The organism is Paraburkholderia sp. MM6662-R1, assembly GCF_050436245.1.
Taxonomy (GTDB): Bacteria; Pseudomonadota; Gammaproteobacteria; order Burkholderiales; family Burkholderiaceae; genus Paraburkholderia; species Paraburkholderia tuberum.
On sequence record NZ_JBNDLV010000004.1, the window covers coordinates 2,577,394 to 2,808,079 of the forward strand.

Genomic DNA, 230,686 nt, shown 5'->3' on the forward strand with positions numbered 1-230,686 from the left:
CCGGTGAATGAGCCGTCACGACCCAAGTCGGTCGGCCCCCATGCCCGGTACCAAATGAGCGTTTTCGAAGTACAGCGGCCATTGACTATGCAGAGGGTTGACACACGCTGTGCGAATATGCCCGGTCTGCGATCCGTCGTGATCGTCCCTCACCCGGGGCGTTAGCGACATGTGTTCACCGCGTCGGCATGCGAGGCGGGAATCGTGTATCGATTAGCCGCTCTCGCACTCCGGTTTTTATTTGAGGTCGACCGTGACGAAGCTTCGTGCGTGATTCCGCTGGATCAGCAACGCTGCCTTCTTGCCAGCCTTTGCCGCGAGCGACGCCAGCTCATCCTGCGACGCGACCAGCGTGCCGTTCAACGACAGCACGACATCGCCCGGCTTGATGCCGGCAGCGGCCGCTGTCCCCGACACGTCATCGACCATCAGGCCTTGAGGAAGGTCCATGCTGTGCCGTTCCTGGTCGGTCAAAGAATGCATCGTGAGGCCAAGATGATCGAGCGCGTGAAACTGCCGCGAGCCGGCGTCAGAGCTTGGGCCTGCAACCCCGCCCGCACCTGCGTTCGCCTGTTGCGACGCTGGCCCGATATTCACCATCACCGTCATCGGCTTGTGATCGCGGATCAGCTTCAGCGGGACTTTCGTTCCGGTCTGCAACGCCGGGTTCTGTCCGGTTAGATCGGCCGCGTGGTCGATAGGCTTGTCGGCGAGTTGCACGATCACGTCGCCCGTTTTCAGATTGCCCGCCGCCGCCGGACTGCCCGGGTCGACCGACGTCACCAGCGCGCCCGCCGCGCGCGGCAGGCCGAACGCGCTCGCCAGATTCGTATCGACGTCTTCTACCTGAATGCCCAGATTGCTGCCTACACTGTTTCGCGCGCTTTGCTGGCTCTGCTGGGCTTCCTCACCTTGCAACTGCGAGCGCACCCTGTTCGCCATATTGATCGGGATTGCGAACGTCAGGCTCTGCAAGCGATCGCTATCGGCATACACCTGAACGTCGATGCCGACCACTTCACCCGCGCGGTTGAATACGGGGCCGCCCGAGTTGTCGGGGTTCAGCGACACGTCCGTCTGGAAGAACGGAAAGGTGCTGCCATCGGCGAGCGTGCGCGACGTCGCGCTGACGATGCCCGCCGTGACCGTGTTCTGATAGCTGTCTGGCGAACCGATCGTCAGCACCTGCTCGCCGACGCGCACGCGCGCCGAATCGCCGAGCTTGACGGTAGGCAGCTTCGTCGCGTCGATCTGGATCACGGCGATGTCACTTTGCGTATCGACAGCCACGATTTTTGCCTTGAACTCGCGCCGGTCGGTCAGACGCACGGTCACGTCACCCGACTGATCGACGACATGCGCCGTCGTCAGAATGAGACCGTTCGGGCTCACGATGAAGCCCGATCCGACGCCCGACATCGCGCGCGGCGTAGCGCCCTGGCCGTCTGGCGATTGTGGCAAGGCCTGCTTGAAGAACGCGAAGATGGGGTCGTCACCGTCGACCGCTTCGGCACTGGGACCGAAAGCAGGCGTCGCGCTCGCGGGCGCATTCACCGGCACTGTCACGCGGATATTCACAACCGCTGGCCCATAGCGCTCGACGACCGCCGGAAAGTCGATTGGTGCGGCCGTGCTGGCGGTTGCAGCGCTCTTTTCCCTCGCTGGCGCGGTGGCGGGCGCCGAAGGTGGCGCTGATGCAGGAGCAACCGCGGAAGCAGCTGCCGGAGAAGTGGCGACTGCGGCTGCGTCCGCGCAGGAACAACCGGTCAGACATGCCGTTGTTACGGCGGTGTAAAACCAGATGCGAGACAGGGTTGAGTGGGTCGATTTGGTCAGGTCAAACACAGCGCACCTCCCATGGTGCCTTGCACTGTGAAGAAATTATTTCGCGCGTGTGATAGCGCCGAGCGTTCCAGTGCGCTCGCGCGCAGGGATGCGATCGACCCGATACATGATCTTCGATGGATCAAAGTCGACTTGAGATTCGGCTGCAGCATGTTTGCCAGCAATGCGCCATCAGGACGCGAACGGTTTGCTCGCTCGTCCTCTTTTATTTATAGGGAAGCAGCGGGATAATTACAGCGAGTACAAATCCTGGCGTGCGTCAAAGGGTTGTCGTCGGGGGCGTTTCATGCGGCGGTGCAAAAAGCGCCGACGATCCGTTCCTGCGCATAGGTAAGCGCGTCGTCGCCGGCCGCTTCTGACTGGTCGGCCCCGCGCTCGCCGCTGATGCTCAGTAGCCTTTTGTCGATGACAAGGCGCTGAGAGCGCGCGTTTCAAATGTCCCTGATCGACCCTCTACGGCTCTTCGACCCAGCGAGAAAGCAAGGGCCGCTTCAGGAGAGTGCAACGGCCATTCGCTTAGAGCGGCTAACGCAATAGGACCGTTGGCTCTTGATGCGGTACGTTTGCGGGCATGGCGAGAAGAACAGTAAGCAAAGAATTATGGTTGGCGCTGAGCCGCTGGTTCCGGAATTCAAGCCGTCCATCGAGGTGGACGGCGCCGTTCGGTCGATGACCGGGCGGCGCTCAACGGCATCCTGTATGTGCTGAACGATTGCGCCTGGCGATGCTCAGCCGGCTGCGAGAGGACGGTCAAATCGACTGGAGTCGCGCAAGCGTTGATGGCTCTAGTGTGGTCAGCCGTCCGGACAAGCTTCATGCTGATAAGGCTTGCGATTATAGGCGCTGCAGGAGCGATTTTTGCTGATTTGCCGAGTATCGCCGCGCGCATTGCACGCCGCAATCGTCTGTTCGCGCTTTGTCGATGACTTGCGTTAGCGAGTCTTAGGCGGAAGCTGAAACGGCCGGTAATTCGACGGGCGCAGCGACGTCACTAATTTTGTTCCGCTCCGACGAGGAGACGACAATGATGACGATGGCGTTAGGCCTACGGTTAGCGTCGGCAGCTGTGTTAGCGATCGGCCTCGCGGGGTGCGGCGGTGGTGGCGATTCCGCCAGTACGGATGCCGGTGCATCGGCAAAGGCGTTAGCCGCCACCGGCAGCCCCACCGCGGACGGTGGATCGGTCGCGTCCACGATCGTTAAACTTCAGCGCTATCGGATCGACCCGACGAAGGTCTTCGTCGCCGGTATTTCGTCTGGCGGTTTCGCGGCGGTGCAGATGCATGTTGCCCACTCTTCGACCTTCAAAGGGGCCGCTGTCTACGCGGGCGGGGTGTACTGGTGTGCCGGCGCCGGGGGAGCCGCGACAGCTTTGGCAAACTGTGGCGGCTTGACGCTTCCGTCGAATCAGGCGTCGTACAACAGCACGCTTACGGAATCCGAGGCGTATCTGGACGCGCAATCGTCCCTCGGTACCATCGACCCGGCGACGAATCTGCGTGAACAGCCCGTCTACCTCTGGTCCGGCACGCAAGACCAGGTCGTCAATCCGCTCGAGATGGCCGACCTCAACTCGGAATACCGACGTTATGGGGCCAATGTTCACTTTGACAATGCCTATCCCGCCGAGCACGGCTGGGAATCGCCTGACGGCGAACTTGCATGCGGCACGCTCGGGAGTCCCTACATGGTGCGCTGCTCGGCAAATGGCGCAATCTACGATTCAGTAGAAACGTGGCTGACGATGTTCCTCGGTCCATTGAAACCGCGCAACAACGGAAAGCTGTCGGGTACGCTGTCTTCATTCGATCAGACGGAGTTCGGAGCGTCGCCAAACCTTTCGATGAGCTCGACAGGCAGCGTTTTTGTTCCCAAAGCCTGCGCGCAAGGGAACAAGTGCGGATTCGTGCTCGCTCTCCACGGCTGTCTGCAGGAGGCATCACTTATCGGAAACCGCTGGGTCACCGAGGCCGGCATCAATGAATGGGCCGACACAAACAAACTCGTGGTCGTGTATCCCGACACGATCGCGTCGTCTGCGCCAGGGCCGACGAACCCGAATGCATGCTTCGACTGGTGGGGCTACTCCAATCAATACGACCCGAACTACGCACTCAAGAGCGGCTTGCAAATGTCGGTGCTCTACGCGATGGTGCAGCGCGTGACTGGCCGACCGTAGGGCCGTCGGGGCACGGTTCGAATCGGGCGGCCGGTCGCCGCTGGCAGCAGGGCTTATTGGGTGCCAAAGGATCAAGGTGGGGCCGTCGAGGGCCGGCTTTTGACGTTCAACCGACGGAGTTTTTTGGGCATTCCAGTATTGCCCCCCGGGAATCGTAGAGGCTGTCTGGTTCAAGGTGATGCCGATGCGATGCGCTGTTGCTGGGTTGCCGGTAATAGTTTGCCTCAGCTTCGACAGGCAAGATGAGCCCAAAAGGGTTCCATCGATCGATGGTGATTGAATCAGGCCACCCATTCGAGCGAGGCCAGCTCGACGGATTCGCGAGTTTTCCATGGGGTACGGCAATGAATCAATTCCGCTTTATGCAGACCATTGATCGTCTCTCCGAGCGCGTCGTCATGACTGTCGCCGGGACCGCCACGATCATCCGCAAAGACTGATGAAGCAACGTTCATCTGCGCCCAACGAACGACCGTTTGCTGGGCGGATTCGACATTTGAACGTCCGAAGGCCCTGACGGCCGGATGACGCTTAATGGCCGAGAGCACCAGTTGCGTGAACCTTCTACAGAGCTGACGTTGGAGTCGTCAACGGCGGCTTTCCAGCGAGGTGGATGAACGCGTACTGCCGGCCATGAACGGTCCGTCGCACTCTATCGCCGAACGCCTGCTGACGAGTGACCAACCGCCATTCGGTAATGGCGGCGACCGACGATTCGTCGGACGAGCCAGTTCCATTTTCAAGTGCTGTGTGCAGCGGCTCAGATTCGATGATTCGATGGCCATTCCGGCCGACCATGACTTCGGTTCGAGCGATCTCGTCCCGTGCTTCTCCCCAAGACAGAGCTTCAGCAATGTGTCATCACGGCCAGTACCTTGATTGCCGTTTTTAATGGCCAGCCTTTATGTGATAGAGGACGTTATCAGATATCCAAACGGAGCCGGGCTGTGCCGTTCTTCCTCTGTCACGAGCACGCTGCTTGCCTATACTGACTGAAGATATCCTGCCGGGGAGCGTCCCATGGGTCCGTCGCTGTCATCGCCGCCGAAGAAGCGCGGCCGGTTCTGGCTGGTGATCTTTGTGATTTCGGCCGCAATCTGTGCTTTCTCCTGGGTGGAATCGCATTCCAACCGGCCCACCACGGCTCCTAGAAACGCTCCACGTATCGAAGAGTTTCACCGCTTCCCGCATGGGGTCCCGCCTCCGGCGCCAGCGCCATCACCGCTGCCGCCGCAATCTGGCTTCGGCGGCATGTCGCCCACCACCGTGGTCTCTTTTCTGGCTGCTCTGGTGTCGCTGATCGGGAGCGTGCTGAGCTGGCGCAGGGAAAGTCTGGAGCGGGAAAAGCTCCGCCTCGAGAACGAGAAGCTGCGACGGGAGAGGGCAGCGACAGAGGCGTTTGGCAGAACTCGCAAACGGTAACCGCTCCGGCAGGAAAACCCGAAGCGCCGAAAGATTCGCGCGGCTACCAAGTTAGCGCTCGATGGCGAGCATGTGTTCGTAATGTTCGACATCCACCCTGTGAGGATGGGGGCAGCCCGAGGATCCCAATGCCCTGCTTTCGCCGTTCCATTGTTTGGAGGGAGCGCTATGTTTGCGCCGAAAGTCGTTAAGGCAACAACGAAGGCAACTGAAAATCCGGGTGGCAAGCGGGCGCCCCAGCGCTTGGCCCTTGCCGCTCGAACATTTGGCGGTGGCACCGTCGAACAGGCGCTGATGCTTCAGCGAGGCATCGGCAATCAGACGACGCTCCGGCTGCTGGCGCAGCAGGCTTCGAGGCTGGCCGGGAGCGTCCCGGACAACGACCATGAGCAAGAGGCTGCACCGGAGGACATGATCGCCCGAGCGGCACCGCGCGGCGCCTCTTGGGATTTGAGCAAGATCCCGCCTTTCCCACCTGAGCGTACAAACCAACTCAAAAGATTTCCCCGCCACTTGGGTAATATTCAGCTGAAGCTCGCCCTTGGGTCGGTCGACGACCCGCTTGAGCACGAAGCGGACCGCATTGCCGAGTCGGTGATGCGTACGCCTATGCCCGAATTCACTATCACCGGTTCTGCGGTCCAACTCAGCCGGAAATGTGAAGCCTGTGAGAAAGACGAGCGCGGGCAGGTCCAAGCGAAGCCTGTCGGGCCGACCATCGGCGGCGCTGACGCTTCCCCGATCGTCACTGAGGTCCTCAGCTCCTCCGGGCAGCGCCTGGACACGTCCACGCGCTCTTTCTTCGAGCCCCGTTTCAACCACGATTTCAGTCACGTTCGCGTCCATGCTGATGATCGAGCTGCTGTTGCTGCCAACGCAATCGGCGCGCGTGCGTTCGCCATTGGCCATGACTTGGTGTTCGGCAACGGTAATTTTTCTCCTAATACCGAAAGCGGAAGATGGCTGCTTTCTCACGAATTGGCCCACGTTGTACAAACAGATGGCAGATCGGAGGCAACTCGACCTATCAGAGAGACAGTCCTCCGCCAGTCCACCGCGGCCAGCGGTTCCCCTGGCAGTCCCGATCCGTGCGGCGACATCCTGCAGCAGATTCTTGATCTATTGAACCTGGTGGCTGATCTCATCAACAATGCTCTTAACGATCCACACAATCTTTATAAATATTTCCGTGACACCCCACATCCGGAATATGGGTCTTGGAAAGGCCATCGAGATAACTTCTACCGTGAACGTGAACGTCTTAGTCTCAAGATTGCTGAATGGGAGGCTGACGACAGATGTCGAGGATATCCGCTCAGTGAACAGCAACAAGAAGAACTCAAGGAAGCTTACGAATACAAGGAAAAGGAATTTCCGTCGAAGCCGGCGCCGTCGATGTACGAAGAACAGGAGTCGAATCCCGCAGGCCAACCGTCAACGAGTTCCACCTGGGATAACGTTTTGAAGGTCGTCATCGTACTCGGGCTGTCGATTGCTCTGGTACCGACCATCGTCGCCGCCTTGGCCGACCCCGAGCCTGCAAGCAAACTAGCGTTGGCAGGGCTTACTCTTGTCGAGATATCTGCCCTCTCGGTGGCGCTAGGATTCACTGCACCCTCGTCATCTGCTGGTGCAGAGGCGTAAAGCGACCGGATAGTGCCCACGCATACGATAGATGCGCTTTTCGAACGTCCGGTATCCGGAAACTTGGCCGTCTGCGTTGGGTCGCGTGCTGCCGATCGCTGCCGATCGCTGCCGATCGCTGCCGATCGCTGCCGATCGCTGCCGATCGCTGCCGATCGCTGCCGATCGCTGCCGATCGCTGCCGTCTGGAGTGGCCGGGCGTGTATGCGATTTGCATACGGCTGTGGTCGTTAAGGTTTATTCGATGCCTGCCATCGGCCGCAGGAATGTGCATGCCTCCGCGCGTGTTGGCAGGCGTCGAATAAACCCGATGGAGGAAACCGCGGAATGCTCCGATGCGCTCGGAGCTTCACGGCTATGGCGATTGATAGGCCAGGGTGTTCAGCGGTGCGGGATGCGACGCGGCCAGGCGGGGTGCCGGATGGGCGCTGAGGCGGTGATGAGGCGGTGCAGTCGTGCATCCGCGATGATGAAGCGCGCGGGCGAGGTGCTTTGCGAAGCGCCAGGCGCAAACGTCCGCTCGTGGGCCGCGTTGTCGCAAGGCCGACGGTCGGTTCAGATATCGAGGAACCGTTGCGCTCATGTCTGACCCCGCCACATCGGTGGTGCGCGGATCGGGGCGCTGCGCGCGAGGATGTCGATGACGATCATCGGTGCGCCGCAGTGCCGGCAGATGAAGACGGGCCGGGTTGCGATGACGGTGTCGTCCGGTGATGGGCTGATCTCGGGTGCGACGTGCAGCAGATCGCGCATCCTCGCGAGACTGGCGCGGCGCACCGGGTTGGCGAGCAGTCCGTAGTGACGGATGCGATGGAAGCGAGCGGGTAACACATGGAGCGGGAAGCGGCGCATGAATTCGCCGGTTTCGAGGGTCATGGTCTTGTAGCGGGTGCGTCCCTTCGCACGGTAGTCCTTCCAGCGGAATGTCACGCCACGCTCATCGAAGGCGACCAGGCGCTGGTTGGAGATGGCGACGCGGTGCGTGTAGCGTGAGAGGTACTCGAGCACCGCCTTCGGTCCGGCGAACGGGCGCTTGGCGTAGACCACCCATTCGCAGGTACGTAGCGGCGCAAGCCACCGGGCAAAGGTGGCGGGGTCAGCGAGCCCGGTGTACTCGCCGAAGAACTGCAGGTCGCCACGGTGGTGAACCGACCGGAGTGCCTCGAGGAAGCGGCGCCGGAACAGGCGTGACAGGACGCGCACGGGCAGGAAGAAGCCGGGCCGGCAGGCGATCCAGCGCTCACCGCCAGGCGACAGCCCGCCACCGGGGACGATGCCGTGCACATGTGGATGATGCGTGAGTGCCGAGCCCCAGGTGTGCAGTACGAGCGTGGCGCCGATCCGGGCGCCGAGGTGCCTGGGATCCGCGGCGATGGTACGCAGCGTGTCAGCGGCGATGTCGAGCAGCAGGCCGTAGACGATCCGTTTGTTGTACCAGGCGATCGCACTGATGGGCGCGGGCAGCGTGAAGACGACGTGGAAGTATTCGACGGGCAGCAGATCGGCCTGGCGTGCCTCCAGCCAGCGGTGTGCGGCGCTGGCCTGGCACTTCGGGCAATGCCGGTCACGGCACGAGTTGAAGGACACCTCTGTGCTTGCGCAGCCTGAACAGCGCAGCACATGTCCGCCCAGTGCCGCCGTACGGCACCGTTCGATGGCCGACATGACCTTCAGCTGCCCCAGGCTCAGATGTGTCGTGGCTCGCCACGCTGGCCCGTGGCTGCGGAAGATGTCCGCAACCTCCAGCATGAGGCGTTACAGCGCGCGGGCCTACCCGGCAGGCAGGCGGTCCAGTGGACTGGTGACCTCGTGCAGCAGGTCGGTGGCCACCTGGACGTAGAGCGCGGTGTTCTCGAGCTTCGCATGGCCGAGCAGCACCTGGATCACGCGGATGTCCACCTTCTGTTCAAGGAGGTGTGTCGCGAAACTATGCCGCAGCGTGTGCATGGACACGCGCTTGTCGATGTTCGCAGCCTCGGCGGCGGCATGAATGGCACGGTTCAACTGTCGCGTGCTGAGCGGGTCGATCGGATCGAGGCCCGGAAAGAGATCCTATGTAGCGGGAGGTCTGCCGACGAACTGATCGATAAAATCAGTCAGTCGAACCCGCTACAAGGAGAGCATCATGCGCACGGATCAGACGAGCACAACGGGTGGTGAGGAACCGCTGCTGGCGGTGTCACTCGAACTTGCCGCAGCACACTGGAAGATCGCACTGCACGACGGCCAGCGCGAGAAGCCAGCCGTGCACACGCTAGCACAGCCGCAAGCCGCCGCCCGCCTGCAGGCGGCACTCAGCCTGATCGAACGGCACAAGGAGAAGTGGTCGCTGCCCGCGGGCGTGCGCATCGTCGTCAGCTACGAGGCCGGCCAGGACGCGTTCTGGATCTGTCGCGCGCTGCAGGCGCACGGCATCGAGTGCTACGTCGTCGATCCGGTGCCGCGCGTCAAACAAGATGAGAGCAGCGCGTCAATCAGGATGAGAGTACTGGCGTTGCGGCAGCGGTGGAGGGCGTAGCCCGGAACCGCTGCCGCAACGCCGCGCCGAGGAGCTCCCCGTCGTCGGGGTGCCTTGTCGGTGGTCGCGGTAAATCGGGTATGAACAGCACTTCCATGTAGCGAAGGGAGGCTGAGTTGCCCGGCCGACACGTCAACGACCATCAGATGAGGCTCTACATGAAGTACAGACTCAAGGAGAGGCCGCCCCAGGCGGCGGCACGCGCTGGTTTCAGCGCCGCCACGAGCTATCGCATCGAAGAGGATCCGCGATTGCCATCGCAGAAGAAGGCCCCGCGCGGGCGTCGCCGTGCCGATCCCCTGGCCGCGATCTTTGACGCCGAGATTGTGCCACTGCTCCAGTCCGCTCGCGGTATCCGTCCAATAGCCGTACTGGACGAGATGCTTCGGCGCCATCCCGAGCTCCCGGGCAACGTGCGTCGCACACTCGAGCGACGTATTCGCGACTGGCGCGCACTCCATGGCGAGGAACGTGACGTCATGTTCCGTCAGGTACACGAACCCGGTCGTCTCGGGTTATCCGACTTCACCGAGATGGACAGTCTGGGCGTCACCGTGGCGGGCGTCGTGCTGGACCATCGCCTGTATCACTTTCGGCTGGCCTGCTCGGGCTTTGAACACGCTCACGTCATTCTCGGCGGCGAGAGCTATGTCGCGCTGGCTGAGGGGCTGCAGAACGCCATCTGGGCACTCGGAGGCGTGCCGCGCGAGCACCGCAGCGACAGCCTGTCGGCGGCGTTCCGCAATCTCGAAGCCGAGGCGCGCGAGGATCTGACCACGCGTTACGAGGCGCTGTGTGCTCACTACGGCATGCACCCTACGCGCAACAACCGTGGCGTTGCCCACGAGAACGGCTCCATCGAGAGCCCTCACGGCCACCTCAAGAACGCAGTGCGTGATGCGTTGCTTCTGCGCGGCAGTCACGACTTCGACGATCTCGATTCCTATCGCCGCTTTATCGACGAGATCGTCGGTCGTATCAACGCACGTAATGGCAAACGCATTGAGGCCGAGCGGGCACTGCTTCAGCCGCTTCCGGCCCAGCGTACGTGCGACTACGAGGAAACGCGCGTGTACGTCACGACCAGCTGCGGCTTCGTCCTGCGCAAGGTGTTCTATACCGTCCCGTCACGGCTAATCGGTCATCACCTCCGCGTGCGCCTGTACGACGACCGGCTGGAGCTGTTTCTGGGCAGTACGGCCCTGATGACACTGCAGCGCGGCCGTGCGGGTCCCAATGGCAAGCACGGCCACGTCATCAACTACCGGCACGTCATCCATGCGTTGCGCCGCAAGCCCATGGCGCTGCTCAACCTGGTCTACCGCGATCAGATCTTTCCGCGCGAGGCCTATCGCCTGACCTTCGATCGCCTGCTCGAGCAACTGCCGGAGCGCCAGGCATGCAGGACCATGGCTGAATTGCTCAGCCTGGCCCACGAGCACAACTGCGAAGCGCAACTGGCCCAGGCGCTGCAGCAGTGCCTGGACGATGGGCAGTTACCCGATCTGGACGCACTGTGTTCGCGTTTCGAAGCGAAGCCCGCGAGCGCCATGCCGGAGGTGAACGTCCAGCTCGCACCGCTGAGCGACTATGAAGCTCTGCTTGACATGGCAACGGAGGTGGCAGCATGAGTCACGACATCGATGCCACCCGCCTGTCGCTGCTGCTCAACGATCTGCGGCTGCCGGCCATCAAGCAGATCTGGTCCAGCTTTGCCGAGCGGTCCGACACGGAAGGCTGGCCGGCAGCGCGCCTGCTGATGGCGCTGACCGAACACGAGATCGCCGAGCGTGATCGACGCCGGATCGAGCGTCACCTCAAGGACGCCAGGCTATTGCCGGGCAAGACGCTGGAGAACTTCGATTTCGATGCAGTGCCGATGGTGTCCAGGGCACACATCTCGGCGCTTTGCGCTGGCGACGGCTGGTTGCGTAACGGCACCAACCTGATTCTTCTGGGGCCCAGTGGGGGTGGCAAATCACACTTGTCGTCGGCGATTGGACTGAGCCTGCTGGAGAAGGGCTGGAAGGTCCTCTTCGCTCGCACGACCGACCTCGTGCAGCGGTTGCAGGTCGCGCGCCGCGAGCTCGCTCTGGAGTCCGCCATCAACCGGCTGGATCGCTTCGATTTAGTCATCCTGGACGATTTCGCATACGTCAGCAAGGATCAGGCCGAGACGTCGGTGCTGTTCGAGCTCATCAGCGCCAGGTATGAGCGCCGTTCCCTTTGCATAACGGCCAACCAGCCGTTCGGCGAATGGGACAAGGTCTTCCCCGACCGCGCCATGACGGTGGCCGCCGTCGACCGGCTGGTCCATCACTCGACCATCTTTGAGCTGAACGTCGAAAGCTACCGTCGCCGTACCGCCCTGCAGCGCAAGCAGCAGGGACCGGGACGCCCGGCCAGTAGAGCGACACCAAAGAACGTCGGCGTGCCACCGAAACAGGAGGATCCGCAATGACGGGCAATTCGCAGCTCACGGGCGTAACGCGTGACGACGCATCGGGCAGTTCGATGGCGACGCCCCGCGCGCTCACTGGAGCGCAACGGCAACGCGCGTATCGTTTGCGGCGCAAACGGACCGTGATTGACGCCATTGGCGAGGAAGCCATCGCGTCACGCGTTACTTTGCTGGCCCTGCTCGGTGACGCACTGGCTGCACTGGAATCCAGTTGCACTTCGACGATGCTCATCGAGATCAAACGCGAGAGCGTAAAGCGCGTGCTCAAGGCGATCATCACGCGTTACGGCATCGACCTCACCGACTGACGCGCTGTTCTCATCCAGATTGACGCGCGGCTGGCAGGCAAAGCTCGCCGGCGTCAATCAACATCGGCGTCATCATGCACGCCACCACATTCTTATCCTGATTGTCGCGCGGCCAGAATACCTGCAGCGTCACGCGTCACACAGCAATCCTAAACGACCGAAGAGCAACCATCAGCTTGATTGTCGCGCGCGTCAATCAATAAACGCTTGCCAGCGTCAATCAACGTCGGCATCATCATCCCTACCGCGACATTCTCAACTTGATTGTCGCGCGTCTCTCATCCAGATTGTCGCGCCACAATCCGGCGAGCATTCCGGTCGAACGCCACAAGCGGCGCGCGAAAACTGACCGGCTCGATGCCATCAAGCTTGTGATGAATCTGCGCGCGTGGCTACGCGGCGAGCGCGATCGCATGCACGTGGTCCACGTGCCGTCGCCACAGGACGAGGCGTCGCGCCAGCTGATGCGCGATCGCGGCCAGTTGCAGAAGGAAGTGCTGCAGCACCGCGACCGCATGCGCAAACTGTTAGCCACGCTCGGCTGCTGGGATGAGGTCGACCACCGGGCCTTCGCTGGCCGGCTCGCCCGTAACGAGGTGAAGTGCCACGACGGCACGCCGCTGCCGCCCGAGCTGCGTGAGCGGCTGCTGCGCGAGTGCGAACGACTGGCGCTGGCGCAGCAGCAACTCGCAACGCTGGAGAAGACGCGTAAGGCGAGCGTGTCGCCTCCTGCGCGCGAACGAAGCGATGCCCTCGCGCGCCTGAAGGGGATTGGCGAAGTGGGTGCGTCGCGCCTCGCCCTCGAGCTGTTCTGGCGGGAGTTCAGCAACCGCCGCCAGGTGGGCGCCTGCGTCGGACTGGTGCCGCAGCCCTACGACAGCGGCCAGAGCCATACCGATCAGGGCATCAGCAGACAGGGTAACCGGAGGGTACGCGCGTTACTGGTTGAGATGGCGTGGACCTGGCTGCGCTATCAGCCCGGCAGTGCACTGACGCAGTGGTTCGACCAGCGCACCCAAGGCACCGGCGCCAACCGCCGCGCGCGCCGCATCGCGATCGTCGCGGTGGCGCGACGTCTGGCGATTGCGCTATGGCGCTACCTGAAGGACGGCATCATCCCTGAAGGCGCGCAGCTGAAGTCAGTGTGACCAGCGAGATATCGTAATAAGGCAATCATGCAACCCCGCGGAGCCAATGTATGACGGTTTGAAGTGGACATGCCCGCCCACCCGCCGGGTTACCGACGTAGCCGCTTTGACAGATGGGGCATGCTCCCCGGGACAAGGTTCCGGCGTAATGCGCATGCAGGATGAGGCTGGCAAAGTGCCAGCGGATAGAAGGTAGTCGGACGTCAGGTCCGACGCGCGCGACGAGCGGCTTCAGACCAAGGACGCAGACCGGCTTGCATGCTGACGAGCGCAATAACCCGCGCTCACCAGCCTTCGCCAGCATTCCGAACCCTTCGCCGCGTCAAGGGTCCGCTGGCGCCAGGCTGAAGCCCGCCCTTGCCCGATTACGCGCCTCCGCACGCACGTGGAGGCGCAGAAGGACCTGACCGATGATTCATGAGACTGTTCGCGAAAGACGTTGACAACTTCCTGCTCATAGAAGGACTTTCCCCTTTTTGCAAGCTTGAGGTTCATTCGGTCATTGATTGATTCCGATGTTGTGGCGGACGCGATGGCAGATCGGCGGCGGGGCAGACTGCATACCTATAAACGGCCTCGTTGGGGGCACTGTCTCTTCTGTGCCCGGGCCCGGATAGTAACCGCGCAGCAGGACTCCATCCGGAGCGCGGCGCCACGCATCAGATGCGTCGCCTGGAGCTTCCTCGAGTTCGCCTGCTGCCGGTCTGACCTGTCGCTATCCATGCCTGTTGCGTCCTTTGGGGTGCTGTACGGTGGTGTCCTGCGTTTCAGGGATCGTGGTGCGGCTCACGAGTCACGACGGACGGATTGGGGTATGGGAGGGATCGAAGCGCTCGCCTTTGGCGAGGATCGCCCAGAGGATTCGCGCGTGCTTGTTGACGATGGCGACCAGCGTTCGATACCAGCCTAGCCGCGACAGATGTTCAGCGGTGATCTTGTTCATCGTCTTCCTCCTGGTTGATAGCCACGGCGATGGCTCGCATCCACTGCACCATCTGCTGCTGCAGTTGGAGCTGAACGTCCTGCGGTAGTGTCGGCAAGGGGACTGCGCCGGCGTCTTCGAACAGCGCTATCTGAACCATTGGGAGGGGCGGCATCGAGTTCTCCTGTTGGGCTTGGGCTATCCCGTAAGGATAAGAACGTCGATACACAACGGCAAAGCTCCAGTAGCGCTGCAATGGACAAGCGCGATTGCTGGACGACTCGCACATTGGCGGCCGCAAGCTCGGTCATCCACGCGGGGACGGACACCGTCGTGCCATTAGAGCGCCGGATGACGTAGCAGGGCTCATCGTTGACGTAATGCAGCCGGACCACCGCGAGACGCTCACCCACAAGGGGGTGGAAGCGGTAGCGCACTACGATGTCATGCGAGAGATGTTGACGGGCAGAATGACGTACCCTTGTTCAATGTCCTGAAGAACGCCTGCCGGGTTGAGGCGCTGCAACTCTCGCAGATGGAGCGAGTGGAGAAGGCACTTGCGCTGTACATGGTCGTATCGTGGCGTATCGCACGGCTCATGCGTCTGGGCAGGACATGTCCGGAGTTGGACGCGTCCTTGTTCCTTGCGGCTGACGAAATACATGGCGCTCATGTGCTCTCAAAAAAGCCGCGTCCGAAAAAACCGCCGACACTGAACCAGATGATAAGGATGATTGCGTCACTGGGCGGGTTTCTGGGGCGCAAGAGCGACGGCGAACCGGGCGCGAAGACGCTGTGGATTGGCATGCAGCGAGTCATGGATGCTGTGATCACCATTCAGATCTTGCGCGACGGCTACGACACTTCTGTATAACGAAATGCCTCAAACCGGGTGCGGCATTTCCGACCCGATACGCGACGCGCTGGCCGTCGGCGGGCGCGCTGATGCTGAGCAAGACACTAGATTGCCCGGCAGGCTTCCGCGCATCTCCGGGACGCATCGCTGCATGTTCCGCAGTGCTCGGGTGCGTGCCGCGCACATTCATCGGCGCACTCGTCACAGATCCGTGCGCAGAGTTCGCAAAACTCGGGTGCGAAATGGCTTTGTCGAGCCAAGGCCGCAGATGTGAGGCGGCATAGCGAAGCGCAATCGGCGTTGAGGCGAATACATTTGGCCATGTTAACCCGGCCCGGTTCATCGAGGCAGGCGGATGCGCAGCGATCGCAGGCAGCGGCACAAGCATCGCAGGCTTCAATAGACGGCTGATAGATTTCGGGGTTCATCGACGAAGCTCCAGCTTGAATAGAGTTGTTCGGCGTCCGCCGCGTGCTCTCCTCGAAGGCAAGGCGCAACGTGTTGCGATAACTTCAGGGCGGACCAGCGCGGCTCTCATAGCAGCGTAGTCGCTCGTGTCGGTGCCGTAAAGCGAAGCTACGAGCCGGATTCCTCGCGAATAGCTTCGTTAAACGTTTCGAGTTTGATTCACTGTACCGGTTCGCCGCGGTTCCGGAAGAGATTCTTCGAGACAAGGTGAAAACTGAGGCACTAATCTCCCAGGTCGACGCTTTCCGCGATGGCCGCTCGGTGATCGACATTCGTCTCAACCGAAGCGTCCCAGTGCGGCCAACTTTCCTTGGACCAACGGCGATAGCAAATGAGTGCAACGACCGCAACGGTTGCCGCCTGCTCCAGTGGAGCGGTGGCCGTTCTATCCTTGAAAGCTGCCGCTCAGTCTGCGCCTGCTCGAGGGGCGGCTCAGGGTCGCGTGCTGCCGACCGCTCGCCTCGCCGAACGGGATCGGCCGGGCCGTTGGCGGAGGCACGCAAAGGACAAATGCGGCGGCGAAATGCTCGAGGCGGCAGCGGGAGCAGCCAGATTGCGACGCTCGTCGAACGCCAGACACGCTATGTCATGCTGGTGAAGATTGCGAGCAAGGACAGCGAGGCGGTTGCCAATGCGCTAATCAAACATGCCTGCAAATTGCCGCAGGAACTCTACAAATCGCTAACCTGGGATCGCGGCACGGAAATGGCCAGCCACAAACGCTTTACTGTTGCCACTGACATTGCCGTCTACTTCTGCGATCCACAACATCCCTGGCAGCGTGGTTCGAACGAGAACACGAATGGACTGTTGAGGCAGTACTTCCCGAAAGGTACCGACCTGTCGGTGTATTCACAGGTCAAACTCAATGCTGTGGCGAGACGCCTCAATGAACGTCCGAGGAAGACACTGAACTACGAAACGCCAGCCGAGCGGTTTAACCAAACTATTGCATCGACCGGTTGAATCCGCCGGCGGACAGCCGACGTTAGCGGCATCGCGCGGATGGGCGCAGCGTCCTACATCAGCGAACTCACAATATCGGCTATCCTCTAAAAGGCTCCTCATCCGGAGGAGGCTAATGCCGTCGCCTCAGGAGTGAAAAGTCATGATCGCCGAAATGATTACGGCGGGTGTCGCAATCACCGACCGTGTCATCCAGCTCATAGATCGTCGAGAGAAAGTCGATCGGGCATTTTTCGTCGACTTTATCCAGCCGACCATGTCGGACCTCGAAGCTGCACATAAAGACTACCTGGAAAGCTTCAGGCGATACGTCGTGGTGATGTCCGATGTCACTATACCGTTCACTGAGTCGCATCCCGTTCTTTCCGAGATCAAACGCGACATCATTTTGTCAGACAGTCTTCGTACGAAAGCGCATGCCCTCCAAGCTGGTATGCTCGCAAGTGGTCGGTGGAGGAACCAATTCGGCATCGCAGATGATGATGTGCTATCCGAGTTCCTCGGGACTATTACCGACTACTTCGGAACCGTTGTCAGTGAACCTATGTTTCGAGATGGTGAGCCACCTGACGCCGGTGTCAGCCAAGTACGAAGCTATCTCCTGAATGTGCGTCTTGTCGACACGTTCTCGGAAAACATACCTGAGCCCGAGCGACGATGGAGAGGCATAAAAGCCGTTGACGAGACGATAGAGGACCTGCAATGGCGCTACAGGCGAGTGCACACGACCTTCACTGAACTACGGATGAGACTGCTGACACCGCGCTAGGTCAGGTCGGAGGCATAGCCAATACACGCATCCGCGCTCTGGCTGTGCTCGCACCTGCTTCTGCTTGTTCCACAGGCATAGGGCATGTGCTCCGCCGGCGATGTCGCCGCCCCAATGCTCGCAACGACGGCAGTGGTGGTCGGTCGCGGCGTCAGGGTATCGAAACTGGGTCACGATGATATACTGTATAAAAATACAGTATATCGACGAACCCCGGCAGTATCATAGATGTCATCTCAAAAACCAGGGGTGGCGCTATGTGCTACTCGGCACAGATAGAAGCCGACTATCGTAAGTACGTGAGGCAATTTGGTGCGGACATCGGCCTCCGCGAGTCCGCGCAACTGTACTGGGAGCGCTCGCAGAAAAAGAAGATCAAGATTCCCAAGGCCGTGGACGCGGCGTTTGCCGACCCTAAGACCGACATCGAGCGCGAGATTAAGGCGCTGATCGACGAATTCGATTTGGAGCAGACCGCAGCGCTTGAGCAAGAGATGTTCAAGCAGCGCGCGCGTCTTGCGGACGCTGAACGCATCCTCCAGATCAAAACCACCAAGGTGGCAACGGAAAGCAGGCGCATCGCGACTGACAAGATCGACGCGGCCCGGCGTCGTCTGGATGACATCCGTCGTGTTGAACTGAAAGATCGGGATTCGCGGATTTTCCCCGGCGGCTATGCGCCTGTCATGGTCATCGAGGACGGGCACCGGGTCATCAAGCCGATGCGGTATCAGTGTCGACCAGCGGGCAAGCCGCCGTTCTACGACGCGAAGTACCCCGGCACGTACAACGCGCGTCGCGACAATCTCGAAGGCTTCTGGAAGCAGCTATTCGGATACTCTCACGGCGTGATGATCGTGTCCGCGTTCTATGAGAACGTGAGTCGCGCAAAGATGGAAGGGCGCGAGCTGAAGGAGGGCGAGGAAGACGAGAACGTCGTCCTTGAATTCCGCCCGCGCGCCGGCGGCGAAATGCTCGTTGCGTGTCTGTGGTCGCGCTGGACGGCGCCCGGCGAGCCGGACCTTCTGTCGTTTGCAGCGATCACAGACGAGCCGCCGCCCGAGGTAGCCGCGGCGGGGCATGACCGCTGCATCGTGCCTGTCAAACGCGAGAGTGTCGATGCGTGGCTGAACCCCGATCCGGAGAATCTCGCCGCGCTGCATGCGATTCTGGACGATCGGGAGCGGCCGTACTACGAGCATCGATTGGCGGCGTGACGGGGCACCGGTGCGGGTGTAACCGTCGATCGTGCGCCTAGGATGGAAGGCGGTCCAGCGGCAGGAGGCCGCCACAACCCGCCGCTCACGTGAACCGGCGGTCAGGCGTCGGCTCCGCCACCACTAACCGGCCATTCGACTGTTGAAGACGAACGAGTGCAAACATAATGAATAGTTATAATACTAGGCATTTGGAAATACCATATTCCGCATTGGCGGATTTTTCAGACCAAGAAATATACGCCCTAAATATGCTCGGGCATATATACAACGAAACGATGGCGTTGGCGAAACTCACGTTTGTCAGTAAGGGTACGGTGGATCAGCCTCAAGCGATGAAGGATGCGAACATGTTTCAGACCATACTTTTCGCGCGCCTTCATGCTGGGAAACTCCATGAGGCACAGAAGACGATAAATGGTAATCGCGATGTCAAGGAATTTTTATTCAAGCGCTGCTTTTCCTTGATTGGCGAGGACCGTGGCAGATCCTTACTAAAGAAATTCAACGCAGATGCGTCTGGTTGCAAGTGGTTGTCCGACGCTAGAAATATGGATGCCATGCATTTCGGCACCTTTGAGCAGCTTCAAAGAGGGGTGGAGGAAATAAGAACCAATGAGATTGGATTCGAAATGATTCGTGGTGATCTTGCCATGAGTACGTTATTCCTGACATCCAGTGTTATGACGGCGACATCCTTTTACTATAGAGCAGACCCTGCTAACTGGCAAACAGGATTGGAGAACCTTATATCGGATATTGAACAGGTTCAGAATTCTCTGGTCGAGCTAGTTACTGTATCGTTGCGCGCACTCATAGATAGTAAACGGGATGAAAATCTCCCCGAAGAAAGCCGGGTGCGCGAGCAGGACAACGAATCTTTCAACATGCCGAACATTCATAATTTCCACCTTCCTTACTTCTTTGCCCTCGAATAGGGTTTCCGCCGCCGTCGCTCCATCATCCGGTTACCTGTGTCTGCTGGCGAATGGAGCGCGCAGCCGCCGCGGAGTCGCGGATCACCGACCGTCAACTAAGGCCGAACTTTTGTCGTTTGCCACGAAGGTCGAATGACCAGTGTACCTTGGGAACGGCCGTAGCAGATCTCTGGCGCATAAGGCAGCTTCGGGTCGAGTCCGTGTCAAAACGCATGCGAAATGCGGTGCTCGAAAAAATTGACCCTCCGGATCGCTCTGTATTGGCCTGGTAACTACTCCGGAAGGGTAAAGAGACACCCAAAACCTGAGTACTTTGGCGTTTTCACTCGGCCTCGGTCGTGTGCTGCCGATCGCAGCCTCGCGAGGTTGACGTTGTGTATGCAAATTGCATGGGTCGGCACACGGCCAACTCCTGCCGTTCGTCCGAGGGCGCGACGGGACATTCAAATGTCTGCTCCGGCTCGCGAACAGACATGTGCGCGCCGGTCCTGTCCGTCGCATCGTTGGCCAACCACTCTGACGTTCACATCTTTTTGTCTCGCGAGACTTTTGCAATCTAGCTGTGGTCGCTGACAAGCCGAATTGCATCATTCCCTATGCGTATAGAGTGTGTTCTCGCGGCTCTTCAAGACTTCTGCCAGAAACCAGTACGCCTCGCCCCAAGCGTTCAGGACGCGCTCCTCCGCGGCGTCGCCGAGCACATCCTTGATGGCGGGAAGCAACGCGTTAGCGACCGCAGGATAGTGCTCAGGCTTAACACGCATCGCTACGTGGCGTGCGGCGATGTGCTCTATCGCCGCTGTCAAAATGTCGAGGTTGTCCGCGTTACTCGCAAAGGCGAGTAACGCGGCAGCCAGTCGCTTCGGTTGCTCCCCCGACTTTTGGGCCGCCTCATCAAAAAGATCTCTCATTTCCGGATCAACGAAAAGCCGCTCGTACATCCGGGTCGTGATCGCAACGCCATACTGTTGTATGACGGGAGCAGTAGATTTAACGATGGCAATCGTCTCTGGCGAAAGAGGTGCGCTCATGCTTTTCTCCGAAAGGAAGCTAATGAAAGAGCGAGAGCAGCCAAGTCTGGCTGGCTCGCCTGTGTCCGACGAATGTACTTACCCGGGCAAGGTGCCTCTGGCCGCCAAAAATAGCACGGTGGAAAATGGCTTCGAAGACGAAGCGCTAGACTAGTAGGGGGCCCACGTTGGGCTCGAGCTAAACCCGATGTCCGACAACTGTAGTTGCCACCACAATTCCCCGCTGAGGCCATTCAAGGTCACCAGTCTTCCGTCGGGCGTCCCCACCTGGACACCTCCAGAGAAGATTGAAATCGGATCTGTGCAGGCCTGCATTGCACCGGCGACGGGAGTATCAGACTTCCATAAAAGCGCGCCGGTGGCGCCGTCCAACCCAACGAGAAAAGAATCTTCAATGAAGTACCTTCCGACCTCAAAGATGACTAGCGTCTGGCCTTCGTATTCGTAAGCAACGGGATTGCCAGGATTTTGATAGGGATTCTCTACCTGCCACAACACTTGCCCCGTCCGCGCATCAAGCGCGTAGATTTGATTCGAACCCGCCGTAACATATACAGAGTTTCCGAGGACCGCCGGACGACTAAAGCCAATTCTGGTGATCCAGGACCAGAGCAAGTGGCCATTCATAACTGAGCGCGCAAACAGGCCATTTTCGCCATAGTAGTAAACGTACTCACCTGAAACGACCTGGCCGGCCCCTTGGCCGCTAGGTTCGCTCCATAATTTGGCGCCGGTTTTAGCATCAAAAGCAGCGATATTGGGAGCGGCGGTAACAATCACGCGCTCAGGTGCGTTCAGGTGTCTTGGTGAGGGGGCTCCGCCATACACCATTGAGGCCGGAAACAAGGGCACTCCCGGCAGCGGTTTGGACCATCGAGCGTTGCCGGTGGTGTCGTCAAGAGCGATAAGCAACTCCTCGGAAGGATCCGATCCATAAATTCCGGTTCCGACGTATAAGGTATTGCCCCCGTGCGCCAACGACCATTGTGTAGCGTGCCCGACGTCAAACGTCCTGGTCAAGCTACTTAAATCATTGCCATCCTGGTAAAAGAAGATTGTTCCATTCGCAAGGACATAGACGCGAAAGTCCGCATCGACTATGCCTCCAACGCATACTGGGGCGCTAGAAATCGCGCCCAGGAGAGGAGCCTGTATCGGCGCGGAGGTTAGGTTAGGAGAACGCCCACCCCAGTTTTCAACACCAAACACGCGATCGCTCGCGATAAATGTTATGCCAAAGATGTGAGCCATAGCAGGTCTCCGCGGGTTAGAGAGGTTATCGAACGTTCGATGCACCGCTCCCGCGAGAATCCGCCAATCTATCGGAGCACAGGCTGCACCTCGAGCTTCCTACGGGGGTCAAAAAAGTCTATGCCGACAATTGAACTCGTCAAGGCAATTTCGTCGCCCGACGAGTCCGACTTTCATCGCACCAAAGTCCTCACTGGCCCGCTGACCGAAGATAATGATGGAACGGCCGTTGTACCTCGACAAGAGACGTAGAGGAGGACGGGTGTCGACCGGCCGCAACGGGTCGGGAGTGTGAGTTCGCTGATGCAGGAGGCGGCCGCCCGGCCGCTCGATGCCGCCACCGTCGGCAATCCGTCCCATTGCCGACGTAGAACCCAGTCCTCTCCAACGTCGGCATTGGCCGAATGGACTAAACCGCTCGCGCGGTAGGGGGCTGCGGCCCGTCTCTGGCGGCGAATGGGAGGCCAGTGGCGCCGGCGCTTATGTTGGTGGTTGAGGCAATCCGCCTCGTCCTCCAGCAGGAGCCCCATCATGACCTCCTCCGATCCGGGCATCAGCCCGCTGCGCCGCCGTATGCTTGAGGACTTGCGCATGCGCAAGTTCGCACCCAAGACCCAGGCCGCCTACCTGCGTGCCGTACGTCAGTTCGCCCGATACCTCGGGCGTTTACCCGATACCGCCACTGTCGAGGACCTCCGGGACTATCAGCTGCATCTGGTCGATCACGGCGCGTCGCCGGTGTCGCTGAACGCCGCGATCAGCGGTCTGAAGTTCTTCTTCGAAGTCACGCTCGGCCGGCCTGAGCTGATGGCGCGGATGCAGCCGGTACGCGTGCCTCGCACGCTCCCGGTTGTGCTCAGCCCCGAGGAGGTGCGCCGGCTCATCGCGGCAGCCGGAAACCTCAAGCACCAGACCGCGCTGTCGGTCGCCTATGGCGCCGGGCTGCGTGCGAGCGAAGTGGTCGCCCTCAGGGTCAGCGACATCGACAGCCAGCGCATGACCCTGCGCATCGAGCAGGGCAAGGGCCGCCGTGACCGCTACGCGATGCTCTCGCCGGTCCTGCTCGAACGTCTGCGCGTCTGGTGGCGCGTTGCCCGTGCCCAGGGCTGCATGCTCGATGGCGGGTGGCTTCTATGAGCAGGAAGTTGTCAAGGCCTATCACAAATCATCGGTCAGATCCCTCTGGGCGTCGGTGCGGAAGCGCCTAGCCGAGTCAAGGGCAGGCAAAGCCTGGCGCAGCGGACCCTTGAGCCGCCGCCAGGGTCGACATGCTTGCGTATGGTGGCGAGTGCGGATTGTTGCACTCTCCACCATACAAGCGCATTTTCGCGACATATCCTGACGGATTTACACCGCCATCACCCGTTGCTGCAATCCAGTCTGCGTTCTTGATCTGAAGCCTGTTATCGCGCGCGTAAGACGGGAGCGTCTCACCAACTTCTATCCGCTGACGCATGGCCAGCCTCATCCTCTATGCGCGTTAAGCCGGAAACTTGTCCGGGAGCATGCCCCATCTGTTAAATCGGTCGCCTCAGCAACCCGCCACCCGCACGGGCATGCCCACTTCAAATTGTCCATCATCCGTTTCGTCGTCGCGGTGTTGCGGTACTTTGCAGAGTCAGACTGGCTTCAACTGCGCGCCTTCGGGTATCACGCCGTCTTTAAGATAGCGCCAGAGCGCAATCGCGAGGCGCCGCGCCACTGCGACGATTGCAATGCGCCGCGCGCGACGATTCGGTCCCGTGCCCTGCGTGCGCTGGTTGAACCAGCGCGTCATCGCACTGCCGGGTTGGTAGCGCAGCCAGCACCACGCCATCTCGATCAGCAGGGCACGCACCCGTCGGTTGCCCTGCTTGCTGATCCCCTGGTCCACGTGGCTCTCGCCGCTGTCGTAGGGCTGCGGCACCAGCCCGACGCACGCACCCACCTGGCGCCGGTTACTGAAGGATCGCCAGAACAGTTCGAGCGCGAGGCGCGACGCGCCGACTTCGCCGATCCCTTTCAGGCGCGCCAGATCATCGCTTCGCTGACGCGCGGGTGCCGGCACGCTCGCCTGCCGCGTCTTCTCCAGCGCTGCGAGTTGCTGCTGCGCCAGCGCCAGCCGTTCGCACTCGCGCAGCAGCCGCTCCCGCAGCTCAGGCGGCAGCGGCGCGGCGTCGTGGCACTTCACCTCGTCACGGGAGAGCCGGCCGGCGAAGACCTTGTCATCGACCTCATCCCAGCAGCCAAGCGTGCGTAGCAGCTTGCGCATGCGGTCACGATGCTGCAGCACTTCCTTCTGCAGTTGCCCGCGATCGCGCATCAAGTGACGTGACGCTTCGTCCTGCGGCGACGGCACGTGAACCACGTGCATGCGGTCGCGCTCGCCACGAAGCCACGCGCGCAGGTTGATGACCAGCTTGATGGCATCGAGCCGGTCGGTCTTGGCGCGCCGCTTGTGACGCTCGACCGGAATGCTGGCTGGATCGACGACGTAGCACTCGACGTGTTGCGCCTGCAACGCGCGCAAGATCCAGAATGCGTCGCGGCCGGCTTCGTAGCTTACGACGATGCGCACGCCGGCTGGCAGCGACCACTTCTGCCTGTGCTGTTCGATCAGGCTGAGTGCCGCCTGCAGGCGGGCGGCGGCTTGCGGCTGTGCTAGCGTGTGCACGGCTGGCTTCTCGCGCTGGCCGTCGTGCAGTGCGATCTTCCAGTGTGCTGCGGCAAGTTCGAGTGACACCGCCAGCAGCGGTTCCTCACCACCCGTTGTGCTCGTCTGATCCGTGCGCATGATGCTCTCCTTGTAGCGGGTTCGACTGACTGATTTTATCGATCAGTTCGTCGGCAGACCTCCCGCTACATAGGATCTCTTTCCGGGCCTCGATCCGATCGACCCGCTCAGCACGCGGCAACTGACCCGCGCCATCCATGCGGCCGCCGAGACCGCAAACATCGACAAGCGCGTATCCATGCACACGCTGAGGCATTCCTTTGCCACGCACCTGCTGGAACAGAAGGAGGATATCCGCGTGATCCAGGTGCTCCTTGGACACAGGCAGATCGAGACCACCACGCTCTATACCCAGGTTGCCACTGACCTCCTGCGCAAGGTGGTCAGTCCGCTGGACCGCCTGCCCGCCGGCTAGCCCGGCCGCACGCGGAGCACCTCGTGCTGGAGGTCGCGGATATCTTCCGCGCCTGCGGGCCGGCGTGGCGGCGCACGGTAGCGCTGAGCCTGGGGCAGCTGAAGGTCATGTCGGCCATCGAACAGTGCCGCAGTGCGGCACTCGGGGGGCATGTGCTGCGCTGCGCCGGCTGCGACCGGATCGAGGTTGCCTACAACTCCTGCCTTATGGGAAGTGTTTTCCTATGGGGAGAAGGCACCCCCTGAGCGAGCACGGAGCGAACTCCGCGCCCGTTCAGCTCTCCATTAAAGCTTGGCCCTGAGCATGGCGATTACCTTATCGGACGGCCGGAACGAACCCCTGCGCAAATGCGGTGGGACGATCGCGTTGAGGGCTTCGAGCTTCTCAGTTGGATCAGCGCGGGTGTAGATTTCAGTGGTCGCCAGATCGCTGTGCCCGAGCCACAGGGAAACCTTTCGGATGTCCTGAGTGCTTCGCAGTACTATCATTGCACAGGTGTGCCTCAAGACGTGCGGTGATACCTGCTTCTTCGACAGCGAGGGGCACTTATGACTAGCCGTCGCAGTGTGGCATTTAAGGACATACGCGAAACCCCAACGGCTCATCGCTTCGCCCCGTGCATTAACGAACAATTCCGGTACTGCGACAGTTCCCCGTACCACCATCCAGGCACGCAACGCGTTAGCGGTTGTTTTCCACAGGGGCAACGCGCGCTCCCGCCGGCCCTTGCCGTGAACACGGATGCTCAACGACGGGAGCACAACATCGGCGGTATGTAATCCCGTCAGCTCCGATACACGCAGGCCGCCGCAGATGGCCAGATGCAGCATCGCCCGGTCCCGAATACCCTCGCGCGTTGACGGATCTGGCGCATCGAGCAGAGCCCGAACCTCATCCTCGAGCAGATATGGCACCAAGCGGGAATCGGTTTTCTTATAGGGAATGCCCAGGATTCGTCGCGCTTGCTCAAGAATCGCGGGCTCGCGATACTCAAGGAAGTGGAAGAATGACCTGATTGCTGCCAGCCGGACATTACGCGTCTCAGGCGAATTGTGGCGCGCATCTTCGAGATATTCCAGGAAGTCACTGATCAGCCTCGCATCGAGCTGCTCCAGTGCTAGCGACGAGGGCGTCACCTTGAGTCGCCTGGCGGCGAACTCGAACAGAAGCTGGAAGGTGCAAGCATAGGAGTCGCAGGTGTGTTGGCTGGCGCCTCTCTCATGGGCAAGGTTTTGACGAAGGAATGCAACAATGTGCGGTGCGATCGGCATCATTTCTGTTCTCCGGTGAGAAACCCCTCTGCAGCGACAGCAATGTCGCGCAGGAGCTCGGGCGTGGCCTCGAGATACCAATAGGTGGCGTTGATGGTGACGTGTCCCATGTAGGTCGCAAGGGCCAACATGTGCCGCCCGACCCGGTCTCGGCCTTCCGGGCTTGCCTCCAGTGCCCTGACGGCGAACGTGTGTCTGAGCTCATGCAAGCGGGGACGGTGGCCGTTGTGGGCGGTGCCGATGCCGGCGAACTTCAGCAGCTTCTGGAACATCCAGTAAGTAACCGTGTATCTGAGCGCGTGACCGTCGTCATCAACGAACACATGGTCGTCACCCGGGCAGGCTCGTCGCCGCAGTGCTAAATACCTCTTCAGACCCGCCGCCGCTGTCTCGTGCAGTGGAACCAGACGGGTCTTCTGGAATTTGCTCTTTCGAATGAGCAGTCCTTCGGAAGTCATGTCGGCAAGCCGCAGGTTCAGGGCCTCCGAGATCCGCATGCCCGTGGCTAACAGCAGGGCAATTAATGTCGCATACGTTTGTGGTTGCAACGTGCCCCGAGGGCCCGATTGCAAGGCCGTGTTGATCAAGCGCTCAATGTCAGCGCAGGTGTAGATGAACGGAACGCGACGCGTCTTTCGGTAACCAAAGTGGCGGGCGGGTGGTAGTTCATGGTTTTGATCTTCCATACGCATGTACCGGACGAACCGACACACGGTCTTTAGCCTTGCGTCACGCTGGGCCACCGACGCAGCCTCGCCGGCCCAGTCGATTGCTGTCTGCGTGCAAACGTGCATTTCACCGCGGTTGACAGCAAAGCACGCGAAACTGCGCAACAGGTAGTCTGCGTTCAGCAGTTTGAATCCGGCGGCACGCCGCGCGGCAAGATAGGACTCCACGGCGGGCATCATTTCGCCACCTCCGGCCATGGCCGAGCGATTTGGCTGGGCAGCGCTACGTCGACCTTGGCGTAATACGCCGTGGTATCAATGCCGCGATGCCTCAGGATCAGGCCAACCTGGTCGAGGGGAAGCCCGTGGCGCAACATCTCAGTCGCCGCCGTGTGGCGCAGCAGATGTGCACCTTTGGCGGGCGAACTCACCCCGGCCCGTTTTAGTGCGCGCTTCACTATCGAAGATATGCCGTCGCCTGAGATATGCGGCTTGACGGGTGCGATGTTTCTAACAAAGACATGGTCGCTGCCGGCAACCCGAGGTCGCGATTCGAGATACCGCAGAAGTGCCTCGCCAGCATCCTGCGGCAGCGGAAGGCGAACTTCATAGCGCCCCTTTCCCAAGACACGTAGCGTCCCGGAGTCCCACTCGATATCGCTCAAGCGAAGGTTCGCCAGGTCACCTGCGCGAACCCCAAGTCGCACAAGCAGGAGGACGATCGCACGATCGCGAAGACGCCTGCGTGAATCGTCATCGCATGCGGCGATCAGGCGATCAACTTCGTCAGCGCTCAGACACCTTGGCAGTGACGCCAGGCGCCAATGCGCCAACGACGGAACCGCCTGATCGAGACCCGGCCGACACAGATCGTGAACACCGAGGTAGCGTAAGAAGGCTCGCGCGCTAGTGACCCGCTTTTCAGCGGTACCAGCACCACAACTGCAAGCACTGTTCAGCAGGAACGTACGTATCTGCTTCGGATCCCACTGGCTGGCGTCATCGCCAAGCACTTTCAGCATCACTGCGGCATCACGACAGTAGAGCCGAATGGTCGGCTCCTTTGCACCCCGGTGCTTTTGCAACCATCGCCGGAAACCACCCACGATTGCCGGCTCCCGAATCTCTGCAATCGAAGGCTTGTCGTCCGGGCAGACGCCGATCTCGATCAGGTATTCGCGAAAGCGTTTGGCGCCGAAATAGACGTGGTGGCCGGTCCTGCCACCTTTTACTTCCGGGCAAGTGCAAGTTGGCAGATGACGAAAGAAGGTTTTCGGGGTTTGTGGACCAGTATCGGCCAGGGTACCGCCGTGTGCCAGCATGAAGCGACCAAGATGGTCGGCAGCTCGCAGGTAACGTATGGCACTGGCCGCAGAATATCCGTCTCGTTCAAGCGCGTCAGCAAAGTCGTCAATGAAGACTCCGCTGGGTCCCGAGCGCAGGCGTTTCAAGGTTTTGGGTGCTACCAGGTAGGTGTCCAGCATCACATCCTCCTATGAGGGTTGCCTGGGAAGGCCAAACCACCATAGCAAAGGAGGACCGCGATTTTATGGGGTGTTAAATGGCGACCGGCCAGATACAAAACCAGATACGGCCGGTAGGTTTCGCGCCGATGTCACCAGCGGCGTGGAATTCGATGAAAACGGACGGTTTCAAATTCACACTGACGAAGCGATAGCACGATCGCGCGATCAAGGGTCAAGCTCGTTCTGCGCCGCGACTCACCTCAGTGGCTAGTCCGCTGAGAATGCGGCAACTACAAGGGAAGCAGGAGAACGGAGCGAAGAAAAATAAAGAAGAACCAGGCTTTAGACAAACCGGGCCCCAAAGAAAATGAACCAAGAAAAGTCGGTTCCACGCGGTGAGTTTCACACCGTAAGTTTTTGACGACTTTCAGATCGCCAATGACACGCCGAACCTGATCTGCAACTCCCCGTTAGACAGAACTTCCCATAAGGCAGAGGGATTTTTGGTTAGCGATTGCGGCTACGAACCTATGAGCGAGTCCAGATAAGTCGGACCGCAATCGGTAACTAAAAATCCGTTTGTGCTGAACCGCTCCGCAGGCGGTCGCCTCTATGGGCATTGAATGGTCGCAAAGGTTATCCAGCGCGCGCCACGCATGATAGCGGGCACCGGACAACGATGATGCGGAATGGACGAGTACGTGAGGTTGGTGCGGGCGTTGGGTTGGCGAGGTCGAGGGTGCCGATGGGGGGGCGTTTGCCTAAGGCAAAGACCCGACGACGCAGGGCCGGACGCGTTGCCATCCGGAATGCATGGAAACGTGAGAGGTCGCGGCGCGAACGCGCATCAGTGAACATGGTGAGCGGGTGGCGGTGCACGCGGCAGTGCACCGGGCAGGAAGGATTCGATGCAGACCATGTGGCCGTTGCCGCAGACCGGGCAATCGCGCAGGGACCTGCCAGTGAGTCGCTGGTAACGGTCGCGGTAGTCTTCCATCGGGTCGGGCATGTCGTCCGCGGGAGCCACGACGCCGAGCAGGCGGCGGCAGGTGGCGAGCCTGGCGGTCCGGTGGCGATTGGCGAGCCACCCGTAACTGCGGATGCGCTTGAAGCCATCGGGCGGCACGTGCAGCAGGAAGCGGCGGATGAATTCGTCGGCCTCAAGCGTCATGGTCTTCGTTGCGGCGGGGTGTTTATAGTCTTTCCACCGGAACGTGACGTGGCCGTCGTCGAAGTTGACCAGCCGGTTGTTCGAGATGGCCACGCGGTGGGTGTAGCGGCCCAGATAGTCGAGCACGTGCCGGGCATCGCCGAAGGGAGGCTTCGCATAGACTACCCACTCGGCCTGTGCGGCCGGTGCGAGAAAGGTGGCGAACGCCCGAATGTCGGCGAGCGGTGCAAGCTGACCGTAGAAATGCAGCGCGCCGGTGTCGAAGGCATGGCGCAGCTGTGCGAGAAACAGACGCCGGAACAGCCGTGAGAGCACCCGCACGGGCAGGAAGAAGCCGGGACGGCAGGCGATCCAGTGTTCCCCGTCCGGGGCGATGCCGCCGCCCGGGACCACGCAGTGGACGTGCGGATGGTGTTGCAGGTTCTGCCCCCAGGTATGCAGGACCGTGATGAAGCCGATTTCGGCGCCTAGGTGTTTCGGATCGGCGGCGATGGTGCGCAGGGTTTCGGCGCTGGTGCGGAACAGGATGTCGTAGAGCACGCGTTTGTTCTGCCAGGCGAGCGCCGCGATGGGTTCGGGCAGCGTGAAGACCACGTGGAAATACTCGACCCCGGGCAGCAGTTCAGCCTGCCGGTGTTCGAGCCATTGCGCGCGGGCGAGCGACTGGCACTTCGGGCAGGCCCGATGCCGGCACGAGTTGTAGGTGATGCGCTGGTGACCGCAGGCGTCGCACTGTTCGACATGGCCGCCGAGGGCCGCGGTGCGGCACAGTTCGATCGCACTCATGGCACGCCGCTGGGCACGGCTGAGCCCGCCGGCATGGCTCTGCCGGTACTTCGGCCCGCAGCGGCGGAAGATATCCGCCACCTCGAGCGCCGCACGCATGACGGTGTTCAGAAATACTCGGGCGGACTGGGTGGAGGCTGCAGCGACTCGGGGTGCGGCAGCAGGTCGAAGGGGCTGGAGGTTGCACACACGGTGCTGGTCGCCACTTTCAGGTACCGTAAATGTGCTGCAGCACATTTGCGATATTACCGACAGTAGATCGTTATGTAGAGTAGCAACGTCAAACGCATCGTGAGAAGGCATCAGGTTTGAACAACTGCACATAAAATTTCATGATGGGCTCCTGGCGGCCATCGGGATCGCCTTTGTGAGGAGCTCGATCATGGAGAAGTCAACCCATCAAGTTTCAAGCCACCTGCCGTTGCAGCAGTTCGTTGCTGGTGCCGTGGGCGAACTGGAGAGGCTTCATTACAGCAGACGAACGCTCGCGCGCTATCGCGCAGTCTGGCGACATCTCATCGCGTTTTGTCACGAGATGAGCCTGGAAGATCAGTATTCGTACGAGCTGGCTGAACAGTTTCGCACTGCGTATCAGATGTATGAGGGTGAGTGCCTGAACTCACGGCAGGGGTGGCGACGGCATATCGTGTTTGCCCTCAAGGTTCTGGAGGATTTTGCGCGTGACGGACACATTGAGCGTACCGTCACCGACATGCAGAAGATCCAGGTCCCGGCGCCCATGAGCACGACATTGCGCGACTATGAACTGTACTGTCGAGATCGTCGTCATCTTCGCACAACGACCCTTCGCGAGCGGATGCGGGAGATCGCGATATTCGCGGATTTCCTTGGTTCAAGGAATATCACGTTTTTTGACCAGATGCCGCCGGCCGATCTCTGCGCATTTGTGACCTCGCAACATCGCCTGGCGGCCAAGTCCGTCTCACGGATCGTTTCCGATGTGCGTGGTTTTCTGCGCTTTCTTCTGCTGCGAGGAATTCTGCAGCAGGATCTCAGCCATGTATTGCCGGTGGTCCACGTTCCCCGCGATGCGACTGTTCCATCGGTCTGGGATCCGGAACTTGTGATCAGGTTGCTCGAAGTCGTCGATAGAACCTCGCCCAAAGGCAAGCGCGATTACGCGATCCTTCTGCTTGCCTGTCGCCTCGGATTGAGAGCGAGCGACATTCGGACACTAACCATCGACGATCTGAAGTGGGGAAACGGCCACAATAGAGGTTAAGCAGTCGAAGACCCTCGCACCTCTTTGTTTGCCATTACCGGAAGAAGTCGGCGAAGCCCTGATTGACTATCTGAGATCGGGCCGTCCTCAATCGGGTCATCGAGAAGTGTTTCTCACGTTGAATGCGCCTTTCCAACCCTTCTGGGAGGCTACTAACCTGCATCACATCGTCAAGCATTGGAAGGCCCTCGCCGGGATTCGTTTCCGGACTCCACAACGCCATGGTTTGCACTCGCTACGCCACACACTCGCGACACGACTGCTTCATGAACAGACGCCGTTTCAAGTCATCAGCGACATCCTGGGGCATGCGACGACGGCCTCGACGTTGATCTACGCGAAGACCGACGTGGAAACCCTGCGCACTGCCGCGTTGAACACCGAGGAGATGCGCCATGTCTAGTAGCGCATTCAAGGGGCAGTTCCGGAGCGTTGTCGGCTCACTTATGGAACAGTTCGTCCAAGAGAAACGGGCGTGTGGTTATCGATATGATGAGCAAGCCCGCTTGCTGGCATGCTTTGACCGCTTCCTGAGCGATGAAGCGCTATCCGAATGCGTGCTGCCGCGCTCGATCAGCCGCAAGTGGCTCGCCAAACAGCCCCACGAGAGTAAGAGCACCCACGATCATCGTATCTGCGCAGTTCGCCAATTTTCCCTGTTCATGTGCCGGCTGGGATATTCTGCTGACGTGCCGGATCGATCGCTGACGGCAAAGCGCTCTGACAGTTTCTCGCCACGCATTCTGACCCACGCCGAGATTCAGCGGCTGTTCCAGGCGGCTGACCAGCTTACACCGACCGCACGATCCCCAATGCGGCATCTCATTATGCCGGAAGTGCTCCGGCTCCTGTATGGCTGCGGCCTGAGGGTGGGCGAGGTGCTGCACCTGCGCGTGGCCGACGTTGACCTTGTTCGGGGAATCCTGACGGTGCGTGAGGGCAAATTTCGAAAGGACAGGCTCGTTCCCCCAGCCTTGCCCCTGGTACAGCGCCTTCGAACCTACGCGCAAGTCATGGGCGAGCGCCCGTCCGATGCCTACTTCTTCCCTTCGCCATCCGACGGCCCGTTGAGCCACCCAGCCGTCTACTGGCTGTACCGGGAGCTGCTGTTGCGCTGCGGGGTCCCGCATGCCGGCAGGGGCAAGGGGCCGCGCTTACATGATCTGAGACATGTTTTTGCCGTCCATGCGTTGCTGCGGTGGTGCCAGGAGGGAGCCGACCTCAATGCGAAGCTCCCGGTGCTGGCGACCTACATGGGCCATCGCTCCCTCGCTGGAACGCAGCGCTATTTGCATCTGATCGCCGAGCTGTTTCCGGAGATCACGGCGCGCACCAGCGCTGCCTTCGGTGATGTCATCCCGCGGAGGAACGGATCATGAAACCGACGGATTTCTCCGTGCTCGTGACCAGCTTCCTGACGCACCATCTGGCCGCGCAGCGCAACCTAAGCCCCAACACGATCAAGGCCTATCGCGACGTGTTCACCCTGCTGCTGCGATTCTGTCGAGACGTGCAGGGAATCGCACTGGAGCGTCTGTCTCTGGCACAGATCGACGTACCGCTGGTCGAGGCATTCCTTGATCACCTGGCCAATGACCGGCACGTTTCGGTCAGCACACTGAATCATCGTCTCGCGGCGTTGCACGCGTTCTTCCGATACGTACAATCGGAAGAACCCGAGCGCCTGCTCCAGTGTCAGCAGATCCTCGCGATCCCGCTACGGCGACAGCCGCGCGCCAGTGTCGGTTACCTCTCCAAGGAATACCTTGCACAGCTTCTCGCACAACCGGACCTGCATACGTCTGAGGGCCGCCGGGATGCAGTGATGTTGAGCGTACTTTATGATACCGGTGCCCGGGTACAGGAGTTGATTGACCTGAACGCCGGGGACGTGCGCGTGGATCCTCCATCGCAGGTGCGGCTCATGGGAAAGGGCCGAAAGCTGCGCGCCGTGCCCCTGATGGACTCGACCGTCGAACTGCTACGCCAGTATCGACGCGATAACAACCTCGATCGCCCTGAACATGCCGACAAACCACTCTTCCAGAACCGGCAAGGCACACGGTTATCGCGCTCGGGTGTGCGTTATCTTCTGCAAAAGTATGTGATTCCTGTACGGCGAAGTCACCCCGAATTCACGCAGCGGGTGAGTCCTCACAGCCTGAGGCACACAAAGGGAATGCACCTGCTGCAAAGTGGCGTCCCGCTCGAGATCATCCGCGACTTCCTGGGGCACGTCGATGTGAAGACAACTGAGATCTATGCTCGCGCAAATCTTGAGATGAAGCGCAAGGCTCTCGAGAAAGCCACCGACGGTGCACCGCTTCCAAAGATCCCATCCTGGCAGCAGAACAAAACGCTGCTCGAATGGCTGCATTCGCTGTAGGACTGCGGAGGTTACGCACGCCGTTTTTTGGAATGCGGGCCTCCACATCCTGCCCAAACTTTTATGTAGAGTTCCGACGACGGGAAACCTTTGCTATCGCGAGCGGGATTCAACACTGCACATAACAACTTTCGGCCGGTAATACCGGGCAGTCGTCGAAAGGGAGCGATGCCCCATCAGCAGCTGGATCCGGCGTACATCGGTGCCGGTCTCCAGCAGGTGGGTGGCGAAGGCGTGCCGCAGCGAATGCGGCGTGATGGGTTTCTGGATCCCGCTGCGCTGGCGCGCGATGCGGCAAGCCAGCGCTACTGCGGACCGGGTGATGGGCTGGCCGGGGATGTCACCTGGAAAGAGCCACTCCCGGGGGTGAGCGTCGTGCCAGTACAGTCGCAGGATCTCGAGCAGCCGCGGCGAGAGCATCACGTAGCGGTCCTTACGATTTTTGCCCTGGTTCACGCGGATGACCATGCGCTGGCTGTCGATATCGGCGACCTTCAGGTGCACGACTTCCGACACGCGCAGCCCGGCCGCGTACGCGGTCATCAGGATGGTGCGCTGCTTGAGACTGGCGATCGACTCGAAGAAGGTGGTGATCTCCTCCAGGCTCAGGACCACCGGCAGTCTGAACGGCTTCTTCGGCAACGGAAAGTCCTCGTCGCTCCAGGGTCGCTTGAGCGTCACGCGGTAGAGGAAGCGCAGTGCGCCGATTGTTGGGCCGAGGCTGCCGGGGGCCAGCTTGCGCTCCTCGCGAAGATGGACGAGCCAGGCCCGGATCTCTTCGGGGCCGAGCAGTTCGGGCGAGCGCCGGAAATGCCGGGCGAAACTGGAAACCTGCAGCAGATAGGACTTCTGGGTGTTCTCTGCCAGATTTCTGATCAGCATGTCGTGCTGCATGCGTTCACGGAGCAGTGTCATGGTGGACCTCCTGGGAACAGTGGATGGAGTGCCCGGTCGGGCATCTCCATGCTGCTCCTGGTGGCCTGCTCACCACCTCGCTACGGTCCGGCTCCAGATAACCGTCCTCACGGAACGCCAGCCGCTCGCCTTCGCATCCCTCCCACTACCGCTTCAGCGGTTTAGTACTTGGCAGGTAATGGAGTTCACTCCATTACCTGCCGCAACCGTCATTGCCCGAAGTGCCAGGGCAGTGCTGCGCATCGCTGGCTCCAGGCACGCCAGGCCGATCTGCTTCCGGTCGGGTACTACCATGTCGTCTTCACGCTGCCCGCGCCCATCAGTGCCATCGCCTGGTACAACAAGGCCGTCATCTACGGGCTGCTGTTCGATATCGCCGCCGAAACGCTACGCACCATTGCCGCTGATCCGAAGCACCTCGGCGCCCAGATCGGCGCGACGCTCGTGCTGCACACCTGGGGCTCGGCACTCACGCATCATCCGCACGTACACGGTATCGTCCCCGGTGGTGGGCTGTCGCCCGATGGTCAGCGGTGGATCGGATGCCGGCCCGGCTTCTTCCTGCCGGTACGTGTGCTATCGCGCCTGTTCCGCAGGCGCTTGCTCGAAGCGCTCACGGACGCGCACCGGCACGGCCACCTGCAGTTCTTCGGCCAGTACGCTGAACTTGCCGACCCAGCTGTCTTTGACGTGTGGCTTGCGCCGCTGCGTGCCTGCGAATGGATCGTCTACGCAAAGCGTCCCTTTGCAGGACCCGAAGCAGTGCTCGCGTACCTGTCGCGCTATACGCACCGCGTCGCGATCTCCAGCCAGCGCCTGCTTGCATTCGATGAACGCGGCGTGACCTTCCGCTGGAAGGACTACCGTGCGAAGGGGCACACCCGCTACAAGACCATGACCCTCGAAGCCGGCGAGTTCATGCGCCGCTTTATATGAACGCGTCCCGTTTGCAACAGTTTTCGTGTGTTCAGACAGACAGGATGGGCTGCAGCTTTATATCCGGCCTTGTTGCAGCCGGTATTGCTGCTGCGGGCCTCTATGAAATACGCTGACTCGCACCTCATTTCCTGCGCGAGCTCGAAGCTCGACGGCGCATTCAGGTTTAGCGAGTCCCGGTCCTACCTGGTTTGAAAATCATCTAGCGGGCCTCCCACCGTCGTCATGGAGGCGGCGCGGTTAAAGTGAGTTTGCCAACTGCTTTAACCGAAGGGAGGCTGTGATGAAATATAGCGGAATTGACCTGCATTCGAATAACAGCGTCGTGACTGTGACCGACGAGGCGGACCGGGTGGTCGCGGAAAAGCGCATGCCTAACGACTTGCCAAAAATCCTTGCGTTTCTCTCGCCATGGCGAACGGAACTGGCTGGCGTCGTGGTCGAATCCACGTTTTATGGACGCTCCGGAATTATGCACGGTTTGTCGGTCATTCTGAGGTGCGACGCCCAATTCCTCTGGACGCCGGGTAGCGCCTCCCCAACGGTCGACCTTGCATAACAGATACTGCTCTTCCCAGATGGCTTCATCGCCATCTCTCAGGAGAGCGATCATGATCACGCAAGTCATTTCTGAAGTCGTCGCGTGCAATCGTGCACGGTACGGCGCACTCGAGCCCCTCGTTGGGGCTTTCGCGGAATACTTGGTCCGACGCGGATATGCGGGCGTTACTGTAGGGAACTACCTGCAATGCGCGTCGCACTTCGGGCGGTGGCTGACTTCGCAGCGCATCGCTCTCGATCACATCGACGAGGCGACACTACATCGCTTTCTTACGGTGCACCTCCCGGTCTGCCATTGCTACAAGCCAAGTCCGCGCACCCTCGCTAATCTTCGCCGCGCGCTCCGCAATCTGCTTCGCATGCTGCGCGCGGAGGGCGTCGTTCCGCCGAGATCAACGCCAGTGTCCGTGTTCGTAAATGAGGAGCTTCAGCTCTTTGATGCCTATCTTCAGGATGTGCAGGGGCTAGCACCAGCAACGCGTCTCTACCGTCTGCGCTACGTCCGTGAATTCCTCATTGCCCGATTTGGCTGGGGGCCGATTGCGCTTGAATGCCTCAAGCCAGAAGAGATCTGTCGATTCGTGACTGATCGCGCCGCGGGCTGCCAACCCCGGACAGCAGGAATCATTGGCGACTGTCTGCGGAGTTATTTGCGTTTCCGTCGCATACACGGACAACCTACCGAACCCCTGATTGCCGCAGTCCCAAGAGTCGCTTACTGGCGTCTAGCGGCGTTACCGGATTCTCTTACCGATTCAGAACTGGCGGGGCTTGTGAGTTCCTTCGATCATACGTGTCCAACCGGCCGACGTGACTACGCGATCGTTCGCTGTCTGGTGGACCTGGGCCTACGGGCGAGCGAAGTGGCTTTTATCCAGCTCGATGACTTGAATTGGCGAGAAGGAACGCTTCGGATTGCCAAAGCGAAGGCAAAGCGCACAACACTTCTGCCGTTGCCTTTGGAGACGGGGCGCGCGATCGCTGACTATTTGCGCTTCGGGCGCCCGCGAACGGAAAGCCGCGCACTGTTTGTGCGGCACCGCGCTCCGCACGATGAACCGGTGGGGCCCAGCCTGGTGCGTAATGCCGTACGCTGTGCCTACGCCCGGTGCGGCCTCGCCCAGCGGTGGACCGGAACCCATGTGCTACGCCATTCGGTCGCATCAAGGCTACTCAGGGAAGGGGCAAGTCTCAAAGACATCGCCGATCTACTGCGCCACCGCAACGTCAACACGACGACCATCTATGTCAAAGTCGATCTACCCAGGCTCATCACCGTTGCCTTGCCATGGCCGGGGAGACGCACATGAAGGCCGCCACTACCATGGTCTCCCTGGTCGAGGACTATCTCGAATGCCGGCGGCGACTCGGCTTCGCTTTGGAGAGTGAGGAAAGGCGGCTGCTGTGCTTTGCACGCTTCGCCGATCAAATCGGCCACCGCGGTCCGATCACGGAAGAACTGGCCTTGCGTTGGGCCTGTTCGTCCAGCCGCGCGACAGCCACCACGAGAGCAGGTCGGCTAAGAATCTTGAGCCCGTTCGCCAAGTATCGCCTGCAGTTTGATCCCGCCACCGAAATTGCACCGCCGGGACTCTGTGGACCAGGACACCGAAGGTTGACTCCGCATATCTACTCGGAGGAAGAGATCGACGCGTTGCTGGATACTGCGCGACGACTTCCGCCCGCCGGTAGCCTGCGTCCAGTTACCTGTGAAACCGTCTTCGGTCTGCTCGCGGCCACGGGTTTGCGTATCTCGGAGGCGTTGGCCTTTCGGCGCTCGGACGTGGACTTGGAACGCGGCCTGCTCACGATCCGTCAGAGCAAGTTTCGGAAAGCCCGCCAGGTTCCTCTACATCCGACCACCACCGAAGCCCTCCGTGCCTACGCCTTTATTCGGGATAAAAGGCTGCCCGCGTCGACGACCGACGCGTTCTTCGTGTCAGACCGCGGGAGGCCAGTGAACTATCGTCAGATCGCATATGCCTTTGCCCGTCTTCGAGCGCAGCTCGGATGGCAGGCGCGAGGAGGTCACCCGCACCCGCGCATCCACGATCTGAGGCACAGCTTTATCTGCCGCCGTCTTGTCGGCTGGTATCAGGAGGGGATCGATGTCGGTAATGCGATGCTTGTGCTTTCCACCTATGTCGGACATACCCAGGTCACCGACACGTTCTGGTATGTAACGGCAATACCTGAGCTGATGACCATCGCAGGCGATCGCTTCGAGCACTTCGTTCAAGGAGGCAATCATGCTTGATCTGAACCTATTACCGACGTTTGCGCAATTGCTGCAGCAGTTCTTTATGGAGCGCCTGATACAGCAGCGTAACGCCAGCCCGCGAACGGTGGCGGCTTACCGCGACACCATGAGGCTGCTTCTCCAATTCACCGAACATCGATTGCATCGGAAACCTGAACGCCTGGAACTCAGCGATATTGATGCACCACTGGTTCTCGACTTCCTCAATCATCTCGAAGTGGTTCGCCAAAACAGCATCCGCAGCCGCAACCTCCGGCTTGCCGCCATTCGTTCGTTTCTGCACTATGCTGCGTCCCGAGCACCAGAATCGCTCGGCACGATTCAACAGGTGCTCGCGATTCCGATGAAGCGTTACGAGCGCCCGCTGGTCCGCTTCCTCTCCCGAGAAGAAATATGCGCCTTGCTCGATGCACCCAACCCCAACACATGGTGCGGCCAGCGCGATCGCGTGATGTTGGCGACCCTCTATAACACCGGCGCTCGGGTATCCGAACTCATCGGCATACGCGTCGGCGACGTCGATCTGGATCGAAGCCCTTCTGTTCGACTTCACGGTAAGGGTCGCAAAGAACGTGTGGTCCCGCTCTGGCGTAGCACCGCAAGCCAGATCCGGCTCTGGCTTCGTCAAATTGGCGCTTCACCCGGACAGTGGCTCTTTCCAAATCGCTCAGGCGGACCGATGACGCGAACCGGAATAACCGATCGCCTTAACCTCGCCTACCAGGCTGCGGCGACTCATTGCGCGGGACTCAAGGGCCGACGCATCTCACCGCACCTGGTTCGGCACGCGACTGCCATGCACCTGCTTCAGGCTGGCGTTGACCTCACGGTCATCGCGCTGTGGCTGGGTCACGAGAACCCAGCAACCACGCACATGTACATAGAGGCAGACCTGGCAATGAAGGAAAGGGCCCTCAGTACGCTTCAATTGCCCCACGGCAGGCAACACCGCTACCGGCCCACTGACCGCGTACTGCAGTTCCTCGAGGGCTTGTGATTATGCTCGGCCACGTGAACTGAACCGATCAGTGAGCCCTGCAATGCTCAGGAACTCGAAAGCGCGCGCGGCACGCCCCATACTTCGATTCACATCGGCACCCACGCCGCGCACTCCGTTCTCCTCAACGACAAAGCGTGCATAATTCCGGGGCGTCCATAAAACGTGCTATAGAAATGTTTCTATAGGACCTTCAATTGGTACTGGCTTGTCGACGGGCTGCAGGAAGCGGGCTTCAAAGTGCATCTCGCCAATACGACGGCGATCAAAAAATACGACGGACTCAAGCACAGCGGAGATGAGACCGATGCACGTTACCTAGCTCACCTGCTGCGCCTGGGGATACTCCCGACAGGGACCATCCTGCCGCCACAACAGCGTGCTGTCCGTGATCTTGCGAGGAAACGAATGCAACTCGTACGAAGCCGCACCAGCCACATCCTCGCGGTGGAGAACATCACGGCACGCCAGTTCGGCAGGCGAATCACGAGCAATCAGGTAAAACGACTGGACGAAGAATCGATCAAACAAATGCACTTGCCAAACGAAGTCGCACTCGCGGTTCGGGCAAATGTCGCGGTCATAACAACGCTCTGCGCACAGATCGACCTTTTGGAAAAGAGTCTCCGTGAAAAAGTCGCACCGGAGCCTGACCACAAATTGCTGATGACGGCGCCGGGTATCGGCCAGACTCTTGCAACTGTCATTCTGCTGGAGGTGGGCACCATCGAGCGTTTCGCCAGCGCCGGCACTTTCGCTTCCTATGCGCGCTGCGTCGACAGCCAGCACATGAGCAACGGCAAAAAGAAAGGCGAAGGCAACACAAAGAATGGCAACCCGTATCTGTCCTGGGCATTCATCGAAGCGGCCAACTTTGCGCTGCGCTATTGCGCTGAGGCCAAACGATTCTATGAGCGAAAGAAGGTCAAGACCAATACTATCCTGGCGCGCAAAGCTTTGGCGCACAAGCTCGCCCGGGCGTGCTTCCACATGCTGAAGGAGCACAAACCATTCGATATGACGCGCTGCTTTGCGTAGAGCTAACGACGGCGGCCGCAAGCCTCATGTGATGACTGGTATTCAACCACTTTGGTTTGAATAGGATGCTGTGCCGCCGTCCCTGATATGCAGTAAAGCGGATCGCCCGCAATGCGAGCCAACTGTGGATTGGCGCCGACAACCCGGCAGCCCTTGCACTTGTGCGAACCCCATGGACGCATTGCGGTACCAAAGTTCTTCTGGGGTGGCGAAGCCACCAGGGCGACAGGCAACCGCAGTACGCCGATCGCTTGATCCTGATGGGTGTCTGGCGCGATCCGTCGCAGCCGGGAATTGAAGAAACGGGCGCGCTCAGCTACTGCAATCAGCCGTGGAATGTGAACCCGGCTGCTGACAGCCGTGGGTTTTGCGTACTCGCTTGACACGAGCCCGCTAATGGGTGTCATCACACTCGATTGCTGCGCAACCTTTCGACGTTCACCCTGTGTTAACCGTTGATCTTCTGCTTCGCGTGAACCATTCAGACGGGCTTCACGCTCACGTAGGCCTTCTGGTACGGCTGGTCATGGGCCAGCACAGCCCAGATCGTCCGCGCCATCTTGTTCGCCAATGCAACGACCACCACATTCTTTGGTCGCCGCTTCATCATCTGCTCGACCCACTCGCCGGGCTCCTTTGCGTGCTCTATTACGCTACGCGCGCCGTGAATCAGCAGTGTCCGTAAATAGGTGTCGCCTCTCTTGCTGATCCCGTGCAGGTTCACTTTTCCGCCCGAGCCGGTCTGCTTCGGCACGATGCCAACCCATGCGGCAAACTCCCGCCCCGAACTGAATGCTTTCGGATCACCCATCATTGAGACGGCTGCCGTTGCCGTCAGCAGCCCGACGCCGCAAATTTCGCTAACCGCTTTCACCGCCTTGTCGTCCTTCTTCCACTCGCGCATCCGGCGCTCGATCTCGGCAACCTGTTCGTCCAGCTTCGCCAGTCCATTCCACCGCTCGCGAAACGTATCGATCAGCACGGCAGGCAGGCGCTCCGCGATCCGTTCGAGCACGACCGGTATCTCTTTGTTCAGCTTGTTCCGGCCCTTGCTCATGATCTCTCCATATTCCATCAGCAGTCCACGCAGGTTGTTGATCTGCATCGTGCGAAATTTGATCAGCTGCTGCCGCATACGGTGTAGCGCCAGCATCGCCTGCTGTATCTCGGTCTTCACCGCGACGGCCTTGCCGGGTTGCTGCACAGCCATCCAGATTGCACGGGCGTCTGCCGCATCGTTCTTGTTGCGGATGTTGAACGCCTTCACAAACTTCGCCGGCATCAGCTTTACCACGTGACCCATGTTCGTAAGTTGCCGGGCCCAGTGGTGCGATCCGCCGCACGCCTCCATGCCGATCAGGCACGGAGCCCGGTTCGCGAAGTACTCGAGAAACTTTGCCCGCTTGATCGGCTTGTTCACGATTTCTCCGGTTTCCTGATCGACGTAGTGGACCTGAAACACCGACTTTGCAATGTCAATCCCAACTGGCGTAAGCTTCACGACGGATCCTCCGGTTTGCCTGGAAACTTCGTATTTTCCACGTAGGCACATCGGCCTGTGAGGATCCAGCTTCCTTTGCGCTCATATACTCGGGTGGGACGCGTTCATTTCATTTCCTGCTCCATGTGCTGCCCGGTGGCTTCCATCGTATCCGTCACTACGGACTGCTCGCCAACCCGGTGCGCCGCGCCAGTCTCGCGAAGGTCCGCGAACTGCTGCACGTCGCGACCGACGTCAACACATCAGCTCACGAAACCGTCATCGAAACGCGCCCCGCCTTCATCTGCCGGCACTGCGGCGCGCCGATGATCGTCATCGATATCCTTGCGCGCACTGCACCGATCCGCGCACCACCCACGCGCCGGGGCGAGATATGAGCGCCACTGTTCCAGGACGAACAACCCGACCCTCGGCTTTGCGGCAACGCGGCCCACGAGCAGACCTTTGCGTCTGTCGCTTCGCACAGGCCCTTGCACGTCCGTTCCGCCATCACGATGGCGCCACTGCACCGCTTCGGCACAACCTCAGCCCTCAGCCGGCCTCCCGCCTGACCACGCATCCCGCAACACCGCTCGCCATCCCGGGCAATCAATCGCCATAGCCCCGAAGACTCCATTGCATCAGAGCACTCCGCGGTTTCCTCCCTTCAGGTTTATTCAACGCCTGCCCGCACGCGCCGGCGCGCACCCCGAGTCCACGGACATGGGCAGGCATCGAACAAACCTCAAGAACTCCCGTCCCCAATGTGAGTCGACGAACGGCCGTTGTAATCTTGAAGGCCGCCATAGATGTCGCGTTGGGTCGACAGGCCGCAATGGGCAGATGTCGGTCATTGGCGGTCGGTTGGAGTGCTGGGTTAGGCCTTCTGAAGAAATGGACGCAGCCCTCGCAGATCGTTGAGTTTTTCAAGCCTCGTTAGCTTTTCGATCAACCCAGCGCTATTCGCCTTGCCCAGAACGGGTTCAATGAGGTCCGTCGCCTTCCGCACCACCTCGCCGCGGTCCATGGGGTTGTCGGCCGTGCCGCGGACATTCGCAACATGGTCCGTTAGCACCGTTCCATCGTTCAGGGTAATTTCGACGATCGCGTGCCTGGCCGGCTCCAGAGCCTCCAACTCATCGCTGGGAATAAGCTCGACCTTAGCGCGGACCCGCAAGACGTCCGGATGGCTCATGCGGGCCTTATCGTGCGCGGCCTGAAACGAGATGGTCTTATCGAGCAGCATGACCGATACCATGTGCTGCAAGCAGATATCAGGTATTTCGCGGTTGTCTACGATCCGCGCCTCTGTGTGCGCAACGCGCACAACGATAGATTTGACGTTCTCCGGGTCTACTTCATGCTTCTTGAAGATATTGTCCATTGCATCCAGTGGCGCCTGGATGGGCGAGCCGACTGGCCACTTCTTTATGTTGGTTCTGGCAATTTCGTAGCGATAGCCAAGGTCTTTGATCAGTTCGTCCTGGTTGGCGTTGGGCGCATAGGCAAGAAAGTAATTGTCGGCGCCCGAAAAGATGTCATCGATTCCAGTAAAGCCGGAATGGACCAGAAGCGCCGACATCACTCCGTTCTTCGCCGGCATTCCGGCGAAGACGAACGCTTTTTCCATGTGTTGGGTGTCGCGCGTCCAAGCCCCGATGCCGGCGGATTGCTGTGCAGTGTAATCGAGCAGCCATCGCATCTGCTGCGCTCCAAGTCCGGTAATGCAGCCCGCGGCGACAGCCGAGCCGAAAACTTCGGCAATGGCATGTGTGCTCTTGTGGCTATTGTTGCGGAAGTCGAGCGCACCGAAACTGATCGTCACGCGCGGACCGATGTCGTAGCCAAGGGTGACGGCACGCAGGAAGCGGTTGCCATCGACACCGAATTTCTCGGCCATAGCAAATGCCGCCGGTACGATGGCGCAGCCTGGATGGGATTGCGAGAACTCATTGGAATCGTCGGTCTCATCCGACTGAGCGAGCATAGCGTTCACGAATGCCGCCTCGACCGGGCTGGCGGTAAGTGTCGAAGCAACGATGGTCGCCTCTCCTCCTGCTCCACCGGCGCGCGCGTATTGCAATGCGGCGTTTCCCGGAGGCAAGAGCGAACCGGAAACCATCGCCGCGAAAGTGTCGAGAATGTGGTACTTGGCTTTTTCGACCACTTCGTCGGGAAGGGGGCGGTTCGCGGCTTCAGCCAGATAAGCGCTAAGTTGGGGCATAACGGAAGGTGCATTGGCGGCTCGGGCACCCGTCGGGATGGCAGCGGCAGCTAGGGCAATACCTGCCTGTGCCAAAAACTTCCGTCTCTCGATCAAGAAATTGCCATGCGCCGCCATTTGGTCACTCCGCAATGATTGTGACGGCAGCAACGGCGCCCACCGTAGGGCTCTCCGCGTCGTGCGCATCTCCGTTTACGATCACTTGCAACTAGAGATTAACGTATTGGTGTGGGCGCGACCAGAGCAGCCGAGGTCCGCTTCGGGTCGACTTCCGCCGGCCGCGTCAGAGGCAGGAGTCGGCCAGGTGCTGCCGTTCAGTTGCGCGCAACTTAGCCGTCTGACTGGCCGCTATGCGCCCACAATGCGCCGGTGGACGTGCCATGGCGCGTTGAGAGGAATCGGCAGAGCGCCTAATTGATGTTTGGCTCCATCACTCGGTCCCTTTTCTAAGACGGCTCTCAGTGTTCACAATCGGTTCCGGCCTGTTTGCGCTATCGTCGCCTCATCGAAATGGCAGAAGACATTCATGATGTCCGGAACGCCACTGTCACACGGATCCAACAATTCGCCCCCAATCAGATTTCGATAGAAATATTTTCCACGGCTTAGCGTTACGCGGCTGTCTGTGGCCGACCGTTCCATGATGAGATCGACATCGGGGGAGTTCACGCGAATCGCGGCAGCCGGGATCATTACTGATCGGCGACGGCACAATGGGTCTCTATAGCAGTCGGAAGCTCCGCGCAAGATGAACCGGCAGGCTATTGTTTTCGCTGACTTGCAGAGAGTTCCTGCCGGCGCGCCGTCTGAACCGTCGAATGCAGCCGGAGCGGCCCTCAGGGGCAAAAACAAACGCTCCCAACCATGCGGCAGGGCCAGTCACAAGTAACAGGAGCCTTAGGATCATAAAAAAGATGTAAAGAAGGGACCACACCGGTAACCCCTTGCGTAACCATTCTGGGCGTCCCGGACACATATCTATACGTCGCTTTTTCTAACGACACCATTGCCGTAAAGCCAGGCATACTCATTTTTGCCTCCTATCGTGATTCTCCAGTTCACCGATCGAAATAAGGCGATAACTGTTTGACCGGTAACGAAACTCGTCGGGCACATCCACTCGTAGGAACTGCTTTTTTCCTCCTATCGTGATCTTCCGTTCACCGGTCGTAATAGTGCGACAACTTTGTGACCAGGAACGGAAACTCGTCGGTCACATCCACCCGCAGGAACTGCTTTTCGACTACGTCGGTTGCGCGATCGGTGAACGAGAAGATTACCTCGACGATAGTGCGCACCCCGCCCAATGGTGACGGGCGTACATCGACTGCGGTAAGCGAGCAATTGCGGCCGTGCGCTTGAGCTACAGCAGCATAAATCGCGGGATAACGGACCGTCAGATAGTTGAGCGCACGATCGCCGTCGGTAGCACCGGCGTTGTCGGTCATTTGCATGATCCTGTCGAACACTTCTGCTGCGGCCTCCCTGAACTTCTCGGCCGCAACGTTTTCCGGTTGTGGTATTGAGTCGATCAGCGAGTCTCGATCGAACGAGTAAAGCTGGTCGAACGCGACAATCGGCACGAGCAAACCATTGCACATTTCCGGCGGAGCCAACGGGCCGCGGACGCCGAGAATGAGATCGACGTCGCCCGGTTTAGGGTTCGGCCGCAGCGTTTCTGCGAACCGGTTCCAGTCGGTCGGATCGCGAGGGACAACGAGATAGGTTTCGAGCCCTCCAATCGTCATTACCCAGCAAAGTTGCTTCACCAAGTAGCGATTCTGCTCGAGCACTTGCTGCAAGGCCTGACGGTCGGTCAAATTGACGGTGTCCGCCCGGCCGGTCGCCTGCACGAATTCTTTTTCTACTGAAATTCGCGGGAAACGGGGCTCGATACGGCCAAGCGCGTAAACATAGGAAGTGGCCATTGCGGGTCCGTTTAATCCGCAGGCGGGACATGGCTCTTGCGCCAGCGATGAGGGCGGCGGAGTTATGGTTTGTGTTGACGAAGCGGGCCTTACTGAACCCAGCGAACCGGCCCCCATCGCTTCCCGCGTCGATGGTCCCTGATCCGATGTGTCTTGCACTTCGATTTCTGGTTCCGCCATTTGCGTCTCCTCGTCTGACCGATCCCGATTGCCGTCACCGCGTGAAGACCATCCAGCGGTTCATCGCAGCAGCGCGTCGCTCACATCCGCCACAGGGCTTGATCCCGATCGCGCCCGCCCCGCGTTGCACAACATCACCCAGCCCGACCGCTTCCTCGGCAAAGAAGCCCGGCAGTCTCACCTGATAAGGCCGCGACTGTGCCTCGCTCTTGCCAGCGGGATTATCTTCTCGCATACAGCACCTCCGATCATGCTCAGCTTCGAGCTCTCGACATTGCCTGGTAGCTGGCCCAGGCGTTCAGCAATGGCGGCACTATGCTGGTCCGCCTCGGCGCTGCCGCCAGTGTGAGAGCAGACCTCACCTCGGCAGCGGTCGCAGCCGGAAACTCCGACCAGATCAGAGCGACGGCGCCGGTGACGAATGGCGTCGCCGCGCTGGTGCCGCCACTCGTAAGCGGTTCGGTGACACCGAGACTCGTGACCGCTTCTCCGGGGGCACCGAGCCCGCATCGCCCGATCGAGGCTCCGAGATTGGACAAATTCATCGGGCGCCCGCGCAGATCGTAGGCAATCACCGGTATTACCCACGGATGACGGGTGAGGACGGATCCGCCAACCGCGCCCTGATTGCCGGCCGCCGCTACGACCACGATCCCGCGACGCAACGCAAAATCGAGCGCCTCCTGAAGACTGCGTCCACCGCTCCGCGATGGACTTTGCAGCGCGACGCTCAAATTGATGACCCGCGCCCCGGCATCGATAACGCCGACGATGGCGTCCGCGAGATCCGCGGCGGCTGCACTCGGCATTCGATCCTCGTTGGCGGGCGCCTCCGCGAAAACCGGTCGAATCAAAAGGTTGCACCCCGGGGCGATGGCGGGCGCTATGGACGCGCGTGTTGCGAGCAGGATTCCGGCGATGAAGGTGCCATGCGTACAGGCCGCGTCGTCAGCATTGGAGCATTTAGCCGGCAGTTTGCCCGAGACTTCGCGAATCTTATCGGCAGCGAGATCGGGATGATCGAGTGCGACAGGGCCGTCGATCAGGCCAATTGCAATCTCGGGCCGGCCGCTGGTGCGCGCCATCAGTCGCGGCAGTCCGACCATATTCAGACATGCGACGCCATCCGATGGATCGTGGGAGCGATTTGATGGGCCCACCATCTCCTCCCTTCAGGCGCTAATTTACCTTCAATGGTCTAACTGCGTTCAATCAACTCTAGTCGATAAATATGGCGGGGACGGAATTAATTTTGACCTTCGTTCAAGGCACTTATCGCGAGCCATGCCACTCGTTTTCCAACCCCCCGGCGTCAGAATAGTTGTCGTGTTATCTGATTCTTATAGACATGGTCCGGGGGCGGTAAAATCGGAATGAATGAAGCCCTACTCAGCAGAAAGAAAAGAAGCGCTGGTGCGCCGCATGATGCCGCCCGAAAATGCGCTGGTTTCGGCGCTGGCCAGAGAAACGGGTATTACAGAACAGACGTTGTACACGTGGCGCCGGCAGGCCAAGGGACAAGGAGTTGCAGTGCCGGGCGATGGGAAGAATCCCGAAGGTTGGTCTTCGGAAGACAAGTTTGCGGTAGTGCTGGAAGCCGCGCCGCTCAATGCAGCGGAGCTGGCCGGGTATTGTCGCCGCAAAGGTCTTTATCCGGAACAGATCGCGGCGTGGCGGGCTGCTTGCCAGGCGGCCAACGCGAATGCTGCCGAGCAGGCGCGCGAGCAGCGCCATCAGTCGAAAGACGACAAGAAGCGCATCCAACAGCTCGAGAAGGAATTGCAGCGCAAGGAGAAGGCGCTGGCGGAAGCGGCTGCGTTGCTGATTCTGAGAAAAAAAGCCCAGGCGATCTGGGGAGACAAAGAGGACGATTGATCAACGTCCCGGATCGCCTGCTATGTATATCGTTGATTCGCGAGGCAGCACAGGCGGGCTGCCGCCTGGAGAAGGCCTGTAACGAGCTGGGCGTGAGCGTGCGCACATTCCAGCGCTGGGTGCGTGACGGCGACACGGTGCGCGCCGATGGTCGCACCACGACCGTGCGGCCGCAGCCTCCCCACAAACTGAGTGAGGCCGAACGACAAAAGATTCTTGAGGTCGCCAATAGTGCGGAATTTGCCAGCCTGCCGCCCAGCCAGATCGTGCCACGCCTCGCGGATCGTGGGGTGTACCTCGCGTCGGAGTCGAGCTTTTATCGCGTGCTGCGCAGCGCCTTGCAGCAGCACTACCGGGGTCGTGCGCGCAAGCCCTCGGCCCGGGCGGTAACCAGTCATTGTGCTACCGGTCCGAATCAGGTCTGGTCGTGGGACATTACCTGGATGCCGGCTGCGGTTAAGGGACAGTATTACTACTGGTACATGATGCTGGACGTGTTCAGCCGCAAGATAGTCGGTCACGAAGTGCATGAAGCGGAGTCGGCGGAACTGGCTGCGTTGCTGATGCGACGTACCAGTCTGGCGGAGGGCCTGGCAGGACGTCCGCTGGTGCTGCACTCCGATAACGGCAGCCCGATGAAGGGCGCGACGATGCTCGCCACGCTGGAAAACCTGGGGGTCGTGGCCTCGTTCAGCAGGCCGCGTGTGAGTAACGACAACCCGTTCGCGGAGTCGTTGTTCCGCACCTGCAAGTACCGGCCCGACTACCCGCGCAGGCCGTTCGGCAAAATTGATGAAGCGCGGGCCTGGACGCAGCAGTTCGTGCGTTGGTACAACCATGAGCACAAACACAGCGGCCTGAAATTCGTCACGCCGGCGCAGCGCCACAACGGCGTAGCCGCCGCAGTGCTCGCGCAACGTGACGTCGTTTATGCAAAGGCCAAGCAGCGCAATCCACGGCGTTGGTCCCGATCGACGCGCGATTGGGAATTGAAGGATGAAGTCTGGCTCAATCCGGAGCGCATGCAGCCGGAAGAACTAAAGCAGGTTGCTTGAAGTGACGCGACAACTGCGTTGACAACCGCCGCAACTCGATAGAAATACCCGAACACTTGTTCGTCAATAACCGAACATTTAATACCGAACATCAAATTCAGGCCAAAATGCAATGGACCACGTATATATTATCCACAGGCAACTCAATCCCATTCCACGAAGCGCCGGAAGTCCTCCAGGAAGGCGCACCGAAAAATCAGGAATCTGGCGCACAGATAGTCTATGCATTAACGAATTTGATTGGAGAGGATTGGTCATGAAACGGCATGGCCGGATCTGCCTCACAACTCGACTGAAGACCACGGCGTTTGAGGACAGTTCAACGGGCCTCGTTTTGAAGAAACTGGCTGGGCAAAGCGGTATCTTCGCGCATCGAGGCATATATGGAGGCGAAACAAATGGCATGGTTTAACAGTGGCAGCTTTACGACTGCGGCTGCGAAACAGACGCTCTACTGGACTACGACGTTTGGCGGCGCTCTGTTTAACGGCCCGATTGCTGTTGCAGCAAACTTCGAGGGAGGTGACGAAAACTTTGGCGACCTGACAGCCGGAAACATAACTGTTTCGGCAGTAGAAGGAAACAGCAGTGAGCCGGACGCCTACTACCCGGTGTCGTTCTCGTATTCGTTTCCCATCGTGAATGACAGTCCGTGGCCGCTTGCCTACAACCTCGCAATAGGAACGTTCTCATGATCAGGAAACTTACCGTAATCACCGACCAGACCGGGCAGGTGATTGGCACCCAACTGGGACACGGCGCGGCTGACGCCCGGGGCGTCACCACGTCACTCGTGGCAGGCCCCGGCCAGAAGGCTCGCAAGATCGAGTTCGACGTGCCAAAGCTCGCCAGCCGTCAAGACATCGAGCGCTTTCATAGAACGCTAACCGAGCGCATTGCGAAGTCTGAGCGATGAATACACAACTGCTGAAGGTCGGCCAGCCCAGCGCGCGCAACGCTACGTCCCTGGTTTCATCACGACGTTGCGTATCGGAAGGCCCGGAGATCTGAGTTGTCCCGCGCAGTAAGTCGGTCAGCGTTCGCGCGATCTTATCTGGTCCGGTCTGAGTAATTCGCTTTCGGCGTCGGGGCCGTTCACGCTGACGCCGCGAAACGGCTTAGCAGCGACATGAGTACAAGGAGGTAAAGACGCCGCAGTTTCCTGAGGATCATGCGCAGTTATGGCCGGCGCCGCAAAGCACGGCATCGATGGCACCGCCCAGCGCTCCCTTCAGCCAGTTCCTGTCGAGCTTGCCATCGGCCTTCATATGACCGATCGCCGGTTCGAACGCGCTGCGGCGCCGAATCATTGCGCGCAACGTCCGTTACAGGCGCCTTTGGACCCATCCGAACCTCATCAGAATCGACAGGATACACAAGGCTATATGCCAGGCATCTGCCAATTCCAGCAACACGATTTCTGCCGAAAAGCCCCCACGGTTCAAGGCTCTATGGTTGTTCAGAGCCGACTGACGAATTAGGGATGCGTATACCGGTCGGCAGGACACCGTACGGTTTCTTCCGCCTCTGGGGCATTGCTATTTGCATCTGTTTGATTCCAGCGGCAAGTAGACAGAATAACTAAGCACTACAAACGGCGCTTACACTGGAGTGTCCGTTGGCGGCGGGTTGCCGGAGGCGTGTGTCATCACGGAAGCGCGACTGCCCAAACGCGGGTCGCGAAAAAATTGACTCGCTCAATTCGAGCATCTACTGTTTTTAGCGCGAACATTTTGAAGCCGGCCGGTGAGTTGTTGAGTTTCGCGCGCGTGAAAACAGCGCTGATTTGATCGCAGCGCCGCGTCCTGGTCTGCCTATGACCAGGCACGAATTGCCATTCTGCTTGCAGTCCGGCAAGCTTGATGCAACCGTGGCGTGGGAGAAAAGATCTGCGGCTGCAGAGGGCTCGACCAGTGACAGCCCCAGCCTGGTTGTGCACGTGCAACCGGTGGGTAATTAACCCGTGCTGGAGAGACGCTCATGGTATCGCCGAAGATTTTAGGGCCGCTGTGTTCCGTTGCCCTGCTGTTTTCCTTGCTGTTTGGTTCGGCACATGCGGCTACCGCTACTCCGGTCACGCCAGTCGTGATCTCGGCGGACGCGGTGATGTCCGCGACACCATCTGCAATGGCCGTGTATCCCGGTGCGCACCGCGTCTATGTTGGGGGCGCGTCTTCGGCGGCGGACGGAAAGAATCTCGCCGTTCTATCCCTCGACGCCAGTCACAACATTGTCGGAGCAGCGCAGTTTTATCCGGAGACCACGTTTCTTCCGCTTGCGGCTAACGAGAAAAATCAGGTGGAGGATATGGTCGTCGACCCCGCCGCAGGTCGGCTCTATATCGCATGGAGTGACGTCTCGGGATTGCCGGGAGACCAGGCTGGTCTTTCCGTGTATGACCTCGATAATTCCGGAAACATCGTGAGCGGGCCGGTCTCAATTCCGAACGATTGCTCGGCTACCGGAAGCAAAATCCCCGTTCCATGTACGCAGATCCTGTCCCTCGCCATCGCGCACCTAAAGAACGGCGTGGAGATGCTCTACGTCGGAGTAAATGAGACCTCGGTCGGCGGGAGCCCGGGCGGCGGGGGAATCCTCATTTATTCGCTTGGTACAGGCGCGGGTCTACCCTCTGGGCGGCAAAATTTCACCCTCGACTCCGGTAGCGACGGCAGCATTGAGCAGATTGCCGTGAACGCCAATGGAGATAAGCTCTATGCCGGTGGAAGCGGTTCCGGTCTCACGACCTTCAACCTTGATCCGTCAACGGGATTGCTGCCGAACCCCGCCAACTCGATTCAGCGGCAAGCCTCAGACATCGCGGGACCCGCGCTGTTCCAACGATTTACGTATAGCCCAGAGGCAATTTACCCGCGACCTCCTTTACAGTCTCCAGGAACCACGACGCCGCTTAAGGTGTGGCCGCTGCAGAGTGACATCCCTGCATCCACGGGCCCCAAGTATCCTTGTGTAGCGCCGTTCCCGGACCCTCCTTGTCTGATTCCGGTGAATAGAGATGTTCCTATTGTTGATGCCACGGCGACGGCATTGACGCTGACGACAACGGAGTACGATGAACGCGCCGAGCCGCCGGCGTTTCAGTACAACCAAGGCATCGTTGGGACCGGAACGTGGGTCTACACGGTCGACTCGGGAGGCCAGACGACCATGCCTCCCGCGAGCACTGTTCTCACGCCCGGCCAAATGCCGCTCATGACGGCGAGTTCGGCCGACGGGCTACCCGTTGTGTTGACGACGGCCTACCCAGGCTATGCCCAATTCACAGCGATAGACCTTACCAGTCAGTACCAGATTTTCGTGTCGTTGCTGAATGTGGCCAGCGGACAGTGCCCTGCCAATTTTACGGTCCGGCAGCCGGGCACGTCTCTTAATATCACCATGCCGGTTGGGAAACAAATTGGCAGCACATGTCCTTCGGCGGGATGGCAAACCCTGGACATCACCGATCCTCCGCTGGTAGGTCAAACTGGTCAGGTTCTGTTCGCAGTCGGTGTCAAACTCGGCAGCGACCTGACTGAGACCCTGACTGAGACTCCAGATCCCGCCACGTACCAGATCCAAATCGGTCAAGTACCGTCATCGGGAGGCCCTGTCCAAACCCTCGCAACACTCACGGACACTGTTTCATTGACTGCAGCCACAGGTAACCCGGTGCTTATCCTTGTCCCCGGATATGCCTACACCGGGGATGCCCAGGCGGCGATGGAGACGGCCGCTGGACACGCGCAAAAGTACCAGTCCTGGGCAGCTGCAGCAAAGGTCCTTCAGCCGCCAACAAAGTTCACCGTGTCTGCCTACTCGTACTTTCTCGGCGAGTACAGCCCAGCGCTGATCGCCGCAACAGCGAGTGCGCTCCAAAGCCTAGGCTTCAATACGGTTGGGTTCGTGCCGGACGCATATCCCTATCCAGCTAGCACCCTGCCTGGCAACGCGGAGACGATGGTGGATAGCGCACTTACGGCGGCCGGAATTCCGAATCGGACGGTGGTGAACGCCGGTATTGCTTACACGTTCGACTATCAATGCGAGGGCACCGGTGTTAATTGTCCGACGACACTGACGAGCGCAATGAAGAACTATTCTCCCGTCCCAAAGCAAGTCAAGGAGGCACTTTTCTGGGACGAGCCCGGGTGGTATTACCCGGACGTGTGGATAAATTTTCCCGCCTTCGTTAGCAAAGCAGACCTGCTAAAGGCGTACAACACGTACATGACCGACCTACAGAGTAAGCATAAAGGCCTCACGTTTTCATTTAAGTCTGGGCCGATTGGGAGAGGCAGCGCGGTGGATGGGTCCTCGTTGGACGCCCGGCAACAGTTCTACTGGACGACAAAGTTCTACGACCGGCAGGCAGCAGAATTCGTGCAAATGGAGGGTAAGGCCATTCACGCGATATTCCCCAACGCGTTCGCGTACGTGGATTGGAGCCCCGATTCTCCGTACACTACCCGGACCTACCGACAGTGGAACTACTACGGATCGGTCAAGCCGTCGGGGCTCGATGACGCCAGTCAGACAATGGACTGGTTCCTTTCCGCTCGCCTGAATGCCAACCTTTGGGCAGAGCAGCACGACTGGGACTACAGCGCCGAGTACTTATCATTCGTCGGTGCCGTGCTGCGTTCTGCCTCGATGGAACCCCCGTCCAATACTCCTTGCATGCGGACTCCATCGAAGGGCTTTGGTAACTTTACAGTCGGCTCCGACACGGGTTCCCATCCTGAAGGCGCAAGCTACAAGATCCTGTCGCTCGTCGGACAGGGAGCCAAGATCGTCGACGTGTATGGCTTTGGCCCGAAAGTTATCCCATACACCGGAAACCCACCATCGGCGTCGGTGATCGGGAGTGATGATAACGCCTGGTCGGAAAACCAGGCAGCCTATCGACCAGTCGCAAACGCAATTCGGCGCCTTGGCGAGACGGAAAGCATCCTCTATCCCGGCGAACCCGCCCGGAGCAAGGTGGCGGTGCAACTGCCGGGTCAAAGCTCACTCTGGTTTCCAGTGACCAGTAGTGACTGCACCCCCAAGTGTCCCAGTCCGGGCGGCGGCTCCGGTACATACGAGCTCTATTCGATGGAATCTGCCGGGCTTTACTATGCGCTGGAGCATGCTGGGTATTCGGTGGACTTCGTGGACGATGTGGATCTTGCGGGGGGGTGTTCGAACAAGGAGAGCGTCCTTTCCGAGCGTGGCTACCAGGTGCTTTATCTAACGCAGCTCAACATCAGCGCTGGCGCGCAGGCGGAGATCGCCAAGTGGGTCCAGGCCGGTGGGACGGTCGTCGCCACGGCCGGTGCGGGTCTCTGGGACGAATACAACTCGTTGTCGAAGGGCGGACCAGGAACGCTGGCGAACGTACTGGGGCTTAACGTGCCCGCGCCACTTACAAAGTCGACGCCCACCGGGCCGTGGGGGCAACTGCGCGAAAATCCCGATAAGATGCTATCGACCTTGAACTCGACTTCAGCTTTCCAGTCGTGGCTCGACGCTGGCATGGCAAGCAACATGGCAAATCCTTTTGCCAGTACCGTCAGCCCGGTGAGCGGCAGCCCCTACAAGATTCCGTTCGGGCCTGTTCGGCTTTTTGCCGCACCGCTCTCCCCAGCCAGTTCGACGGAGGTCGTCGCGCAGTTCACCGGCTCGGGGGCTTCCGTGCCCGCGGTCACCGTTCACAGATACGGCAAGGGAACGGCAATCGCGTACGGATTCTTCCCAGGGACCGAATACCTTCTGTCACAAGAACGGCTCGCACCGGATCGTCTGCCGAGTCACTGGGACGCCGATGCGAGAACCCGCGCCGTGACGCCCGTCACACAGGCGCCAACGTCCGTCACGCGGCTAGTGTATGCAGACGTTCCGCTTGTCGAAGCACTGCGCCTCGACAGTACGGCGGGAACGGGAGTCGTGCTTCTGAACTGGAATGACTGGCAGGTTGGCGACAGTCCGCTGACTGTCAACGTCTTCATCGCAGGTGCAGCCGGAAAAACCGTGACGTCAGTCGAGGGCAATCCTCTCACCACGATGGCAGTCGGCTCCGACCTCAAAGTGAATATGAAGATGAAAAACGTGGATATTTTGACGGTCAAGTAGGCTTGTGCTTGCAAGGCCGCTCGTTATGCGCGCAGCATGGACCGACCTGCCACGTCCGCTCAACGACGCTCATGAACAGGATAGAACTCAATCGAGCAGTCCGCGCCGATGCTACCGAATTGATTGCGGCGAACCGTGCGAGTCAGGACTATCACCTGCCGTGGTGTACGCCATTCACGGATCAGGCGGGATTCGACGCCTGGTTCGGGCGGTGCCTGACTGGGCCCCATGTCGGGCTCATCGCACGGGAGCGGCTGTCCGGGCGCATCGTCGGCGTCGTGAATATCACTGAGATCGTGCTCGGTACGTTTCAGGGTGCTTACCTCGCCTACTATGGGATGTCTGACTTCGCCCGGAAGGGGTTGATGACCGAAGCGGTGCGCGCCGCCATCGGCGTTGCTTTCCACGATTTCGGGCTGCATCGGCTGGAGGCGAACATTCAGCCCGGCAATCAGGCATCCATCGCCCTCGTGCGCCGGCTCGGATTTCAGAGGGAAGGGTTTTCGCAAAACTACCTTCGAATCAGCGGGGAATGGCGAGACCACGAACGATGGGCACTGGTCTTTGATCCCTCTGACGCCGTCGTCGAAACCACGCAACGCACAGGGCAACCGATTTGCTGATTAATCGCACCGCGGTCCGAGCTTTGCTTTTGACGCCGGACCACGAAGTCCTGCTCATGCGAATCCGTCCTCCGGACGGCTCAGCGTGCTTCTGGATCGCGCCCGGCGGTGGACTGGAGGAAGGCGAGTCGGTTGAAGAAGCCTTGCGGCGCGAGCTGCGTGAAGAACTCGGGCTCACCGATTTCACGTGCGGCCCGCTCGTGTGGCGGCGGCATCACACGTTCGACTGGGGGCCCCGAAGGATCTCCCAACGCGAGGAGTACCGAATCGTTGATGTGAGCCGCTTCGAGCCCGTCATGTTCGATGCCGCCGAAGCGCAGGTACTGGATTGCTTTCGCTGGTGGCCTGTCGATGATCTCGCGAAAGCACCGGAAGAGCTGACACCCCTTAGTCTTGCGACCATCATGCGGTCTTATCTGACCGACGGGCCGCCGAAAGGCCCGCTCGACGAAGAGGTGCTCGTCGATTAGCGTTCGCGCTGCCGCCCCGGGTATATGCTGTAAGTTTTCTAGATTTCTTGTGTTCCGGAGAGCTGGATATCGATAAGTTCCCGCCAAAAGCTCCGTGATGTAACTCCAGCAACTCCAGCACCGGGTCGATATCAGACTCGATGCCCAGATCGGTCAACGCGCATGTGGGTGCCGCGCGAGGCAACAACAATTACTTCGGATAGCATTCCGATTCGGGACCAGCATTCAATCGTTTCGAAAGCTGCCATTCGAAATGAGTGGCTTTAGGCCGCTCGGATGGCGGCAACATGCCGACCAATTGTCCGTGAGGGGCTGTGCCGAGCGACTGGTCGACTCTGATACCCGCCGTTGCGCCTCTGACGGCCCGACCGTCGGCAACGGGTCGGAAGTGTGAGTTCGCTGATGCAGGAAGCCGCCGCCCGGCTGCCCGATGTCGCCACCGTCGGCAATCCGTCCCACTGCCGACGTAGGACCCAGTCCTCTCCAACGTCGGCAAATGGCCGATATTGAGACAACCGACGAATTTTACAGGACGGTCTAGGCGAGTCGAGAGCTTCCGGATTGGTCTGCGAGGGCGGGAGATACGAACTGCCAGTCGCAGCAATCCGGCGGCGTAGACTAGCCGATCGGTTCGATCCTGACAAAGACGAAATCCGCGCGGAGGGCGGTCGCGGGCATGGTAGGTCGCAAACTTCTAATCGAACTTGCTGAACAACGGACTGTCGCCGGGCGAGTGCCCAGACTCTATAGCACGACGCCGAGGTCGCCCGCTTCTAGCGGGAGGAACGGCCCGGGTTGATGATTACGGCATCGACGGGCTTTCCTAGATCGCATTGGAAAGAGCCTGACGGTATCGATGACGGAATCACTTTCACAAATCGTCTCGAGAGGGCCGTTCCTCTCGGGTTTTCAATTCAAGCGACCGTGGATATTCCGATTCGTCCACCGAAAGCCGTGAAGTGCCAGCAGAAATTTCGGTATCGCTGACGGTATTGTCGCCACCACTCCGCGCGAAAACACCGTCGCTACAAGGGTTCAGCTCCTCGATTGGCAATCGAGTGGGAATACCCGACTTCTCAACAATTCTTGCGCCAGAAAAGGGAGCGGAGCCGGTCGCAGCTGATTTAGAGCGAAGTATGGGTAGGATCATGGGTAGGAGGCGATCCGTAACTGTGGGAGTCAAACCTGGCGCGACTTTCCGCACAGTTGTAGGAGGCTGCCTTCCGCTAACACACCGATACCTTTCCTCGCGAACTGACGCCGAGGATTGCCCAAAGGTCTATCCGGCCGAAATGAGAATCCGACCGGGCAACCTGAGGACCAGCAGATATCAGTCGGCGCACGCGACGTACGGCGTGCTAAGTGAGGAACGGGACGTAACGCCCCTGACACGCTGCGCTGGCTCGGTATTCATAGAACCTGAAATGAAAAGAATCAACCTCGCAGGAGCGGGATGGCGATGATTTTCGGCTTAGCCGGATTTGGTAAAGGACTACCGAGGAACTCCGAGGAAAACCAACGTCCGATCGATGGACCGCTAAACGCAATTTTATTCCCATATGCGCATTTGCAGCGTTCGACGTTACCAATTAGATTCGGACGTACGCTCTTCCACTAGGGCACGAATGAGGTGTTAGCGATGCCTCATCAATTCCCCGGTTGTTCATCATCTGAACAGCGCAACGCATATAGGGAATCACCGGCAACGCACGAAAGGTGAGGTCGCAATGAAAATCTGTTTCTCTCTGAAAGAAGTGGCAGAGGCGCTCTCGCTGTCGCCGACGACCGTACAGAAACTGGTACGCGAGAAAACGTTTCCTGAACCGCGGCTACTGTCAGGCCGGAGGGTAGGGTGGCTCGCACACGAGATCCAGGAGTGGGCTGACGCTCGTCCGATTGCCGACCTCCTGCCGCCGGAGAACACCGGCGTTAGGAAGCGGCCAGTTCCTCAAGGCGAGCGGCAAGCTTCGTGAGCCACTCCCGCTTTTCGGCATCGTAGCTATAAAGGTTGTAGACCCCCACGATACCCGGCTTGATGTGACCGATTATCTCTTCGGCGACCTCGTTCGCGCATCCCATCGCGCCGAGCATCGTGCGCGCAGTGCGGCGAAGATCGTGCGGCGTCCATCCCGTCACGGGGATTGGACGATCAGTCACCAGCTTGTTGTTTCCCTTCCAATAGGGTTGGCAGCGAGCAATGATCTGCCCGACACTCGCTTGGGTAATGCATTTGCGTGATTTGGCGGCGCGGCGTCCAGCTTTCGGCGCAGTGTATGGAAATAAATAACTGGCGCCGTAAATCGCCCATCGCCTCCGGACGATCACCTCAGCTCGACCGACGAGCGGTACGCGATGCGCAGTCGCACGTTCAATGTGCTTGTTTTTCGTCTTTGCCTTCGGAATAGTCCACCAGAGACCATCAACCTCCTCACTCAACTCGACGCCCTGCATCGCGACAATCTCGTTGCCGCGTTGTCCTGTCCATAGATAGAGTTGTGCCACATCCGCTACATCCTCCTCCAGCACCTGCATCCACGGAATGAGAACAGTGACCTCGGGGCCTGTCAGTACACGCTTGTCCGTGACGCGCTCACCGTTGCGACTGCGGCCCTTACTGCGCAGCCGCCCACGCATGATCTGGCGCCACCAGTTCGGCGTATTTTCGGGAAGCCGGCCGGCATCGAGCGCGTAGTCCCACGCCGCGCTAAGTTCCATCTTGATGCGGTTCGCATAGGTTGGGCGATCACGTAGCCTTTCCAGCAGATCGAAGGCCATCTTGCGAGTGACGGTTTCAGGAAGCTTGTCGAGGATTGATTTGATGGGGGTGCCGAGTGCATATCGGGTATTTGCCTGTACTGCGGGGCTGGCGTTGTGCTCGACGTGCCCGGCTAGATAGTCAGCGACGAGGCGCCGGATGGTATATGAACCGCGACCATGTCCGGCGTCCGGTGCGGCCACGTGCGCTCTGGCCCGACGTCGCGCGAGGGCGGGATCCTCGCCAGTGTCACGGATGTTGCGTTTTGCCTCCCACTCGACGACGGCCGCGGCGAGAGGCATCGCTGGCCAGTTCCCGAGCTTGATCTGTCGCATGTTACCGTCGAGAGGCGATCGATACCGGTACGTCCACGTGCGTCGTGTCGGCGTGGCTTCGAGCCGCAAGCCCGGAAAGTCGTCGAACGCGATATGTTCTTGCGGTTGGAGGAGCTTGGCCCGTCTGGCGTCGAATTTCATCTTCGGTTGGATGTCGGTTTCTCGGACTACATTCAATTGCAAAAAAGCCTACGCTAAATGTTACGCCGACCGCGAAGTTCTGCTACGCGACAACGCATGTCGTTACCGCGTTGATTGATGCGATGGTTGCCTCAAGTCATTGTTTTTTAATTTGTTTTTGTGGTATGTGCGTGTTTTGGTGAGTATCTGCGGTCGCAGCATTAAGTCTATTTGACAATATTTAAACGATTTCTTTTGAGATTATTCTTATACTGAACGCGCAATTGTTAAATAAGAGTACCTGAAAGGAATCTTAAAGCCGATAAGCGAGCATGGTCTAAAAGCCGCTCCAGCAAGGATCTTCCGTCCGCAGTGTGACTTCCTTCCGGCGCCGGCTAGTGGCAGCAGACCAGAAAAATCTGAAAAGCGCGTCAGCCGTTTCTGATTAGGGTTTTTCGCGAGGGATTGCCGGTACACGGCAAACGGGAAGAAAGAAGGTTTTCGATTATCATGATCTGCCCTGCATAATCGCTATGGAAATTACATTTATGCGCTGATTTCCGCTTCATGAAAGCAGCGTCATGGCGGGGTACGGCGAGGGACCATTAATCAGAAAGTAACAGCCGGAATTTTTTGGGAAACCGGATCGGCGGTGCTGCGCCGTCATCCCGGTCGTCAGCCGGTATACCGGCCGTCAGCCATGAAGGCGCTGTTGCGTTGTGGGGTGTTATGAGAATTGCAGTCCTCGATGATGATTCGGCTCAGGCCGACCTTGTGTGTCAAACGCTGTCCGCCGCTGGACACGTCTGTCACGCGTATGGCGCAGGGCGCGAACTCGTGCGCCAGTTGCGTCGTCAGACGTTCGATCTGCTCGTGCTCGACTGGAACGTTCCCGACATGTCCGGCGAAGAAGTGCTTCGCTGGGTGCGCGAAAGCCTGTCCGAGCGCCTGCCGGTGCTGTTCATGACGAGCCGCGGCCGCGAAACCGACATCACTTCGATTCTGAATACCGGTGCGGACGACTATCTCGTCAAACCCGTGTCGGGCGCCGTGCTGCTCGCGCGGGTCAGTTCCCTGCTGCGGCGCGCGTATTACCTGAAGCCGCCGGCAACGAGGGAAGTATTCGGCGACTTCGAGTTCGACCTGAGCGTCAAGCACGTCGTGGTCCGCGGCACCCCGGTCTCCGTCACGCAGAAAGAGTTCGAACTCGCGCTGCTGCTGTTCCAGCATATGAGCCGGCCGTTGTCGCGCGCACACATTCTCGACGTGATCTGGAAGCAGGCCACGGACATCCCGTCGCGCACGATGGACACTCATGTGTCGATGTTGCGCAGCAAGCTCGGTCTGCGCCCCGAGCACGGTTATCGGCTCACGCCGATCTACGGCTATGGCTACCGCCTCGAGCGGATCGAAACCGGCACACCACCGGTTGCCGACGACGAACCCACTGAAGAAGCGGGGGAAGCGTGACGGTCTGCGTGGATGGGGCGGCATCGGGCAGCGCCGCCATGCCCGGCCGCCGCGCCGCCGCGTGGCTTGCCGCGGCCTGTCTGATGGCAACGGGCGCGACCGGCTGGAGCGCGCTCGCGCACGCGCAGCCCGCGCGCGGCAAGACCGGAGCGAAGGCGTCGCCGGTCTACGCTTCGTACACGACGCACGAGGGCGACACGCTGTATGACATCGCCGCCCGCTACATGGCCGATCCGACCGACTGGGCGCTGTTGAGCAGCCTCAATCACGTGCCCGCGCCGCGCCGCATGGCGGCCGGCATCGTGCTGCGTTTGCCGTCCCGAAGGCTGCGCCAGGATCGGGACACGGCTCGCGTGATCGCGACCAGCGGTCCGGTCGAGCACGCGTTCGACTCGAGCCCCTATCTGCCGCTGAAAACCGGTGAAACGCTTGCCGAAGGCGATCGCTTGCGCACCGGCGCGAACGGGTTCGCGACGCTCGAGCTGCCCAGCGGCTCATACGTGACGGTCGCGCAGAACGGCGAACTCAATATAGAGAGACTGCGGCACGTCACGCTGACCGGCGTCGCCGATCGCGTCTTTGAGCTGCGCGCCGGCGAGGTCGAGAGCCAGGTCACGCATGCGAAGCGACGCGATGATCGCTTCCAGATCCGTTCGCCTTCGGTGGTCGCCGGAGTGCGCGGCACGCGTTTCCGCGTCGATTACGACGGCGACACGCAAACCACCGCGGTGGCGGTGCTCGACGGCGCGGTCGGCGTCGATCCGGCCACGCAGCATGGCCAGAGCGCCGCGCCGGCGCCAGGCAGGCCGTTGCAGGCCTCCGAGCAACTGGTCGAGGCAAGCTTCGGCAACGTTACGCACTCGGGCGGCGCGGTCGGCAGTCCGGTCCAGCTGTTGCCCGCACCCGCGCTCGCGCGGCCGGCGCGCGTGCAGGACGGCAAGAGCGTCGCGTTCGACGTCAACCCGGCCGAGCACGCCGTCGGCTATCGGCTGCAGATTTCGCACGACGCCGATCAACTGGACCTGGTGCGAGACCTGCGCGTGAGCGCGCCGCATGCCGACTTCGGCGATCTGCCCGACGGCACGTACTTCGTGCGCGTCGCGTCGACCGATAGCAACGGTCTCGACGGCCTGCCGAACGTATACGCGTTCGAGCGCCGCCAGCTGGGGCTGGACGCTTCGGCCGCGCAGCGCGCGGGTAGCCGCGACTACGAGTTCCGCTGGTTCGTCAGCCGCAGCAACGTGCCGACCCGTTTCCGCTTCCTGCTCGCGAACACGGCCGAACTGAGCCATCCGGTAATCGATCGCCCCGATCTGCCGGGCGGCGAACTCGTGATCAGCGATCTGCCTCCGGGCGTCTACTACTGGACGATCGTCGCCGAGCAGTTCGACAACGGCCGCTTCTACGAAAAGAGCAGTCCGGTCCGCTCCTTTACGCTTGCGCCCTGACGCGGGTAGATTCTCGGGGCCGGCCTGCTGGCCGGTCCGTCCTCCCGTTCCCGACTATATCGTCCATGCCTGCCACTTCTACGCGACTGAGCCTCGACCCGCGCGCCCGTCTTGGACGGCGGGCGGGCCGGCGCTTTCTGATCGAGTGGGTCAGCGTTGGCTGTCTCGGTCTCGTGGTGATCCTGCTGACGTCGTTCGGGCGCGTCGGCGCCGGCATCGATCTGCTGGTGTACGACCAGTTTCTGAAGCTGCGCGAGCAGCCGCTGCTGTCCGACATCGTCGTCGTCGAGATCGACAACGCGAGCATCGACGCACTCGGCCGCTGGCCGTGGCCGCGCAGCGTGCACGCGCGACTGCTCGAGCAGATCGCCGCGGCCAAACCTGCCGCGGTGATCTACGACGTACTGTTCACCGAGCCCAATGTCGACGACGCTCAGCTCGCCCACGCCATTGCGCTGAGCCCGACCTATCTGCCCGTGCTGCTGACGCCGCCCGATGCGAGCGGCAAGCGCACCGTCGATGAACCCGTCGCGCCGCTCGCGCAGGCTGCTGCCGGGCTCGGTCACATCAATTTCGAAGTGGACAGCGACGGCATCGTGCGTAGCGTCGCGCGCTTCCAGGGCGATGAGCGCTCGCGCTGGCCGCAACTGACGGTGCTCGTCGCCGACGCGGTCGAACACGGCAAGCTGCATCTGCGCGGCGGCCTGCCGCCGCGCTCCTCGAACGAGCCCGCACGCGGCAGCGACGACGGCGGCGAAGAGCGCTTCCTGATTCCGTTCGGCCCGAACGCCGCGAACTACCCAAAGCTCAGTTTCGCCGACGTGCTCGCCGGCAAGGTGCCGGCCGATCAGTTGCGCGGGCGCATCGTCGTGATCGGCGTGACGGCGTCGGGTCTGTACGACCGCTTCGCGACACCGGTATCGGGCGAGCTCGGACCGCTGCCCGGCGTCTACATCCACGCGAACGTGCTCGACACGCTGCTGAGCGGCCGCGAGGTCCAGCCGGTCGCGCTGTGGGTCGTGTTCGCGGCGGCGCTCGGGCCGCTCGCCGCGCTGCTCGCCGGCTTCCTCGTGCTGTCGCCGCGCCGCTCGTTGTTGCTGACCGGCGCGCTGGTGCTGTTCGCCGCGACCGGCAGCGCGCTGCTGCTGTACGGCGGCAGGCTGTGGATCTCGCCGGTGCCGGCGATCCTCGGCGTCGTGATCGTCTATCCGATCTGGAACTGGCGACGCCTCGAAATGACGATGGCGTATCTGCGCGGCGAACTGCAGCGTCTCGCCGACGAGCCGCATCTGCTGCCCGAGACGCCGAAGCGCCGCCGCGAGTTCGGCGGCGACGTGCTCGCGCAGCACATGGCGCTGATGGCTCAGGCCGCGCAACGGGTGCAGGACATGAAGCGCTTCGTGTGGGACAGCCTCGATAGCGTGCCGGAGCCGATTCTCGTCAGCGACGTGGCCGGCGTCGTGCTGATCGCGAATCACGCGGCGAAAGCGCATTTCGCTCGGCTAGGCGCGCCGATGCCCGAAGGCCAGCCGATGCAGAGCGTGCTCGGTGGTCTCACGCTCGTGAAGACGATCGACACCGGCGCGGCCACGGACAACGAGCGCAATCTGTCCGCGCGCGCGCACTGGCCGGCGCTCCTCGATCCGACGCGCGGCGAGTTCGCGGCGCTGATGGCGCAGGGCGTCGAGGTGCGCGACGCGAACGAGCGCGACCATCTGCTGCGCTATGCGACCTGCACCAACGCGCGGGGCGAGACGACCGGCTGGATCGCCGGTCTCGTCGACGTGTCGGCGCTGCATGCGGCCGAGCGTCAGCGCGAAGACGCGCTGCGGCTGCTGTCGCACGACATGCGCTCGCCGCAGGCGTCGATCATTGCGCTGGTCGAGATCGAGCGCGCGCGGACCGAGCCTGCGCTCGCGCGCAGCGTGCTGGAGCGCATCGAACGCTACGCGCAACGCGCGCTCACGCTTGCCGACGACTTCGTGCAACTGGCGCGCGCCGAATCGCAGGCCTATGTGCTCGAGCCGCTGAGTCTGACCGAACTCGTCATCGATGCGAGCGACGAGGTCTGGCCGCAGGCGCATGCGAAGCGCATCGCGCTGCATACGGAATCCGGCGACGACGCCGACGACGATCCCTGGATCTGCGCCGACCGCTCGCTGATGACACGCGCGCTCGTCAATATCCTGAACAATGCGGTCAAGTACAGTCCGCCCGACACGCGCATCGTGTGCAGCTTCGCTGGCCAGCCGGCGGCAAAGCGCGCGGGCAGCGAGGCGCCGCGCGTGTCGTGCACGATTCGCGACCAGGGCTATGGCATTCCTGAGGAGCAGCAAGCGGGATTGTTCGAGCGCTTTCGCCGTTTTCACGAGGCGGAGCGGCCGGAAGTGGGCGGCGCGGGACTCGGCATGGCGTTCGTCAAAACCGTCGTCACGCGCCACGGTGGCAGCGTCGAAGTCGTCAGCGCGCCCGGCGAGGGGACGGCCTTTACGATCTGGCTGCCCGCGCTCGACGACGCGCCCCTCGACGAATCGATCGCACCGCGCGTCTGATGCGCCTTTGATGTATTCGATGTACTAGAGAGAAAACAAACAATGGCAAAGATCGCTCACCTCTGTGCCGCGCTGGCCGCGGCGAGCCTCACCGCTTGCGCGGGCCTGAGCGCCGACGTGCACGCCGTCTCCGCTAACGGCGCCGACCGTGCCGTTGCGCTGCAAGGCGAGCAGACCTATTCGCTCGCGCGCACGCAGCCGCAGGACGACAGCGCCGATCATCCGCAAGTCGAAAAGCTGTTGCGCGACGAGTTGGCGAAACACGGGTTCGTCGATACGGCGGGCAAGCCCGCGCATTATCTGCTGTCGATGGCGTATAGCACGCGGCCGGCGTCGATCGGCATCGGCGGTGAGGATTGCGCGCCCGCCGATTGCGGCGCGGGCAGCGACGGTCCAGGCGCGCTGTTGTTTGGGCGCAAGTATCAGCACGCGCTGACGCTGCGCTTTTTCGACTACGCGAGCGGCACCGAGCGCTACAAGGTCGGCGCGGTTTTCTTGGATCGCGATGCGGACCCGCTGCATGCACTGCCGTTGCTCGTGAAAACCGCGCTCGCGAAGCTGCCGTTCGACGCGCCGGCCGACTGGCGTGTGAAGCTCAGCATCGACAAGACGAGCGGTGTGCCGAACGTCGACTCGATGGAGCCGCTGCAGCGTTAAAACACCGCCTCGGGTCGCCGGGGCCGCGAGTATCAGTTATTCCTGCGCCGGCTCGTCTCGCGGCCAGCGGTTTTCGAACACGCAATCGGCGAGCGGCAGACGGCTCGCCCAGCGCTGCGTTTCGAGCATCGGCTCGGTATAGAACGCAGCGACGTGGCCGAGGCACAGAATCGCGACCGGCCGCGCGCCTTCCGGCATCACCAGTAGCTGGTGCACCGCGTCGACATCGAATAGCGACACCCAACCAAGCCCGAGTCCTTCCGCGCGCGCGGCGAGCCACATGTTCTGGATCGCGCACGCGACCGACGCGAGATCCATCTCCGGCAGCGTGCGGCGGCCGAAGACGTGTCGCTCGCGCCCGTCCATCAACGCGATCACCAGCAACTCCGCGCATTCGCGCATGCCTTCCACCTTCAGCTTCATGAACTCGTCGCGGCGCTTGCCGAGCGCGTCGGCGGTGGCGAGCCGTTCGCGCTCGACGATGTCGCGCAAGCCCGTGCGCAGCGCCGCGTCGGTGATGCGCACGATGCGCCACGGCTGCATGTAGCCGACGCTCGGCGCGTGATGCGCCGCGTCGAGCAGACGCCGCAGCACCGCCGGATCGACCGGATCGGGCACGAAGTGGCGCATGTCGCGGCGTTCGTAAATCGCGCGATAGACCGCATCGCGCTCGGAGTCGTCAAAAGGCTTCGCCATGAAAGAGGGCGGCCGTGAAAGCCGGGTTGGAGGGCCAGTAAGCGTGCATATAGGTTGCCACAATCGGGCCCACGCGGAACACCGCTTCGCCGGGCGTGTCGCTGTGCGCGCGCGTGGCGAAGCGCTGCGGCGCGAGCGGCGTCGCGAGCTTCGAGTAGTGGAACGTGTGGCCGGTCAGCGTGCCGTGGACGCCATCGATCTGCTGCATGCCGAGCGACGTGAAGCGCGTTTGCATCGTCGCGTGACCGGGTAGCAGGCCCAGCATCGGCTTGCTAGTGCCTTGCGCGTCGGTCAGCGTGTCGAGCAGATAGAGCATTGCCGCCGCACTCGGCGACCACCGGGTTGTCCGCCTCGACGTGCGCGCGGATCGATGCGGCGCTGTTCACGTTGCCCGCGAGCGTCGCCATATGCAACTCGGGATAGCCGCCGGGCAGATAAAGCGCGTGCGTGCCGGCGGGCAACGCTTCGTCGGCAAGCGGCGAGAAATAGCTGAGCCGCGCGCCGAGCGCTTCGAGCAGCGCGACGTTGGCCGGATAGATGAATGAGAACGCGGCGTCGCGCGCGATCGCGATGTGCTTGCCTTCGAGCAGACGCGGCAGCACTTCGGGCGAGGGCACGCCGAAATCGACCGGGCGCGGCAGTTCGGCGAGCGCGGTCGACGCGAGCGTATCCGCCGCGCGCTCGAGGCGCGCTTCGAGATCGTCGATTTCATCGGCCTGGTGTAGGCCGAGGTGGCGGTCGGGCAGCGTGATCTCGTCGCTCGCGGCGAGGTGGCCGCACCAGCGCAACCCGGGCGGCAGCGCTTCCTGCAGCATCTGCGCGTGCCGAGCCGAGCCGACGCGATTCGCGAGCACGCCGTGGAACGGCAGTTGCGGCCTGAAGCGCGCAAGGCCGAATGCGAGCGCGCCGAAGGTCTGCGCCATCGCCTGCGCGGAAATCACCGCGAGCACCGGCACGCCGAACGTGGTCGCCAGATCGGCGCTGCTTGGCGTGCCGTCGAACAGGCCCATCACGCCTTCGATCAGGATCAGATCGGCTTCTTGCGCCGCCCGCGCGAGCAGGTTGCGGCATGCGCTTTCGCCGACCATCCACAGATCGAGCGACAGCACCGGCGCGCCGCTCGCGCGCGCGAGGATCATCGGATCGAGAAAATCCGGCCCGGTCTTGAACACGCGCACGCGACGTCCGAGCCGCCGGTGATAGCGCGCGAGACCGGCGGTGATCGTGGTTTTGCCTTGTCCCGACGCGGGAGCGCTAATGAACAGCGCGGGGCACGCCCCGAAGGAAGTCCCCTGGGGGGACGCCCCGAAGGAAGTCCCCTTGGGGAGCGCCCCGGACGAAGCCCCGTTGGGGGATGCCGACATCGCTCAGAACTCCACGCCGCGCTGCGCCTTCACACCTTGCTCGCGATACGGATGCTTGATCGCGCGCATTTCGGTGACGAGGTCGGCAGCTTCGATCAGCGCGTCCGGCGCATGGCGTCCGGTCACGACGACATGCAACATCGGCGCACGCGCGTTGATCACCGCGAGCACTTCGTCGAGCGGCAGGTATTCGTACTTCAGCACGGTGTTCAACTCGTCGAGGATCACCATCTGGTAGTCGCCGCTTTCGATCATCCGCCGCGCTTCGTTCCAGCCTTTGCGCGCTGTCGCCATGTCGGCCTCGCGGTTCTGCGTGTTCCACGTGTAGCCGTCGCCCATCGTGACGAAATCGCATTGCGCGATCGCGCCGAGGAAATCGCGCTCCGACGTATGCAGCGCGCCCTTGATGAACTGCACGACGCCGAGCCGCATGCCGTGGCCGAGCACCCGCACGGCCATGCCGAACGCGGCCGTGCTCTTGCCCTTGCCGGTGCCGGTGTTGACGATCAGCAGGCCTTTTTCGACGGTCGCGCTGGCCTGCTTCTTTTCGTGGCCTTCGCGGCGGCGTTCGGTCATGCGTTGATGCGATTCCGGATCGGTTTTCATCGAGGGTCCTGGTTTTGAGCGGCGGGATGGGATGGGGGCGCGTCGCTAAGGGCAGCGTCGTTCGCCGCTGCGATCGCCACCGTGATGCCGGCGTGCGCGGTCTTGCGTACGATTAGACGCGCGTTTTGCGCGGTTGTGGTGGAGTCCGGCGCCGTTGCCGCTAGCAGCGCGCACGGCTCGCACACACCATCGACACCGAGATGCGCGTGTGCCGCCGCCGACGGCGGCGCTACCGGTACCGCGGCGATCTGCTCGCGGCTGAACAGTCGCAGCGGCAACTGATGACGTGAACAGAATTCGAGCAGACCGGCTTCGTTGGCTTTGGTGTCGATCGTCGCGATCGCGCGGATCTGCTCGAAGGTATTCGATCCGAGCGCGGCGCGGACGGCGGCTTCGATCTCAGCGGCTTTGCTGTGCAAGCGGCAACCGATGCCGACGCTCAGTGTTTTGATCGCGCGTCCGAGTCCGTGTCGTGTCGCGCTCGCTGCCAGTTCGTGAGCAACGCCGGCGTCGCGTTTGGCCGCATCACGCGCCAGTGCGAGCGACGCCACACCGCCGATCACGACGATCGCCGGCGAGCCGAGCCCTGCGCGCGCCACCGCCTCGGCGAACTCGCGAAGCGGCGCGAGCACATGACGCTGCTCAGGCCGCGTCGCCGACTCGATCGCCGCGCACGGCGTGTCGGCGGACATGCCGGCAGCGAGCAATGCGCGGGCGATCTCGCCGAGCCGGCGCATGCCCATGTAGATCACCAGCGTCATGCGCGTCGCGGCGAGCGCGGCCCAGTCCGGTTCGCCACTGCCGGCGCCGTGGCCGGTGACGAACACGACGCCCTGCGCGAGATCACGATGCGTGACCGCGATACCGAGCGCCGCGGGCGCCGCGATGCCGGCCGTGATGCCGTTGATCACGTCGACTTCGATACCCGCGGCCTGTAGCGCCTGCAACTCTTCGCCGCCGCGGCCGAACACGAACGGATCGCCGCCCTTGAGCCGCGCGACGCTGCGCCCCGCGCGCAGATGCCCGAGCATTTGCGCGACGATGTCGGCTTGCGGCGTCGACGGATGGCCGCCGCGTTTGCCGACGTGCACGACTTGCGCGTCGGTGCGCGCGAACTGCAGCACGTCGGGATTCACCAGATCGTCGACGAGCACGACATCGGCCTGCGCGAGCGCACGGGTGGCCTTCAGCGTGATCAGTTCGACGTCGCCGGGGCCGGCGCCGATCAGCCAGGCGCGCGTCATCGCGGTTTGCACGGCGTATGCCATGCGGTGATGGAAGAAGAGGAGCGGCGTGCAACAGCGCGCGCGGCGGTGAGCATAGAGGTTATGCGGTACGGCGAACCGGTCGTGCTTAGGCGCGCGGCTCGCGGCGAACCGCGGAAAAATGCTACGAAACGCGCGATGTCGCGCTTAAACGCCTTCACATCCGTTCCGTTCTGTCAGACTTGCTCATTCCTGCTCAACAAGAAAAAGCTGACTTCCTGCTTCACTGAGGCCGGTTTCGTCTTCGTCTTTCGACTAAGACCAGAGCCTTCCTCTCCGCAGGCTGACACCGTGGAACTCACGGCGTTGTTACACAGATTCATGGCCGCGTTGACATCGCGGTCGTGATTCGTCCCGCATGTTGGACAGGTCCATTCGCGCACGAACAGCGGCAGCTCGTGCAACTTGTGGCCGCAAGCCGAGCACAACTTGCTGCTCGGAAAGAACCGATCGGCTACAACGATCAGGCCACCGCGCATGTCGGCTTTGTACGCCAGTTGCCGCCTGAACTCGAAGAAACTCATGTCGGCGATGTTACGCGCCAGATGCCGGTTCTGCATCATGCCCCGCACATTCAGGTCTTCCACGCCGATCGTGTGAAACCGGCGCGTGAGATTCGTCGTGAGCTTGTGCATGGCATCGGAACGGATACAGGCGATACGCGCATGCAGCTTCGCGAGTCTCGCCTTCGCTTTGCGGCGGTTTGCGGATCCCTTTTGCTTGCGCGACAGGCTGCGCGAAAGTCTGCGGAGACGGCCCAGCAGTGCCGTGTGGGCCTTCGGGCCCAACACTTTTTCCCCCGTCGAAATCGCCGCGAGAGCCGCCACGCCCAGATCGACACCGCCCACGCCTTGGTTCTCGGCTTGGGGCAAGTGCGAACTGTCGGGAGTGTCGACGGTGATGCTGGCAAACCAGCGATCGGCCACGCGGGAGATCGTGGCCGACATGATCTTGCCGGGAAAGCGCAACGACTCGCGCATGCGCACCCAGCCAAGCCCGGGAATGCGAATGCGTGAACCGTCGACACGGAACTGGTCGTTGGTGAGGGAGAATCGGTCGTGCACGCCTTTCCTGCGGAACTTCGGGTAGCGTGCGCGGCCCGCGAAAAAGTTATGGAAGGCCTGCCCTAGCTGGATGATTGCCATCTGCGGCGCGTTCTTGGTGACCTCCAGCATCCACGGAAACCGTTGGCGTTTGAGTGCGTTCAGTTGTCGCCGAAGCGCCATCTGCGACGGCCTCGACAATGCGTTGTCGGACTTCCATGCTTCGTACTGTCGCTGCCACTCCGCCAGCGCCCAGTTGTAGGCGAAGCGCGCCGTGCCTGCCGCGCGGGCAAAGTATGTGGCTTGTACGTTGTTCGGGTCGAGCGCGATGCGGTGGGCGATCAGCATGACTGGGCATTCTCCAAGGCATGCCGTACTCCGCAGAGCAGGTTCCAGTTCTTGCGCGCGCGACTGCTCTGCAGGGGACCGTTGTACAACCTGGTGATTTCGGGCACGTCCCTCCTGAGGTCTTCTTCGAAGGTCGTCTCCTCGCCTTGGTTGAGAGTCACAACTTCGACGTTCTTCGCCGCGCAGGTAACGGACGTCAGTTCCGCGCCGAAGCGCAGCAACCGGTCCTTGTCCAAGATAACTGGCCGCCTAACCCGCCAGTCGATGACCGTGTCGGGCAAACGCCTGATTTTCTTTTCGAGAGAGTTCATGCCTGAGCCGAGATCTGCGACGAACTGGAACGTCCCGTCCCGCCTTGCCCGCGCACAGTAGAGTTCGAGCACCGGCTGGCTTGCATATGCGGGCCTAGGCGAGGTGCGGCCGCAGACGCGCCAGATTGTATCGCCGTCGCCCCATGGCGTGCGTTTCTCCGGAATGAGATGGCTTCGCGTTCCCAAAGCCGCAGCGTCTGAGTCGCAACGCCCAAAGACTCCGCGGCTTGGATGATGTTTACCATCGTTCGTGACATGCGGAAATAGTGCATGAACGAACAAAGATGCGCAACTGGTGCATCAACAGTCATACCTAGCGGATTCCAGTGGCCGGCGGACCCCACACGCCGCATGCCGCACCGCCTCCGTGTCTGGCCGCTATCCGGGCTGGCGGCCTAACGCGCTTCGCCTTCCCGTCGCTGCTTTGCGGATTCGCGGAAAAGTGGCATCAAAAAACGCATGCGCGGCACGGCGGAATCGAAGACAGAATCGCGCGCCACAGGTCGCTTACCGTTGCGGGGACAGCACAGGTTGAACGCGCCACGCGGGCATCAAACGCGCGCATACGATAGCACATGGCGCCTTGCCGGATAAGCCTTGGCGGCGCTTTCCGGCAAGGCGCGTTCCTTGACTGCGCAAGGCCGCGGGCCTACACTCGCACGCACTTTGGGTGCTCGCGTGCGCGTTCGTGCGCATGCAGTTAAACGGGAAACAGGGAGCCATCTGCTCTGGAGCGGCTAACCTGTGCTGTCCCCGCAACGGTAAGCGAACAGCGGTTCCGGCTTGATAGCTGGACGCCGCGGTGCCGGCTTCGATGTCCGCGCGCAAGCTCGCGTGGACATTTCACCACTGGACGAGAAGCCACTCGGCCGGGAAGGGGAAGCGGCGCTTTCGCCAGCCCGGATACCGGCCCAAATAAGCAGAACGACCGCCGCGGGGATGCGGCGGCGCGTTCATGACCTCAGTTCCGCTTTCTGTATTTCCGTTGTCGCGGCAATGCCGTCGTTCGTCCCCGTGTCTGGTGATCGCTGGTACTGCTGCGCGTGCTTCATTCGCTCCATTCGCCAGCCGACGCGGACCCACGCGCGGACTTTCCGGCATACCGATCAACGCCAAGGGATGGACCTCACGATGCAAACTCAATTGCGCAAGATCCCCGTCACGATCGTCACGGGCTTTCTCGGCAGCGGCAAAACCACGCTGCTGCGGCACATTCTTCAGCATGCGGGCGGCAAGCGCATCGCGGTGATCGTCAACGAGTTCGGCGAGCTCGGCATCGACGGCGAAATCCTCAGGGGCTGCGGCATCGGTTGCGATGAAAACGGCGTCGAGACTGAAGGACAATTGTATGAACTCGCGAACGGTTGTTTGTGCTGCACCGTGCAGGAAGAATTTTTCCCGGTGATGGAAAAGCTCGCGGAGCGCCGCGATGAACTCGATCACGTGCTGATCGAAACGTCGGGGCTCGCCTTGCCGAAGCCGCTTGTGCAGGCGTTCAACTGGCCGCAGATCCGCAACGGCTTCACGGTCGACGCGGTGGTGACGGTGGTGGACGGCCCGGCCGCCGCGAGCGGCCAGTTCGCCGATAACCCGCTCGCCGTCGATGCGCAGCGCAAGGCCGATCCGAATCTCGATCACGAGTCGCCGCTGCATGAACTGTTCGAAGACCAGTTGTCGGCGGCCGACCTGGTGATTCTGAACAAGACCGATCTGATCGACGACGCGCGGCAGCACGAGGTCGAAGCCGCGATCCGCGCGGAGATTCCGCCGCAGGTGAAGATCGTGCGCGCTCAGCAGGGGCGGCTAGACCTGCATACGCTGCTGGGCCTCGAAGCGGCGTCGGAAGAGACGATCCACCTGCGTCATGACCACCACGGTTCCACCGACGACCCCGATCATCACCACGATGAATTCGATTCGGTCGTCGTGCAGGCATCGGTACCGTCGCGCGACGCGGCGCTCGCCGCCTTGCAGGCGCTCGTCGAAACCCACACGATTTACCGTGTCAAAGGCTTCGCGGCACTGCAGGGCGCGGCGATGCGTCTCGTGATCCAGGGCGTGGGCCGGCGCTTCGACAGCTACTTCGACCGGCGCTGGCAAGCGGGTGAAAATGGCGACGGCGCGTTGAGCCGCTTCGTGCTGATCGGCGCAGACCTCGACCAGCACGCGCTGCAACAGGCGTTCGACGCGGCGCTCGGCGCGACGTCGAACGCGACGGCATAAACGGGCGCACCAGCATGCATCTGCTGCGCACGACGCCGGGCGGCTTCGTCGACGATACGCAGGGCGTGATCCGCATCGATCAGCAGCCCGCCGAGATCGTCGTGCTCAGTTCCGCCGACACCACGCTGTCGCTGCTCGCGAGCGTGGTGCCGCGTCTCGGCGACGGCTTTCCGAGCGTGCGGCTCGCGAACGTCACGTATCTGCGTCAGCCTGCTTCGGTCGATTTCTATCTGGACGACGTGTTGCAGCATGCGCGCGTGGTCGTCGTCGATCATCTCGGCGGCGAAACGTATTGGCCGTACGGCATCGAGCAGGTGGTCGCGCTCGCGCAGCGCAAACAGCAAACACTCGCGATGTTTTCCGGCGATCTGCAGGAAGACCCGAACCTGCTCGCGCGCAGCACCGCGAGCGCCGAGCTGTGTCAGCAGCTGTGGCGCTATCTGCGCGAGGGCGGTCCGCAGAACGCCGAGGCGTTTTTGCGCTGCGTCGCGTATCGCGCGCTCGACTGGGGGCGCGAACCCGATCCGCCGCGCGCGTTGCCGGCCGCGTCGCTGTATCACCCTGAGCGCGATACCCCCATCGTCGCCGACTGGCAGGCGCGTTGGCGGCAAGACGCGCCGGTCGTCGCGATTCTGTTCTACAAGGCGCATCTGCAGGCCGCCAATACCGCGGTGTTCGATGCGCTGATCGACGCGCTCGAAGCGCAAGGGCTCAATCCGCTGCCGCTCGCGATCACGTCGCTGAAGGATGCGCTGAGCCGCGATGTCGTGCAGTCGCTGTGCGCGCAACATGGTGTCGCGCTCGTGCTGAACACGACCGCGTTCGCCGCTTCCGCGATCGACGACCCGGAGCCGCTCGCGCTCGCCGGCGACGCGCCGGTGTTTCAGGTGATCCTGAGCGGCGGCAATCGCGAAGACTGGCTGAAGGACAACCACGGCCTCAATTCGCGCGACATCGCGATGCATATCGCGCTGCCCGAAGTGGACGGGCGCATCATCACGCGCGCGATCAGCTTCAAGGGGCTCGCGTATCGCTGTTCGCATACGCAGGTCGACGTGGTCCGCTATCAGCCCGACCTCGAACGGGTGCGCTTTCTCGCCGAGCTGAGCCGGCGCTGGTGCCGTTTGCGTTCGCTCGATAACGCCGACAAGAAAGTCGCGTTGATTCTCGCCAACTATCCGATGAGCGAAGGGCGCATCGGCAATGGCGTCGGGCTCGATACGCCGGCGTCGGTGGTCGGCATTCTGTCGATGCTGCGCGATGAAGGTTATCGTGTCGGCGAACTACCCGGAAACGGCGACGCGTTGTTGAACAGGCTGACCGAAGGCGTGACCAACGATCCGGTCGTACGCGATCTGCGTCCGGCCCTGCAAAGCCTCGCACTCGACGACTATCTCGCGCATTTCAACGCGTTGCCGGCGAGCGCGCGCGACGCGTTGAACGCTCGCTGGGGCATGCCCGAGCAGGACCCCACGCTACGGCGCGGCCGCTTCATGATCGCCGGCTGGCGCTGCGGCCTGGTGTTCGTCGGCATTCAGCCTGCGCGTTCGCGCGAGCACGGCGACTACGCGAGCTATCACGATGCGGAGCTCGTACCGCCGCACGCATACCTCGCGTTCTATTTCTGGCTGCGCCATCAGTTCGGCATCGACGCGGTCGTGCACGTCGGCAAGCACGGCAACCTGGAATGGCTGCCGGGCAAAAGCGTCGCCTTGAGCGACGCGTGCTGGCCCGATCTGATTCTCGGACCGATGCCGCATCTGTATCCGTTCATCGTCAATGATCCCGGCGAGGGCAGCCAGGCGAAGCGGCGCGCGCAGGCGGTGATCATCGATCATCTGATGCCACCGCTTACACGCGCCGAAAACTATGGGCCGCTGCAGGACCTCGAACGCCAGGTCGACGAATACTACGAAGCATTGATGGTCGATTCGCGTCGCGCGAAGCTCTTGCGTCGCACGATTCTGACGACGATCGTCGAGCATCGGCTGCACGAAGAGCTGAGTCTCGCGGCGCCGAACCGACAGGACGATGAAGACGCGCTGCTCACACGCGTCGATGCGTGGCTGTGCGAGCTGAAGGAAGCGCAGATTCGCGATGGCCTGCATACGTTCGGGCAGTCGCCGCGCGGCGTGCAGCGGCGCGACACGCTGCTCGCGCTCGGGCGCTTTCCGGTCGGCGATGGGCGGGCCGGCAAGGCGGGGCTCGTCGACGCGCTGGCGCGCGATCTGCGCATCGATCATCGGTTCGACCCGTTGACGGTGGATTGGGCCGCCGCATGGGACGGTCCGCGACCCGAGGTATTGCAGCGGGTCAGCGATGCGCCGTGGCGACATTATGGCGATACGCGTGAGCGGTTGGAATTGCTCGCGGGCGAGCTGTTGCGCGGTGTCTGCGATGTCGATTGCGATGATGCGGATCGTTCGCAGGCCGTCCCCGTAGCCGACGAAAGTCTGCCGCAAGCGGCACAGGTGATCGCACGCCTGCGCGACGACGTGCTGCCGCGTCTCGACGCCTGCGGCCCGCAGGAAATGACGCAACTGAAGCGCGGCCTCGAAGGACGTTTCGTGCCGCCAGGTCCGAGCGGTTCGCCGTCGCGCGGTCGGCCCGACGTGCTGCCCACCGGCCGCAACTTCTATTCGGTCGACACGCGCGCGGTGCCGACGCAAGCCGCGTGGGCACTCGGCCTGAAATCGGCGCAGCAACTGATCGAGCGGCATCTGCAGGAGCACGGCGATTATCCCAGCGCGATCGGCCTGTCGGTCTGGGGCACCGCGACGATGCGCACCGGCGGCGACGATATCGCGCAGGCGCTCGCGCTGCTCGGCGTGCGGCCGAAATGGGCGCCGGGCAGCCACCGTGTGACGGACTTCGAGATCATGCCGATCGACGCGTTCGATCGGCCGCGTATCGACGTCACGTTGCGCGTATCCGGTTTCTTTCGCGATGCGTTCGCGAACGTGATGCATCTGTTCGATGCGGCCGTGCAAGCGGTTGCCGAACTCGACGAGCCCGCGGAGCTGAATCCGATTCGCGCGCGCGTGCAGCGCGAACGCGATGCGTTGATCGCGCGCGGCATGGACCCGGTCGAAGCGCGCAAGCGCGCCGGCTGGCGCGTGTTCAGCGCGCGGCCGGGCACGTACGGCGCGGGTCTGCAGCAGATGATCGACTCGCGCCAATGGCAGACCGACGCCGATCTCGCGAACGCGTATCAGGCATGGGGCGGATATGCGTACGCGCAGAAGAGCGCGGGCGAGGAGGCGCATCAAGCGTTTGGCACGCGCCTCGCAGTGATGGACCTCGTGCTGCAGAACCAGGACAACCGCGAGCACGACGTGCTCGATTCGAACGACTACTACCAGTTTCAGGGCGGCATGGTCGCGGCGGTGCGGCATCTGGCAGGTCGGCAGCCGCGCGTCTATCACGCGGATCACAGCAATCCGGCCGCGCCGCGCGTGCGGACGTTGCAGGAGGAGATCGCGCGCGTGATCCGCTCGCGCGTGGTCAATCCGAAATGGCTCGACGGCGTGAAGCGCCACGGCTACAAGGGCTCGGCCGAGATCGCCGCGACCGTCGATTATCTGTATGGCTACGACGCGACCGCGCGCGTGATCGCGGATCATCAATACGCGCTCGTCGCCGATGCTTATCTGAATGACGCCGATACGCGCGCGTTCATGCAACGGCACAATCCGCATGCGCTGCATTCGATCTGCGAGCGTTTGCTCGAGGCGATGCAGCGGGGGCTGTGGCAGCAGCCGGGTGACTATCGCGCGCAGGTGGAAACGCATCTGCTTGCGAGCGAACAGCAGATCGAAGGAAGACAAACATGAATGGAGCGATGCGAGGAGCGGACGACGCAGGTAGCTCCGCCTGTGTATCGGGTACGGCGGCGCGGCCCGTTTTTCCGTTTGCGGCGCTGATCGGCCAGGCCTCGTTGCAGCAGGCGCTGGTGCTCGCGGCGATCGACCCGGGCTTGGGCGGCGTATTGATCAGCGGGCCGCGTGGCACCGCGAAGTCGACTGCCGCGCGCGCGCTTGCGGAACTGCTGCCGGAGGGAGAACTCGTGAATCTGCCGCTTGGCGCGAGTGAGGATCGTCTGATCGGCACGCTCGATATCGAAAGCGTGCTGCGCGACGGCTCGGTGCGCTTCTCGCCGGGGCTGCTCGCGAAGGCGCATCGCGGCGTGCTGTACGTCGACGAAGTCAATCTGCTGCCCGATGCGCTCGTCGATGCGTTGCTCGATGCGGCGGCGAGCGGCGTCAATACCGTCGAACGCGATGGCGTGTCGCATAGTCATGACGCGAGCTTCGTGCTGATCGGCACGATGAATCCCGAAGAGGGCGAGTTGCGGCCGCAATTGATCGACCGCTTCGGTCTGATGGTGGAGTTGCAGAACGCGTTCGAGCCGCAGGTGCGGCAGGCGATCGTCAAAGCGCGGTTCGCGTTCGATCTCGATCCCGCTGGGTTTCGTACCGTTTACGCGGAGCAGCAAGCTTCATACGCGCAGCGAATTCGCTCGGCGCGCGCGGCGCTGCCGCTGCTGTCGTTCGATGACGCCGTCCATGCGCGCGTGAGCGCGCTATGCATCGACGCGGCCGTCGACGGCCTGCGCGCCGACCTCGTGATGCTGCGCGCGGCGCGCGCGCTGGCCGCATTCGAACGGGCAGGTGCGGTGACGGTGCGGCATGTGGAGCGCGTTGCCGATCCGGTGCTGCTTCATCGGCGGCGTCAGCATGATTCGCAACATGCGAATCAGCGCCGGCCAGAAAGCGCGGCGCCGGCACGGGACGTCGCTGCGGGTGCGTCTGGCGATACGGCTCCATCCACGACACCTTCCGCCGACTCCGACTGGGGCTACCTGCCGCCCGAGCCGGCGGCGGCTTTGCCTGTCAAAGGCGTCATTGCGCTCGACGAAAAAAAACGCTGAGCCATCGGAAAGGCGCCGCCGCTGACTCGCGCAGCGGTTTTCGATGGCGACGAGGCGTGGGGGCCGATTCGCGCGATACGTCGCGTGGCGAACCGGGCAGGCGCATTGCATGGCCACCGACGCTCGCCGCGATGCGCGAGCACACGCTGCGTCGTGAGCATCTGCGTTTCGTACGGGAAGTGCCGCGTGGCGGTGTGCTGCATTGCTTCGTGCTCGATTGCTCCGGGTCGATGCTGGCGGGCCAACGCCTCGCGTTCGCGAAGGGTCTACTGACTGCCTTGTTCGACCGTGCGAGTGCGATGCGCGCCGAGGCTGCGCTGATCTGCTTCGGCGGTGCGGGAGCGGATGTGCGCTTCGGCCCCGCCGTGCCGCGCTGGTGGAACGAGCGATGGCTCGCGCCCGTGGGCGGAGGCGGCGGTTCGCCGCTCGCGTCGGGCGTGCGCAGCGCCGCGCAACTGCTCGAACGCTGCGCGCGGCGACGGCCGGCCCAGCAGCGCTGGTTATGGATTCTGACCGACGGCCGCACGAGCGACGAACCCGCGCGGCCGGCCGACGTCGATGAAGTCGTGTTCGTCGATTTCGAGCGTGGTGCGATACGGCTCGGTCGTTGCGAGGTGCTCGCCAATGCCTGGGGAGCGCGGCGGTTGACGCCGGAAGAGTTGCTCGGCTGATCGATATGTGCGCAGCGAGGTCGACGCTGCGGTGTCAGCACGCGCGTTGCTTTTGTGGCCGTACCGCTTATTTCAGTCCGTTGGACCAGTGCTGCACATTCTCCTGACGATCGAACACGAACACCTTCATCGCCATCTGTTGAACGGAATCGAGTTGATCCAGTTCGAGCCCATGCATGGACGGCTCGCCAGGCGTTTTGCCCTTCTGAACGTTGCGGATCACCGCCGTCGTCTCGATCTGTGAATCGTATTCGGCCGACTTCAGCCGGAACGCGATGCGCAGCCGCTCGCCGACTTCGCCCAGTGTCCATGACGCACTCAACGACATGCCGAGCGCGCTGATGCCCTTGGCGAGTCCAAGGCCTTCGTAAGTGTCACCGCTCCCGCCGATGCCAAACCGCACGGGCAGGTGCGCGTGGACGCGGATCGATTTGCGCTCACGGAGCCGGCGGACCATACCGGGCCTCGACAACACGGCATAGTCGAACGGCACGCGGCAGACCGCTTCGACCGTGCAGACGAAACGGAACACGGCCTGACTCGCGATCGCGACGACCTCGACGTTCTCGCCGGGCGTGAGCGGCAGCGGTTGGCCCTGCTGCATCGGCGGCGTGACGAACAGCGCATGATTCGGCGCGAAACCGATGATGCCGCAAGGTTGCATCGGCGCGCCGCTGCCGAGTTGCGAACGCATGCCGATCAATGTGCCGATCTCGAGGTGCATGTCTTTCAGCGTCAACTCACCGGCGTGGTCAGGCTGAGCGGTTGGCGCCGTCGGTTGTTGTGCGCCGAGGTCGAACAGGTCGCCGCGTTGCGGGCGGAAGTGTTGAAACAGAAAGGCACGCTCGTCGGTGGTCGCGAGCGTCGTCGCGCTTGCGAAGAGCAGCGTGCCGTCGGCATCGACGATCGGCCATGGGAGCGGCGTGCCTACCGGCACCGTATCAGGCTCGAGCATCGGGGATGCCGCGGCGGGCTGGGTGTCCTCGACGTGTGCGTCGACGAGATTGTCCATAGTCGGCAGCTAATTTAAGTGGCGGGATGATCTGATTGACGGCGGGGAAGGGTAGAACTTTAATTTGGGGAGCGGTGGTGAGTTCGAGCCGTGCTCGGACTACTTTGTTTTGTCGGTATCAGGACTTCGGCGGGTTGAATCGGATGACTAACTATTTCCGCTGATTTTCGGTCTGGCCAGAGTTGACTCTTTTTTACGGCTGGCGGCAATGCGATGGAGATGGCAGTCTTTGCTCCCAAAAGAAATTCGCAGAAGGGTATTGACGTGTTGTCGACCGCTCTCCATAATCTCGTTTCTCTGCTGCAGACGCAGCGACGCAAACGAAGCGGTGCCGGGTAGTGGTGGTTCAGGCGCGGCGGGTTTGGCGGACCGATCTTTAAAAACTAACAGTCGATAAGTGTGGGCGCTTGATGCGGAATGCGGCGGCGGATTCTCCGGAGTCTGCTGTCAGGCAGAAGTATCAGAAGCCTCACACAGTATTAGAGGAAGGTTTGTCTGTCGAAAGACGGATCAATCATCGTCAGTACGTTGAGTGAGCGACCGGGTTCGAGAGAGCCCGAACACAGTAACAGGTTTGAACTGAAGAGTTTGATCCTGGCTCAGATTGAACGCTGGCGGCATGCCTTACACATGCAAGTCGAACGGCAGCACGGACTTCGGTCTGGTGGCGAGTGGCGAACGGGTGAGTAATACATCGGAACGTGTCCTGGAGTGGGGGATAGCCCGGCGAAAGCCGGATTAATACCGCATGCGCTCGGGAGAGGAAAGCGGGGGATCTTTCGGGACCTCGCGCTCAAGGGGCGGCCGATGGCAGATTAGGTAGTTGGTGGGGTAAAGGCCTACCAAGCCGACGATCTGTAGCTGGTCTGAGAGGACGACCAGCCACACTGGGACTGAGACACGGCCCAGACTCCTACGGGAGGCAGCAGTGGGGAATTTTGGACAATGGGCGCAAGCCTGATCCAGCAATGCCGCGTGTGTGAAGAAGGCCTTCGGGTTGTAAAGCACTTTTGTCCGGAAAGAAAACCTTGTGGCTAATATCCGTGAGGGATGACGGTACCGGAAGAATAAGCACCGGCTAACTACGTGCCAGCAGCCGCGGTAATACGTAGGGTGCGAGCGTTAATCGGAATTACTGGGCGTAAAGCGTGCGCAGGCGGTGCTGTAAGACCGATGTGAAATCCCCGGGCTTAACCTGGGAACTGCATTGGTGACTGCAGCGCTGGAGTATGGCAGAGGGGGGTGGAATTCCACGTGTAGCAGTGAAATGCGTAGAGATGTGGAGGAACACCGATGGCGAAGGCAGCCCCCTGGGCCAATACTGACGCTCATGCACGAAAGCGTGGGGAGCAAACAGGATTAGATACCCTGGTAGTCCACGCCCTAAACGATGTCAACTGGTTGTCGGGCCTTCATTGGCTTGGTAACGTAGCTAACGCGTGAAGTTGACCGCCTGGGGAGTACGGTCGCAAGATTAAAACTCAAAGGAATTGACGGGGACCCGCACAAGCGGTGGATGATGTGGATTAATTCGATGCAACGCGAAAAACCTTACCTACCCTTGACATGTATGGAATCCTGCCGAGAGGCGGGAGTGCCCGAAAGGGAGCCATAACACAGGTGCTGCATGGCTGTCGTCAGCTCGTGTCGTGAGATGTTGGGTTAAGTCCCGCAACGAGCGCAACCCTTGTCCCTAGTTGCTACGCAAGAGCACTCCAGGGAGACTGCCGGTGACAAACCGGAGGAAGGTGGGGATGACGTCAAGTCCTCATGGCCCTTATGGGTAGGGCTTCACACGTCATACAATGGTCGGAACAGAGGGTTGCCAAGCCGCGAGGTGGAGCCAATCCCAGAAAACCGATCGTAGTCCGGATCGCACTCTGCAACTCGGGTGCGTGAAGCTGGAATCGCTAGTAATCGCGGATCAGCATGCCGCGGTGAATACGTTCCCGGGTCTTGTACACACCGCCCGTCACACCATGGGAGTGGGTTTTACCAGAAGTGGCTAGTCTAACCGCAAGGAGGACGGTCACCACGGTAGGATTCATGACTGGGGTGAAGTCGTAACAAGGTAGCCGTATCGGAAGGTGCGGCTGGATCACCTCCTTTCCAGAGCTGTGCATTCATTGCACTCAAGTGCTCACGCTTATCGGCTGTGGTTAGAAGAAACGCAGGCAGGCTCAGGGGTCTGTAGCTCAGCCGGTTAGAGCACCGTCTTGATAAGGCGGGGGTCGATGGTTCGAATCCATCCAGACCCACCAGTGTCTTGTCTGGTGAGCTGAAGGGCTGGGGCCGCTGGAGTATCTGTGAGACTGGGGGATTAGCTCAGCTGGGAGAGCACCTGCTTTGCAAGCAGGGGGTCGTCGGTTCGATCCCGTCATCCTCCACCAATCCTCAATGCCAAGGGTTCAGCACGAAGTGATGCTGAGTACTTTGCATTGGCGATTGAGCCAGTCAGAGCGGTATGAGGCACAGGCTTCATACCGGCTGCCGTTCTTTAACAATCAGGAAGAAGTAGTAAAGAGATTCACGAAAGGCACCTGGAGATGGGTGCGGAGTAGGTGAATCAGGGTTGTGATTGTATCGATGTATTTTAAAGGTGATCGAAAGATTGCTTTGGAATACGGCGCAACACGAATACTCAACCTGTAGCGAGTGCGTCTATCCCCTGCGGGGATGGGACCCACGTAAGCGCTAAAGCGCTAGCGTGGGTCGACACAGAGACACACCCGTTATAGGGTCAAGCGAACAAGTGCATGTGGTGGATGCCTTGGCGATCACAGGCGATGAAGGACGCGGTAGCCTGCGAAAAGCTCCGGGGAGCTGGCAAACGAGCATTGATCCGGAGATGTCCGAATGGGGAAACCCACTCCTAATGGAGTATCCGTAGCTGAATCCATAGGCTGCGTGAGGCGAACGCGGTGAACTGAAACATCTAAGTAACCGCAGGAAAAGAAATCAACCGAGATTCCCAGAGTAGTGGCGAGCGAAATGGGATCAGCCGGTACACGTTATCTGTATTGTTAGTCGAACGCTCTGGAAAGTGCGGCCATAGCAGGTGATAGCCCTGTAGACGAAAACAGCATGGAAGAACTGGGTGTACGAGAAGTAGGGCGGGACACGTGAAATCCTGTCTGAAGATGGGGGGACCATCCTCCAAGGCTAAATACTCGTGATCGACCGATAGTGAACCAGTACCGTGAGGGAAAGGCGAAAAGAACCCCGGGAGGGGAGTGAAACAGATCCTGAAACCGCATGCATACAAACAGTCGGAGCCTCTGCGAAGGGGTGACGGCGTACCTTTTGTATAATGGGTCAGCGACTTACATTCAGTGGCGAGCTTAACCGATTAGGGCAGGCGTAGCGAAAGCGAGTCCGAACAGGGCGTCCAGTCGCTGGGTGTAGACCCGAAACCAGGTGATCTATCCATGGCCAGGTTGAAGGCACGGTAACACGTGCTGGAGGACCGAACCCACTAACGTTGAAAAGTTAGGGGATGAGCTGTGGATAGGGGTGAAAGGCTAAACAAACCTGGAAATAGCTGGTTCTCTCCGAAAACTATTTAGGTAGTGCCTCGTGTATCACCTTCGGGGGTAGAGCACTGTCATGGTTGTGGGGTCCATTGCGGATTACTACGCCATAGCAAACTCCGAATACCGAAGAGTGCAATCACGGGAGACAGACATCGGGTGCTAACGTCCGGTGTCAAGAGGGAAACAACCCAGACCGCCAGCTAAGGTCCCCAAATATGGCTAAGTGGGAAACGAAGTGGGAAGGCTAAAACAGTCAGGAGGTTGGCTTAGAAGCAGCCACCCTTTAAAGAAAGCGTAATAGCTCACTGATCGAGTCGTCCTGCGCGGAAGATGTAACGGGGCTAAGCCATATACCGAAGCTGCGGATGCACAGTAATGTGCATGGTAGGAGAGCGTTCCGTAAGCCTGCGAAGGTGCACTGGAAAGTGTGCTGGAGGTATCGGAAGTGCGAATGCTGACATGAGTAGCGATAAAGGGGGTGAAAGGCCCCCTCGCCGTAAGCCCAAGGTTTCCTACGCAACGTTCATCGGCGTAGGGTGAGTCGGCCCCTAAGGCGAGGCAGAAATGCGTAGCTGATGGGAAGCAGATTAATATTTCTGCACCATTGTGAAATGCGATGGGGGGACGGATCGCGGAAGGTTGTCCGGGTGTTGGAAGTCCCGGTCCTTGCATTGGAGAAGGCGCTTTGGCAAATCCGGGCGCAGAATTCAAGGGTGCGAGGCGAGCCACTTCGGTGGCGAAGCAACTGGAAGGGGTTCCAGGAAAAGCCTCTAAGCTTCAGTTTCACAGTGACCGTACCGCAAACCGACACAGGTGGGCGAGATGAGTATTCTAAGGCGCTTGAGAGAACTCGGGAGAAGGAACTCGGCAAATTGGTACCGTAACTTCGGGATAAGGTACGCCCTCATAGCCTGACTGGCCTGCGCCAGAAGGGTGAAAGGGTTGCAATAAACTGGTGGCTGCGACTGTTTAATAAAAACACAGCACTCTGCAAACACGAAAGTGGACGTATAGGGTGTGACGCCTGCCCGGTGCCGGAAGATTAAATGATGGGGTGCAAGCTCCTGATTGAAGTCCCGGTAAACGGCGGCCGTAACTATAACGGTCCTAAGGTAGCGAAATTCCTTGTCGGGTAAGTTCCGACCTGCACGAATGGCGTAACGATGGCCACACTGTCTCCTCCCGAGACTCAGCGAAGTTGAAGTGTTTGTGATGATGCAATCTCCCCGCGGCTAGACGGAAAGACCCCATGAACCTTTACTGCAGCTTTGCATTGGACTTTGAACCGGTCTGTGTAGGATAGGTGGGAGGCTATGAAGTTGGGACGCCAGTCTCAATGGAGCCGTCCTTGAAATACCACCCTGATCTGTTTGAGGTTCTAACCTTGGCCCGTGATCCGGGTCGGGGACAGTGCATGGTAGGCAGTTTGACTGGGGCGGTCTCCTCCCAAAGTGTAACGGAGGAGTACGAAGGTACGCTAGGTACGGTCGGAAATCGTGCTGATAGTGCAATGGCATAAGCGTGCTTGACTGTGAGACTGACAAGTCGAACAGGTGCGAAAGCAGGTCATAGTGATCCGGTGGTTCTGTATGGAAGGGCCATCGCTCAACGGATAAAAGGTACTCTGGGGATAACAGGCTGATACCGCCCAAGAGTTCATATCGACGGCGGTGTTTGGCACCTCGATGTCGGCTCATCTCATCCTGGGGCTGTAGCCGGTCCCAAGGGTATGGCTGTTCGCCATTTAAAGAGGTACGTGAGCTGGGTTTAAAACGTCGTGAGACAGTTTGGTCCCTATCTGCCGTGGGCGCTGGATATTTGAAGGGGGCTGCTCCTAGTACGAGAGGACCGGAGTGGACGAACCTCTGGTGTACCGGTTGTCACGCCAGTGGCATCGCCGGGTAGCTATGTTCGGAAGAGATAACCGCTGAAAGCATCTAAGCGGGAAACTCGCCTTAAGATGAGATATCCCCGGGGCTTCGAGCCCCTTGAAGGGTCGTTCAAGACCAGGACGTTGATAGGTCAGGTGTGCACGTACAGTAATGTACTGAGCTAACTGATACTAATTGCCCGTAAGGCTTGATCCTATAACAGGTGTGTCTCGACCCGCGTGAGTGCTTCAGTACTTACGCGGGTCCGATCCCCGAAGGGGATTTGTGTGAACTCCCGCGGGAGCTCACAGAAACGCACGGTTGGGATTCAGTGTTGTGCCAGAAACAACACAACCCCCACACACTCGAATCCTTTACGCTTCTTCCCGATTGGCTGTGGCGCAACCGGTTGACTTCAACCCTGCGACGCAGCAACCCGTCATGCCTGATGACCATAGCGAGTCGGCCCCACCCCTTCCCATCCCGAACAGGACCGTGAAACGACTCCACGCCGATGATAGTGCGGATTGCCCGTGTGAAAGTAGGTAATCGTCAGGCTCCCCCCCCAGTCAGAAACCCCACCCGCCGCGGTGGGGTTTTTGCGTTTACGCGGCCGACTTTGCGCGCTTCACTACTTTCCGATCCGCAACGCATCCGCGTAACCCGTCAGTTCCAGATAGGCTCGCCCTACATCCGCATTCTGTTGACTCACCCGTACCGCGCCTTCCCAATACACGGCACCGGTCGACTGTCGTGAGTCGAGTTCCTGATCGTCCATCAGCGGATCGAGTTGCCATGTCAGCGTTCCCGCTCTAACCGTCATCGAGACCGGATACGAAGTATTCGTGTGCGGCGAGCGCCACATGCGACGCGGCGTGAAGTCGACTTCACCGGGGTCGAAATTCGTTGCCTGACCATCGGGTCTGCGAAGCGTCGCGTGGGCCCATATTGCATGTCCGTCGCGGCTACGGATCTTGAATGCCATTAGCGCCGAGCCGTCCGTCAAATTGGCGCCGAGCCAATCCCATCCGACCGCATTGGCGTCGAGCAACGTGCTCGACCACTCGTGATCGAGCCATGCGGTCCCCGTCACTGCTGCATCGCGCGTCGTGTCGTTTCCACCTCCGGCTGGGCGCACCACAGTGCCCGTCACGCGGAGTTGCGGTTCGCTGTAGTAATAGCTCGCCTGTTCGGGCCGCGGTCCTTTGCGCGAGTAACCGCGCTCGCCCTGAATCAGCGGAGGCTGCGTTGGCGCGAGTTGGAGGTGTAGCGAGAATCCGCTTGCATCGGCGGTGACGTCGTAGTGGCCGTCCGCGGCGCGAATCATTTTCCAGGCGTCGAGTTTGACGTCGGTGTTGGCGGTCTTCGCGTAGGCGAGCCCGAGACCCTGCCGAGCGATGCGTTGATCGTGAACGAGGTGTCCGATGGCCGGATCGCTCAGCGCAGCGTGCGCGATGATCAGTTGCGACGGGGCGAAATCGCTTGGATCGGCGGCATCGTGACCAGTCGCCGTACGGAAGAACGTGATCTGGAATCCGAGCGGTCGGTTGTCGGGCGTCGTGAGCCAGCCTGTCGCGTACCACCATTCGGTGCGGAAAGCCGGATGAGCACCGCTGTCCCGCGGAAACGAGATCGGATGGTCTGGCGTGACTGCCGCGAAGGCGACCGGGGCGGAACCAGTGGAGTCGCTACTAGCGGCGAAAGAGGGCGACACAGCGGCAATGCCAATCCAAAGTAGCCCTCGGAAAAAAAGCTGAAGGCGCCGCGGAGGTGACCCGCCGTGTCGGCGCGCGATGCACGTCGCGCAGCCATCAAGCGCAGAGCAAACCTCGCGAATGGCCGCGCTATCCCAGATCAACCGAATTTTCCACGCACGCCGCGCAACTGACATCACCAGTCCTCCTTCACCGCGCGCACTGCATCCACCGACACCGCACCGCGTCCCGCGACCACCGCCGTCGTACACGACAGCACCAGCATTACCAAGGCGACTGTGCCCAGCACGAACCACGGTACATGCAGCGACATGCTCCAGTGAAACGACTGTGGATTGACGACGAACACGAGAATCAGGCTGATCGCGAAACCAAGCGCGAAACCGAGCGCAATGCCGCATGCGGTGAGCAGACCGCCCTCCGAAGCGAGGATCGCGAGAATCTGCGCGCGCGTCACGCCGACGTGGCGCAACATCCCGAACTCACGGGCGCGCGCGAGCGTCTGCGCGGAAAACGTCGCTGCGACGCCGAACAATCCGATCACGATCGCCACCGCCTCGAGCAGATACGTGACCGCGAAACTGCGATCGAAGATCACCAGCGTGCGCGCACGGATCTCGCCCGGTTGCGACACCTCGAGCGAAGCGCCGAACGGCAGCGCCTTCAAACTTGCGACGACGCGTTCGACACTCACGCCCGGCTCGACGGTCACGGCGACATCGGTTGCGGTGGAGTCGCCGGTCAGCCGCCGATAATCGGCAAGCCGTATCTGGATCGCGCCGCTCTGTCGCGCGTAGTCGCGCCAGACGCCGGCTACGACGAACGTCTGGATATGCTCGCCGAGCGACAACCGCACACGTTGACCTAACTCATACCCATACAGGTCGATCATTGCTTCGGAGACCCAAATAGGTATGTCGCCGGCGCGAAGCGCGGACGGCGGCAGCACCGCGCCGGTCATCTGCAGAGTCGCGCCCGGATCGGTCGCGTCGATTTCGCGGGCGAGCAGCGCGACGTCCGGGCGCGCGGGATCGAGCGTCAGATGTGTGATGCGCGCGAACGCGGCGTTGCCGATGCCGGGCACCGTCGCGATGCGTGTCTGTTCGTCGGGCCGCAAGCCGCCACTGTCGCCGCTATTGCCACCCGACGCTACGCGCACGTACAGATCGGCGGACAGCAGATGCGTGATCCAGTCGTCGACAGACACGCGGAAGCTGGCCACCATGATCGCCATCGCGACGATCAGCGCGAAGCTCGACAGCACGCCGCCCATCGCGATCGACGCCTGCCCCGGCGCATTCGCGAGACGCGCAATCGCGAGCGTGCCCGTCGCGCCCGCGCGGCGTCGCGTGCCGCGCGCGCGGCCTGCCGCGCCGAATATCAGCGCGGTCACGCGCGGCATCAGCGCAATGCCGCCGACGAGCAGCAACGCGACCGCCAGATAACCGGCGATCGGCGCATCGAACCACGGCGGCACGCGCGTCAGCGCGGCGGCCGCCAGCAAACAGCCGAACGCCGGCCACGGCGTGGCGAGCCGCGCCAATGCGCTTTCCTCGGCACCGGCCTTGAGTGCCGGGGCAGGCCGTGCGCGCGCCGCGTCGATAGCGGGCGCTACGCTGCCCAACACCGACACCGCGACCCCAAGCGCGAGAAACACCACGCTCGCGAGCGGCTCGAAACCGACTCGCGGTTGCACGCCCGGAAAATAGCCGCCGCCGAGATCGCTGCCGAAGAAGCGCAGCGCACCGCTGGCCATCGCGTAGCCGAGCGCAAGTCCACACAACGAGCCGAGCAAGCCGAGCAGCGCGCCTTCAAGCAGGATCTGCCGCAATAGCTGAGCTCGCGTGAGCCCGAGCACGCGCAGCATCGCGAATTGCGATCGGCGTCGCACGACACCGAGTGCCTGAGTCGAAAACACGAGGAACGCGCCCGTGAACAGCGCGACCAGCGCGAGCACGTTCATGTTGATCCGGTAAGCACGCGACAGGCGATCGGTGCGGCTCTCAGTGTCGCGCGTCTCGGCGACTACCCATGTGCTGCCGAGCTGCTGTTGCAGATCGCGTTTGAAGCGTTGCCGATCGACGCCGCGTGCGAGTTGCACGTCAACGCGCGTCAGCTTGCCCACCTTGCCGAATCGCCATTGCGCGGCGGCGATGTCCATCACCGCGAGCCGTTGACCCGGCCGCGTGCGCACGAGCCCGCCCGCGACGCGCAGATGCAGATCCGACGTACCGATGCGTAGCGTGACGTCGTCGCCGGTCTTGACGTTCAGCCATTGCTGCGCGGCCGTCGACAGAAATATCGCATCGGAGGCGAGCGTGTCGAACGGGCGATCAGGCGAGGGCACGCCGATCAGATCGGGCGTGATCGACCTCGCCTTGAAGACGTCGATGCCGAGAACGGGCAGTGCACCGGTGCGGCCCGGCACCCCGACGTCGAGCGCGAGCACGGGACTCGCCAGCACCACGCCCGGTTCGTTGGCGAGTCGCGGATAGAGGGACTCGTCGACGAAAGGCTGCGCGCCGCGCACCTGCAGATCCGCTTCGCCTGACAGACTGCGCGCGGCCGCCGAGAATTCGTTGAAGGCGGCGCTGTTGATCAATTGCACCGCGTAGCCGAGCGCGACGCCTAGCGCGATCGTCGCGATGGCGACGAGTGCGCGTCCGCGATGACTGCGCCATTCCGCGACCATCAGCCAGCGCGCGAGAACACGATATCCCGGCGCGCGCGGCAGTGGACGAAGGTCAACGGCCATGGTGGGTCGAGCGGGCCGCGGCGTGCGCGACGTTCGCGGCCTTATCGCGCGCGCCATGCAAGTCGCCGTCGCTCAGGATCAACACGCGGTCGGCCACGGCGGCCGCGGCCTCGGAATGCGTGACCATGATCGTCGCCGCGCCGGTCGCCTTGCATTGCGCGCGGAACAGGCCGAGCACGTCGCGCGCGGTGGCAGGGTCGAGGTTGCCGGTCGGTTCGTCGGCGAGAAGCAGCGTCGGACGATGCACGAGTGCGCGTGCAATGGCTACACGCTGCAATTCGCCGCCGGAGAGATCGCGCGGAAAGTCGTCGCCGCGTCCGCCGAGGCCGACCGCCGCGAGCATGTCGAGCGCGGCGGCCGTCGGTAGATCATTGAGCAGCAGTGGCAGCGCGACGTTCTGCGCGAGCGTCAGATGCGGCAGCACGTGAAACGCCTGGAACACGAAGCCGAGCTTCTGGCGCCGCAGTCGCGTCGCGGCGTTGTCGTCGAGTTGTTCGACCGGGCGTCCGTCGATTAGCACGCTGCCGCTATCGGCGCGGTCGAGCCCGGCGATCAGGTTGAGCAATGTCGACTTGCCGACGCCCGAATCGCCCATGATCGCGACGAACTCGCCCGCAGCGAGTGTGAAGTCGAGCTGCGCGAGCACGATGCGGCCGGTGCCGTACCGCTTGCTCAGGCCGCGGCATTCGAGTGCGGGTACGACGTCGTCACGAAGCGCCATGCGAGGAGGTCCGGAAAAGGAGTCGGGCGAGGGGAGCCCGTTGCGCGAATTGAGTGTGCCTCGCCGCGCGAGTTTCTGCAGCAGTTACCATGGCGCGGCGCTGGTCTGTGTAAGGAAAACGGAAGATTCGTGCGCCTGGAGTGGAACATTTTCAGCGCACCTTGATCGAGGCGCGCGGCACCGCTAGCGACCTCCTCGCCGGTCGGCTTAGACCGCTCGCACAAAAATTTTTTTATCGCCGACGAGGCAAATTTTTGTTTGGTTGCCGCTCGTCCGCGGCCGTCAAAAAGCACTCGACAGCACGATCCGTTCCAGTCGAACCAGCCCCATAAACAGCGAATGCCTAACAGCGGCCAACCTCCGGCTAATTGCCAGCTTTTGCTGCCAAACTGCCAAGGCCTAACGACGCCTTTGTAACAATGTGCAAGCGCACATTTCGATCCATTTTGCAAGCGCCCACGTTGCAACAATGTATTGTGGCGCGGATTTCGCGGCTGTTGCGATGCAAAATTATTCTTATCTTGGTAATCTCCCACCCTTGGTCAGTCGGCTGCGGGTAAACGTGTAGCGGGAATCCCCGCCACGCGTCAATTTCAGCGAACTACAACTTACATTTCCATTTCAATGTCTGCTTGTTTCAGGGGGCGTTGACGCGGCGTTTTGTACTTCAAGTTTTGACAGAGCACATGCCATTGCCTCTCCTAAGTCTTCTCATCTGGATCCCCATCGTCGCCGGGTTCGTGGTTCTGCGCGCCGGGTCGGACGCGGCGCGTAATCGCACACGCTGGCTCGCGCTGATCGGCGCGGTGGCGGGTTTCTTGCCGGTGATCCCGCTCGTGGCGAGTTTCCGTAACGACGTGACCTCGATGCAGTTCGTCGAGAACGTCCGCTGGTCGCCGACGTTCGATATCGCATGGCATGTGGGAATCGACGGGATTTCGCTGTGGCTCGTCGCGCTGACCGCGCTGACGACGATCATCATCGTGATCGCATCGTGGGAGTCGATCACGCAGCGCACCGCGCAGTACTTCGGCGCGTTCCTGATGCTGTCGGGCTTCATGCAGGGTGTGTTCACGTCCCTCGACGGCATGATGTTCTTCATTGCGTTCGAGGCGACGCTGATCCCGCTGTATCTGCTGATCGGCACCTACGGTCACAAGAACCGCACGTATGCGGCGGTGAAGTTCTTCTTCGTGTCGTTCCTCGGCTCGCTGATGATGCTGATGTCGCTGCTCTATCTGTATAGCCTGACGCATAGCTTCGACCTCGCCGTGTGGCGCGAAGCGCACCTCGACATGGTGCCGCAGGCGCTGATCTTCCTCGGCTTCCTTGCCGCGTTCGGCGTGAAGGTGCCGATGTGGCCGCTGCACACGTGGCTGCCCGACGTGCACCTCGACGGCCCGACGGGCGCCGCGGTGATGATCGGCATGCTGAAGATCGGCGGCTACGGTCTGCTGCGTTTCGCGCTGCCGATCGCGCCGCAAGCGAGCCATTTCTTCGCGCCGATGATGATCACGCTGTCGCTCGTCGCGGTGATCTATTCGAGCCTGCTCGCACTCGTGCAGACCGACATGCGCCGCCTGCTCGCGTATTCGACGGTCGCGCATATGGGCCTCGTCACGCTCGGTCTGTTCGTTTTCAACCGCTTCGGCCAGTCCGGCGCAATCGTGCAGATGATCTCGTACGGCGTGGTGTCCGGCGCGATGCTGTTGTGCACCGGCATGCTCTACGACCGCACGAAATCCGCGTCGATCGCCGAATACGGCGGCGTCGCCAACACGATGCCGCGCTTTGCGGCTTTCGTGATGCTGTTCTCGATGGCCAACATCGGTCTGCCGGGCACGTCGGGTTTCGTCGGCGAATTCATGGTGCTGATGGGCGCGATCCGCTTCAACTTCTGGATCGGTGCGATCGCCGCGACCACCCTGATTCTGAGCGCGGCCTACACGCTGTGGATGTACAAGCGCGTGATCTTCGGTGCGATCGCCAACGCGCGCGTGGCGAAGCTGAAGGACCTCGGCAAGCGCGAGTTCGCGCTGCTCGGTGCGTTGGCGCTGCTGGTGCTCGCGATCGGTCTCGACCCGAAGCCGTTCACCGATGCGATCGATCCGTCGGTCACCACGCTGCTCGCGCAATCGGAACGCTCGGCGCTGCCTTCGGACTCCGTGCCGACGGAGGGCGGCGAGCGTCTGCAGGCAGCGGCGCCCGGACCGGTTCCCGTCGCCACGCAGACTCCGGGTTAAAAGAACAGAGCGCAAGAGTCGTTGTCGCATCCGCGCGTCAGGATGCGGCGACGCTCTTGCGCTTTTGCGCGTCGTTATCAATCCCTTTGTGAATGCATGCGTGTTGCAGTACGTCGAAAACCGCTGCGCGTCCAGCGATTTTTTAGCGCTTGTTTCAGGGGACTTTTGCGATGCGTTAGCTTTTCGATGCTTCGTTTCGAAGCGTCGCAAACGACGCTGGTGAATAGGGTGCGCGGGGAAATGCGGCAACGTGTCGCACTGCGTCGCGACGCAATAGTTCGTTGCTAAATCGAGTGTTTATTAGCATCCGATGCCCCCCTATTATGCGAGCGCTTATTAATGGAGAGCCGTCGAATGACGTTCGTTGAAGTCAAAAAAACGAGGCAGTGGATATGAAAGGACGGACGCTGAGAAGGCCGGCAAGTTTCATTTCCGCCAGCCTCATGTTGCTGCTTTCGGGTTGCAGCAACCTCGATATTCTGAATCCGAAGGGGAGTGTGGGACTCGCGGAGCGTGATCTGATCGCGACTTCGGTGTGGGCCATGCTGATCGTCGTGGTGCCGGTCATTCTGATGACACTGTTTTTCGCGTGGCGTTACCGCGCATCGAACAGCAACGCCGAATACCGTCCGGGTTGGACGCATTCCACCGCGATCGAGGTCGCCGTCTGGACCATTCCGGCGCTGATCGTTTTGTTTCTCGCCGTGTTGACGTGGAAGAGCACGCATGAGCTCGATCCGTATCGTCCGCTCGAGTCGCAGGTCAAACCGATCAACGTCGAAGTCGTCGCGCTAGACTGGAAGTGGCTGTTCATTTATCCGGACCTCGGCATCGCGTCGGTGAACCAGCTCGCGATCCCGGTCGGCACGCCGGTGAACTTCCGGATCACGTCGGACACGGTGATGAACTCGTTCTTCATCCCGCAGCTGGGCGGCCAGATCTATGCGATGGCGGGCATGCAGACGCGCCTGCACCTGATCGCCGATCACGCCGGCGACTACGCGGGCACCTCGGCAAACTTCAGCGGCAAGGGCTTCTCGGACATGAAGTTCCGCACGCTCGCGACGTCGCCTGAAGACTTCAATGCCTGGGTTGCGAAGGTCCGCGCTTCGTCGGACCGCCTCGACATGGACCGCTATCACGCGGTGTCCGAGCCGAGCGAAAAGGACCCGGTGCGGTACTTCTCGACGGTCGATCCGAAGCTCTTCAACAACATCATTGCCCGCTACAACAACGGCAACGTCATCGACAACATGAAAGACGCCAACTGCGCGCCTAAGGGGTAACTCATGTTCGGAAAACTAACTCTCGATGCGATTCCGTATCACGAGCCCATCATCGTTACGGCGGGCGGCGGGATGGTGCTCGCCGCGCTGGCGGTGCTAGGCGGAATCACGTATTTCGGGAAATGGCGCTACTTGTGGAGCGAATGGCTGACGTCCGTCGACCATAAGAAGATCGGTGTCATGTACATCGTCGTTGCGTTCATCATGCTGCTGCGCGGCTTCGCCGACGCGATCATGATGCGTATGCAACTGGCGCTGTCGTACCTGAGCCCGGGCTTTTTGCCACCGCATCACTACGACCAGGTCTTCACCGCGCACGGCGTCATCATGATCTTCTTCATGGCGATGGCGTTCATGATCGGTTTGATGAACATCGTCGTGCCGCTGCAGATCGGCGCGCGCGACGTCGCGTTCCCGTTCATCAACTCGCTGAGCTTCTGGATGACGGCAGTCAGCGCGATCCTGATCAACATCTCACTGGTGATCGGTGAATTCGCACAGACGGGCTGGCTCGCTTATCCGCCGTTGTCGGAATTGCAGTTCAGCCCTGGCGTAGGCGTCGACTATTACCTGTGGAGCCTGCAGATCTCTGGTATCGGCACGTTGCTGACCGGTGTGAACTTCTTCGTGACGATCGTGAAGATGCGCGCTCCGGGCATGTCGTGGATGAAGGTGCCGGTGTTCACGTGGACCTCGTTGTGCGCGAACGTGCTGATCATGGCGTCGTTCCCGATCCTGACCGTCACGCTCGCGCTGCTCGGTCTCGACCGCTACCTCGGCATGCACTTCTTCACGAACGATGCCGGCGGCAACGCGATGCTGTACCTGAACCTGATCTGGGCATGGGGTCACCCCGAGGTGTACATCCTGATCCTGCCGGCGTTCGGTATCTTCTCGGAAGTCGTCGCGACCTTCGCTAAAAAGCCGCTGTTCGGCTACAAGACGATGGTATGGGCGACCTGCGCGATCATGGTGCTGTCGTTCCTCGTGTGGCTGCACCACTTCTTCACGATGGGTTCGGGCGCGGACGTGAACGCGTTCTTCGGCATCGCGACGATGGTGATTTCGATTCCGACCGGCGTCAAAGTGTTCAACTGGCTGTTTACGATCTACAAGGGCCGTCTGAAATTCACGACGCCGGTTCTGTGGACGATCGGCTTCATCATCACTTTCACGATCGGCGGTATGACCGGTGTGATGCTGGCGATTCCGGGCGCGGACTTCATGCTGCACAACAGCCTGTTCCTGATCGCTCACTTCCATAACGTAATTATCGGTGGCGTGCTGTTCGGCTATCTGGCCGGCTTCAACTACTGGTTCCCGAAGGCGTTCGGCTTCAAGCTGAACGAGAAGCTCGGCAAGGCCGCGTTCTGGTTCTGGCAGATCGGCTTCTGGGTTGCGTTCACGCCGCTGTACGTGCTCGGCTTCATGGGCATGACGCGTCGTCTGAACCACTACGACAACCCGACCTGGCATCCGTGGCTGATCGCCGCCGCGTTCGGCGCGGTGCTGATCGCAATCGGTATCGCTTGCCAACTGCTGCAACTGGTCGTCAGCATCCGCGATCGCAACCTGAAGGAAAACCGCGACCTCACGGGCGATCCGTGGGACGGTCATACGCTGGAATGGGCGACGAGGTCGCCGCCGCCGGCTTATAACTTCGCGCATATCCCGGACGTCCGCTCGCTCGACGCGTTCACCGAAATGAAGTCGCGCAAGGGCGGTGTGAAAGTGCCGGCGTATCGCGACATTCACATGCCGTCGAATACGTCCGCGGGTCTGTTGGTGGGTCTGTTCTCGCTGGTGCTCGGTTTTGCCGGTGTGTGGCACATCTGGTGGCTTGCGATCGTTGGCGCGGTCGGCGCGATCGCCACCGTGATCATCTACAGCTTCATGGACAACGACGGCTATTACATTCCTGCCGACACTGTTGCGCTGATTGAAGAGAATCGCAACGGCGGTGCTGGTGCCGTGGCCGGCGTCGGCGCAAGCGCTGGCAAGCAGGTCGCGCTGGAGGTGGACTGATGTTACAGAAGACAATTGCGGTTGAGCCGCAACTCGCGCCGGACCATGTGCCGTCGCACTCGGTGTTCGGTTTCTGGCTGTACCTGATGACCGACTGCATCATCTTCGCGGCGCTGTTCGCGGTGTTCGCGGTGATGAGCCACCAGTTCGCGGGCGGTCCGAGCGGCAAGGACCTGTTCGAGATTCCGGGCGTCGCACTTGAAACGACGATGCTGCTGCTCTCGAGTATCACGTACGGCTTCGCGATGCTCGGCGCGCACAAGAACCGCAAGGGCGTGCTGCTCGGCTGGCTCGGCGTGACGTTCCTGCTGGGCCTCGCGTTCCTCGTGCTGGAAATGCGCGAGTTCTCGCACCTGATCGCCGAAGGCGCGGGTCCGAGCCGCAGCGCGTTCCTGTCGTCGTTCTTCACGCTGGTCGGCACGCACGGCCTGCACGTGACGTTCGGCCTGATCTGGATGGTCGTGCTGGCGCTGCAGGTGATGCGTCATCGCGACCTGACCGAACGCGACATGATCCGTCTGACGTGCCTGAGCCTTTTCTGGCACTTCCTCGACGTCGTGTGGATCGGCGTTTTCACCTTTGTCTATCTTGCGAGCGTGATCTAAATGGACCATAGTCATAGCGCCCATGGCGCACACTCGGAAGGCGGTCACGGCAGCTTCGGCAGCTATACGGCGGGCTTCGTGCTTTCCGTCATTCTGACCGTCGCGGCCTTCGCGATCGTGATGACCGGCACGTTGACGGGCCAGAGTGCGTTACTCGCAATCGCGGGTCTCGCGTTCGTGCAGATCCTCGTGCATCTGGTGTTCTTCCTGCACATGAACACGTCGTCGTCGCAGCGCTGGAACGTGACGGCGTTTGCGTTCACCGTGCTGACCGCTGTTATCGTGGTTGGCGGGACGTTGTGGGTGTTGCATAACGTCAGCATGAATATGATGTCGCGCTAAGCGGATAACGCTTTAGCGTCAGCCTCGGAAAAAAGCCCCGCAAGATTTCGATCTTGCGGGGCTTTTGTTTTGTCTGGACGGTTTGTTTTTTTACTATGCTCGTGGCGCGCGCTTTTGCTGAAGGAGCCATATGGCGTGGCGAATTGCATTGTGGCTCCAGCGAAAAGCTTTGAGAAGCGGCCGCATCCGGTTGCCGCGTACTTTTTCGAGCGGCCGTGCGGCTTGTGGTGCGAGTTGTTCGACCACGGCTTCCGGGGTCGTGAAGAGACGGGTTTTCCAATCGAAGTACAGTGGATAGCGCAGCAGCACGCCCGCGCACAGCATGTCGAGGGTCAATGTGCGATGACGCCACGGCAGCGGCGCGAGCGCGTCGTGGGTGAGTCCCCAGCCCGCGTAGAACGGCAGACCGTAGGTGAACACCGCTTTGCCGCGCAACAGCGCGTCGAAGCCCGCGAGTGACGATAGCGTGTGAACTTCATCCGCCGCATCGACGAGCGACAGCAGGTCCGCTTCGGTATCGACGACGTCGGCGAGTTGCCGCGCGTCGATCAGACCATTGCGATTGCCTGATAGCACGTCGGGATGCGGTTTGTAGACGACGAATGCGTCGGGCCGCAGGCGGCGGACTTCGCGCAGCAGCGCATCGGTAGTGCCGATTGCGCGCGTGCCGAGGCGGATCGATGCGTCGTCGGCGACCTGGCCGGGGACCAGCACGATTTGCTTGCCTGACGGTGCGGTCCATGCAGGGCGCCGGCGGCCGAGGTTGTACTTGGTGACGCCGAGTTGCACGACCTTGTTGCGAAGCGCCGCGGCGCGCTCCAACTCTGCTTCGCTGAACTCCGTTTCGTTGAGCAGCACGCTGAGATCGCTCGGCTGGCTGGCGTCGAAATAGAGGCCGCGGCGGTCGATCACCTGACTGCGCGGCGCGATCATGTCGGAGCCGAGACCTGTCGAATGAAAGAAGCCGTCTTCGATTCTGACGCGGCGCACCTCGGGGACAAGACCTTCCGCGCTGCGCGCGCCCCACAGCACCGCGCATTCGTGCGCTTGCACGGATTGCGGCTCGTGTGTCCAGCGTAGCGCGGCGTTGCCGGCGCTGATGTACGGCGTCGCAAGCGGGCGCTTCCACCACTGGAAGCGGATCGCCGCCACCGGTTGCAGATCGGCGAAGCGTTGTTGGACTGCTTGCTGCAACTCGATGCTGTCGAGCAGATCGTCGAGCGTGCCGGCCGCGTGCGTGACCGGATTCAGATAGCGCGTGAAGCGCACGAACACCACCTCGAACAATGCGGCGAGCGTGGGGCGCGCGGTGCGATTCGGCAAGGGCAGGTCGTCATGGGTCAAGCCCCAGCCGGCGTAGTATGGCGCGCCGAACACGTGCACCGGCACGCCGGCCAGCAGCGCATGCATGCCCTCCGATGCGCCCAGCGTATAGACCTGGTCGACGTGAGGCAGCGCGGCGCACAACGATTCGTGTTCGGTGAGATGGCGGGTGCCGGGCGGCAAGGCATCGACTGATGCGGAAAGCCAGTGCCCACTGCCCGGATCATCCGATCGCGCGATCCAGAATTCGGCTTGCGGATGGGCCTTGCGCGCGGTTTGCAGCATTCGCGCGAAGGCGTGCCGTGAGTTGTGCGTTGCGATGGCGCCGAGCCCGTTCGATCGAACGCGCTCGTCGATCAGCAGGACGCGGGTTGTGCGTCTGGTTCCGAGCAATGCGGCGGGACAGACGGGTTGCGATTGACGCAGCGTCGATGCATGGCTGCGTGCGAACCGTTGCATCAGTCGCTTGATCTCGACCTCGGGCAATGCGCCGGCGTTGCGATCGTGTTCGATTGCGGCGACGAAGGCGGAATCGAGTGCTGCGGCAAATGCTCCCGCACTGGCATCGGCAACAGGCATTGAGAACCACGACAAGAACGGCGTGCCTGCAGGCCCGCGTGACCAAACCGGTCCAGGCCACGCGGCACGGATACGTTTTCCGCCTACGCGTGCGAATCGCAACGCGACGCGCCCATGCCAACGATCGATCCACAGATGTTCTGAACTTTCACGGAATGCGCTCAGCGTGCGCGAGCCGCGAGTGATACTGGGCACATCGATTGCCAGGCTCGTGGGTGCCGGTTCTTCAGCGACGTGTTGCTTCATTTAACGCAGCGTCTCGAGAAAGCCGTCGACGTGCTCGAAATGCTCGGCCCACGTCGGCTCGCGAAAACGTTCAATACGCGTTAGCTGCGCATCGCGCTCGGGGCTATTCGCGCGCGCGTAGGCCTGAATGCGGGCGAGCCAGCCGGGGCCGTCGAGCGGATCAAGATAGTCGGGAATGTCGTCGGCGATTTCGTGAAAAACGTCGAGATCGCTTGCGAGTACCGGCACTTTCAACGCGAGCGCTTCAGCGAGCGGCATGCCGTAGCCTTCGACGAAAGACGGAAATAGCAGCGCCTGCGCGTGTTGCAAATAAGCATGAAGCTGTTCGTCGGAGCAGTGCGCTTCTTCTAACACCACGCCTTTCAGATTTTCGCAGCGCTCTAGCATATCGACGACGTTTTCGCATTCCCAGCCGCGGCGGCCGATCACCACCAGCTTCGGCACGGCTGCGCCGAGCTGTTCGACGAGACGCCGCCAGACGTGCAGGATGAACCAGTGGTTCTTGCGCGGCTCGATGGTGCCGAGGATCACGAAGTAGGGTGTTGGCAGCGGGCGCGCGACGAGCGGCCGCTGGGTGACACCGGAGGCGAGGCGTGCGACTACGCTCGGCGGCATGGGAAGATCAGCGCGATGTGCTTCGGCCGCGAGCGAGTCGAGGGTGGCCTGGGAATTCATGATCAAGCCGCTCGCGTGCTTCAGCGCAGTATGCATGCGGTGGCGATGCGTTGCGTCGACGCCTGGGCGGCAATACTCGGCGTGAGTTAGTGGGATTAAATCGTGGACCATGAATACGGGGCGGATTTGACGTTTTGTCATTGCGCTGTAATAACGGCCGAATTCCATCCCGCTGTGACTTGTGTGCAACAGAATTCCGCTGAGTCTTGTTTCTCGCAGGCGATTAAGGCAGGCGCGAATGACTAATGCGCGGATCGCTTTTCGATTACATGCGGATGAAAGAAGCCATGCAAATGTTTGCTGGGAGTCTCGTTCGGCTAAAACCGTGGAAAAGCCGCGCTCGCTAAGGACTGCACGTGCGTTGGCGCCGTACTTTTGAATATATGCGAGACCAACGCGGTCCACGCCCGTGGGCAAGAGCCCGTCGTAATGGCGCGTGAGGAGGCGCGTGACGTCCAGGAAGATGGTTGACACGTGGGATGCAGTGACGTTTTGTTAGCAGGCACGCAGACGTTATTCGTCTTTCAAGTGTGGATTTTTTTTACAGCACGCCATTCTACCCGAGTGCGTGAGAGAATTTGCCGTTACCTTTTGTAATGCGATGGTAGGTGCTTAGTCAGGCACTTGCTCGCCGGCTAACCTCTGACTCGACAACCTATCCTCTGCATTGCGGATGCTTTCGTCGGGCCGTGACTAGCGCAAAAGGTTTCAGTCGGGCTTGTCGCGGTGACGCGGGAACGCGTGCTATCAAAAAAATATCCGCATCGGGTAGTTGCAACCACACATACAGGTATCAGAGAGAGATGGAAACAAGTTATGCCAACAACGTGGTTCCCACCGCAGCCTTGGTCACAGGGACCAGTCGGGCATCGATGAAGCAGCAGCGTCCAATGGTGATTTGGTTGACCGGTATTTCTGGCGCGGGAAAGTCGACCTTGGCGTGCTTGCTTGATAGAGAACTGCATATCCGCGGGTTTCACACATTTCTTCTCGACGGCGACAATCTGCGCCTCGGACTGAATCACGATCTGGACTTCTCCGATGCCGGTCGCCACGAGAGTATTCGGCGGGCCGCTGAAGTTTCGCGGTTGATGGTCGATGCCGGGTTGATCGTGATTGCTTCGTTCATTTCCCCGTTTCGGGCCGACAGGGACGCGGCAAGAGCGCTGTTCGGGATCGGCCAATTTTTTGAGGTGCATGTCGACGCACCTCTTGAGGTCGTTGAAGCAAGGGACCCCAAAGGTCTCTACAGAAAGGCAAGAGAGGGCGCGCTGGCGAAATTCACTGGAATCGATTCGCCCTACGAGCCGCCAATCGATCCTGAATTGCGCTTGAATACGTCTAAGATCACACCGGAAGGCGCGCTGGGCCGAATCTTGGTGGCGCTCGGATCGTTGAAGGGCGATGCGGTTGAAACTCGTGGCACCATGCTTTGCGCCTAGAGCACTGAATCGTTTGCGAATTCTGAGCTATCTCAAATGCCGCTGTGTCGTGTATCGACATAGCGGCTGAACGCGTATGCGGCGCCCCGGGTTACTTGCGTAAGACGACCCGTAGAGTGGCACTTCAGCGGTTTAAATGGACAGTTTGACCGCGGCTTGGTTGCAAACGTTTGCCTGCGGCAACATACCTTTTCTATTCTCCGTTCTCGCTAGAAGAATGCGTCCGCGCGCACCGCGCAGTCACGCATCCAATGATTTTTTTGTCATTGTTGTGTAGATTTTTTTTAATACTGCGCCATTTGAGCCGCTAGCATGAGACAATTCGCGCCGAGCTTTAATTACTTACTAACTATTGCGGCTCTTTTAAAAACTCAGTGGGTAATGCGGCTCACGAGGCATGCGGATTGAGTGCTGAGAAGTCGAGCTTGCCCGCGATGAGAAACAGCACGGTGCGCATGGTCTTGAAGCTGGCGTATCCCCGTGCCTTGCGTTTGGCGGCCTGAAACAGGCCGTTGATCGCTTCGATGAATCCGTTGGTCTGACGCGTCTGCGCCCACGCGATGATGCCGTCGAAATGACGACGGATCATGCGCGCGACGTCCTTCATGGGTTCGACTTTCGAGCGCATGACGTTGCCGCACCACCGGCGAAGCATTTTGGAGACGACGTGGATCTGTTTGCGATCGAGAATCTCGCGCAGCTGCTCGCGGTACATCCACGCACGCGCGGTGCGGTTGGTGGTGTACTGGCTGATCAGGGCCTCGAGATCGGTCAGTTGTGCGAGATCGAGCTTCCCGGCATCCTTGAGCAGCGACCAGCGCATACCCTTCAGCGACGGATCGGTTTTCTGCTGCGCGCGGCGCACGCCATCAAGCGCTTTGGACGCGTGCGCGACGACGTGAAACTTGTCGAAGGTCACCCGCGCATCGGGCAGATGCTCCTCGACGCCCTTGATGAAGGCGGGCGACATGTCGATGCTGACCGACTCGATCTGCGCAGGCGTTGCGTTGTGTTCCTCCAGGTGCCGGGCAAAGCGTTCGACAACGCCGGCATCTTTGCCTGGCGTGACGAAGACCACACGCCGCCCGTCCATGTCGGCGACCAGCGAAACATAGTCGTGGCCACGCCGGCACGAAGTCTCGTCAATAGCCACCGCAGTGACTTCGGACAGGTCAGTCGCGGCCACGGCCAGGTCCACGTAACGGTCACAGATGGCTTTCACCCGATGCCACGACAGGTTCACCACGCGTGCCACCGCGGCAAATGTCATCTCCCGGCACAGCGCCAGCACGAGTGCTTCAAACAGCAGCGTAAAGCCGTCCAGCTTGCCCATCCAGTCGGGTTCGATCAGGCGCACCGAGCCGTCCGGCAGACGTACCCGCGGCACCCGGACCTCCAGATAGCACTCATGTTGAAAGAAGTTGAGGTGCCGCAGCCGCTTGATCTGGGTGTCGTGAGCCGGGTGTTCGCCCGCCACACCGGGATATGGAAAGCGCGTACCCGCGACAAAGTCCACGGCAATGGTCAGCTCACGCCGCGCGGCATCGAAATCGACGCCTTGCACGTACCACGGCGCCTTGATCCCCAAGGCGGCTTCAAACAGTTGGGTCTGGTTCATCGGTTCACGTTGTCTTGCAGGGCTGGTTGCCGCATTCTGCCGCAACCAGCCCTGTCCCAGCTTACTTCTTCAACGCGCGTCAAGTATTCGCTTCGCCGGGCTGACGCCCGTACTTGACCCGCCAAACCAGCCACTCGGATTTTGAAAGAGGCACTATTGCCATAAATGTCGCGTCTGTCTTGTCGTGTAATTTTCGCCGCGATCGCTTTTGGCGCGGTTTCACTTGCCGGTTGCTCAAGTATTCCTACTTCCGGGCCTAGCAGTTCGCAGATAGGCAGGGCTGCAGCTCCCGCGAATCCCGCAGGCATCCAGATTGTCGACGTGACAGATGAGGTCGCGCGCAAGCTGTTCGCCGAACGTAGCGTCGGAAATTTCTCCGCCACACTGGGTAACGGTACTTCATTCCAGCAGCAGCTCGGTGTAGGCGACACCATCGAAGTGTCGATTTGGGAAGCGCCCCCCGCCACGCTATTTGGCGCCGCGCAATTGGACTCGAAGGGCGGCGCAAGCAACGCGCGCGTGACCGTGCTGCCCGATCAGACTATCGACGGCAGCGGCAAAATCAACGTGCCGTTTGCGGGCGAAATGACAGCGGTGGGACGCACCCCGACGGAATTGCAGCGTGATATCGCCGCGCGCCTGAAGAATATCGCCCACGATCCGCAAGTTCTGGTGAAGCTCTCTCGGAACGCGACCTCGTACGTCACCGTTGTTGGCGACGTGGCGAGCAGTAACCGGATGCCCCTGAGCGCGCGCGGGGAACGCCTGCTTGATGCGCTTGCTTTTGCCGGTGGCGTGAAGCAGCCGGTCGACAAGATCACGATTCAGGTCACGCGTGGCGACACGGTGGCGTCGCTTCCGCTCGAAACGGTGATTCGAGATCCGCGTCAGAACGTGCCGCTGCATGCTGGTGACGTGGTGACGGCGTTGTTCCAGCCGTTCAGTTTTACGTCGCTCGGCGCGACTGGCAAGAATCAGGAAATCAATTTCGAAGCGCAGGGAATTACGCTTGCGCAGGCCTTGGCCCGTGCCGGCGGTTTGGAAGATTCCCGTTCGGACGCGCAAGGTGTGTTTATTTTCCGTCTCGAGGATGCAAAGGCGTTGCCGTGGCCGAATACGCCTGTGCGTACGACTGCGGACGGCAAGGTGCCGGTCGTGTATCGCGTGAATCTGCGTGACCCGAACTCGTTCTTCGTAGCGCAGAGCTTCATGATGGACAACAAAGACCTGCTGTATGTGTCGAATGCGCCGATCGCCGAGGTGCAGAAGTTCTTGAATGTGGTGTTCTCGGTGGCGTATCCGGTGATTACGGGGGTTCAGACGTTTAGGTAGGCGAGATGGAAGCGTCGCTCGTCCGCAGAACTTGGGAAATCAGATTATTGATTGGGAAATGTTCTCCGTTTCAAGTGTTGATAGGCAAATCCCCCGCTTGCGGCGACGGCCTGTTTGACGCGCGAACGGGGGTGCGCGCGGGCCGGGCGTACGTGAATTTGGGCTTCGGCAATATGACGGTGTGGATGAAGGGCTCGTTCAGTGCCGCTTTGGCTGGCGGGGTTGAGCGATAGGTGGCATTTTTGTCCGCCCGCACCGGGTACATCAAATAGTTCTGGCTGCTGCAACTCGGGGGTAGTAGGTCATCCAGTGCCTTGCCGCGGGGTGTTGATCAGGATAAAAACATATTACTGGCGTGTGTCGTTGAGTGCCTTGCGCTCCGATGCTCACGACATCGATGGCCGTCGAAAAGCGAAATGAAGATAGTGCTTTATCTACATTCGGAAATGCAGGGATGGAGACAGGTTCGCAGGCAAAGGAGCGGCACTGTTTCGGAAGCGCTCGCGCTTCGCAAGCGCTCTGTGCGAGCACTGTCGCTTTCGTCGCACGGGGATCTGTCAATACTTCACACGTTCTCTCGTTTTCTCAGCAAGAGCCGCAAATACACCATTCGACTTCAACGCGCGGCTGATTCTGTTGCCCTCCAATCTGCTTTGTTGCGAGTGACATTTCTTTTATTCGACCCAACGTTGCGCTTCGGACTTGACCTCGCACCGTCTTTGACTCGGAAGTCATAACGTGAGTATTACCTCCTACGCTCAGAATTTCGAAGACGTCATGCTTTGGCGCGCGCTTGCGCATGTCGACCACGGTTCATATATAGATGTGGGAGCCCAAGATCCAATAGTCGACTCCGTCAGCCTCGCTTTTCACGAACGCGGTTGGCGCGGTATTCACGTTGAGCCGACACCTCACTATGCCGAATTGCTGAGACGGCAACGGCCTGGTGACACAGTCATTCAGGCGGCCGTCTGGAATAGGCCGGGTGTCTTGCGGTTCTTTGAAATTCCGGGCACTGGTATTTCGACTGGGGACGCCGACATAGCGGGGCAGCATCGCGAACGCGGTTTTGACCCGCGTGAATCGCTCGTGCCCTGCGTGACTTTGGCAGAGATTTTCGATGCCTCTGCATGGTCTGAAATACATTGGCTGAAGATTGACGTAGAAGGTCTTGAACTGGAAGTATTGTCTAGTTGGGGCGCGTCTACAGCACGCCCGTGGATTGTCGTCGTCGAAAGCACCCTCCCGATGACCCAGACTGAAACGCATGAAGGATGGGAGGCAACACTTGTTTCTTTGGGATATATTCCGGTATATTTCGACGGATTGAATCGCTACTACGTATCGGAAGCGCATCCGGAGATCAAGGGCGCGTTCCGATCACCTCCGAATGTGTTTGACGGATTTGCCCTGAACGGTACGGCCAGCGCACCCTTTCACAAATTGATCGAACAACGGTGCGAAGAGAAAGTTGGCGGGGCCCTTGCGGAAGTCGAGCGGCACAGGCGATTAGCAAACACTGAGATTGAAAGCCTTAACTTAAGCGTCGCCTCGCTCCAGAAAACACACGCAGAACTGGGGCAGAGTTGGATCGCGCGCGAGCGGGAACTTGTTGCGCAACTGCTGGCGATTCAACATCAAGCGTCTCAAGAGAAGACTGAGCAAGCGCAGATTCATCTCAACCTGGAGCGTGAATTACACCGTCAACACGTCGATCGCGAAAACGTTCTCAACGCGAGACTGCAGACTGAGCGCGATGAAGTTCGTTATGTTCAGCAAGACCGGGCGAAGAGGGAGCGGGCGCTGTCTGAACAAATCCAGCAAGTGCGGGAGCGGTTGGAAAACATTTTGCGTGTTCTGGCTCAGCGCGAGCAGGAGGTCGCCGAGCGACTGTTGGCGATTCAGATGCAGGCCGCGCAGGAAAAGGAAGAGTTGGTCGTCACCCAGATGGACCAGGCGCGGGAATTGCGCGATCAACATGCTGCGCGGGAGCAAATGTTGAAGTCGCGCTTGGAAGCTGGGCAACGAGAGCTTCGGCGTTTGGAGCAAGATTGTGCTCGGCGCGAAAAGGCAAATGCTGAACAAACCGACCAATCGAGGCAAGCGCTCGAAAACTTGCTGCGGGAGCAGATAAAGCGCGAGCAAGCGATAAGTGCGCAACTATTGAGGATCCAGCAACAGGCTTTGCGGGAAAGTGCCGAGTTGGCGCGCAGCCATGGTGAGCGAGAGCGTGCGCTTGAACGCAAGCACGCGGAGCGCGAGCGAGAATGGGCGCGGCATGAAAGGGCGCTCGACAAAGAAATCGCAGATCTGCAAGGTGAAACACAGGCGCTCCAATACACGCAGCAATTGGAGGCTCAACGACATCATGCCGAACTCAGTGCCAGGCTCGATGAGCACCATCGCCTAATCGAAGCCTGCGCAGCGGGAGAGGCGCGTCTAAAAGCTGAAATGCTGGCTGAACAGCAAAACAGCGTGCAACTTCGTCAAACGCTCGCACACGTGCAGAATAGTTTGGCAACAACTCAGGCTTCACTGACTTGGCGCATGACGGCGCCACTGCGCAGGCTGGCCGGGTTGAACGCCGTCAGAAAGAAACCAGCTTTCGGGTCTAACAGTTCTCCACCGTCGAGTTGTGACTCGGCGACGGTCGCCATTGAGTCGCAGTCGCTCTTCGTGCAGCAAGCAACTACGAAATGCTCCATTCCTGTTGCATTGGATCCGGCCGCTAAGGAGGTTCGCGCGAGTGACGCGGAGGCTCGTATCGAAATCCATGCAATCCCGACGTCTATTTCGGAATCACCTGCGATTAACGGTCGCAACGCATTCATTGAGTCGATCATGCTTTTCTCTACACAGACGAGCGTCCCGTCTTTTGCGGGCGCAGCATCCACGTTAAGTGAGTTGTTGGCACTTCACGACCGACAGTTTGTTCTCTGCGCATATCAAACGCTATTGGGGCGGTCCCCTGACCCGGAAGGTTTGAGTTATTACGTGGGTCGGCTACGCGCGGGTAATTCGAAAATTGGGCTCTTGAAGCAATTGCGGCTTTCGTCGGAAGGCCAGGCGCATGCGGCTAAATTGCCGGGCTTGGACGCGGCTATTCGGCGCCAGAAAAAAGGACAAATTCCTCTGGTCGGGAGGCTTTTCAGGCTGCTCGGTGGTGTGGAAAGTAATCATCCGACCCAGCGCAAGCTGAGGGTTATCGAAAATCAACTCTTTGCGCTCAGCCATCAGAGTGATTGCCGCTTTAATCAAATGGAGGCGGCACTGACTGGTTTGCACCAGCTAGTGATTGAGCAGTCGCAAGCTGTGATTGCAGACCCTTGCCGTCCTCCTCCGGCAATACCTGACACCGCAGTCAGCGTCGCTGTTGTTCATCCATCCGAGTCGGATAACCTCAAGCGCCTTTCGCCGCGAGCCAGATCTGTCTATTTTCAACTTAAAGCAACGACTGCGGGACATGCTGGGAGGGCTGCATAATGCGTATCGTCATCGACCTGCAAGGGGCACAAAACGGAAGTCGTCACCGGGGTATCGGCCGATACTGTGCGGCGCTCGCGAAAGCTATTGTGCGCAATCGTGGTACGCACGAAGTCTTTATTTTGTTGAACGGCCTGTTTCCCGAAACGATTGACGAGATCAGAAACTCGTTCTCGGGAATGCTTCCGGAGCATCATTTCGTCGTCTTCAGTGCGACCGGTCCGGTCGACGAGCTTAATGTCGAAAACTCATGGCGCGTGCGTTCTGCCGAACTGCTGCTTGAAAAGTTCATAGATGATTTGGCGCCAGATATCTTCCTCGTCAGCAGCTTGATTGAGGGGGCATGTGACAATACCGTCACGTCCATTGGGCAGCTTTCTTCCCGCGTACCGACGGCGGCCATCCTGTATGACCTGATACCTCATCTGGACCCGGAAAAATATATCGGTTGGGCGCCGTCACGAAAATGGTACTACGGAAAGATTGATGCACTAAAAAGGGCCGATCTTCTTTTGGCAATATCGCATTCTGCACGAAGCGAGGCTATTGAGCGCCTTGCCGTTGAAGAGCAACGAATCGTCAATATTTCTTCGGCAGCAGATCCGTCCTTCTCGAATTCGAACGTAACTCGCGTCGATGTCAATAAAGTTCGCACTAGGTACGGAATTAAACGAAAATTCCTGATGCATTCGAGCGCTTTTGACGAGCGCAAAAACTTTGAAGGTTTGATAAAAGCCTTTGCGTTGGTAAAAAAAGGGCACGCGAGAGAAATTTCAGCTCGTACTAGTTTGCAAAATTGACGAGGCTGGACGGCGGCGACTAGAAGGTCTAGCGAGCGACGTGGGCCTTGAAAAAAGCGATCTGATACTGACCGGATATTTGCCCGACGATGATCTGATAGTACTCTATTCCGAGTGTCATCTCTTTGTTTTCCCTTCCTTTCACGAGGGGTTCGGCCTTCCCGTATTGGAAGCTATGAGCTGCGGAGCCGCGGTAATCGGTTCAAATACGAGCAGTATCCCCGAGGTGGTTGGTCGGGATGATGCGCTCTTTGATCCAAAGTCAACTAACGATATTGCGCGTTTGATTAGCAGGGCCCTTACGGACGAAGATTTTTGGCGGTCGTTGAAAGAGCACGCACTCATTCAAGCTAAAAAATATAGCTGGGATCAGTGTGCGGCTACTACAATCAGAGAATTCGAAAAGCTGCACGCGCGGGAAGATGTCGTTGATGGCGCTGGGCACGGTCGTGTCGATTTTTTAGAGAATATAGCGAGCATCAAAAGTGAAGTTCGACCCTCCGACAATGATTTGGTCGGAGTGGCGGCTGCTATTGTCGAGAACGAAGATAGTGTTTGCCGACTTAGAGCGTTTGCAGATTTTGGCGGCAAGTTGAAGTGGAGAATCGAGGGCCCATTCGATAGCAGCTATAGTTTGGCGTTGCTCAATAGGGAGACTGCGCGTGCAGCCGATGCAATGGGCCATTTTGTGGTGCTGCACTCCACGGAAGGTCCGGGGGATTTCCCCGCCAATCTGCATTTTCTTGAGTCAAATCAGGACGTCGCGTCGATGCATGCGCGCGTTGGGGACTATCCTCATGAAAGCGTCGATGTTGTCAGCCGCAACCTCTACCCGCCTAGGGTCGAGGACATGCAAGGATCGCTTAACCTGCTCCATCACTATGCGTGGGAGGAGTCAGGCTTCCCCCACCAATGGGTCAATAATTTCAACGCCAATCTCAACGGCATCACCTGCCTATCAAACCACGTAGAAAAGATCCTCATTGATAATGGCGTTTCGGTACCAATGCTCACATCGGGTTGTGGCGTCGATCATTGGGATCGAATCACCCCGCTAGCGGGCTATAAGGTGAATGCAAGGCGGTTCCGCTTCTTGCATGTATCTTCGTGCTTTCCTCGCAAGGGGGTTGATCTGTTGCTTGATGCCTATGGGAAGGCATTTACCTCGGACGACGACGTATCGTTGGTTATTAAAACTTTCGATAATCCGCATAACGAAGTTTACCAATGGCTAGCGGAACGAAAAGCACAGAACGTCAAGTTTCCGGACGTTCAGATCATCGTTAATGATATAAACGACTCGGAATTGAAAGCGCTGTATCAGGAATGTCATGTTCTGGTCGCGCCAAGTAAAGCAGAAGGCTTTGGTCTCCCAATGGCGGAGGCTATGCTTAGCGGGTTGCCGGTGATAACAACGGCTTGGGGTGGCCAGCTCGATTTTTGTAACGAAAGTAATGCCTGGTTGGTGGACTATGAATTTGAGCGCGCGCAAACTCATTTTGGACTCTTCGCGTCTGTCTGGGCGAGGGTTAAGGTTGACGAGTTAGCTAATGTACTCACTCAAGCTTACAACTCACCGCAAGCGCACCTGACTGAAAAGGCTCTCGCTGGTCGCAGACAGCTTTTGAAAAATTTCAAATGGACGGATGTCGTTGGACGTGCAGTAAAAGCAGCTCAGGTATGGGGTTGCACCCAGGAACATTCGACGGACGTGAAAATCGGATGGATATCGACCTGGAATACCAAGTGCGGAGTAGCGACATATTCAGAGCATTTTCTCAAAAATATGGACAAGGCAAATCTTACCGTTCTTGCGCCGTTTGCGGATGTCGATGATTCGCTGAAATCCGACGATGTGGCGTGCATCCGTTGCTGGAATCAAGGAAAAGAAGCTAATAATTTCGATGAAATTGCAAGGTGTATTCGAGAAATAGCGGTCAATACGGTTGTTGTTCAGTTTAACTATGGCTTTTTCAATTTCTCTGAGTTCCGCGATTTTTTAGAGCGGCAATTGGATGACGGTCGCGTTGTCATCGTAATCATGCACTCGACTTCTGATCCCTTCGGTGTCTGTGAGAATTGGCAGTTGTCGGAATTGCAAACGGCATTTGCTCGTTGTCAGAGGATTTTGGTTCATTCCGTCCAAGACCTTAATCGTCTCAAGGCGATGGGTTTGGTGGAGAATGTTGCTCTGTTCCCACACGGCGTGCTCGATTGTCAGATGGCAGCGCCCGTTGCAGAGAAACAGTTGCCCACGATTGCCTCATATGGCTTCTGTCTGCCGCACAAAGGCTTGATCGAGTTGGTGCAAGCCATTGCTTTGCTCAAGGAGGGAGGGGAGTTTGTCCGGCTGAAGATGGTCAATGCCGAATACCCGGATCCGGTTTCGTCAAAGCTTGTTAATGAGATTGGCGCTCTTATCAAAAAATTGGGAGTGAGCGATATCATTGAAATGCATACCGATTTTCTGGCGGACGAGGAAAGTTTTTCCTTGCTCGCCGACGCAAACTTGTTAGTGTTTCCCTATCAGCAAACAGGAGAATCGGCAAGTGGGGCAGTCAGGTACGGGTTGGCTGCTAAACGTCCTATTGTGGTTTCGCCGTTGGCTATTTTTGACGACATAGGCGGGGCTGCCTTCCGGTTTTCTGGCACTACCGCAAAAGACATTGCTCACGGTATTTCTACAACCTTGCGTGAGTTGTCTGAGAACTCGGTCAAGGCACAAGGCGTAGAAGCGGACGCGAAGCAATGGCGCGAACAACATGACTACGCGGTAATCAGCAAACGGCTGTTCAATATCTGCCAAGCCTTGGTTCGGAAAGAATTTCCGCGGACAAGTCGCTTTCTGGGTTCTAGCCCACGGTTGAGCACCGTAGTTGGGGGCATTCAGGGTAGGAGCGTGGTGACTACGGGAGTAGCAGGGAATCTGGTCCACGGTCCATATCTTGCGATGGCTGCTGGCAAGCATCAAGTGACAATTCGCGGTGCAGTCGGCGCAGGCGGACTTGCTGAGGCCAGCGTGGATGTTGCGGTAGACCAAGGGCGTCTGGTTCTCGGCGAGTCTGTTTTGGGGCAGGTCAATGACGACTGCCTCGCGTCGCTGGTCATATCGCTGGAAAGGGCTTACGACGACCTAGAGGTGAGAGTCTGGGTTGGCGAAAGTTCCGAGTTAAGCATTTCGGCCGTTGAGATCGCACCGTGGCTCGGCGAACACGAAATGGGCACTGTGGAATCAAAGGGAATGGCAGATCGATACCGTGCGTTTCAGGACATCGCTATCGACTCAAAGGACGCTGACCGACGTATGAAAGTCGGATCGCCGAAATCCAGGCTTGCCGAACCTGAGCAACGTTTGATGGAAATCGAGTCAAGCTACTGATTCGACGCGGGCCGCAGCTTGCGTTGTTTCGGCTTGCCTGAAGTACGCCATTGCAGCATGGCGGCCTTGGCGACCAGCGCATGGGCTAGCCTCTCGGCTGGCTCAGCAAGCGAGTTCCCGCTGACTTGTATAGCTCGAATACACATTTGCTCGATAAGCATCACCGGTTCCGAAGTTGCGTCCAGTCGCCGGGAGGCGGTCAACAAGTGGAATCGAATAGGGTCGAGCGAGAAAAGAAACGATGGTTTGTATAACTCGCGAAGTTAATAACTATGGCTACAACAATGCATACTGCAATTATCACTGGCATCACCGGGCAAGATGGCGCCTACCTGGCCGAACTCCTGTTGGGTAAGGGTTATAAGGTTTACGGCAGCTACCGCCGCACAAGTTCGGTCAACTTCTGGCGGATCGAGGAGTTAGGTCTTGCCCAACATCCCAATCTGCACCTGGTGGAATATGATCTGACCGACTTGAGCACGAGCATCCGCTTATTGCAGACCACGGGCGCGACAGAAGTCTATAATCTTGCTGCCCAAAGCTTTGTTGGCGTGTCGTTTGACCAGCCGGTGACCACGGCGGAAATCACCGGCCTTGGGCCAGTGAATCTTCTTGAGGCGATTCGTATCGTCAACCCTGCTATTCGGTTCTACCAGGCCAGCACTTCCGAGATGTTCGGCAAAGTGCAGGCCATTCCTCAGATCGAAAGCACTCCGTTCTACCCACGCAGCCCCTATGGCATAGCCAAGCTCTACGCGCATTGGATGACGATCAACTATCGCGAGAGTTACGATATTTTCGCAACGAGCGGAATTCTGTTCAATCACGAATCCCCGTTGCGCGGTCGCGAGTTTGTCACCCGAAAGATCACCGATAGCATGGCCAAAATCAGCCTTGGCAAACTGGACGTATTGGAACTCGGCAATATGGACGCCAAGCGCGATTGGGGTTTTGCCAAAGAATACGTAGAAGGCATGTGGCGCATGCTCCAGGCCGACAAGCCGGACACCTACGTGTTGGCAACAAACCGCACAGAGACCGTACGAGACTTTGTGAGCATGGCAGCGAAAGCAGCCGGTTTTGATCTAGTTTGGGAGGGTACGGCTGAAAACGAAATTGCAATCGATCGAGAGAGCAAAAAGACGCTGGTTCGAGTGAACAAGAAATTTTACCGCCCTGCCGAAGTGGAGTTGTTGATCGGTAATTCCGAAAGAGCCAAGAAGGAACTCGGCTGGGAACCGAAAACCACGCTTGAAGAGTTGTGCCAGATGATGGTTGCAGCGGATATTCGCCGTAACCGGGTGAACTCCTCGTTTTGAGCGGTTGACAAGAATCACTGCGCGCGTATGAATTCAAAAAATGTCTTTCCTGGTCGAGTGGTCTTTGATCATCTGGCAAAAACGGCAGGCCAAGCGATCAATGATTGGTTGGTCAAGGCGCTCGGTGCTGGATGCGTAACGCCGAATTTGATCGGGGACCATCAGGATTTGATTCGAAAGTACGGCGGGCTGTACTCGGTCATAAGCGCTCATGTGCACTTTGCCGACGGAGAAAGTCCGGATCCGCGCTATCAATACATGACCGTGCTCCGTGAGCCCGTGGATCGGATTGTTTCGTGGCTCTTTTTTTTAGTTAATAACCATGACGAATCAGAGCTTCCCGATCTGATACCCGCTGCGAAGCGCTTCCTGGAGAGTGACGGGGTCGAACTGTCGGGCAAACTTTCCGGTTCGATCTCGAACGTCTACGTGGAGCATTTCTGCCGCATTGGTGGCGCGGCGCCCACGTGCGGCGACGAGAAGGTCTTGCGCTCTCTCGCAGCGATTCAGAACTATGACGTCGTGGGCATTTATGAAGATATGCCACTCTTTCTCCGGGACGTTGCAAGGTTGATCGGCCTGACCGCGCCAACGGGAATCGCTCGCGTCAACGTTACTCAAAAACGTCCGAGCGTCGACCAGATAACTCCCACTTTGCGTGAGCGTATCGTCGAATTGAACCAGTTGGATTTGCGTTTGTACGCGGAAGTATTGGCTTGGAAGGCGTCCGCGGTACAAGAGCATTCAATGGAAGCGCTGGGGGCGGCCATATCTGCCTGGCAGAGATACGACCCGGTCCGGGATCGCGTGCTGACAACACCGGATGTGACAATCCAGGCGTGTACGCTTCGAGAGGGGAGCGACATCCGTCATGGTCAACTGATGACTTTTGACGTCGATTTCTCCGTGTCTCGAGAGGTGCACGAGCTTGAAATGGGTATCCACATATTCGACAGCGATCGCCAATGGGCGTTTGGCATTAATAGCTCGTTATTAGGGCAGACGCATGAGTTACTGCAGTGTGGTTCGTATCGTGTAAGTCATCATGTGGTCGCGGATCTTCCTGCTGGTGCATACACCGCGGGTTTTGCCTTTGCTGAGCTTTTGCCAGAAGGCCTTCAGGAACTTGCATGGCACGACTCAATGTGTAAGTTTCAGGTCTATCACCAGGTAAGCCAAACTTTCGCCGGCTACTCCTATTTGCCGGCGGAGATCAGCCTCAGACCTATCGCCTCGTGGATGCATAAAGAAATCAACTCCTCGTCGGACGCACATTGCTTCCGCTGCAGTGACCCTCGCCTGCTCACGCAGGTCGGGATGCGTACAGAGCACGACATTGTTTGCACTGGCCAGGCAGGATGTTTGATTTATGGTCCTTACATTTCGTTAGCTGCAGGCCTGTATCAAATAGCGATTCGAGGCACTATCGGCGACGGCGGTATTGCGGGAGCGCGGATGGACGTCGCATTCGACAAGGGCGATCAACTAATTGCGGAGTGTCCGCTCCTTGAGCCCGATCAGGAGGGTCGCCTGATTACCCTGTCAATATCCCTTAACGCTCCATGCACTGACCTTGAAGTCAGGGTCTGGGTCACAGGTAATAGCGATTTGCGGATATCAATGATCGAGCTTGAAATTTTGAAAATCTAACTGGATGCATCAAATTTCCGATCGGCGACAGTCTCGAGCGCACGCAAACTTCTAAGCGGAGGTTGCCTGATATCGAGACTGTCCGTAATTCTAATAAATCGGCGTGCGTGGCGTCCCCCCGCGCTCATAGTAATACTCGCTCAGGTTGGTTGACTCAAGGGCGATATCCTGGGTGACAGGGGGGCGGATGCACGATATGCCGGAGAACCCCATATGAAACTGATCTTAGCCGTAGACGCACTTGTTCCTCCGCTAACCGGCATTGGTCGTTACGCATTGGAACTGGCAAACCACTACCAGGCTGCGCACCACGAACTTGACGCAATACGGTTTTTCTTCGCCGGCCGGTGGATCGGTGATCCAGCCGAACTCCTGCAACCTGCGATCGCGGGAATGCTTGCCCAGAAGCGCAAGCGGCGCTTCTTGCGCACTCCAAAAAGCTGGCGCCAATGGCTCATGCGACGTGAAATGCGCGGCCACCTGTTTCACTCTCCAAATTACTTCCTGCCGGAGTCGGTGGACAGTGGAATCGTGACGGTGCACGATCTTTCGGTCTTCAAGTATCCCGAGACGCATCCCGCCGCTCGAATCAGACACTTCGAGAGCAGCTTTTCGTCGACGCTAGCGCGTGCTGCCCATGTAATTACCGATTCCGAAGCGACACGTGCCGAAGTCATCGATTATTTTGGCTGGTCTCCTGAGCGCATTACAGCGATCGCCCTAGGTGCGCGGCCGGAATTTCACCATCGAGATGCGTTGTCGCTCGGGACTGCGCTCCACACGTATGGCCTCGTCCATGGCGGATATTCCTTGTGTGTGTCCACGCTGGAACCCCGCAAGCGAATTGATCGTCTACTAGCCGCCTACCTCGATTTGCCGCAGTCAGTGCGTACCCGCTACCCGTTGGTGTTGGCCGGCAGCGCAGGCTGGTTGAGCGACGCGCTGCGTGAACAAATCGAGCAAGGGGAGCGTGAGGGTTGGCTGAGATATTTGGGATTTGTCGACGCGACGTTCTTGCCGTTGCTCTACTCAGGGGCGCGCGCATTTTTATATCCGTCGGTTTACGAGGGATTTGGTCTTCCTGTGCTCGAGGCGATGGCGAGCGGTGTACCCACCTTGACCTCGAACTCTTCGTCGTTGCCTGAGGTTGCGGCCGGTGCGGCCTGGCTTGTCGAGCCCGACAACCATGAAGTGCTGCGTCACGGTATCGAGCAAGTGCTGGGCGATGAAGCGTGGCGTGAGGCCGCCATTACGCGCGGCTTGCAGGTTGCCAGGACGCTGACATGGGAGCGTTGTGCGAAGCGGACGCTAGAGGTGTACCGTCGTTTCGGCTGAATTACCGAGAGCGGTCAAGGTCCGCTATCAACGCCTTGAGTTGTTCGGCGCTCGCGGACCACGTCAATGACTTCATGGTGTGACTGGCGGGTGCGCTGCCGCTGCCTAGCTGGTCTAGCCACTCCGCCAATTGAGGCGCGAGTTCGGCGCCGGTGTTCGCGGCGAAATAGGTCGCGTGTTCGCCTGCGACCTCGCGGAACACGGCGAGGTCGCGGACAAACACGGGCATTCCGTATTTCGCTGCCTCCACCAACGGAAGGCCGAAACCTTCGGCCTCCGATGCCATCACGAGGCCATTGAGTTCAGAATACAATTGCGCGAGTTGGACATCTTTGATATTTGGAAACCAATGCAGGCGCTTGCCAGCCTCGGGATGATTTGTCAGGTGCTCGATGAACGATTCGACATGCCAGCCTTGTTTCCCCGCAATGATCAATGTACTTTCAACTCCGTTTTGCCACAGTAGGTCGAATGCGTCGAGTACCTGCGCGTGACCTTTTCTCGGTTCAATCGTGCCTACCATGAGAACCGACTGATGTCCAAGGTTCGAATTCACGTTAACCCGGTGCGATGAATCCGTAGCCGCGCTGGCGTGGCGGGTCGGGAGGTCGGCTCCAAGATGAAACCATCCGGTGTCAGGTCCGTTTGCAGTCAGGTCGAAGCGCTCCTTCATGCAGCTTCGCACCTCATCCGAAACAGCGCGGGATATGCAAAGCAGGGCGTCCGCGTGAACCGCCAGCGTAGATACCCAATAACGGAACGAGCGAGTTGCGCGTGACGTGAACCAATGAGGGTGCAGCAAAGGTAGTAGGTCGTACACGACGAATGCGCAGCGTACGCCCTTTACTCGCCACTTAAGCAGGTCGAGCTGGCGCCTGGGCGCGATCCGGCTGGACAGGTCGAGCCCGAGAAAAATGTCGCCGTTAAATATTTGAACGTTCTCATCTTCCTCGGGCGACTCGGACGAGGTCAACGACGCAAGATAGCGATTGGCGTAGCGATACGACTGTCTTCTTGTCGCCCTAATAGGCCGAATTTCGAATCCGGGCGGGGGAGCTTCCAGAAGCTGCAGCAATAAGGATCGAACTACGCGCTGAATTCCCGTGCCTGCATCGTGCGAGGCGATGATCGAAACATCGACGAGCAGCTGCCGAGCTGATGTGGGATCGCGTGAGGCGGCAGGCCGGATTGCCATGACCGCACATCGGGCGGTCTTTACCAGGCATGGCAACCACCAGATCGCAGTGAACTGGAGCGCTCGTGCCTTGATTGTCTTTATCAGTTGGGGCAATTGGTTTGCAGCGCTAGCACGCTCAATTTATGCTTTCCTGGTAGAACGCGTAGGCGTCCTGAACCTGTTCGAACGTGTGAAGCTTGCCCTGGACCAGCACCGCGGCGCGGTCGCAATGTTCACGAATGTAACCGGCGTCGTGACTGACAATAATCAATGACCGGTCCCGGCGGCGCTCGAAAAGTTCGTGATGGCACTTCGCATGAAAACGGCTGTCGCCAACAGCGACGATTTCATCGATCAGAAAGCAATCGAATTCGATTGCCATTGAGATGGCAAAGGCGAGGCGTGCGCGCATCCCCGCCGAGTAACTCTTAACGGGTTCTCGCAAGTAATAACCGAGTTCGGAGAACTCCTGAACAAAAGGTTCGGCGGCTTTGGCGTCAGCACCGTACACGCGACAAATAAAACGAAGATTGTCCATCCCGGTCAGGCTGCCCTGAAACGCGCCCCCGAACGCGAGAGGCCAAGACACGCTCATATTGCGGCGGATCTTTCCGGACGTCGGTAGTTCTGCGCCGCTGATCATGCGGATCATCGTTGACTTACCTGCGCCGTTACGTCCGAGGATACCAATTTTCTCGCCGGAGTGGACGCGTAGATTGATCTCGTCGAGGACGCGGCGGCGACCTTGCCGAGTGTGATATTCCTTGCAAACTTCTTTGAGTTCGATCATTCGGGCTCGACTCGCTTGCTAGCGTCTTTTACGAGAAATAGACCTATGAACATCAGGACGAGGTCGCACGCAATCATGTAGCCGATGTCGTAGTGTGGCTTAACCAATGAACCAAAATAGCCGCCTCGAAGCATCTCGGTGCCGTGCACCATTGGCAGAAGCAAAACGATCTTCTGAAACTTCTCTGGCAACCAGTCGACCATGAAGAGGGCGCCTGACAGCGGGAAGAGCAGATACGCTATGGTATGCCAGACACGTTCCACTGTTTCGCTTCGTTCGCTCATGGCACCAATGGCAAATCCGAGCGAACTGCCGAAAACAGCGAGATAAATCCACGCGGCGATTACTAGCGTGATGTCCTGTGGAGGCTTCATTAGCCCGACAGTTACGAAAAGAACTGTCAAGAACACGAAGGACATTGTCGCCCCCGCGATTTCGAGCAGCACCCGTGCCATGAACAAGTCGATCACGCGCACATTGCGGTGATAAAGGAGAGCCTGGTTCGGCAGAATGGCAAGCGCGCAACGATTGGCGCAATTTCGCCAAAGTAAAACGGAAGAATATCCGGTGACGGCGAACGAAGTGATCGGAAGCGTCGATCCGTGCGTCGCTTTGGTGGCCGTCCACAGTGTAAGGACACCAAGCGTAAACATCATCGGCTCAAAGAAGATCCACAGGAAACCGACGTTATGCCGCCCGTATCGAGTCAGAATCTCCCGCATCAAAAGCGCGCCGACGACGCGCATCTGAATTTGCAATGATCTCAGGAAGGGAGTGTCGTGATGCACGGTTTCCGATCCTTAGTCGTGGTGCTCGCGAACGCCCGCAAGGAGGAGACTCAACACTCCCCACACAATCATTCCCAGCGCAAAGACCTCAAAAATCGACTTCAACCGCTTCGGCTCGATCGCCACGTCCGGCGTGTTCGGCTGCACGAGTCGTTCGAGGTAAAGCTGCTTTCGCTGCGCTTCGGCCCGCGCGCTCTCGAGTGCAGCCATGGCGGAGGCCAATTGCTTGTCGGCGAACTGCGAGTCCAGTTGCAGGCGCGCATACACCGCCGCCTTATTCGACAGCGAATTCTTGCCGCCGGTGACGCCACCAGTCGCCGCTTCGATCTGCTTTTCAAGCGTCGCAATGCTGGTCTTGAGTACCGGAATCTGCGGGTTCTGCGGAGCGATCGACTGCAACTGGATCAACTGGGTCTGAGCGGCGAACAGTTGGGTTTGCAGCGCGGTCACCTGCTGCAACTGCAGCGCGGATTGCCGGTCGGGATCGAAGACCGTATACGAATCACGGTAGGTGGCCAAGGCCGCCGCGGCGTCCTTGGCTTTGCCGGCAGCAACATCCACCTGGCTCTGTGCGAACTGAACCGTGTCTGCCGCCGCTCTCGCATTCATCCGGTTGACCAGCCGCTCGCTCATCTCGAGCAGCTTCTCGTTGATTTTTTCCGCGTCGTCGGCGGTATAGCTGCGAACTTGGAGAGTCGTGATTGCCGAGGTCGAATCCAGATCGACCGTGACAATATGCTTGCCGTAGTACTTCCACAACGCTTCGAAACTGCCGTCGAGCCTGCGCGAGAAGTGGCTCAGGAAGTCGCCGTGATTGCCGTATGTATCGGCAATATAGTCGCTCTGGTTCAGTTCTTTAAGCGCGTCGCGCGACTGAATGTAGTCGATCACGGGATACGTGTCGTCCTGTGCCCGCGAGAAACCCGTACCTTGCAGCAGGGCGCCTACCACACTGGTCTGGCTCTGCCGTTGCGCGCTCCGTACCACGAAGCGCGACTCCGAGACATAAACGTCCGACGCAACCAGTCCGAAGTAAGCAATGGCAATCGTGGTTGGCACTACGACAGCCAACGCAAAGAGGCGATTGACTCCCTTGATGCGCTCGACCAGCCCTTTCTTCTTTCCCGAAGGCGGCAGTGCCGCGTTGTTGTTAGATGCAGTTTCCAACGTCTTACCCAACTTAAATAGTTCTTTTCAATTCCCCTGGCAGGCGCCAGGCGAGTCGAGGAAAGAGGCGAGGCACCCGCAAAAGTCCGCAGCCAAGGTCGGCGCAAACGTTTTGCGATAGCCAATACAAATACTTACGCGATTTTTTTGCCGGCACTGCAAACACAGACTATTTTGGCTGTAGTCCTCACACGACAAACGAAGCGCACCTTCACCCGATACAGCTGGGGTCGCCGATTATAGCCACCGAATATAGGGGGCGCCACCCAAGTTCGTCGCCTTCCGACAAATTTCGAAATTTTCCATAGTGTTTCTTATTTTTTACCTCGTAATGTTGTATTCTTCGGTCCTTGCTGAAGACCAGTTGCACAATTCAAACGATACCAAGGTCGCCGGGGACCGAGGACGCATGTATGTCTATGTGTTCTATCGGTAATGCTCGACCTGCCATTAGACGTACTCACATGCACCGTTCCTTCCTCGCCCTGCAAGGCACGGCTTCTCCGTTCTTTAGCCGACTTGCCACAGCGTTGCGCGAGCGCGGCCACGCCGTACGTCGTGTTAATTTCTGCGGCGGAGATCTGTCATACGCCGGCAATAGCGATGCTTGGAATTTTCGCGAACAGATAGGCGAATTATCCGATTGGTATCTCAATAGGGTGAACGCCAGCAGCTTTACCGACATAATAATGTTCGGTGACTGTCGTGAAATACATCGCCCGATGCACCCAATCGCACAAACCCACGGCCTGCGCGTCCACGTTTTCGAAGAAGGCTACGTCCGCCCGCATTGGCTGACGCTGGAAAAACATGGCGTAAACGGCCGCTCGCAATTACCGGGCGATCCCGCGTGGTATCTCGACCAACGCCGTTTCACGCCGCCGAGCCCCGTCGGTCATCCCACCGGCTATAACCTCTACGAACGCGCGTTTCACGACATCCGTTACCGCAACGCCAACACGCTATTCGCATTGCGCTTTCCGCATTACCGCAGCCATCGTCCGAGAAACGGCTTCTTCGAATACGCGGGACTGGCCGCGCGCGCATTGCGCCAACGCAAACATCAACAAGATTCCGACCAAGTCACTCGCGACCTGCTCGAAGCCGGCCACCCGTATTACATCTTCCCGCTGCAGCTGAATTCGGACGCGCAGATCGTCGTCCATTCGCCGTTCGACAGCGTGCGCGAAGCTATCGCAAAAGTACTGACTTCGTTCGCGCGTCACGCGCCGGCCGACAGTTGGCTCGTGATCAAGAACCATCCGCTCGACACCGGCCTGATCGACTACCGCCGTCACGCTGAGCAACTCGCGCGCGAGCTCGGCATCGTCGAGCGAATGCGTTTCATCGACGCAGGCCATCTGCCGACGCTGCTCGACCACGCGCGCGGCACCGTCGTGGTGAACAGCACGGTCGGTTTGTCTGCGCTGCATCACCGTCGTCCGTTGATCGCGCTGGGCACTGCGATTTACAGCATGCCGGGCCTCACCTGGCAGGGCTCGCTCGACGACTTCTGGCAGCACGGCGAGGCACCGGACATGAATCTGTACCAAGCCTTTCTGGACTACGTCGTCCACCACACCCAGATCAACGGCGACTTCTACACTCGCACCGGCATCGCGATGGCCACAGCCGGCGCGGTGCAACGCCTCGAGGCGGCCGCGCATGCGTAACGCGGCCCCGCGCCACATCGTCATCACCGGCGCGAGCGCGGGGCTCGGCCGCGCGCTCGCGCTGGCTTACGCGGCGCCGGGCGTAGTGCTCGGACTGATAGGCCGCGACGCCGGGCGCCTCGAAGCATCGGCGCAAGCGTGCCGCGCAAAAGGTGCAACGGTGAAAACGGGCCAGATCGACGTGCGCAACGCCAAGGCGATGCAAACTTGGCTGCACGATTTCGACGACGCTCATCCCGTTGATCTGCTAATCGCCAACGCCGGCGCAGCCAGCACGCTCGCATCGTCCCAGGACTGGGAAGAACTCGAACGCACGGCCGCGATCGTCGACACCAATTTCTACGGCGCGATGCATGCGGTTCTGCCCGTCATCGCTCGCATGCGCCCACGCAGAAAAGGTCAAATCGCGCTAATAAGCTCGCTCGCCGCACTGCGCGGCATGGCGATTTCGCCGGCCTATTGCGCGAGCAAGTCGGCGATCAAAGCCTATGGCGACTCGGTGCGTCCAATCCTGTCGCGCGACGGCATCCGCATATCGGTCGTGCTGCCGGGTTTCGTGAAGACCTCAATGAGCGACGTATTTCCCGGCGACAAACCGTTCCTCTGGTCAGCGGACAAAGCCGCGCAGCACATCCAGCGCAAACTGAAAAACGGCCGCGCGGAAATCGCTTTCCCCAGCTTGCTCGCTTTCGGCATGCGTCTTCTGCCGTTGCTGCCCGCGGTTCTCGCCGATGCGATTCTCGGCGGCCTGTCCTATCTGCCACGCGAGGAGCGTTGAATGGACGCGACGCTCGTGCTCAGTTTCGCGGCCGCAGCCGGCCTCGCGCTTCTGCCTGAGGCGATTGCGCTGCCGCGCGCGTCATTGCGTCGCTCGCCGGTTGCGTTCGCGTTGCACATCGCCGCTATCGCGTTCATCTGTTTGTGCATGTTGCTGATCACGGGGCGCGTGAGGTTCTCGGCATGCGTCGCGATCGCGCTGGTCGCGCTGCTTGCCGGCGTGAGCAATGCCAAATACACGTCGCTGCATGAGCCATTCGTCTTCACCGACCTGAGTCTCTTCAGTCAGCTTTTCGCGCATCCGCGTCTGTATTTGCCGTTTGTCAGCATGCGCACGCTGGCGGCAATTGTCGTCGGCATCGTCATGGTGGCCGCAGGCTTCATCGCGGATAAGCCGCTTGCGCAAAGGCCAATCGGTGCGCTTCTGATCGCTGCGTGCGCGTGCCTCGCAGCAGCCTACCTCTGCGCCGCACGCTTGCCGCTTGAGCTAATCGCCGTCGACGATCAGAAGCGTCACGGCTTCTTCGCTGTCTTCGTCGCCTATCTGCTGAACGGAATGAAGCTGGCCACGTCGCGTCAATTGCGCGACGCATTGGCCGCCGGTCCTTTCGCGAGCGGTGTGCCGCAATCGGCACCCGACGTGATCCTGATCCAGAGCGAGTCGTTCTTCGACGCGCGGCGTCTTTCCGCGTCGATCGATCCGTCGATCCTGAGCCACTTCGACAGCGCGCGCCGCGAGTCGATCCAGCACGGCGAACTGGCAGTGCCCGCATGGGGCGCGAATACGATGCGCACGGAGTTCGCGGTGCTGACCGGCGTCGACCAGACGCAACTCGGCTATGCGCGTTTCTATCCGTACGCGTTCGTGCGGCGCGCGTGCGCGTCGCTCGCGTCATGGTTCAAGCACGGCGGCTACCAGACGCAGGTGATCCACCCGTACTACGCGGATTTCTTCGGCCGCGCGCGGGCCTTCAAACATTTGCAGATCGACCGTTTCGTCGACATCGCCGCATTCGCCGACGCGCCGCGCGCGGGGCCGTACGTGTCCGACTTGGCGGTCGCGGACGCGATCGTCGAAGCACTCGACGCGCCACGCGACAAACCCGCGTTCATCTTCTCGATGACGATGGAAAACCACGGCCCGCTGCATCTGGAATCGGTCGAGGCAGGCGAGGGCGCCGCGTTCCACGCGCTCGGCGACGACGCGCGCTGGCGCGATCTGACCGCCTACCTGCGCCACCTCGCCAACGCCGACGCGATGCTCGGCCGGCTGCTCGCCGTGCTGCGCGCGCGCCGCCGCGACACGGTGCTGTGTTTTTACGGCGATCACGTGCCGGCGCTGCCGCATGTGTACGCCGGGCTCGGCTGCGAACCGTCGCGCAGCGACTACTTCATCTGGCGCAATTACGGTGACGCGCCCGCTACCCGCAAAGATCTGTGCGCCGAGCAACTCGGCGTTGCCCTCGTTCGGACTCTCGAGCCGGCCATGCCGCGCGGGACGCCGGCGCGCACGCTGCACCCAACAACAGAATGATGACCAAACAGATTGCTATTGTGGGGATGGCTTGCCGCTTCCCCGGCCATGTCCAAGGGCCCGACGATTTCTGGGCGCTGCTGCGCGACGAAAAAGATGCGGTGACCGAGGTGCCGGCCGAGCGTTTCGGCACGGAGTTTTATCAGCATCCGTCCAAGCGTGAAGCGGGCAAGAGCTATACGTTCTCCGCCGGCGTGCTCGACGACGTCGCGGGTTTCGACGCGGCCTTCTTCGGCATCTCACCGCGCGAAGCGCAGCAGATGGACCCGCAGCAGCGCCTCCTGCTCGAACTCGCATGGGAAACCTTCGAGGATGCGGGCGTGCGTCCGCGCGACATGGAAGGCAGTCATTGCGCGGTCTACGTCGGCGTCGCGAGTCCGGACTACGGCAATCGTTTCGTCGATGACCTGAACGCGGTCGATCCGTATTCGGCAACCGGCAACACGCTGAGCATCGCGTCGAACCGGCTGTCGTATCTGTTCGACCTGCGCGGGCCGAGCGTGTCGGTGGATACCGCGTGCTCGTCGTCGCTGGTCGCGCTGCATCAGGCGTGTCAGGCGTTGCAGGCGGGCGACGCCGAGACGGCGCTGGCGGGCGGCGCCAATCTGCTGCTGCATCCGTTCGGCTTCGTGACCTTCTCGAAGGCGTCGATGCTGTCGCCGCGCGGCCGATGCCGTGCGTTCGACGCGAGCGGCGACGGTTACGTCCGCTCGGAAGGCGGCGCGCTCGTGATGCTGAAGACGCTGGAGCGCGCGTTGGCCGACGGCGATACGATCCACGCGGTGATCGCCGGTTCGGGCGTCAACTCGGACGGCTATTCGCAAGGCGGCATCAGCGTGCCGGGCGCGGCCACCCAGGCGGCGTTGCTGCGTACCGTGTACGACCGCGCGGGTGTCGATCCGCGTTCGCTCGCCTATCTCGAAGCGCATGGCACGGGCACGGCGGTCGGCGATCCGATCGAAGCGCGCGCGTTGATGGAAGTCGCGTCGGCGGGGCGGCCGGTCGATCGGCCGTTGCTGATCGGCTCGGTGAAGACCAACGTCGGCCACCTTGAAACCGCGTCGGGCATGGCGGGGTTGATCAAGGCGATCCTGTGCCTGAAACACCGCGCCGTGCCGAAGACGCTGCATTTCGAAACGCCCAATCCGGCGATCGATTTCGTCGGCGGCCGGCTGCGCGTCGTGGATCGGTTGACACCGCTCGACGGTGGCGACGAGCCGCTCGTGATCGGCGTCAACTCGTTTGGCTTCGGCGGCACGAATGCGCATATCGTGCTGCGCGAGGCGCCGGTAGCAACGATAGCCGCTGCTACCGCTGCTGCCGCTATTCAAGCCCAAAGCGAAACGGCGTCCCTGTTGCCGCTGATCCTGTCGACCCGCTCCGCAGCCGCGCTGCCGGAACTTGCGGCACGCTATCTGTCATCGCTCGACAACGGGGCGCCGTGGAACACGCTGGCTGCCAACGCGGCGCATCGGCGGCAATGGCTCAAGCAGCGCGCGATCGTCGCGCCGTCGACGCTGTCCGAAGCACGCGCGGCACTCGGCGCGCTGGCCGCGCCGACGCCCGATCAAACGGAAGCGGCACTGGTGCAAGGCGATGCGCCCGGCGACGACACCCGTCTCGCGCTGGTGTTTTCCGGCAACGGCTCACAGTGGGCCGGCATGGGCAAGCAGTTGCTCGAACAGGAACCGGTGTTCAGCGCCGCGCTCGATGAACTCGACGCGTTCTGGCGCGCCGACGGCAGTGCGTCGCTGGTCGATGTGCTGCGCGAAGGCGTGAGCGCAGAGCGTCTCGCGGCAACCGAGCACTCGCAGCCATTGCTGTTCGCGATTCAAGTCGGCGTGGTGCGCGTGCTCGAAGCACGCGGCCTCGGCTATGACGTGTGCGTCGGCCACAGCGTCGGCGAAGTCGCGGCGGCGTGGGCGTCGGGCGCATTGACGCTGGCGCAGGCCGTGCACGTGATCAAGATTCGCAGCCGTGCTCAGGCCGGCACGCGCGGTACGGGCCGGATGGCCGCCGCCGGTCTCGGCGAAACCGCGATGCGCGCACTGATGGTGCAATCGGGCGTGGACGCCGCGGTGGAAATCGCGGGCGTGAACAGCCCGCAAGCGGTCACGCTGGCCGGCCCGCTCGAAGCGTTGCAGGCGCTCGAAGCCGCGGTCAAGGACAGCGGCCGCTTCTTCCAGATGCTGGAGCTCGATTACGCGTTCCACAGCCGTCAGATGGACCCGATCGCACTCGACGTGCTGACGGGTCTCGCGGATCTCGCGCCAAGCGCCGCCGTATGCAGCTTCGTGTCGACGGTGACGGGCACTGAATTCGCGGGCACCGAACTCGACGCGCATTACTGGTGGCGCAATATTCGCGAGCCGGTTCGTTTCGGCGATGCGGTAGCGCAGATCGCGCAAATGGGCGTGCGTCTATTCCTCGAAATCGGCCCGCATTCGATTTTGCGCACCTACGTGACGCAAACGCTCGACGACGCGCGCGTCGTCGGCCGCTCGTTGCCGACGCTCAAGCGCAATCACGACAGCGCGCAGACGTTGGATCACGCGATCTACGCGATGATCGCGAACGGCGCGCGCGTCGACGCCGAATGCTTTGCGCCGCTCAGCGCACGCGTGCCGCTGCCGTCCTATCCGTGGCAGCACGAACGCTATTGGCTCGGACCCACCCCCGAGGCGTACAACCTGGTCAATCGGCGCCGCGAACATCCGCTGCTCGGTTATCGTCTGCGTGAACATGCGCTCGCGTGGGAGAACCAGCTCGATCCCGCCGGCTTGCCGCTGCTCGCCGATCACGTGGTCGACGGCGGCGCGGCGTTCCCGGGCGCGGGCTACGTCGAGATGGCGCTGGCCGCCGCGCGCGTGCATTTCGGCACGGCAAGCTGCGCGCTCGAGAACCTCGAAATCCGTTTGCCGGTGGTGTTCCAGCCGCAGCATTCGAAGCTGTTCCGCTTCACCGTCGACGTGCGCACCGCGAGCTTCACGATCGAAACCCGCGAGCGCATGTCCGACGAAGCGTGGTCGCTGAACGTCACCGGCCGTTTGCTTGCGAGCGGCTGTGCACTGGGCACGGACGCCGAAGCGGCCATGCTGCCGGCCACGACGCTGGCCAATCTGCTCGCTCGACCGGCGATGCCAGGCGACACGCTGTATGAAAACACCACCGCCATTGGCCTGAGCTACGGGCCGGCGTTCCAATGGGTGCGCTCGGTGCACGTCGATGCCGACGCCGACATCGCGCTCGCTGAAGTGGCCATGCCCGCGGTGCTCGCGCAATCCGCTACGGCCACCGACGCGTATGCATTGCATCCGGCGCTGATGGACAGCGGCTTTCATCCGCTGTTTGCGCTGCTCGCTTCGCCGCGCCATGGCGAGATCGAGCATGCGGCTTATGTGCCGGTGCAACTGGGCCGCATCGACTATCTGCGCGGCGACGCGATTTGCTATGTGCTCGCGCGCATCGAGCGGCGCAGCCCGCATTCGGTCGTCGCATCGTTCGAATTCGCCGACGCGCAGGGCGCGGTCGTCGCGCGTCTGAGCGCCTGCCGGTTCCGTCGCGTCGATCTGCTGAGCCGGCGCCAGCAGGCGCCTGGACGCTATATGTATATCGTCGAAGCGAAGCCGCTTGCCGCCGATGTCAACGCGCACGCGTTGCCCACGGCCGCCGCGTTGCTGGCCGATGCGACGAGCGTGCTCGCCGTGCAGGAAGACGAAGCGCGCCGGCACACGCATCTGACCGAGATGCTGCCGCTTCTCGACGTGCTTGCCGGCGCGTACGCGTTGCAGGCGCTCGACGCGCTCGACGTGTTCGCGCAGCCGGCGCTGCCCGATTGCGCGCATCCGGCGTTGCTTGCGCGGCTCGTGCAGATCGTCGTCGAAGATGGTCTCGCGCGGCGCGAGGGCACCCGCCTCGTGCGCGACGACGCCTGCGCGAACCTGCCCGCCATCGACGAGCTGTGGCGCGAACTGCTCGCGCAATCGCCCGCGCACGTGGCCGAGCTGACGCTGCTCGCGCATTGCGGCGCGGCGTTGCCTGCCGTGCTGCGCGGCGAAGTGAGTGGCGCACAGATTCTGCCGCCGTCGCGCAGCAGCCTCGTCGAGCATTTCTTCGAAGCGTCGCCGACGTGGACGCACGCCAATGCGCTGACCGGTGCGTGTCTGCATCGCGCGATCGAAAGCTGGAGTGAGCCGCGCCGTCTGCGCGTGCTCGAACTCGATTCGCCGCTCACCGACGTGCTGCAACCGCTCGCGATCCACGTGCCGGTCTCGCGTTGCGATTACACGATCGCGGGAACGCGCGAGCAGTTGAGCGGCTTCGACACGACTGAGCATCCGTCGCTCCATATCGCGACTGTCAGAATTCGGCGATGCGCCGCGTCTCGTTGGCGTCGACGCGGGCGAGCGCTACGACGTCGTGGTCGCGAGTCACGTGCTCGCCGGGCAAAGCGAGCCGCGCGCGCTGCTCGCCGCGTTGCGCGGCTGGCTCGCGCCGGGCGCACTGGTGGTGATCGCGGAGCCGCGCAACAGCCGTTTCGCGGATCTGGTGTTCGATCTCGACGCGGACGCCGCGCATGCCAACGCGCGGCGCGCGGCGTGGCTGTCGCCGCAGGCGCTGACGCAACTGCTCGAACAGGCTGGCTTCGAACAGATCGCGCGCCATACGGAGCACGGGCTCGACCTCGAAGGCGCGCCGACGCTGCTGGTAGCGCGGGCGCCGCTTGAAGTGGCTGGGAACGATGCGGCGGGCGCGACTCAGGCGAGCACGTCGCCTGCGCATTGGTCGTTGCTGTACGCGACGTCCGACGCGATCGACGACACGCTGAGCACAGCGCTGCGAGCCGCCGGCCACACGACGTCGAGCACGACACTTCAGGCATTGCGTCACGATATGAGCAAGCTGGCCGCGCCAGCCGGGGGTGGGCAGCACATCGCGCATCACGTGGTGTTCGTTGCACCCGATCAGCCGTTGTCCGCCGACGCGGACGGCGCCGAAGTGATGCACGCGCAGCGGCAGACCACGCTCGCGCTCGCACAGCTCGTGCGCGACCTCGCGGTGGCGTCGAACGAAATGCGCCCGCAACTGTGGATCGTCACGCGCGGCGGCGCGCCGGTCGCGACGCCGTTCGTGGATGCCGCGTCTCTGCGTCCCGAGCAGGGCGCGCTGTGGGGGCTCGCGCGCGTGCTGGCCAACGAGCATCCCGAACTATCGTGCCGTCTGATCGATGTGTGCGCGACGCAAGCCGACGCGGGCGCGCTGCTCGCGCGCGAACTGCTTGCGTCCGACGGCGAGGAAGAAGTCCTGCTGACGCCGCGCGGCCGCTACGTGACGCGTATGCTGCCCACCCCGAACGCGGCGCTGCGCGACATCGCGGCCGAGCCGCTGCGTGCGCGCAACGAAGCGGCGGTGCTCGGTTTCGCGTCGCCGGGTTCGTTGCGCAACCTCGAATGGTTCCCGTTGCCGCAGAGCGAGCTCGCTGCGGATGAGGTCGAGATCGAACCGGCCGCGACGGGCCTCAATTTCCGCGACGTGATGTACGCGATGGGCCTGCTGTCCGACGAGGCCGTCGAAAACGGCTTCGCGGGTGCGACGGTCGGCATGGAGCTGTCCGGGCGCGTCGTACGCGTCGGCCGCGACGTGCAGCGTTTCGCGGCGGGCGATGCGGTGCTCGGCTTCGCGCCGGCGTCGTTCGCGAGCCGAGTGCGCACGAAAGCGGAAGCGATTGCGCTCAAGCCCGCGCGTCTGACGTTCGAGGAAGCGGCGACCGTGCCGACGACGTTCTTCACCGCGTACTACGCGCTGTGCGAGCTCGCGCGTCTGCGCCGTGGCGAACGGGTGCTCGTGCACGGCGCGGCGGGCGGCGTCGGGATCGCGGCGATCCAGCTCGCGCGGCATCTCGGCGCGGAAGTGTTCGCGACCGCGGGCAGCCGCGAGAAGCGCGAGTTCGTGCGTCTGCTCGGCGCCGATCATGTGTTCGATTCGCGCAGCCTCGCATTCGCCGATCAAATCCGCGAGCGCACGCAAGGTGCCGGCATCGACATCGTGCTCAATTCGCTGGCCGGCGAAGCGATGGTACGCAGCATCGACACGCTGCGTCCGTTCGGCCGTTTCCTCGAACTCGGCAAGCGCGATTTCTATGAAAACAGCCGCATCGGTTTGCGGCCATTCCGTAACAACATCAGCTATTTCGGCATCGATGCGGACCAGTTGATGAGCGCGTTGCCGGGGCTGACCGCGCGTCTGTTCGAAGACGTGATGCGGCTGTTCGCGGACGGTGTGCTGCATCCGCTGCCGTATCGCGCGTTCCCGGCCGAGCGCGTCGAGGAAGCGTTCCGCCATATGCAGCAGGCGCGGCAGATCGGCAAAATTCTGGTCACGTATCCGGCCGGCACGCCGAGCCCCGCGCGTTCGGCGCAAGCCAGCGCGACGCTGCGACTCGATCCGGCGGCCGCGTATCTGATCGTCGGCGGCACGGGCGGGCTTGGCTTTGCGAGTGCACGCTGGATGATGTCGCGCGGCGCGCGTCATCTGGTGCTCGTGAGCCGCTCCGGCACGCTCGCGCCCGAACTGGCCGAAGAAACCGCACGCTGGCGCGCAAGCAACGGCACCGAAGTGCGCACGGTCGCCTGCGACGTGACCGACGCGGCCGCGCTCGATGCGTTGCTCGCCGACCTCGCGCAACGCGGCACACCGTTGAAGGGCGTGCTGCATTCGGCGATGGTGATCGACGACGGTCTCGTGCGCAATCTCGACGACGAGCGCTTTGCCGCCGTGCTCGCGCCGAAGGTGGCGGGCGCGTGGAACCTGCATCGCGCGACGCGTGACCTGCCGCTCGATTTCTTCGTGGTCTATTCGTCGGCGACGACCTTCCTTGGCAATCCGGGGCAGTCGAGCTACGTCGCGGCCAACAGCTTCCTCGAAGCGCTGATCGCGCAGCGGCGCGCGGCCGGTTTGCCAGGCACCTGCATGGCATGGGGTCCGCTCGACGACGTCGGCTTCCTCGCGCGCAACGCGGAAACACGTGAAGCGCTGCAGGCGCGGATCGGCGGTGTGTCGATCAGCTCGGCCGAAGCGATGGCCGCGCTCGAACGCGCGCTCGTCGCGATGCATGCGGGCGAGGCGGTGGTGCGGCTCGATTGGCACGCCCTTGCGCTCGGCATGCCGGCGGCGCGCGCGCATCGCTATACCGAGCTGCAGACGCGCGGCAGTCACGAACCGGCGCCTCAGGGCAGCGTGCAGATGCGCGAGCAGATCGCGGCGATGGCGTTCGACGATGCGCAGCGATTGGTGGAGGAGACGCTGCAGGCGCAGATCGCGCGCATTCTGCACATGTCGCCGGAGAAGATCGAAACCGGCCGCTCGATTCTCGACATGGGCATGGATTCGCTGATGGGCATGGAACTCGGCATGGCCGTCGAAGAGCGCTTCGAGGTCAAGCTGTCGATCATGACGATGGCCGAGGGCGCGACCGTGCATTCGCTCGCGCAACGGATCGTCGAGTCGATCCAGACGCAGGATGAGGCCGCCGAGCCGAACGGCGCCGCCGCGCAGATGGCGGCGCAGGTCGCGGCAGTCGCCGCGCAACATGCGCTTGATGTGGGTGCCAACGCGCTGGCCGACGTGGCGGATGCGCTGTCCGCTCAGTCGAGCGCGACGGAGCCCGTCTAATGCGCGCGCCCGCAGGCTGGAGTCATCGGGAGGGGACGCTCGCACGCGTGCTGACGGTGAGCGGTCACGGCTTGCACACGGGCCGGCGCGTGAACGTGCGGATCCTGCCGGGCACGGCGAACAGTTCGCGCGGCATCGCGTTCAGGCGCATGCAGCAGGGTCGCGTGCTGGCCGAATTCGCGGTGAGTCCCGCGTTGCGGCGCGGGCAGCCGCTGTGCACGATGCTCGAATCGGCCGATGGTGTGCGCGTGCGCACTGTCGAGCATCTGCTGGCTTCGCTGCTAACGTGCGAAATCGATCGCGCGACGATCGAGCTCGATGCCGAGGAGGTACCGATTCTCGACGGCAGCGCGCAACCTTGGCTTGACGAGATTCGCGCGTGCGGACGCATCGAGCTACCGCATGCGAAGCGCTTCATTCGCGTGCTGCGGCCCGTGAAGATCGCCGACGGCGCCGGCACGCGCGACGAACGCAGAATGTCGATCGAACCGGCAGCCGCCTATGAATTGAGTGTGCGCAACGATCTGAAGGGCTTCGGCGAATTGCGCTGGGACGGCGCGCTGACGCCGGCGAGCTTTGCCGGCGAGATCGCGCCGTCGCGCTCGTATGGACGCGTCAAGTGGGCGATCCCGGCGATCGCGGGGGGCTACGTGCGCGGCACGCCGATTCTGCGCGGCGCGCGCCTGTCGTGTACGGCGGCGATCGTCGGCAATCGGGTGCTCGGCGGCATGCGCGTGCCCGACGAGTTCGTGCGGCACCGCGTGCTCGATCTGGTCGGCGACATGGCGATGGCCGGCGCGCCATTGCTGGGCCGCGTGAGCGCGTTGCGGCCGAGTCACGAAATGAACTACCGGCTCGTCGCCGCGCTGCTCGCGGATCGCGACGCGTGGGAATGGGCCGAATTCGCGAGCTGAACGTACAGGATTAGCGAAACACTATGGGACTGGGTGATCACCTTCGCCAGCAACTCGCCGCGAAGGCGTTGATGAGGCAGCTGGAGCGCGTGTCCGACGAGGCGCGCGAGCCAGGCGCGCCGCTCGCGTCGAACGGCACGCGCGCGGCGCAGGACGCCGCGCGCGCACAGCTGTGCAGCTTCGAAAGCATGCCGGGTTATCAGCAGGTCGAGATACTGCGGCAGATGGGCGACAAGCTGCAGGTGCGCTCGCCGTTCTTTCGCGTGCATGAGGGCGTGGCCGGCGCGACGACGCGCATCGGCGGCGCCGAGTATCTGAACTACGCGAACTACAACTATCTCGGCCTCGCCGGCGATCCGCACGTATGTGCGCGGTCGAAAGAGGCGATCGACCGCTATGGCACGTCGGCGTCCGCGAGCCGCATGGTGGCGGGCGAGCGGCCCGTGCAGCGCGAACTCGAAACGGCGCTCGCGTCGTTCTACGAGGTCGACGATTGCGTCGTGTTCGTCAGCGGCCACGCGACCAATGTGACCGTGATCGGCTCGCTGTTCGGTCCTGGCGACCTGATCGTGCACGACTCGCTCGCGCATAACAGCATCGTGCAGGGCGCGCAATTGAGCGGCGCCAAACGGCTGAGCTTTCCGCACAACGACTGGCAGGCGCTCGACGCACTGCTCGCGCGCGTGCGGCACGACTACCGGCGCGTGCTGATCGCGATCGAAGGCCTATACAGCATGGACGGCGACATTCCCGATCTCGCGCAATTCGTCGACATCAAGCGCCGTCATGCGGCGTTCCTGATGGTCGACGAAGCGCATTCGCTCGGCGTGCTCGGCGAGCGCGGCAAGGGCGTGCGCGAGCATTGCGGCGTGGCGAGCAGCGACGTCGATATCTGGATGGGTACGCTGAGCAAAACGCTGGCCGGTTGCGGCGGGTTTATCGCCGGCACGCAGGCGTTGATCGATATCCTGCGGCACCTCGCGCCGGGCTTCCTGTATAGCGTGGGGCTCGCACCTGCGTTGGCGGCGGCGTCGCTCGCGGCGCTCGAGCGTCTGATCGCCGAACCCGAGCGGGTCGCGCGCTTGCGCGCACGCGGGCGGCAGTTCATCGACGAGGCGCGTGCCGCCGGTCTCGATACCGGCAAGAGCGCGGGGTATGCAGTCGTGCCGATCATTTCCGGCAGCACGCTGAAGGCCGCGCAATGGGCGAACGCGATGTTCGCCGAAGGCATCAACGTGCAGCCGATCTTCTATCCGGCCGTCGAGGAAAAGGCGGCGCGCCTGCGCTTTTTCATCTGCTCGACGCATGAACCCGAACAGATCAGCCGCACGATCGTCGCGCTCAGGCGCATCGCTCGCTAACCACACCGCAACAATCAAACACGGGGCAGCCTGTCATGTATGCCGTAGATCCCGCGCGCGCGGACTCGCCAGATCGCGAACACGAACCGCCCGCGCTGCGCTGTCGTGCCGCGCGCGCCGGCGATGCCGAAGCGTGCGCGCCGCTGATCTTCGCATCGGGCGTGCGCGAATTCGGTTTCTTTCTCGGCGAGCCAGCCGATGCGTGCACCGAGTTTCTCGCGTTTGCGTTTGCATCGAAGCTCGGGCGCTTTTCGTATCGACGCCACCGTGTGGCCGTGACTGAAGGCGACCAGCCGGTCGCGGTGCTATCGCTCCATGACGGACGCAACACATGGTTCGACGATCCGCATGTCGCGCTGATGCTGCTGCTGTTCTTCGGCCTGCGCCGCACGGTTCGCATGCTGTTGCGCGGCCTTGTGCTCGAAAGCGAGTTGCCGGCACCGAAGTCGTCGCAGACGTTGATCGCCCACTGCGCGACGCATCAGCGCCTGCGCGGCACAGGCGTTTTCAGCGCGCTGTTTGCGGATGCGATGCGCGCGCGGGAGTTGATGAATTCGCAGACTCGCGCGGCGCATGGCGAACACTATCGGCAACAGCTCGTGCTCGACGTGTTGGTGAGCAACAAGCGCGCATACGCGCTGTACCGGCGTCTCGGCTTCGTCGAATTGCCGCGCCGCGCGCCGCTTTCGGCGCGCTTGCCGCGCGAGCTCAAGTCGGTGCGAATGGAGTGGCTTGGCAAGCAATAAGTGGCGCGGAAAAAAAGACGGCCAGCAACGGACGACGCAAGCAAGACGCAGATGCACGATGCAGTCGATTGATAAGACACAAACGAGGACCTGAAATATGCACATCCATCCCGTAATTCTTTGCGGCGGCAGCGGCACACGACTGTGGCCGATGTCGCGTGGCGGCTACCCGAAGCAGTATCTGGCACTGACCGGCGAACACACGCTGGTCCAGCAAACCGCGTTGCGCCTGCGCGGCATCGATGATGTGACCGCGCCGATCGTCGTCACGAACAACGAGCAGCGTTTTCTTGTCGCCGAGCAACTGCGCCAGGTCGACGTGGGTTCGTCGCGCATCGTGCTGGAAACGGCGAGCCGTAACACGGCGCCGGCCATCGCCGTGGCGGCATTGCTCGCGTTGCGCGACGCGCCCGACGCGTTGCTGCTCGTGCTGCCGTCCGATCATGTGATCGCGGGCGAGGCCGCCTTCGTCAAGGCGGTCGAAGCGGCAGCACAGATCGCGAACGACGGACGTCTGGTCACGTTCGGCATTGCGCCGACCGAGCCGCATACCGGCTACGGTTACATTCGCGCGGGCGCGGCGCTGATCGAAGGCACGCAGACGTTCGCGGTCGATTCTTTCGTCGAGAAGCCCGATGCCGCGACCGCTCAGCGCTTCATCGATGAGGGCCGCTACTACTGGAATAGCGGCATGTTCATGCTGAAGGCGTCGACCTATATGGACGAACTGCGCCGCTACGAGCCGGACATCGCGCGTCAGGCCGAGCTGTCGTTGCACAGCGCGCAGCAGGATTGCGATTTCGTGCGCCTCGATGCCGAGGCGTTCGCCGCGTGCCCGAACCTTTCCGTCGACCACGCGGTGATGGAGAAGACCCAGTGCGCGGCCGTCGTCGCGGTCGCCGATCTTGGCTGGAACGACATCGGTTCGTGGACCGCGCTCGCCGACATCGCCGAGCGGGATGCGCAGAACAACGCGCTGATCGGTGACGTGCTGACCGACGCGGTCAGCAACTCGTACATTCGCGCCGAGCATCGGCTCGTGGCGGCGATCGGGCTCGAGAACGTCGTGATCGTCGAGACCGCGGACGCGGTGCTGGTCGCGCATCGGGACCAGGCGCAGGACGTGAAGAAGATCGTCGCGCAACTCAATGCGATGGGGCGTCACGAGTCGGTCACGCATCGTCGCGTGGTGCGGCCGTGGGGTTCTTATGAAGGCATCGATAGCGGCGAGCGCTTCCAGGTGAAGCGCATCGTCGTCAATCCGGGCGCGCAGTTGAGTTTGCAGATGCATCATCATCGCGCCGAGCACTGGATCGTCGTCAAGGGCACCGCGCTCGTGACGAACGGCGACAAGGAAATCATGCTGACCGAGAACCAGTCGACCTATATTCCGCTCGGCGTCACGCACCGGCTGTTGAACCCCGGCAAGATTCCGCTCGAGTTGATCGAGGTTCAGTCGGGCGCTTATCTCGGGGAGGATGACATCGTGCGGTTCGAGGATACGTACGGGCGCGTGGCGAAGGTTTGACGCCCTACATCTAACCTCTCCGCCGCATCTCGGAGGCCAGCGGTCGAAAGACTGATGGCCTTTTTCATGTGCGCCGAGCATGGGTCAACACTTGCGGTGAAAGTCCCATCGCAAGTTGATCAAAGCGAGCGAAGCAAAACGCGGCTGAAAAAGGACAGCCGATTGTGGTGAGGAAGCGGGGAGCGGATCACTCCCGGCATGGCTTACTTCAGGTTTGCCCCGCGTGCGTTTCAGCGCGATTCAAGCGATCCGGCATCGGTGCACAGCTCAAGATTTTCCATTGCACGCAAGTGAGCCAACATCATCTCCAAATCCATTTTCAAGGCGTATGACATTCGTGGCGTAATCGGCAAGACGCTCGACGCCGAAGCCGCGCGTTCCATCGGTAGCGCATTCGGCAGTGAAGTGCGCGCGCAGGGCGGCGACGCGGTCGTGGTCGCGCGCGACGGACGCCTGTCCGGACCGTAGCTGATCGGTGCGCTGTCCGACGGCCTGCGTGCGGCCGGCGTCGACGTCGTCAACGTGGGCATGGTGCCCACGCCGGTCGGCTACTTCGCGGCAAGCGTACCGTTGAAGCTCGCGAGCGGCGAGCGTCGCGTGGACTCGTGCATCGTCGTGACCAGCAGCCACAATCCGCCGGACTACAACGGCTTCAAGATGGCGCGGCGCGGCGCGGCCAATTACGGCGAGCAGATCCTCGCGCTGCACCAGCGCATCGTCGACCAGAACTTCGCCGACAGCAGCGGCAGCTACACCGAGTACGACATCCTCGAAGACGTGATTCGCGCGCTGAAGGAAACGGATGCCGAAACCGGCTTCGCGTTCGACGGCGACGGCGACCGCCTTGGCGTCGTCACCAAAGACGGCCACAGCATCTACCCGGACCGTCAGTTGATGCTGTTCGCCGAAGAAGTGCTGTCGCGCAACAAGGGCGCGCAGATAATTTACGACGTGAAGTGCACGCGCAATCTGGCGAAGTGGGTCAAAGACAAGGGCGGCGAGCCGCTGATGTGGAAGACCGGTCACTCGCTGGTGAAAGCGAAGCTCCGCGAAACCGGCGCGCCGCTGGCCGGTGAAATGAGCGGCCACGTGTTCTTCAAGGACCGCTGGTAGGGGTTCGACGACGGCCTGTACACCGGTGCGCGTCTGCTCGAAATCCTCACACGCGTCGCGGACCCGAGCAAGCTGCCGAACTCGCACTCCACGCCCGAGCTGCAAGTGAAGCTCGAAGAAGGCGAGAACTTCGAGTTGATCGCACGTTTGCAGCAGAACGCGAAATTCACCGGCGCGGACAACGTCGTGAAGATCGACGGTCTGCGCGTCGAGTATCCGGACGGCTTCGGCCTCGCGCGTTCGTCGAATACGACGCCGGTCGTCGTGATGCGTTTCGAAGCCGACAACGACGCGGCGCTCAAACGCATCCAGTACGACTTCCGCCGCGTGATTCTGGCGGAGAAGGCCGATGCGAAACCGCCGTTCCGACGGCTGATGCGGCGCCGCGCTTCGAAGTTCGTCAAGACGGCTCGAAGCGCCGCCGCTACCGAACGCGGCGCCGGTTGCCCTACCGCGCCGCGTTTTTCATGTCTTTTATATGTGACGCACGCCCGCTGATGATCTGAAGGCGTTGGCCTACGAAGGGAGACCGGTCCGGAAGATGACGACTGATTCAGGATGGTCCGCCTCAAACACTGGCTCCGTGAGCCGATCCGCTTCATATGCCAATTCGTCGCCCGCAGCCGCCACCCGAAGTGCACAATACCCGGAGGCCCACACCGAACCCACACGCCAGGGAGCACGCATGATCCGGCCCAAACTCATCGAATACTGCGACGCGTGGCCCGAAGTCAAAACTGCGTGTACGGGTCAGATCACGTAGCTCCTGGACCGCCGCCGGCGGAACGAAGCTTGAACGCTGCTCGTGCAGATCGAGACGACACGTGGGTATCAGTCGTTCCTCGACGGGCTTCGTCTGGCTGGGGGCATCGACACCTCCTCTGGAGGCGGCGACGAAGCTGGCAAAAGTGAAGGTCGAGTACACGGGCGGCACGACGATCACCGAACGCGTGACCTGACCCGGAAACGGGGCAGGTGAACTTGCCGCCGCGCCTGGAATCGCTGCTGAAAGTCATGGAAGAGACCGAGTGCTCACCAGCGTTCGAGCTTCATTTCCAAGGGGTCGTCTTGCCGGTCGTTTTTAATCCGGGCGGAACCCACAGGGTCAAGGTCCCGGTCGAGCTTCAACAGGGCTTCGAACAGGTGCTTCGTGCCGTCTTGTATCCATCAAAAGACCAACGTCATCAGAACGGCCGATACATGCATACATTGTCTGCGGCATCTATCGGCGGTGCGGTCGGATACGTCCACGCTGCTGCTGCGCTCGACATGCCGACTATTCTGGGCGCAGTAGGCCTGGGCGCACTTGGGATACTATTGTGGTACGGTGGACTGGTGGCGATGAAAGGAGATTGAAATGGTGGCAAACATCATCACTCTCGTTGTTGGCGTGGCCATTGCAGCTTTTTTCATGTGGACGGGCGAAAATGGCCGGCGCGCCGATCGCGAACGCGAGTGGGGCAAACGCGACTGAAAAATTGGCCTTGCGCTGAATTGCAGGTATAGGGCTGCACCCTTCGGGGGAGCGGCTTTTTTTCGTCTTTTTCGACCATTGAGCGCGCCTTCGGGCGCGCTTTTCTTTTTGTGAGATCAAAAATGAACCATGCATCCGTAAAGCCTGTGGGCTACCGGCAGTCCGTTGCCGTTGCCTCGGCGACCGGAAACGGAGGCGTCGTTGCCGCGATCGCCGGCGCACGCGCCGATGCGTTGCCGTGCCATCAGCGGCTGGACGTCGAAGGCAAGACCGTCAGCCAAGTCTGTTCGTTGCTCTGCAAGGTGTTGCGCGGGACGGAGCTTGAGCCGGAGTGGCTCGTGGCTGCGAACACGCTCGGCGATCCCAACGAGGCAACCAGCGGCGCGCGCATGGACCGGATCTGGCCCGCGCACAGCGTCTGGAATCGCGTGGCTGTCTACGTTGACATTGGCAGATCCGAGGGCTAGATCGTCCACGTCGACTGGATAACGCGCACGGAATTGCCGGACGTTGTCGGCCGCGGATTCGCCATGATGCCGCTTCTGCGTGCCAAGGTGTTCGTTGCAGATCGGGCATGGCAACTCGCGCGCTTCATCGCCAACGCGATCGACGTCGCTTAACGCCTTTTTCTCGCGTCGCAAGGCGCAACCGTCATTCAACCCTTCTGCGGGCACTCGGCCCGACAAGGGAACGATTGCCCGTTTTTTCTGTTCCGGAGCAATCGTGTATCAACTTTCCTTCGCTCGTCTTTCCCCCTCCATCGGTACGCTGCTCGAAGTACTGGCAGTCTTCAGAACCGACGCTCGCCTGCTTGAGCTTGAATCGTCAGAGATCGTGCTGCAGCACGGCGGCCGGCCCGTTCAGGTGATCCGCCACAACGGAGCACTCACGGTGCGCAGGCCTGGCACTGCCCGCGACGTTTTCCTTTCCCTGATCGATGAGGTCGACGGCGCCTACTTCCGGCCAGACGGCGTTCTGCAGGCTGCATGGCAGATCCGACGTTCACACTGGAATCTGCTGTATGACGCGTTCGACCTCACATCTAAACCCCGCCTGATTTTCTCGTCCGAGCAGGTCGAGGCGGCGGCTGATGCGCGAGGCCGTCTCGACCTCTTCGAACTGGTGCAGTGTGAATGCGAGTGCCGGTTCGGGTTTCGCTATGCGGGGCCTGAGTACGGTCGCACCCGGCATCGCAACGGGCGGCATGAAGTTCACGTCGCGTACGCACTTGCGGAAGGCTGGGCTGTTCCTGAATCGGTGCTCTACGAGTATCAGCCCGTGTGCCAGCATCGGGGGCGTTCATATAAATTATGTTGGCCGGCGCTCATCTTGTTTGACGCGCGGCACCAGCCAGTCCGACAGCGCTAACACTCGCTTGGTGGTACTGCAGAAGCTCTGCACTTCATGATGTTCTGGCGCAGACATAAAACGGACGCAGGCGACGATGATCTCCTTATGTATGTCCAGTCCGGCGCAGCGCGGATAGAGCACTTGCATGCTGCCCTCCTGCAAGATCGAGAATGGCGGCGGCGACAACCCTCCTTATTGGATTCTGGTAAGCGTGCTCCGGCAGGGCGACACCCACCGTCGGGCACAATTCGGGGTGCTCGCAGGGTTGCAGGTCAAACTCTCAAGCAGGCTCAGTGCATCAGATAATGAGCCGACCTTCGCGACCGCTGCTTCGTGTTCTTATTCCTGCCCAGGTCCGGCTGCAGTGGTCGTTCGCTTCATCCTTCGGTGTCGGGCAGAACCCGATGAATCATTCCCAAGAATTGGAGCTTCCACCAAACCGTGGGCGGTTCACTTGGCTGGCGTCGAGCTCATTCGGGCTCCTCTAAATTTTATTTTCCATGCACCCTGATGACGTTGTCTGGCGCAGGCTTGACTTTGCGATTTTGTGTAAATACTGGGTTAGCGAATGTCCTCTGGAAAGAGGCGATCGCTAACCTCGTTAATCAGGAGAGTTCAGATGACGTTTGATGAAACGCCTCGATGCAAGCGCGGCGGCAATCTCGTGTGTACTGACTGTGAATGCATTTTTGAGATGCGCGCGCATGGACGACACGAAGGGCGATGCACCGTCAAATACGCGATTGCCAAATCCACAGAAGATAGAGAGATCAAGGGGGCAGTGCGAGGCTTGCATTGCCGACGTTGCATGGTGGGATGCGTCGACGAACCCGACAATTGGCTAGCTTCCTATGTCCGTACGAAGCTAAGAGCGATGGCGGCCGATGGATTTTCGGTATCCCGCCACACCGCTGAGCTTACCGCGCACGCGTTGCAGGATCATTTCCTTTGGGAGACGGATGCCGTGCTAAAGCGAATCCTCGATCTTGCAGCCCTAAGGTATTTGCGTGATGGATCGAGCACCATCACGCAAGAGGACGTCAAGCTAGCGTTGCGCCTTGTTACTGATGACGGCCGGCGTCCCATGTGAACCTGCACTGGTCGCAGTTGTGTCCGAATCGATTGGCGGCTACGACGTGCGACGAACCTAAAACGCTCCGATCATTGAGGCAACCGGCGGCGCCAACCTCACCCAGCCGGTGCCGCCACACATTCCCGCAATGCCGGAGTCGTAATCGCAACCTGCTTCGATGCGCATCTGGATCGAGCAGCCGATTCCGCAATCCTTACGACGCTACCCGCCTGCGGCAGTGTTAGTCCTTCGGGCTCCGAAAAAAGACCGAACTCGACAGTCGGGTTCATCCGAACAAACATACCCGCATTCGCAACGAGGCAGGGACCGATGAGCGCTTTCGGGCGACGCGCATTGGGCGAATCCTGTGCAGGACGGGGCGATCACGTGTATTAAGGCTAAGCTGAACAAGCCACTAAATCGGCGACGTGTCAGCGACTTGAACGTCGCCAAGTCATGAGGCCGAGCTTAAGCCATTGCTTTTCGGCCCTCGCGGGCCTGTTGGGCGGGCACTTTGCCCGCCTTTCGCCCACTATGGGCGTACCGGTGCCATCAGTTTCTTTCGCGACAGGTAGACGTTCGCCAGCGCGAGCGCGACGAACGCCCGGTTGGCGTTCTTTGCCAGCCCGCGATAGCGCACCTTGGTAAATCCCCACAGTCGCTTCACGACCGCGAAGACATGTTCGACTCGCGCCCGGATCTTCGACTTGTTGCGGTTCTTGCCCCGTTGCACTTCGTCGACTTCGCCGCCCGCACGGCGCGTGCGCTGATTGGTGAAGTCGCGCGCCCTGGGCGCCTTGCTGTGGATCAGTTCCTTCTGGCTCGCATAGGCGCTGTCGCCGTAGACGCGCCGCTCCTGCCCGTGCAGCAATTGCGGCAGTGGATGCTTGTCATGCACGTTGGCCGGCGTGAGCACCGCGCTGTGCGCCAGACCGCTCTGGCTGTCCACACCGATGTGCAGCTTGGCGCCGAAATACCATTGGCGACCCTTGCGGGTCTGATGCATCTCGGGGTCGCGCGCCTTCTGCTCATTCTTCGTCGAGCTCGGCGCGCCGATGATCGTCGCGTCCACGATGGTGCCGCTTTTGAGCTTCATGCCGCTGGCCTGCAGCACCCGGCCGACTTCGGCAAACAATTGCTCGCCCAGTTTGTGCGTCTCCAGCAGGCGCCGGAATTTGAGCAGCGTCGTCGCGTCCGGTACGGCTTCACAACCCAGGTCAATTCCGGCAAAGCGACGCAGGCTGGCGCTGTCGTAGAGCGCTTCTTCGCAAGCGAAGTCGGCCAGATTGAACCAGTGCTGCACGAAGTGGATCCGCAGCATGCGCTCCAGACCAATTGGCGGGCGGCCATTGCCGCGCTTCGGATAATGCGGCTCGATCACCGCGCACAACTGCGACCATGGCACGATCGCATTCATCGTGTCGAGAAACTCGTCGCGCCGCGTGCGTTTGCGGTGGGTCTCGAAACCCGCACCTTGATCGGCTGCCATCGCCAGCGTCTGCTGCTTCATCCTGTTCTGCCTGCCTCTTTAAACACGACCTATATAACGCGTGAAGTACCAACTCGGTGGACTTGATCAGCATTGCCTTAAGTAAAACTCGATGCAACTGTTCCGGTGTGGCGCGAGCGCACAACGAGTGAAAACTTCCAATGCCGCGAAATTGCCGTCGACTGTGCGTTGGCGAGGGATAGAAAATCGTGGCAGGTTCGACGCGACAACAAGAGTCACCCTGTGAGGGCAAAAGAAAGCTGGTTCGTTCAATCCGAAGGCCTATGGTCATCGCGAAATTGGCGTTCTGTGTCCCGCCACCTTGCGAGAAACCGCGCCGCTGGGTTGGACGAAGGTCGAATGGGGGTGTGAATTCAGAGCGAGAAACCCGCCGAGCGGCGGCGGGCATCCCTCACCAGAGTGGCGCTTCCTGGCGCAGTCGTGCTTTCAGGCGCCAGGCGCGTCCGCGACATTGCCAGCGTAAGTGGTCAATGGGGTCGCGACGTTTCATGAGTGCGACGCGCCTCCTGCACCAGCGACACGATATCCGCATCGAGTTCCGCGGTCATGATTCGGGAGAGCGCGCTGGCAACGCCCGCTCGCGCTACGGCCTTCCTTGTGTCGCAATATATATTGACAACGCATCCCTGGACGAAGTGGCGGCCCTCAAACGGATGGACCACGCCGGGACCACTGTATTGTTCAAAGAATCCATGAATTCGTTGCGTCAGCAGAATGTCGATTGGTAGGTGCGGGAAAGGACCATCGCGGCGGGTGCTCATGATTAGCGGATCCTCAGCGATGGCATTGAGCAGGAACTCGAGCGAAATTGCGTCGCAGTTTCCGTGAACAACCCCGTTAGGGGAGACGGGCAGCATCGACTTCAAAGCCAAGCTTCCCCACGGGGTAGTGCGATGCCAAACGGCGGCGCTTTTTAACTTCGCGTGTCGACGCATGTATGCGGACGTCATGCGTAGGGACTCGGCCCCGGTCGCCCACCGATACATATGCGTCTCATAGTCAATGCGCCGCGCCAGGCGCGCTAGTGCGCTGTTTAGAGCGATGGCGTCGGTGAGCAGTGGTGGTAACGGCTCACAGCGAAGGCTGAGAGCCCGAGCGACAGATTCTACAAGGGCCTTTTCAGTCTCTGTCATCCGATGGAACTGATTCATTGTAATTTCCCTATAGTTCAATGGAGCAATGTGAGGGCCAGCTGATTCAACTGCACGGACGTCGGCAGCGCAATGCCAATACGGGCGCGATGGTAGTGCTCTCATGTCTCGAATGGCATAGGTACGCAGTCTTCGGCAACCAAAAGCCAATTTGCTGCACGGACCAACAGGCCCTGAGCGGAAGTGGGCCGTCGATCCGTGTTGACCAAACTCCCTTAATCGAGCGTTGTCGGCTTCGTCCGCTTCCGGTTCGTGGCTGGGACCAGTTCGGCACGCCACTCGTCCTGCGAGATGGCTGGTATTCCGAGTGCATCGGCTACGCGTTTGAACGTATCAGCCGCATCCAGAAGATCGCGCTGTGCGATCACCTTGTGGGCTAGCGCGTGCATGATTTTCTCCGGCGCACCGTTGAGCCGCGCTTCAGTCAGTTCTGTTTCGAAGTCGACTGCGCGGTTCAGGACGGCGGCGATCGGCATCTTGAATTGCTGCGCCTTCGCAAAAGATGTTGATACAGAAAGCGTAGCCTCCGGCGACACCGCGATGCCTGCTTCCCGTGCATAGTCAACGACTACCCGGTAGCCATCCTCGATGGCGGTGTTTGCTGGGGCGTCGGTACAGAGGATCCGGATGCAGGATGGCGCTACGCCCGCTGCACAAATAGCGCCAAGCGTTTCTACGGTAGCCTGCTGTGAGGCTGCGTCCGGTGACGTCGAGACAATGATCGTCTTCAGTTCGGTGAGGACGGTACGCCTCGCCTGAATGAATGCGACCGTTGCCATCCGATATTCAGGTGACACATCGATGATTCCCCCGCGCCGCGAGGTCATCAAGGTGCAGTAATGATCCTGAAGTGCATTTTCAATGTCCGTCAAATTTTCGTTGCTCACTTGCTCGCTGGTCGCACCGAGCAGGCTCGGATTCAGGAGCAAGCCTCCCGTCCGTGCGTGAAGAATCTGCGCTGCCGAAGTTTGCGCGGCACTGTTCGAGCTTTGAAAGTGAGCCACAATCAGATGAGTCATGGTTGTTCCTTCGATAGATGTAGATGGAGAGATGAAAAGCGTTGCGGACGACATTGCCTAGATGAGGGCGTTGGCGGCGCGAGCCGTATCCTGTGCGCACGCTTCGCGCTTGGCCCGGCGTCTGCGACTTCGGGCGAGTTGCGAGGATTCGAGCGGCTGGTAGGTTCGTAAGCGAAATGCGTCCCACTGTCGGTTCTCGACGGGTCGACGAATGCGTGGGATCACGACGGAGCGCAAAATCTTTCCGTTGCGCCCTGCGTGCAGGCAGACAAGAAGGACCGCGCTAAGCGCAACCAGGGCGTCATCGACGTGGCAGTCCCGGTGGTCGAGATAGCTCGCGTACGCACGAAACGTATCCTCCGGAATATCAAGGATGGAAGCTGGCGACAGACCGTGTGAGCGCAGGAAGTCTTCAAACTGCAACCATAGTGGCAGCAGCGTTTCGATGGCCTTTTTGCTGCTGTACCGATTAAGCGCTGCGCGAGCGTCCCCGGTGAGTGGTGATTCAAGCACGTTGTCTTGCTCCTTTACAGGTGTTCATGTTGTCTTCGTTATTTGATACGCATTACAGATTAATATGATTTGTGCGCGATTCCTTTCCCTCCATGGTTGATTTGAAATCGCCGTCCGCGCACCCGCCCTCGTCGTCTGGGTGCGGCGCCGTTGCCTTGAGATTGATCGTCTGGACGACCTGTTGTCGACGTCTGCAGATTCTTCGTTCGCTGTCTGGGAACGAAGTCGCTCGGCAGCTGAATTTTTTCGGGGAACCGGTGGCGGATCTGCCAGCAGTAGACCTCGAGGATCATCTTCACACGCGACGGGCCGTGTCCAAGGCGGTCGGATAGTTGAGTCAGTACATCGACGGGCGGTACGCCGCGATCCAGTGCGGCGTTCGCGAAGTCGACGGCATACGTGAGTCTCAGGCTGTGACTAGCAAGCTCCCGGCGCATTGGCAGTTGATCAAAGCGCGACTTAAGGCGGGATTTGGCGCTCTTCAGATCGTCATGGCAGCCGCTCACGAGCTCAAAATCGCGCTCGCGGCAGTACGCCAACGCTGCGTTGATGGCCTCGAGCGTTTCGTCGACGTGATCCGCAAGCACTTCGGTGCGACGCGGTCGCGCGTTCTTGGCGCCCCGCTCGATAGGCAGGCGAAGATCGCCCTGCAAGATCAGTTCTCGCCAGGTTTCCAGTGACTTACCGCACATGAGTGCTTCGCGCATGCGAAGTCCAAGCCAACGCATCAGTCGAATCACGTGTACGACGCTGTTATCCAACGCTTGTGCCGCGGCGAGCAAGTCGTTGAATTCCTGCTGCGTGCGCGCGCGATGTCTGCCATGTCGGTCCCGTCGCTCAAGCTGGAGGTCCCGGCTGTTGGTTGAACGGGACATGTCCTGTCCGGCCGTCGCCTGTATCACTGAGAGCGACGCCCGATAGTTCGCGAGCGTGCCGGGTTTCATGGCCCCCGCAACGAGGAACCAGACAAAGAACTCGAGCATCCAGTCTTCCGCTTCACTGACTGTTTCCAGCGTGTGACCAATCCGGGCTGCAAAACGCGAAAACTCGCTCCAATGTAAGCGACGCTGCTTCTGTGAGTCCTTGCTTCCGCCAGCTTCGCGGCTCATCTGTGCGGCATGGTTGACGCCTCTTGATCTTCGTCCCATACGTTTTCTTTCCTGTGGCCGGTTGTTCCGCCTCTATCTGGACCTCACGCGCGGGGCGGGACGCGAATGAGGACACCCTTTTGCCATCGGCTGCGATGGCGACGTGCCTCCCAAGAGGACACGTAATTGAGCGGGATCAACGAGGGCGCGACGTTGATCAGCTGTGTGATTCGAAAGTGCAAGAAATTGAGCAGAGGCGGTTTAGCTGAGGGTCCCCGGTTGGCACCGGTGGAAAGGTCTGCGCGCTTGGAATTGAGAGCCCGGGGCCGGACGAACACCGCGCGTCGCATGGCGACGCATTCGATGTCCAACCGCATTCGTGTGCATGCAGCACGTGGGCGTTGACGGCTCGTGTGAGGGCGAGCACATGTGGGCGGAAACTCGGGTGAGCAAGTCACGTCGAGCTCGCGTTTGAGGGCGAGGAAATGTTTGATGTGCGCCAGAGCGGCGCGTCGCAGACCGAAACCATCGATGGGCTCGAGTAGCTCGAGCGTCTCAAAGATGCAGAGGAAGCGTACGATTATTCGCAAGCAGACAATCGGCGCATGCTAATAACCACGGTCGCACCGGGAACCAGCTCAATCGCCTGGATAATCCGCACGACAGAGTGCTCTGTCACGCTCCAATGGCCAGTCATTCGGCCGACCTCTGCATCAGGTGATGCATGCGATGGATGTCGGCTTAGCCCGAATTCGTCCAGATGGACGCGGGCGGGGTCGATGCGTCGACGGCGCTTCGGAAGTCCGCGCTCGTTGACAGCACAAGCAGTAAGAACACGGGCAGTTCAGGCCGCGTGCTTTGTCATGGTGATGTGCTGCGAACTGTAGCCAGAAAGGTGGATTTCGCTGGACAGACTACGAGAGCCGTGCCCGGGGCGTTCATCGATGCGTCGGAGACGCGTAGAAGCTGATTTCGCTGGACAGACTACAAGAGCCGTGCCCGAGGCGTCTTAAAAATGCCCTTCCAGCAATGCAAGGGAGCTCGACCGAAGTCGTCACTATTGCAGGGTGCCAGTCAAGCAATTGGCATGAATACCATGCCGAGTCGTTGCGTCAGAGACGCGCAAAGTGGAGCAACATTACCATAGTCTTTTGCGGTTGCAAATCGTGATCATCTGATTTTTTGAGACTTATGAAAAAGCACGCGATTTTTTCACATAAGGCATCGAGAGACGCCAAAAAACAAGCGTCTTTCTGATCTTAACCCCGATCAGCAGGAGCGGTAATAACGCCTAGACGTCCGAACCGCCTCCGAGAATCGCGCTCAACTCAAAGCGTCGTTTGCAGCCAGAACGAACCGGTCGCGGGAATCCTAACGCGATATCCGCACTATGCCGCCCCCCATCTTGCGATCAAACAATCGTGCGAAAGATGCAGTGGGCGTTTGGATCGCTGACAAAAACCTCACGGGAAAATCTTTGAAGCGGAGCGGGTTTGCGCAGCATCTCGGGAAAATTTGTATGTTTAGTCAAGTTGAATCGATGTATTTCTGGCTGTGGATTGACACGTCGTCCGCATCCACCAAAGCGCGAGAATGGCTGGGTGAAGCGATTTAAGCGACAAACTCTATTAATTTGGCAATTTTCCGGAGCACGCGGCTCCATACGATATCGACGCCTGGGCGCCCAAGTGGCGAAGCTGCATGAGCGCATCGGTAACCTGCGCCGCGAATTCCTGCACAAGGAAACCACGCGCATGGTCAAGGCGTCCGCGGTACTCGCGACTGAGGAGCTTGGCCCACAGAATATGAGCCGTTCGGCCAAAGGCACGCAGGAAAAGCCCGGTCGGATGATCAGGCAAAGGGCCGCGCTGAATCCCGAGATTCTGTCGGCCGGATTGAGCATGGCGCACAACATGCTCGCGTACAAAGTGGTAGAGACTGGTACGCGGCTGCATGTGGCGAACACGCGCCAGTTAAAACCGTCGCAACGCTGTGCCGCGTGCTGGGAGATTGTGCCCAAGACGCTCGCCCAGCGCACGCATGTGTGTCCGCATTGCGGGCACACAGCGCAACGCGACCACAACGCAGCGTCGGTCCTGCTGATCGATGCGCACACGCCAGGAACTGGCGTGGCGGCGAGACCGAACCCTCTGTCGCGGCAACGCGCCAGGTCAAAGTCTGCGACCCGCGAAACCCCCGCTACAACCGCGAACGAGATTGAGCGGCGGGAGAGTTCATCAACTTCTGGAAGTACATCGCGCAGCATCCGCCGACCCTCGCGCGCACATGGAGCAGCCAGAAGGAAGTGATGGCGCCAGGCGCGCTCAATCCGCTCGTCAAGGAATTGCTGTACGTCGCGATCAGCGTGACCAACAACTGCGGCTATTGCGTCGCGAGCCACACGGCCGCGGCGCGTCGCGCCGGCATGACCGACGAGATGTTCGGCGAACTGCAGGCAATCGTCGGAATGGCCAACGAAACGAACCGGCTCGCGGTCGGCTATCGCGTGCCGATCGATCCGGCCTTCGAGTAATTGCACGATACGCGCGGGGCGGCCCGGTCGTACCGACCCGGGCCGCATGCTTGCGCCGTCGTACACAACGGCGCGAGGCCTCGGGCTTACAGCGGCACGATCTTGCCCGGCCCCGGATGGCAGACCGGCGTGTAGACCGGCCCACAGCCGAAATGCACCGGCTCGCAGGGGTTGTAATGGGGCGGGTTGTAGTGCGGCGGCTTTTCACCGTAACACGACGGCGGATATTCGCGGGTGAAACACGAGTGGCCGCCGCGCACGGACTGCGCAGCGGCGTGGTCGAGTTCGTCGCAGCGCGACAGGTCGGCAAGGGTCAAGTTCGACATGATGAATCTCCGGCAACGTTGGATGGGTATCGAGCGCGCAAATGCTTTGCGCCCGGTCGTTCCAGTTGCACGCACCATGCCATGCGGCGGGATTCAACGTCTGTGCTGGCTCGAACGCTGATCGACCGTATCTGCGCAGTCGAAAACTGATCGGCGTTGGCCAACTTGCGGCAAGCCGGTGTCGTTCAACCGCCAACACGTCGGTCGATCAGCGCGTGCCCCATCCCGCGAGCAACGCCGGTAGCTCAGCCATCTCCCTGAACACGTGCACCGCGCCCGCGCCATGCAACGCGGTCGCGCTGCTATGGCCGAGGTGCGTCGGGCAATAGCCGAATACCGTCGCGCCGGCCGCGACGCCCGCGGTCGCGCCCGTCACCGTATCCTCGATGACCGCGCAACGTGTCGGTTCGACGCCGAGTGCCGCGGCCGCGGCGAGGTAGACGTCGGGAAACGGCTTGCTGCGCGGCGTTTCGTGGCCGCTGAAGATGCGTCCGTCGAAGCAGTCGAGGATGCCGGCCTTCACGAGCTGCAATTCGATCTTGATGCGATCCGCGCCCGACGCCACCGCGATGCGTCCATTCAACGTCTGCTGCAGCGCGCGGACCGCGAAAGGCGCGCCGTCGATCGCGCGCAACTCATTGTCGAGCGCCACGTTGCGACGCGCGCGGAACTGCGCCAGCCACCCGGCCGTGATCGCGAAGCCGGTGCGCGCCTCGATCAACGCGGCTTCGTCCCTGACCATCTTGCCGACGAAAATGCGCATCGTCTCTTCGACGCTCAAATGCCAGCCGAGCTCGCCGAGCATCTCGGTGAGCACGCGGTTCGTGATCGGTTCGGAATCGACGAGCACGCCGTCGCAGTCGAAGAGCACGGCGTCGAAAGGAAAATCGGCCATCGGGGAGGGTAGGGATAAGGTCGCGGACCGGCAAGGATACCGCACCGGGCCGCGTGCCGCAGCCTGGAAGCTGCAGCGGCGGCGTCCAGCGCGGCTGCTCAGTCCTTGTACCCGTCGCTCAGCGTCTTCATGAACGCGATGATGTCCTGGATGTCTTGATCGGTCATCGCGGGCTGGTCGCCGAACTTGCGGTCGAACGGCGCATCGGCCACATCCACGTTCGCATGGTATTGCGGCGGCAGATCGTCGTACTTCTGCACCTTGCCCGACGCATCGCGCGGATAGATTCTGTCCGGCGACGTATTGCGCAGGTTGTAGAAGTCCAGCACCTGCTTGAGGTCGTGATACACGCCATTGTGGAAGAACGTCTTGCGTTCGGCGGCATTGCGCAGTGTCGGCGTCAGGAACATGCCGCAATACTGCGTCTGCCTGGCCATGTCGGTCCGGAAGGGCCCACAAATGCCCATGTCGTAGAAGTTCGGATTCCTGTTCGGCGCAAGTTCGCGATTGCGCGGCACGCCGAGCGCTTCATACTGCGTGTCGGTAAAAAGAGGTGGAAGGCCGTCCGACGTCGGCTGGCTCAGGTGGCAACCCGCGCAATTGGCCTTGTCCTTGTCGTTGAACAGACGCAAGCCACGTAGTTCGGCTTGCGTGAGGCGTGCACGTCCTTCGAGCCAGGCGTCGTATTTGCTCGAGAATGGATGGAACGCCGGGTCTTCGAATTCATACCGACCGATCGCGAACATGGCTTCCGACACGAGCAGATTGGGATCGTTGACGACGTGCGGACCGAAAAGTTGTCTGAGCGTATCGATGTGCTTCGAGTGCCTTAGCTTGTCGGCAACCGAAGCCAGATCGGGGTTCGCCATCTCGACCGGGTTGGTCAGCGGCCCAAGCGCCTGGTCCTGCAGCGTGCTTGCCCGGCCGTCCCAGAAGAGTCCCCCTTGCGGCACCATAGCCGGCGCGGCAGGCGCAACGCCCGCGGTTTTCTGGGCGCGCTGCACGCCTAGCGCGGCCGAGGCCTGCGTATCGAGGCTGACCGGTGCGGCGTCGGTATCGCCCTGATCGGGACCGATGCTGAACGGCGCCTGGCGATACAGGTACGCGAGCGATGGCACCGGCCGATAGCCCGCTTCCGTCATGTGAAGGCCGCCCGGTTGTACCGTCAGGGCGTTGGGAGGCGAGAAAGCGTGCGCGGCGCTGTGGCACGACGCGCACGACTGTTTGCCCGACGCCGAAAGCGACGGATCATTGAACAGGTCCCTGCCGAGTACCGCGACCGCGCTAAGGGGCGCGACGGGGGGACGCAGGAGCTTGACCGGATGGGCGTTGAGGCCCGTCAGATTCTCGACCGTATCGCCGATCGCCGCGGGCATACGCTCGGGATAGATCAGCGCGTAGCCAACCAGAGCGGCGCCCAGCAGCACGATGCCCAGCACTATCCAGAGGATCAGGCGACGCCGCGTGCTGCTCGCAGCGCGAGGGGACGGGGCGCTTGCGGTGGGTAGTTGCGAAGACAAGGTGGCGTTCGAACGACGATTCATGGCGATAGCGGTAGGCAAGCTGAACTGCAAACAAGCACGTCGAGCCACCGTACCGGCTAGCTCGACGTCATCACTGATTGACGGGCATCAACAGCTCCGTTCCCTGAACGTCACACCGCGTATTTCTCTGTGCGGCAGAACGGACGGATAAACGGTGGCTCCTTAGTTCGTTGCAGGAGGAGCCGACAGCTTGGTGCCAAGGTTCGTGTCGAGGTACAACGCCGGCGTTTTGCCACCGTTGGTGAAGTCGAACAGCGAGGCGATGCTCCCCGTCGCCGCATCGTGCGATCCGTTGCCGATGCGGGTGCCGCCGAGCCAGTTGTCTTCGATGAACCTGACAACCGAAGCCTGAGTGATCGCCGTGTGGTCGACGTAGTTGCTACGTGCGTACGGCGAGATCACCAGAAGCGGAACACGCGTTCCCGGGCCGCAACGGCCGTTGACAGCCGCGCCTGTCACGCCGACGCCTTGCTTGGCGCCCGTTGCGTTGCAGGTGCCCGCGCCGTTCAGCTGGTCGGCGGTGGCGTCAAACGACGAAGTCGTCGGCGTCGCATAAGCGTGGTCGTACCAGCCATCCGAATCGTCGTACGTGATGATGATGGCGGTGTTCTTCCAGTCCGGCTGTTGTTGCAGGAAGTTGACGACCTTCGTGACGAACGCCTGCTCGTCGATCGGATCCGAGTTGCCCGGGTGCGCATCGCCGACGGCCGGTGCCTTCAGGTAGCTGACCGACGGGAAGTTGCCCGCCGAGACGGCCGTGAAGAAGTCGTTGACGTCGTATTGATGGTGCACCGGCGTAGCCGTCGAATCGAGCGGGTCGGTCTGTCCAATCAGCGCGGTCGACGTCGGGCGCGTGTGCGCCAGGTTGGCCGTCGTAGCGTAGTACTGGAACCAGTTGTGGTGAGGTACGTAGTCCGTCTTCGTTGCGCCGAGGACCGACGAGTAGGTACTGCGCTTGCACGCCGTGGTGCCGTTCGAGTTGGTGGCGCTCAGGTCGAAGCCGCCCATGAAGCCGCCCCACGTAATGCCTTTCGCGTTGAGGAGGTCACCGATATTTTTGTTATTCGAGCTCAGCGTGGCCTGGCCGCTCGACGTCGAGGTGTTGCACACGTCCCCGGTCGGGTCGGAATCGCCGTTCATCGTGAAGCTGCCCGCGCCGTCGGCAATCACGTTGTCGCCTTGAGCGGCACCGTTGGCAGGAATAGCGCCGTTGGTCTGGCCGGAAACCACCTCGAGCGCGCCCGGTGTCGACGGACCGTACGTGTCGGTGTACATGTTGTCGCTCATCGCGAAGTTCTGCGCGTAATTCCACAGCGCGGTGACCGTGTTGCCGTCGAAATAGCCCATCACGAGACCCGGCGTGCCGAACGTCGAACCGCTGCCGGCGCTGTTGTTACCCGTGTACTTGGGGAACAGGTCCGCCGCGCCATTGTCGTAGGCGAGCTGTTCCTTCATGTAGTCGTGCGACTGGCCGTTGGTGTTGGCCTGGCTGCGGTCGAGGCGGAACGGATTGATACCGCTGCCTGCGGAGGCCGCGTTGTTCGCCGTGTTCAGGAAGTTCGGGTTGCTCGTCAGAAGCGAATTCTGATTCAGATTGTTGATCTGGGCCGGCGTGTTCGCCGCCGTGAACGCCGGTTCACCGGCCGGGTTCTGCGCGTTCGGATAGGTGCCGAAGTAGTGATCGAAAGAACGATTCTCACCGAAGATCACGACGAGGTGCTTGATCGGCGTTGCCGTGGCCAACGCGTCCTGGGCGGATACGGTAGCAGCCGGTGTGGAGCTGGCCGGCGCGGATGCAGTCGAAGGAGAGCTGACGCTGCTGTTTCCGCATGCGCTCAGCACGAACAGTGCGGCGGCAAACGGAATGGGCAAAAGGGCTTTACGAAACATTCTTTGGTGGCTCCACATTCGCGGTCCAGCCCTTCCATCGATAGGTGTGAACGGTGCTGGAAATTGTTGTTAGAAGCGTAACGGCCGACGCCATTGATTGCAGCCCGTGCATTGGACCATCAAAAAATGAACGTTTTCGGGCAATACGCCGACTATTGCCTTTCGTGAGCCCGACTGTCTTCGTGCTTTTTTGCCAATAGCGCGACGGATTTCTTCCGCTGCCGCGTTCAAGTAGAAACGGGGCCGTCCAGGGCGCCGACTTGTTCCAGCTTTGAAGGGAGAAATCGACATGAACACCAACCGCATCGCTCGTCTGCTCGGTTCCACGCTGAGCGCCGCGCTGTGCTGCGCGGCCACGCTGACCGCCGCGCCCGCCTCCGCACAAGTGATGATCGCGCCGATGGCACCGCCGGCGCCGCGCGTCGAAGTCGTGCCCGCGCCACGGGACGGCTATGTGTGGGATCAGGGCCGCTGGCGCTGGGAGCACGGCCGCTATGCGTGGGTGCCGGGTCACTGGCAGCCGGTGCGCGTCGGCTATCACTGGGTGCCCGGGCATTGGGCGCAACGTGGGCCGCACTGGCGCTGGATCGAAGGACATTGGGCTTGAACGAGGCTTGCGATGAAAACACTCGTGATGATTCTGCTGGCGGCCTCGCTCGCCGGCTGTGTGGTCTATCCGGCACGCCCGGCCTATTACCGGCCGGCGGTCGTCGTATATTGACCGCGTACGTGATACCTGGCCGGATAGCGGCGTAGCGGCACGACAACATAACGACACGACAGCTGAAGGAGCGGCGGCAAGTGAACGACGTTGATCCCGTGATGCGGTCCTCACGCGAAAGCGCGCGCGTGATGTCGCGACCGAGCCGCACGCCTTGAGCGACGCACCACCCGATCCGGACGCCGAGCTGATCGCGCGGGTGGGCCGCGCGGAGCCCGGCGCGGTCCGCTCGCTGGTCGCGCGCAAGCTGCCGCGGCTACTTGCGCTCGCCACGCGCATGCTCGGCGATCGCATGGAAGCGGAAGACGTCGCGCAGGAGGTCTTCGTGCGAATCTGGAAACAGGCGGCGCGCTGGCGTGAAGGCGAAGCGAAGTTCGACACGTGGATGCATCGGGTCGCGCTCAATCTTTGCTATGACCGTCTGCGCGGCCGGCGCGAAGACCCGAGCGACGAACTGCCCGATTCGGCCGATCCCGCCGCGCCGCCCGACGCACGGCTCGAAGCACGTGCCGACCACGCGCGCGTGCGCGCGGCGCTCGCCGCGCTGCCGGCGCGACAGCGCGAGGCACTCGTGCTGACCTACTACCAGGAGATGTCGAACCTCGACGCTGCCGCCTTGATGGACGTCAGCGTCGATGCGCTGGAGAGTCTGCTGGGCCGCGCGCGCCGCAATTTGCGCGCTCAACTGGCCGGCAGCGGCCTTAGCAAGGACAAGTCATGACGCCCGAAAGATTCCATCAGATCGTTGCAGCGTACGGCGCCGACGCGCGCCGCTGGCCGGAGCGCGAACGCGAAGCCGCGCAGGCGTGGGCGCGCGCGCATCGCGACGAAGCCGATGCGGCGTTGAGCGACGCGGCCAGCCTCGACGCGTGGCTCGCCGCCGACGAGCTCGAGCCGCCGAGGCTCGAACTGCAGCGTCGCATCATCGACCGCGCGCCGTCCCGACGCCCAGCCGCGCGCCGGCGTTTGTGGTGGTCGGGCGCGGTGGTGGCAGGTATCGGCCTGCTCGGCGGCGTGGCGGGGGCGTTCGCGGTGTCGTTCTTCGTGCTGACCGAGAACGCGCCGGTCGTGCATGAATCCTCGTATCTGACTTCGAGCTTCGGCGGCAGCTCCGCCGATTGGAGCGGCGAATGAACGGGCGCTCGTGGAAATTTGCGCTGCTGGGCTCGGTGGTGCTCAACGTGTTTCTGCTCGGCGCGATCGCCGGCGGCGCGTATCAATGGTTCGCCGCGCACGGTGCGAATCCGCCGGCGGCGGCGCAGGACCGGCGCGCGCTGCGGTTCGCCGCCGAGCCGCTGTCGGCGCAGCAGCGGCAGGCGTTTATCGACGGCCTGAAGAGCGCGCGGCGCGACGGCCGCCAGTATGCGCGCGATGCTCGCGAAGGGCGTCGTGAGGTGCTGCGTCTGCTGGCCGCGCCGAAGTTCGATCGCGCCGCACTCGATGCCGCGCTCGCGCGCACGCGCGCGGCCGACGTCAGCCTGCGCGCGATGGTCGAAGCGAGCGTCGCCGATTTCGCGGCGACGCTGACGCCCGAGGAGCGCGTCGAATTCGCCGAGAGTTTGAAGTTGCGCGGGCAATGGCGCGAAGCGCAGCCGGCGCCGAACGCGAAAAAACCGGCGGCGAATGCCGCTTCGAGCGAATAAAAAATGCGCGCGATGGCGACGGATTTCAGCGTGTCGACCGTTTAACGGACATGCAGGGGTCCTACCTGCCGACGAGGATCGTATGGCCAACTCACCGAACCTGAATGCCGCGGCGATCGCACTGAACCGCTTCGGCCTCGGCGCGCGCGCCGACGACACGCCGCCCGCCGATCCGAAGGGCTGGCTGCTCGCGCAGTTCGAGCAGTATCAGCCGCGGCCCGACGCGTGGGCGAACCAACCCGATTCGATCGCATTGTCGACGCAGCTCGTGCAGCAGCGCATGCAGATGGAACAGCAGTCGAAACAGAAGGCGGGTGAGGAGACCAACCCGAGCCAGAATGCGAACCACGGCGCAAACAACAGCGCCAGCAACACCGCATCACCCAGCCAGACCGACGCGCAAGCCGCCAGGCAAGCCGAAAGAAAAGCACTGCGCGTCGAGATACTCGACATGTACCGCTCGTCGGTCAATGCGCGCGTCGCAAGCGCGCTGACCACGCAGACGCCGTTCATCGAACGCCTCGTGCACTTCTGGGCGAATCACTTCGCGGTGTCGACCGAAAAGCCCGGCGTCGCGGCGCTCGCCGGGTCGTTCGAAGCGGAGGCGATTCGCCCGCACGTGCTCGGCCGTTTCGAGGACATGCTGGTGGCCGTCGAGCGTCATCCGGCCATGCAGCTGTTCCTCGACCAGACCCGCTCGGTCGGTCCCGACAGCATGGCCGCGCTGCGCGCCGCGCAGCGCAATCCGGACAACAAACGCGGACTCAACGAGAACCTCGCGCGCGAGATCATGGAGCTGCATACGCTCGGCGTGCGCAGCGGCTATAGCCAGGACGACGTGACCGAGTTCGCGCGTGCGCTGACCGGCTGGAGTCTCGTCGGCAATCCGGGGAGCGGCGGCGCCAATGCAAACCGGCGCGCGCTGGAACAGAACGGCGAACCCGGCAGCTTCGTGTTTCGTCCCGCGCTGCACGAGCCCGGCTCGCGCACGATCATGGGACGCCGCTACGACGAAGCCGGCGAACAGCAGGCGCTCGCGATCCTGCACGACCTCGCGCACGCGCCGGCCACCGCGCGGCATATCGGCACGAAGCTCGCGCGCCATTTCGTCGCCGACAATACGCCACCTGGCGTCAGCGAACGTCTGGCCGATGCGTTCACGCGCAGCGACGGCGATCTGCCGACCGTCTATCGCGCGTTGATCGATACGCCGCAAGCGTGGTCGCCGGCCGCGGTGAAGTTCAAGACGCCGTGGGAGTGGACCATCTCGTCGATGCGCGGACTCGGCTGGCACGAGCCCGGCAATCTGCAGAGCGCGCCGATCCTCACGCAGCTTGGCCAGCCGGTGTGGCGGCCCGGTTCACCCGCCGGCTACGACGATATCGCCGCGAGCTGGGCCGCGCCCGATGCGCTCGTGCGCCGCGTCGAAGTCGCGCAACGTTTCGCCGCGCGCGTGGGTGACCGGCTCGATGCGCGCTCGCTCGGCCAGACCTTGCTGGCTGGCTCGCTCAGCGAGCCGACGGCCACGGCGGTGTCGCGCGCGGAAAGCGCATCGACGGCGATCGCGCTGCTGCTCGTATCGCCCGATTTTCAACGGAGATGAACGCCATGCTGTCACGCCGTCAGTTTCTGAGCGTCGCCGCCGCCGGTGCCGGCGCAATGCTCGTGTCGCCGCGGATTGCGTTCGCGCATGTCGCGACCGACCGCCGCTTCGTGTTCGTGATCCAGCGTGGCGCGGCCGACGGGCTGAACATCGTCGTGCCGTACGCGGACCCCGCGTATGCGACGCTGCGCGGGCCGCTCGCGATCGATGCGTCGAACGCGCCGCATCTGGACGGCACGTTCGCGCTGCATCCGGCGCTCGCGCAGATGGCGAAGCTGTACGCGCAGCGCGAGGCGTTGTTCGTGCACGCGGTCGCCTCACCGTATCGCGACCGCTCGCATTTCGACGGACAGAACGTGCTGGAAACCGGCGGCACGTCGCCGTATCAGACGAAGGACGGCTGGCTCAACCGGCTCGCCGCGCAACTGCCCGCCACCCGCGAAAACGCGATCGCGTTCGCGCCGACCGTGCCGATGGCGCTGCGCGGGCCCGCGGCGGTGACGTCGTATGCACCGTCGGCCTTGCCGCAGGCGCCCGATGATCTGCTCGCGCGCGTGTCGCAACTGTACGAGCAGGACGCGCAGCTGCGTGCGCTGTGGGAATCGGCGATGGCGGCGCGCGGCCTTGCGGGCGACGCTGGCGCGCGCCAGGACCCGGCGAGCCTCGGCAAGCTCGCGGCCAGTTTTCTGGCGCGCGACGACGGTCCGCGCATCGCGATGATCGAGACCGGCGGGTGGGACACGCACAGCGCGCAGAACGCGCGGCTCGCGAATCAACTGAAGGCACTCGACACGATGCTCGCGGCGTTGCGCGACGGCATGGGGTCATCGTGGAGCAAGACCACGGTGCTGGTCGCGACGGAGTTCGGCAGGACCGCCGCCGCGAACGGCACGGGCGGCACCGATCATGGCACCGGCTCGGTCGCGATGGTGCTCGGCGGGTCGGTGCAGGGCGGACGCGTGATTGCCGATTGGCCGGGCCTCGCGCCGCATCAGCTGTATCAGTCGCGCGACCTGAAGCCGACCGCCTCGCTCGATGCGTTGATCGCCGGCACCGCGAGTGAAAGTCTCGGGCTCGATCCCGAACGGACGGCGGCAGCGCTGTTTGGCCGGACCATGGCGGGCAGACCGATGACGGGCGTCGTGCGGGCGTGACGCGTTGATCGCACAACGGCGTGCAATGACGATGGCACGGAGGCGTGATGGGCGATCGAGGATTCCGTGCGCGAGCGACCTGCGATCGCGGCGGACGGGGGTTCGCGTCGCGTCGGCATGGCGAATCGCGTGAGCCGACGCTGACTGCTTTGCTCGACGCGTTGATCGTCGGTGCAGCGAGCGAAAGTATTGCGCTCGATCCGGAGCGCACCGCGGCCGCGCTATTCGGCCGGACGATCGCGGCCGGGCCGTTGGCGAGGGTGGGGCGGGGCAGGTGAAGCGGCGGGCGTCGCGTGAACCGAGCGCTCGCCGACGCGATGATAGCGGCGGCCGTAGTAGATCAGCGCATCGCCCGCGCCCTGCGTGCGCGCGGCTTTCACCGCGCAGAAGAACACCGTGTGCGTGCCGACTTCGGTCACCGACTCGATCTCGCAGTCGAGCGACGCGAGCGCGTCCTGCAACACCGGCGCGCCGGTTGCGAGGTCGTCCCATTGCGCGGCGGCGAAGCGCTCTTCGATCGCGAGCGCGCTCGTGGCGAAGTGCGCGGCAAGGGCCTGCTGCTCGGCGCTCAGCACGTTCACGCAGAGCTTGCCGTTGCTGCGAAACGCCGCGTTGTTGCGGCTGCTGCGGTTGATGCAAACGAGCAGGGTGGGCGGCTCGTCGGTGACGCCGCAGACCGCCGACGCGGTGCAGCCCGCAAGGCCGGCTTCGCCGTCGCTGCTGATGATGTTGACAGCCGCGCCAAGCCCGGCCATCGCGTCGCGGAACGTGCTCTTGTCAAGCATGGGGCCTCTGCTGGAAGTCGGGTTCGCCAAAACAACGGTGGTCGAGTTAGCCGCGAGGCTCGTCGTCCGGCGCCGCCGCGCAAGCCGGCGAACGGAAGCGCGCCGCCGTGTGGCTCGCAGGCAGCCGCGCGTGGCCGAACAGCTTTTCGCGCAGCGTGCCGTCACGATACGCGCGCTTGTACGCGCCACGTTCCTGTAGCAGCGGCACGACCAGTTCGATGAAATCGTCGAAGCACTCGGGCACGACGGTGCGCGACAGATTGAAGCCATCGACGCCGGTTTGCTCGGTCCACGCGATCAGATCGTCGGCGATCTTCTCAGCCGAACCGACGAGCGGCTGCTGGCGGCTGCCGAGCACCATCTGTTCGAGCAGCTTGCGCTTCGTCCATTGCGGACCGGCCGCGCGCGTCATCGCTTCGACGTTCGACACGATCGCCTGGCTCTTGCCCGTTTCAATCGGCTCGTCGAGGTCGTAGCGCGCGAAGTCGATGCCAAGCGATGCGGCCGCATGCACCAGCGCCGCCTCCGAGCTCACATAGCGGCGGTACTCCTCGAATTTCTCCCGCGCTTCCTGATCGGTGCGGCCCGTGATCACGGTCTGGCCGAGCAGTACCTTGATGTCGTCGGCGCGGCGGCCGCCGGCGACCGCGTGCGCGCGGATGTCGTCGACGATCGTCTTGACCGCCGGCTTCGCCTGGCCGTTGACGAACACACACTCCGCGTGTGCCGCCGCGAACTGTTTGCCGCGCGCGGACGAACCGGCCTGATACAGCACCGGCGTGCGCTGCGGCGACGGCTCCGCGAGATGCATCGCATCGACGCGGTACTGCTTGCCGTGGTGATGGATCACGTGGACTTTCGACGCGTCCGCATAGACGCCGCGCGCCTTGTCGCGCAGCACCGCGCCGTCTTCCCAGCTGCATTCCCACAGCTTGTACACGAGCTCCATGTACTCGTCGGCGAGATCGTAGCGATCGTCGTGCGCCATCTGGCCGCTCAGGCCGATCGCGCGCGATGCGCTGTCCAGATAGCCGGTCACGATGTTCCAGCCGACCCGGCCGCGCGTCAGATGATCGAGCGTCGACATGCGGCGCGCGAACAGAAACGGCTGCTCGACCGACAGATTCGACGTGACGCCGAACGACAGATGCCGCGTGAGCGCGGCCATCGCCGGAATCAGCAGCGTCGGATCGTTGACCGGCACCTGCACGGCGCCGCCGATTGCCGCGTCCGGGCTGCCGCCGTAGACGTCGTACACGCCGACCACGTCCGCGAAAAAGATGCCGTCGAACAGGCCCGCTTCGAGCTTGCGCGCGTAGTCGGTCCAGTACTGCAGATCCGTGTAGCGCGTGGACTGATCGCGCGGATGGGTCCACAGCCCTTGCTGGATGTGGCCTACGCAGTTCATGTCGAACGCGTTGAGAACGATTTCCTTCGGCATGGTGTGTTCCGGCTGACGAGCGGGTTCGGGCAATGGCGTTGCGTTTAATATAGTGGACGAAAAATCACTATGCAAGACGTTGTTGGCTGGCTGTGCCGGTTGCGGTGGTCGTAGCGGCCTGAACTGGTCTGCGCTGATCCTGGCGCTGCTGCGTCAAAGGTAATCAGCCTGGCGTAGGCCGTGCCGGGGCAGCAAGCCCGCCAACGCAACCGGCATGGCACGGGAGGTGAAGGCATTGCGAGTCTCGACTCAATCGCTTATCGTCTCGATGAGTTTCGATAAGAAAGGATGCCCATGCGACCGTCCGTTGTTCTCGACATGAAGCGCAGCGTAGTGCGCGAAGCGACGAGTCGCTTCCGCGCAGCGAACCCGCGCGTGTTCGGCTCGGTGCTGCACGGCACCGACCGGGACGGCAGCGACCTCGATCTGCTGGTCGATGCGTTGCCAGGGGCGACGCTGTTCGACCTGGGGGGGTTGCAGGATGAACTGGAAGCGCTACTCGGCGTCCACGTCGATCTGCTGACCCCGGCCGACCTGCCGCAGAAGTTCCGGGCCAAGGTGCTTGCGGAGGCGCAGCCGGTATGAACGAGAACCGCTTGCCGGACTACCTCGACCACATGCAGCAGGCCGCAACCGATGCTTGCAGCTTCGTGAAGGGGCAGGCCAAGGATCACTTCCTTGAGGACAAGCGCACCCAGCGGGCCGTCGTCATGAGCCTCATCATCATTGGCGAGGCCGCCACGAAAGTAATGGACCGCTATGCCGACTTCGCTCAGGCGCACCCTAAAGTACGGTGGCGCAGCATGCGCGGGATGCGCAACCGCATCGCCCACGGCTACTTCGATATCAACCTTGATGTGGTGTGGGACACAGTGCAAACGGCGCTACCAGAGCTACTGAAACAACTGCCTGCTGCGTGCCAGGATGCCGAAGATGAAGACCGCAAGGACGATGGAATGAAGCAATGACCGAGCGGAAGGTGCCCCCCACTTGCGCAACGACGACCCCGCCATGTCCGAAACTTCCGCCATCGATCTGACGCAGGCGATCTCCGCGCGCGTGAAGACCGAGCGCGAGGCGCGCAACTGGTCGCTCGCCGAGCTGGCCGAGCGCTCGGGTGTATCGAAGGCGATGATCAGCAAGATCGAGCGTGGCGAGGCGAGTCCGACCGCGACGGTGCTCGGGCGGTTGTCGGGCGCGTTCGGGCTGACGCTGTCCACGTTGCTCGCACTCGCCGAGCAGACCGGCGAGCGGCTCGTGCGTCATGCGGACCAGTCGCTGTGGGAGGACCCCGAAACCGGCTATACGCGGCGGCGTATTTCACCGCCGACCGGCGGCGTGCTGGAACTGCTCGAAATCGAATTGCCGACTGGGGTGAGAGTGCCTTATCCGTCGGATGCGTTCGTGTTTCAGCATCAGCAGATCTGGGTCACGCAAGGGGTGCTGACGTTTCGCGAGGGCGCGCTCACGCACCGGCTCGAAGCGGGGGATTGTTTGCAACTCGGTGCGCCGGTCGAATGCGAGTTCTTCAATGCGGGCACCGAGGTGTGCAGATATGTGGTGGGGTTGGTGCGGCGCTGAGTTTCGTCCAGCTTGTGCTCAGCTCCCGCCACTCCCGCGGGATGGCAGGTTCAGGGTGAGTCTGTTGGTCACCGAGGTCACGCCCGGCACGCCTTTCGCAACATCGCCGGCCTGCTGGATCATGTCGCCCTGAGGCACCGAGCCGGTCAACGTCACCGCGCCGCCGCGCGCCCGCACGAACACGTTCGATACATTGAAGCCCGGCGCTTTACCGAGCGCGTGCCGCACGTCGCGGCCGAGCTTGCGATCCGCCGCACGCGTCGACTGGGCGGTCGGGGCCGGCGCGGCTGCCGTGGCGGCAGGCGTCTGCGCGTCGCTCGCCTGGGCATAGGCGCTGGATGCGGTTGCCATGCACAATGCAATACCGAGCACCTTCAAAAGATTGACTGTTTTCACTGTTTCACCATCCTCGATAAGTTGATGTCGCTTCGTTGCATGTTAGAAACGTCGCGCTTTGTCGAGCAGGTCTGGACTCTGGGAAGCGTCTGTCTTGTAGAGGAGTGGTGGTTTTGGCGCTTCCGGCGCGGTTAAAAGATACTCCTGACGGCGCGGACGTGCCAAAAAACCGAATCGCGGAAGGAGGTGCGTGCGGCTTGATTCCAGCACGGTGAGACACAGGCACCGGCATACGACGCAGCCGACTATAAGCGCGGGCGCGCGGCGGCTAGTTTGTCCCAGAACGACGGAGGTAACGAAATACTCGAATCTCCTTCACCGCCATCCCCGCGGGAAAATTCGACGGACGGACCGAGATAACGGGGCGGCGAATACGGATTCAGCGAGTATCGCAGACCCGTTGACCAGAAAAGATGGGGACAGGCGTGCTGAACGTGCGCTGTGCAAGCAGCTTTCCAGTCTTGGCATCGAATAGCCGGCCGACATATACGAAGCGACGGTCCGAGTAGATGATGAAATCGATCCGCGCCACTATTGTTCATGAGTCAATCTCAACAAAACCCGGAGAATTCTGAAAACGAGGCCGCCGGGGCCCGTGCACGCTCCCGACCCGCATCCCGTTATTTGGCAGTAAGCTCCCGTTGACGGGTTCGCGTGGAGGCTGCGCGACCCGGCGTGTGGTTCACGATTCGCAGCCGCAATTCGTACGTTATTGCCAATTTTTTCAGGGGATATCAGTGATGAAGAGCTTCGCCATTAAACGAATCATGCTGGGGGTTTCGGCCGTCGCACTGATGGCCGGTACGATTCCGCTCGCGCTCGCGCAGGGCTCGACGGATGCCGCAGCCCAGGAAGGCGCGACGACGACCACCCCAAAGCCGACCAAGGCCGAGCGCAAGGCAGAGCGCAAACAGGCCCGCGCGAAAAAGAACGCCGAGTTGAAGAAACTCGAAGACGCGGGCTACCAGCCGGCGCAGAACGATCCGAACTATCCGGACAAGCTGCAGGCAGCCCAGAAGAAGGCCGGCGTTGGTGCGCCTGCCAGCCAGTAACGGACAGGCGGACGCCCGGCGTGGCATTCATCGTTGATGAGGCGCCGGGCAGTTGCGAGGCGCGATCATGGCAACGAAACATGAAGTGAAACGCTACAAGGCGAATCTCTCCGACGAACTGCACAGCGCCGCCCTCTATGAGACGCTCGCGCAGGTCGAGAAAGACGAGACCCGCAAGCAGGTCTATCAGGATCTCGCGCAATCCGAACACAGCCACGCGCAAGTGTGGGCCGACAAGCTCAGAGCCAATGGCATCGAACCGAAGGGCCGTGGCCATGCGGTCAAGACGCGTCTGATGAAGGGGCTCGTGCGCGTGTGCGGCGCGGACTTCGTGCTGCCGACGCTCGCCGCAGCCGAATACGCGGACCGCAACAAATATCAAGGCCAACGCGACGCGGGCCACATGTCGGCCGACGAACATCATCACGCGGCCGTCGTGCAGACGCTCGCGAGCACCGGCAATGCCAACCTGTCGTCCGGCGCGCGCATTGCCGCGGCCGAGTCGTGGCACAAGGGCGCCGCGGCGGGCAACGATCTGCGCGCGGCGGTTCTCGGCGCGAACGATGGCCTCGTGTCCAACTTCTGCCTGATCATGGGCGTCGCCGGCGCGGGCACCGGCAACAAGGCGATCCTGTTGACCGGCCTCGCCGGGCTGATCGCCGGTGCCTGTTCGATGGCGCTCGGCGAATGGCTGTCGGTCACCAATGCGCGCGAACTCGCGAGCACGCAGATCGCCAAGGAAGCCGAGGAGATCGAAGAACAGCCCGAAGCGGAGGAGCACGAGCTCACGCTGATCTACCGCGCGAAAGGGCTCGACGCGAGCGAGGCGAAACGCGTGGCCTCGCAGATGATGCGCGACAAGGACAAGGCGCTCGACACCCTCACGCGCGAGGAGCTCGGTCTCGATCCGGCGGAACTGGGCGGCAATCCGTGGTCGGCGGCGGGTGTGTCGTTCTGCCTGTTCTCGCTCGGCGCGATTTTCCCGGTGATGCCGTTCCTGTGGACGCGCGGCGTCAGCGCAATCGTTCAGTGTGTCGTGCTGAGCATGCTGGCGCTCGCGTCGATCGGCGTGTTCACGTCGTTGTTCAACGGACGCAGCGCGGGGTTTTCGGCGCTGCGCCAGATCGTCATCGGGCTCATTGCGGCAGGGTTCACGTTCGGCGTCGGGCGCTTGCTGGGCGTGTCGATTTCCTGACCGGTTCAACTCGGAAGCGTCTCGCGCTCGTCGCCGTCCGGGAGCGCTGCCTCCTCTGTGGCGACACGCTCCGCGCGTCGGCCAATCCGCGTCAATCCTTTCTCCCACAAGGGTTTGCTCGCCGCGCCGAGCGTCCACGGCATGACCGGGTGTCGCATTTCCTCATGTGGTTGTCGGAATTAGTCGGTTAGCCGCACTTTTTTCTGGCAACTATGTAGGCACAGCGCGGACGGACGTCCGCAAGCGAGGAGAGCACTCGATGAATTCCCCCAAGGTCGTGGTCGAAGGGCTGTGCAAGGTGTTCGGCAGCAACCCGAAACAGGCGCTCGCGATGCTGGCCGGCGGCGCCACGAAAGAAGAGGTGTTTGCCCGCACCGGTCAGATCGTCGGCGTCCACAACGCGTCGTTCGAGGTTCGCGAGGGCGAGATCTTCGTGCTGATGGGCCTGTCCGGCTCGGGCAAGTCGACGCTGATTCGCCTGATCAATCGGCTCGTCGAGCCCAGCGCCGGCAAGGTGCTGATCGACGGCCGCGATGTCGCAGGCGTGCCGCGCGCCGAGCTGACCGCGCTGCGCCGCAAGGACATGAGCATGGTGTTCCAGTCCTTCGCACTGATGCCGCAGCGCAACGTGCTGGCCAACGCGGCGTTCGGCCTCGAAGTCGCGGGCGTCGGCCGTAAGGAGCGCGTGGCCCGGGCGTTGACGGTGCTCGAACAGGTCGGCCTTGCACCGTTCGCGCAGAAACTGCCGGCCGAGTTGTCGGGCGGCATGCAGCAGCGCGTCGGGCTCGCGCGCGCGCTCGCGGTCAACCCGTCGCTGATGATCATGGACGAGGCGTTCTCCGCGCTCGATCCGCTCAAGCGCAAGGAGATGCAGAACGTGCTGCTCGATCTGCAACGCGAGCAGCAGCGCACGATCCTGTTCGTGTCGCACGATCTGGAGGAGGCGATGCGCATCGGCACGCGCATCGCGATCATGGAAGGCGGCCGTGTCGTGCAGATCGGCACGCCGCGGGAAATCATCAAGAACCCAGCCGACGACTACGTGCGCGCGTTCTTCGAAGGCATCGACACGAGCCGCTATCTGACTGCCGGCGATCTGATGCAGACCGACGACGTGCCGCTGATGCACGCGCCGCAGATCGATGCGTCGAGCGTCGCCGCGACGCTCAACGGCAGCGCCGACTACGCGTTCGTGCTCGATAGCGAGCGCCGGATTCGCGGCTTCGTGTGCCGCGATGCGACGGGCAGCGCGTCGCCGCAGCTCAACCAGATCGAATGCATCCGCCGCAGCACGCCGCTCGACGACGTGGTCGCGCGCGTGGTGGCGAGCCGCGCGCCGCTGCCGGTCGTCGAAGCGGACGGCTCCTACTGCGGTTCGGTCAACAAGACGAACGTGCTGAACGTTCTCACGCGCCACCGAGGTTCCCATGTCTGAAGTCATTCCAGTTGGCGCGTGGGTTGATCGCGGCGTTCACTACCTGCTCGATCACGACGCGCAGACCTTCGACACGATCGGCAAGGTCATCGAGAGTTTCGCCGCGGCGGTCGAGCACGGTTTGCAGGCCGTGCCGATGTGGGCGCTGATGGCGTTTTTTCGTCGGCATCGGCTTGTGGCGCGTCGGCTGGCGCTTCGCGCTGTTCACGCTGGCGGCGCTGCTGCTGATCTACGGCACCGGCTTCTGGGATCAGATGGTGATCACGCTCGGCCTCACGCTGTCATCGACGGTGATCAGTCTCGTGCTCGGCGTGCCGCTCGGCATCTGGACGGCGAAGAGCCGCGCCATCGAAATGATCGTGCGCCCGGTGCTCGATCTGATGCAGACGATGCCCGCGTTCGTCTACCTGATTCCGGCCGCGATGCTGTTCGGTCTCGGCCGCGTGCCGGGCATCCTGTCGACGGTGATCTTCGCGATGCCGCCCGCGGTGCGTCTGACCGCGCTCGGCATCAAGCACGTGAATCGCGAAATCGTCGAAGCGGGACAGGCGTTCGGCTGCACGCCGTGGCAACTGCTGTACAAGGTGCAGTTTCCGAACGCGCTGCCGTCGATCATGACCGGCGTGAACCAGACCATCATGATGGCGCTGTCGATGGTGATCATCGCGTCGATGGTCGGCGCGGGCGGCCTCGGTAACGACGTGCTCGCGAGCATCCAGCGGCTCGATATCGGACTCGGCTTCGAAAGCGGGATGTCGGTCGTGATGCTGGCGATCATTCTGGACCGCATCACCGAGAGCTTCGGCCGGGCGCCGGGCAAGGTACGCGCCCCCCTGTTCGCCGGTTTGCGCAATGCGATGAAAGTGCGCCGCGAGCCGGCGGCGCAACACGGTTGACGGCCTGATTCGATACGTCCATGAAGCGCGACGCAATCGCCTCCGCCGAAGCCGATGCGCGGCTGTGCGCCGTCGCGCACGTCGGCTTCCTGACGCTGCCGAACTTCTCGATGATCGCGTTCACGAGCGCGGTCGAGGTGCTGCGCATGGCGAACTACGTGGGCCGCGCGCAGCACTACCGGTGGTCCGTGATCACGCCGGACGGCGAGCCGGCGCGCGCGAGCAACGGCATCACGGTGAAACCGACCACCACGCTCGCCGAGGCCGGCATGCCGGACCTGCTGTTCGTGTGCGCGGGCTGGCACGTGCGCGAGTATGTGAACGACGCGGTGATCGCGCTGCTGCGCGAGGCGGCCGCGCACCGCGTGCCGCTCGGCGGCATCTGCACGGGTCCGTATGCGCTGCTCGCGGCCGGGCTGCTCGACGGCTATCGCGCGACCGTGCATTGGGAGGACATGTCGCCGTTGCACCAGCGCTATCCGCACGTGCATTTCGACGACGAACTGTTCGTGATCGACCGCGACCGGCTGACCTGCACCGGCGGAACCGCGCCGCTCGATCTGATGCTGCATCTGGTGGGCATGCGGCTGGGGGCCGCGGTGGCCGCGCAGGTGTCCGAGCAATTCATCGTCGAGCGGATTCGCGGCTCGACCGATTACCAGCACATTCCGGTCGACGCGCGGGTCGGCCTGTCGCGCACCGAACTGATCGAAGTGGTGCGGCTGATGGAAGCGAACATCGAGGAGCCGCTATCGCTCGACGAACTCGCCCGGCTCGTCAACCTGTCGCAGCGTCATTTGCAACGGATGTTCAAGCTGTTCCTGAACATGTCGCCGACGCATTACTACCTGAGCTTGCGGCTGCGCCGCGCGCGCGATCTGCTGCGCAATACCGATGCGTCGATCGCGCGCGTGACCACGGTGTGCGGTTTTCATTCTCCGTGTCATTTCAGCAAGGCCTATCGCGCGCAGTTCGGACATGCGCCGAGCGTCGAGCGGCGCATGCCGGAGTAGCGGGTGCCGCGGCCTCGCATGCCGCGCGGATTCAGATCGCCTGCGCGCGGCCCGGAAACGTTTCGTCGTAGCACGAGCCGTCGTCGGCTTGCTCCGCCGTGCCGCGCTGCTCGCGATACATCATCGGCGGCACGCCGAACTGTTTGCGAAATTCCCGTCCCAGGTGCGAGGCGTCCGAAAAGCCGCAGCTCGACGCGATATCGGCGACGGTTTTGTCTGAGCTCGTCAACAACCACGCGGCGGTGCGCAGGCGCACCTGCTTCGCGTAGGCTTGCGGCGCCTTGCCGGTCTGCGCCTTGAACAGCCGTTCGAGCTGACGCGGCGACAGATCGAGCTTGCCCGCCAGTTGGTCAAGCGGCAGCGCGCGGCCCACGTGCTGCTCCATCAGCAGGATCGCGCGCTTGACCTTCGGATGCGAGGCCGGCGCGAGACCGGGCGGATGCGGCTGCGGCGCGTTGCCTTTCTGCAGGTCGTCGACGAGCAGGATGCGCAGCGCCTTCTGCACCGTGGCGGTTTCGAAATGACGCAGCAGGATCGCGGCGGCGACGTCGATCGACGCGCGGCCGCCGGAACAGGTGATGCGCCGCCGGTCGATCACGAACAGCCGGTCGGCGACCAGCATCTGTTCGTCGACCGACGGAAAGCGCTCGATGAAATCCCAGTAGTGAAACCAGCTCACGCAGATCCGATGGCCGTCGAGCACGCCCGCGCGCATCAGCGAGAACACGCCGGTGCACATGCCGACCAGCGTCGCGTCGCGGGCGGCGGCGCGGCGGATGAACTCGAGCGTCGCCTCGCTCGCGGCCGGCCCCGAGTGCAGCAGTCCGCCGACCACCACCACGTAGTCGAACTTCCCGGCGGTCTCGAAGGTTTCCCACGGCGTGATCTGGATGCCGCAACTCGCCCGCACCGGGGCCAGGGTTTCCCCGATCACGCTCCACGAACAGCGCACCGGCTTGCTGAAGTCGCCTTCGTCGGCGGACAGGCGCAGCAGGTCGACGAAACCCGCGAATGCGGTCAGCGTGAAGTTCGGCAGCAGGATGATGCCGAAGCGGATGCGCTGCTTCGTGGCTGTGTCGAGTGAGGGAGGGGCAAGCGTTTCAGCGGAATTCATGCGCGCGGCGGGTCGGTGAAAAGAACGGCGAAAGAGGAACGAACGTTGACCGAAACGGTGAAGCGAGGATAGCACCACGGACCTTCAGCATTGCCGGCCGCAATCGGGCCGCCTGTCGCAAATGCGTCCCAAGTCATCGCAAATGCGCCGGAAGACCCGCCTGGCGGTTCACCTGACGACGCCATCCCATTGCGATGCCGTTTTTATTCTATCGATCCGGCCCGGCGTGCGGTGCAATAGACGCACATTCCGTCCGGGCGCATGAGTCGAGTCGAAGCGCTTCCGGCCATCGCAACACGCAAGACACAACGCACAAGGCACGCCATGAACGTCAGCGTCTTCGATCTGTTCAAGATCGGCATCGGTCCATCCAGCTCGCACACGGTCGGGCCGATGATCGCCGCATGCCGCTTCGCATCGCACATCGAGGACGCGAATCTGCTCGGCTTCGTGCGGCGCGTCAGAGCCGAGCTGTTCGGCTCGCTCGGCGCGACCGGCAAGGGCCACGGCACCGACAAGGCGGTGCTGCTCGGCCTCGAAGGCAATCTGCCCGACCGGCTCGATCCTGAGCTGATCGAGCCGCGGCTGCGCGCGATCCGCGAGACCCGACAGCTCGTGCTGCTCGGCAAGCATCCGGTCGCGTTCGACGAGCGCGAACATGTCGGCTTCTTGCGCAAGCTGATGCCGGGCGCGCCGGGCTCGGGCGTCGTGCATCCGAACGGCATGCGCTTCCAGGCCTTCGACGAGAACGGTCAACTGCTCGTCGAAAAAGAGTACTTCTCGATCGGCGGCGGCTTCGTCGTCAATCGCGACGGCGATCGCGTGAACGGCCGGCGCGCCAACGCGGAGGTGCCGTATCCGTTTCGCACCGGCGACGATCTGATGCGCGTGTGCCGCGAGAGCGGCCTGTCCATCGCCGAAGTGACGTTGCGCAACGAATGCGCGACCCGGCCGGAGCACGACGTGCGCGAGGGCCTGCTGGCGATCTGGCGCACCATGGCCGCATGTGTCGAGCGAGGTTGCAAGGCGCGCGGCGAGTTGCCCGGCCCGATGCACGTGAAGCGTCGCGCGGCCGAGCTGTGCGAGCGCTTGCGCGCACGCTCGGAGGAATCGCTGCGCGACCCGCTGTCGATGCTCGACTGGGTCAACCTGTACGCGATGGCCGTCAACGAGGAGAACGCCGCGGGCGGCCGGGTCGTCACCGCGCCGACCAATGGCGCGGCCGGCGTGATCCCGGCAGTGCTGCACTACTACGTGAAATTCATGCATGCGGCGAACGACGCCGGCATCGTCGACTTCCTGCTGACCGCCGCGGCGATCGGCATCATCTACAAGGAAACGGCGTCGATCTCCGGCGCCGAGGTGGGCTGCCAGGGCGAAGTGGGCGTGGCCTGCTCGATGGCCGCCGCCGCGCTCGCGGCCGTGATGGGCGGCACGCCCACCCAGGTCGAGAACGCCGCCGAAATCGGCATGGAACACAACCTCGGCATGACCTGCGATCCGGTCGGCGGGCTGGTGCAGATTCCGTGCATCGAGCGTAACGCGATGGGCGCGATCAAGGCGATCAACGCGGCCCGCCTCGCGATGAAGGGCGACGGCAAGCACGTGGTGTCGCTCGACAGTGTGATCCGCACCATGCGCGAAACCGGCGCCGACATGAAGACGAAATACAAGGAGACGTCGCGCGGCGGACTGGCCGTGAACGTCATCGAGTGTTGAACCGCTACACCGCATCTGCAAAACCGCCAAGGAACGACGATGAGCCGCTATTCGATATTCAGCCTGCTACGCAACGGGATGTCGTATCACGAGAACTGGGAGCGGCAATGGCGCAGCCCCGAGCCTAAACGTGAATACGACGTCGTGATCGTCGGCGGCGGCGGGCACGGTCTCGCGACCGCGTACTACCTCGCGAAGGAGCATGGCGTGCGCAATGTCGCGGTGCTCGAGAAGGGCTGGATCGGCGGCGGCAACACCGCGCGCAATACGACGATCGTGCGGTCGAACTACCTGTGGGACGAATCCGCCGCGCTCTACGAGAAGGCGATGAAGCTGTGGGAAGGGCTCGCGCAGGATCTGAACTACAACGTGATGTTCAGCCAGCGCGGCGTGATGAATCTCGCGCATACGCTGCAGGACGTGCGCGACACCGAACGCCGCGTCAACGCGAACCGCCTGAACGGCGTCGACGCCGAATTTCTCACGCCCGCGCAGATCAAGGAACTCGAGCCGACCATCAATCTGAACAGCCGCTACCCCGTGCTCGGCGCATCGATCCAGCGGCGCGGCGGCGTGGCCCGGCACGATGCGGTGGCGTGGGGCTTCGCGCGCGGCGCCGATCAGGCCGGCGTCGATATCGTGCAGAACTGCCAGGTCGTCGGCATTCGCCGCGACGGCAGCCAGGTGACGGGCGTCGACACGACGAAGGGTTTCATCAAGGCGAAGAAGGTCGCGGTGGTCGCGGCCGGCAACACGTCGACGCTCGCCGACATGGCCGGCGTGCGGCTGCCGCTCGAAAGCCATCCGTTGCAGGCGCTGGTGTCGGAGCCGATCAAGCCGGTCGTCAACACGGTCGTGATGTCGAATGCGGTCCACGCGTATATCAGCCAGTCCGACAAGGGCGATCTCGTGATCGGCGCGGGCGTCGATCAGTACACCGGATTTGGGCAGCGCGGCAGCTTCCAGGTCATCGAGGGCACGCTCGAGGCGATCGTCGAAATGTTCCCGGTGTTTTCCCGCGTGCGGATGAACCGGCAGTGGGGCGGCATCGTCGACGTGTCGCCGGACGCGTGCCCGATCATCAGCAAGACCGATGTGAAGGGACTGTATTTCAACTGCGGCTGGGGGACGGGCGGCTTCAAGGCGACGCCCGGCTCGGGATGGGTCTATGCGCACACGATCGCGAAGGACGAACCCCATCCGTTGAACGCGCCGTTTTCGCTGGACCGGTTCTATACCGGTCATCTGATCGATGAGCATGGCGCTGCCGCCGTGGCCCACTAGTCGACAAGGAGACACAGATGCTGCTGATCGAATGCCCGTGGTGCGGTCCCCGCGCCGAAACCGAATTCTCGTGCGGCGGCGAGGCGGACATCGCCCGCCCGCTCGACACGGACAAGCTCACCGACAAGGAATGGGGCGACTACCTTTTCATGCGCAAGAACCCGCGCGGCGTGCATCGCGAGCAATGGTTCCACACGCAGGGCTGCCGCCGCTGGTTCAAGGCGCAGCGCGACACCGTCAGCTATGCGTTCCAGGGTTATCAGACGTTCGAGCGTCCGTTGCTGGCGCTGGACAGTACCGATACACAGGCAGCAAACGCACAGGTAAAGGCACAAGAGGGCAAAGCATCATGAGCCAGAAAGACCGACTCCCGACCGGCGGGCGCATCAATCGCGCGATCGCGCTGAGCTTCACGTTCAACGGCGTCGAGTATCAGGGTTATCAAGGCGATACGCTCGCGTCCGCATTGCTCGCGAACGGCATGCATTTCGTCGCGCGCAGCTGGAAATATCATCGGCCGCGCGGCATCGTGACCGCGGGCGTCGAGGAGCCGAACGCGGTCGTGCAGCTGGAGACCGGCGCCTACACGGTGCCGAACGCGCGCGCCACCGAAGTCGAGTTGTACCAGGGGCTCGTCGCGAGCAGCGTGAACGCGAAACCGAGCATCGAAAAGGACCGCATGGCGATCAACCAGAAGATCGCGCGCTTCATTCCGGCGGGCTTCTACTACAAGACCTTCATGTGGCCGCGCAAACTCTGGCCGAAGTACGAGGAAGCGATTCGCGACGCGGCCGGCCTCGGCACCGCGCCGCGACAGCGCGACGCGGACCGCTACGACAAGTGCTTCGCGCATTGCGACGTGCTGGTCGTCGGCGGCGGCCCGACCGGGCTCGCGGCCGCGCACGCGGCGGCCTTGTCCGGCGCGCGCGTGACGCTCGTCGACGATCAGCCCGAGCTGGGCGGCTCGCTGCTGTCCTGCGGCGCGGAGATCGACGGCAAGCCCGCGCTGCGGTGGGTGCGGAAAATCGAGGACGAATTGCGGCAGTTGCCCGATGTGAAGATCCTGAGCCGCAGCACCGCGTTCGGCTATCAGGACCACAATCTCGTCACGGTCACCCAGCGCCTGACCGATCATCTGCCCGTGTCGCAGCGCAAGGGCACGCGCGAACTGCTGTGGAAGATCCGCGCGAAACGCGTGATTCTCGCGACCGGCGCGCATGAACGGCCGATCGTGTTCGGCAACAACGATCTGCCTGGCGTGATGCTCGCGTCGGCGGTGTCGAGCTATCTGCATCGGTATGCGGTACTGCCGGGTCGCAATGCGATCGTGTTCACGAACAACGACGACGGCTATCAATGCGCGCTCGACCTGAAAGCGGCCGGCGCGCAGGTGAGCGTCATCGATCCGCGCGCGGGCGAATCGAAGGGCACGCTGCCCGCGCTCGCGCGCCGCCATGGCATCAAGGTGCTGAACGGCACGGTCGTCACGGCGGCGCATGGCAAGCTGCGCGTCGCGTCGGTGTCGCTCGCCTCGTATGCGAAAGGGCAAATCACCGCTCAGCAGGGCCAACTGCCGTGCGATCTGCTCGCGATGTCGGGTGGCTGGAGCCCAGTGCTGCATCTGTTCGCGCAGTCGGGCGGCAAGGCCCATTGGCATGACGACAAGGCCTGCTTCGTGCCGGGCAAGGCGGTCCAGCCTGAGACCAGCGTCGGCGCCTGCGCGGGCGACTTCACGCTCGGCCAGGGCATCCGCTTCGCGCTCGACGCCGGCGTCGAAGCGGCGCGCGCCGCCGGGCACATCGTCGCGCGGCCAAAGCCGGTGCAGGTCGCCGAACTGAGCGAAACGAAGCTGGAACCGCTGTGGCTCGTCGGCGGACGCGAGTTGGCCACGCGCGGGCCCAAGCAGTTCGTCGATTTCCAGAACGACGTCGCGGCGGCCGATATCTTCCTCGCGGCGCGCGAAGGCTTCGAATCCGTCGAACACGTGAAGCGCTACACCGCGATGGGCTTCGGCACCGACCAGGGCAAGCTCGGCAACATCAACGGCATGGCGATTCTCGCCCAGGCGCTCGGTAAGACCATTCCCGAGACCGGCACGACGACGTTCCGGCCGAACTACACGCCGGTCACGTTCGGCACTTTCGCCGGCCGGGAATTGGGCGAATTGCTCGATCCGGTGCGCAAGACGGCGGTGCACGAATGGCACGTGGAACACGGCGCGGCGTTCGAGGACGTCGGCAACTGGAAGCGTCCGTGGTATTACCCGAAAGCGGGCGAGGATCTGCACGCGGCGGTTGCGCGCGAAGCGCTCGCGGTGCGCACGAGCGTCGGCATCCTCGATGCGTCGACGCTAGGCAAGATCGATATTCAGGGCCCCGATTCCGCGAAACTGTTGAACTGGGTGTACACGAATCCGTGGACCAAGCTCGAAGTCGGCAAGTGCCGCTACGGCCTGATGCTCGACGAAAACGGCATGATCTTCGACGACGGCGTGACCGTGCGCCTCGCCGAGCAGCACTACATGATGACGACCACCACCGGCGGCGCGGCGCGTGTGCTCACGTGGCTCGAACGCTGGCTGCAAACCGAATGGCCCGACCTGCGCGTGCGGCTCGCGTCGGTCACCGATCACTGGGCAACTTTTGCGGTAGTCGGCCCGATGAGCCGCAAGGTGCTGCAAAAGGTCTGCGACGACATCGACTTCGCGAACGCGGCGTTTCCGTTCATGACGTATCGTGAAGGCACCGTCGCGGGCGCGGCGGCGCGCGTGATGCGCATCAGCTTCTCGGGCGAACTCGCGTATGAGGTGAACGTGCCGGCCAACGTCGGACGCGCGGTGTGGGAAGCGTTGATGGCCGCGGGCGCCGAGTTCGACATCACGCCGTACGGCACCGAGACGATGCACGTGCTGCGCGCGGAGAGGGGCTACATCATCGTCGGCCAGGATACGGACGGCTCGATGACGCCGCACGACCTCGGCATGGGCGGGCTCGTCGCGAAGTCGAAGGACTTTCTCGGCAAGCGCTCGCTCGCCCGCTCGGACACCGCGAAGGCGGGACGCAAGCAACTGGTCGGGCTGCTCGCGGAGGATGCGTCGTTCGTGATACCCGAGGGCTCGCAGATCGTCGCCGGTCCGTTCCAGGGCGACACCGCGCCGATGCTCGGGCACGTCACGTCGAGCTATTACAGCCCGATTCTGCAACGCTCGATCGCGATGGCGGTCGTCAAGGGCGGTCTCGACAAGATCGGCACGACCGTCACGATTCCGCTCGCGAGCGGCAAACAGATCGCGGCGAAGATCGCGAGTCCGGTGTTCTACGACAGCGAAGGAGCACGTCAACATGTGGAATGAAACAGGCGGGACGGTGTCCATCGTGGACCGCACGCTCGGGCGGCAAAACGGCGCGTGGCAGGAGTCGCCGCTGGTCGGTGTGGATGGGCTGCTGAAACAGCATCAGGCCAACGCGACTGCCGCGTTCCGGCTTGGCGAGCGGCCATTTCTCGAACTCGTGAACGTGCGCGGCGATACGCGCGACTCGGCGTTCATTCGCGCGGTGGAACAGGTGATCGGCTGCAAGCCGCCGGAGAAGCCGAACACCGTCGCGCGCGGCAACGGCTACGACATGGTCTGGCTCGGCCCGGACGAATGGCTCGTGCGTTCGGAAACCGCGCACGATGCGACGCGCACGGCGCCGTTGCAGGCGAAGCTCGGCGCGGCGTTCGCGGGCGTGTTCGCATCGGCGGTCGATGTGGGCAGCGGCTATACGGTGCTCGAAATCACCGGCACGCGCACGCGCGACGTGCTCGCGCGCGGCTGTCCACTCGATCTGCATCCCAAACTTTTCGGGGTGGGGCAGTGCGCGCAGAGCCACTATTTCAAGGCGTCGATTACGTTGCTGCCCACGGGCGCCGACAGTTTCGACATCGTCGTGCGTCGCAGTTTCGCGGATTACTTCGTCAGGATCATGCTCGACGCCGCCGAGCCGTTGATGTGCTGAGCGACGCGCGCTTCGCTTTGCTGATGTCGCCATGACGTCGGCACGCGCGGCCACCTCGCTTCTCACGGCACGCGCGTGCGATGAGCGCGATGCCGGCGCCGCGCTCGCGCTGCTCGATCAAAGTATCGCGCTGCGTCATCGGCGCATTGCGCTGATCCGCTATCTGCTCGCGCGGGAGCTCGGTGCGCCGCTCGAAGCGCGGCATCATGCGTACGTCGAGAAAATCGCGGCCCGTCTGAGCGCGGATGCGCTCGCGCGGATCGCCGGCGCAGCGCGTGCGCGGCTGCGCCCGTAAGTCCACGCCGTATCAGGGCCTGCCGCCATCCAGCGCCGTGAGGATCTGATGCGCGGCGCTCACGCGCGCTTCGTTCGGGAAATTGCGATTGGCGAGCATCACGATACCGATGCGTTTTTGCGGCACGAACGCGACATACGCGCCGAAGCCGTTGGTCGATCCGGTCTTGTTGATCCAGACGTTCTGCTGCGGCGGCAGCGGCGGTTTGATTGCGGTCGACGGCGTGCCGTTGAGGACCATCTCCGGCGAATTGCCGGCCAGCAAGGTCGGCAACGCGACCGGATACGGGTACTGCTCCCAGATCAGATCCTGAGTCAGCACCCCGGCCTGGAAGTAGCCGGTATGCGTGTCCATGATCGCGCGCTGCCACTGACTGTCGAGCGGAATCAGGTTCATGTTGGCCTGCACGTAACGCAGCATATCCGCGGCGGTCGACTTCACCCCGTACGCTTCGGCGGAAATCACGCCGCCCGTCAGGCGGATCGGCGCGCCGTCTTTCGCATAGCCCTGCGCATAGTCCGGCATTTTCGCCGCGGGGACGTCGATGTAGCTGTTCTTCATGCCGAGCGCCGGAAACACGCGTTGCTGCATCAGCACGGTGAAATCCTGTCCCATGGTCTTCGCGGTGATCAGGCCGAGCGTGCCGATGCCGGGATTCGAGTAGGTGCGGAACGTGCCGGGCGCATGAGCGGGCTCCCAGTCGTGGAAGTACCGCAGCAATTGCGCGTCGTTATGGATGTCGTCCGGCACCTGGAGCGGCAGACCGCCAGGCGTGTGCGTGCCGAGGTTCAGCAGGCTGACTTTGCCGAACGGGCGGCCGCGCAGCGTCGGCAGATAGCGCTCCGTGCCGTCCGACAACGACAGCTTGCCGTCGAGCTGCGCATACGACGCGAGCGTCGCCGTGAAGGTCTTGCTGACCGAGCCGAGTTCGAACAGCGTATCGCGTGCGACCGGCTTGCCGGTTTGCGTCGATGCGACGCCGTAGTTGTAGACGTAGGGCTTGCCGTCGTCGATCACGCCGATCGCCATGCCGGCGATATGGTACTTCGCCATCAGCGGCCTGATCGCGGCATCGATGGTGGGTTGGAGTTGCGCGGCGGTGGGCTCGGCCGCGTGGCCGACGGGTGAGATCGCGCAGAGCGTGAACAGCGCGAACGTGGCGGTTGTTATCAGTTTGAGCGCTCGGGTTTTCATGGCAAACGGGTCCTCGGTCGGGGGAGTGTGAATCGGCAGATCGGCGATTCGGCTGAGGCAGCACTATCGGGCTTTTGCGAACCGATGGCAAACGAGGATATGTTGCGCGGGGGAAAAGAAAAAGTTGTAGGCCGCTACGCTGGTGAAACGGTGCGCCGCGCAGCGTGTGCGGCGTGCCGCTCACGAACATGGAGACGTCGACGGCGGCGCGCCGAAGAAGTTTGTGATCGACCCGCACGGGTTGTTGAAGGCGGCTTGAGTTTGATTGGCCGCTAAAGCGCTGCGTGACCTGCCGGGCACGCGGCACTTCTGTTCATTGATCAAGCCGCCATCACTGGCGCACCGGATAGCGAAGGCACCTGCTTGCGACGCTCGCGCGTCGGCGCGGTGCCGAACGCATCGCGATAGCTCTTCGAGAAGTGGCAGGCCGACTGGAAGCCGCAGGCCATCGTGATGTGCATGATCGACATGTCGGTCTGCAACAGCAACTCGCGCGCGCGCCGCAGGCGCAGTGTCAGATAGTAGTGCGTCGGCGTCATGCCCAGATGTTCGCGGAACAGCCGTTGCAACTGCCGTTGCGACATGCCGGCGAGTCGTGCGAGTTCTTCGCGCGACAGCGGCTCCTCGATGTTGTTCTCCATCAGCGAGATCACTTCGAACAGCGATTTGTTGGCCGAGCCGAGCCGCGCGACGAGCGGCATCTTCTGCTGCGCGCTGGTGTCCCGCACGTGTTCGACGATGAACTGCTCGGCGATCTGCGTGACCCGAGCGGTGCCAACACGCGGCGCGATCAGGTTCAGCATCATGTCGAGCGGCGCGACGCCGCCGGTACAGGTCACGCGATCGCGATCGATCACGAACAGCTCTTTCAGAAAGCGCGTATCGGGAAACTCTTCCTTCAGCGCCGACATGTTTTCCCAATGAATCGCACACGCATAACCGGCCAGTAGGCCGCCGCGCGCGAGCGCATAGGTGCCCGTGCAAAGACTGCCCAGCACGCAGCCCATGCGCGCGAAACGGCGCAGCGCGGACAGATGCTCGGCGGTGGTGGAGCGCTGCACGTCGATGCCGCCGACCACGAACACGATGTCGGGTTGCCCGACGCATTCGACCGGCCCCGTATCGACGGATAACCCGTTGCTCGCCATGACCGGCCCGCCGGCGGGACTCACGATCGACCAGCGGTAAAGCGTCTGGCCCGTCAGATAGTTCGCCATCCGTAGCACTTCGATCGCGTTCGAGAAAGCGATCATCGTGAAGTTGGGGACCGGCATGAATGCGAAATGCGACAACGATGCCGTGCGATCGGTGGACATGGGAACGGTGATTCCTGATGTAAATGTCGCGTCGCCGTGGGGAGGGCGACTATCTGAATTCTGAGTATCAGGGCAACTACCGTGCCATCAGGCTAAACCCTTGGATACTGCGCACAAAGCCTGGAATAGCTAAGCAATCGACTGATGAAAGCATCCGCGCGGCACCGGAACAGCGCGGCGACGCCCTTGCAGCGCACCCGATCGGCGCAGGAATACTGCGTTGTAGTGCAGCGCTGAGCGCGCGGATCGCGCCGACTTGTCGAAACAGGTTGCGCATGGCGGAAAAGGCAAAGAACGCGTCTGAATTCGTAAATAGACGCGCCGGGCGACCGTCAAGAATAGACCCAGGGCAAAGCGGTAGCGCGATCCCGCCGGCAACCCGCAGCAGCCTGCCCGTCAACGATCTCACGGACCTTCCATGTCGAACCCGAATCCCTTCTTCGACGACTCGCTAGCGGCGCGCGATCCGGCGGTGCGCGGCGCCATTCTGAAAGGGCTCGAGCGTCAGCAGTCGCAAGTCGAGCTGATCGCGTCGGAAAACATCGTCTCGCGCGCGGTGCTCGACGCGCAGGGCTCGGTGCTGACCAACAAGTACGCGGAAGGGTATCCGGGCAAGCGTTACTACGGCGGTTGCGAATACGTCGACGCGATCGAGACGCTGGCGCTCGATCGCATCAAGCAGCTGTTCGACGCGAAGTTCGCCAACGTGCAGCCCCATTCCGGCGCGCAGGCCAACGGCGCGGTGATGCTCGCGCTCGCGAAGCCCGGCGACACGGTGCTCGGCATGTCGCTCGACGCGGGCGGCCATCTGACGCACGGCGCGAAACCCGCGATGTCGGGCAAGTGGTTCAACGCGGTGCAGTACGGCGTGCGGCGCGACACGATGCTGATCGACTATGAGCAGATCGAGGAGCTGGCGCAACAGCACAAGCCGACGCTGCTGATCGCCGGCTTCTCCGCCTATCCGCGCGCGCTCGACTTCGTGCGGCTGCGCGCGATCGCCGATGGCGCCGGTGCGAAGCTGATGGTGGACATGGCGCATATCGCCGGCGTGATCGCGGCGGGCCGCCATGACAATCCGGTCCCGCATGCGCACGTGGTCACGTCGACCACCCACAAGACCTTGCGCGGTCCGCGCGGCGGATTCGTGCTGACCAACGACGAGGAGATCGCAAAGAAGATCAACTCTGCCGTGTTCCCCGGCTTGCAGGGCGGCCCGCTGATGCACGTGATCGCCGGCAAGGCGGTCGCATTCGGCGAGGCGCTGCAGCCGGACTTCAAAACCTATATCGACAGCGTGCTCGCGAACGCGCGGGCATTGGGCGAGGTGCTCACATCGGGCGGCGTCGATCTGGTGACGGGCGGCACCGACAACCATCTGCTGCTGGTCGATCTGCGGCCGAAGGGGCTCAAGGGCAATCAGGTCGAACAGGCGCTGGAGCGCGCGGGCATCACCTGCAACAAGAACGGCATTCCGTTCGATACGGAGAAGCCGACCATCACCTCCGGCATCCGCCTCGGCACACCGGCGGCCACGACACGCGGCTTCGGCGTCAGCGAGTTTCGCGAGGTCGGGCGTCTGATCGTCGAGGTGCTCGATGCGCTGCGCGTGTCGCCCGAAGGCGATGCCGCAACCGAACAACGCGTGCGCCGCGAGATTTTCGCGCTGTGCGAGCGCTTTCCCATTTACTGAGTACGCGTGGAGCAAACGATGAGTCAACTGCACGAGAACAGCATCATCATCGACGGGCTGAACATTTCGAAGTTCGAGCGCTCGGTGTTCGAGGACATGCGCAAGGGCGGCGTGACCGCGGTGAACTGCACGGTGTCGGTCTGGGAGAGTTTTCAGAAGACCGTCGACAACATCGCCGAAATGAAGCAGCAAATCCGCCAATACAGCGAGATCCTCACGCTGGTGCGCACCACCGACGACATCTTCCGCGCCAAGAAAGAGAACAAGACCGGCATCATCTTCGGCTTCCAGAACGCGCATGCGTTCGAGGACAACCTCGGCTATATCGAAGCGTTCAAGGATCTCGGCGTCAACGTGGTGCAGCTTTGCTACAACACGCAGAACCTGGTCGGCACCGGCTGCTACGAACGTGACGGCGGTCTGTCCGGCTACGGGCGCGAAGTGATTCAGGAGATGAACCGCGTCGGCATCATGGTCGATCTGTCGCATGTGGGCGGCAAGACGTCGTCAGAGGCGATCGCGGCGTCGAAGAAGCCGGTGTGCTATTCGCATTGCTGCCCGTCCGGGCTCAAGGAGCATCCGCGCAACAAGACCGACGAGCAGCTGAAGGAGATCGCGGACGCGGGCGGCTTCGTCGGCGTGACGATGTTCGCGCCGTTCCTGAAGCGCGGACCGGATGCGACCGTCGAGGACTATATCGAGGCGATCGAGTACGTGGTGAACCTGATCGGCGAGGACCAGGTGGGGATCGGCACGGATTTCACGCAGGGCTACAGCACCGAGTTTTTCGACTGGATCACGCACGACAAGGGCCGTTATCGACAGTTGACGAACTTCGGCAAGGTCGTGAATCCCGAAGGCATTCGCACGATCGGCGAGTTTCCGAACCTGACCGCCGCGATGGAACGCGCCGGCTGGAGCGAGACGCGCATCCGCAAGATCATGGGCGAAAACTGGGTACGGGTGTTCGGCGAAGTCTGGACGGTGTGAGCTTTACCCCTTCTTTTATAGCGGATAAAAACGGAGCCTTCCCATGCAACCGCAACTGCCTATCGACGTCGATCCCGACACCGGCGTCTGGACCACCGACGCGCTGCCGATGCTGTACGTGCCGCGCCACTTCTTCACCAACAACCACGTCGCCGTCGAGGAAGCGCTCGGCCGAGATACGTACGCCGGGATTCTCTACAAGGCCGGTCACAAGTCCGCCTATTTCTGGTGCGAGAAGGAAGCGAAGCAACATGGTCTTGCCGGCATGGCGGTATTCGAGCATTACCTGAACCGTCTGTCGCAGCGCGGCTGGGGCATCTTCAGGATCATCGAAGCCGATCCGGCCAGCTCGCGTGCGCGGATCGAATTGCGGCACTCGTCGTTCGTGCTCGCGCAACCGGGCAAGACCGGCAAGCTTTGCTACATGTTCGCCGGCTGGTTCGCGGGCGCGATGGACTGGGTCAACGATACCGCGCCCGACGGCGCGCGCAAGGGCCCGCCGTCGCAGTCGAAAGAAGCACGCTGCGCGGCGGAGGGACACGAGCACTGCGTGTTCGAAGTCTCGCCGCTCGCGTCAATCTAATCCGGGCATTCCGAGGTCGATCGCGATGCGTTACCCGAACCTTTTCAAGCCGCTCACGTTGAACCAGCTGACGCTGCGCAATCGCATCGTCAGTACCGCGCACGCGGAGGTCTATGCGGAGCCGGGTGGCCTGCCCGGCGACCGTTATATCCGCTACTACGAGGAAAAGGCGAAGGGCGGAGTCGGACTCGCCGTGTGCGGCGGTTCGAGCCCGGTGTCGATCGACAGCCCGCAAGGCTGGTGGAAGTCGGTGAATCTCGCCACCGACCGGATCGTCGATCCGCTCGCGCGGCTCGCCGAAGCGATGCATGCGCATGGCGCGAAAATCATGATTCAGGCCACCCACATGGGACGCCGCTCGGCGTTTCACGGCGAGCACTGGCCGCATCTGATGTCGCCGTCGGGAGTGCGCGAGCCGGTGCATCGCGGCAACGCGAAGATCATCGAGGTCGAAGAGATCCGCCGCATCATCGGCGACTTCGCGGCGGCCGCGAAGCGCGTGAAGGATGCGGGCATGGACGGCATCGAGATCTCGGCGGCGCACCAGCATCTGATCGATCAGTTCTGGAGCCCGCGCACCAACTTCCGTACCGACGAATGGGGCGGCTCGCTCGAAAACCGCCTGCGTTTCGGCGTCGAAGTGTTGCAGGCGGTGCGCGCGGCGGTGGGTGCCGACTTCTGCATCGGCCTGCGCATGTGTGGCGACGAATTCCACGAAGATGGGCTCGATCACGAGCAGCTGAAAGAGATTGCCCAGGCGATGAGCGAGACCGGTCTGATCGACTATCTCGGCGTGATCGGTTCCGGCGCGGACACCCACAATACGCTCGCCAACTGCATGCCGCCGATGGCGCTGCCGCCCGAGCCGTTCGTGCATCTCGCGGCCGGCATCAAGCAGGTCGTCAAGGTGCCGGTGATGCACGCGCAAAGCATTCGCGACGCCGGCCAGGCCGAGCGCTTGCTCGCGAGCGGCATGGTCGATCTGGTCGGCATGACGCGCGCGCAGATCGCCGATCCGCATATGGTCATCAAGATCCGCGATGGCCGCGAGGACGAAATCAAGCAGTGCGTCGGCGCGAACTACTGCATCGACCGTCAGTACAACGGGCTCGACGTGCTGTGCGTGCAGAACGCGGCGACCTCGCGCGAAGCGACGATGCCGCACGTGATCGCCAGGTCGCGCGGGCCGAAGCGCAAGGTCGTGGTGGTCGGCGCGGGGCCGGCGGGGCTCGAAGCGGCGCGCGTCGCGAAGTCGCGCGGTCACGACGTGGTGCTGTTCGAACAGAACGATCACGTGGGCGGCCAGATCATGCTGGCGGCGAAAGCGCCGCAGCGCGAGCAGATGGCGGGCATCGTGCGCTGGTTCGACATGGAGACGAAGCGCCTCGGCGTGGACCGCCGCCTCGGTGTCGCCGCCGACGAGCGGACCATCATGGCCGAGAAGCCCGACATCGTCGTGCTCGCCACCGGCGGTTCGGCGTTCACGTCGCAGGTCGCGGCGTGGGGCGTCGACGCGGGGCTCGCGGTCAGTTCGTGGGACGTGCTGGCCGGCAAGGTCGAGCCGGGCAGAAACGTGCTCGTGTACGACGGCGTCAGCACGCATGCCGGCGCGGGCGTCGCCGATTTCATCGCGAGCCGCGGCGCCAACGTGGAGATCGTCACGCCCGACGTGAAGGTCGCCGACGACGTCGGCGGCACCACGTTCCCGATCTTCTATCGCCGTCTGTACGCGCAAGGCGTGATCCATACGCCCAATTACTGGCTCGACAGGGTGTACGAGGAGGACGGCAAGAAGATCGCCGTGATCCGCAACGAGTACACCGAGGAGCAGGAGGAGCGCGCGGTCGATCAGGTGGTGATCGAAAACGGCAGTACGCCGAACGACCGGCTTTACTGGCAGCTGAAGCCTGAATCGGTCAATCGCGGCCAGATCGACGTGCACAAGCTGTTCGCGTCCGAACCGCAGCCGTGTCTCGACGAGCAACCCGGCAACGGCCGCTTCCTGCTGTTCCGGGTCGGCGACTGCATCTCGATGCACAACATTCACGGCGCGATCTACGATGCGCTGCGCCTTTGCAAGGATTTCTGACGATGAGCCCCGTGTTTGTCATCACCGTCCTGCTGTGGGTGTCGGTGGCCGGTCTCGCGTTCGCGCTGGCGCGCCGCGCCGCCTACTGGCGCGAGGGCCGTGCGACCGTCGCGGGCGCCTATGGCTGGGCCAATCTGCTCGCGATCCCGAAGCGTTACTTCGTCGACCTGCATCATGTGGTCGCGCGCGATCCGTATATCGCCCGCACGCACGTTGCCACGGCGGGCGGAGCGATCCTCGCGATGGCGCTCGTGTTCGTCAACTACGGTCTCGCGATCTACTCGCCGTGGCTGGACAAACTGATCTTTCTCGCCGCGCTGGCGATGCTGATCGGCACGGTGTTCGTGTGGCGCCGCCGGCATGGCGCGAAGACGGTGCCGGCGCGACTCTCGCGCGGCCCGTGGGATCAGTTGCCGTTGCTACTGGGCGCGTTCGCGCTCGGTCTCGCGCTGTTCATCGCGCTTCCGGCGACGATGATGTCCGGTGCGCTCGCGGTGATCGTCGCGCTGCTGATCGCGGCGGGCGCGTTCACGATGACGTTCGGCGCGGCGCGTGGCGGCCCGATGAAACATGCGTTGGCCGGACTGCTGCATCTCGCGTTTCATCCGCGCCAGGAGCGCTTTGCCGATTCCACCGCAGCGCGTCACGCTGGCGATGCCGTGCCGCCCACCGCGCTTAAAACCCCGCTGCTCGACGCAAAGGAATACGGCGTCGGCAAGCCGGTCGAATTCCGTTGGAACCAGTTGCTCAGCTTCGACGCCTGCGTGCAATGCGGCAAATGCGAAGCGGCGTGCCCCGCGTTCGCGGCCGGTCAGCCTCTCAATCCGAAGAAGCTGATTCAGGATCTGGTAACCGGCATGGTCGGCGGCACCGACGCGCAGTACGCAGGCAGCCCGACGCCCGGCATTCCGGTCGGCAAGCACGCGGGCGCGCCCGGCAAGCCGCTGATCTCGACGCTGATCGAAGCGGACACGCTGTGGTCCTGCACGACCTGCCGCGCCTGCGTGCAGGAGTGCCCGATGCTGATCGAGCACGTGGACGCGATCGTGGACATGCGCCGCAATCAGACGCTCGTCGAAGGCAGCGTGCCGGGCAAGGGGCCGGCGACGCTCGCGAATCTGCGCGAAACCGGCAGCCTCAACGGCTACGACATCGGCGCGCGCTACGACTGGGCCGTCGATCTGCAGGTGCAGGTCGCGCAGCCGGGCCGTCACGTGGACGTGCTGCTGATCGCCGGCGAAGGCGCGTTCGACATGCGCTATCAGCGCACGCTGCGCGCGCTCGTCAAGGTGCTGAACCGCGCGGGCGTCGATTACGCGGTGCTGGGCGGTGTGGAGACCGATACCGGCGACACCGCGCGGCGGCTCGGCGACGAAGCGACGTTCCAGCAACTGGCCCGTACGCTGATCGGGACGCTCGCGCAGTACTCGTTCGCGCGCATCGTTACCGCCGATCCGCATGTGCTGCATAGCCTGCGCAACGAGTATCGTGCGCTCGGCGGGATCTATCAGGTCCAGCATCACACGGCGCTGATCGACGAACTGATCGCGAGCGGCAAGCTGTCGCCGCGCGCGGCCGCCGCCGTCGCGGCGCGCAACATCACGTATCACGACCCGTGCTATCTGGGCCGCTACAACGGCGAGACGGAAGCGCCGCGCCGGGTGCTGAAGAGCATCGGCATCAAGGTGGTCGAGATGGAGCGTCACGGCCTGCGCGGACGCTGCTGCGGCGGTGGTGGCGGCGCACCGCTGACCGATATTCCCGGCAAACGGCGGATTCCCGACATCCGTATCGACGACGCGCGCGCGAGCGGCGCGGAGATCGTCGCGGTCGGCTGTCCGAATTGCACCGCGATGCTCGAAGGGGTGGTGGGGCCGCGACCGGAAGTGCTGGACGTGGCCGAACTGGTCGCCGCGGCGCTGGAGTAACGCGATGATGAATACGCTCAATCGAATCGATCCGCGCCGGCCGTTCACGGTGACGGCACAGGGACTCAGGCGCATCACGCTCGGCGTCGTTGGCATCGCGGACGCCGGCGGCAGTGCGTCGCTGGCTGATGCGCGTCACGCCGCGCATCGCGAACAGCCGAAGCCGCGCCGCACGACGGCCGCGCCGCGCCATGTGCTGCTGGTCGCGGCGCACGCGGAGCGCGGCGCGCTCGATGAACATGCGCGCCAGACGCTCGCGGCCGCCGCGCTGATCGCGGACACGCACAGCGAAGTCGTGCTGCTGGTGTTCGGCGAATTCACCGGCGATGCCGCCGCGCTCGGCGCCGACAAGCTGATCGAATTGCCGATGTTCGATCGCCGCACGTACGCGCCGGACGATGAACTGAATGCGCTGGCGGCCTGCGTCGCGGCCTATGCGCCAGCCCATGTCTTGCTGCCCGACAACGCGACCGGCGACGGCGACCTCGGCCGCCGCTATGCGGCGGCGGCCGATGCAAGCGTCGCGACGCACGTCGTCGAGATCTCTGCCGGGCACGTGTGCACCTATATTCGCGCGAATTCGGCGCTCGCCAGCCGCGCGCTGCCCGAGGTCGTGCTGCTCGAGCCGAATGCGGTCGATCCGAAGCTGCCGTTCGTCGGCGCGGGCGAGCGGGTCGCGTGGCGCTTCGAGCGCGAAGCGGACAGCACGGTCGCGCAACGCGCGATATGCGATCTCGGCATCGACAAAATCGACGCCGCGCAGGTCGCGCTGGAAGAGGCGGATTTCATCGTGTCGGCGGGCAACGGCGTCAGCGACGTGCCCGCGTTCGAGCGACTCGCGACGACCCTCGGCGCGGCGATCGGTGCCAGCCGGGTTGCCGTCGACGACGGCAAGTTCACGCGCGACAAGCAGATCGGCGCGACCGGCAAGACCGTCGAGGCGAGCGTGTATATCGCGTTCGGCATCTCGGGGGCGGTCCAGCATCTGCAAGGCATCAAGGATTGCCGCCATGTGATCGCGGTGAATCTCGACGCGAGCGCGCCGATCGCGAAGCGCGCGAATCTGACCGTGATCGCCGACGCGCAGGACACCATCGCGGCGCTCAACGAGGCGGCGGCCGCGGCGCGCGGTGCCCGCGCCACCTCGGCCGCGCTGCTGCGGCCGGGCAAGCTTGCCGAAGGAGTGCTCGCATGAAGATCGCCGTGCTGGTTTCAGTCGGACGTCACCCGGTCAGCGGCGTCGCGCGCTACAGCCGCAACGATGCGGCGGCGTTGACGCTGGCGCTGTCGCTCGTCAGAACGCATGGCGCGACGCTCGACGTGCTGCACGCGGGCGATCCGTCGAACGCCGCGTTGAACGAATATCTGGCGCTCGGCGCGCGTTCGGTCGAAGTGCTCGAGATGCCGCCCGACGCCGATCCTGCGTCGCAACTCGCCGGGCGTTTGCGTGGCTACGAACTGGTGCTGACCGGCACGCGCGCCGAAGGCGGTTTCGATAGCGGCATGCTGCCGTATCGCGTCGCGCATGCGCTGGCGGTGCCGCTCGTCGGCGCCGCCGTCGATCTGGCGCTGCGCGACGGTCGAGCGCAGGTCCGGCAGTTCATGCCGAAGGGCCTACGACGGCGCGTCGAAGTGCGGCTGCCGGCATTGGTTGCCGTGCATCCGCTCGCGAACGTCGCGACGTCGTACGCGTATGCACGAATGCGCGAAGGCACGATCGAGCGCGCCGTCGCGCCGGTCGCCGACGCGCGGCACGGCACCACTCCCGAACAGTCCGCATGGACGATCGGCCCCGCCACAGCGAAACCGGTGCGCCTCGCCGCCGCCGAAAAGCGCTCGGGCCACGCGCGCATGCTGTCGGCGACGACGACCGAGAGCCGCGGCGGCAGCGTCGTAATTGAAGGGAGTTCCGTCGAAAAAGCACAAGTGATACTCGCGTATTTGCGCGAGCATCAACTGGTGGATTACTGAATTCCGGCTCGGGCCAGCATGCGACCAGGAGGGCCTGGCGCGGCGCCAGACGTGACACGCAACGGAGCAAACAATGAAAGTTTCCGCAGACGTTCGCGCAATGATCGAACGCCGCAAGCAGAATTACACGCTGGAAGCGCCGTTCTATACGAGCGAGGATATTTTCGCGCTCGACATCGATGCGATTTTCCGTCGGCACTGGATTCAGGTCGCGGTCGAGCCCGACGTGCCCGAACCGGGCGACTATGTGACGGTCGAGATCGGCGACGATTCGATCCTGATCGTGCGCGACGACGACATGCGGGTGCGTGCGTTTCATAACGTATGCCGCCACCGCGGCGCGCGTCTGTGCAATACCGGCAAGGGCTCGCTCGGCAATATCGTCTGTCCGTATCACAGCTGGACGTATAGCCTCAATGGCGACCTGATGTTCGCCGAGCACATGGGCGAGCAGTTCGAGCGCTGCAAACATAGTCTGAAAGCGGTGCATGTCGAAAATCTCGCCGGATTGATTTTCATCTGCCTCGCCGAGCGGCCGCCCGCCGATTTCGCCCTGATGCGCGCCGCGATGGAACCGTATCTGTTGCCGCACGATCTGGCCGGCTGCAAGATCGCCGCGTCGATCGACATCATCGAGCAAGGCAACTGGAAGCTGACGATGGAAAACAATCGCGAGTGCTATCACTGCGTGGCGAACCATCCGGAGCTGACCATCTCGCTGTACGAATACGGTTTCGGTTATCAGCGCACGCCGGCGAACGAGGAGGGCATGGCCGCGTTCGAGACGACGGTCGCGCGCCGCACCGCGCAGTGGGAGGCGATGCAGTTGCCGTCGGCGGAAATAGAGCGGCTCGCCGACCTGGTCACCGGGTTTCGTACGCAACGTCTGCCGCTCGATCGCGACGGCGAATCGCAGACACTCGACGCGAAGGTCGCCTCGAAGAAGCTGCTCGGCGGTTTGAAGCATGCGGATCTCGGCGGCCTGTCGTTCTGGACCCAGCCGAACTCGTGGCATCACTTCATGAGCGACCACATCGTCAGTTTCTCGGTGATTCCGCTGTCGGCCGGCAAGACGCTGGTGCGCACCAAATGGCTCGTGCACAAGGACGCGCGCGAAGGCATCGATTACGACGTCGACAATCTGACCGCCGTATGGCGCGCGACCAACGACCAGGATCGCGCGCTCGTCGAATATTCGCAGCGCGGCGCGACGAGCAGCGCGTATGAGCCGGGTCCTTATTCGCCGTTCACCGAAGGACTCGTCGAAAAGTTCTGCGAGTGGTATATCGGCCGTCTCGCGGATTACGACGCGAACCCACGGGCGGTGCACGACGAGAAAGTCGTGTCGTTCGTGCGCTGAGCGCAAGACCGCAATGAGGAGCGGGGGGACAACCATGATGCGCGATCAGGCCATGTTTCAAGCGGACATCGAGCAGACTTCGCAGAATCCGGCTGACGCGCCGAGCCGCGTCACGCAGCCGCGCTTCTGGGACGCGCTGCCGGCGCGCTGGAACAGCGACGCCGACGACACGCTGGAGTGCTGCCAGGTCCGCAGCGAAACGCACGACGTGAAGAGTTTCTTCTTTCGCGCGCCATCCGGTCGGGCGTTCGTGTTCGAGCCGGGGCAATTCATCACGCTGGAGTTGGAGATTGACGGCGAGCGCGTCAATCGCTGCTATACGATCTCGTCTGCGCCCACCCGGCCGCATACGATTTCGATCACCGTCAAGCGTGTGCCGGGCGGCCCGGTGTCCAACTGGCTGCACGACCATCTGCATGCCGGTATGCAGGTACGCGTGCTGGGCCCAGCCGGCGAATTCACCTGCGCGCGGCATCCGGCGCGCAAGTTGCTGTTTTTGTCGGCGGGCTCGGGCATCACGCCGCTGATGTCGATGAGCCGCGCGCATCATGAACTCGGCGAGGACAGCGATATCGTCTTCGTGCACAGCGCGCGCACGCCGGACGACATCATCTTCGCGCGCGAGCTCGATCTGATCGCCGCCAATCAGGCGCATTTCCGCACCGCGTTCGTCTGCGAACGCGTGGGCACGCGCACCAATTGGCCCGGCATCACCGGCTTTCTGACGCTGCCGCTGCTGAAACTGATTGCGCCGGATTTTCTGGAGCGCGAGATTTTCACGTGCGGCCCCGCGCCGTATATGCAGGCGGTGCGCAATCTGCTCGATGAAGGCGGCTTCGATCGCCAGCACTATCACGAGGAAAGCTTCTCGTTCGAGACCGTCAGCGAAGTGGCCGCGCAATTGGCCGAAGCGCATCTCGCGCACACGCTGAGCGATACGTGCGCGCCGGCCGAAACCGCCACGCGTTTCAAGGTGAGCTTTACGCGCAGTCATCGCGAGATCGAGTGCGGCGGCGGCCAGCATGTGCTCGATGCGGCGAAGCAGGCGGGCGTGCGGCTGCCGGCGTCGTGCACGCAAGGCATGTGCGGCACCTGCAAGGTGAAGCTCGTGTCCGGCGAAGTGGCGATGAAGCACGCGGGCGGTATCCGTCAGCGCGAGATCGATCAGGGCATGGTGCTGCTGTGCTGTAGCAAGCCGCTGACCGATCTCGTCGTCGACAAGTAATACGACTGATAACACCGCAAGAACACGGCAAACACTGGGCGGATTGGCGTGGATGTCGCATGCGGACAACTGCATGTCGAAAAACAACGCTACCCGGCAATTCTGGTTGGCGATTCTAAATACGCGATGTGCGGTTCGATGGCAAACGCGTCAATGGGCAGATGGATCAACGGGAGAACGTCGATGAGACTGATCGGAAAGGTAGTGGTGGCAAGCGCGTTGGGGGTGATGCTGGCGGCGGTCAGTGCGGGCGTGTCGGCCGATTCGAAACCGACCATCAAGATCGGTTACGTGGAGGGCTGGGACGATAGCGTGGCGACCTCGAACGTGGCCGCCGAGGTGATCGAAAAACGCCTCGGTTATCAGGTGCAACTGGTGCCGGTGGCGGCCGGCGTGATGTGGCAGGGCGTGGCGCGCGGCGATCTCGACGCGACGCTGTCCGCGTGGCTGCCGGTCACGCACGGCGCCTACTGGAACAACTTCAAGGACAAGGTGGTCGACCTCGGGCCGAACTTCAACGACGCGAAGATCGGTCTGATCGTGCCGGACAACGCGGACGTGAAGAGCGTCGGCGATCTGCAGGCGAAGAAGGCGGAGTTCGGCGCGCGCATCGTCGGCATCGACGCTGGCGCGGGCGTGATGCAGAAAACCAGCGAGGCGATCAAGGCCTATGGGCTCGACTATCAGCTGATGCCGAGTTCCGGAAGCGCGATGACCGCCGAACTGGCGCGCTCGGAGGCGGCCAGCAAGCCGATCATCGTGACCGGATGGAAGCCGCACTGGATGTTCGCCAAGTACAAGCTGAAGTTCCTCGACGATCCGAAGAAGGTATTCGGTGAAGCCGAGCACGTGGATAGCGTGGTGAATCCCGAACTCGAGAAAAAAGCGCCGACAGTGGTCGCGTTCCTGAAGAAGTTCCAATGGAAGCCGGGCGAGATCGACACGGTGATGCTGGCCACGCAGAATGGCGAAAAGCCGGCCGCAGCGGCCGACGCGTGGGTCAGCGCGCATGCGGACCGGGTGGATAGCTGGGTGAAGTAACTCGGCCACGCGTCGGCGCAGCACACGAAAACGCCGCTTTTCAGCGGCGTTTTTCTGTTTACCGCAGCACGACGGTGCGCTCGCCGTTGATGAACACACGTCGCTCGACGAACGCCTTGACCGCGCGCGCGAGCGTAATGCATTCGACGTCGCGTCCGGTCGTCAGCAGCCGTTCGGGGCTGTACGAGTGATCGACCGGTTCGACTCCCTGCTCGATGATCGGGCCTTCGTCGAGATCGTCGGTGACGAAATGCGCGGTGGCGCCGATTACCTTGACGCCGCGCGCATGGGCCTGATGATACGGTCTCGCTCCCTTGAAACCGGGTAGGAACGAATGGTGGATATTGATCGCGCGCCCGGCGAGCGCCCGGCTCGTTTCGGCGGACAGGATCTGCATGTAGCGCGCGAGAATCAGCAGTTCCGCGCCGGAGGTATCGAACAGCTCGAGCAGGCCGGCTTCCTGTTGTGGCTTCGTGTCGGCTGTAATCGGCAGATGATGGAACGGCAGGCCGTGCGCTCGCGCGAGCGGTTCGAGATCGCGATGATTGGAGCCGATGCCGACGATGTCCATCTTCAGTTCGCCCATGCGCCAGCGAAACAGCAGGTCGGCGAGACAGTGTTCGAGCCTGGAAACCATGATCAGGACTTTCGGCCGGCTCGACAGATCGTGGATCGCCCACGTCATCCGGAAGCGTTCGGCGATCGGCGCGAATTCCTGCTTCAGCGTGGCGATCTGCAGCGCATCGTCGCGATCGACGTGGTGAAACACGCAGCGCACGAAAAAGCGCTCGCTCAGTTCGTCGTCGAATACGGTGAGTTCGTCGACATAGCAACGATGCCGTTCGAGAAAGCCAGCGACGGCGGCAACCTGGCCCGCCGCGCTCGGACACGCGACGGTGAGAACCCCTTGAGCAGGACGGGAAATGGCGGACATAAGCTCTCCACATTGGACGATCAGGCGAGGCCGCGGGGTGCGGCGCGCATCGTCGCAGTAGAGCAAATCGGGCGATAACGCGGATAGAAGCTAACCGCCGTTGCGCTGGAATGGGAGCGCCAGGAGGATCGGCCGTGCTAATCCGCAGGCTCCGCCGCGAGCCTTCGCTTCAGCGTATCGATCAACGCGCGCACCTTCGCCGGCGGGTGACTCGTCGGCGGGAACACGGCCTGAATGCTCGCCGGTGCGCTCGCCCATTCGGGCAGCAGCCGGATCAGCCGTCCCGCCGCGACGTCGTCCGCGATCGAAAAATCCGTCAACAGACCGATGCCGCCGCCCGCGAGCGTCGCCGCGCGGCAGGCATCGGCCGTGTTGACGCGCAACGCGGACGCGCAACGCACGCTCGCGATCTTGCCGTCGACGTGCCGCAAATCGAGCGTCAACGGATGCGGCAGCACCGACAACGCGCAATAGGGCAGCGTCTCCAGCGCGGACGGCGTGCCCGGCATGCCCCACGTGCGCAGGAACTCCGGACTCGCGACGAGCCATTTGACGAAGCTGCCGAGCTTCACCGCGCGATAGTTGGAATCCGCGAGGCGACCAAGCCGGATCGCTACATCGATGCCATCGGCGATCAGATCGACGTAGCGGTCGCTGCTCAGCAGCTCGACGTCGAGCTGCGCATGCGTGCGGCGCAATTCGACCAGCGCGGGCGCGACGACGAGCGTGCCGTAGTCGTTCGGCGCACTGACGCGCAGCGTGCCGCGCACCGGCGAGGTTTCCCCGCCCAGCGCGTTCAGCGCGTCCTCGGTGGCGCGCAGAATCTTCACGCTCGCCTCGTAGAACGTGCGGCCCGCCTCGGTGACGCCGAGCCGCCGGGTGGTGCGCACCAGCAGGCTCGCGCCGACTTCCGCCTCGAGCCTCTGCATGTGCGTGCTGACCATCGTCTTCGCGAGCCCGAGCCGCGTCGCGGCGGCGCTCAGCGAGCCCGCGTCGATGACCGCGACGAAGATCGCGAGGCGGTTCAGGTTCACGTTGCGCACATCGGCCATGATCGATTGTCCATTCTCGCTTGACTGTGTTTCCCGGATTATCGGGCTTCCGCGCGACAGTGCCTACGCCTTATGCTGGGCGTGTCATTCAACGTATCCGGAGCCATCCATGCCCGCTGCCAGACCCACCGAGCCTATCAAGCTGTATACGACGCTGCTTTCAGGCCACGGTCATCGCGTGAAGCTGTTTCTGACGCTGCTCGATCTGCCGTTCGAGGTCATCGAGCTGAACATGAAGGCGGGCGACAACCGCAAGCCCGAGTACCTCGCGCTGAACCCATTCGGTCAGGTGCCGACGATTCAGGACGGCGAGCTCACGCTGTTCGATTCGAACGCGATTCTGGTCTATCTGGCGAAGCGCTATGGCGACGCATCGTGGCTGCCGGACGATCCGCGCGGCGCCGCGGCGGTGCAGCGCTGGCTGTCGCTCGCGGCTGGCCAGATCGCCTACGGGCCGTGCGCGGCGCGGCTCGTGACCGTGTTCGGCGCGCCGCTCGACCACCAACGTGCGAAGCAGATCGCCGTCAAGCTGTTCGACGTGATCGACGAGGAGCTTGCCGGTAAGCCGTTCGTGGCTGGCGCGAACGTCACGATCGCCGATATCGCCGCGCACACGTATATCGCTCACGCGCCCGAGGGCGGCGTGTCGTTGCAGCCGTATCCGAACATTCGCGCGTGGCTGCAGCGCGTGGAGGCACTGCCGCGTTTCATCGCGATGCCTTCGACGAAGGCGGGCTTGCTGGCGGCGTGATACGCGTTGACGGCTGCGTCAGATCTTGCAAAGGAGTCCGATCATGTCCGAGTTCGTCCCGTTGAATAACTGGGCAAGCGCCGCGTCGCCGTTTCATGCCGGCGAGCAGGATGCGCAGCAGCGCGCGAATGTGCGTGAGGTGGCCGAGTCGATGGGACGTCGGGGCATTCGCCGATTCATGCCTGAGCAGCATCGCGAGTTCTTTGCCGCGCAGCCGTTCGTCGTGATTGGCGGCGTCGATGCGAGCGCTCAGCCGTGGGCGACGCTGCGTGCGGGTGCGCCGGGTTTCGTCTCGTCACCGGATGCGGGCACACTGCGCATCGAAGGTGGCACATTGGCTGGCGATCCGCTCGCCGCGGGTTGGCGGGAAGGGGCGCAGCTCGGTGCGCTGGGCATCGAGCCGCGCACGCGGCGGCGCAATCGGGCAAATGGCGTCGTCCGGTCCGTGGCAGGCGACACGTTGCAGATCGAAGTCATGCAGAGCTTCGGCAATTGCCCGAAGTATATCCAGAGCCGCGCGCCGTCTTTCATCGAGCGGGACGCGGCCGCGACGCGCGCGCAGCCCGAGATCGCCACGCTTCTGAGCAGTGCCGACCGCGAGTTGCTCGCGAGCGCGGACACGTTCTTTATCGCCAGCGCGAATCTGAGCGAGGAAGCGGGCCCGGGAAAGGGGATCGACGTTTCCCATCGCGGCGGTGCGCCGGGGTTCGTGCGCGTGGACGACGCAACTACGCTGACCACGCCCGACTACAGCGGCAACCGCTTTTTCAACACGATCGGCAACCTCGTGCACGATCCGCGCGCGGGTCTGCTGTTTATCGACTTCGCAACCGGCGATCTGCTTTATCTTGCGGTGCTAGCAGAGATCATCTGGGACGGCGACGAACTCGCGGCATTTGCGGGCGGGCAGCGGCTCGTGCGGTTTCATGTGAGCGAAGTGCGGCGCAGTCGCGGCGCGTTGCCGTTCCAATGGTCGGAGGTCGAACTGGCGCCGCAGTTTCTGCCAAAGGTTCGAGAAAGCGCCTGAGCCGATGCGCACGCGCGTGCTTTAGCTGGGTACGCGCGCCGTTTTACTGCGCATTCCGGCCGAGCCGATAAGACACGCCGAGTCTGGTGGCCAGTTGCCATACATAGACTCGCGAGTACGAAATGCCAAACTGACGGCTTATCAGCTCCCGCATGCGCGCATTGCTCCAGCCGTCGGCGTCGAAGCCATAGTCCCGCGGCGAGGCCCTCAGCGCCTGGGCCAACCAGTCCAGATCCGCCACCGCGAGTGCGGAATGGCGGCCGCCGACGCTCATGTTTCTCAGCGCCTCGAGCCCGCCTTGTTCCAATAGCTTGCGATATCGCTCGACGGTGGTCTTTGCCATGCCCATCTGTCTCGCGACCTCGGCCGCAGCGACGCCGTCGAGCAGTTTCTTGCCCGCCGTGAGACGCCGTGCGACGGTCGGCAAATCGTCATTTGGTCGATGCATCGGAGAACTCCGCCGTTGGGTCCGCTGACCGGACTGCAATCGGTTATGGGGTAGACAGTGAGGAGGGCGCGCCACCTACAGATAATCGAAAAGTCGCCTGCTGTGTCCAAAAGAATAAAAAATCAATCGCGTCTTTCCTCTGATAGAAAATCACGCAAGCCGCCCGTAAGGCGGTTACACGATGTTTTCTTTCTAAAATATTAAATATCTCTCTTGCGATTGAATTTAACGTTTGCTAACCTGATTGACGTGATTTTAAACAGTCGGCTCGCTCTGGCAGCCCGGATAGCGCCAGGCCGCATATGGCTTGACGTCAGGCGCTTTTAAGTGCGGGCAGCAGCTCGGAAGACTGAACCGTTTGAGTGCGCGGATTCCTGTTTTGCGAATGTAATTGGAATGCATCTTTCGATGCAGGATGGCGACTCGCCGGAAAGCTGGAAAAAAGGTGCTGAAGATTGAAAATCCTTCGCGGCGTTTTTCCAGCGGATTATATGTAAACGGGACATTCGCGCAGAGTGGCGTTGTGAAGCGTGACTCCAGTAACCACCCGCTTAATTTTAGCTGAGTCGTTGAATGCCGGAAGTATTTTGTGGGGGTAGTTTCCGACTCGATACGCATAACCGCGATAAAAGCTGACAGCGCTTTCATCGGTTGCCATTTGGGCGCTTGCAAGCTGGCGGTAAGGAGAACGACATGAACATGGATAGGACCCGCGATATTGCCGCGATGCTACTGCGTGCCGCGAAACGCAAAAGACTCGTGACTTATCAGGAACTGCACGCGCTTTTCGCTCGCGACGAACCGTTGCAAAGCCGCTATCGCGCATTGGAGGACGCGGCGCGTTCACTGAGCGATTGCGCGTCGCTCGACTACGGCTGCCTGATGAGCCTCGACAACGGCCTGCCGGGCGATGACTTCTTTAATCGCTTCAGGCACGGCAGGCCGCGTGAGTACGAAAAGGTGATGGGCTTCGGATCGGCGGGACGCTCGATGACGAAGAAGCGACTGATTGCGGATGCCGAGCGTCTGCGCGTGTTCGAACATGCATCTCAGATCGCGGCAAGTGGGAGGGTGGCGAACACGTTGCGCCCGTATGCCACGTCGAAATGCACGTAGCCCATTCACAGTCGCTCAACGACGACACGCTCGCCGGTTGAGAGAAATGCGAAACGTCTCTAAGCCACAAGGCAATAGCCGACTATAAAAAATCCGCGCGAGCCGCGATAGCGGCATTGGCTTTTCGCTACCAAGCTTATTCTCGTGGTGCGCAAAGCGGTATTTAACAGTTGTCTAATTTCGGCATGTGGCGTGCGTAAATTAATCTGTACGCACGGCCGCGTCTTAATTCATGAGGGCTCTGATTGGGGGGGGCCGCCCATAAAAATTGGAATTGAATTGTTGCGCCAGTTTTGTTGGTCACTGAATCGGGCTGCACCCGGCGTCAGTTGTGGCAGGCGAAAGAGCCGCGGTTCGGACGATTCGCGATGGTCACCGGGCACCGGTGTGTGCATCACTTGTGGCGGAGGGCCGACACGCGGCACGCGCATCGACGGTGGCCTGTGCGATGCGTACTGGAAGCATTTTTCTGAAGCATCCATAATTTGACATAAGATAAATTATCAACATTTGTGATGTAACGGCAAAACTGTAATGTCGTACCTAAGCAAAGCTGAAGCGTCGCAGTCGCAGCATTTTCCAAATCGGCCCAACGAGATTTACCAAAGCTGTCAGAGAAGTCCGCTTTAGATTTAATGATCGAGCTCAATCGCCTGAGGGCTTTATGTACGCTGGCGCACATTGTGCGCGCCTCGTAGGGGATATTTTTCAATACGGTCGTAGAATAAAAAGCGAATGGAAATTTGGGCTATGGACACCCTGACAGACGTGCGTGGGCATACAGAGACTAAGCGGATTCGAATCGACAAAAGCGTCGCGTTGAACTCTTTTGATGACGTGATTCCGCAGGAGACGATCGTCGAAATCAACGAGTTCATCGACCACCTGTTTGGCACGACGGCACCGCGCTCGCAGTCCGGCGCAGAGATTGCAGAGATGCTGCGTCGCGGTCAGGCCTTTCGCGAACTCGAACAGACGATCTGCGCGAATGCGCGCGCGATGGCCGCGAAGTTCGGTCGGACAAACTTACCGACTGAGCCGTTCCACGTACTGCGCTGTGCGAGCAAGACTTCGTTGACCGAGAGCCACTGCCGCCACTACGACTCGCACCTGCTGACGCTGCTGATTCCGCTTCAGCTCGCACCCGACGGAGTTCACAACGGCGACCTCGTGATGTACCGCAAGCCGCGCCTGTCCGTAACGACGCTGACCAACGTGATCTGCAAGATGCGCCATGGCTTCCTGCAAAGCCTGCCGCTCAGCTGGCGCAGCTGGCATACCTTGCATGATCTGCGGGTCGGCAACTGCAAGCGCATTCCGGTCAAGCCGGGCAGCGTCTACGAATTCAACGGCTTCGCACTTCAGCATGCGAACCTCGACGTACAGAACGGACAGCGGCGCACGCTCCTCATTCACTACTACGACCCAGGCCACTCGCTCGGTCTGAGCGGCGTGCTGCGGCGCGGACGGATCGGCTGAGGACCGCCCCGCAAGCCTGAAATCGTCCACGTTGGCTTGCCGATTCCGAAATCGCACATCGTAAGTCCTCCTGAATCGAACCAGAGGCCTTGCTTGCGATCGCAATGCACAAATGCACCACGGCCCGCGGCACGCCCGCCGCTGCGCGCGCCTGCCATCGCACTGCCCTATCGCCCCGACAAAGCAAGCGGATTTCACTTTGCCTTTAATCCGGCATAGACTGAATTTTCCGTTAGATGCTTTCTCCGCACTTGCCGTGGCCATTGCCGTGCGCGGCGACGGATGTTTTTGTCGTGCTCCACGAGCCGATGGCAGCCTAACCGGTTCGTGCCTGAACAACACTGAAAAGGGACGACTTATCATGGCCGATACCGGTTACATGGCACGCAAAACCGTTGCTGATATCGTCGCCAGCGCCGACGCCGAAGAAGGCCGTCACCTGTCGAAAACGCTGGGCGCGACGAGTATCACCGCGATGGGCATCGGCGCGATCATCGGCGCAGGCATCTTCGTGCTGACGGGGACCGCCGCCGCGCAGTTCGCGGGGCCGGCCATCACGCTGTCGTTCGTGCTGGGCGGCATCGCGTGCGCGTTCGTCGGCCTGTGCTATTCGGAGCTTGCGGCGATGCTGCCCGTGTGCGGGAGCAGCTACACGTACACGTATGCGACGCTCGGCGAGATCTTCGCGTGGATGATCGGCTGGGACCTGATCCTGGAGTACGCGATGGGCGCCGCGACCGTTGCGGTCGGTTGGTCCGGCTATATCGTGAGCCTGTTGCGCAACGTCGGCATCGACATTCCACCTACCCTCGCCGCCGCCCCCGGCACCGTCGTCAAACTGGCCGATGGCTCGACGGTCACCGGCGTGATCAACCTGCCGGCGGTGTTGATCATCGCGATCCTGACCACGTTGCTCGTGTTGGGGACCAAGGAGTCGGCGCGGCTCAACAACGTGATGGTCGCGATCAAGCTGACCGTGGTGGTCGCGTTTATCGCCGTCGGCGTGTTTTTCATCAAGCCGGAACACTGGCATCCGTTCATTCCTGCCAATACCGGCCAGTTCGGCAGTTTCGGCATGAGCGGTATTCTGCGCGGCTCGGCCGTGGTGTTCTTCGCGTTCATCGGCTTCGATGCGGTGTCGACCGCCGCGCAGGAAGCGCGACAGCCGCAGCGCGACATGCCGATCGGCATTCTCGGCTCGCTGATCATCTGTACGGTGCTGTACATCCTCGTCGCCGGCGTGCTGACCGGCCTCGTTGCGTACCCCGAGCTGAACGTTCCTGATCCGATCGCCAAGGGCGTCGACGTGATCGGGCTCACGTGGTTCTCGATCCTGATCAAAATCGGCGCGTTGACGGGGCTGACCACCGTGATACTCGTGCTGCTCTATGGACAAAGCCGCATCTTCTTCACGATGTCGCAAGACGGTTTGTTGCCGCACTTTTTCTCGAGGGTCCATCTGCGTCTGCATACACCCTATCTGAGTCAGATCCTGATCGGCACCGTCGTCGCGATCGTCGCGGCGCTGACACCGATCGGCGTGCTCGGCGAGATGGTCAGCATCGGCACCCTGTTCGCGTTCGTCCTCGTGTGCGGCGCGGTGATCTATCTGCGGCGCAGCGACGCCGAGGCGACGCGTCCATTCCGGGCGCCCGGCGTGCCGGTCGTGCCAGTGCTCGGCATTCTGTTCTGCCTGCTGCTGATGGTGGGCTTGCCGCTCGTCACGTGGCTGCGGCTCGTCGTGTGGCTCGTGATCGGCATGACGATTTATCTGTCATACGGCCGCAACCATTCGGCGTTGCGGCATCCGGAGCGCAAACGTACGTGAGTGTGTGGCGACTCGGAATATTATTTTCAGGCGCATCGATTTCGATGACAATTGCATGCCTTTGAATTGCGGCAATTGCTGGATGGCAATTGACATGTAATTGACAATTACCATTCAAGATCTCGTCTGCGAGCGGGAATCCCCCGGTCGTGACCGCTGTGTCCGCCGCCTGGTGGTTGCCTGGTGGTCGCGAGTCCATTCCACTCGCGGCCACCAAGAATAAATTGACAAGCCACCCAGACACGGTAGGATCAATAGAAATCTTTTCCCCGCATTAACGCACCCACACACGTTCTGAATAGTTAATTCGACCGCAAACCGTTAAAACCGTCACCGATCTCACGCGCAAAAAAGACTGCCTTGATCAAAGGAGTTTCTCTTGCTTTGCTCCGCACTCCGCCTGCGTAGTCGTGCCGTATCGCTTCTGATCACCGGTTTGCCGCTCCTGCTTGCCGCCTGCAACGAGCGGTCGCAGACTCCCACCGCCGCGTCGATGCCACCGGTTCCCGTGCTGGTCGAAACGGTTTCCACCACCCCTGTCGCCGATATCGTCGAGTTGCCTGGCCGCATCGAGGCCGTGCGCACCGCCGAGATTCGCGCGCGCGTCGACGGCATCGTCCAGCGCACGCTCTATCGGGAAGGCACGGACCTGCCGGCCAACGCCCCACTCTTCCAGATCGACGCGAGCGACTATCGCGCGCAGTTGCAGCAGGCGCAGGCCGCGCTCACGCGCGCGACCGCCGTGCGCGACAACGCGGCGTCGGTGGTGGACCGGTTCAAGCCGCTCGTCGGCCGTCATGCGGTCAGCGCGCAGGAATACGACGCCGCGCTCGCGACCATGCAGCAGGCGCAGGCCAATGTCTCCGATGCGCAAGCTGCGGTTTCGCTTGCGCAACTGCGGCTCGATCGCTGCATCGTACGCACGCCGATCGCCGGACGCGCGGGCCGCGCGCTCGTCACCGAAGGCGCGCTCGTCAGCGCGGGTGCGGCCACGCTGCTCACGCAGGTCAATCAACTGACGCCGATCAACGCGGTGTTCACGCAGTCGAATACCGCAATGCTCGACGTCGAGCAGGAGATCCAGTCGGGCGCGCGCAAGCCGACCAGCATGAAGCACGTCGAGGTGCAACTGATCCTTGCCAACGGCCAGCTCTACAACGAGCGCGGTTTTCTGGACTTCGCCGATCTCGTCGTCGATCCGTCGACCGGTACGCAGACGGTGCGCGCGCAGTTCGCGAATCCGGACCGCACGCTGTTGCCGGGGCAGTTCGTGCGCGGGCGCATCATCGCGGCGGGCAATGTGCGGGGCATCCGTATTCCCGAGCGCGCGGTGCAGATCGACCACGGCATTGCAAGCGTCGCGTTGGTCGCCGACGACGGCACCGTGGTCCGCCGCAATATCGATCTCGGCGAGCAGGGCGAAGGACGCTGGACCGTGCGCGACGGTCTGAAGCCCGGCGAGCGCCTGATCGTCGATGGCTGGCAGAAGGTGCAGCCCGGTCAACGGGTCGACGCGCGGCCCGCCCCCGATGCGTCGCCAGCGGCGCATTCGGCCGCGTCCCCTGCTCCCGCTTCGACCGCGCACTGACGGGCTCGCCGATGAATCGATTCTTCGTCGCCCGGCCGGTCTTCGCGTGGGTCATCGCCCTTTTCATCGTGCTGTTCGGCTCGATCGCGCTCGCGCTGCTGCCGGTCGAGCAGTACCCCGACGTCGCTCCGCCGTCGCTCACCATCAGCGCGGTCTACAGCGGCGCGGACGCGAGCACGCTCGAGCGTACCGTCACGTCGATCGTCGAAGACGAGCTGAACGGCATCGAGAATTTCCTGTACATGTCGTCGGTGAGCCGCTCGAACGGCACGATGCAGATCACCGTGGTGCTAAAGCCCGGCACCGATCTCGACATCGCGCGCACTCAGGTGCAGGACCGTCTGAGCCGCGTCGAACCGCGCCTGCCGCTCGAAGTCCGTCAGATCGGCTTGAGCGTGACGAAGGCGTCGTCGGGCTTTCTGATGCTGCTTGCACTGCAGGCGACCGACGGCACCACCGACGCCGTCGCGATGGGCAACTTCGCGTCGAACAACATCGTCAACGAGCTGCGCCGTATCGACGGCGTCGGCGACGTGCAGCTGTTCGGCTCGTCGTACGCGATGCGGATCTGGCTCGATCCGCGCAAGCTCGCGGGCTTTGGGCTGTCGGCCAGCGAGGTGCTGCAGGCGATCCAGGAGCAGAACAGCCAGACCGCGGGCGGCAGCCTCGGCGATCAGCCGATCGCGCCGGGCTCCGAGTTCACCGCGCAGATCGTCACGCAAAGCCGCTTCACGACGCCCGAGCAGTTCCGCGAAATCATCGTGCACGCGAATCCGGATGGCTCGACCGTGCGGGTGGGCGACGTCGCGCGCGTCGAGCTCGGCAACGACAGCTACGGCAACCGCCTGACCGTCAACGGCAAGGCGTCGGCCGGGATCGCGATCCAGCTCGCGAGCGGCGCGAACGCGCTCGCAGTCGCCAACGCGGTGCGCCAGCGCATGGCCGAATTGCAGCCGATCTTCCCGCGCGGCGTCGCGTGGACCGTGCCGTTCGACACCACGCCGTTCATCACGACCTCGGTGCATGGCGTGATCCGCACGATGGTCGAGGCGCTGTTGCTCGTGACGGTCGTGGTGTTCCTGTTCCTGCAGGACTGGCGCGCGACCGTGATCCCGACGATCGTGGTGCCGATCGCGTTGATCGGCACGTGCGCGGGGCTCTACCTGTTCGGGCTGTCGATCAATATTCTGTCGCTGTTCGGCATGGTGGTCGCGATCGGTATCCTCAACGACGACGCGATCGTCGTCGTCGAAAACGTCGCGCGCATCATGCGCGAGGAAGGGCTCGGCGCGCCGCGCGCAACGGTGAAGGCGATCGGGCAGATATCGGGCGCGGCGATCGCGAGTACGCTGGTGCTCGTCGCGGTGTTCATTCCGATGGCGTTTTTTCCGGGCTCGACGGGCGGCATCTACCGGCAGTTTTCGGTCACGCTCGCGGTGTCGATCCTGCTGTCGACGATGTTGGCGCTGACACTCGGCGCGGCGTTGTGCGCGGCGCTGTTGCGCAGCGAGGCGGCCGCCAAAGAGCGGCCGAAGAACGCGGCTTCGCGTCTGCTGCATCGCGTGTTCGACGGCTTCAATCGTGGGCTCGACGCGGGCACCACACGCTATATCGTGGGCGTCGATGCGATGCTGCGCTCGCCGCTGCGCTGGCTGCTGGTGTTCGTCGCGGCCTGCGCGATCACCGTGTTTTTCTTCACGCGGCTGCCGACAGGCTTTCTGCCGACCGAGGACCAGGGGCATATCTTCATCACGTATACCGGCCCGCCGGGTTCGACCGACCAGCGCACGCAGCGCGCGATCGACCAGGTCGAGGCGTTTCTGCGAACCCAGCCGCAAGTGCGCAACGTCGCGTCCGTGACGGGCTTCAGCTTCTTTGGCCAGGGGCAATCGGCGGCCCTGTCGTTCGTCGATCTGAAGCCGTGGGACGAGCGCTCGGGCGAGGCCAATTCGGCGAGCGCGCTGGTGCGTCGCGCGAATGCGGCGTTTCGGCAGATTCCCGAGGCGATCATTTTTGCGCTCGACCCGCCGCCGATTCCGTCGCTCGGCAACGCGACCGGCTTCACGATGAAGATCCAGGATCGCAGCGGCATCGGCGGCGAAGCGCTGCAACAGGCCGCGCGGCGGATGATGATCGAGGCGTCGCAAAGCCCCCTTCTCGCGGGCGTGCGCGCCGAGGGCATGCCGGAAGCGCCGCAACTTTATGTCGATATCGACCGCGTGAAGGCGCGCGCATTAGGCCTGCAAATCGGTCAGGTCAACCAGGCGCTTGCGCTGACGTTCGGCTCGAACTACGTGAACGACTTCGTGTTCGAGGGCAACGTGCTGCGCGTGCTGTTGCAGGCGGACGCCGAGCAACGCATGCGTGCCGAGGACGTGACTTCGCTGCGCTTGCGCAATAACCGCGGCGAGATGGTGCCGTTCTCGGCGTTCACGCGCGTGCGCTGGATTTCCGGACCGCAGCAGCTCGAACGCTATAACGGCTTTCCGTCCGCGACGCTGTCGGGTCAGGCCGCGCCCGGCCGCTCGAGCGGCGCGGCGATCGCCGAGATGGAGCGCATCGCGTCGCACGTGTTGACCGGCAACCTGACTTACGAATGGACCGGCACCGCGCTCGAGGAAAAACAGGCGAGCGGCCAGATCGGCATGCTGCTCGGGCTGTCGCTCGTGGTCGTGTTCCTGTTGCTCGCGGCGCTGTACGAGAGCTGGGCGATTCCGGTCGCGGTGTTGCTGATCATCCCGTTCGGCGTGATCGGCGCGGTACTGTTGACGATGCTGCGGGGACTGTCCGCGGACGTGTATTTCAACATCGGCCTCGTGACGATCATCGGCCTTGCCGCGAAGAACGCCATTCTGATCGTCGAATTTGCGATCAAGGAGGAATCCGAAGGAAGGGACGCGCTAGCCGCCGCCAAAAGCGGCGCACAGCAGCGTCTGCGCCCGATTCTGATGACGAGCGTCACGTTCGTGTTGGGCATGCTGCCGCTCGTGCTCGCGACCGGCGCGGGCGCGGCGAGCCGCCGCGCGGTCGGCACCGGCGTGATGGGCAGCATGCTGACCGCGACGATGTTCGGCGTCTTCTTTACGCCGCTGTTCTATGTCGCCGCGCGACGCTGGCTGAGCCGCAAGAAACGCAGCACCGATCTCGACGATGACGATCTGCCGACAAGCATGCCGCGCGATTCGGGTGGAGGGCAGCGCGATGCGTAAATGCCTTCATGTGCGCCTGGTGCTGCCCCTCTTCTGCTGCTCGCTCGCCGCCTGCAACTTTGCGCCGAACTATCAGCAGCCCCAATTGCCGATCGCGGATCGTTTCGACACGACGGAGACCGCCAATCCGGCCGCCGCGCATCTGGCAAGCGAAGTCGACTGGCAGACCTTCTTCGCCGATCCGCAACTGAAGCTGCTGATCGAGGCGGCGCTCGAGCATAACCGCGATCTCGCCGCGTCGATCGCGCGCATCGAGCAGGCGCGCGCGTTTTATCGCATCCAGAACGCCGCGCGTTTGCCGCAGGTCAATGCGAACGCGGGTGCGACCCGCACCAGGGCGCCACTCGGTTCGTTCGATCCCGAGTTCGACAACACGGACATCTCGGTCCAGTTCAACCAGTACAACGTGCAGGCCGCGGTGACGTCGTTCGAACTCGACTTCTGGGGGCGCGTGCGCAACACCAGCGAAGCCGCGCGGCGTCGATATCTGGCCACTGTCGACGCGCAGCACGCGTTCCGTTTGTCGCTGATCGGCAATGTCGCGTCGCACTACTACGCGATCCGCTCGGGCGAGGAAGGCATCGAGCTTGCACAACAGACGCTCGACAGTCGGCGCTACGCGCTGGAAGTCGCGAAGATGCGGCTCGACGCGGGCGTCACGTCGATGGTCGATTACGACCAGGCGGCCATTCTGGTCACGCAGGCACAGACGCAACTGGCCGAGCTGCAACGGACCACCGCGCAGCAGCGCCATCTGCTCGAGGTGCTGATCGGCGGGCCGCTCAGCGGGTCGCTACCGCCGGCGCCGCCGATCGCCGACGCCGCGCAGTTCCGCGAGCTCGATGCGGGCCTGCCCTCCGCACTGCTGATCGACCGGCCGGATATCCAGCAGGCCGAGCAGCAACTGCGCGCAGCCAATGCCGACATCGGCGCCGCTCGCGCGGACTTTTTTCCACGCATCGCGCTGACGGGTAGCTTCGGATATGTGTCGCCCGAACTCGGCGATCTGTTCGTGCCGGCCAAGCAGGCATGGTCGTTCGGCGCGCTGGTCGGCATGCCGATCTTCGATGCGGGACAGCGCCAGGCGCAACTATCGCAGGCGCGCGCGCGACGCGACGAACTGGTCGCCGATTATCAGCGCACGGTGCAGAACGCGTTTCGTGAAGTGTCCGACGCATTGGTCGCGCGACAACGCTACAAGGAACAGATCGCGGCGCAGGAACAGGCGGTGCAGGCGCAGCGGCAACTCGCCGAAACGGCGGAGCTGCGCTACGAAAACGGGATCTCGATCTATCTCGAGGTGGTGGATGCGCGACGCAATCAGTTTGCCGCCGAGCAGCAGCTGATCCAGCTTCGGGCGACGGCCTTGCAGAACGGGGTGTCGCTTTACGTCGCATTGGGGGGCGGGCCCGACGAGCCGCGGAACGTCACGCAAAGCACGTCTCACGCTGAGGGGGGCCACCCGTCCAACTGAGGCACGCGCGCCACAGCAGCGCGTCGTGCCCGCCGCCGGCATTGCACCGGCGGGTTCTAGTCATCAGCCAAGCGTTACGTCGACCGATGCTTGTTCACCATCGCGCACCACGGTGACAGACACGCTGTCGTCCGCCTGAGCGATCATGCGGCGCAGTTGCTCGACGCCGTGAATCACCTTGCCGTCGACCGCAACGATGATGTCGCCCGCCTGAATGCCGGCTTCGGCGGCCGGACCGGTGGACTGCTGCACCACCACGCCGCCCGGCAGCTGCGCTTGCTGCTGTTCGTCCTGAGTCAGCGCACGCACGGCGACGCCGAGACGCGGACGGTTTTGCTGCTGCGGTTGTTCCTGCTGCTCTTCGCGTGGCGCGGCCGACGCCATGTCCGACGCTTGCTGCGCGCCCACCGTCACCGCCAGCTTGCTTTCGCCGCCGTTGCGCCACACGCTGATCGTCGCTTTGCTGCCCGGCGACAGTTGCGCGACCTGACCGATCAATTCGGTCGTGTTACCAATATGCTTGCCGTTCACGCCGACGATCACGTCGCCCTGGCGCAGACCGGCTGCGTGCGCGGGACCATTCGGATCGACCGAGCCGACCAGTGCGCCGCCCGTCGAGTCGAGGCCGAGCGCCTTGGCCTTGTCGGCGCTGAGCGGCTGCACGCCCACGCCGATGCGGCCGCGGCTCACGTGACCGGTACTCACGAGCTGGTCCTTCACGTGCATCGCCGCGTCGATCGGGATGGCGAACGACAGTCCCTGGAAGCCGCCGGTGCGCGAGTAGATCATCGAGTTGATGCCGATCACTTCGCCGTTCAGGTTGAACAGCGGACCGCCCGAGTTGCCCGGGTTGACCGGCACGTCGGTCTGGATGAACGGGATCGGGCTATCGTCGGAGAACGAGCGCGATTTCGCGCTGATGATGCCCGAGGTCACCGTGCTGTCGAAGCCGTAGGGCGAGCCGATCGCCACGACCCATTCGCCGACCTTGCTGCTGTCCGGGTTGCCGATCTTCACGGTCGGCAGATTGGTCGCGTCGATCTTGACGACGGCGACGTCGGTGGCCTTGTCCTTGCCGATCACGCGCGCGTGGAATTCGCGACCGTCGGTGAGCTTCACGGTCACGCTGGTCGCGCCGTCGACGACGTGATTGTTGGTCAGGATGTACCCGTCCTGGCTGATGATGAAACCCGAGCCGAGCGCTTCGCCGCCGCTCTTGCGTTGACCGTTCTCGTCGACCGACGCGGCTTGTTTCACGCCGATATGCACGACCGCCGGGCCATAGCGCGTCACGATGCTGGAGAAGTCCGGTGCCGACGAGCGCGAGCCGACGACATCCGCCGCCGCGTGCAGCGACGACGTCGGGCCCTGCGCGTCGTTCACCGACGCATCGGCATTGCGATGGCTGAGAGCGTACGCGCCGCCGATTGCGAGGACGACGCAGATCGCAGCGCTACCGCGCCAATAGTTTTTGGTGGTCATAGTCAGGGAGTCTTGCGGAGGGTTACGTGGAGGATGCGTAATGTAGTGGCCTCCACTTAAAGCAGACTTAAAGATGGTGTTCGATCAGAATGCGCGCGCAGGCCTTGTTTTAGGCGCTTTTTCCGTGTCGTGCGGCGGCGTCGCTTTATCGTGCCTGACCAGTAATTTCCCCAGGATTGACCCCACCCAAAGCGGTTCCGATAATAACCATATTATGGACTTTTTATCCACAATGTGGACATTTCTTTTTTCTGCACACTTCGCGAGGAATTTCCCATGCCAGAGGCCAATCAATCCGACCTGACGCCGTACCAGCTACCGTTCCCGAAGGAAGCGCAAAAGGAAATCGTCGTGCCCTTCGCGATTCCGACCGACGAACGCGTGTGGGTCCCGCAGGCAGAAAACGTGTCGTTCCGCCCACTGTGCCTGAATGCGTCGCAGGGATACTGGATGAATCTGCTGCGCGTACGCCGCTCGGGTGTGTTGAGCCGGCATCGTCATCCGCAGGCCGTGCACGGCATGGTGCTCAAGGGCCGCTGGCGTTATCTCGAGCATGACTGGGTCGCGACCGAAGGCAGCTACGTGTACGAGCCGCCGGGCGAAACGCATACGTTATATGTGCCCGAGGACGTCGAGGAAATGATCACGTACTTCCAGGTCAACGGCGTGATGTTCTATTGCGATCCGTACGGGAACTACACCGGTTACGAAGACGTATTCACGAAGATCGACATGTGCCGCAAGCACTACGCGGCGGTGGGCCTCGGCGAAGACTACGTCGAGCAGTTCGTCCGGTAAAAGGCCGCGCAAGCCCCAACAGAACCAACGGCCAGGACACCGCAATACCGACAGGCACGGCAACACCATTCCCACACAGCAGGACCCATTGCGCAGGAGACAAACATGCTTCAGAAGTCGCAGCGTCTGAAACGTATCCAGGTGGTCGCCGTCGTCTTTCTGACGGTGGCGGGCATCGTCAATTATCTCGACCGCAGCACGCTGTCGATCGCGAATCATCTGGTCAGCGAGGAATTGCATCTGTCCGCTTCGCAGATGGGGCTGCTGCTGTCCGCGTTCTCGTTGTCGTATGCGTTCGCGCAGTTGCCGGTCGGCGCGCTGCTGGACCGTTTCGGATCGCGCGTGATGCTCGGCCTCGGCATGCTCGTGTGGTCGATCGCCCAGGTCGCGGGCGGCTTCATCCAGACGCTCAATCACTTTCTCACGGCGCGCGTCGTGCTCGGCATCGCCGAGGCGCCGCTGTTTCCGGCCGGCGCCAAAGTCGTCAGCGAATGGTTCGCGGTCCGCGAGCGCGGCACGCCGATCGGCACCTTCATCTCGTCATCCACCATTGCGCCGATGATCGCGCCGCCGCTGCTCACGGTGCTGATGCTTTCCTTCGGATGGCGAACGATGTTCGTCATCATGGGCGTGGTCGGCGTTGTCGTCGCGCTCGCGTGGTACCTCGTCTATCGTAATCGCAGCGAAATCGCGCTGACCGAAGAAGAAACCGCGCATCTGAACGAAGGCGCGACCGGCCAGGAGAACCCGCAGGGCCTCAGCTGGTCCGAATGGGGCGCGCTGTTCAAGCTGCGCAACACGTGGGGCATGATCTTCGGCTTCATGGGCGTGATCTACATGGTGTGGCTCTATCTGACGTGGCTGCCCGGCTATCTGGAGCGTGAGCGTCATCTGAGCATCGCGCACACCGGCTGGCTCGTCGCGATTCCGTATGTGTTCGGCACGATCGGCATGGCGAGCAGCGGCGTGATCGCCGACTATCTGTTGAAGCGCGGCATGGCGCCGATCCGCAGCCGCAAGTGGCCGCTGTGCGTCGGTCTCGTCGGCGCGGCCGCATTCACGGTGCCGGCCGCCTACACACCGAGCACGACGCTCGCGATCGTCTACGTGTCGCTCGCGATGCTGTTCGTGAACCTGTCGAGCGGCAGCGCATGGGCGCTCGTCAGCGTCGCCGCGCCGCGACATCTGGTGGCGTCGCTCGGCAGCATGCAGAACTTCGGTGGCTATCTGGGCGGCTCGTTCGCGCCGGTGATCACCGGCATCGTCGTCGATCGGACGCATTCGTTCGTCAACGCGCTGCTGATCAGCGCGGCCGTCGCGTTCGCGGCGGCGCTCGTCTATCTGTTCGTCGTCCAGGAAGTGGCGCCCGCGCCGCTCGCGAGCTCGATCGAGACCCAACCCACCTGAGGCGGCTTCTCCCATGACATTCCAGAACCAGCTCCTCGAAGGCAAGACCGCGCTCGTGACCGGCGGCTTGTCCGGTATCGGCGCGGCGATCGCCAACACGCTCGCGCAGCTTGGCGCGCACACGGTGGCGGCTGGTTTGCCGCTGCCCGAAGGCACGCCCGATACGCTCAATCGCGAGATTGCGCGCGTCACGCTGGATGTCCGCTCGGGCAACGCCGTCACGGCCGCGGTGAACGCGTTCGAGCGTCTCGACATCGTGGTCAACTGCGCCGGCGTGATCAGCCGCGTCGAAGAACATCGGCTCGACGTGTTCGAACGCGTGATGGATATCAATCTCAACGGCACGATGCGCGTGTGCGCCGCCGCGCGCGACTCGTTGAAGGCGTCGGCGGGCTGCATCGTCAATACGGCGTCGATGCTGAGTTTTTTCGGCGGCGGTCTCGTGCCGGCTTATAGCGCGAGCAAGGGCGCGGTGGCGCAGCTAACGAAGTCACTCGCGATCGCCTATGCCGCCGACGGCATTCGCGTCAATGCGGTTGCGCCGGGCTGGATCGCAACGCCGCTCACCCAGGCGTTGCAGGACGACGATGGCCGCTCGCTGGCGATCCTGGAACGTACGCCGCTGCGTCGCTGGGGCACGCCGGAGGAAGTCGCGCAGGTCGCGGTGTTCCTGTGCTCGCCGGCGGCGTCGTTCATGACGGGCGCAATCGTGCCGGTCGACGGCGGATATCTCGTCGCGTGATCGAGTCGGCGCGTGAAGCGGCGCCGCCGTCGTTTGACGCCATCGATAAAGGCATAATTGCGTACCCCTGCTCTGCCCTACCTCTGTGTGATGTCGAGTTCCGCTTCCAAACCCCGTTCCCACGCCGGCGCCGCCGACCATGATGCTGTCGGGCACGCCGACGACAAAGCCGACTCCAGGGCCGTCGCCGGCGCCGCCGCGTTCTCGAAGTTCATCGCGGTGCTGCAACTGATCGCCGATGCGCCAACGCCGCCCAACGTCGCGAAGCTGAGCGCGGCGAGCGGCTATCCACGCCCGACCGTCCATCGCATCGTCGCGGCTTTGCAGGCTGAAGGGCTGATCGTCGCGAGCGGCAGCGCCAACACCTTCGGCCTCGGACCTCGCCTGATCAACCTTGCGAGCCATAGCTGGGAGCGCTCGGATCTGCGGCTCGCGGCCGTCGATGCGTTGATGGCGTTGCGCGACTTCACATCGGAGACGATCCACCTCGCGGTGCCCAGCCAGGGCGAGATGGTCTACATCGAAAAGCTCGAAAGCCCTCACGCGGTGCGCATGGCATCGCGCATCGGCACGCGTGTGTCGCTGACGTCGAGTTCGGTCGGCAAGGCGTATCTGGCGACACTCAGCGTGGCCGAGCGCGAGGCGCTGCTGAAGAACGCGCCGCTCGAGCGTTTCACCGAGCACACGCTGACCGACCTCGACGCCGTGCGCCGCGAGCTCGACGCGACCGCGCAACGCGGCTACGCGGAAGACCGCGAGGAGAACGAAGTATCGATCTGCTGCTACGGCGCCGCGATTCGCGGTCCGGACGGCCGCGCGGCCGGCTGCGTGAGCATCAGCATGCCGACCTTCCGCCGCCGCGACGATGTGCAAGCCACTTACATCGAGCCGCTGCTTGCGGCATGCCGCACGATCGCGGCGCGGCTGGGGCCGGCGAGCGGCAGATAGCGGACGATAGTGCGGCCGCGCCCGCCGATAAACTGCTATTCTTGCTGTCGCGCGGCCGCTCTGGCCGCCCGCCGCGTGCAAGCGGCAGACCCCGACAAGCTCCCGGCGGCGCTCATGCGCCCGCCTTCGCAAAGACAGGAATACGCATGTTCGGTTTTCTGCGCGGCTACTTTTCCAACGACCTGGCAATCGACCTCGGTACGTCGAACACGCTGATCTACATGCGCGGCAAGGGCATCGTTCTCGACGAGCCGTCGGTCGTGTCGATCCGCCAGGAAGGCGGGCCGAACGGCAAGAAGATCATCCTCGCCGTGGGCCGCGAAGCGAAGCAGATGCTCGGCAAGGTACCGGGCAACATCGAGGCGATCCGCCCGATGAAAGACGGCGTGATCGCCGATTTCAACATCACCCAGCAGATGATCAAGCGCTTCATCCAGATGGCGCACGAGTCGCGGCTGTTTGCGCCATCGCCGCGCATCATCATCTGCGTGCCGTGCGGTTCGACCCAGGTCGAGCGCCGCGCGATCAAGGAGGCCGCGCACAGCGCGGGCGCCTCGCAGGTCTATCTGATCGAGGAACCGATGGCCGCGGCCACGGGCGCCGGCCTGCCGGTGTCGGATGCCACCGGTTCGATGGTCGTCGATATCGGCGGCGGCACCACCGAGGTCGGCGTGATCTCGCTCGGCGGCATTGTGTACAAAGGTTCGGTGCGCGTCGGCGGCGACAAGTTCGACGACGCCATCGTCAACTACATCCGCCGCAACTACGGCATGCTGATCGGCGAGCAGACCGCCGAGGCGATCAAGAAGGAAATCGGCTCCGCGTTTCCGGGCTCCGAGGTCATGGAGATGGAAGTCAAAGGCCGCAACATGTCCGAGGGCATTCCGCGCAGCTTCACGGTGTCGAGCAACGAAATCCTCGAAGCACTGACCGATCCGCTGAATCAGATCGTGTCGTCGGTGAAGATCGCACTGGAACAGACGCCACCGGAACTCGGCGCGGACATCGCCGAGCGCGGCATCACGCTCGCGGGTGGCGGCGCGCTGCTGCGCGATCTCGACCGTCTGCTCGCCGAGGAAACCGGCCTGCCGGTGTTCGTTGCAGAGGCGCCGCTGACCTGCGTCGTACGCGGCTCGGGCATGGCGCTGGAGCGGATCGAGAAGTTCGGCAGCTCGTTTTCCTACGATTGATGCGCGTGCCGAACGCTGAACGATGACGACCCTGCCCGCCTACGAGCCGCCCGTCGACGAAACCGAGCTGCTGTTGAAATGGATTCGCCGCGCGCGCGAATCGCAGATGAGCCATTACGACATGGCGGATCTGCTGTCGGCGCGCGAGCGCCGCATGGGCTGGCTCGTGACCGCGCTGACCGCGTTCGTCGGCACGGCGGTGTTCGCGTCGTTGAGCGCGCCGCCGGTGTCGATCGAGATGCGGATAGTCGTTGGGCTCGTCAGCGTGGCGGCGGCGCTGTCGGCCGCGTTGCAGACGTTCCTGCGCTATGCGGAGCGTGCCGAGAAGCATCGCGCGGCCGGTGCGCGCTACGGCGCGGTGCGTCGGCGGCTCGAAGCGGTGTTTGTTGGCGACCCCGATGCGCGCGAAGCGCACTACCTCACCGGGATCCGTACCGAACTCGACCGTCTCGCCGAAGACTCGCCGAACGTGCCGCCGCGGATCTTCTATCGCACTCAGCGCACGTTGCTGGCGGACAGGCCGCGTCGGCGTGATGCGTGAAACAGGCGGCGGGGCGCGCCTTCGCCTTCGCCTTCGCTTTCGTTTCCGTTTCAGATCACAGATCGTCCGCGCTGATGCCCAGCTCGGTCGCCATGCGCCGCACGACGGCCTGCAGACGGCTGACTTCATCGGCGAGACGCTTCTGCTCGGCCTTCAGCGCCTCGAATGCCGACAGCGGCACGCTGTCGTCCTCGGCGAGCGCGGACTGCGCGGCTTCGGTGATGCTGAGCTCGCCGCACAACAGATGCATCCAGCGATTCTCACGCTCGCCCGCCATGCGCGGCAGCCGGACGACGCGAGGCGGATCGTTCGCGGCCAGCTCGTCGAGGAACGCCTCGACTGACGAAATATCGGCGAAGCCATGCAGCCGCGCGCTGTTCAGGCGCAATTCGGCGGCCGTTTGCGCGCCGCGCAGCAGCAGCGTGGTCAGCAGCGCGATCGACTGTCCCGGCAGCCCGAGCACGCGGTTCATGTTGTGCTCGAAGCGCGGCACGCGGCTGCTGCTGCCCTCGAACACGAGGCTCAGGCGTTTCAGGCCGTCGACGGCGGTCAGCACCTCGGCCTCGGTCGCGCTCATCACCGGCGCGCGGCCGGTCTTCTGATTGCAGCCGAGCGTCAGCGCGTTCAGCGACAACGGATAACTGTCGGGTACCGTGTGCTGTTTTTCGACGAGCACGCCGAGAACACGTCCTTCGAGCGCAGTCAGCGCGCGCAGCGAGGGTCGGGAAGGAGCGTCGGGAGTCGAATTCATGGGATTGCGAGGTCTCGTGGAAGATGCGCGCGCCGTTCGCGGCTGGACGGCGCGTTCTGTCAGGTGGGCACTATGATAAACGCGGCGAGCCCGGCGCGGCGAGCGAATCTACGCTGCCGGCGAAGCGCGCACGCCGGCAAAACCCGCCACATCTGCTAGTGTGAGTTGATCGACATTCTGTTTCGCGGAGACGCCATGCGGTCCACAAGCTCGAGATCGAGCGAATCTGCCCGCCTGACCGACGCGCAGATCGCCGCCGAAGCAGCGCGCCGTCTCGCGTGGGATTCGGCCGTGCCGCCGGGTGCCGTGCGCGTGAAGGTCGCGCGGGGGCGCATCACGCTGTCGGGCGAGCTTCAGCGCGAAGCACAGCGCGCCGCGATGCTCGAAGACGTCACGCGTCTGTTCGGCGTCACCTCAGTCGCGGACCGGACCGTCGTCCGCCAGGGCTGACCTCAGTCAGGCGGGTCAGCTCCCGCCCGCTTGCAGCCGCGCCTTCGAGCAACAGTGTTTCGTCGTGGGCCGAGTGGGCGAACAGCCCGAACTTCAGCGATGACGACCCGCTGTTCAGCACGAGGATCGTCCGTTCCTGATCGTGGTCGTGCATGGGCGCCTCCTCGCTCAGCCTTTCCACGTCCAGTTGCGGATTTCCTCCTTGTCGATCCCTTCCTCGTGTGCATACGCGAGATGCTCGATGATCTGCCCGCGCAGCCACTCCTTCGTATGATCGCCGACGCCGCGCAGCGACGGCACGCGATCGATCGCATCGATCGCCAGCGTGAAGCGGTCGACGCCGTTGATGATCGCGAGTTCGAGCGGGGTATTGATGTTGCCCTTCTCGTTATAGCCATGCACGTGCATGTTTCCGTGATTCTGACGGTTGTACGTGAGCTTGTGCACGAGCGCCGCATACGAGTGGAAGTTGAAGATCACCGGCTTGCTGGTCGTAAACAGCGAATCGAAATCGCGGTCGGACAGTCCATGCGGATGCGCATGCTCGGGCATCAGGCGGAACAGATCGACCACGTTGACGAAGCGGATCTTCAGCGTCGGGCAGCGCTCCTTCAGGATCTGCACGGCGGCGAGCGCTTCCATCGTCGCGATGTCGCCCGCGCACGCGATCACGACGTCCGGCTCGACGCCCTGATCGGTCGACGCCCAGTCCCAGATGCCGATGCCCTTGGTGCAATGCGTGACGGCCGCGTCCATGTCGAGATAGTCCAGGTGCGGCTGCTTGTCGGACACGATCACGTTCACGTAGTCGCGCGAGCGCAGGCAGTGATCGGCAACGCTCAGCAGACAGTTCGCGTCGGGCGGCAGATAGATGCGCACGACGTCCGGGCTCTTGTTGGTGACCACGTCGAGAAAACCGGGGTCCTGGTGCGTGAAACCGTTGTGATCCTGGCGCCACACGATCGACGTGATCAGCAGATTGAGCGACGGCACCGGCTGCCGCCAGCCGAGCTCGCGCTTGGCTTTTTCGAGCCACTTCGCGTGCTGGTTGAACATCGAGTCGATCACGTGCACGAACGCTTCGTAGGTCGCGAAGAGTCCGTGACGGCCGGTCAGCGCATAGCCTTCCAACCAGCCTTCGAGCGTGTGCTCGCTGAGCATTTCCATCACGCGGCCATCGGGCGACAGTTCGCCGCCGTCGGCGTCGCCCGGTTCGAGCGCGGCGAGCCAGGTCTTGCCCGACGCTTCATAGACTGCGTGCAGCTTGTTGCTCGAAGTTTCGTCGGGACCGAACAGCCGGAAGTTCGACATGTTGTTGCGCATCACGTCGCGCAGGAACGTGCCGAGCACCGCGGTCGGCGACGTATACGCCGCCGCCGGTTTCTTCACGGCCACCGCGTAGTCGCGGAACGGCGGCATGTCGAGCATCTTGCACAACAGTCCGCCGTTCGCGTGCGGATTCGCGCTGATGCGGCGCGCGCCCTCGGGCGCGAGCGCGCGCAGTTCTTCGACGAGCCGGCCGTTCGCATCGAACAGCGTTTCGGGACCGTAGCTGCGCAGCCAATCCTCGACGATCTGCAGACTCTTGCGATTGCTCACCGCATCGGCCACCGGCACCTGATGCGAGCGCCACGAGCCTTCCACCTTGTGACCGTCGACTTCCTTTGGCCCGGTCCAGCCCTTCGGCGAGCGCAGCACGATCATCGGCCAGCGCGGCCGCGTCGTGTCGTTGTTCTGCCGCGCATGCTGCTGGATCGCGCGAATTTCGCCGATGCATTGTTCGAGCGTCGCGGCCATCTGCTGATGCATCGTGTCGGGATCGTCGCCTTCGACGAAATACGGCTTGTGCCCGTAGCCGACCATCAATGCTTCGAGCTCCTCACGCGGAATGCGCGCGAGCAGCGTCGGGTTGGCGATCTTGTAGCCGTTCAGATGCAGCACCGGCAGCACCGCGCCGTCGCGGATCGGGTTCAGGAATTTGTTCGAATGCCACGACGTGGCGAGCGGGCCGGTTTCCGCTTCGCCGTCGCCGATCATCACGGTGACGATCAGCTCGGGGTTGTCGAACGCGGCGCCGTAGCCGTGCGACAGGCTGTAGCCGAGTTCGCCCCCTTCGTGAATCGAGCCCGGCGTTTCGGGCGTGCAATGCGAACCGATGCCGCCCGGGAACGAGAATTGCCGGAAAAAGCGCCGCATACCGGCTTCGTCCTCGCTGCGGTCCGGATAAATTTCCGAGTAGTGGCCTTCCAGGTAGCAGTTCGCGAGGCTCGCGGGGGCGCCGTGACCGGGGCCGGACAGAAAGATCACGTCGAGATCGTGTTTGCGGATCAGCCGGTTCAGATGCACGAGCACGAAGCTCTGACCGGCGTCGGAGCCCCAGTGGCCGAGCAGCCGGTTCTTGATGTGCTCGGGCTTCAGCGGTTTGCGCAGCAACGGGTTGTCGCGCAGATAGATCATGCCGACCGACAGGTAATTGCATGCGCGCCAGTAGCGATCGAGGTTGCGCAGCGTATCGGGGTCCAGAACTTGCGATGGGGTGGGATGCGAGGTTGCTTCGGCCATGGCGTCACTCCTCGAAAAGAACTGTCAGGCTGGTTGGCGGATGATGCGGCGCACTCGAAACGAAGCCGGGCGGTGCGAGTCGAATGTACTAAGCTGCTCAAACGGGGGCGAATGCTTTCCACCCCTCCCAGTATGTCGCGCTGAATGTGGCATTCGTGGTGCAACTCCTTGCGCTGTCTGCTTTCTTTTCGTGATTTTCTGCCCCAGGTCAATCGCCGCCATGTCGACATCTCCCAGTGCGCTCAAAGTGCTCGTGGTCCTGGTCCTTACGCTCGTGTTCACATTCCTGGCTGTCGCCATACCGATCGGCATATTCGGGCTGCTGGTCAAGCTGTTCAGCCACGTCTAGCACAGCGGCGCGGCTGCCAGCGTGCGAACGCGAGCGCCACGGAATGTGTATGCTCGCTGAAAGACCGGGCGCGGCATTGGCAATGCGCCGCTCATTCATCGCAAGGAGAGTGCCTTGACCGACCACACCGACAACCCGCCCGCATCGCAACCCGATCCCGAATTGCAGGCGCTCGCGCGCGAAGTCTTCGACCTCGCGCGGCGCGGCGATGCGACGATGCTCGCGGCCGTCATCGAGAAAGGCGTGCCGCCGAATTTGCGCAACGAGCGCGGCGACAGCCTGCTGATGCTCGCGAGCTACCACGGCCACGCCGACGCGGTGCGCACGCTGCTCGACCGGGGCGCCGATGCGAACCTGCGCAACGACGCGGGCCAGACGCCGATCGCCGGCGCCGCGTTCAAGGGCTTCGACAAGGTGATCGAAACCTTGCTCGCGCATGGCGCCGACGTCGAAGGCGCATCCCCGATGGCCGTACCGCGCTGATGATCGCGGCGATGTTCAACCGCACCGCGATCGTCGATCTGCTGCTCGCGCACGGCGCGGACCCGCATGCGCGCGACGCGAACGGCGTCAGCGCGGCCGATGCCGCCGCACGGATGGGCGCGGCCGATACCCAGGCGCGCCTGAAAGCGCTGGGCGCGTGAGCCCGCGATGTCACCCATGAAACGGCGCCCGCACCACGCGCGCGGCGCCGCCTAGTTGCCCTTCGCGCTACGCAACAGCGTGTCCACGTCGAGCTCCGCCAACTCGCCGATCCGCCCGACCGTCACGTCCGCGGGCGGATTGCTCGCGATCTGCTTCGCATCGAACGCATAGTGTCCCTGGCGCGGAAACACGGTGGTCAGCTCCGCGCCCCATGCCTTCTTCATCGCGCTCAGAATTCGCAGCTTGTCGTCGACCATCACGTAATGGCGCGCCGGATAGCATTCCATCACCTGGTCGAGCATCAGCTCCTTGTGGATGTAGATCAGCACGCGCCCGTCGACTTCGTCCCACAGGCCCGAGCGCGAAATCTTGCGCGGCTGGAACACGACGTCGCCATCCGACAGGATCACCGTCGGACCGTGCTTGCCGAGATGCCGCAGCGCGTCGAGCGCACCCGGATAGAGCCGGTTCGCAAACGGATACTCGATCAGGAACGACGACATCAACAGCAGGCGCGTGTCGCGTGGATGTTCGGTCCGGTAGCGCTGCAGCGCGCCGAGGTAGTCGGCGTAACCGAGTTCGGTGCGCAGGTTTTCGAAGATTTCCCAATAGCGCGCACTGTTCTCTTCGCCGAACTGGCCCATCATGTGCGCGCGCAGATCCTGCAGCACGTGATCGTTGTCGAGCAGCGTGTTGTCGCAATCGAACAGAAACACGACGTCGTGCGGCGTGGCGGAGCTGACTGGCATCGGGGTTCCTTGTGGCAAGTTCGGCGGGACGGTTCGGCGTGATAGCGCACGCGTGGATGGCCTCGGCTACTTCAGCCCGCCGTCCGGCGCAACGGGCTTTTCCGCGTGGCCGCCGAAATCGTGCCGCATCGCCGACAGCACGCGATTCGCGAAATCGGCTTCTCCGCGTGAACTGAAGCGCGCGAACAGCGCCGCGCTGAGCACCGGTGTCGGCACACCTTCGTCGATGGCCGCCGTGACGGTCCAGCGCCCCTCGCCCGAATCCGATACGCGGCCCGCGTAGCCTTTCAGTTCGGTGTCGCTGGCGAGCGAGCCGGCGATCAGGTCGAGCAGCCACGAGCCGATCACGCTGCCGCGCCGCCAGACCTCGGCGATATCCGCGAGATTCAGATCGTACTGATACAGCTCGGGACGGCGCAGCGGCGAGGTCTCCGCATCGGCCTCGCGCGCGTGCCGGCCGGCGTCGGCGTGGCGCAGCACGTTCAGACCCTCGGCGTAGGCGGCCATCAGCCCATACTCGATGCCGTTATGAACCATCTTGACGAAATGCCCCGCGCCTTGCGGGCCGCAATGCAGAAAGCCCTGCTCAGCGGTGCTCGCGCCCGCCGCGCGGCCCGGTGTCGCGCTCTGCGTGCCCGCGCCGGGCGCCAACGTCGAGAAGATCGGTTCGAGCCGTTTGACGACCTCAGCCTCGCCGCCGATCATCAGGCAGTAGCCGCGCTCGCGCCCCGCGACGCCGCCGCTCGTGCCGACGTCCACGTAGTGAAGCTGGCGCGCGCCGAGTTGCTGGCCGCGGCGGATGTCGTCGTGGTAGTAGGAGTTGCCGCCGTCGATCACGACATCGCCCGGCTCGAGCAGCGGCACGAGCTTGTCGAGCGTCGCGTCGACCACGGCGGCGGGCACCATCAGCCACACGGCGCGCGGCTTGTCGAGCTTCGCGACGAGGTCTTCGAGCGAGCTCGCGCCGGCCACGCCTTCCTGCTTCAGCCTGTCGACCGCCGCCGGCTGCACGTCGTAGACGATGCACTGCTGAGCTCCCCTGGTCAGGCGCCGCACCATGTCGGCGCCCATTCGTCCCAATCCAATCATGCCTAGCTGCATGGTTCGCTCCTAAAGATGCTGCGTTGCGCTGCCCGATTTTCCGGTCATCGTGTTGCGGCGGCGTGGCTGCCCTTAAGCATAGGCGCTGTGTCGCGAGCTACGCCGCATGTACCGAAGCAAGCCGCACTTTTTTGCAGAGGCGCAGCGCGGCTCAAAGTTCCACGCAACTGGAGGCGCGCCGCATCCGCACGAAAGCGAACGCGGCGGGCTCACGTGTCATTCGCTACGCTCGGGCACGCGGCTGCCGCGGCGGGCGGCCAGCTTCGCGTATTGCTCGGCCGCGACGCGCTTGACCGCGCGCCACATCAGCGGATAGCGATAGCCGGGCACCGCGAACAGCACCAGCGCGCCCAGCGCCAGCAGTCCGCAGAACAGGAACGTGCCGCGATAGCTGAACGCCTGCACGAGCAGCCCCGACAGCACGCCCGACAGGATCGAGCCGACCCGCGCCGCATTGAAGAACAGCGCGGTCGCACGCCCGGGCGAATGCGGCATCAGATCCTGCACGTAGGTCATGCCGAGGCACGAGGTCACGGCGACCACGAACGCGTTCAGCATCTGCATCGGGATCAGCACGCTGACGTTGCCGGCCAGCGACATCGCGACGAAGTACACCGCATGCACGGCCGCGCACGCGGCAAGCCAGTTCGGCTTGTGCAGCGACGACGACTTCGCGCCGAGCGCGAGCATCATCGGGATCTCGGTCAGCGCGCCGAGACCGAGCATCACCGACACGTCGAGATGCGTGCCGTTGAGCCCGTGCACGATGTACAGCGGCAGTACGATCATCGTCGCGTTCGCGGCGAGGCCGAGCAAGGTCAGCGCGGTCACCGAGCGCAGGATGTCGTTCGCCGACGCGACCGGCAGTGTTTCGTGCGCGTCCTCGCCGGGCTGCCTCAGCGGCGGCACCGTGATCGACGCGGACGGCTCCGACGCGGTGTCCTCGACCGTGTGATCGCCGAGATGGCTCTGCGGCTCCTGCATGCGCCAGACGATGAAGCCACAGGTCGCGAAGCTGGCGGCCGCGAACAGGAAGAGTCCGGTGAAGCTCGTCGCGGCGAGCACCAGCGCGCCGACCGCCGGCCCGAACACCCATGCGGCCGAGAGGATCGTACGCAGCGTCGCGCTCGCGAACACGCGCTCGGCAGGGTCGGGCACCGGCAGCGCCGCGCGGCTGAACGAGAACACCATCGAAATCGCCGAACCGCCCGCGCCGATGAACACGATGCCGACCACGAGCAGCAGCCGGTAATCGCGCACCACGCACAGACACAGGTAGCCGAGCGCGGCTGCGATGAGCGCCGCCAGCAATAACGGTCGATGCCGCCCGCTCCGGTCGCTCCAGCGCCCCGCTACCGTGCTTGCGAGCACGCCGCTCGCGGCGATCAGCGTCATGAATACGCCGAGCCGGAACGGCGTCATGCCGGCGCGTTCGATGCCGAACAGAGACAGATACGGTGCGGTGAAGGACATCGCCACACCGAGCATCAGGGTGGCGGCGGCGAGCGGCTTGAAGCCAGGAATGCGAAGCAGGTCGAAAAAACGCGCAGTTTTCAACACGGGGACGGTGGGTCAGGTGGAGCGGGCCTCGATACGCAGCGAAGCGCTCGAAGGCACGTTAGGCGTCGCAGGCAGGGGGCCGGAACGACCGAGGCATTATCGACCTGGAGCGCGGCTCGCGTAAACCCGCTAATAGCTGTCCCAAATCCGTGAGGCGTGCGCGGATGCATCCGGCGACTCGCGCCGTGCCGTGCCGATGCGTGCCGTTAGCGGCACGCTGCTGGCACGCTCAACGCTACTTGCCCTCAGTTGCGCGCATTTGCTGCGCCAGCGCCTTGTAGTCGTAGGTCGGGTCGAACTCGGTGTGATAGTTGTTCAAAAGCACCAGTTAATTGTCAGGTTCCCGATGCATTGAGTTTGCGTGCGGGAGAATGGAAAACCACATGAATATCGACGGGCTTCTCGTCATTGGTCGTAATCCGTGCGTAACCGTTGCTATCGGTCCTGCCGGCCTGTCTGACACCATCAACGTTCGCGATGAATTCACGGCCAGATAAAGGCTCATCGGTTACGCTGTCGACGATGGCGAACCAGCGCGTATGCGTTGGCTCGACAAGCGGTGCTGGCGGGGTGGAGTGCTTCTGAGTGCTCGTTGCTTTAAGCTGTGCGTCGTCAGTGATCGACCATCGCGTTCCGTGAATCGCAATGATGCGCGGCGGGGTCGAGCAGTTGCAGTGAATCGCATCTCCACCGACAGCCTGGCGGCGAGCCCCCCCGGCCAGATCAATCATGCGGCGATTCTCACTGATCCCCGCGCCGCCGACGATGACCCCCTCTGCTTTGGCATGCACCACACCAGGCGCTATCGCCAATGTAGACCACACTTCGGGTTTTGCCGTCATCCCCTTTTACCGTGGCGGCGCGATGGCCTTCGCGCGCAATAACGTGACTGTCCTCGTGACTCGTCAGCGGATCTCCGTCCACAGCCGCATAAAAAATTCCCATGTAATCTCCTGCGCTATTTCGCCCTCAGATGAGTCGAGTGCAACCGAAAAAAGCTTGTGCTCGATCACCTATAGAAAAGCTTTGAATTCGGTTACAGATTTTCTCGAAGAATCTGCGCCCTACAAGCCTCAAGGGACTTTGAGTCATTGAAAGTCAGACCGTATGCATATTTGCAAAAATCGGAAAGCTCTCTGCGAGTATTGGTTGATAGTTCATCCACGGAAGGGGCATCGCCTTCATTTGCAAATGGGTTGACAAATTCCCGTCTTAAAGTTGGAAATTTCTTTAAAAAATAGATCTCATGCTCATTATGATCGACATATGAATTGTAATATCCTACAAATACATTGAAGATGAGTATCCCCAATCCAAAAATCATAACGAAAACACCCACAAAAACTTTCTTTTTCATGGCAGATCACTCCCGGGCACAGATAGCGATAATCTCGAACGCAGCAATTTCACAACATCCATTCCAAGCTTGCCAGGACAGGCCCGTCCCGTATTCGTTGCCAATCTTTGATATTCCCTGTGTCCACCCAGTCTTGAAATATTAAAAAAATCTTTTAAGACGCCACACAAAGCTGTGGCAGCTTGAATCTGAGTCGGGGTTGGCTTATCATGCCCTGAAATAGTCTGGTCGGTTAGAATCCCGCGAATATTTTTGAGCTTATCAAATATCGATAGGTTGCGGTATTCCTGTTCATAGGCCTCACCTGCCTCAACCAAATCGGATAGAAACACAATACCGATTTTTCCCGAATTGCTTGCAGCCACATGCTCACCAACAAACCGAATATCGCGGGCCTCATATATCTCGCCCTGACATGAAACCGCGTAGTGGTATCCTGCATCGCCAAAAGGCGGGCTTCTGCGCATGTCCTCCGCCTGTAAGCGCTGCATTTCTTCAATAGAAGGTGCGCCACAAGAATAGCTGCGGCCCGCGTGGTGTATCACAATATCCTGATAGTCCCAATGACTTTCGCGCATCGCGCCACTCGGGGGCTTTGCGTGCCACGCTGAACGCTCAATCAGCCTGTAGCCTTTTCGCGCAAGCATATTGATAATCGCCTGCCGGGTGGCGGCGCGGTCATCGACCGATATTGCAATGGCGTTTTGCTTGCTGTCATGTTTTTCTGTAGTTGAGGAGGTCCAGTAGTTGCTGCTGTTATAATCAGCCATTATTAGGTTTCTGAGGCATTAAGTTTGCGTGCATGAGGGATGCGTGGGGATCACGCTAGCACGGAAGGAAATTCTGACGCAATCAAACGGATTCTGGTTTTTGTTAGCAATGGTCAATTATCCGGGTGCATAGCGATGTCTAGCGTTGCTGCCCGCTCGGCGTAATCCGTTGTTAGGGCAGACAACCAGACAGCAGCGCGAGTCGTTCGCGACGGTAGGATAAGCAAGTGCCAACAGTCGCTTTCGTCGTCATCGTTCAAGCCGCAGGGTCATGCGTTCGGCGGGACGGTCAATCGAGCGACGAGCCTGAATGTGTCCGTGGGCCGCACATTCGCAATGCTCGGCCAGTTGCCGCAGCGTGAGGGCAAGGCCGGCGTGTCGAAAGCCGATCAGCGGAAAGACCTGCGATTGCCGATGCAATGAGCATAAAACGCCTCCATGACGGATTGAACTCAGCTTCGATCACATTCCTGCGCGCAGCAATCCCCGCTCCAGCGCGAACGCATCACACCACGACGTAGCCGCGCTGTTCGAGCGTCCAGCGGTGCCACCGGTTGCCATACGCGCCGCATGCGAAGGCGAACACGATCGACAGCACGAAGCCGATCAGATCGGCCGTCTCGCCCCACAGCCCGATGCCGAGCAGGATCACGTTGATGCCTAGCATCACGAACGCGGCGAACCACATTCTCTTCGACAGCGCCCAGATGAAGCCGAGCAGGCACGCGCCCCAGCTGAAGCCGGTCGCGACCGCGATAGCGTCTTTGTGTTGCGGATGTTGCAGATAGATTCGTGTGTTCATGTTTTGCGAGGTTCTGTGCGATGACGCGGCGCGTCGATCGGTCGAGCACGCGCGCACCGCTTTTTAACATGCCGCGGCGACAACGCGCGCATCGGCAGCATACGGCCGCTGCGCTGACGATCCGCGGCATAGCTGCTACCCTTGGCAGATTACGATCAGCAGCGGAGCACGCATGACCTCGCCGACAGCTTATTCCCCGAAAGGACCGACCCGCGCCGAGTTGGACTCGCTGCCCGGCGTCACCGTCGTCGAATTCGGCACCGACTGGTGCGGCTATTGCCAAAGCGCGCAGGCATCGATCCGCCAGGCGCTCGCGCCGCACACGGGCCTGCGGCATCTGAAGATCGAGGACGGCCCGGGCCGCCCGCTCGGCCGCTCGTTCAAGGTCAAGCTGTGGCCGACGCTCGTACTGATGCGCGACGGCGCCGAGGTCGCGCGCGTGGTGCGGCCACGCAGCGCCGAGGATATCGACGACGCGTTCGCGTCGCTCTGAGATTCGAGCTCCGTCATGCGCCAGGTCATCCATCATCTGAGTGTCCAGGCCCGCGGCCGCGGCCTCGTCGAATTTACCGACGACGCGCGCCGCTTCGTCGACGACACGGACATCCGTACCGGTCTGCTGACGCTGTTTTGCCGGCACACGTCGGCGTCGCTGCTGATTCAGGAGAATGCCGATCCGTCCGTGCGGCGAGATCTGCAGCGCTACTTCGAGACCCTCGCGCCCGAGGACGACACGCGCTACGAGCACGACACCGAAGGCCCCGACGACATGCCCGCGCATCTGCGCACGGCGCTCACCCAGGTGCAGTTGTGCGTGCCCGTCGAGCATGGAAGGATGGTGCTCGGCACATGGCAGGGGCTGTATCTGTTCGAACATCGGCGTCACCCGCAGCCGCGCGATATCGTGTTGCATCTGCTCGGCGAATGAAGTCCGCTTTCGCACCCACTCGTCACGCAAAGGAAACTGTCACCGGCACTTCTTTGCACACCGCATCGAACGGAGCCTACCCAAGGGAGCACACCTCATGGACACCCGTAGCGAGCTGCAAGCCACCGTCAAGGCGATGGTTCAACCGGGCAAGGGTCTTCTCGCCGCCGACGAAAGCGGCCCGACCATCGCCAAACGCTTCAAGACGATCGGCCTCGAATCGACCGAGGAAAACCGTCGCGCGTATCGCAACCTGCTCCTGACGACGCCCGGTCTCGGCGAGTTCGTGAGCGGCGTGATCCTCTACGAAGAAACGCTCGGCCAGAAAGCCGACGACGGCACGCCGTTCCCGCAGGTGGCCGCGGCAAACGGCATCGTGCCCGGCATCAAGGTCGACCTCGGCAAGGTGCCGCTTGCGCTCGCTCCCGGCGACGAGATCACCGAGGGCCTCGACGGTCTCGCCAAACGCTTCGTCGATTACAAACGGCAAGGCGCGCGCTTCGCGAAATGGCGCGCGGTCTACAACATCACGGCGAGCCTGCCGAGCCGGCTCGCGATCGAGGCGAACGCCGATTCGCTCGCGCGCTACGCGGCGATCAGCCAGGAAGCCGGCATCGTGCCGATCGTCGAACCCGAGGTGCTGATGGACGGCGAGCACACGATCGAGCGTTGCGCGGAAGTCACCGAGGCCGTGTTGCACGAGGTGTTTCATGCGCTGCATCGGCATCGCGTGGTGCTCGAACATATCGTGCTGAAGCCGAGCATGGTGCTGGCCGGCTCCGAGCATCAGCAGCAGTCGAGCACGGCGCATATCGCGGCGGCGACCGTGCGCGTGCTGATGCGTACGGTGCCCTCTTCGGTTCCCGGTCTCGTGTTCCTGTCGGGCGGACAGTCGCCCGAGGAGGCCACCGCCAATCTCAGTGCGATGAACCGGCTCGGCGCGCTGCCGTGGAATCTGAGCTTTTCGTACGGGCGCGCGTTGCAGGAGCCGCCGTTGAATGCGTGGCGCGGACAGCCGGCCAACGTGAAGGAAGCGCAGCAGGCGTTGCTCAAGCGCGCGCGTCTGAACGGCGCGGCCGCGCTCGGCAAGTACGACGCGGCGATGGAAAAGGATTGAACCCAGGGATGGAACCCGGGCGCGGGCGCAGGCTATCCGGGAGCTGTGGAAAAGGCTTCTGGATCCCGTCCGCGCATAACATCCTTCACATATCACAGCCGACAGTACGAATTGACGGTCAGCGATTGTTACGGGCTTTGCAGATAATCCAACGCCGAGATTTGCCTTTTCCTGGGGACGTTCGTCACGATAAAGACCAGGGATCAACCTTGCCGCCCTCGATGATAAAGTGCTTCGCATCGGAGGTTGGGTCAAAAAAGCCCCAGTCTTCTTCGTCAGGCGCACTGTTCGGGCTGATGACAAGCCGCAAGCCACCGGACAGTAAAATGTCTGCACCGCCTTCTTCGCTTCCCGATACGCCTTTCACAATGGCAGGGCCCTGTTTGACCAGCAAATCGTCAATGCGCTGAGCCGAACGGTGTGCCTTTTCATCGGGACCGAAAAGATCATCTTGCGTTGCAATCGCACTGCCAGCCTGTTCTATTTTCCAGTTGCATTGGACGTGTAACGACCACTCCCCAACGTGCCTGATCGCACCTTTGAAATTGGCTACCGGTCTTAGGGAGCCAAACTGCATCGTCAGTGTGCCTGCTGCATGATGTACCGCACTTATCGGCAGTCCTTCAACAGCTGACAGGCGGCGCTCAATCTCGTCTCGTGTGTTAATCATTCGGTAATTCCACTGTTTGTTGGCCGCGTTACCACAAGTTGAACATATCTTTGGCGCGTTCCATTATTTCGTGATAACCGAGCCGTTGACCGCCAATTTCCCGATGAAGCTGCTGCGCCTGATTTTTGTTGAGGCCCAAGGCAGTTGCTACATCACGAGTCTGCCTGCCACCGTTCTGCACTTCGTTGTAAAGGGCCTTTGCAACCTCATGGTCGTCCATCCGGCGCATATCGAATCGGTTGTCACTTCGGCCAAGCACGTCGCGCAGCTCGTACGACTGGAGGGACAGCAGCATCGAGGGGGCGTGTTGCAGCCACGCTGCGCGAGCTTCCTCCATGCCTTGCGCGAAGTCGTCGTTTCCCGCGCGGGGTGCGCCGGCTGGCAGGGCAAAATGAAACCAGCGGTCCGCGTCAAACATGCGGGGCGACTCAATGTGAAGGTAGATCGATTTGCGAACGCTCTGCCAGAAGAAATGTCCGTGCCGTCTTTCACGGATGTCGAGGTGAGGAGCGGGAAAAAGTGAAGTCATCGTGCCTCACAGTCAATTGACGAGGCACGATTGTGCAACATGGCACCATCTCATAAAACCCTCCCCCCTTGCCGACAGTGCCGGGCTCTGGCGGGGACTCCGGCGCACAGAAAAACGGCCGGAGCCGACACGCCGGGTCACACCCGACGCGCGACGCCTGCCGCCCTTCTGCCTTGACACGCTGCGCTTACTGCCCCTTCGTATCGCTGCTCGCGTCGGCGCCCGGCGTATTCGTCGAGTCCGTCATGGGCTTCTTCGACTTCGAATGCTTCTTCATGTGATGGTGAGTCGAAGGCGTGGTCTCCCCGGTCGCGCCCGCATCGCCGCCCTCGCGTGTCGAGGTCGCGGCGTTGGTGTTCGGGTCGTTGCCGGCCGGCCCCCCGCCGCCGCCTGCGCCACCGCCGGCGCCGGCGCCTTGGGCCATTGCGAGCGACGAAGCCGCGAGCAAGGTGGAAACGAGCACTGCGTGTCTGATTTTCATGGCGATTCTCCTGGGTGTCGAGAGTGTCGAAAGAAAGTGGGCGCGCGGTGACCGCACGCGCAAACCTCGCGCTCTTTTCAGCAAGGGCTGTGCCGCAGCACAGCACGCCAGGAAAAGCCCATGGACGCGATAGACGAACGGTGCCGCGGCTTCAGGTGCCGCAAGCCACCAGCGCATGCAGTTCGTCGATATTGAACGGCTTCGCGAGTATCGCAATGCCGAGCCGACGCGCGCGGTCGAGCTCGTCGGCGTAACCGGTCATCAGCGCGATCTTCTGCGACGGCCACGCGCTGCGGATCTTCTCCGCCAGGTCGATACCGTTCAGCTTGCCCGGCATCTGGATGTCCGACAGCACGAGCTCGAAGCGCTCGCCGGCGCTCAGCACGTCGAACGCCTGGTCGGCGGTCGGCTCGTGATGCACCTCGCAGCCGAAGGTTTCGAGCACCGCGGTCACGCCGGCCGCGACGTCCTCGTTGTCCTCGACGAGCAGCACGGCCCCGGCCGCGGTCGGCAGCGGCTGGCGCGCATCGGCGCCGGCCAGCGCGGCGCCCTCACGATAGCGCGGCAAAAACATCCGCACCGTCGTGCCGCTGCCCAGCACGCTGTCGATCTTCGCGGTGCCACCAGCCTGCTCGGACATCGACAGTACCTGGGCGAGCCCGAGGCCGGTGCCCGAGCCGCGCAGCTTGGTCGTGAACAGCGGCTCGAACGCGCGTCGCGCGACCGATTCG

At 62.0% G+C, this 230,686-nt stretch carries 172 protein-coding genes, 2 tRNA genes, 3 rRNA genes, 25 pseudogenes and 1 riboswitch (1 of these 203 cut by a window edge); of the genes and pseudogenes, 127 read left to right on the plus strand and 75 right to left on the minus strand.

The annotated features are described in order from the left end of the window. Positions 1 to 237 precede the first annotated feature (237 nt). Entirely contained in the window at positions 238 to 1,578 is a 1,341-nt protein-coding gene (locus OKW39_RS41745) for a trypsin-like peptidase domain-containing protein (protein ID WP_429565338.1), read from the minus strand. 838 nt (positions 1,579 to 2,416) lie between these two features. Here OKW39_RS41745 and OKW39_RS41750 point away from each other — a divergent pair. Next, positions 2,417 to 2,650: pseudogene (locus OKW39_RS41750) on the plus strand (IS5/IS1182 family transposase); the annotation flags it as partial. A gap of 219 nt (positions 2,651 to 2,869) precedes the next feature. Further along, the gene (locus tag OKW39_RS41755; protein ID WP_429565339.1) at positions 2,870 to 4,024 is read left to right on the plus strand and encodes an extracellular catalytic domain type 2 short-chain-length polyhydroxyalkanoate depolymerase; all 1,155 of its coding nucleotides are present in this window, start codon (positions 2,870 to 2,872) and stop codon (positions 4,022 to 4,024) included. Between the two features lie 190 nt (positions 4,025 to 4,214). Here the strand turns inward: OKW39_RS41755 and OKW39_RS41760 are convergent. Next, a pseudogene (locus tag OKW39_RS41760) lies at positions 4,215 to 4,443 on the minus strand (IS3 family transposase); the annotation flags it as partial. Between the two features lie 601 nt (positions 4,444 to 5,044). On the opposite strand from OKW39_RS41760, the gene OKW39_RS41765 reads away from it, so the two are divergent. After that, on the plus strand, positions 5,045 to 5,446 hold the full coding sequence (locus tag OKW39_RS41765; protein WP_429565340.1) for a hypothetical protein: 402 nt from the start codon (positions 5,045 to 5,047) through the stop codon (positions 5,444 to 5,446). 168 nt (positions 5,447 to 5,614) lie between these two features. Beyond that, positions 5,615 to 7,090 carry a DUF4157 domain-containing protein gene (locus OKW39_RS41770; protein ID WP_429565341.1) on the plus strand — a complete coding sequence of 492 codons (1,476 nt, stop codon included), beginning with the start codon at positions 5,615 to 5,617 and terminating at the stop codon, positions 7,088 to 7,090. 579 nt (positions 7,091 to 7,669) lie between these two features. Here OKW39_RS41770 and OKW39_RS41775 read toward each other — a convergent pair. Together OKW39_RS41775 and OKW39_RS41780 are read right to left on the minus strand one after the other, a co-directional pair. Next, complete coding sequence (locus tag OKW39_RS41775; protein WP_429565342.1) at positions 7,670 to 8,839, minus strand: IS91 family transposase; 1,170 nt, start codon at positions 8,837 to 8,839, stop codon at positions 7,670 to 7,672. A 21-nt stretch (positions 8,840 to 8,860) separates the two neighbouring features. Continuing rightward, positions 8,861 to 9,139: pseudogene (locus OKW39_RS41780) on the minus strand (tyrosine-type recombinase/integrase); the annotation flags it as partial. A 76-nt stretch (positions 9,140 to 9,215) separates the two neighbouring features. On the opposite strand from OKW39_RS41780, the pseudogene OKW39_RS41785 reads away from it, so the two are divergent. The 4 genes and pseudogenes from OKW39_RS41785 to OKW39_RS41800 all read left to right on the plus strand — a co-directional run. After that, positions 9,216 to 9,599: pseudogene (locus OKW39_RS41785) on the plus strand (IS110 family transposase); the annotation flags it as partial. 125 nt (positions 9,600 to 9,724) lie between these two features. Further along, positions 9,725 to 11,239: an IS21 family transposase gene (istA, locus tag OKW39_RS41790; protein WP_429563146.1), complete on the plus strand. Its 1,515-nt coding sequence runs from the start codon at positions 9,725 to 9,727 to the stop codon at positions 11,237 to 11,239. Further along, complete coding sequence (istB, locus tag OKW39_RS41795; protein ID WP_429565343.1) at positions 11,236 to 12,069, plus strand: IS21-like element helper ATPase IstB; 834 nt, start codon at positions 11,236 to 11,238, stop codon at positions 12,067 to 12,069. The genes istA and istB overlap by 4 nt, the downstream gene beginning before the upstream one ends. Then, positions 12,066 to 12,377, plus strand: a complete 312-nt coding sequence (locus tag OKW39_RS41800) for a hypothetical protein (RefSeq protein WP_429563148.1) — start codon at positions 12,066 to 12,068, stop codon at positions 12,375 to 12,377. Before istB ends, OKW39_RS41800 begins: the two co-directional genes overlap by 4 nt. A gap of 10 nt (positions 12,378 to 12,387) precedes the next feature. On the opposite strand, the gene OKW39_RS41805 is transcribed toward OKW39_RS41800, so the two are convergent. Next, complete coding sequence (locus OKW39_RS41805; protein WP_429563149.1) at positions 12,388 to 12,510, minus strand: hypothetical protein; 123 nt, start codon at positions 12,508 to 12,510, stop codon at positions 12,388 to 12,390. A 166-nt stretch (positions 12,511 to 12,676) separates the two neighbouring features. On the opposite strand from OKW39_RS41805, the pseudogene OKW39_RS41810 reads away from it, so the two are divergent. Continuing rightward, a pseudogene (locus OKW39_RS41810) lies at positions 12,677 to 13,525 on the plus strand (IS110 family transposase); the annotation flags it as partial. 793 nt (positions 13,526 to 14,318) lie between these two features. On the opposite strand, the pseudogene OKW39_RS41815 reads toward OKW39_RS41810, so the two are convergent. Next, positions 14,319 to 14,438 (minus strand): annotated as a pseudogene (locus tag OKW39_RS41815) (IS110 family transposase); the annotation flags it as partial. 10 nt (positions 14,439 to 14,448) lie between these two features. After that, positions 14,449 to 14,622 carry a hypothetical protein gene (locus OKW39_RS41820; RefSeq protein ID WP_429565344.1) on the minus strand — a complete coding sequence of 58 codons (174 nt, stop codon included), beginning with the start codon at positions 14,620 to 14,622 and terminating at the stop codon, positions 14,449 to 14,451. A gap of 309 nt (positions 14,623 to 14,931) precedes the next feature. On the opposite strand from OKW39_RS41820, the pseudogene OKW39_RS41825 reads away from it, so the two are divergent. Beyond that, positions 14,932 to 15,321, plus strand: a pseudogene (locus OKW39_RS41825) (IS4 family transposase); the annotation flags it as partial. 86 nt (positions 15,322 to 15,407) lie between these two features. On the opposite strand, the gene OKW39_RS41830 reads toward OKW39_RS41825, so the two are convergent. Next, positions 15,408 to 15,731 (minus strand): four-helix bundle copper-binding protein, encoded by a 324-nt coding sequence (locus OKW39_RS41830; protein ID WP_084754057.1) that lies wholly within the window; start codon positions 15,729 to 15,731, stop codon positions 15,408 to 15,410. Positions 15,732 to 16,305: 574 nt separating this feature from the next. On the opposite strand from OKW39_RS41830, the pseudogene OKW39_RS41835 reads away from it, so the two are divergent. The 4 genes and pseudogenes from OKW39_RS41835 to OKW39_RS41850 form a co-directional block, all read left to right on the plus strand. Beyond that, a pseudogene (locus OKW39_RS41835) lies at positions 16,306 to 16,737 on the plus strand (IS30 family transposase); the annotation flags it as partial. Between the two features lie 142 nt (positions 16,738 to 16,879). After that, positions 16,880 to 17,506 (plus strand): hypothetical protein, encoded by a 627-nt coding sequence (locus tag OKW39_RS41840; protein WP_429565345.1) that lies wholly within the window; start codon positions 16,880 to 16,882, stop codon positions 17,504 to 17,506. Between the two features lie 257 nt (positions 17,507 to 17,763). Beyond that, entirely contained in the window at positions 17,764 to 18,723 is a 960-nt protein-coding gene (locus OKW39_RS41845; RefSeq protein WP_429565346.1) for an SOS response-associated peptidase family protein, read from the plus strand. 167 nt (positions 18,724 to 18,890) lie between these two features. Beyond that, positions 18,891 to 19,661, plus strand: coding sequence for a hypothetical protein (locus OKW39_RS41850; protein ID WP_429565347.1), 771 nt, complete (start codon positions 18,891 to 18,893; stop codon positions 19,659 to 19,661). Between the two features lie 587 nt (positions 19,662 to 20,248). Here OKW39_RS41850 and OKW39_RS41855 read toward each other — a convergent pair. Next, positions 20,249 to 20,692 (minus strand): globin domain-containing protein, encoded by a 444-nt coding sequence (locus tag OKW39_RS41855; RefSeq protein WP_429348369.1) that lies wholly within the window; start codon positions 20,690 to 20,692, stop codon positions 20,249 to 20,251. Positions 20,693 to 20,842: 150 nt separating this feature from the next. Then, the gene (locus tag OKW39_RS41860; protein WP_429565348.1) at positions 20,843 to 21,943 is read right to left on the minus strand and encodes a PQQ-binding-like beta-propeller repeat protein; all 1,101 of its coding nucleotides are present in this window, start codon (positions 21,941 to 21,943) and stop codon (positions 20,843 to 20,845) included. A gap of 531 nt (positions 21,944 to 22,474) precedes the next feature. Between OKW39_RS41860 and OKW39_RS41865 the strand changes: the two are divergent. Continuing rightward, positions 22,475 to 23,074: pseudogene (locus OKW39_RS41865) on the plus strand (tyrosine-type recombinase/integrase); the annotation flags it as partial. A 487-nt stretch (positions 23,075 to 23,561) separates the two neighbouring features. Here OKW39_RS41865 and OKW39_RS41870 read toward each other — a convergent pair. After that, the gene (locus tag OKW39_RS41870) at positions 23,562 to 24,716 is read right to left on the minus strand and encodes an IS110 family transposase (RefSeq protein ID WP_429565349.1); all 1,155 of its coding nucleotides are present in this window, start codon (positions 24,714 to 24,716) and stop codon (positions 23,562 to 23,564) included. A 76-nt stretch (positions 24,717 to 24,792) separates the two neighbouring features. Here OKW39_RS41870 and OKW39_RS41875 point away from each other — a divergent pair. Both OKW39_RS41875 and OKW39_RS41880 read left to right on the plus strand, forming a co-directional pair. After that, positions 24,793 to 25,071, plus strand: a pseudogene (locus OKW39_RS41875) (tyrosine-type recombinase/integrase); the annotation flags it as partial. A gap of 23 nt (positions 25,072 to 25,094) precedes the next feature. Continuing rightward, positions 25,095 to 25,274, plus strand: a pseudogene (locus OKW39_RS41880) (transposase zinc-binding domain-containing protein); the annotation flags it as partial. 81 nt (positions 25,275 to 25,355) lie between these two features. Here the strand turns inward: OKW39_RS41880 and OKW39_RS41885 are convergent. The 4 genes from OKW39_RS41885 to OKW39_RS41900 all read right to left on the minus strand — a co-directional run bounded on the left by OKW39_RS41885 (position 25,356) and on the right by OKW39_RS41900 (position 30,532). After that, positions 25,356 to 26,345: a tyrosine-type recombinase/integrase gene (locus tag OKW39_RS41885; RefSeq protein ID WP_429565350.1), complete on the minus strand. Its 990-nt coding sequence runs from the start codon at positions 26,343 to 26,345 to the stop codon at positions 25,356 to 25,358. Then, the gene (locus tag OKW39_RS41890) at positions 26,342 to 27,250 is read right to left on the minus strand and encodes a tyrosine-type recombinase/integrase (protein ID WP_429565351.1); all 909 of its coding nucleotides are present in this window, start codon (positions 27,248 to 27,250) and stop codon (positions 26,342 to 26,344) included. The genes OKW39_RS41885 and OKW39_RS41890 overlap by 4 nt, the downstream gene beginning before the upstream one ends. Continuing rightward, on the minus strand, positions 27,247 to 28,494 hold the full coding sequence (locus tag OKW39_RS41895) for a tyrosine-type recombinase/integrase (RefSeq protein WP_429565352.1): 1,248 nt from the start codon (positions 28,492 to 28,494) through the stop codon (positions 27,247 to 27,249). The genes OKW39_RS41890 and OKW39_RS41895 overlap by 4 nt, the downstream gene beginning before the upstream one ends. A gap of 829 nt (positions 28,495 to 29,323) precedes the next feature. Next, entirely contained in the window at positions 29,324 to 30,532 is a 1,209-nt protein-coding gene (locus OKW39_RS41900; RefSeq protein ID WP_429565353.1) for an IS91 family transposase, read from the minus strand. A gap of 283 nt (positions 30,533 to 30,815) precedes the next feature. On the opposite strand from OKW39_RS41900, the gene OKW39_RS41905 reads away from it, so the two are divergent. The 4 genes from OKW39_RS41905 to OKW39_RS41920 are packed head-to-tail and all read left to right on the plus strand — an operon-like array spanning position 30,816 to position 34,062. Further along, the gene (locus tag OKW39_RS41905) at positions 30,816 to 31,676 is read left to right on the plus strand and encodes a tyrosine-type recombinase/integrase (RefSeq protein ID WP_429565354.1); all 861 of its coding nucleotides are present in this window, start codon (positions 30,816 to 30,818) and stop codon (positions 31,674 to 31,676) included. Positions 31,677 to 31,704: 28 nt separating this feature from the next. Then, complete coding sequence (locus OKW39_RS41910; protein WP_429565355.1) at positions 31,705 to 32,079, plus strand: tyrosine-type recombinase/integrase; 375 nt, start codon at positions 31,705 to 31,707, stop codon at positions 32,077 to 32,079. Next, positions 32,072 to 33,055: a tyrosine-type recombinase/integrase gene (locus OKW39_RS41915; RefSeq protein ID WP_429565356.1), complete on the plus strand. Its 984-nt coding sequence runs from the start codon at positions 32,072 to 32,074 to the stop codon at positions 33,053 to 33,055. Before OKW39_RS41910 ends, OKW39_RS41915 begins: the two co-directional genes overlap by 8 nt. After that, a complete protein-coding gene (locus OKW39_RS41920) occupies positions 33,052 to 34,062 on the plus strand; it encodes a site-specific integrase (protein WP_090812760.1) in 1,011 nt (336 codons plus the stop codon). Before OKW39_RS41915 ends, OKW39_RS41920 begins: the two co-directional genes overlap by 4 nt. 93 nt (positions 34,063 to 34,155) lie before the next feature. On the opposite strand, the gene OKW39_RS41925 is transcribed toward OKW39_RS41920, so the two are convergent. After that, on the minus strand, positions 34,156 to 34,977 hold the full coding sequence (locus OKW39_RS41925) for a tyrosine-type recombinase/integrase (protein ID WP_429565357.1): 822 nt from the start codon (positions 34,975 to 34,977) through the stop codon (positions 34,156 to 34,158). 183 nt (positions 34,978 to 35,160) lie between these two features. Here OKW39_RS41925 and OKW39_RS41930 point away from each other — a divergent pair. From OKW39_RS41930 to OKW39_RS41955, 6 genes and pseudogenes are all read left to right on the plus strand, one after another. Beyond that, positions 35,161 to 35,910: pseudogene (locus OKW39_RS41930) on the plus strand (IS91 family transposase); the annotation flags it as partial. A gap of 286 nt (positions 35,911 to 36,196) precedes the next feature. Then, a pseudogene (locus tag OKW39_RS41935) lies at positions 36,197 to 36,367 on the plus strand (IS110 family transposase); the annotation flags it as partial. A 157-nt stretch (positions 36,368 to 36,524) separates the two neighbouring features. Then, a complete protein-coding gene (locus OKW39_RS41940) occupies positions 36,525 to 37,784 on the plus strand; it encodes a site-specific integrase (RefSeq protein WP_429563935.1) in 1,260 nt (419 codons plus the stop codon). Next, positions 37,781 to 38,731: a tyrosine-type recombinase/integrase gene (locus tag OKW39_RS41945; RefSeq protein ID WP_429563934.1), complete on the plus strand. Its 951-nt coding sequence runs from the start codon at positions 37,781 to 37,783 to the stop codon at positions 38,729 to 38,731. Before OKW39_RS41940 ends, OKW39_RS41945 begins: the two co-directional genes overlap by 4 nt. After that, positions 38,724 to 39,731 carry a site-specific integrase gene (locus OKW39_RS41950; protein WP_429563933.1) on the plus strand — a complete coding sequence of 336 codons (1,008 nt, stop codon included), beginning with the start codon at positions 38,724 to 38,726 and terminating at the stop codon, positions 39,729 to 39,731. Before OKW39_RS41945 ends, OKW39_RS41950 begins: the two co-directional genes overlap by 8 nt. A 189-nt stretch (positions 39,732 to 39,920) precedes the next feature. Further along, positions 39,921 to 40,769 (plus strand): annotated as a pseudogene (locus tag OKW39_RS41955) (IS110 family transposase); the annotation flags it as partial. 481 nt (positions 40,770 to 41,250) lie between these two features. On the opposite strand, the gene OKW39_RS41960 reads toward OKW39_RS41955, so the two are convergent. Next, positions 41,251 to 42,270 carry an IS110 family transposase gene (locus tag OKW39_RS41960; RefSeq protein WP_429359434.1) on the minus strand — a complete coding sequence of 340 codons (1,020 nt, stop codon included), beginning with the start codon at positions 42,268 to 42,270 and terminating at the stop codon, positions 41,251 to 41,253. 113 nt (positions 42,271 to 42,383) lie between these two features. Between OKW39_RS41960 and OKW39_RS41965 the strand changes: the two are divergent. Continuing rightward, positions 42,384 to 42,647 (plus strand): annotated as a pseudogene (locus tag OKW39_RS41965) (transposase); the annotation flags it as partial. A gap of 479 nt (positions 42,648 to 43,126) precedes the next feature. Here OKW39_RS41965 and OKW39_RS41970 read toward each other — a convergent pair. The 4 genes from OKW39_RS41970 to OKW39_RS41985 form a co-directional block, all read right to left on the minus strand. Continuing rightward, entirely contained in the window at positions 43,127 to 44,590 is a 1,464-nt protein-coding gene (locus OKW39_RS41970; RefSeq protein ID WP_429565358.1) for an MmgE/PrpD family protein, read from the minus strand. A gap of 1,043 nt (positions 44,591 to 45,633) precedes the next feature. Continuing rightward, entirely contained in the window at positions 45,634 to 46,401 is a 768-nt protein-coding gene (locus tag OKW39_RS41975) for a hypothetical protein (protein WP_429565359.1), read from the minus strand. Between the two features lie 214 nt (positions 46,402 to 46,615). Next, the gene (locus tag OKW39_RS41980; RefSeq protein WP_429565360.1) at positions 46,616 to 46,816 is read right to left on the minus strand and encodes a hypothetical protein; all 201 of its coding nucleotides are present in this window, start codon (positions 46,814 to 46,816) and stop codon (positions 46,616 to 46,618) included. Between the two features lie 19 nt (positions 46,817 to 46,835). Beyond that, positions 46,836 to 47,666, minus strand: a complete 831-nt coding sequence (locus OKW39_RS41985) for a S8 family peptidase (protein WP_429565361.1) — start codon at positions 47,664 to 47,666, stop codon at positions 46,836 to 46,838. A 292-nt stretch (positions 47,667 to 47,958) separates the two neighbouring features. Between OKW39_RS41985 and OKW39_RS41990 the strand changes: the two genes are divergently transcribed. The 3 genes from OKW39_RS41990 (at position 47,959) to OKW39_RS42000 (ending at position 50,427) form a co-directional block, all read left to right on the plus strand. Beyond that, positions 47,959 to 49,511 (plus strand): IS3 family transposase gene (locus tag OKW39_RS41990; RefSeq protein ID WP_429565362.1). Its coding sequence is split into 2 segments (ribosomal slippage): positions 47,959 to 48,421 and positions 48,421 to 49,511, totalling 1,554 coding nucleotides; the frame shifts between segments, so codons are not numbered across the junction. 383 nt (positions 49,512 to 49,894) lie between these two features. Beyond that, positions 49,895 to 50,206, plus strand: coding sequence for a hypothetical protein (locus tag OKW39_RS41995; RefSeq protein WP_429565363.1), 312 nt, complete (start codon positions 49,895 to 49,897; stop codon positions 50,204 to 50,206). Continuing rightward, positions 50,203 to 50,427, plus strand: a complete 225-nt coding sequence (locus OKW39_RS42000; RefSeq protein WP_429565364.1) for a hypothetical protein — start codon at positions 50,203 to 50,205, stop codon at positions 50,425 to 50,427. The genes OKW39_RS41995 and OKW39_RS42000 overlap by 4 nt, the downstream gene beginning before the upstream one ends. Before the next feature lie 179 nt (positions 50,428 to 50,606). Here OKW39_RS42000 and OKW39_RS42005 read toward each other — a convergent pair. Beyond that, positions 50,607 to 50,836 (minus strand): annotated as a pseudogene (locus OKW39_RS42005) (IS5/IS1182 family transposase); the annotation flags it as partial. 655 nt (positions 50,837 to 51,491) lie between these two features. On the opposite strand from OKW39_RS42005, the gene OKW39_RS42010 reads away from it, so the two are divergent. From OKW39_RS42010 to OKW39_RS42025, 4 genes are all read left to right on the plus strand, one after another. After that, positions 51,492 to 55,625 carry a hypothetical protein gene (locus OKW39_RS42010; RefSeq protein ID WP_429565365.1) on the plus strand — a complete coding sequence of 1,378 codons (4,134 nt, stop codon included), beginning with the start codon at positions 51,492 to 51,494 and terminating at the stop codon, positions 55,623 to 55,625. A 71-nt stretch (positions 55,626 to 55,696) separates the two neighbouring features. Further along, entirely contained in the window at positions 55,697 to 56,248 is a 552-nt protein-coding gene (locus OKW39_RS42015) for a GNAT family N-acetyltransferase (protein ID WP_429565366.1), read from the plus strand. Further along, positions 56,242 to 56,718, plus strand: a complete 477-nt coding sequence (locus OKW39_RS42020; protein ID WP_429565367.1) for an NUDIX hydrolase — start codon at positions 56,242 to 56,244, stop codon at positions 56,716 to 56,718. The genes OKW39_RS42015 and OKW39_RS42020 overlap by 7 nt, the downstream gene beginning before the upstream one ends. A 1,727-nt stretch (positions 56,719 to 58,445) precedes the next feature. Then, a complete protein-coding gene (locus OKW39_RS42025) occupies positions 58,446 to 58,691 on the plus strand; it encodes a helix-turn-helix transcriptional regulator (protein WP_429565368.1) in 246 nt (81 codons plus the stop codon). Here OKW39_RS42025 and OKW39_RS42030 read toward each other — a convergent pair. After that, positions 58,648 to 59,949 (minus strand): tyrosine-type recombinase/integrase, encoded by a 1,302-nt coding sequence (locus OKW39_RS42030; protein WP_429565369.1) that lies wholly within the window; start codon positions 59,947 to 59,949, stop codon positions 58,648 to 58,650. The two genes, OKW39_RS42025 and OKW39_RS42030, sit on opposite strands and share 44 nt — an antisense overlap. A gap of 708 nt (positions 59,950 to 60,657) precedes the next feature. Here OKW39_RS42030 and OKW39_RS42035 point away from each other — a divergent pair. The 4 genes from OKW39_RS42035 to OKW39_RS42050 all read left to right on the plus strand — a co-directional run bounded on the left by OKW39_RS42035 (position 60,658) and on the right by OKW39_RS42050 (position 66,055). Then, complete coding sequence (locus OKW39_RS42035; RefSeq protein WP_429565370.1) at positions 60,658 to 61,398, plus strand: response regulator transcription factor; 741 nt, start codon at positions 60,658 to 60,660, stop codon at positions 61,396 to 61,398. Further along, on the plus strand, positions 61,395 to 62,846 hold the full coding sequence (locus OKW39_RS42040) for a FecR domain-containing protein (RefSeq protein ID WP_429565371.1): 1,452 nt from the start codon (positions 61,395 to 61,397) through the stop codon (positions 62,844 to 62,846). Before OKW39_RS42035 ends, OKW39_RS42040 begins: the two co-directional genes overlap by 4 nt. 65 nt (positions 62,847 to 62,911) lie before the next feature. Beyond that, on the plus strand, positions 62,912 to 65,398 hold the full coding sequence (locus tag OKW39_RS42045; RefSeq protein WP_429565372.1) for a CHASE2 domain-containing protein: 2,487 nt from the start codon (positions 62,912 to 62,914) through the stop codon (positions 65,396 to 65,398). Between the two features lie 42 nt (positions 65,399 to 65,440). Continuing rightward, the gene (locus OKW39_RS42050; RefSeq protein WP_429333957.1) at positions 65,441 to 66,055 is read left to right on the plus strand and encodes a DUF4136 domain-containing protein; all 615 of its coding nucleotides are present in this window, start codon (positions 65,441 to 65,443) and stop codon (positions 66,053 to 66,055) included. 36 nt (positions 66,056 to 66,091) lie between these two features. On the opposite strand, the gene bluB is transcribed toward OKW39_RS42050, so the two are convergent. From bluB to OKW39_RS42085, 7 genes and pseudogenes are all read right to left on the minus strand, one after another. Then, positions 66,092 to 66,751 (minus strand): 5,6-dimethylbenzimidazole synthase, encoded by a 660-nt coding sequence (gene bluB, locus OKW39_RS42055; protein ID WP_429565373.1) that lies wholly within the window; start codon positions 66,749 to 66,751, stop codon positions 66,092 to 66,094. Further along, positions 66,735 to 68,115, minus strand: a pseudogene (locus tag OKW39_RS42060) (cobyrinate a,c-diamide synthase). Before OKW39_RS42060 ends, bluB begins: the two are co-directional and overlap by 17 nt. A 3-nt stretch (positions 68,116 to 68,118) precedes the next feature. Beyond that, positions 68,119 to 68,721: a cob(I)yrinic acid a,c-diamide adenosyltransferase gene (gene cobO, locus OKW39_RS42065; protein WP_018421084.1), complete on the minus strand. Its 603-nt coding sequence runs from the start codon at positions 68,719 to 68,721 to the stop codon at positions 68,119 to 68,121. After that, the gene (locus OKW39_RS42070) at positions 68,718 to 69,212 is read right to left on the minus strand and encodes a cobalamin biosynthesis protein (protein WP_429565509.1); all 495 of its coding nucleotides are present in this window, start codon (positions 69,210 to 69,212) and stop codon (positions 68,718 to 68,720) included. Before OKW39_RS42070 ends, cobO begins: the two co-directional genes overlap by 4 nt. 6 nt (positions 69,213 to 69,218) lie before the next feature. Continuing rightward, positions 69,219 to 69,965 (minus strand): annotated as a pseudogene (gene cobA / locus OKW39_RS42075) (uroporphyrinogen-III C-methyltransferase); the annotation flags it as partial. A 197-nt stretch (positions 69,966 to 70,162) separates the two neighbouring features. Further along, a complete protein-coding gene (locus OKW39_RS42080) occupies positions 70,163 to 71,377 on the minus strand; it encodes an RNA-guided endonuclease InsQ/TnpB family protein (protein WP_429565374.1) in 1,215 nt (404 codons plus the stop codon). Next, positions 71,371 to 71,688: a hypothetical protein gene (locus OKW39_RS42085; RefSeq protein WP_429565375.1), complete on the minus strand. Its 318-nt coding sequence runs from the start codon at positions 71,686 to 71,688 to the stop codon at positions 71,371 to 71,373. The genes OKW39_RS42080 and OKW39_RS42085 overlap by 7 nt, the downstream gene beginning before the upstream one ends. Before the next feature lie 652 nt (positions 71,689 to 72,340). After that, positions 72,341 to 72,617, plus strand: a riboswitch (cobalamin riboswitch). Between the two features lie 202 nt (positions 72,618 to 72,819). Between OKW39_RS42085 and cobW the strand changes: the two genes are divergently transcribed. The 4 genes from cobW to OKW39_RS42105 are packed head-to-tail and all read left to right on the plus strand — an operon-like array spanning position 72,820 to position 79,512. Beyond that, positions 72,820 to 73,911 (plus strand): cobalamin biosynthesis protein CobW, encoded by a 1,092-nt coding sequence (gene cobW, locus OKW39_RS42090; protein WP_429565376.1) that lies wholly within the window; start codon positions 72,820 to 72,822, stop codon positions 73,909 to 73,911. A 14-nt stretch (positions 73,912 to 73,925) separates the two neighbouring features. After that, positions 73,926 to 77,744: a cobaltochelatase subunit CobN gene (gene cobN, locus OKW39_RS42095; protein WP_429565377.1), complete on the plus strand. Its 3,819-nt coding sequence runs from the start codon at positions 73,926 to 73,928 to the stop codon at positions 77,742 to 77,744. Continuing rightward, positions 77,741 to 78,841, plus strand: coding sequence for an ATP-binding protein (locus tag OKW39_RS42100; protein ID WP_429565378.1), 1,101 nt, complete (start codon positions 77,741 to 77,743; stop codon positions 78,839 to 78,841). Before cobN ends, OKW39_RS42100 begins: the two co-directional genes overlap by 4 nt. A 56-nt stretch (positions 78,842 to 78,897) precedes the next feature. Next, entirely contained in the window at positions 78,898 to 79,512 is a 615-nt protein-coding gene (locus OKW39_RS42105) for a vWA domain-containing protein (RefSeq protein WP_429565379.1), read from the plus strand. Positions 79,513 to 79,579: 67 nt separating this feature from the next. Here the strand turns inward: OKW39_RS42105 and OKW39_RS42110 are convergent, their stop codons facing one another. After that, positions 79,580 to 80,524, minus strand: coding sequence for a flagellar brake protein (locus OKW39_RS42110; protein WP_429565380.1), 945 nt, complete (start codon positions 80,522 to 80,524; stop codon positions 79,580 to 79,582). A 576-nt stretch (positions 80,525 to 81,100) separates the two neighbouring features. On the opposite strand from OKW39_RS42110, the gene OKW39_RS42115 reads away from it, so the two are divergent. The 5 genes from OKW39_RS42115 (at position 81,101) to rrf (ending at position 86,486) form a co-directional block, all read left to right on the plus strand. Continuing rightward, positions 81,101 to 82,633, plus strand: a 16S ribosomal RNA gene (locus tag OKW39_RS42115). Between the two features lie 75 nt (positions 82,634 to 82,708). Continuing rightward, positions 82,709 to 82,785 (plus strand) — tRNA-Ile (locus OKW39_RS42120). 53 nt (positions 82,786 to 82,838) lie between these two features. Further along, positions 82,839 to 82,914 (plus strand) — tRNA-Ala (locus OKW39_RS42125). 348 nt (positions 82,915 to 83,262) lie between these two features. Then, positions 83,263 to 86,144: ribosomal RNA gene (locus OKW39_RS42130) — 23S ribosomal RNA — on the plus strand. Between the two features lie 228 nt (positions 86,145 to 86,372). Continuing rightward, positions 86,373 to 86,486, plus strand: a 5S ribosomal RNA gene (rrf, locus tag OKW39_RS42135). Together the 16S, 23S and 5S rRNA genes with 2 tRNA genes alongside form the textbook arrangement of a ribosomal RNA operon. 73 nt (positions 86,487 to 86,559) lie before the next feature. On the opposite strand, the gene OKW39_RS42140 is transcribed toward rrf, so the two are convergent. From OKW39_RS42140 to OKW39_RS42150, 3 genes are all read right to left on the minus strand, one after another. Further along, entirely contained in the window at positions 86,560 to 87,651 is a 1,092-nt protein-coding gene (locus OKW39_RS42140) for a lipocalin-like domain-containing protein (RefSeq protein ID WP_429565510.1), read from the minus strand. A gap of 167 nt (positions 87,652 to 87,818) precedes the next feature. Further along, positions 87,819 to 90,398: an FtsX-like permease family protein gene (locus OKW39_RS42145; protein ID WP_429565381.1), complete on the minus strand. Its 2,580-nt coding sequence runs from the start codon at positions 90,396 to 90,398 to the stop codon at positions 87,819 to 87,821. Further along, the gene (locus OKW39_RS42150) at positions 90,388 to 91,119 is read right to left on the minus strand and encodes an ABC transporter ATP-binding protein (protein ID WP_090805906.1); all 732 of its coding nucleotides are present in this window, start codon (positions 91,117 to 91,119) and stop codon (positions 90,388 to 90,390) included. The genes OKW39_RS42145 and OKW39_RS42150 overlap by 11 nt, the downstream gene beginning before the upstream one ends. A 686-nt stretch (positions 91,120 to 91,805) precedes the next feature. Here OKW39_RS42150 and OKW39_RS42155 point away from each other — a divergent pair. From OKW39_RS42155 to cyoD, 5 genes are all read left to right on the plus strand, one after another. Further along, on the plus strand, positions 91,806 to 93,362 hold the full coding sequence (locus OKW39_RS42155; RefSeq protein WP_429565382.1) for an NADH-quinone oxidoreductase subunit M: 1,557 nt from the start codon (positions 91,806 to 91,808) through the stop codon (positions 93,360 to 93,362). 392 nt (positions 93,363 to 93,754) lie between these two features. Beyond that, the gene (gene cyoA, locus OKW39_RS42160) at positions 93,755 to 94,648 is read left to right on the plus strand and encodes a ubiquinol oxidase subunit II (protein WP_187611323.1); all 894 of its coding nucleotides are present in this window, start codon (positions 93,755 to 93,757) and stop codon (positions 94,646 to 94,648) included. Positions 94,649 to 94,651: 3 nt separating this feature from the next. Further along, the gene (gene cyoB, locus OKW39_RS42165) at positions 94,652 to 96,673 is read left to right on the plus strand and encodes a cytochrome o ubiquinol oxidase subunit I (RefSeq protein ID WP_429565383.1); all 2,022 of its coding nucleotides are present in this window, start codon (positions 94,652 to 94,654) and stop codon (positions 96,671 to 96,673) included. Further along, positions 96,673 to 97,278, plus strand: coding sequence for a cytochrome o ubiquinol oxidase subunit III (gene cyoC, locus OKW39_RS42170; protein WP_018425052.1), 606 nt, complete (start codon positions 96,673 to 96,675; stop codon positions 97,276 to 97,278). Before cyoB ends, cyoC begins: the two co-directional genes overlap by 1 nt. Next, positions 97,279 to 97,620 (plus strand): cytochrome o ubiquinol oxidase subunit IV, encoded by a 342-nt coding sequence (gene cyoD / locus OKW39_RS42175; protein WP_090805900.1) that lies wholly within the window; start codon positions 97,279 to 97,281, stop codon positions 97,618 to 97,620. 93 nt (positions 97,621 to 97,713) lie between these two features. On the opposite strand, the gene OKW39_RS42180 is transcribed toward cyoD, so the two are convergent. Further along, positions 97,714 to 99,768 carry a capsular polysaccharide biosynthesis protein gene (locus OKW39_RS42180; protein ID WP_429565384.1) on the minus strand — a complete coding sequence of 685 codons (2,055 nt, stop codon included), beginning with the start codon at positions 99,766 to 99,768 and terminating at the stop codon, positions 97,714 to 97,716. Further along, on the minus strand, positions 99,769 to 100,917 hold the full coding sequence (locus OKW39_RS42185; protein WP_429565385.1) for a glycosyltransferase family 4 protein: 1,149 nt from the start codon (positions 100,915 to 100,917) through the stop codon (positions 99,769 to 99,771). It lies immediately after the preceding gene. 329 nt (positions 100,918 to 101,246) lie between these two features. On the opposite strand from OKW39_RS42185, the gene cysC reads away from it, so the two are divergent. After that, positions 101,247 to 101,885, plus strand: a complete 639-nt coding sequence (cysC, locus tag OKW39_RS42190; RefSeq protein ID WP_429565386.1) for an adenylyl-sulfate kinase — start codon at positions 101,247 to 101,249, stop codon at positions 101,883 to 101,885. A gap of 388 nt (positions 101,886 to 102,273) precedes the next feature. Here cysC and OKW39_RS42195 read toward each other — a convergent pair whose 3' ends face one another. Further along, a complete protein-coding gene (locus OKW39_RS42195; protein ID WP_429562555.1) occupies positions 102,274 to 103,503 on the minus strand; it encodes an ISL3 family transposase in 1,230 nt (409 codons plus the stop codon). A 165-nt stretch (positions 103,504 to 103,668) separates the two neighbouring features. On the opposite strand from OKW39_RS42195, the gene OKW39_RS42200 reads away from it, so the two are divergent. The 7 genes from OKW39_RS42200 to OKW39_RS42230 all read left to right on the plus strand — a co-directional run bounded on the left by OKW39_RS42200 (position 103,669) and on the right by OKW39_RS42230 (position 116,801). Then, on the plus strand, positions 103,669 to 104,835 hold the full coding sequence (locus OKW39_RS42200) for a polysaccharide biosynthesis/export family protein (protein ID WP_429565387.1): 1,167 nt from the start codon (positions 103,669 to 103,671) through the stop codon (positions 104,833 to 104,835). Positions 104,836 to 105,612: 777 nt separating this feature from the next. Further along, positions 105,613 to 108,318, plus strand: a complete 2,706-nt coding sequence (locus OKW39_RS42205; protein WP_429565511.1) for an FkbM family methyltransferase — start codon at positions 105,613 to 105,615, stop codon at positions 108,316 to 108,318. Then, the gene (locus OKW39_RS42210) at positions 108,318 to 109,118 is read left to right on the plus strand and encodes a hypothetical protein (protein ID WP_429565388.1); all 801 of its coding nucleotides are present in this window, start codon (positions 108,318 to 108,320) and stop codon (positions 109,116 to 109,118) included. Before OKW39_RS42205 ends, OKW39_RS42210 begins: the two co-directional genes overlap by 1 nt. Further along, entirely contained in the window at positions 109,114 to 112,497 is a 3,384-nt protein-coding gene (locus OKW39_RS42215; protein WP_429565512.1) for a glycosyltransferase, read from the plus strand. The genes OKW39_RS42210 and OKW39_RS42215 overlap by 5 nt, the downstream gene beginning before the upstream one ends. Positions 112,498 to 112,781: 284 nt before the next feature. Continuing rightward, positions 112,782 to 113,816 carry a GDP-mannose 4,6-dehydratase gene (gmd, locus tag OKW39_RS42220; protein WP_429565389.1) on the plus strand — a complete coding sequence of 345 codons (1,035 nt, stop codon included), beginning with the start codon at positions 112,782 to 112,784 and terminating at the stop codon, positions 113,814 to 113,816. 27 nt (positions 113,817 to 113,843) lie between these two features. Next, on the plus strand, positions 113,844 to 115,466 hold the full coding sequence (locus OKW39_RS42225) for a Wzt carbohydrate-binding domain-containing protein (protein WP_429565390.1): 1,623 nt from the start codon (positions 113,844 to 113,846) through the stop codon (positions 115,464 to 115,466). Between the two features lie 213 nt (positions 115,467 to 115,679). Beyond that, positions 115,680 to 116,801, plus strand: a complete 1,122-nt coding sequence (locus OKW39_RS42230) for a glycosyltransferase family 4 protein (RefSeq protein WP_429565391.1) — start codon at positions 115,680 to 115,682, stop codon at positions 116,799 to 116,801. Between the two features lies 1 nt (position 116,802). Here OKW39_RS42230 and OKW39_RS42235 read toward each other — a convergent pair whose 3' ends face one another. The 4 genes from OKW39_RS42235 to OKW39_RS42250 form a co-directional block, all read right to left on the minus strand. Further along, complete coding sequence (locus OKW39_RS42235; RefSeq protein ID WP_429565392.1) at positions 116,803 to 117,996, minus strand: glycosyltransferase family 4 protein; 1,194 nt, start codon at positions 117,994 to 117,996, stop codon at positions 116,803 to 116,805. 118 nt (positions 117,997 to 118,114) lie between these two features. Further along, on the minus strand, positions 118,115 to 118,768 hold the full coding sequence (locus OKW39_RS42240) for an ABC transporter ATP-binding protein (RefSeq protein WP_429565393.1): 654 nt from the start codon (positions 118,766 to 118,768) through the stop codon (positions 118,115 to 118,117). Next, positions 118,765 to 119,514, minus strand: coding sequence for an ABC transporter permease (locus OKW39_RS42245; protein WP_429565513.1), 750 nt, complete (start codon positions 119,512 to 119,514; stop codon positions 118,765 to 118,767). The genes OKW39_RS42240 and OKW39_RS42245 overlap by 4 nt, the downstream gene beginning before the upstream one ends. A 54-nt stretch (positions 119,515 to 119,568) precedes the next feature. Further along, positions 119,569 to 120,693 (minus strand): hypothetical protein, encoded by a 1,125-nt coding sequence (locus tag OKW39_RS42250; protein ID WP_429565514.1) that lies wholly within the window; start codon positions 120,691 to 120,693, stop codon positions 119,569 to 119,571. Positions 120,694 to 121,187: 494 nt separating this feature from the next. Between OKW39_RS42250 and OKW39_RS42255 the strand changes: the two genes are divergently transcribed. The 13 genes and pseudogenes from OKW39_RS42255 to OKW39_RS42315 all read left to right on the plus strand — a co-directional run bounded on the left by OKW39_RS42255 (position 121,188) and on the right by OKW39_RS42315 (position 140,882). Next, positions 121,188 to 122,396: a capsule biosynthesis protein gene (locus tag OKW39_RS42255; protein WP_429565515.1), complete on the plus strand. Its 1,209-nt coding sequence runs from the start codon at positions 121,188 to 121,190 to the stop codon at positions 122,394 to 122,396. Further along, positions 122,389 to 123,174 (plus strand): SDR family NAD(P)-dependent oxidoreductase, encoded by a 786-nt coding sequence (locus tag OKW39_RS42260; protein WP_429565394.1) that lies wholly within the window; start codon positions 122,389 to 122,391, stop codon positions 123,172 to 123,174. Before OKW39_RS42255 ends, OKW39_RS42260 begins: the two co-directional genes overlap by 8 nt. Continuing rightward, complete coding sequence (locus OKW39_RS42265) at positions 123,175 to 124,707, plus strand: LTA synthase family protein (protein ID WP_429565395.1); 1,533 nt, start codon at positions 123,175 to 123,177, stop codon at positions 124,705 to 124,707. It abuts the gene before it with no gap. Continuing rightward, positions 124,707 to 132,378, plus strand: a pseudogene (locus tag OKW39_RS42270) (SDR family NAD(P)-dependent oxidoreductase). Before OKW39_RS42265 ends, OKW39_RS42270 begins: the two are co-directional and overlap by 1 nt. After that, positions 132,378 to 133,292, plus strand: coding sequence for a UDP-3-O-acyl N-acetylglycosamine deacetylase (locus tag OKW39_RS42275; RefSeq protein WP_429565396.1), 915 nt, complete (start codon positions 132,378 to 132,380; stop codon positions 133,290 to 133,292). Before OKW39_RS42270 ends, OKW39_RS42275 begins: the two are co-directional and overlap by 1 nt. A 23-nt stretch (positions 133,293 to 133,315) precedes the next feature. After that, positions 133,316 to 134,653, plus strand: a complete 1,338-nt coding sequence (locus tag OKW39_RS42280; RefSeq protein WP_429565397.1) for an aminotransferase class I/II-fold pyridoxal phosphate-dependent enzyme — start codon at positions 133,316 to 133,318, stop codon at positions 134,651 to 134,653. Positions 134,654 to 134,688: 35 nt separating this feature from the next. Next, positions 134,689 to 135,399, plus strand: a complete 711-nt coding sequence (locus tag OKW39_RS42285; protein WP_429565398.1) for a GNAT family N-acetyltransferase — start codon at positions 134,689 to 134,691, stop codon at positions 135,397 to 135,399. Between the two features lie 97 nt (positions 135,400 to 135,496). Next, positions 135,497 to 136,927 (plus strand): mannose-1-phosphate guanylyltransferase/mannose-6-phosphate isomerase, encoded by a 1,431-nt coding sequence (locus tag OKW39_RS42290; protein WP_429565399.1) that lies wholly within the window; start codon positions 135,497 to 135,499, stop codon positions 136,925 to 136,927. Positions 136,928 to 137,227: 300 nt separating this feature from the next. After that, a pseudogene (locus OKW39_RS42295) lies at positions 137,228 to 138,406 on the plus strand (phosphomannomutase/phosphoglucomutase); the annotation flags it as partial. Positions 138,407 to 138,864: 458 nt separating this feature from the next. Further along, entirely contained in the window at positions 138,865 to 138,999 is a 135-nt protein-coding gene (locus tag OKW39_RS42300; protein ID WP_429565400.1) for a hypothetical protein, read from the plus strand. A 16-nt stretch (positions 139,000 to 139,015) separates the two neighbouring features. Beyond that, a complete protein-coding gene (locus OKW39_RS42305; protein ID WP_429565401.1) occupies positions 139,016 to 139,396 on the plus strand; it encodes a hypothetical protein in 381 nt (126 codons plus the stop codon). Positions 139,397 to 139,636: 240 nt separating this feature from the next. After that, entirely contained in the window at positions 139,637 to 139,981 is a 345-nt protein-coding gene (locus OKW39_RS42310; protein WP_187638360.1) for a hypothetical protein, read from the plus strand. A gap of 256 nt (positions 139,982 to 140,237) precedes the next feature. Next, entirely contained in the window at positions 140,238 to 140,882 is a 645-nt protein-coding gene (locus tag OKW39_RS42315; RefSeq protein ID WP_429565402.1) for a hypothetical protein, read from the plus strand. Here OKW39_RS42315 and OKW39_RS42320 read toward each other — a convergent pair. Beyond that, a pseudogene (locus tag OKW39_RS42320) lies at positions 140,862 to 141,011 on the minus strand (IS110 family transposase); the annotation flags it as partial. The gene OKW39_RS42315 and the pseudogene OKW39_RS42320 sit on opposite strands and share 21 nt — an antisense overlap. A gap of 472 nt (positions 141,012 to 141,483) precedes the next feature. Here OKW39_RS42320 and OKW39_RS42325 point away from each other — a divergent pair. Then, positions 141,484 to 141,954 (plus strand): hypothetical protein, encoded by a 471-nt coding sequence (locus tag OKW39_RS42325; protein ID WP_429565403.1) that lies wholly within the window; start codon positions 141,484 to 141,486, stop codon positions 141,952 to 141,954. Positions 141,955 to 142,468: 514 nt separating this feature from the next. On the opposite strand, the gene OKW39_RS42330 is transcribed toward OKW39_RS42325, so the two are convergent. The 5 genes from OKW39_RS42330 to OKW39_RS42350 form a co-directional block, all read right to left on the minus strand. After that, positions 142,469 to 143,446 carry an IS5 family transposase gene (locus tag OKW39_RS42330; protein WP_429565404.1) on the minus strand — a complete coding sequence of 326 codons (978 nt, stop codon included), beginning with the start codon at positions 143,444 to 143,446 and terminating at the stop codon, positions 142,469 to 142,471. A gap of 467 nt (positions 143,447 to 143,913) precedes the next feature. Next, on the minus strand, positions 143,914 to 144,312 hold the full coding sequence (locus OKW39_RS42335; RefSeq protein WP_187637821.1) for a hypothetical protein: 399 nt from the start codon (positions 144,310 to 144,312) through the stop codon (positions 143,914 to 143,916). A 500-nt stretch (positions 144,313 to 144,812) separates the two neighbouring features. Further along, a complete protein-coding gene (locus OKW39_RS42340; RefSeq protein ID WP_429565405.1) occupies positions 144,813 to 145,616 on the minus strand; it encodes a hypothetical protein in 804 nt (267 codons plus the stop codon). A 57-nt stretch (positions 145,617 to 145,673) separates the two neighbouring features. Next, positions 145,674 to 146,129, minus strand: a complete 456-nt coding sequence (locus tag OKW39_RS42345) for a hypothetical protein (RefSeq protein WP_429565406.1) — start codon at positions 146,127 to 146,129, stop codon at positions 145,674 to 145,676. A 59-nt stretch (positions 146,130 to 146,188) separates the two neighbouring features. Further along, a complete protein-coding gene (locus tag OKW39_RS42350) occupies positions 146,189 to 147,277 on the minus strand; it encodes an integrase domain-containing protein (RefSeq protein WP_429565407.1) in 1,089 nt (362 codons plus the stop codon). 1,853 nt (positions 147,278 to 149,130) lie between these two features. On the opposite strand from OKW39_RS42350, the gene OKW39_RS42355 reads away from it, so the two are divergent. Together OKW39_RS42355 and OKW39_RS42360 are read left to right on the plus strand one after the other, a co-directional pair. Continuing rightward, positions 149,131 to 149,526 carry a zinc ribbon domain-containing protein gene (locus OKW39_RS42355; RefSeq protein WP_429565516.1) on the plus strand — a complete coding sequence of 132 codons (396 nt, stop codon included), beginning with the start codon at positions 149,131 to 149,133 and terminating at the stop codon, positions 149,524 to 149,526. Further along, positions 149,457 to 149,750, plus strand: a pseudogene (locus OKW39_RS42360) (carboxymuconolactone decarboxylase family protein); the annotation flags it as partial. The gene OKW39_RS42355 and the pseudogene OKW39_RS42360, both read left to right, overlap by 70 nt. An 86-nt stretch (positions 149,751 to 149,836) precedes the next feature. Here OKW39_RS42360 and OKW39_RS42365 read toward each other — a convergent pair. From OKW39_RS42365 to OKW39_RS42380, 4 genes are all read right to left on the minus strand, one after another. Next, positions 149,837 to 150,076: a hypothetical protein gene (locus OKW39_RS42365; RefSeq protein WP_429565408.1), complete on the minus strand. Its 240-nt coding sequence runs from the start codon at positions 150,074 to 150,076 to the stop codon at positions 149,837 to 149,839. 208 nt (positions 150,077 to 150,284) lie between these two features. Beyond that, positions 150,285 to 150,971, minus strand: coding sequence for an HAD family hydrolase (locus OKW39_RS42370; RefSeq protein WP_429348541.1), 687 nt, complete (start codon positions 150,969 to 150,971; stop codon positions 150,285 to 150,287). 98 nt (positions 150,972 to 151,069) lie between these two features. After that, positions 151,070 to 152,515 (minus strand): cytochrome-c peroxidase, encoded by a 1,446-nt coding sequence (locus OKW39_RS42375; protein WP_429565409.1) that lies wholly within the window; start codon positions 152,513 to 152,515, stop codon positions 151,070 to 151,072. A gap of 162 nt (positions 152,516 to 152,677) precedes the next feature. Then, complete coding sequence (locus tag OKW39_RS42380) at positions 152,678 to 154,405, minus strand: phospholipase C (RefSeq protein ID WP_429565410.1); 1,728 nt, start codon at positions 154,403 to 154,405, stop codon at positions 152,678 to 152,680. 289 nt (positions 154,406 to 154,694) lie between these two features. Here OKW39_RS42380 and OKW39_RS42385 point away from each other — a divergent pair, with 289 nt between their 5' ends. From OKW39_RS42385 to OKW39_RS42410, 6 genes and pseudogenes are all read left to right on the plus strand, one after another. Beyond that, positions 154,695 to 155,012 (plus strand): YXWGXW repeat-containing protein, encoded by a 318-nt coding sequence (locus OKW39_RS42385; protein WP_429565411.1) that lies wholly within the window; start codon positions 154,695 to 154,697, stop codon positions 155,010 to 155,012. 244 nt (positions 155,013 to 155,256) lie between these two features. Further along, positions 155,257 to 155,847 (plus strand): annotated as a pseudogene (locus OKW39_RS42390) (RNA polymerase sigma factor); the annotation flags it as partial. Then, the gene (locus OKW39_RS42395) at positions 155,844 to 156,260 is read left to right on the plus strand and encodes a hypothetical protein (protein ID WP_429565412.1); all 417 of its coding nucleotides are present in this window, start codon (positions 155,844 to 155,846) and stop codon (positions 156,258 to 156,260) included. The pseudogene OKW39_RS42390 and the gene OKW39_RS42395, both read left to right, overlap by 4 nt. Then, entirely contained in the window at positions 156,257 to 156,769 is a 513-nt protein-coding gene (locus OKW39_RS42400; protein WP_090805856.1) for a periplasmic heavy metal sensor, read from the plus strand. Before OKW39_RS42395 ends, OKW39_RS42400 begins: the two co-directional genes overlap by 4 nt. 82 nt (positions 156,770 to 156,851) lie before the next feature. Next, the gene (locus OKW39_RS42405; protein WP_429565413.1) at positions 156,852 to 158,372 is read left to right on the plus strand and encodes a DUF1800 domain-containing protein; all 1,521 of its coding nucleotides are present in this window, start codon (positions 156,852 to 156,854) and stop codon (positions 158,370 to 158,372) included. A 5-nt stretch (positions 158,373 to 158,377) separates the two neighbouring features. Further along, entirely contained in the window at positions 158,378 to 159,526 is a 1,149-nt protein-coding gene (locus OKW39_RS42410; RefSeq protein WP_429565414.1) for a DUF1501 domain-containing protein, read from the plus strand. A 221-nt stretch (positions 159,527 to 159,747) separates the two neighbouring features. Here the strand turns inward: OKW39_RS42410 and OKW39_RS42415 are convergent, their stop codons facing one another. Further along, positions 159,748 to 160,311, minus strand: coding sequence for a flavin reductase (locus OKW39_RS42415; protein WP_429565415.1), 564 nt, complete (start codon positions 160,309 to 160,311; stop codon positions 159,748 to 159,750). A 46-nt stretch (positions 160,312 to 160,357) separates the two neighbouring features. Beyond that, entirely contained in the window at positions 160,358 to 161,752 is a 1,395-nt protein-coding gene (locus OKW39_RS42420; RefSeq protein ID WP_429565416.1) for an LLM class flavin-dependent oxidoreductase, read from the minus strand. Between the two features lie 294 nt (positions 161,753 to 162,046). Between OKW39_RS42420 and OKW39_RS42425 the strand changes: the two genes are divergently transcribed. Genes OKW39_RS42425 through OKW39_RS42435 form a run of 3 tightly spaced genes read left to right on the plus strand, consistent with a single transcriptional unit; the run spans position 162,047 to position 163,333 of the window. Continuing rightward, positions 162,047 to 162,337 (plus strand): nucleotidyltransferase family protein, encoded by a 291-nt coding sequence (locus OKW39_RS42425; protein WP_184010058.1) that lies wholly within the window; start codon positions 162,047 to 162,049, stop codon positions 162,335 to 162,337. Then, positions 162,334 to 162,720 (plus strand): HepT-like ribonuclease domain-containing protein, encoded by a 387-nt coding sequence (locus OKW39_RS42430; protein WP_429565417.1) that lies wholly within the window; start codon positions 162,334 to 162,336, stop codon positions 162,718 to 162,720. Before OKW39_RS42425 ends, OKW39_RS42430 begins: the two co-directional genes overlap by 4 nt. 43 nt (positions 162,721 to 162,763) lie before the next feature. Then, the gene (locus tag OKW39_RS42435; RefSeq protein WP_184046833.1) at positions 162,764 to 163,333 is read left to right on the plus strand and encodes a helix-turn-helix domain-containing protein; all 570 of its coding nucleotides are present in this window, start codon (positions 162,764 to 162,766) and stop codon (positions 163,331 to 163,333) included. An 18-nt stretch (positions 163,334 to 163,351) separates the two neighbouring features. Here OKW39_RS42435 and OKW39_RS42440 read toward each other — a convergent pair whose 3' ends face one another. After that, positions 163,352 to 163,729, minus strand: a complete 378-nt coding sequence (locus tag OKW39_RS42440) for a BON domain-containing protein (RefSeq protein WP_429565418.1) — start codon at positions 163,727 to 163,729, stop codon at positions 163,352 to 163,354. 740 nt (positions 163,730 to 164,469) lie between these two features. On the opposite strand from OKW39_RS42440, the gene OKW39_RS42445 reads away from it, so the two are divergent. The 5 genes and pseudogenes from OKW39_RS42445 (at position 164,470) to OKW39_RS42465 (ending at position 169,320) form a co-directional block, all read left to right on the plus strand. Continuing rightward, positions 164,470 to 164,781 carry a hypothetical protein gene (locus tag OKW39_RS42445; protein WP_176078901.1) on the plus strand — a complete coding sequence of 104 codons (312 nt, stop codon included), beginning with the start codon at positions 164,470 to 164,472 and terminating at the stop codon, positions 164,779 to 164,781. Between the two features lie 67 nt (positions 164,782 to 164,848). Then, positions 164,849 to 165,976: a VIT1/CCC1 transporter family protein gene (locus OKW39_RS42450; protein WP_429333914.1), complete on the plus strand. Its 1,128-nt coding sequence runs from the start codon at positions 164,849 to 164,851 to the stop codon at positions 165,974 to 165,976. Positions 165,977 to 166,235: 259 nt separating this feature from the next. Continuing rightward, positions 166,236 to 167,411, plus strand: a complete 1,176-nt coding sequence (locus OKW39_RS42455; protein ID WP_429565419.1) for a quaternary amine ABC transporter ATP-binding protein — start codon at positions 166,236 to 166,238, stop codon at positions 167,409 to 167,411. After that, positions 167,404 to 168,307 (plus strand): annotated as a pseudogene (gene choW / locus OKW39_RS42460) (choline ABC transporter permease subunit). The gene OKW39_RS42455 and the pseudogene choW overlap by 8 nt, the downstream one beginning before the upstream one ends. Before the next feature lie 20 nt (positions 168,308 to 168,327). After that, positions 168,328 to 169,320, plus strand: a complete 993-nt coding sequence (locus OKW39_RS42465; RefSeq protein WP_429565420.1) for a GlxA family transcriptional regulator — start codon at positions 168,328 to 168,330, stop codon at positions 169,318 to 169,320. 31 nt (positions 169,321 to 169,351) lie between these two features. On the opposite strand, the gene OKW39_RS42470 is transcribed toward OKW39_RS42465, so the two are convergent. Beyond that, a complete protein-coding gene (locus tag OKW39_RS42470) occupies positions 169,352 to 170,434 on the minus strand; it encodes a GlxA family transcriptional regulator (protein ID WP_429565421.1) in 1,083 nt (360 codons plus the stop codon). Positions 170,435 to 170,758: 324 nt separating this feature from the next. Between OKW39_RS42470 and OKW39_RS42475 the strand changes: the two genes are divergently transcribed. Genes OKW39_RS42475 through OKW39_RS42500 form a run of 6 tightly spaced genes read left to right on the plus strand, consistent with a single transcriptional unit; the run spans position 170,759 to position 177,730 of the window. Further along, a complete protein-coding gene (locus tag OKW39_RS42475; protein ID WP_429565422.1) occupies positions 170,759 to 172,153 on the plus strand; it encodes an L-serine ammonia-lyase in 1,395 nt (464 codons plus the stop codon). A 39-nt stretch (positions 172,154 to 172,192) separates the two neighbouring features. Further along, positions 172,193 to 173,437, plus strand: a complete 1,245-nt coding sequence (locus OKW39_RS42480) for a sarcosine oxidase subunit beta family protein (protein WP_090810027.1) — start codon at positions 172,193 to 172,195, stop codon at positions 173,435 to 173,437. A gap of 17 nt (positions 173,438 to 173,454) precedes the next feature. After that, positions 173,455 to 173,790 (plus strand): sarcosine oxidase subunit delta, encoded by a 336-nt coding sequence (locus OKW39_RS42485; protein WP_018425086.1) that lies wholly within the window; start codon positions 173,455 to 173,457, stop codon positions 173,788 to 173,790. After that, a complete protein-coding gene (locus tag OKW39_RS42490; RefSeq protein ID WP_429565423.1) occupies positions 173,787 to 176,789 on the plus strand; it encodes a sarcosine oxidase subunit alpha family protein in 3,003 nt (1,000 codons plus the stop codon). The genes OKW39_RS42485 and OKW39_RS42490 overlap by 4 nt, the downstream gene beginning before the upstream one ends. Next, positions 176,779 to 177,435, plus strand: a complete 657-nt coding sequence (locus OKW39_RS42495) for a sarcosine oxidase subunit gamma (RefSeq protein WP_090810023.1) — start codon at positions 176,779 to 176,781, stop codon at positions 177,433 to 177,435. Before OKW39_RS42490 ends, OKW39_RS42495 begins: the two co-directional genes overlap by 11 nt. 31 nt (positions 177,436 to 177,466) lie before the next feature. Further along, positions 177,467 to 177,730 (plus strand): hypothetical protein, encoded by a 264-nt coding sequence (locus OKW39_RS42500; protein ID WP_018425089.1) that lies wholly within the window; start codon positions 177,467 to 177,469, stop codon positions 177,728 to 177,730. Positions 177,731 to 177,742: 12 nt separating this feature from the next. On the opposite strand, the gene ampC is transcribed toward OKW39_RS42500, so the two are convergent. Together ampC and OKW39_RS42510 are read right to left on the minus strand one after the other, a co-directional pair. Further along, the gene (ampC, locus tag OKW39_RS42505; protein ID WP_429565424.1) at positions 177,743 to 178,924 is read right to left on the minus strand and encodes a class C beta-lactamase; all 1,182 of its coding nucleotides are present in this window, start codon (positions 178,922 to 178,924) and stop codon (positions 177,743 to 177,745) included. Between the two features lie 320 nt (positions 178,925 to 179,244). Next, on the minus strand, positions 179,245 to 180,240 hold the full coding sequence (locus OKW39_RS42510; RefSeq protein ID WP_090810018.1) for a GlxA family transcriptional regulator: 996 nt from the start codon (positions 180,238 to 180,240) through the stop codon (positions 179,245 to 179,247). A gap of 418 nt (positions 180,241 to 180,658) precedes the next feature. Here OKW39_RS42510 and OKW39_RS42515 point away from each other — a divergent pair, with 418 nt between their 5' ends. The 10 genes from OKW39_RS42515 to OKW39_RS42560 all read left to right on the plus strand — a co-directional run bounded on the left by OKW39_RS42515 (position 180,659) and on the right by OKW39_RS42560 (position 193,120). Beyond that, a complete protein-coding gene (locus OKW39_RS42515) occupies positions 180,659 to 181,933 on the plus strand; it encodes a serine hydroxymethyltransferase (protein ID WP_429565425.1) in 1,275 nt (424 codons plus the stop codon). 18 nt (positions 181,934 to 181,951) lie between these two features. Next, on the plus strand, positions 181,952 to 182,923 hold the full coding sequence (locus tag OKW39_RS42520; RefSeq protein WP_090810543.1) for a dipeptidase: 972 nt from the start codon (positions 181,952 to 181,954) through the stop codon (positions 182,921 to 182,923). Between the two features lie 43 nt (positions 182,924 to 182,966). Continuing rightward, on the plus strand, positions 182,967 to 183,506 hold the full coding sequence (locus OKW39_RS42525) for a DUF5943 domain-containing protein (protein ID WP_429565426.1): 540 nt from the start codon (positions 182,967 to 182,969) through the stop codon (positions 183,504 to 183,506). Between the two features lie 25 nt (positions 183,507 to 183,531). Further along, entirely contained in the window at positions 183,532 to 185,595 is a 2,064-nt protein-coding gene (locus tag OKW39_RS42530; RefSeq protein WP_429565427.1) for an FAD-dependent oxidoreductase, read from the plus strand. Between the two features lie 2 nt (positions 185,596 to 185,597). Beyond that, the gene (locus OKW39_RS42535) at positions 185,598 to 187,523 is read left to right on the plus strand and encodes a (Fe-S)-binding protein (protein ID WP_429565428.1); all 1,926 of its coding nucleotides are present in this window, start codon (positions 185,598 to 185,600) and stop codon (positions 187,521 to 187,523) included. Between the two features lie 7 nt (positions 187,524 to 187,530). Further along, positions 187,531 to 188,718: an electron transfer flavoprotein subunit alpha/FixB family protein gene (locus OKW39_RS42540; RefSeq protein WP_429565517.1), complete on the plus strand. Its 1,188-nt coding sequence runs from the start codon at positions 187,531 to 187,533 to the stop codon at positions 188,716 to 188,718. Continuing rightward, positions 188,715 to 189,494: an electron transfer flavoprotein subunit beta/FixA family protein gene (locus OKW39_RS42545; RefSeq protein WP_429565429.1), complete on the plus strand. Its 780-nt coding sequence runs from the start codon at positions 188,715 to 188,717 to the stop codon at positions 189,492 to 189,494. The genes OKW39_RS42540 and OKW39_RS42545 overlap by 4 nt, the downstream gene beginning before the upstream one ends. 73 nt (positions 189,495 to 189,567) lie before the next feature. Beyond that, positions 189,568 to 190,854 carry an aromatic ring-hydroxylating oxygenase subunit alpha gene (locus tag OKW39_RS42550; RefSeq protein WP_429565430.1) on the plus strand — a complete coding sequence of 429 codons (1,287 nt, stop codon included), beginning with the start codon at positions 189,568 to 189,570 and terminating at the stop codon, positions 190,852 to 190,854. A 34-nt stretch (positions 190,855 to 190,888) separates the two neighbouring features. Further along, positions 190,889 to 192,079: a 2Fe-2S iron-sulfur cluster-binding protein gene (locus tag OKW39_RS42555; RefSeq protein ID WP_429565431.1), complete on the plus strand. Its 1,191-nt coding sequence runs from the start codon at positions 190,889 to 190,891 to the stop codon at positions 192,077 to 192,079. A gap of 183 nt (positions 192,080 to 192,262) precedes the next feature. Further along, the gene (locus tag OKW39_RS42560; protein ID WP_090810004.1) at positions 192,263 to 193,120 is read left to right on the plus strand and encodes a glycine betaine ABC transporter substrate-binding protein; all 858 of its coding nucleotides are present in this window, start codon (positions 192,263 to 192,265) and stop codon (positions 193,118 to 193,120) included. A 58-nt stretch (positions 193,121 to 193,178) separates the two neighbouring features. On the opposite strand, the gene purU is transcribed toward OKW39_RS42560, so the two are convergent. Then, complete coding sequence (purU, locus tag OKW39_RS42565; RefSeq protein WP_184046876.1) at positions 193,179 to 194,054, minus strand: formyltetrahydrofolate deformylase; 876 nt, start codon at positions 194,052 to 194,054, stop codon at positions 193,179 to 193,181. A 137-nt stretch (positions 194,055 to 194,191) separates the two neighbouring features. Beyond that, positions 194,192 to 195,106, minus strand: a complete 915-nt coding sequence (locus OKW39_RS42570) for a LysR family transcriptional regulator (protein WP_429565432.1) — start codon at positions 195,104 to 195,106, stop codon at positions 194,192 to 194,194. 109 nt (positions 195,107 to 195,215) lie between these two features. Here OKW39_RS42570 and OKW39_RS42575 point away from each other — a divergent pair, with 109 nt between their 5' ends. After that, positions 195,216 to 195,857 (plus strand): glutathione S-transferase family protein, encoded by a 642-nt coding sequence (locus OKW39_RS42575; RefSeq protein WP_429565433.1) that lies wholly within the window; start codon positions 195,216 to 195,218, stop codon positions 195,855 to 195,857. 43 nt (positions 195,858 to 195,900) lie between these two features. Next, positions 195,901 to 196,884 carry a pyridoxamine 5'-phosphate oxidase family protein gene (locus tag OKW39_RS42580; protein WP_429565434.1) on the plus strand — a complete coding sequence of 328 codons (984 nt, stop codon included), beginning with the start codon at positions 195,901 to 195,903 and terminating at the stop codon, positions 196,882 to 196,884. Between the two features lie 43 nt (positions 196,885 to 196,927). Here the strand turns inward: OKW39_RS42580 and OKW39_RS42585 are convergent, their stop codons facing one another. Both OKW39_RS42585 and OKW39_RS42590 read right to left on the minus strand, forming a co-directional pair. Continuing rightward, positions 196,928 to 197,332 (minus strand): helix-turn-helix domain-containing protein, encoded by a 405-nt coding sequence (locus tag OKW39_RS42585; RefSeq protein WP_090809994.1) that lies wholly within the window; start codon positions 197,330 to 197,332, stop codon positions 196,928 to 196,930. A gap of 255 nt (positions 197,333 to 197,587) precedes the next feature. Further along, positions 197,588 to 197,980: a hypothetical protein gene (locus OKW39_RS42590; RefSeq protein ID WP_429565435.1), complete on the minus strand. Its 393-nt coding sequence runs from the start codon at positions 197,978 to 197,980 to the stop codon at positions 197,588 to 197,590. A 45-nt stretch (positions 197,981 to 198,025) separates the two neighbouring features. Between OKW39_RS42590 and OKW39_RS42595 the strand changes: the two genes are divergently transcribed. The 6 genes from OKW39_RS42595 (at position 198,026) to OKW39_RS42620 (ending at position 208,026) form a co-directional block, all read left to right on the plus strand. Next, positions 198,026 to 198,448 (plus strand): hypothetical protein, encoded by a 423-nt coding sequence (locus OKW39_RS42595; protein ID WP_187611365.1) that lies wholly within the window; start codon positions 198,026 to 198,028, stop codon positions 198,446 to 198,448. A 750-nt stretch (positions 198,449 to 199,198) separates the two neighbouring features. Continuing rightward, positions 199,199 to 199,927 (plus strand): hypothetical protein, encoded by a 729-nt coding sequence (locus OKW39_RS42600; RefSeq protein ID WP_429565436.1) that lies wholly within the window; start codon positions 199,199 to 199,201, stop codon positions 199,925 to 199,927. A 361-nt stretch (positions 199,928 to 200,288) separates the two neighbouring features. Continuing rightward, positions 200,289 to 201,755 (plus strand): amino acid permease, encoded by a 1,467-nt coding sequence (locus OKW39_RS42605; RefSeq protein WP_429565437.1) that lies wholly within the window; start codon positions 200,289 to 200,291, stop codon positions 201,753 to 201,755. Between the two features lie 379 nt (positions 201,756 to 202,134). Further along, positions 202,135 to 203,343, plus strand: coding sequence for an efflux RND transporter periplasmic adaptor subunit (locus OKW39_RS42610; protein WP_429333892.1), 1,209 nt, complete (start codon positions 202,135 to 202,137; stop codon positions 203,341 to 203,343). Positions 203,344 to 203,354: 11 nt separating this feature from the next. Further along, positions 203,355 to 206,552 (plus strand): multidrug efflux RND transporter permease subunit, encoded by a 3,198-nt coding sequence (locus OKW39_RS42615; protein WP_429565438.1) that lies wholly within the window; start codon positions 203,355 to 203,357, stop codon positions 206,550 to 206,552. Continuing rightward, positions 206,545 to 208,026, plus strand: a complete 1,482-nt coding sequence (locus OKW39_RS42620; RefSeq protein WP_429365453.1) for an efflux transporter outer membrane subunit — start codon at positions 206,545 to 206,547, stop codon at positions 208,024 to 208,026. The genes OKW39_RS42615 and OKW39_RS42620 overlap by 8 nt, the downstream gene beginning before the upstream one ends. A 63-nt stretch (positions 208,027 to 208,089) precedes the next feature. Here the strand turns inward: OKW39_RS42620 and OKW39_RS42625 are convergent, their stop codons facing one another. Continuing rightward, the gene (locus tag OKW39_RS42625; protein ID WP_090809983.1) at positions 208,090 to 209,508 is read right to left on the minus strand and encodes a trypsin-like peptidase domain-containing protein; all 1,419 of its coding nucleotides are present in this window, start codon (positions 209,506 to 209,508) and stop codon (positions 208,090 to 208,092) included. A 276-nt stretch (positions 209,509 to 209,784) separates the two neighbouring features. Between OKW39_RS42625 and OKW39_RS42630 the strand changes: the two genes are divergently transcribed. From OKW39_RS42630 to OKW39_RS42655, 6 genes are all read left to right on the plus strand, one after another. Continuing rightward, positions 209,785 to 210,306, plus strand: a complete 522-nt coding sequence (locus OKW39_RS42630; protein WP_090809981.1) for a 2,4'-dihydroxyacetophenone dioxygenase family protein — start codon at positions 209,785 to 209,787, stop codon at positions 210,304 to 210,306. 105 nt (positions 210,307 to 210,411) lie between these two features. Beyond that, entirely contained in the window at positions 210,412 to 211,713 is a 1,302-nt protein-coding gene (locus OKW39_RS42635) for an MFS transporter (protein WP_090809979.1), read from the plus strand. Between the two features lie 13 nt (positions 211,714 to 211,726). Continuing rightward, positions 211,727 to 212,455, plus strand: a complete 729-nt coding sequence (locus OKW39_RS42640; RefSeq protein ID WP_018425118.1) for an SDR family NAD(P)-dependent oxidoreductase — start codon at positions 211,727 to 211,729, stop codon at positions 212,453 to 212,455. 90 nt (positions 212,456 to 212,545) lie between these two features. Continuing rightward, complete coding sequence (locus OKW39_RS42645; RefSeq protein ID WP_429334599.1) at positions 212,546 to 213,403, plus strand: IclR family transcriptional regulator; 858 nt, start codon at positions 212,546 to 212,548, stop codon at positions 213,401 to 213,403. Positions 213,404 to 213,549: 146 nt separating this feature from the next. Then, on the plus strand, positions 213,550 to 214,593 hold the full coding sequence (locus tag OKW39_RS42650; RefSeq protein ID WP_013091688.1) for a rod shape-determining protein: 1,044 nt from the start codon (positions 213,550 to 213,552) through the stop codon (positions 214,591 to 214,593). Between the two features lie 22 nt (positions 214,594 to 214,615). Next, positions 214,616 to 215,134 (plus strand): SLATT domain-containing protein, encoded by a 519-nt coding sequence (locus OKW39_RS42655; protein WP_429565439.1) that lies wholly within the window; start codon positions 214,616 to 214,618, stop codon positions 215,132 to 215,134. 55 nt (positions 215,135 to 215,189) lie between these two features. Here the strand turns inward: OKW39_RS42655 and OKW39_RS42660 are convergent, their stop codons facing one another. Continuing rightward, the gene (locus OKW39_RS42660) at positions 215,190 to 215,885 is read right to left on the minus strand and encodes a YceH family protein (protein ID WP_429565440.1); all 696 of its coding nucleotides are present in this window, start codon (positions 215,883 to 215,885) and stop codon (positions 215,190 to 215,192) included. Between the two features lie 195 nt (positions 215,886 to 216,080). On the opposite strand from OKW39_RS42660, the gene OKW39_RS42665 reads away from it, so the two are divergent. After that, positions 216,081 to 216,335, plus strand: coding sequence for a BON domain-containing protein (locus OKW39_RS42665; RefSeq protein ID WP_090810537.1), 255 nt, complete (start codon positions 216,081 to 216,083; stop codon positions 216,333 to 216,335). A 168-nt stretch (positions 216,336 to 216,503) separates the two neighbouring features. On the opposite strand, the gene OKW39_RS42670 is transcribed toward OKW39_RS42665, so the two are convergent. Further along, a complete protein-coding gene (locus tag OKW39_RS42670) occupies positions 216,504 to 218,897 on the minus strand; it encodes a phosphoketolase family protein (protein ID WP_429565441.1) in 2,394 nt (797 codons plus the stop codon). Between the two features lie 220 nt (positions 218,898 to 219,117). Here OKW39_RS42670 and OKW39_RS42675 point away from each other — a divergent pair, with 220 nt between their 5' ends. Beyond that, positions 219,118 to 219,246 (plus strand): hypothetical protein, encoded by a 129-nt coding sequence (locus OKW39_RS42675; RefSeq protein ID WP_262419862.1) that lies wholly within the window; start codon positions 219,118 to 219,120, stop codon positions 219,244 to 219,246. Between the two features lie 114 nt (positions 219,247 to 219,360). Continuing rightward, positions 219,361 to 219,890: pseudogene (locus OKW39_RS42680) on the plus strand (ankyrin repeat domain-containing protein). A gap of 51 nt (positions 219,891 to 219,941) precedes the next feature. Here OKW39_RS42680 and OKW39_RS42685 read toward each other — a convergent pair. From OKW39_RS42685 to OKW39_RS42715, 7 genes are all read right to left on the minus strand, one after another. Continuing rightward, positions 219,942 to 220,640 (minus strand): HAD family hydrolase, encoded by a 699-nt coding sequence (locus tag OKW39_RS42685; RefSeq protein ID WP_429565442.1) that lies wholly within the window; start codon positions 220,638 to 220,640, stop codon positions 219,942 to 219,944. Between the two features lie 66 nt (positions 220,641 to 220,706). After that, positions 220,707 to 221,741 (minus strand): phosphogluconate dehydrogenase (NAD(+)-dependent, decarboxylating), encoded by a 1,035-nt coding sequence (gene gnd / locus OKW39_RS42690; protein WP_184060167.1) that lies wholly within the window; start codon positions 221,739 to 221,741, stop codon positions 220,707 to 220,709. A 216-nt stretch (positions 221,742 to 221,957) separates the two neighbouring features. Continuing rightward, positions 221,958 to 223,301: a sugar efflux transporter gene (locus tag OKW39_RS42695; RefSeq protein WP_090809960.1), complete on the minus strand. Its 1,344-nt coding sequence runs from the start codon at positions 223,299 to 223,301 to the stop codon at positions 221,958 to 221,960. Positions 223,302 to 223,636: 335 nt separating this feature from the next. Then, a complete protein-coding gene (locus OKW39_RS42700) occupies positions 223,637 to 224,143 on the minus strand; it encodes a hypothetical protein (protein ID WP_429565443.1) in 507 nt (168 codons plus the stop codon). A 194-nt stretch (positions 224,144 to 224,337) separates the two neighbouring features. Continuing rightward, complete coding sequence (locus OKW39_RS42705; RefSeq protein WP_429565444.1) at positions 224,338 to 224,658, minus strand: hypothetical protein; 321 nt, start codon at positions 224,656 to 224,658, stop codon at positions 224,338 to 224,340. After that, on the minus strand, positions 224,655 to 225,428 hold the full coding sequence (locus OKW39_RS42710) for a peptidoglycan recognition protein family protein (RefSeq protein WP_429565445.1): 774 nt from the start codon (positions 225,426 to 225,428) through the stop codon (positions 224,655 to 224,657). The genes OKW39_RS42705 and OKW39_RS42710 overlap by 4 nt, the downstream gene beginning before the upstream one ends. Before the next feature lie 505 nt (positions 225,429 to 225,933). Next, the gene (locus OKW39_RS42715; protein WP_187611384.1) at positions 225,934 to 226,230 is read right to left on the minus strand and encodes a DUF2628 domain-containing protein; all 297 of its coding nucleotides are present in this window, start codon (positions 226,228 to 226,230) and stop codon (positions 225,934 to 225,936) included. A gap of 172 nt (positions 226,231 to 226,402) precedes the next feature. Here OKW39_RS42715 and OKW39_RS42720 point away from each other — a divergent pair, with 172 nt between their 5' ends. The 3 genes from OKW39_RS42720 (at position 226,403) to OKW39_RS42730 (ending at position 228,275) form a co-directional block, all read left to right on the plus strand. After that, positions 226,403 to 226,723, plus strand: a complete 321-nt coding sequence (locus OKW39_RS42720; protein ID WP_429565446.1) for a thioredoxin family protein — start codon at positions 226,403 to 226,405, stop codon at positions 226,721 to 226,723. 15 nt (positions 226,724 to 226,738) lie between these two features. Continuing rightward, positions 226,739 to 227,158 (plus strand): secondary thiamine-phosphate synthase enzyme YjbQ, encoded by a 420-nt coding sequence (locus OKW39_RS42725; RefSeq protein WP_184060159.1) that lies wholly within the window; start codon positions 226,739 to 226,741, stop codon positions 227,156 to 227,158. A gap of 97 nt (positions 227,159 to 227,255) precedes the next feature. After that, a complete protein-coding gene (locus OKW39_RS42730; protein WP_184060157.1) occupies positions 227,256 to 228,275 on the plus strand; it encodes a class I fructose-bisphosphate aldolase in 1,020 nt (339 codons plus the stop codon). A 184-nt stretch (positions 228,276 to 228,459) separates the two neighbouring features. Here OKW39_RS42730 and OKW39_RS42735 read toward each other — a convergent pair whose 3' ends face one another. From OKW39_RS42735 to OKW39_RS42750, 4 genes are all read right to left on the minus strand, one after another. Beyond that, entirely contained in the window at positions 228,460 to 228,945 is a 486-nt protein-coding gene (locus OKW39_RS42735; RefSeq protein ID WP_429365467.1) for a hypothetical protein, read from the minus strand. Positions 228,946 to 228,973: 28 nt separating this feature from the next. Further along, positions 228,974 to 229,474 (minus strand): hypothetical protein, encoded by a 501-nt coding sequence (locus OKW39_RS42740; RefSeq protein ID WP_429565447.1) that lies wholly within the window; start codon positions 229,472 to 229,474, stop codon positions 228,974 to 228,976. A 187-nt stretch (positions 229,475 to 229,661) separates the two neighbouring features. Beyond that, positions 229,662 to 229,955: a hypothetical protein gene (locus OKW39_RS42745; protein ID WP_090809947.1), complete on the minus strand. Its 294-nt coding sequence runs from the start codon at positions 229,953 to 229,955 to the stop codon at positions 229,662 to 229,664. A 151-nt stretch (positions 229,956 to 230,106) separates the two neighbouring features. Next, positions 230,107 to 230,686 carry the final stretch of a response regulator gene (locus OKW39_RS42750; RefSeq protein WP_429565448.1) on the minus strand. Its footprint extends 1,580 nt past the window's final position, so only the last 580 of its 2,160 coding nucleotides appear in the window; its start codon lies beyond the right edge, outside the window; the stop codon is at positions 230,107 to 230,109.

What these genes read in the sequence shown, in the direction of transcription:
- OKW39_RS41755 (WP_429565339.1), top strand. Translation starts at nt 2,870, where the DNA reads ATGATGACGATGGCGTTAGGCCTACGGTTAGCGTCGGCAGCTGTGTTA.
- OKW39_RS41765 (WP_429565340.1), top strand. Translation starts at nt 5,045, where the DNA reads ATGGGTCCGTCGCTGTCATCGCCGCCGAAGAAGCGCGGCCGGTTCTGG.
- OKW39_RS41770 (WP_429565341.1), top strand. Translation starts at nt 5,615, where the DNA reads ATGTTTGCGCCGAAAGTCGTTAAGGCAACAACGAAGGCAACTGAAAAT.
- OKW39_RS41775 (WP_429565342.1), bottom strand. Translation starts at nt 8,839, where the DNA reads ATGCTGGAGGTTGCGGACATCTTCCGCAGCCACGGGCCAGCGTGGCGA.
- istB (WP_429565343.1), top strand. Translation starts at nt 11,236, where the DNA reads ATGAGTCACGACATCGATGCCACCCGCCTGTCGCTGCTGCTCAACGAT.
- OKW39_RS41800 (WP_429563148.1), top strand. Translation starts at nt 12,066, where the DNA reads ATGACGGGCAATTCGCAGCTCACGGGCGTAACGCGTGACGACGCATCG.
- OKW39_RS41820 (WP_429565344.1), bottom strand. Translation starts at nt 14,622, where the DNA reads ATGCCGCCCCTCCCAATGGTTCAGATAGCGCTGTTCGAAGACGCCGGC.
- OKW39_RS41830 (WP_084754057.1), bottom strand. Translation starts at nt 15,731, where the DNA reads ATGAACCCCGAAATCTATCAGCCGTCTATTGAAGCCTGCGATGCTTGT.
- OKW39_RS41840 (WP_429565345.1), top strand. Translation starts at nt 16,880, where the DNA reads ATGATCGCCGAAATGATTACGGCGGGTGTCGCAATCACCGACCGTGTC.
- OKW39_RS41845 (WP_429565346.1), top strand. Translation starts at nt 17,764, where the DNA reads ATGTGCTACTCGGCACAGATAGAAGCCGACTATCGTAAGTACGTGAGG.
- OKW39_RS41850 (WP_429565347.1), top strand. Translation starts at nt 18,891, where the DNA reads ATGAATAGTTATAATACTAGGCATTTGGAAATACCATATTCCGCATTG.
- OKW39_RS41855 (WP_429348369.1), bottom strand. Translation starts at nt 20,692, where the DNA reads ATGAGCGCACCTCTTTCGCCAGAGACGATTGCCATCGTTAAATCTACT.
- OKW39_RS41860 (WP_429565348.1), bottom strand. Translation starts at nt 21,943, where the DNA reads ATGGCTCACATCTTTGGCATAACATTTATCGCGAGCGATCGCGTGTTT.
- OKW39_RS41870 (WP_429565349.1), bottom strand. Translation starts at nt 24,716, where the DNA reads ATGCGCACGGATCAGACGAGCACAACGGGTGGTGAGGAACCGCTGCTG.
- OKW39_RS41885 (WP_429565350.1), bottom strand. Translation starts at nt 26,345, where the DNA reads ATGATGCCGATCGCACCGCACATTGTTGCATTCCTTCGTCAAAACCTT.
- OKW39_RS41890 (WP_429565351.1), bottom strand. Translation starts at nt 27,250, where the DNA reads ATGATGCCCGCCGTGGAGTCCTATCTTGCCGCGCGGCGTGCCGCCGGA.
- OKW39_RS41895 (WP_429565352.1), bottom strand. Translation starts at nt 28,494, where the DNA reads ATGCTGGACACCTACCTGGTAGCACCCAAAACCTTGAAACGCCTGCGC.
- OKW39_RS41900 (WP_429565353.1), bottom strand. Translation starts at nt 30,532, where the DNA reads ATGCGTGCGGCGCTCGAGGTGGCGGATATCTTCCGCCGCTGCGGGCCG.
- OKW39_RS41905 (WP_429565354.1), top strand. Translation starts at nt 30,816, where the DNA reads ATGGAGAAGTCAACCCATCAAGTTTCAAGCCACCTGCCGTTGCAGCAG.
- OKW39_RS41915 (WP_429565356.1), top strand. Translation starts at nt 32,072, where the DNA reads ATGTCTAGTAGCGCATTCAAGGGGCAGTTCCGGAGCGTTGTCGGCTCA.
- OKW39_RS41920 (WP_090812760.1), top strand. Translation starts at nt 33,052, where the DNA reads ATGAAACCGACGGATTTCTCCGTGCTCGTGACCAGCTTCCTGACGCAC.
- OKW39_RS41925 (WP_429565357.1), bottom strand. Translation starts at nt 34,977, where the DNA reads ATGACACTGCTCCGTGAACGCATGCAGCACGACATGCTGATCAGAAAT.
- OKW39_RS41940 (WP_429563935.1), top strand. Translation starts at nt 36,525, where the DNA reads ATGATCACGCAAGTCATTTCTGAAGTCGTCGCGTGCAATCGTGCACGG.
- OKW39_RS41945 (WP_429563934.1), top strand. Translation starts at nt 37,781, where the DNA reads ATGAAGGCCGCCACTACCATGGTCTCCCTGGTCGAGGACTATCTCGAA.
- OKW39_RS41950 (WP_429563933.1), top strand. Translation starts at nt 38,724, where the DNA reads ATGCTTGATCTGAACCTATTACCGACGTTTGCGCAATTGCTGCAGCAG.
- OKW39_RS41970 (WP_429565358.1), bottom strand. Translation starts at nt 44,590, where the DNA reads ATGGCGGCGCATGGCAATTTCTTGATCGAGAGACGGAAGTTTTTGGCA.
- OKW39_RS41975 (WP_429565359.1), bottom strand. Translation starts at nt 46,401, where the DNA reads ATGGCCACTTCCTATGTTTACGCGCTTGGCCGTATCGAGCCCCGTTTC.
- OKW39_RS41980 (WP_429565360.1), bottom strand. Translation starts at nt 46,816, where the DNA reads ATGCGAGAAGATAATCCCGCTGGCAAGAGCGAGGCACAGTCGCGGCCT.
- OKW39_RS41985 (WP_429565361.1), bottom strand. Translation starts at nt 47,666, where the DNA reads ATGGCGCGCACCAGCGGCCGGCCCGAGATTGCAATTGGCCTGATCGAC.
- OKW39_RS41995 (WP_429565363.1), top strand. Translation starts at nt 49,895, where the DNA reads ATGGAGGCGAAACAAATGGCATGGTTTAACAGTGGCAGCTTTACGACT.
- OKW39_RS42000 (WP_429565364.1), top strand. Translation starts at nt 50,203, where the DNA reads ATGATCAGGAAACTTACCGTAATCACCGACCAGACCGGGCAGGTGATT.
- OKW39_RS42010 (WP_429565365.1), top strand. Translation starts at nt 51,492, where the DNA reads ATGGTATCGCCGAAGATTTTAGGGCCGCTGTGTTCCGTTGCCCTGCTG.
- OKW39_RS42015 (WP_429565366.1), top strand. Translation starts at nt 55,697, where the DNA reads ATGAACAGGATAGAACTCAATCGAGCAGTCCGCGCCGATGCTACCGAA.
- OKW39_RS42025 (WP_429565368.1), top strand. Translation starts at nt 58,446, where the DNA reads ATGAAAATCTGTTTCTCTCTGAAAGAAGTGGCAGAGGCGCTCTCGCTG.
- OKW39_RS42030 (WP_429565369.1), bottom strand. Translation starts at nt 59,949, where the DNA reads ATGAAATTCGACGCCAGACGGGCCAAGCTCCTCCAACCGCAAGAACAT.
- OKW39_RS42035 (WP_429565370.1), top strand. Translation starts at nt 60,658, where the DNA reads ATGAGAATTGCAGTCCTCGATGATGATTCGGCTCAGGCCGACCTTGTG.
- OKW39_RS42045 (WP_429565372.1), top strand. Translation starts at nt 62,912, where the DNA reads ATGCCTGCCACTTCTACGCGACTGAGCCTCGACCCGCGCGCCCGTCTT.
- OKW39_RS42050 (WP_429333957.1), top strand. Translation starts at nt 65,441, where the DNA reads ATGGCAAAGATCGCTCACCTCTGTGCCGCGCTGGCCGCGGCGAGCCTC.
- bluB (WP_429565373.1), bottom strand. Translation starts at nt 66,751, where the DNA reads ATGGCGAAGCCTTTTGACGACTCCGAGCGCGATGCGGTCTATCGCGCG.
- cobO (WP_018421084.1), bottom strand. Translation starts at nt 68,721, where the DNA reads ATGAAAACCGATCCGGAATCGCATCAACGCATGACCGAACGCCGCCGC.
- OKW39_RS42080 (WP_429565374.1), bottom strand. Translation starts at nt 71,377, where the DNA reads ATGCTGATCGCCCACCGCATCGCGCTCGACCCGAACAACGTACAAGCC.
- OKW39_RS42085 (WP_429565375.1), bottom strand. Translation starts at nt 71,688, where the DNA reads ATGAACTCTCTCGAAAAGAAAATCAGGCGTTTGCCCGACACGGTCATC.
- cobW (WP_429565376.1), top strand. Translation starts at nt 72,820, where the DNA reads ATGCAAACTCAATTGCGCAAGATCCCCGTCACGATCGTCACGGGCTTT.
- cobN (WP_429565377.1), top strand. Translation starts at nt 73,926, where the DNA reads ATGCATCTGCTGCGCACGACGCCGGGCGGCTTCGTCGACGATACGCAG.
- OKW39_RS42100 (WP_429565378.1), top strand. Translation starts at nt 77,741, where the DNA reads ATGAATGGAGCGATGCGAGGAGCGGACGACGCAGGTAGCTCCGCCTGT.
- OKW39_RS42110 (WP_429565380.1), bottom strand. Translation starts at nt 80,524, where the DNA reads ATGGACAATCTCGTCGACGCACACGTCGAGGACACCCAGCCCGCCGCG.
- OKW39_RS42145 (WP_429565381.1), bottom strand. Translation starts at nt 90,398, where the DNA reads ATGGCCGTTGACCTTCGTCCACTGCCGCGCGCGCCGGGATATCGTGTT.
- OKW39_RS42150 (WP_090805906.1), bottom strand. Translation starts at nt 91,119, where the DNA reads ATGGCGCTTCGTGACGACGTCGTACCCGCACTCGAATGCCGCGGCCTG.
- OKW39_RS42155 (WP_429565382.1), top strand. Translation starts at nt 91,806, where the DNA reads ATGCCATTGCCTCTCCTAAGTCTTCTCATCTGGATCCCCATCGTCGCC.
- cyoA (WP_187611323.1), top strand. Translation starts at nt 93,755, where the DNA reads ATGAAAGGACGGACGCTGAGAAGGCCGGCAAGTTTCATTTCCGCCAGC.
- cyoB (WP_429565383.1), top strand. Translation starts at nt 94,652, where the DNA reads ATGTTCGGAAAACTAACTCTCGATGCGATTCCGTATCACGAGCCCATC.
- cyoC (WP_018425052.1), top strand. Translation starts at nt 96,673, where the DNA reads ATGTTACAGAAGACAATTGCGGTTGAGCCGCAACTCGCGCCGGACCAT.
- cyoD (WP_090805900.1), top strand. Translation starts at nt 97,279, where the DNA reads ATGGACCATAGTCATAGCGCCCATGGCGCACACTCGGAAGGCGGTCAC.
- OKW39_RS42180 (WP_429565384.1), bottom strand. Translation starts at nt 99,768, where the DNA reads ATGAAGCAACACGTCGCTGAAGAACCGGCACCCACGAGCCTGGCAATC.
- cysC (WP_429565386.1), top strand. Translation starts at nt 101,247, where the DNA reads ATGGAAACAAGTTATGCCAACAACGTGGTTCCCACCGCAGCCTTGGTC.
- OKW39_RS42195 (WP_429562555.1), bottom strand. Translation starts at nt 103,503, where the DNA reads ATGAACCAGACCCAACTGTTTGAAGCCGCCTTGGGGATCAAGGCGCCG.
- OKW39_RS42200 (WP_429565387.1), top strand. Translation starts at nt 103,669, where the DNA reads ATGTCGCGTCTGTCTTGTCGTGTAATTTTCGCCGCGATCGCTTTTGGC.
- OKW39_RS42205 (WP_429565511.1), top strand. Translation starts at nt 105,613, where the DNA reads ATGCTTTGGCGCGCGCTTGCGCATGTCGACCACGGTTCATATATAGAT.
- OKW39_RS42210 (WP_429565388.1), top strand. Translation starts at nt 108,318, where the DNA reads ATGCGTATCGTCATCGACCTGCAAGGGGCACAAAACGGAAGTCGTCAC.
- gmd (WP_429565389.1), top strand. Translation starts at nt 112,782, where the DNA reads ATGCATACTGCAATTATCACTGGCATCACCGGGCAAGATGGCGCCTAC.
- OKW39_RS42225 (WP_429565390.1), top strand. Translation starts at nt 113,844, where the DNA reads ATGAATTCAAAAAATGTCTTTCCTGGTCGAGTGGTCTTTGATCATCTG.
- OKW39_RS42230 (WP_429565391.1), top strand. Translation starts at nt 115,680, where the DNA reads ATGAAACTGATCTTAGCCGTAGACGCACTTGTTCCTCCGCTAACCGGC.
- OKW39_RS42235 (WP_429565392.1), bottom strand. Translation starts at nt 117,996, where the DNA reads ATGGCAATCCGGCCTGCCGCCTCACGCGATCCCACATCAGCTCGGCAG.
- OKW39_RS42240 (WP_429565393.1), bottom strand. Translation starts at nt 118,768, where the DNA reads ATGATCGAACTCAAAGAAGTTTGCAAGGAATATCACACTCGGCAAGGT.
- OKW39_RS42245 (WP_429565513.1), bottom strand. Translation starts at nt 119,514, where the DNA reads ATGCGCGTCGTCGGCGCGCTTTTGATGCGGGAGATTCTGACTCGATAC.
- OKW39_RS42255 (WP_429565515.1), top strand. Translation starts at nt 121,188, where the DNA reads ATGCACCGTTCCTTCCTCGCCCTGCAAGGCACGGCTTCTCCGTTCTTT.
- OKW39_RS42260 (WP_429565394.1), top strand. Translation starts at nt 122,389, where the DNA reads ATGCGTAACGCGGCCCCGCGCCACATCGTCATCACCGGCGCGAGCGCG.
- OKW39_RS42265 (WP_429565395.1), top strand. Translation starts at nt 123,175, where the DNA reads ATGGACGCGACGCTCGTGCTCAGTTTCGCGGCCGCAGCCGGCCTCGCG.
- OKW39_RS42275 (WP_429565396.1), top strand. Translation starts at nt 132,378, where the DNA reads ATGCGCGCGCCCGCAGGCTGGAGTCATCGGGAGGGGACGCTCGCACGC.
- OKW39_RS42280 (WP_429565397.1), top strand. Translation starts at nt 133,316, where the DNA reads ATGGGACTGGGTGATCACCTTCGCCAGCAACTCGCCGCGAAGGCGTTG.
- OKW39_RS42285 (WP_429565398.1), top strand. Translation starts at nt 134,689, where the DNA reads ATGTATGCCGTAGATCCCGCGCGCGCGGACTCGCCAGATCGCGAACAC.
- OKW39_RS42290 (WP_429565399.1), top strand. Translation starts at nt 135,497, where the DNA reads ATGCACATCCATCCCGTAATTCTTTGCGGCGGCAGCGGCACACGACTG.
- OKW39_RS42310 (WP_187638360.1), top strand. Translation starts at nt 139,637, where the DNA reads ATGAACCATGCATCCGTAAAGCCTGTGGGCTACCGGCAGTCCGTTGCC.
- OKW39_RS42325 (WP_429565403.1), top strand. Translation starts at nt 141,484, where the DNA reads ATGACGTTTGATGAAACGCCTCGATGCAAGCGCGGCGGCAATCTCGTG.
- OKW39_RS42330 (WP_429565404.1), bottom strand. Translation starts at nt 143,446, where the DNA reads ATGAAGCAGCAGACGCTGGCGATGGCAGCCGATCAAGGTGCGGGTTTC.
- OKW39_RS42340 (WP_429565405.1), bottom strand. Translation starts at nt 145,616, where the DNA reads ATGACTCATCTGATTGTGGCTCACTTTCAAAGCTCGAACAGTGCCGCG.
- OKW39_RS42350 (WP_429565407.1), bottom strand. Translation starts at nt 147,277, where the DNA reads ATGGGACGAAGATCAAGAGGCGTCAACCATGCCGCACAGATGAGCCGC.
- OKW39_RS42355 (WP_429565516.1), top strand. Translation starts at nt 149,131, where the DNA reads ATGCTCGCGTACAAAGTGGTAGAGACTGGTACGCGGCTGCATGTGGCG.
- OKW39_RS42365 (WP_429565408.1), bottom strand. Translation starts at nt 150,076, where the DNA reads ATGTCGAACTTGACCCTTGCCGACCTGTCGCGCTGCGACGAACTCGAC.
- OKW39_RS42370 (WP_429348541.1), bottom strand. Translation starts at nt 150,971, where the DNA reads ATGGCCGATTTTCCTTTCGACGCCGTGCTCTTCGACTGCGACGGCGTG.
- OKW39_RS42375 (WP_429565409.1), bottom strand. Translation starts at nt 152,515, where the DNA reads ATGAATCGTCGTTCGAACGCCACCTTGTCTTCGCAACTACCCACCGCA.
- OKW39_RS42380 (WP_429565410.1), bottom strand. Translation starts at nt 154,405, where the DNA reads ATGTTTCGTAAAGCCCTTTTGCCCATTCCGTTTGCCGCCGCACTGTTC.
- OKW39_RS42385 (WP_429565411.1), top strand. Translation starts at nt 154,695, where the DNA reads ATGAACACCAACCGCATCGCTCGTCTGCTCGGTTCCACGCTGAGCGCC.
- OKW39_RS42395 (WP_429565412.1), top strand. Translation starts at nt 155,844, where the DNA reads ATGACGCCCGAAAGATTCCATCAGATCGTTGCAGCGTACGGCGCCGAC.
- OKW39_RS42400 (WP_090805856.1), top strand. Translation starts at nt 156,257, where the DNA reads ATGAACGGGCGCTCGTGGAAATTTGCGCTGCTGGGCTCGGTGGTGCTC.
- OKW39_RS42405 (WP_429565413.1), top strand. Translation starts at nt 156,852, where the DNA reads ATGGCCAACTCACCGAACCTGAATGCCGCGGCGATCGCACTGAACCGC.
- OKW39_RS42410 (WP_429565414.1), top strand. Translation starts at nt 158,378, where the DNA reads ATGCTGTCACGCCGTCAGTTTCTGAGCGTCGCCGCCGCCGGTGCCGGC.
- OKW39_RS42415 (WP_429565415.1), bottom strand. Translation starts at nt 160,311, where the DNA reads ATGCTTGACAAGAGCACGTTCCGCGACGCGATGGCCGGGCTTGGCGCG.
- OKW39_RS42420 (WP_429565416.1), bottom strand. Translation starts at nt 161,752, where the DNA reads ATGCCGAAGGAAATCGTTCTCAACGCGTTCGACATGAACTGCGTAGGC.
- OKW39_RS42425 (WP_184010058.1), top strand. Translation starts at nt 162,047, where the DNA reads ATGCGACCGTCCGTTGTTCTCGACATGAAGCGCAGCGTAGTGCGCGAA.
- OKW39_RS42430 (WP_429565417.1), top strand. Translation starts at nt 162,334, where the DNA reads ATGAACGAGAACCGCTTGCCGGACTACCTCGACCACATGCAGCAGGCC.
- OKW39_RS42435 (WP_184046833.1), top strand. Translation starts at nt 162,764, where the DNA reads ATGTCCGAAACTTCCGCCATCGATCTGACGCAGGCGATCTCCGCGCGC.
- OKW39_RS42445 (WP_176078901.1), top strand. Translation starts at nt 164,470, where the DNA reads ATGAAGAGCTTCGCCATTAAACGAATCATGCTGGGGGTTTCGGCCGTC.
- OKW39_RS42450 (WP_429333914.1), top strand. Translation starts at nt 164,849, where the DNA reads ATGGCAACGAAACATGAAGTGAAACGCTACAAGGCGAATCTCTCCGAC.
- OKW39_RS42455 (WP_429565419.1), top strand. Translation starts at nt 166,236, where the DNA reads ATGAATTCCCCCAAGGTCGTGGTCGAAGGGCTGTGCAAGGTGTTCGGC.
- OKW39_RS42465 (WP_429565420.1), top strand. Translation starts at nt 168,328, where the DNA reads ATGAAGCGCGACGCAATCGCCTCCGCCGAAGCCGATGCGCGGCTGTGC.
- OKW39_RS42470 (WP_429565421.1), bottom strand. Translation starts at nt 170,434, where the DNA reads ATGAATTCCGCTGAAACGCTTGCCCCTCCCTCACTCGACACAGCCACG.
- OKW39_RS42475 (WP_429565422.1), top strand. Translation starts at nt 170,759, where the DNA reads ATGAACGTCAGCGTCTTCGATCTGTTCAAGATCGGCATCGGTCCATCC.
- OKW39_RS42480 (WP_090810027.1), top strand. Translation starts at nt 172,193, where the DNA reads ATGAGCCGCTATTCGATATTCAGCCTGCTACGCAACGGGATGTCGTAT.
- OKW39_RS42485 (WP_018425086.1), top strand. Translation starts at nt 173,455, where the DNA reads ATGCTGCTGATCGAATGCCCGTGGTGCGGTCCCCGCGCCGAAACCGAA.
- OKW39_RS42490 (WP_429565423.1), top strand. Translation starts at nt 173,787, where the DNA reads ATGAGCCAGAAAGACCGACTCCCGACCGGCGGGCGCATCAATCGCGCG.
- OKW39_RS42495 (WP_090810023.1), top strand. Translation starts at nt 176,779, where the DNA reads ATGTGGAATGAAACAGGCGGGACGGTGTCCATCGTGGACCGCACGCTC.
- OKW39_RS42500 (WP_018425089.1), top strand. Translation starts at nt 177,467, where the DNA reads ATGACGTCGGCACGCGCGGCCACCTCGCTTCTCACGGCACGCGCGTGC.
- ampC (WP_429565424.1), bottom strand. Translation starts at nt 178,924, where the DNA reads ATGAAAACCCGAGCGCTCAAACTGATAACAACCGCCACGTTCGCGCTG.
- OKW39_RS42510 (WP_090810018.1), bottom strand. Translation starts at nt 180,240, where the DNA reads ATGTCCACCGATCGCACGGCATCGTTGTCGCATTTCGCATTCATGCCG.
- OKW39_RS42515 (WP_429565425.1), top strand. Translation starts at nt 180,659, where the DNA reads ATGTCGAACCCGAATCCCTTCTTCGACGACTCGCTAGCGGCGCGCGAT.
- OKW39_RS42520 (WP_090810543.1), top strand. Translation starts at nt 181,952, where the DNA reads ATGAGTCAACTGCACGAGAACAGCATCATCATCGACGGGCTGAACATT.
- OKW39_RS42525 (WP_429565426.1), top strand. Translation starts at nt 182,967, where the DNA reads ATGCAACCGCAACTGCCTATCGACGTCGATCCCGACACCGGCGTCTGG.
- OKW39_RS42530 (WP_429565427.1), top strand. Translation starts at nt 183,532, where the DNA reads ATGCGTTACCCGAACCTTTTCAAGCCGCTCACGTTGAACCAGCTGACG.
- OKW39_RS42535 (WP_429565428.1), top strand. Translation starts at nt 185,598, where the DNA reads ATGAGCCCCGTGTTTGTCATCACCGTCCTGCTGTGGGTGTCGGTGGCC.
- OKW39_RS42540 (WP_429565517.1), top strand. Translation starts at nt 187,531, where the DNA reads ATGAATACGCTCAATCGAATCGATCCGCGCCGGCCGTTCACGGTGACG.
- OKW39_RS42545 (WP_429565429.1), top strand. Translation starts at nt 188,715, where the DNA reads ATGAAGATCGCCGTGCTGGTTTCAGTCGGACGTCACCCGGTCAGCGGC.
- OKW39_RS42550 (WP_429565430.1), top strand. Translation starts at nt 189,568, where the DNA reads ATGAAAGTTTCCGCAGACGTTCGCGCAATGATCGAACGCCGCAAGCAG.
- OKW39_RS42555 (WP_429565431.1), top strand. Translation starts at nt 190,889, where the DNA reads ATGATGCGCGATCAGGCCATGTTTCAAGCGGACATCGAGCAGACTTCG.
- OKW39_RS42560 (WP_090810004.1), top strand. Translation starts at nt 192,263, where the DNA reads ATGAGACTGATCGGAAAGGTAGTGGTGGCAAGCGCGTTGGGGGTGATG.
- purU (WP_184046876.1), bottom strand. Translation starts at nt 194,054, where the DNA reads ATGTCCGCCATTTCCCGTCCTGCTCAAGGGGTTCTCACCGTCGCGTGT.
- OKW39_RS42570 (WP_429565432.1), bottom strand. Translation starts at nt 195,106, where the DNA reads ATGGCCGATGTGCGCAACGTGAACCTGAACCGCCTCGCGATCTTCGTC.
- OKW39_RS42575 (WP_429565433.1), top strand. Translation starts at nt 195,216, where the DNA reads ATGCCCGCTGCCAGACCCACCGAGCCTATCAAGCTGTATACGACGCTG.
- OKW39_RS42580 (WP_429565434.1), top strand. Translation starts at nt 195,901, where the DNA reads ATGTCCGAGTTCGTCCCGTTGAATAACTGGGCAAGCGCCGCGTCGCCG.
- OKW39_RS42585 (WP_090809994.1), bottom strand. Translation starts at nt 197,332, where the DNA reads ATGCATCGACCAAATGACGATTTGCCGACCGTCGCACGGCGTCTCACG.
- OKW39_RS42590 (WP_429565435.1), bottom strand. Translation starts at nt 197,980, where the DNA reads ATGAAAGCGCTGTCAGCTTTTATCGCGGTTATGCGTATCGAGTCGGAA.
- OKW39_RS42595 (WP_187611365.1), top strand. Translation starts at nt 198,026, where the DNA reads ATGAACATGGATAGGACCCGCGATATTGCCGCGATGCTACTGCGTGCC.
- OKW39_RS42600 (WP_429565436.1), top strand. Translation starts at nt 199,199, where the DNA reads ATGGACACCCTGACAGACGTGCGTGGGCATACAGAGACTAAGCGGATT.
- OKW39_RS42605 (WP_429565437.1), top strand. Translation starts at nt 200,289, where the DNA reads ATGGCCGATACCGGTTACATGGCACGCAAAACCGTTGCTGATATCGTC.
- OKW39_RS42615 (WP_429565438.1), top strand. Translation starts at nt 203,355, where the DNA reads ATGAATCGATTCTTCGTCGCCCGGCCGGTCTTCGCGTGGGTCATCGCC.
- OKW39_RS42620 (WP_429365453.1), top strand. Translation starts at nt 206,545, where the DNA reads ATGCGTAAATGCCTTCATGTGCGCCTGGTGCTGCCCCTCTTCTGCTGC.
- OKW39_RS42625 (WP_090809983.1), bottom strand. Translation starts at nt 209,508, where the DNA reads ATGACCACCAAAAACTATTGGCGCGGTAGCGCTGCGATCTGCGTCGTC.
- OKW39_RS42630 (WP_090809981.1), top strand. Translation starts at nt 209,785, where the DNA reads ATGCCAGAGGCCAATCAATCCGACCTGACGCCGTACCAGCTACCGTTC.
- OKW39_RS42635 (WP_090809979.1), top strand. Translation starts at nt 210,412, where the DNA reads ATGCTTCAGAAGTCGCAGCGTCTGAAACGTATCCAGGTGGTCGCCGTC.
- OKW39_RS42640 (WP_018425118.1), top strand. Translation starts at nt 211,727, where the DNA reads ATGACATTCCAGAACCAGCTCCTCGAAGGCAAGACCGCGCTCGTGACC.
- OKW39_RS42645 (WP_429334599.1), top strand. Translation starts at nt 212,546, where the DNA reads ATGTCGAGTTCCGCTTCCAAACCCCGTTCCCACGCCGGCGCCGCCGAC.
- OKW39_RS42650 (WP_013091688.1), top strand. Translation starts at nt 213,550, where the DNA reads ATGTTCGGTTTTCTGCGCGGCTACTTTTCCAACGACCTGGCAATCGAC.
- OKW39_RS42655 (WP_429565439.1), top strand. Translation starts at nt 214,616, where the DNA reads ATGACGACCCTGCCCGCCTACGAGCCGCCCGTCGACGAAACCGAGCTG.
- OKW39_RS42660 (WP_429565440.1), bottom strand. Translation starts at nt 215,885, where the DNA reads ATGAATTCGACTCCCGACGCTCCTTCCCGACCCTCGCTGCGCGCGCTG.
- OKW39_RS42665 (WP_090810537.1), top strand. Translation starts at nt 216,081, where the DNA reads ATGCGGTCCACAAGCTCGAGATCGAGCGAATCTGCCCGCCTGACCGAC.
- OKW39_RS42670 (WP_429565441.1), bottom strand. Translation starts at nt 218,897, where the DNA reads ATGGCCGAAGCAACCTCGCATCCCACCCCATCGCAAGTTCTGGACCCC.
- OKW39_RS42675 (WP_262419862.1), top strand. Translation starts at nt 219,118, where the DNA reads ATGTCGACATCTCCCAGTGCGCTCAAAGTGCTCGTGGTCCTGGTCCTT.
- OKW39_RS42685 (WP_429565442.1), bottom strand. Translation starts at nt 220,640, where the DNA reads ATGCCAGTCAGCTCCGCCACGCCGCACGACGTCGTGTTTCTGTTCGAT.
- gnd (WP_184060167.1), bottom strand. Translation starts at nt 221,741, where the DNA reads ATGCAGCTAGGCATGATTGGATTGGGACGAATGGGCGCCGACATGGTG.
- OKW39_RS42700 (WP_429565443.1), bottom strand. Translation starts at nt 224,143, where the DNA reads ATGACGGCAAAACCCGAAGTGTGGTCTACATTGGCGATAGCGCCTGGT.
- OKW39_RS42705 (WP_429565444.1), bottom strand. Translation starts at nt 224,658, where the DNA reads ATGAAAAAGAAAGTTTTTGTGGGTGTTTTCGTTATGATTTTTGGATTG.
- OKW39_RS42710 (WP_429565445.1), bottom strand. Translation starts at nt 225,428, where the DNA reads ATGGCTGATTATAACAGCAGCAACTACTGGACCTCCTCAACTACAGAA.
- OKW39_RS42715 (WP_187611384.1), bottom strand. Translation starts at nt 226,230, where the DNA reads ATGAACACACGAATCTATCTGCAACATCCGCAACACAAAGACGCTATC.
- OKW39_RS42720 (WP_429565446.1), top strand. Translation starts at nt 226,403, where the DNA reads ATGACCTCGCCGACAGCTTATTCCCCGAAAGGACCGACCCGCGCCGAG.
- OKW39_RS42725 (WP_184060159.1), top strand. Translation starts at nt 226,739, where the DNA reads ATGCGCCAGGTCATCCATCATCTGAGTGTCCAGGCCCGCGGCCGCGGC.
- OKW39_RS42730 (WP_184060157.1), top strand. Translation starts at nt 227,256, where the DNA reads ATGGACACCCGTAGCGAGCTGCAAGCCACCGTCAAGGCGATGGTTCAA.
- OKW39_RS42735 (WP_429365467.1), bottom strand. Translation starts at nt 228,945, where the DNA reads ATGATTAACACACGAGACGAGATTGAGCGCCGCCTGTCAGCTGTTGAA.
- OKW39_RS42740 (WP_429565447.1), bottom strand. Translation starts at nt 229,474, where the DNA reads ATGACTTCACTTTTTCCCGCTCCTCACCTCGACATCCGTGAAAGACGG.
- OKW39_RS42745 (WP_090809947.1), bottom strand. Translation starts at nt 229,955, where the DNA reads ATGAAAATCAGACACGCAGTGCTCGTTTCCACCTTGCTCGCGGCTTCG.